Genomic DNA, 230,686 nt, shown 5'->3' with positions numbered 1-230,686 from the left:
TTCATCTACCTGGTGCGCGGCCTCACCCCAGAGCAAGGCCAGCAAGTGTTGGACCTGAAAGTCCCGGGTGTCTACGGCATGGAAGAGTTCCGCCGTTTCTACCCGGCCGGTGATGTCACCGCGCATATGGTTGGCTTTACCGACCTGGACGACCACGGCCGCGAAGGGGTGGAACTGGCCTACGACGAATGGCTGGCCGGGGTGCCCGGCAAGCGCCAGGTGATCAAGGACCGGCGCGGCCGGCTGATCAAAGACATCCAGGTAACCAAAAACGCCAAGGCCGGAAAGACCTTGGCGTTGTCGATAGACCTGCGCCTGCAATACCTGGCCACCCGCGAGCTGCGTAACGCTATCGCCGAACAGGAAGCCAAGGCCGGCAGCCTGGTGATCATGGACGTCAAGACCGGCGAAGTGCTGGCCATGGTCAACCAGCCGACCTACAACCCGAACAACCGCCGCAGCATGTTCCCGGCCGCCATGCGCAACCGGGCGATCATCGACGTGTTCGAGCCAGGCTCGACAGTCAAGCCGCTGTCGATGAGCGCCGCCCTGCAAAGCGGGCGCTGGAAGCCGACCGACAAGGTCGAGGTCTACCCGGGCAGCCTGCAGATTGGCCGCTACACCATCAAGGACGTGTCGCGCAGCGAGGGCCCGATCCTCGACCTGACCGGCATCCTGATCAACTCCTCCAACGTAGGCATGAGCAAGATTGCCTTCGATATCGGCGGTGAAGCCATCTACCGGGTCATGTCGCAGCTGGGCCTGGGGCAGTACACCGGCCTGGGCTTCCCGGGCGAGCGCGTGGGTAACCTGCCTAACCACCGTGAGTGGCGCAAGGCCGAGACTGCGACCCTGTCGTACGGCTACGGCCTGTCGGTCACCGCGCTGCAACTGGTGCACGCCTACGCCGCCCTGGCCAACGACGGCAAGATGGTGCCGCTGAGCATCGTCAAGGTCGACAAGACCCCTGAGTCCACCCAAGTGGTGCCCAAGGAGACCGCCGAAACCATCCAGGGCATGCTCCAGCAGGTCATTGAAGCGCCGCGCGGTGTATACCGGGCGCAGGTGCCGTTCTATCACGTCGGTGGCAAGTCCGGTACCGCGCGTAAGGCGACCGTCGGCTCCAAGGGCTACACCGAAAACGCCTACCGTTCGCTGTTCGCCGGCTTCGGTCCGATGAGTGATCCGCGTTATGCGATCGTCGTGGTCATCGATGAGCCGAGCAAGGGTGGCTACTTCGGCGGCCTGGTCTCGGCGCCGGTCTTTAGCAAAGTGATGTCGGGCACCCTGCGCCTGATGAACGTACCGCCAGACAACCTGCCGCCGCCTGCACCCGCAACGCCTGCCGCGCCGCAGCAGGTCAACGCCGCAGTCGCCAAAGGAGGGCGTGGTTGATGACAATGCCACTGAGCAAGCTGTTCGCCCATGCCAGCCGCGATCCGCTGATCCGTGAGTTGACCCTGGACAGCCGCGCCGTGCGTCCAGGCGACCTGTTCCTGGCTGTGCCAGGGGCCAAGGTCGACGGCCGCGACCACATCGCCGATGCCTTGGCCCGTGGCGCTGCCGCGGTTGCCTATGAAGAGCAGGGCGCAACCGTACTGCCGATCACTGACGCGCCGCTGATCCCGGTCAAGGGCTTGATCGCCCAGCTGTCGGAGATTGCCGGGCGTTTCTACGGCGAGCCGAGCCGACAGCTCAATCTGATTGGCGTCACCGGCACCAACGGCAAGACCAGCGTTACCCAGCTGCTGGCGCAGGCGCTCGATGCGTTGGGTCAGCGTTGCGGGCTGATCGGCACGCTTGGCACCGGATTCTACGGCGAACTGCAGAGCGGTCGCTTGACCACGCCTGACCCGATTGCCGTGCAGGCGACCCTGTACGACCTGAAGAAAGCCGGTGGCAAGGCCGTGGCCATGGAAGTCTCGTCGCATGCGCTGGAGCAGGGCCGGGTTGCCGCGCTCGCCTTCGACATCGCGGTGATGACCAACCTGTCGCGTGACCACCTGGACTACCACGGCAGCATGCAGGCCTATGAAGCGGCCAAGGCCAAGTTGTTCGCCTGGCCCAACCTGCGCGCCCAAGTGGTCAATCTGGACGATGAGTTCGGTCGCCGCCTGGCGGCCGATTTCGCCCGCAAGCCGGCTGCCGATCACGTCGAAACGCGCCTGCTCAGCTACAGCCTGGAAAACCCCGAGGCTTCGTTGTTCTGCCGCGAAGCCACGTTCGACGACGATGGCGTGCGTGCCATCCTGGTGACGGCGCAAGGTGAAAGCATCCTGCGCAGCCAGCTACTGGGGCGCTTCAACCTGAGCAACATGCTCGCGGCGGTCGCCGCTTTGCTCGCCCTGGACTATTCGCTCGACGAAATCCTCAAGGTCACGGCGAAACTGCAAGGCCCGGTCGGGCGCATGCAGCGTTTGGGTGGCGGCGACAAGCCGTTGGTCGTGGTCGACTACGCGCACACACCCGACGCCTTGGAAAAAGTCCTCCAAGCCCTGCGCCCACATGCTCATGGCAAGCTGCTGTGCCTGTTCGGCTGCGGCGGCGACCGTGACCGTGGCAAGCGTCCACTGATGGCCGAAGTGGCCGAGCGCCTGGCTGATCGCGTGCTGGTCACCGACGACAACCCGCGTTCTGAAGATCCTGCGTTGATCTTCGACGATATCCGCCCTGGTTTCGCTCAGCCTGGTGCCGTCGAATTCGTCGCCGGCCGTGGCGCGGCCATTGCCCACCTGATCGCTACCGCCGCGGCCGACGATGTCATCGTCCTGGCCGGCAAGGGGCACGAGGACTACCAGGAGATCAACGGCGAGCGCCACGATTTCTCCGACCTGGTCGAAGCCGAAAAGGCACTAGCAGCCTGGGAGGCTCCACATGCTTAAGCCCATGACCCTTAGCCAGCTGACGGCACCACTGCAAGCGCGCCTGGTGGGTACTGACATCAGTTTCAGCGGGGTCAGCATCGACAGCCGCACGGTCACCGATGGCCAGCTGTTCGTCGCGCTCGCCGGACCACGTTTCGATGGTCACGATTACCTGGCCGACGTGAAGGCCAAAGGCGCCGTGGCGGCTCTGGTCGAGCGCGAAGTTGCCGATGTCGATCTGCCGCAGTTGGTCGTCGCCGACTGCCGCCTGGCCCTCGGCCAGCTCGGTGCGCTGAACCGCGCCGCCTTCGACAAGCCGGTCGCAGCCATTACCGGGTCCAGCGGCAAGACCACGGTCAAGGAACTGCTGGCCGCTATCTTGCGCACGCGCGGGCCGGTGTTGGCCACCCGTGGCAACCTCAACAATGATCTCGGTGCGCCGCTGACCCTGCTGGAAATCGGCGCCGAGCATACGGCGGCAGTGATCGAGCTGGGCGCTTCGCGCATCGGCGAGATCCGCTGCACCGTTGGCCTGACCCAGCCGCAGGTGGTCATCATCAATAACGCCGGCACTGCCCATGTTGGTGAGTTCGGTGGCCCGGAAAAAATCGTCGAAGCCAAGGGCGAGATCCTTGAAGGCCTGGGCGAGGGCGGCACGGCCATTCTCAACCTGGACGACAAGGCCTTTGCGATCTGGCAAAAACGTGCCGGCAACCACGCCATCCTCAGTTTTGCCTTGGCTAACAGCCAGGCAGATTTCCACGCCAGCGACGTCGGTCGCGACGAGCGCGGTTGCCCATCGTTCACCCTGCACGGTCCGGCCGGTTCGGTCCCGGTGCAATTGAACCTGCTCGGCACCCACAACGTCAGCAATGCCCTGGCCGCGGCCGCTGCCGCGCATGCCTTGGGGGTCAGCCTGCCGGGGATCGCCGCTGGCTTGAACGCGGTGCAGCCGGTCAAGGGACGTACCGTGGCGCAAGTTGCGCCCAATGGCGTGCGGGTCATCGACGACAGCTACAACGCAAATCCCACCTCGATGTGCGCCGCCATTGATATACTCGCCGGCTTTTCCGGACGCACCGTCCTGGTGCTCGGGGATATCGGCGAACTGGGTCAATGGGCGGAGGAAGGCCACCGGCAGGTGGGCGACTACGCACGCGGCAAGGTCGACGCCTTGTACGCGGTAGGGACCAACATGACACATGCGGTCAGGGCGTTCGGCGTCAATGGCCGTCATTTCGCTACTCAAGCTGAGCTGATCGACGCCGTTCGCGGTGAGAGCGCCAGCGACACCACTATCTTGATCAAGGGCTCGCGCAGCGCTGCGATGGAAAACGTCGTGGCGGCATTGTGTGGTGCCAGCGGGGAGAAACATTAATGCTTTTGCTGTTGGCTGAGTATCTGCAGCAGTTCCACAAAGGCTTCGCGGTCTTCCAGTACCTGTCCCTGCGCGGGATCCTCGGGGTACTGACTGCGTTGTCGCTGTCGCTGTGGCTGGGCCCGTGGATGATTCGTACCCTGCAAATCCGTCAGATCGGTCAGGCTGTGCGCAATGACGGCCCGCAATCGCACCTGTCCAAGTCCGGCACCCCGACCATGGGCGGTGCCTTGATCCTGTCTGCCATCGCCATCAGCACCTTGCTCTGGGCTGACCTGACCAACCGCTATGTCTGGGTGGTGCTGATCGTCACCCTGCTGTTCGGCGCGATTGGCTGGGTCGACGACTACCGCAAGGTGATCGAGAAGAACTCGCGTGGCCTGCCGAGCCGCTGGAAGTACTTCTGGCAATCGGTGTTCGGCCTGGGCGCGGCGATCTTCCTCTACATGACTGCGCCGACCAGCGTCGAGACCACGCTGATCGTGCCGTTCGTCAAGGACCTGACCATCCCCCTGGGGATCGGCTTCGTGGTGCTGACCTATTTCGTCATCGTCGGTTCGAGCAACGCGGTCAACCTGACTGACGGCCTCGACGGCCTGGCGATCATGCCGACGGTGATGGTCGGCGGTGCACTGGGCATCTTCTGCTACCTGTCGGGGAACGTGAAGTTCGCCGAGTACCTGTTGATTCCGTACGTGCCGGGCGCTGGCGAGCTGATCGTGTTCTGCGGCGCGCTGATCGGCGCGGGCCTGGGCTTCCTGTGGTTCAACACCTATCCGGCCCAGGTATTCATGGGCGACGTCGGCGCACTGGCGCTGGGCGCCGCGCTTGGCACCATCGCCGTGATCGTGCGCCAGGAAATCGTGCTGTTCATCATGGGCGGTGTGTTCGTCATGGAAACCCTGTCGGTGGTGATCCAGGTCGCCTCCTTCAAGTTGACCGGCAAGCGCGTGTTCCGCATGGCACCGATCCACCACCACTTTGAACTCAAGGGTTGGCCTGAGCCACGGGTGATCGTCCGCTTCTGGATTATCACGGTGATTCTGGTGCTGATCGGCCTTGCAACCCTGAAACTGAGGTAGACGAGCGTGTCACTGATCGCTTCCGACCAATTCCGCATCGTTGTCGGCCTCGGCAAGAGCGGCATGTCCCTGGTTCGCTTCCTGGCGAACCGGGGCATTGCCTTTGCGGTCGCCGACACCCGCGAGCAACCGCCGGAACTGGAAACCCTGCGCCGGGAATACCCGCAGGTGGAAGTACGCTGTGGTGAGCTGGACGTCGACTTCCTCTGCCGCGCCAACGAGCTGTACGTCAGCCCGGGCCTGGCCCTGGCCACTCCGGCCCTGCAGCAAGCGGCAGCCCGCGGCGTCAAGCTGTCGGGCGACATCGAACTGTTCGCCCGCAACGCCAAGGCACCGATCATTGCCATCAGCGGCTCCAACGCCAAGAGCACGGTGACCACCCTGGTCGGCGAGATGGCCGCCAAGGCAGGCAAGCGTGTGGCAGTCGGCGGTAACCTGGGGACGCCAGCGCTGGACCTGCTCGATGACAGTGTCGAGCTGTACGTCATGGAGCTGTCGAGCTTCCAGCTGGAGACGACCGATCAGCTCAACGCCGAAGTGGCGACCGTGCTGAACATCAGTGAAGACCACATGGATCGCTACAGCGGTCTGCCGGCCTACCACCTGGCCAAGCACCGGATCTTCCGTGGCGCCAACCAAGTGGTCGTCAACCGCCAGGACGCGCTGACCCGGCCACTGCCGGTCGAAGGCCGTCCATGCTGGAGCTTCGGTTTGAACGCCCCCGACTTCAAGGCCTTTGGCCTGCGTGAAGTCGATGGCGAGAAATACCTGGCATTCGAGTTCCAGAACCTGATGCCGGTGCGCGAGCTGAAGATTCGCGGTGCGCACAACCAGAGCAATGCCCTGGCGGCCTTGGCCCTGGGCCATGCCGTGGGCTTGTCGTTCGCGCCGATGCTGGCAGCACTGCGCGAATTCAGCGGCTTGGCCCATCGTTGCCAGTGGGTGCGCGAGCGCAATGGGGTGAACTGGTACGACGATTCCAAGGCGACCAACGTCGGTGCCGCCCTGGCGGCCATCGAAGGTTTGGGCGCCGATATCCAAGGCAAGCTGGTGCTGATCGCTGGCGGTGACGGCAAGGGCGCCGACTTTGCCGCGCTGCGTGAGCCCATTGCGCGCTACTGCCGCGCCGTGGTGTTGCTTGGCCGCGATGCCGAGCGCCTGGCGCAAACGCTGGGTGACGCCGTGCCGCTGGTGCGGGTCAAGACCCTGGACGAGGCCGTCCAGCAGTGCGCCGAACTGGCCCAGCCTGGCGATGCCGTGTTGCTGTCGCCCGCTTGCGCCAGCCTCGACATGTTCAAGAACTTCGAAGAGCGTGGGCGCCTGTTCGCCCAGGCGGCGGGGGGGCTGGCATGATCTTCGGCATCCTCAAGCCGTACCCGTCGCCGCTGATCAGTGGCCGTGGCATCGACCTCGACTTCGCCTTCCTTGCGGGCTGCCTGGCACTGCTCGGCCTGGGCCTGGTGATGATCACCTCGGCCTCCTCGGAAGTGGCCGCAGTGCAGTCCGGCAATCCGCTTTACCACATGTTCCGCCACCTGGTGTACGTGGCCATTGGCCTGGTCGCCGGCGGGGTGACTATGTTGGTGCCGATCGCCACCTGGCAGCGCATGGGCTTCATGATGCTGTTGGCCGCCTTCGGTTTGCTGTTCCTGGTACTGGTGCCGGGCATTGGCCGTGAAGTGAACGGCTCTATGCGCTGGATCGGTTTCAGCTTCTTCAACGTCCAGCCATCGGAGATCGCCAAGGTCTTCGTGGTCATCTACCTGGCCGGCTACCTGGTGCGTCGCCAGCAGGAAGTGCGTGAGAGCTGGATGGGCTTCTTCAAGCCATTCATCGTGCTGCTGCCGATGGCCGGACTGTTGCTGATGGAACCGGACTTCGGTGCCACCGTGGTGATGATGGGCGCGGCCGCAGCGATGCTGTTCCTCGGCGGGGTGGGGCTGTTCCGCTTTTCGCTGATGGTGGTGCTGGCAGTGGTTGCGGTGTTTGTCCTGGTGCAGGCGCAGCCCTATCGAATGGCGCGGCTGATCACCTTCACCGACCCCTGGTCCGATCAGTTCGGTTCCGGCTACCAGTTGACCCAGGCGCTGATCGCCTTTGGTCGCGGCGAATGGCTGGGCGTGGGCCTGGGTAACAGCGTGCAGAAACAGTTCTACCTGCCTGAAGCGCACACCGACTTCGTGTTCTCGGTACTAGCCGAAGAGCTGGGCGTGGTCGGCACCCTGTGCACCGTGGCGCTGTTCGTGTTCGTCACTGTGCGCGCGCTGTACATCGGCCTGTGGGCCGAGAAGGCCAAGCAATTCTTCGCCGCCTACATGGCCTTTGGCCTGGCGTTCCTGTGGATCGGCCAGTTCCTGATCAACATCGGGGTGAACGTCGGCCTGCTGCCGACCAAGGGCCTGACCTTGCCGTTCCTCAGTTACGGCGGCAGCTCGTTGGTGATCTGCTGTGCCTGTGTCGGGCTGTTGCTGCGCATCGAATGGGAGAGTCGCACGCACCTGGGCAGCGAAGAGCACGAGTTCAAAGAAAGCGATTTTGCCGAGGAGACCGCTCATGGCCGCTGACGGTAAAAACGTTCTGATCATGGCAGGCGGCACTGGCGGACATGTGTTCCCGGCGCTGGCCTGCGCCCGTGAATTCCAGGCGCGCGGCTATAGCGTGCACTGGTTGGGCACCCCACGCGGTATCGAAAACGAGCTGGTGCCCCAGGCTGGCCTGGCGCTGCACCTGATCCAGGTCACTGGCCTGCGCGGCAAGGGCAAGCTGTCGCTGCTCAAGGCGCCGTTCACCCTGATCAAGGCTGTGTTGCAGGCGCGCAAGATCATCGCCCAGCTCAAGCCGGTCTGCGTGATCGGTTTCGGCGGCTATGTCACAGGCCCTGGTGGAGTGGCGGCAAAACTGTGCGGCGTACCGCTGGTGATCCACGAGCAGAACGCTCGCGCCGGTACTGCCAATCGCCTGCTGGTGCCGCTGGCAGCGCGGGTTTGCGAAGCCTTCCCGGACACCTTCCCGGCCAGCGACAAGCGCCGCACCACGGGCAATCCGGTGCGCCCGGAACTGTTCCTCGACGCCCAGCGCGCACCGCTGGCCGAGCGCCGTGCGCGCTTGTTGGTACTCGGTGGCAGCCTCGGTGCGGAACCATTGAATAAATTGCTGCCTAACGCCCTGTCGCAAGTGTCTGCAGACCTTCGGCCAGAGGTGTTCCACCAGGCCGGTAAGCAGCATGCGCCGATCACCGCCGAGCGATATCGCGAAGCCGGGGTCGAGGCTCAGGTCGAGCCGTTCATCAAGGACATGGCCCACGCCTACGGCTGGGCCGATATGGTGGTGTGCCGGGCCGGTGCCCTGACCGTCAGCGAACTCGCTGCGGCAGGCCTGCCCTCGATGCTGGTGCCTTTGCCCCACGCCATCGATGACCACCAGACCCACAATGCCAACTATCTGGCTCGTGAAGGCGCCGCCTTCCTGATGCCACAAGCGACAACTGGCGCAGCGCAGCTCGCTGAACGCCTGAACGAGGTGCTGATGCAACCCGAGAAACTCAACTCCATGGCTGGCACCGCACGGCGCCTGGCCAAGCCTGCCGCAACCAGCACCGTGGTCGATATCTGCCTGGAGGTGGCCCATGGTTGAAAGCCAGAAAGCCATTCCCCAACCAAAAATGGGCCGTATCCGCCGTATCCACTTCGTCGGTATCGGCGGCGTGGGCATGTGCGGTATCGCCGAAGTGCTGCTTAACCTGGGCTATGAAGTGTCCGGCTCCGACCTCAAGGCCTCGCCGGTTACCGAGCGCCTGGAGTCGTTCGGCGCGCAAATCTTCGTCGGCCACCGCGCCGAGAACGCCGCCAATGCCGATGTGCTGGTGGTGTCCAGCGCGATCAACCCGGCCAACCCGGAAGTCGCCACCGCACTTGAGCGGCGCATTCCCGTGGTGCCGCGTGCCGAGATGCTCGCCGAGCTGATGCGCTACCGCCACGGCATCGCCGTTGCCGGCACCCATGGCAAGACCACCACCACCAGCCTGTTGGCCTCGGTGTTCGCCGCTGGCGGCCTGGACCCGACCTTCGTCATCGGTGGTCGTCTGACCGCAGCGGGCACCAATGCCCAGCTCGGCGCCAGCCGCTACCTGATCGCCGAAGCGGACGAGAGCGACGCCAGCTTCCTGCACCTGCAGCCGATGGTTGCCGTGGTCACCAACATCGACGCCGACCACATGGCCACCTACGAAGGCGACTTCAACAAGTTGAAGAAAACCTTCGTCGAGTTCCTGCACAACCTGCCGTTCTACGGTCTGGCGGTGATGTGCCTGGACGATCCGGTGGTGCGCGAGATCCTGCCGCAGGTCAAGCGTCCGACGGTGACCTACGGCTTCAGCGAAGAGGCCGACATTCGCGCCATCAACGTGCGCCAGCAGGGCATGCAGACCCACTTCACCGTGCTGCGCCGCGACTGCGAGCCGCTGGAGGTGTCGGTCAACATGCCAGGCAACCACAACGTGCTCAACGCCTTGGCGACCATCGCCATCGCCACTGACGAAGGCATCAGCGATGCCGCCATCGTCCAGGGGCTGTCTGGCTTCCAGGGCGTGGGTCGACGCTTCCAGGTCTATGGCGAACTGCCGGTCGACGGCGGCAGCGTGATGCTGGTCGACGATTACGGTCACCACCCGACTGAAGTCGCCGCGGTGATCAAGGCGGTGCGCGGTGGCTGGCCAAGCCGGCGTCTGGTGATGGTCTACCAGCCACACCGCTACAGCCGTACCCGCGATCTGTACGACGATTTCGTCCAGGTGCTGGCCGATGCCAACGTATTGCTGCTGATGGAGGTCTACCCGGCCGGTGAAGAACCGATTCCCGGTGCCGACAGCCGCCAGCTGTGCCACAGCATTCGCCAACGTGGCCAGCTCGATCCGATCTACATCGAACGTGGCGTCGAGTTGGCGCCGCTGGTCAAGCCGCTGCTGCGCGCCGGCGACATCCTGCTGTGCCAGGGTGCTGGTGATATCGGTGGCCTGGCCCCGCAACTGATGAAAAGCCCGCTGTTCGCTGGCGCCGTAGTAAAGCAGGAGAAGTCCAAATGACCAGCGCCTACGACAAGCTGCACTCGACCCTGGACGTCAAGGCGTTCGGCCGCGTCGCCGTGCTCTACGGCGGCAAGAGCGCCGAACGTGAGGTGTCGCTGAAATCCGGCGCCGCAGTGATCGACGCGCTGACCAGCGCTGGGGTCGACGTGGTCGCCATCGATGTCGGCGACGACCTGCTCACTCGCCTGCAAAGCGAGAAGATCGATCGCGCCTTCATCATCCTCCACGGTCGTGGCGGTGAAGACGGCAGCATGCAAGGCCTGCTCGAGTGCCTCGGCATCCCCTACACCGGCAGCGGTATCCTCGCTTCGGCGCTGGCCATGGACAAGCTGCGCACCAAGCAGGTGTGGCAGAGCCTGGGTATTCCAACGCCGCGTCACGCCGTGTTGGGTAGCAAAGACGATTGTGTTGCCGCCGGTACGGAACTGGGCTTCCCGCTGATCGTCAAACCCGCCCATGAAGGCTCAAGTATCGGCATGGCCAAGGTGAACAGCGTTGAAGAGCTGGTCGCCGCCTGGCAAGACGCCGCCAAGTACGATTCGCAAGTCCTGGTCGAGCAATGGATCCACGGCCCGGAGTTCACCATCGCCGTATTGCGTGGCCAGGTGCTGCCGCCGATCGCTCTGGGCACGCCACACGTGTTCTACGACTACGACGCCAAGTACATCGCCAATGACACCCAGTACCGCATCCCGTGCGGCCTGGACAGTGCCAAGGAACAGGAACTGATCGACCTGACCGCGCGCGCCTGCGATGCCATCGGCATCGAAGGCTGGGGCCGGCTGGACGTGATGCAGGACGAGCAGGGCCGGTTCTGGCTGCTCGAAGTCAACACCGCACCGGGCATGACTGATCATAGCCTGGTGCCCATGGCGGCCCGCGCGGCCGGTCTGGACTTCCAGCAATTGGTGCTGGCGATCCTGGCCGAAAGCGTTGTGACGCGAGGTTAAGCAAGCATGCAAGGCGCGATGATACGTCAGCAGCAACCCGTTACCGGCCGTAGCAAGCCGGTGCCGCGAGGTGCCAGCCGACTGGTGGCCGACGAGCCCGTATCGGCGCGCCTGCCGCGGCCAAGCCTGGATGGCCTCAAGCGCCTGCTGTGGCCGGTATTGCTGGTGGCTGCCGGCTTTGGCGCTTATGAGGGCGCGGTGCGCCTGATGCCTTATGCCGACCGACCGATTACCAAGATCGCTGTGCAAGGTGATCTGAGCTACATCAGCCAGCAAGCGGTGCAGCAGCGAATCGCCCCCTACGTGGCCGCGAGCTTCTTCAGCGTCGACCTCAGCGCAATGCGCGCCGAGCTTGAGCAGATGCCCTGGATCGCGCACGCCGAGGTACGCCGGGTATGGCCCGACGAGGTGGTGATCCGCCTCGAAGAGCAACTACCGGTGGCGCGCTGGGGCGATGAAGCCTTGCTCAACAACCAGGGCCAGGCGTTCACCCCGCGTGAACTGGCCAACTATGAGCACCTGCCGCAACTGTTCGGGCCGCAGCGCGCTCAGCAACAAGTCATGCAGCAATATCAGGTATTGAGCCAGATGCTGCGCCCCATGGGCTTTTCCATCGCTCGCCTGGAGCTGCGCGAGCGAGGCAGTTGGTTCCTGACCACCGGTGCCGGTAGCGCCGGCCCCGGTATCGAACTGCTGTTGGGGCGCGATCATCTGGTGGAGAAGATGCGCCGTTTCATTGCCATTTACGACAAGACACTCAAAGAGCAGATCACCAACATCGCCCGCATTGATCTGCGCTACGCCAACGGATTGGCTGTTGGCTGGCGGGAACCGATTGCACCGACGACGGCCCAACCCGCCGTTGCGAAGAATTAGAGAGAGGCAGGACCATGGCAAACGCGCATAGCGGCAAAATGATCGTCGGGCTGGACATCGGCACCTCCAAGGTGGTGGCGCTGGTGGGTGAAGTCGGCGAAGACGGTACCTTGGAGATCGTCGGTATCGGTACTCATCCGTCCCGCGGCCTGAAGAAGGGCGTGGTGGTGAACATCGAGTCCACCGTGCAGTCGATCCAGCGCGCCGTGGAAGAGGCCCAGCTGATGGCTGGCTGCCGGATCCACTCGGCGTTCGTTGGCGTGGCCGGCAATCACATCCGCAGCCTGAACTCCCACGGCATCGTCGCCATCCGCGACCGTGAAGTCAGCACTGCCGACCTTGAGCGGGTACTCGACGCTGCCCAGGCCGTGGCCATCCCGGCTGACCAGCGCGTGCTGCACACCCTGCCGCAGGACTACGTGATCGACAACCAGGAAGGCGTGCGCGAGCCGCTGGGCATGTCCGGCGTGCGTCTGGAAGCCAAGGTCCACGTGGTCACTTGCGCCGTCAACGCGGCGCAGAACATCGAAAAATGCGTACGCCGCTGCGGCCTGGAAATCGACGACATCATCCTTGAGCAGTTGGCCTCGGCCTACTCGGTGCTCACCGATGACGAGAAAGAGCTGGGCGTGTGCCTGGTCGACATCGGTGGCGGTACCACGGATATCGCCATTTTCACCGAGGGTGCGATCCGTCACACCGCGGTGATCCCGATCGCTGGCGACCAGGTTACCAACGACATCGCCATGGCCCTGCGTACCCCCACCCAGTACGCCGAAGAAATCAAGATTCGCTACGCCTGCGCCCTGGCCAAACTGGCGGGTGCCGGCGAGACCATCAAAGTGCCAAGCGTCGGCGACCGTCCGCCGCGCGAACTGTCGCGCCAGGCCTTGGCTGAAGTGGTGGAGCCTCGTTACGACGAGCTGTTCACCCTGATCCAGGCCGAACTGCGCCGCAGCGGCTACGAGGACCTGGTGCCTGCCGGCATCGTTCTCACTGGCGGCACCGCGAAGATGGAAGGGGCCGTGGAATTGGCCGAGGAAATCTTCCACATGCCGGTACGCCTGGGCGTACCGCACAGTGTTCGGGGCCTGAGCGACGTGGTGCGCAACCCGATCTATTCCACCGGCGTGGGCTTGCTCACCTACGGCCTGCTCAAGCAGTCCGAGGACTTGATCCTGACCGGTAATAGCAACAGCAGCAGCAACAGCTATGGCGATGAACCGAAGGCTCCAGTGCTTGAGCGATTCAAGCGCTGGGTCCAGGGCAACTTCTAAGTTTCAAAGCAGTAGTGGTAGGCGCGACAACTAGAGAACTGTAAGGAGAGGGAAAATGTTCGAGCTCGTAGACAACGTCCCGCAAAGTCCGGTCATCAAAGTGATCGGCGTCGGCGGTGGCGGCGGCAACGCCGTCAACCACATGGTCAAGAGCAGCATCGAAGGCGTGGAATTCATCTGCGCCAACACTGATGCTCAAGCGCTGAAAAACATTGGCGCGCGTACCATCCTGCAACTGGGTACCGGCGTGACCAAGGGTCTGGGTGCCGGTGCCAATCCAGAAGTCGGCCGTCAGGCTGCGCTGGAAGACCGTGAGCGCATCGCCGAGGTGCTGCAGGGCACCAACATGGTGTTCATCACCACCGGCATGGGGGGCGGTACCGGTACCGGTGCGGCGCCGATCATCGCCGAAGTGGCCAAGGAAATGGGCATCCTCACCGTTGCAGTGGTGACCCGCCCGTTCCCGTTCGAGGGCCGCAAACGTATGCAGATCGCCGATGAAGGCATCCGCATGCTGGCTGAGAGCGTCGACTCGCTGATCACCATCCCCAACGAGAAGCTGCTGACCATCCTGGGCAAGGATGCCAGCCTGCTGTCGGCATTCGCCAAGGCTGACGATGTTCTGGCCGGCGCAGTGCGCGGCATCTCCGACATCATCAAGCGTCCGGGCATGATCAACGTCGACTTCGCCGACGTGCGTACCGTGATGGGCGAGATGGGCATGGCCATGATGGGTACCGGCTGCGCCAGCGGTCCGAACCGTGCTCGTGAGGCCACCGAGGCTGCAATCCGCAACCCGCTGCTCGAAGACGTCAACCTGCAGGGCGCTCGCGGTATCCTGGTGAACATCACCGCCGGTCCCGACCTGTCCCTGGGCGAGTACTCCGACGTCGGTAGCATCATCGAAGCCTTCGCCTCCGACCACGCGATGGTCAAGGTCGGCACCGTGATCGACCCGGACATGCGCGACGAGCTGCACGTAACCGTCGTGGCCACTGGCCTGGGTGCGCGCATCGAGAAGCCGGTCAAGGTCGTCGACAACACCCTGCAGACCGCTCAACAGGCGTACGAGGCTTCTAACCCAGCCCCGGCTCGTCAGGAGCAGCCAGCGGTCAATTACCGTGACCTGGAGCGTCCGACCGTGATGCGCAACCAAGCGCATGCGGGCGCCGCAGCAGCCGCTAAACTCAATCCTCAGGATGACTTGGACTATCTGGACATCCCAGCTTTCCTGCGTCGTCAGGCCGATTGATGGAATTTATCAGGGGTATAAAGGTGATTGGTATTCAGCAAAGGTCGGGTCTGTTATTATCCCCAGCCTTTGTTGATACCAGTTCGCAATTTGCGCTGAAGCGGCCAATGCCATGATTAAACAACGCACCCTGAAGAATATTATCCGTGCTACGGGCGTCGGCCTGCACTCCGGTGAGAAGGTCTACCTGACCCTCAAGCCTGCGCCTGTGGATACCGGCATCGTCTTCCGCCGCGCCGACCTTGACCCTGTGGTCGAGATCCCGGCTCGCGCGGCCAACGTCGGCGAGACAACCATGTCGACGACGCTGGTCAACGGTGACGTCAAGGTCGATACGGTCGAGCACCTGCTCTCCGCTATGGCGGGCCTGGGCATCGATAACGCCTACGTCGAGCTCTCCGCCTCGGAAGTGCCGATCATGGATGGTAGCGCCGGACCTTTCGTATTCCTGATTCAATCGGCCGGCCTGGAAGAACAGGACGCGCCCAAGAAGTTCATCCGCATCCTGCGTGAAGTGACAGTGGAAGATGGCGACAAGCGCGCTACTTTCCTGCCTTTCGAAGGGTTCAAGGTGAGCTTTGAGATCGACTTCGATCACCCGGTCGTCAGCGGCCGGACCCAGAGCGCCAGCGTCGACTTCTCCAGCACCTCGTTCGTGAAGGAAGTCAGCCGCGCCCGGACCTTCGGGTTCATGCGCGACATCGAGTACCTGCGCAAGCACAACCTCGCGTTGGGCGGCAGTGTCGAGAACGCCATTGTTGTCGATGAGACCGGCGTGCTTAACGAAGACGGCCTTCGCTACGAAGACGAATTCGTCAAACACAAGATCCTCGACGCCATCGGTGACCTGTATCTGCTGGGCAACAGCCTGATTGGCGAGTTCAAGGGCTTCAAGTCCGGACACGCGCTGAACAATCAGTTGCTGCGCAAGCTGATCGCTGAAACTGATGCCTGGGAAGTGGTCATTTTCGAAGATGCCAGCACGGCACCGATCTCTTATATGCGCCCTGTTGCGGCCGTGTAAGTTCGAACACTCTCTAGTTCATTGAGGCCACCTTCGGGTGGCCTTTTTTATGGGGGCTAGCAAACTCACGACAGGCACCTCGAGGCCTCAGCGCTTATCCTTCACCTGTGCATGACTGGCCAAGCGCTCCAGCGCCGCCCTCAGGTTGGGATCGCTGATGCCCTCGGCGGTATCGCGCAGGCTCTCAGCCGCATTGCTCGACAGCTCTGGTGCATGCCCACTGCGTTTAGCCGGCGCCACCGGGGGTTGCACCCTGAAATGAATTCGCTGCAAGTTGCCAAAGGCTTCCAGGGCCAGCAACTGACGCTGCAGGCGTTTCTGCTGATAGCGCAGGCGCGTAGCCCAGTGGCCATCGGTCACCACCAGCAGCAACACGCCATCGCGCCAGGAGGCTACATGACAGTGGGCGCGGGCCGCCGGTTGCAACTGGCTTTCAAGCAAACGTTGCAGGTGCTCCAGGCGTTCGGCCTGGTTGAGCAGTAAGCGCAGCGGCCGGGCTTCGCGCAGGAGCGCGGCCGGCGGCCGGGCGGGCGAAGGTTTAAAGGCCATGAGGATTCGCAGGAAGTTACAGAACCGCCATGGTAACAGAAGGTGGGTTTTGCATAGGCTGCTCTGTCTTGTTGACGGGTAATCGGGCGAAGACGGCGGAACTCATGGCATCGCGTAAGAGTCATTCTCAATACGTTTCATCTTCGCTACACCTTGAACTTGCAAAAAAAGTCCTTATGTTAGAAACGTCCCCGCCCTAGCGCTGTGCCAGCATCGTGGAAATCCACCACTTTCCTCACCATCGTTTCCGGGTAGAATGCTCGTTCGCATGCGGCCCAAGGGCTGCTCGGGCGACTCATGGGGCCGCCCTCCATCCCTAAGTGTGGAAGATCCTGCCGATATGTTTGCGCCTTTGTTAAAGAAACTTTTTGGAAGCAAGAACGAGCGCGAGATCAAACGCCTGCTCAAGACGGTCAGCACCGTCAATGCCTTCGAAGAGAAAATGTTGGCCCTCTCCGATGAGCAGCTGCGTGGCAAGACCGCAGAGTTCAAAGAGCGCCTGGCCAAAGGCGAAACCCTCGACCAACTGCTGCCAGAAGCCTTCGCCGTGGCTCGTGAGGCCGGTAAGCGCGTGATGGGCATGCGTCACTTCGATGTGCAGCTGATCGGCGGCATGACCTTGCACGAAGGCATGATCGCAGAAATGCGCACCGGTGAAGGCAAGACCTTGGTCGGTACCCTGGCTGTCTACCTCAACGCATTGTCCGGCAAGGGCGTGCACGTGGTCACGGTCAACGACTACCTGGCCCGCCGCGACGCCAACTGGATGCGTCCGCTGTACGAATTCCTCGGCCTGTCGGTGGGCATCGTCTCGGCCTTCCAGCCACCGGAAGAAAAGCGCGCTGCCTATGCTGCCGACATCACCTACGGCACCAACAACGAATTCGGTTTCGACTACCTGCGCGACAACATGGCCTTCAGCGTCGACGAGAAGTTCCAGCGTGAGCTGAACTTCGCGGTCATCGACGAAGTCGACTCGATCCTCATCGACGAAGCGCGCACCCCGCTGATCATCTCCGGCCAGGCCGAAGACAGCTCCAAGCTGTACATCGAGATCAACCGCCTGATCCCGCGCCTGACCCAGCACATCGAAGAAGTCGAAGGCCAGGTCACCCAGGAAGGCCACTACTCGATCGACGAGAAGAGCCGCCAGGTCGAGCTCAACGAAGCCGGTCACCAGTTCATCGAAGAGATGCTCACCCAAGCCGGTCTGCTGGCAGAAGGCGAGAGCCTCTATTCGGCACACAACCTGGGCCTGCTGACCCACGTTTACGCCGGCTTGCGCGCGCACAAGCTGTTCCACCGCAACGTCGAGTACATCGTCCAGGACGGCCAGGTCCTGCTGATCGACGAACACACCGGCCGGACCATGCCGGGTCGTCGCCTGTCCGAGGGCCTGCACCAGGCCATCGAGGCGAAGGAAAACCTCAACATCCAGGCTGAGAGCCAGACCCTGGCCTCGACCACCTTCCAGAACTACTTCCGTCTGTACACCAAGCTGTCCGGCATGACCGGTACCGCCGACACCGAAGCGTTCGAGTTCGCCCAGATCTACGCCCTCAACGTGATGGTCATTCCGCCGAACAAGCCGTTGGCGCGTAAAGACTTCAACGACCTGGTGTACCTGACCGCCGAAGAGAAGTACCAGGCGATCATCGCCGACATCAAGGAAAGCATGGCCAGCGGCCGTCCGGTCCTGGTCGGTACGGCGACCATCGAGACCTCCGAGCACATGTCCAACCTGCTCAAGCAGGAAGGCATCGATCACAAGGTGCTCAACGCCAAGTACCACGAAAAAGAAGCCGAGATCATCGCCCAGGCCGGTGCACCGGGCGCGCTGACCATCGCCACCAACATGGCCGGCCGTGGTACCGACATCCTCCTGGGCGGTAACTGGGAGGCTGAAGTAGCCGCCCTGGAAAACCCCACCGCCGAGCAGATCGCCCAGATCAAGGCGGACTGGCAGAAGCGCCACCAGCAAGTGATCGAGGCCGGCGGCTTGCACGTGATCGCCTCCGAGCGCCACGAATCGCGTCGTATCGATAACCAGCTGCGCGGCCGCTCCGGTCGTCAGGGCGACCCAGGTTCCAGCCGCTTCTACCTGTCGCTGGAAGACAGCCTGATGCGCATCTTCGCCTCCGACCGGGTGAAGAACTTCATGAAGGCGCTGGGCATGCAGTCCGGCGAGGCCATCGAGCACCGCATGGTCACCAACGCCATCGAGAAGGCTCAGCGCAAGGTCGAAGGGCGCAACTTCGATATTCGTAAGCAGTTGCTCGAATACGACGACGTGGCCAACGAACAGCGTAAAGTCATCTACCACATGCGCAACAGCCTGCTGGCTGCGCAGAACATCGGCGACACCATCGCCGAGTTCCGCCAGGAAGTGCTCGATGCCACCATCAGCCAGCACATTCCGCCGCAATCGCTGCCAGAGCAGTGGGACGTGGCCGGTCTTGAGGCGTCGCTGTCGAGCGATTTCGGCATCAAGCTGCCGATCCAGCAGTGGCTGGACGAGGACGACCACCTCTACGAAGAGACCCTGCGCGAGAAGCTGCTGAACGAGATCACCAGCGCCTACAACGAGAAGGAAGACCAGGCTGGCGAAGACGCCCTGCGCACCTTCGAGAAGCAGATCCTGCTGCGCGTGCTGGACGACCTGTGGAAAGACCACCTGTCGACCATGGACCACCTGCGTCACGGTATCCACCTGCGCGGTTATGCGCAGAAGAACCCCAAGCAGGAGTACAAGCGCGAATCCTTCACCTTGTTCCAAGAGCTGCTGGAGTCGATCAAGCGCGACACCATTCGCGTGCTCTCGCACGTTCAGGTACGCCGCGAAGATCCGATCGAAGAAGAAGCCCGTCTGCGTCGCGAAGCCGAAGAGCTGGCCCAGCGCATGCAGTTCCAGCACGCCCCCGCGCCTGGCCTGGAAAGCGAGCAGCACAGCGAGGAGGGCGCGGAAGTCGCCGTCGCCGCAGCGCCGGTGCGCAATGACCTGAAACTGGGCCGCAACGAGCCGTGCTGGTGTGGTTCGGGCAAGAAGTTCAAGCATTGCCACGGCCAGATCGAGTGATCGAGCTGTTCCCGCGTCACCCTGACAACTGAAACACTGCGCCGCGAACGGTTTCGACCTTCGCGGCGTTGTTCCCTCTCACGCCTGGCCGTATCTTGTGCGGCACATATTTTCTAGGAGCGCATTCATGGCTGTTGGTCTTGGTCCTTTGCCCACCCTGCACCCGGTTCCGGGGTTTGAACTCGGCATCGCTTCGGCGGGCATCAAGCGCCCTGGGCGCAAGGACGTGGTAGTGATGCGCTGCGCCGAAGGCTCCAGCGTTGCCGGCGTATTCACCCTCAATGCCTTCTGCGCCGCCCCGGTGATCCTCTCCAAGCAGCGCGTGCAGGGCACTGTACGCTACTTGCTGACCAACACCGGCAATGCCAACGCCGGTACCGGCGCCCCTGGCCTGGCCGCCGCTGAGCGAACCTGCGCCAAGTTGGCTGAGCTGGCCGGTGTCGACGCCCAGTCGGTACTGCCTTTCTCCACCGGCGTGATCGGTGAGCCGCTGCCGGTCGAGAAAATCGAAGGCGCGCTGCAGGCCGCCCTGGACAACCTGTCGGAAAACAACTGGGCCGAAGCCGCCACCGGCATCATGACCACCGACACCCTGCCCAAGGGTGCTAGCCGTCAGTTCCAGTTCGAAGGCCAGACCATCACCGTTACCGGCATCAGCAAAGGCGCCGGCATGATTCGCCCGAACATGGCCACCATGCTCGGCTACATCGCCACCGACGCCAAGGTCGCCCCAGCGGTGCTCAAGGACCTGATGCTCGACGGTGCCAACAAGTCGTTCAACCGCATCACCATCGATGGCGACACCTCGACCAACGACTGCTGCATGCTGATTGCCACCGGCAAGGCCGATGTGCCCGAGATCAGCGAAGCCAAAGGCGCGCTGTTCGAGGCGCTGAAGCAGGCGGTATTCGAAGTCTGCATGGAAGTCGCCCAGGCCATCGTGCGTGACGGTGAAGGCGCTACCAAGTTCGTCACCGTAGAGGTCAACGGTGGTGGCAATCATCAGGAGTGCCTGGACGTTGGTTACGCGGTGGCCCACTCGCCGCTGATCAAGACCGCCCTGTTCGCCTCCGACCCCAACTGGGGCCGCATCCTCGCCGCCGTTGGCCGTGCCGGTGTGCCGCAACTGGATGTCAGCTTGATCGACGTGTTCCTCGGCGAAGTGTGCATCGCCAGCAAAGGTGGCCGTAGCCCAAGCTACACCGAAGAGCAAGGCTCCAAGGTGATGGCCCAGGAGGAAATCACCATTCGGATCGAGCTGGGTCGTGGGCAGTGCAGCGAAACCATCTGGACGACCGACCTGTCCCACGAGTACGTCAAGATCAACGCTGAGTATCGCACCTGATCTGCTGATCCTTGGGGCCGCTCTGCGGCCCCAAGGCACTTCAGCCACTTAGATGGAGCCGAACCATGAGTTACCACCTGATCATCGGCGACAAGTTGTACTCTTCCTGGTCGCTGCGTGGCGCCCTGGCCCTGGAACTGGCCGGTGTGCCCTACGAAGAAACCCTGATCAAACTCAACCAACCCGATACCCGCACGCGTATCCTGGCGTTTTCTGCGTCTGGCAAGGTGCCCCTGCTCAAGACCGAGCACGGCGTCATCGCCGACTCGCTGGCGATTGGCGAGTACCTGGCCGAGCGTCATCCTCACGCTCAACTGTGGCCAGCCGACACTGTCGCGCGTGCCCAGGCGCGCTCGGCCTGCGCGCAGATGCACAGCGGCTTTTTCGCCCTGCGCGGAGCGATGCCGTTCGACCTGTCGCGGGACCAGGCGCTGGAAAACGTGCCCTTGGACGTGCAGGTGGACATCGACCGCATCGTCGCGCTGTGGTCCGAATGCCGCCTGGCGGCCAAGGAAAGCGGCCCGTTCCTGTTCGGCAAGCCAAGCCTGGCCGACGCGTTCTTCGCCCCTGTAGCCGTACGCCTGCGTACCTATCGGGTGGAAGTGCCGGCCGAAGCGGCCAGCTACATCGAGACCATCTATCAATGGCCGGCCTTCCAGGCCTGGCAGCAAGCAGGCTTGGCGGAGCGTGAAGGGTGAAACGGATTCATGTAGTAGCGGCAGTCATCCGTGGCGCTGATAGGCGCATTCTGATTGCGCGCCGCGCCGACACCCAGCACCAGGGCGGCTTGTGGGAATTCCCCGGCGGCAAGGTGGAGGAGGGTGAGGGCGTCGAAGCGGCTCTGGCCCGAGAGCTGCGCGAGGAGCTCGGTGTCGACGTGAGCCGCTCGCGGCCGCTGATCAAGATCAGCCACGATTACCCGGACAAGCAGGTGTTGCTGGATGTGCGTGAAGTCGATGCCTTCACGGGCGAGCCGCATGGCGTCGAGGGCCAGCCGCTGGAGTGGGTTGCGCCGCGTGATCTGGGCCAGTATGAGTTTCCTGAGGCGAACAAGCCGATCGTCGCGGCTGCGCGTTTGCCTGATCAGTACCTGATCACCCCCGATGGGCTCGAGGTGCCGCAGCTGTTGCGCGGTATCCAGAAGGCAGTGGCAAGCGGGATCAAGTTGATCCAGCTGCGCGCACCGGATATGTACGACCCCAAGTACCGCGACGTGGCAGTGGATGCGGTCGGGCTGTGTGCCGGCAAGGCGCAGTTGATGCTCAAGGGGCCGCTGGAATGGTTGGGTGACTTCCCCGCCGCGGGCTGGCACCTGACCGCTGCGCAGTTGCGTAAGTATGCCGCCAAAGGGCGCCCGTTCCCGGAGAACCGCTGGTTGGCGGCGTCGTGCCATTCGGCGCAAGAGTTGGCCCTGGCTGAGCAGATGGGCGTGGATTTCGTCACCTTGTCGCCGGTACAGGCGACCCAGACCCATCCAGAAGCGCTGCCGTTGGGCTGGGAGCAGGCAGGGCGGTTGATCGAGGGGGTTAGCCGGCCGGTGTTCTTGCTTGGCGGTGTGGGCGCCGAACAGCGTGAGCGTGCCTGGCAGATGGGGGCGCAAGGTGTGGCGGGGATTCGGGCGTTTTGGCCTGAGGTTTGAGTCGCCACTGCAAGGGGCTGCAAAGCAGCCCCAGCAATTTCAGCCTCAAGGTTTTGTAGCTGCCTGCCACAACACCTCCGCCACCCCCTGGCGCCGGCCAATGATCCGTGCCGCGACAAACAGCAGATCCGAAAGCCGATTGATGTAGGCCAAGCCGACCCCGGCCAGTGGCTCCAGTGCATTGAGCTGCTGACAGCGCCGCTCGGCACTGCGCGCCTGGCTACGGCAAACATGCGCCTGTGCCACCAATGCCGATCCACTGGGCAGAATGAAGTTTTTCAGTGGCCCCAGCTCCTCGTTCCACAGATCGATAGCCGCCTCCAACCGCTCCACCTCCGCTTGGTTCAACGCTTGATAGCTGGGCATCGCCAGCTCCCCACCGAGATCGAACAGGCGGTGCTGACACGGCGCCAGCACCTCGCTCAGCTCATCCAGCCCAGCCTCGCTCAGGCCCGCCAGCAGCAGCCCCAGCTGACTGTTGAGGCTATCCACCTCGCCAATCGCCTCGATCCGTGGGTGGTCCTTGGGCACCCGGCGGCCGTCGCCAAGCCCGGTCTCGCCCTGGTCGCCGGTGCGGGTGTAGATCTTCGACAGGCGATAGCCCATGTGTCATGCCTCCGTGTTGCCCGCCGCCGTCGGCGCGGGCTGGCCAAGGGGCAGGCGCAGGGTAAAGCACGTTCCCTGGCCTGGGGTGGAGTGCACCTCCATCTGCCCCTTGTGGTTGTTGGTGATGATGAAATACGAGACCGATAGGCCCAGCCCGGTGCCCTGGCCGATCTCCTTGGTGGTGAAGAATGGCTCGAAGGTGCGTTTGCGCACCGCTTCGGGCATGCCGATGCCGTTGTCCTCGACCTGGATCTCCGCCCACGGCGGATTGAGCCGAGTACGCAGGGTGATGCGCCCCGGCTCGCAGGGCTGCGGGCGCAGGTGGATGGCCTGGGCGGCGTTTTTCAGCAAGTTCAGTAGTACCTGCTCCAGCTCATTGGCGGTGCACGGCACCGGCCCCAGTTTGGCATCGAACTGGCGGACGATGGCCTGGCCCTTGAAGTCGAAACCGATGGCCAGGTCGAAGTCGTTGCCAGCAATCTCCACCGCCTGATCGATCAACGCCGGCAGGTCGCACGGGGCCAACTGGCGATTGCTGCGCCGGCTGAAGCTGAGCATGTGGGTGACGATCTTCGCCGCCCGTGCCCCCGCTTGCTGGATGCCGTCGAGCAGTTGCGGCACTTCGCGGCTCTCCAGGTAGCGGTTGACCACCGGCAAGTCGATGCCCAGCTCTTCGGCCTGCTCCTGGTTGCGTGGCAGCTCTGGCGACAGACGCCGACGAATGTTCTGCACGTTGTGCAGGATCGCGCCGAGCGGGTTGTTGATCTCGTGGGCCATGCCAGCGGCCAGGCCGCCCACCGAGAGCATCTTCTCTGACTGCACCATCATCTCTTCCAGCGACAGGCGCTGGGTGATGTCATCGATGCGGATCACCACGCCACGCCCGCCGCCGCCCATCAACGGGTAGAAAGTCAGGGCGTAGTGGCGCGGCTCGTCATCCTTGGGCCAGGTGACCCGTTCGATCTTCGCTACCCGGTGCTTCTCGACACTCTCTTTAAGCTGCGGCAAAAATGGCTTGAGCGGCTCGAAGGCGATAAAGATCGGCTGGTTCAACGCCTCATCCAGCGGCGTGCCGGAGAGCACCGTGGCTTCATGGTTCCACTGGGTCACGTAGAGTTGTTCGTCTAGCGCGATAAGCGCCGAGGGCATCGAGTCGATGATGCTGTTGAGGTAGTTCTGAAAGCCGGTGAGTTTCTTCTCGATCTTGCTGCGTACCTGGACCTCAAGCTCCAGCTTGCGGTTGGTGTGGCGGGTTTCCTCGGCCAGGCCCTGGGCTTGATCGTAGGCGCTCTGGAACTCGTCACGGGTGCGCTTGAGTTGCTGCTCACGGGCCTCGATGCGCGAAAGCATGGTGTTGAAGGCGTTGGCCAGGCTGCCGATCTCATCGTCGTTGCCGCGCTCGGCACGCAGGGCATAGCTTTCTTCACGGGTTACCTGGCGGCTGAGTTCTTCGAGCTGGTTGATCGGCTGGGTGATCAGGCGCTTGATCTGCCGGGCGATCACCAGCCACAGCAGAATGCTGAAGATCAGGATCGCGATACTTGCGCTCAGGGTGCCGGTGTAGAAGGCGGTCGGCAGTTCGCTGCTGGCGACCAGCAACAGGTGCGCGGGTGGGTTGGCGGCGCGCGGCAGGCGGATCAACTGGCTGCTGCGAAACTCCATCAGCCGCCAGCCATCGACATTGCGGTAGCGCTTGGGCAAGGCCAGTGGCTCGCCATGCTGCAACTGCGCCAGCATGCGTCCGTCGCTGCCATAGATGGCGGCGGCGCGCAGCGGCGAGTAGCTATCGAGCTCCTTGAGCAGTTCAGTTGCGGCCTCTGGCGAATCGCCGGCGCGGGCTGACAGTTGCGGGTTGGATACCAGCCGGCCGATGGTCTGCAAGGCTTGTGGCGCCATGCTTTCCTGGGTAATCCAGTACGCGGCGCTGATGAACGTCAGGTTGGCCACCAACAGGATGGTTACCAGCAGCACCAGCAGGGCGGCCAGCAGTTTCTGCCCGACCGGGAGGTTGTCCAGCCGTTGGCGCAGGTTCATGGGCAAGGCAGTGTCCGTATCCAGTTGAAGGGGCGCTGTCAGTCGCTAGGCAGGCCGCGGGCTTGCAGGTTTTCGACCAGGCGCTGACGCAGGTGTTCCAGCTGCGCTAGGTGCAGGCCATGGCGGGCAGCGCTGCGACAGGCGTGGCCAAGCAGGTAGTGCACCTCGGTACGGCGTGCGTTGCGTACGTCCTGATACATGGAAGAATAGTTGGCTGCAGTGGCCAGGATCACCCGTTCGACCTCTTCGCCCAGTTCTTCAGCGGCCTTGGGTTGGCCACAGCGGCGCAGCAACTCGGTCAACTCCTCGCACAGCGCGCTGACTTCGCCCAGGTGTCCCAGCAGGCCACCGTTCTGGCAGTCGTGCAGTACCGTCAGAGGGTTGATCGCGCAGTTCAGCGCCAGTTTGCGCCACAGTCGGGTGAGGATATCCACGCTCCACTCGGCAGGGATACCGGCGTCGTGCAGATCGTCGAACCACTCGGGCGCCGCGGGGTTGAGTGGATCACCCAGCCAATTGAAGCCGTGGCCGGCAAAACGCACCCGCCAGTCTTCTTCGCGAAACGCGCCTTCAGTGCTGGAGGCAAAGATGCAGCGCGCGTGGGGCACCTGCTCGGCGACCTCATCCTGGCTACCCAGGCCGTTCTGCAGCAGGATCAGTTCGGCACCTTCGGCCAGCCGCGGTGCCAGGCGGGCGACGGCAGGCGCGGCGTCATAGGCTTTACAGGCCACCAATAAACGGTGGATCGGGCCACCGCAGTCATCGGTTTCGGCGGGGATGGAGAAGTGCGCGGAGTGATCCTGTTCGACCAGGGTCAGGCCACCTGCGGCCTGATACGATGCCAGCCGCCGCTGATCGCGCAGGATCAGCCGTACCGCCTTGCCAGCGCGAGCCAAGCGGCACGCCCAAAGGCTGCCCAGGCTACCGGCGCCGAGAATATGCCAGGTGCTGCTCATCTGCGTTTCGCAACCCGTTATAATGTGTCCCGCATTTTAACCATCAAACCCTGCGTGCTCCATCTTCATGCCGAGCGCGTCTTTATTTTTGGAGAACAACCATGCCTTCGTTCGACGTGGTATCGGAACTGGACAAGCACGAAGTGCAGAACGCTGTCGACAACGCCATCAAGGAACTGGATCGTCGCTACGACCTGAAAGGTAAGGGTAGCTTCGAATTCAAGGACAAGGAGCAGACCGTTCTGTTGACCGCCGAGGCCGAGTTCCAGCTTGAAGCCATGATCGAGATCCTGCGCGGTGCCCTGGTCAAGCGCAAGATCGACGTCAAGTGCCTGGAAACCAAGGATGCCTACGCCTCGGGCAAGGAAATGAAGCAAGAAGCCAAGTTCCGCGAAGGCATCGATAAAGAGCTGGCGAAGAAGATCGTCGCCCACATCAAGGATGCCAAGCTCAAGGTCCAGGCCGCCATCCAGGGTGAGCAGGTCCGAGTTACCGGCAAGAAACGCGATGATCTGCAAGAGGCCATTGCTGCCCTGCGCGCCAAGGAATTCGACATGCCGCTGCAGTTCAACAACTTCCGCGACTGATCGCACAGCGGCCCGGAACAACGCTGGCTCAATGATGTCCATCGGGTCCGCGGCCGCTGAAATCCTGCGGCCTGCTTTACTGTGTACGTGCCGTTCGGCATCAGGAGATAAATATGGATTTGAACGCTGAGGTCGATCAGTTGGTCCGCCAATCGCAGACCTGGCTTCCCTTGATCATGGAATACGGCAGCCGTCTGCTGCTGGCGTTGCTGACCCTGGCCATCGGCTGGTGGATTACCAACAAACTCAGTGCCCGCCTGGGCAAACTGGTAGGTCTGCGCAACGCCGACCTGGCCTTGCAAGGCTTTATCAGCACCCTGGCCAACATCGTCCTGAAAGTGCTGCTGCTGGTCAGCGTGGCGTCGATGATCGGCATCGAGACCACCTCGTTCGTGGCCGCCATCGGTGCGGCAGGCCTGGCGATCGGTTTGGCCTTGCAGGGCAGCTTGGCGAACTTCGCCGGTGGCGTGCTGATCCTGCTGTTCCGCCCGTTCCGCATTGGCGACTGGATCGAGGCGCAAGGCGTCAGCGGTACGGTCGACAGCATCCAGATCTTCCACACCGTGCTGCGTACCGGTGACAACAAGACCGTGATCATGCCCAACGGCAGCCTGTCCAACGGCATCATCACCAACACCAACCGCCAGCCGACGCGCAAGGTCGTGTTCGATGTCGGTGTCGATTACGACGCGGATCTGCAAAAAGCCCGTAACGTGCTGCTGGAGCTCGCCCAGGATCCACGCGTGTTGCAGGACCCGGCGCCGCAGGCGGTGATTTCCACCTTGGGCGACAGCTCGATCACGGTATCTCTGCGTATCTGGACCAAGACCGCCGATTACTGGGACGTGATGTTCATGCTCAACGAGCATGCACGTGACCGTCTGCGCGCCGAAGGGATCGACATTCCGTTCCCGCAGCGCGTGATCCGCGTGGTGCAGGAAGCGGCCACCGAGTAAACCCTTAAAGCTCGTGGGAGCGGGCTTGCCCCGCGAATACGCGTCATCGCACGATATCGTTGCAATGACTGGCGCATTCGCGGGGCAAGCCCTCTCCCACGTTTTCATTTCTGCGCCCTTACACTTGTTCACAGCCAGGCCCCGCCTTTTCTGGCATATAACCTGACCTTTCTTCGTACCCCGTTGATCCCTGCCATGAAACCACTGCTGTATATCACCCCCAGGCGAGCCTTGCTGTTCGGCCTGACCCTGGCCCTGTTCGAGCTGCTCACCTACCTTGCCAGCGACGCCGTCATGCCCGCCATGCCGGTGGTGGTCGATGAGCTCAACGCCAGCCCCGAGTTCATCCCCCACGCCTTGAACCTGTACCTGCTGGGCGGGGTGGTCCTGCAATGGCTGATCGGTCCGCTGGCTGACCGCTACGGCCGGCGCCCGCTGCTGCTCAGTGGTTGCCTGATCTTCGGCGCAGCTTGCCTGGCGACCTATTGGGTGCACGACATCGGCGTGTTCAACCTGCTGCGCCTGCTGCAGGGCATCGGCCTGGGTTTCGTGGTCACGGTCAGCTACCCGGCGTTGAACGAGGCGTTCAGTGAGGCCGATGCGGTGCGCATGATGGCCCTGCTGGCCAACATCGCCTTGCTCTCGCCGCTGCTGGGGCCGTTGGTTGGAACCTTGATGCTGCAATGGCTGGACTGGCGCTGGCTGTTCCTGGCCTTTGCTGTGGGCGCCGTGCTGACCTGGCTGCTGCTGTACAAATTGATGCCGGAAACCCTTGGGGTCGAGCGCCGCGATGGCTCGCGCCTGGCGTTCACACCAATCCACCTGCTGCCGCTGTTGGCAGGCTACGGCCAGTTGCTGGGCAACCGCCGCTTCGTTGCGGGCAGTGCGGCATTGGGCTTGGTGGGTCTGCCGCTGATTGGCTGGATTGGCTTGTCGCCGGTGCTGCTGATTCACGATGAAGGGCTGAGCACCATGGCATACGCTTTGTGGCAATTGCCGGTGTTCGGTGGGCTGATCATGGGTAACCTGATCATCAACCGCATTGCCGATCGCTATCCGCTGCCGAGCCTGGTACGCGGAGCGCTGTTGCCGTACCTGGCGGGCTTGGCGCTGATGGTTCTGGCTACATGGCTGTGGCCGTCGGTGACCAGCGTGGTGGCGGGAATGTCGCTGTATGCGCTGGGATTGGGCGTGGCCAACGCGGTGCTGTACCGCATGACCTTGTTCTCCAGCGAGCAGAGCAAAGGCTTGGTGTCAGCCATGCTCGGCATGATCACCATTGCCCTGCTGGGGCTGGGTGGCGCGGTGCTGGCAATGATCGGGGCGGGCGCGAGCCTGTTGCATTTTGCCTTGGCGGCGGGTGTGGCGGGGGCGTTGGCGCTGTGGCCATTGTGGTTTGTGGTGGGTGGCCAGGCAGGGGAAGGGGCAGTGGCTCAGTGATCCGAGCAGTGGGCCTATCGCGGGGCAAGCCCGCTCCCACGAAACATGACAGCAGGCTGTGGGCTGCGTGGGAGCGGGCTTGCCCCGCGATAGCTCTACCTGTCAGGGTTGTTCAGGCGCAGAACCTTGCACTGGCGCTTGCTTGCCCCGCCCAATCTCCTGACGCCACTGCAGGGCGATCAGAATCAAGGTCGGCACCCCCAGCAGCGCAGTGATCAGGAAGAAGTCGTGATAGCCGAACTTCTCCACCATCACCCCTGAGTAACCACCAATCAAGCGCGGCAACAGCAGCATGATCGAGCTGAGCAGGGCGTACTGAGTTGCCGAGAACTTCAAATTGGTCAGGCTGGACAGGTAGGCGACGAACGCCGAAGTGGCCATGCCGGAGCTGAAGTTATCCAGCGAAATAGTCACCACCAGCATTTCCAGGTTCGGCCCCATATCGGCCAGCATCAGGAACAAGATGTTGGTCGCCGCCGATGCCACGCCACCGATGAACAGGATCGGCATGATGCCGAAACGCACGATCAGCAGCCCGCCAGCACCGGCGCCAAGCAGGGTCATGATCAGGCCGAAGATCTTGCTGACGCTGGCGATCTGGTCCTTGGTGAAGCCCATGTCGATGTAGAACACGTTGGCCATCACGCCCATCACCGTATCGGACATGCGATAGGTGGCAATCAGACCCAACAGCAGCAACGCCTGCCAGCGATAACGCGCGATGAAGTCATTGACCGGCGTCAGCACCGGCGCCAGGCCGCGGCGGCCCAGGGAAGACAGGCAAGCCCAGGTCAGCAATACATACAACAGCAGACGCAGGAAGGCGCGGTCTTCGAGAAACAGGTCGAGTACGGTCGAGTCGCCGAACACCACGCTGGCCCAGTCGGTATTGAACAGCTGGGTGAAGCTGGCTGGTACCGATACCAGCAGGATGATCAGCACGAACACCGAAGCCAGCTGGTGGCCCAGGCCATAACGTGCGGCAGACAGTTGAGTGCGCAGCGGAACCGGTGGCTCACGCATCACCAGGGTAGTGAATACCGCAGGCAGCATGATCACGCCAAACAGCACGTAGGTGCCGGTCCAGGCCTGATGCAGGTAACTGAAGCCGGTGGAGCCAAACCACTCGGCGAAGAACAGCGCACCCGCCGTGGCCAACAGCGCGGCGACCCGGTAACCGGCCATGTAGCTGGCGGCGAGGGCGGCTTGGCGCTGGTCGTCGGCGATTTCCAGGCGATAGGCATCGACGGCGATGTCCTGGGTCGCTGAAGCGAAGGCCACCAGCACCGCCAAGGCAATCAGCCACGACAGATGCTTTTGCGGGTCGCACAAGCCCATGCCGACCAGGCCGATCACCACCAGCACCTGCGACAGCAGCAGCCACGAGCGACGCCGGCCAAGGCCGCCGAGCAGTGGCAGGCGCCATTGGTCGAGCAGTGGCGACCAGACCCATTTGAAGGCGTAGGCAAGGCCGATCAGGCTGGCATAGCCGATGGTTTCGCGCGCCACACCGGCTTCGCGCAACCACACCGAAAGCGTTGAGAACACCAGCATGTACGGCAGGCCGGCGGCAAAGCCAAGCAGCAAGAGCACCAGGGTTGACGGGCTGGCATAGGCAGCGAGCGCAGCGCGCCAGGTTTTACGGGGCATGGGCCAACATCTGCCTCAAGTTTACGAAAACAAAGCGCGCACTCTAACCGCTGTGCTCCATTGGGCGCCAGCCATGGCGCGTCATATCCACACGATTATTGGTTACATTGACCCCTTCCGCGCGCAGCCGGGCACGCTGTTCGTCGCCTGACGGGGTACCCAGTGCCAAGCTCAGGCGCCCTCCGGCGCCGAGCACCCGGTGCCAGGGCAAACGGGTATCCGCAGGCAGTTGCCCAAGGGTACGCCCGACCCAGCGCGCTGCTCGCCCAAGCCCTGCCAGCTCGGCCAGCTGGCCATAGCTGACGACCTTGCCCGAAGGAATCTGGCCCAGCACGGAATACAGTGCCATTCGTCGGGCATCAGCATCTTCCGCCGAAAGGCGCGAAACCCCTGACATCAGGCGAGCGCCGGGTGTGGCAGGCCGAACGGCGTGCCAACTTGGTAAATGAGAGTTGAACTCAACGGCATGGGCTGGGTCTGTCCTTGCTCTAGTCGTGTGTATCTGGATAATGCCCGGCTTTTTTCGTCAAACCGAGCCCGTAGTCAGCTTATGTATTCTAGAACCTTGCTCTGCCTTATCGCCGCATCCCTGTGTACCCCTGTGTTGGCCGACACCGTCTGGATGAAGAACGGTGACAAGCTCAGTGGCAAGATCAAGGTCTTCGACGGGGGCAAGCTGCTGCTCGAGACGCCGTATGGCGGCTCCATCGCCCTGGACTGGAAACAGGTGCAGACCCTGGAGAGCGATCAGGAGATGCTGGTCAAGCAGGACGCCTACACGGGCGAGAAAGCCAAGTCGCTCAAGGCCGCCGAGCCAGGCAAGGTCACCCTGGCCAACGGCGATGCGCCCAAGACCGTCGATCTGGCCAGCATCGAGCAGATCATGAAGCCGCGACCTTTGGTCGAAGACTTCCTGTGGAAGGGCAATGTCGACCTGGCCATGGACTACAAGCGCGCCGAGAACGACACCGACGACTACGACGTCAGCTTCAAGACTACCGCCCGCCACGGCCGCTGGCGCCACAACGCCGAAGGCGAGTACAACCGCGAAACCAAGGACGACGTCACCACCACCAACAACTGGAGCGCCGAGTACGCGCTGGACCGTTTCCTCACCGAGAAATGGTTCTGGCAGGGCCGTCTGGAATACAAGCGTGACCACATCGAAGACCTGGCTCGCCAGCGCACCGTGGGTACCGGCCCGGGTTACCAGTTCTGGGATGACGAACTGGGCGCGTTCTCGCTCGGCTCGCTGATCAACCGCACTGACTACCAGTACCGCGATGGCGGCAAGGACAACTTCTATTCGGCGGCAGTCAAGTGGGACTACACCCGCTACCTGATCGGCAAGAACGTCCAGCTGTTCACCAATGGCGAGCTGGGCAAGCCGCTGGGTGGGGTCGCCGACTACTCGCTGGATGCCGAGATCGGCCTGCGCTACAAGGTTACCGAGTGGGCCTCGCTGAACCTCAAGGCCGAGAAGGACATGATCCAGGGCACCCGCGACAGCGATCTGGACAAGACCCGCTATACCGCAGGCTTTGGCGTTACCTGGTAAAAGCAGTTGCTAGCGGTAAGCTACAAGCGCCCAGCCGGACGTACGGACCTCTAACCGGCGTCGCTGGCTTGCTTTTTCTTGCCGCTTGTAGCTTATAGCTTGCAGCTGATTTTCTTCAGGAGCCTCTTTCGTGAGTACCAACGCCCTTCGCCCCGCCCGGGAACTGCTGCTCAAGGAATACCGCGGCGTGCTCTCGACCCATTCCAAGTCCATGCCCGGCTACCCGTTCGGCTCCGTCGTGCCGTACTGCCTGGACGCCGAAGGCCATCCGCTGATCCTCATCAGCCGCATCGCCCAACACACCCACAACCTGCACAAAGACCCCAAGTGCTCGCTGCTGGTCGGTGAGCGCGACGCCGAAGATGTGCAGGCCGTCGGCCGCCTGACGGTCATGGCCGAGGCGCACAAGCTCACCGATGAAGCGGCCATCGAAGCGGCCGCCGAGCGTTACTACCGCTACTTCCCGGAAGCCGCCAACTACCACAAGGCCCATGACTTCGATTTCTGGGTGCTGCAGCCGGTGCGCCACCGCTACATCGGCGGCTTCGGTGCGATCCACTGGCTCGACCAGGTCACCCTGGCCAACACCTTCGCCGGCAAGGCCGAAGCGAGCATGATCGAGCACATGAACAGCGACCATGCCAACGCCATCGCCCACTACGTCGAACTGAGCGACTTGCCACGCACGCCAGCGGCGCACATGGTCGGTATCGACAGCGAGGGGATGCACCTGCGCATCGGCCAGGCGGTTTACTGGCTGCCATTCCCAAGCACTTGCAATACGCCGACACAAGTTCGCGAAGCCCTGGTTTTGCTGGCGCGCGCCGACAACTGGCCATCTGCGACACACGTCGAGGGTTGAAAAAGCGAGCACACGCATCCATTTGAGGTCTTACTGGAAGGTTGTCTTCCGTCGAGGAACCCTTGATGCGTGTTTTCCTACTGCTGTTTCTGATTTTTCCGGTGCTGGAGCTGTTCGTCTTCGTCAAAGTCAGCGCCGCCATCGGTTTCTTCCCGGCGCTGCTGCTGATCATCGCCGGTTCCGCCCTGGGTGTGCTGGTGATGCGTGTGGCCGGCTTGGCCACCGCCCTGCGTGCCCGTGAGAGCCTGCAGCGCGGCGAGCTGCCCGCCGAGGACATGTTCCAGGGCATGATGCTGGCGGTCGGTGGTGGATTGTTGCTCATCCCAGGTTTCATCAGTGACGTGCTCGGCCTGATCTGCCTGCTGCCGTTCACCCGTCACCTGGCGGCGCGCAAGCTGCGTCAGCGTGCCGAGGCCCAGGCCATGCGCCAGCGAGCGTTTCAGGACGATCCGTTCAATGCCCGTCCGCCAGAAGGCGCCCACCGTCCTAACGTCATCGAAGGCGAGTACGAGCGGCGCGACAAGTAATTGTTGCAAGCCTTTACCCAACGGCCCCGAGAGGGGCCGTTGTGCGTTTTGCGATAAGCCTATGAAATATTTTCCAGGGCAAGCCTTGTAATTGTTTCCAGCGACCTCATGTATGTGGTCACCGCAAGGTTTCTGGTGGAAACGCCAGACAAGACTCAGGGGTTTGCCTGATGCAGGCCCCTCCCGGCAACGCCGGAATGCCTCAACCCGCCGGTGTCGATACCGGCCGATGAAAACCACAATTTGGGAGAGATCGACAATGAAGCTTCGTCCTCTGCATGACCGCGTAGTCATCCGTCGCAGCGAAGAAGAATCGAAAACCGCTGGCGGTATCGTCCTGCCGGGTTCGGCCGCTGAAAAACCAAACCGCGGTGAAGTTGTTGCCGTCGGCACCGGTCGCATCCTGGACAACGGCGAAGTTCGCGCGCTGGCCGTGAAAGTGGGTGACAAAGTGGTTTTCGGCCCTTACTCGGGCAGCAACACCGTGAAAGTCGATGGCGAAGACCTGCTGGTAATGGCTGAGAACGAGATTCTCGCCGTTATCGAAGGCTGATTTCCCCGATTTCCCGTTACTCCAAAGAATTCCAAGGATTAAACGATCATGGCTGCTAAAGACGTAAAATTCGGCGATTCCGCCCGTAAGAAAATGCTCGTTGGTGTCAACGTTCTGGCTGACGCTGTTAAAGCGACCCTCGGCCCGAAAGGCCGTAACGTTGTTCTGGCCAAGAGCTTCGGCGCGCCAACCATCACCAAAGACGGTGTTTCGGTTGCCAAGGAAATCGAACTGAAAGACGCCTTTGAAAACATGGGCGCCCAGCTGGTCAAGGAAGTTGCTTCCAAGGCCAACGATGCTGCCGGTGACGGCACCACCACTGCTACCGTTCTGGCTCAGGCCATCGTCAACGAAGGCCTCAAGGCCGTCGCTGCCGGCATGAACCCGATGGATCTGAAGCGCGGTATCGACAAGGCCACCGCCGCTGTCGTCGCCGAGCTGAAAAACCTGTCCAAGCCATGCGCCGACTCCAAGGCCATCGCTCAGGTAGGCACCATCTCCGCCAACTCCGACACCTCCATCGGTGAAATCATCGCCGAAGCCATGGAAAAAGTCGGTAAAGAAGGCGTGATCACCGTTGAAGAAGGCTCGGGCCTGGAAAACGAACTGTCTGTCGTAGAAGGCATGCAGTTCGACCGCGGCTACCTGTCGCCTTACTTCGTCAACAAGCCAGACACCATGGTTGCCGAGCTCGAAGGCCCGCTGCTGCTGCTGGTCGACAAGAAGATCTCCAACATCCGTGAGCTGCTGCCAGTTCTGGAAGCCGTTGCCAAGGCCGGCCGTCCGCTGCTGATCGTTGCTGAAGACGTTGAAGGCGAAGCGCTGGCTACCCTGGTAGTCAACAACATGCGCGGCATCGTCAAGGTTGCTGCGGTCAAGGCTCCTGGCTTCGGCGATCGCCGCAAGGCCATGCTGCAAGACATCGCCGTTCTGACTGGCGGTACCGTCATCTCCGAAGAGATCGGTCTGTCCCTGGAGTCGGCTACCCTGGAGCACCTGGGTAACGCCAAGCGCGTCATCCTGTCCAAGGAAAACACCACCATCATCGACGGCGCTGGTGTCGACGCTGACATCGAAGCACGCGTCAAGCAGATCCGTGCCCAGATCGAAGAGACTTCGTCCGACTACGACCGTGAGAAGCTGCAAGAGCGTCTGGCCAAGCTGGCTGGCGGTGTTGCCGTGATCAAGGTCGGTGCTGGCACCGAAGTTGAAATGAAAGAGAAGAAAGCCCGCGTTGAAGACGCCCTGCACGCTACCCGTGCAGCCGTTGAAGAAGGCGTGGTGCCTGGCGGTGGTGTTGCCCTGGTACGTGCCCTGGCAGCCATTGTCGACCTCAAAGGCGACAACGAAGACCAGAACGTCGGTATCGCCCTGCTGCGCCGCGCTGTTGAATCGCCGCTGCGCCAGATCACTGCCAACGCCGGCGACGAGCCAAGCGTTGTCGCTGACAAGGTCAAGCAAGGTTCGGGTAACTTCGGTTACAACGCCGCTACCGGCGAATACGGCGACATGATCGAGATGGGCATCCTTGACCCAGCCAAGGTCACTCGCTCGGCGCTGCAAGCTGCAGCTTCGATTGGCGGTCTGATGATCACCACCGAGGCGATGATTGCCGACGCTCCTCAGGAAGCTGCTGCTGGCGGCATGCCTGACATGGGCGGCATGGGTGGTATGGGCGGCATGGGCGGCATGATGTAAGCCAGCCTTACCCCCTCGCTGTAACGAGAAGCCCCGCCTAGTGCGGGGCTTTTTGTTTTTTGTGGCGAGATGCAGGTTCGGTGAAAAAAGCGTCGGCATCGACGATATCCCCGCAAGGCTGGCGCCCGGCCATTGATGGCCGTAAGCTGCGCCTGCCGCGCACTGCGAAAGCGCCGCACAGGAGACCCCGATGCGCATTCTTTTGGTTGAAGACAACCGCGATATTCTTGCCAACCTGGCCGATTACCTCGGCATGAAGGGCTACACCGTCGATTGTGCCCAGGATGGTTTGTCTGGCCTGCACCTGGCCGCGACCGAGCACTACGACCTGATCGTGCTCGACATCATGCTGCCTGGCATCGATGGCTACACCCTGTGCAAGCGCCTGCGCGAGGATGCCCGTCGCGATACGCCGGTGATCATGCTCACCGCTCGCGATCAACTGGATGACCGCCTGCAGGGCTTTCGCTCCGGTGCCGACGATTACCTGCTCAAGCCGTTCGCGCTGTCGGAGCTGGCCGCGCGCATCGAAGCGGTGCTGCGCCGCAGCCAGGGGGGAGGGCGGCGCACGTTGCAGGTCGCCGACCTCAGCTATGACCTGGACACCCTCGAAGTCACCCGCCAGGGCCGCTTGCTCAAGCTCAACCCGGTGGGCCTCAAGCTGCTCGCGGTACTGATGCAGAAGAGCCCGCACGTGCTGCGCCGCGAAGTGCTGGAAGAAGCCCTGTGGGGCGATGACTGCCCCGACAGTGACAGCCTGCGCAGCCACGTCCACCAGCTGCGCCAAGTGATCGACAAACCTTTCGACAAACCTTTGCTGCATACCGTCCACGGCGTCGGCTATCGCCTCGCCGAGGGTCGCGATGGAGTTTAAGCAAAGCCTTGCCCAGCGCATCATCATCGCCTTTGCCTTGATGAGCGCCCTGGTGGCCGGGGCCTTCGCCTTCGGTATCGTCGCCACCGTGCACCTGGTCGAAGAACGGCTGATCTCTGCCGTGCTCGGCGGTGACCTGCAGCGCCTGCTGCGCATGGACAGCGTCAGTGACTGGAGCCACCGGCCACGCCCGGACCAGCTGTTCTACTTCAGTGGCGGGCGCGACGATTTCGAGTTGCCCAAGGACTTGCGCCACCTCAACGCCGGTTTCCATGAAGTGTTCCGCGATCAGTTGTCTTACCACGCCATGGTCGAGGTAGTGGACGGTCGTCACTACGTGCTGTTGCAGGACCAGAGTGATTTCGAAGAGCGCGAGCGGGTGTTGTTCGCAGTGGTGGTGGTTGGTTTCGTGCTCAGCCTGGTGCTGGCGGTGTTCCTCGGCTGGCTGCTGGCCCGGCGGGTGATGGCCCCGGTAATCCGCCTGGCGCGCCAGGTTCGCCATCGCGATCAGTTGCTCGGCCTGGCGCCGCCCTTGGCCCCGGACTATGCGGCGGACGAGGTTGGCCAGTTGGCGGTGGCCTTCGATGACACCCTGGGCCGGTTGCGCGATGCGTTGACCCGCGAGCGGCTGTTCACCAGTGACGTCAGCCATGAGTTGCGCACGCCACTGATGGTACTGGCCACTTCTTGCGAGCTGCTGATGGAAAACCCCGGCCTGGACAGCCGCGCGCGTAACCAGGTAGAGCGCATCGCCCGCGCCACCGAGGAGATGCGCGAGCTGGTCAAGACCTTCCTGATGCTCGCCCGCGCCCAGCGCGATGAGGGCGCGGTCGCCTCCAAGGCGACTTTGCGTGAGGTGGCCGACGATCTGATCGGCGTCTGGCGCGATACCGTCGAGCAAAAGGGCCTGACCCTGTACTACGACGGTCGGGTCAGCGCCAGCCCGGTGCTGTACAACGCCACCTTCCTGCAATCGGTGATGGGCAACCTGCTGCGCAACGCGGCGCACTACACCGACAGTGGCTACATCCGCCTGAGCCTGGAGGCTAACGGTTTCAGTGTCGAGGACAGTGGTGTGGGTATCCCGGAAGAGCAGCGCGAAGCGATGTTCCGCCCCTTCGTGCGTGGCGACGAGCGCCGCGGCGAGGGCCTGGGCCTGGGCCTGTCGCTGGTGCAGCGGATCTGTGACGACCAGGGCTGGCGGGTCACCCTGAGCGCGACCTTGCCACACGGTTGTCGCTTTCAGGTCGACCTCAGCCAGGGCGCGACAGCGCCGGAAGCGGGCACGCTGATCGGCCAAGAGCCCTCTACCAAGTAATTAGTAACTTCTTGCAAAACTTGTGGAAAAGTCCGACAGATTTTTCACATCGGCATGACCTGATTCCAACGTGCGCTTACCTAAGGTGAGCGCACTGGAGTCTGGAGATGCCCAATGCGTAGCCCCATCAAACTCGAATTTTCCGAGAAGTACGACCAGCAACACGCCCGTGACTACTTCCTCAAGCACCAAGATGGCTTGGCTCGTCGCCTGTCGCACCAGCGTGATGAGCAACTGGCGCGGCGCGCCCTGGCACTGGCGGGCGACCCTGGCCTGGTGCTCGACCTGCCCTGCGGCGCTGGCCGCTTCTGGCCGCTGCTGGCGGAAAAGGCCAATCGAGTAATCATTGGCGCCGACAACTCCGAAGCGATGATCGAGACAGCCTGTGCCGCGCAACCGCCAGAAGTGGTGGCGCGGGTACGGCCCTTGCAGACTTCAGCCTTTGCCATCGATCTGCCGGACAACGCCGTGGACAGCATCTTCTGCATGCGCCTGTTCCACCACATTGGCGAAGCGGCCCATCGCCAGACCATTCTCTCGGAGTTTCATCGGGTTAGCCGCGACAGCGTAATCCTGTCGCTGTGGGTTGATGGCAATTTCAAAGCCTGGCGGCGCAAAAAGCTTGAGCAGCGTCGTAGCGCCAAAGCGGAGCAGGGCAGTTACCAAAACCGCTTCGTGTTACCCGCTGACACAGTCGAGCAAGAATTTTTGGCTGCGGGCTTTCGCATTCAGGAACGTCTGGACTTCCTGCCGTTCTACGCCATGTGGCGAGTTTACGTATTACGCAAGGGGTAGGCATTCATGGCAGTAGCCCAGAGTCGCGGTTCGCAGTTCGATTACTACTGGCAACAGCAGGGTGAGTGGGTCGAGGAACCCAATCAGCGGCGCGGCGGCGAAAGCGGCGTGCAGCGGCTGAACGACGCGAGCGGGCAGCTGCTGTACGCCAAGCGTCAGGTCGGGCATCTCTATCGCAGCCTGCTGCATCCGTTTGGCCGGCCAACGGTGCTGCGCGAGCAGGACGCCTTGCACAGCTTCGAACAACTGGGTGTGCGCGTGCCGCGCATCGTCTATTGCGGTGCTCAACGCGATGGCGATCACCAGTGGCGCGCGCTGTTGGTCAGCGAAGCGCTGGATGGCTTCGTCGATCTGGATACCTGGCATGCCGAAGGCGCGCGGGAGCGCTATCCGCAGGTGCTGCACGAACGCATGCTCAAGGACTTGGCCGATAATCTGGCGCGCATGCACCTGGGTCATTGGCAGCATGGCTGCCTGTACGGCAAGCATGTATTCATCAAGATCAGTGGCGAGGGCGAGCAAGCCCGCGCTGAAGTCGCGTTGCTCGATTTGGAGAAGTGCCGGCGGCGCATCAGTCGCCAGCGTGCAGCGCTGAACGACTTGGGTCAGCTACGCCGCCATTCGTCACTCAACGAGGCAGAGTGGCAAACACTGCTCTATTTTTACCAGATGGCGTTTGGCAGCGCTGTCAAAGGGTTAGAGCAATGAAACTAGAAATAGCTCGAGCTTTGTTTCTGGTGGGTGCATTGGTGGTGACGACGGCGGCTGCGGCTGCCTGGGACGAACCGGGCCCAACGGTATTCAGCAAAGCTGATCAGGCAGGGCAGTGCGCTCTGCCGCGTGTGGCAAAACAGCAAGCCGTGGCGCAGCCAGACAATGATCTGCTGTTGTTCCTGTTCGGCTTGCGTCAAGGGTTGCGGCCGTTCGGCTGATAATATCCGAGTCATTCATTCCCTGTAATAGCTGGCGAAGCCTGCGACGGGCTGCATAGCAGCCCCAATCTGCTAGCGAGGGCTTCGCCAGTTCCCACGACTACCTCTCGATCACCGTCTGCTGTTCCCCTGCAATCGTCTTGTGCGCCAGCAAGGTATAGATGCAGGGCAGCACGAACAGGGTAAACAGTGTCCCGATCGACATCCCGGTGGCGATCACCATGCCGATATCGAAGCGGCTCACCGCCCCGGCGCCTGTCGCCAGGATCAACGGCACCATGCCGAACACCATCGCGGCGGTGGTCATCAGCACCGGGCGCAAGCGAATCGCAGCCGCTTCTTCAATCGCCTCGCGCCTGTCCAGGCCCTTTTCTTCACGCAACTGATTGGCAAATTCGACGATAAGAATGCCGTGCTTGGTGATCAACCCAATGAGTGTCACCAAACCCACCTGGGTGTAGATGTTCATGCTCGACACCCCCAAAAACAACGGCAGCAACGCCCCGCAAATCGACAGCGGCACGGTCACCAGGATCACCAGCGGATCGCGGAAACTCTCGAACTGCGCCGCCAGCACCAGGAAAATGATCGCCAGCGCCAGGCCAAAGGTCACCCACAGCGCGCTGCCTTCCTGGACGAACTGCCGCGCGACTCCGGCATAGTCGAAAGAAAAGCCTTCCGGCGCCTCTTCGCGGGCGATCTGCTGCACGGTTGCCAGTGCCTCGCCCATGCTGACCATCGGCACGCCCTGGATCATCGCCGAGTTCAGCTGCTGGAACTGGTTGAGCTGGCGCGGGCGGGCGCGGTCGCTGAGGGTGATCAGGGTCGACAGCGGCAGTAGTTGGCCCTGGTCGTTCTTCACGTAGTAGTTGTTCAGCCAGCCTGGGTTGTCGCGGTACGGCCGCTCGACCTGGGCGATGACCTTGTAGCTGCGCCCTTCCAGGGTAAAGCGGTTGATCTCGGCTTCGCCCAGCAAGGTCGCCAGGGTACCGCCGAGCACGTCCATCGACACGCCCATCTGCGCCGCTTTGGCCCGATCAATGTCGACCACCACTTCAGGCTTGTCGAACGCCAGGTCGATGTCGAGGAAAGCGAACTTGCCTGAGGCCTGGGCACGTTCCTTGACCCGCTGGGCGACGTCCAGCAGGGCGGGGTAATCGCCAGCGCTGTTGATCACGAACTGGAACGGCAGACCCTCGCCGGTGCCCGGCAGCGAGGGCAGGTTGAAGCCAAATATCTGCAGGCCGCCGATCTCTTCGAGCTTGGCTTGGACCAGCGGCAGCAACTCCATCTGGCTGCGTTCGCGCTCATTCCACGGCTTGAGCAAAAAGCCGCCGATGCCGCTCTGTACCCCATTGAAACCGTTGATCTGGAACGAGGAGTAATACTCGGGGAAGCTCTTGAAGATCGTGGTGAATTCGTCGGTGTAGGCGTTCAGGTAATCCAGGTTGGCCGGCTGCGGCGAGCTGCTCATCATGAAGATCACCCCCTGGTCTTCGTTGGGCGCCAGTTCACTCTGGGTGAATTTCAGCAGGACCGGGATCAAGCACAGGATGATCACCGCGAACACCAGCACCACTGGCCGGCTGTTGAGGGTGGCGTGCAGCAGACGCTGGTAGCGAACCTTCAGCCCTTCGAACAGCACATCCAGGCGATGGGCCAGGCCGCTGGGGTTCTGCTCGTGACGCAGCAACAGTGCGCACATCATCGGCGACAGGGTCAGGGCGACAACGCCGGAGATGATCACCGCACCCGCCAGGGTCAGGGCGAATTCCTTGAACAGGGCGCCGGTCAGGCCTTGCAGAAAGCCGATAGGCGCATACACGGCGGCCAGGGTGATGGTCATCGACACCACCGGCATGGCTATTTCCCGGGCGCCCTCCAGGGCTGCATCGAAGGGTGACTTGCCCTCTTCGATATGACGGTGGATGTTTTCCACCACGACGATGGCATCGTCCACCACCAGGCCGATGGCCAGCACCATCGCCAGCAGCGTGAGCAAATTCAGCGAATAGCCCATCATCTGCATGAAAAACAACACGCCGATCATCGACAGCGGGATGGTGATGACCGGGATCAACACCGAACGCAGCGCGCCGAGGAACAGGAACACCACGACGATGACGATCAGCACCGCCTCGCCGAGGGTCTTGATCACCTCATCGATCGAGGCCTGGATGAACAGCGTGGCGTCGTAGGCGATGGACACCTTCAGGCTTGCCGGCAACTGGCTCTCCAGCTCTGGCATGATTCGCCGCACTTCCTTGATCACCTCCAGCGGGTTGGCCGCAGGCGTCGCCTTGATGCCGATGTACACCGATGGCGTGCCGTCGAACGAGCTGACCGTGTCGTAGTTCTCCGCGCCCATTTCGACGCGCGCGACGTCGCCTAGCAGCACCCGGGTATCGCCCTCGGTCTTGAGCGGCAGGGCGGCGAAGGCTTCCGGCGATTTCAGTTCGGTGGTGGCGTTGATGCTGGTCACCACGTACTCGCCTTTGACCTCGCCGGCAGCGGAAAGGAAGTTGTAGCGGCGCACCGCTGCGGTGACATCGTTGGCCGAAAGGCCGAAGCCTGCCAGCTTGACCGGGTCGATCCAGATGCGCATGGCGAACACCTGGTTGCCGAGGATCTCGGCTTCAGCCATGCCTGGCAGAGTGGCCAGCTTGGGCTGGATCACCCGTGACAGGTAGTCGGTGATCTGCGGGTTGCTCATCTGCTCGCTGTAGAAGCTGATGTACATCAGCGCCGAAGCGTCGGCGGCTTCTTTGCTCAGCACCGGGTCTTCGGATTCTTGCGGCAGCTTGTTGCGCACTTCGTTGGCCTTGGCCAACAGCTCGGTGAACAGCCGGTCGCTGTTGGCGCCGATACGCGCGTAGATGGAGATGATCGAGAAGTTCTGGCGGCTCACCGAGGTCATGTAGTCGATGCCTTCGGCGCTGGCCAGGCTCTGCTGCAGCGGCTGGGTGATGTAGCCCTGGATGGTTTCGGCGTTGGCTCCGGGGTAGGCGGTGGTCACCGTGATCAGGGCGTTTTCCATCTGTGGGTACTGGCGGATCTGCAGCTTGCTCCAAGCCTGGAAACCCAGCAGCAGGATCAGCAGGCTGACCACGCTGGCCAACACCGGGCGGCGGATGAACGGGTCGGTGAACGCCATGCCAGCCTCCTCAGTCCGCGCGCTGCGCGTTGGGTGAGTTTTGCCGCTGCAGGGCGTGGTCGGGGGCAATCCGGATCGGCGCGCCCGAGGTCAGTTTCAATTGCCCGGCGCTGACCACCTGATCGCCCGCCTTGAGTCCTTCGCTGATCACTACCACGCCGTCGCGGCGTTCGCCGGTTTGTACCGTGCGCTGCTCGGCGATCAGCACGGGTTGGCCTTCTGCGTTGGTTTCTGGCTGGCCGTCCTTGTCCTTTTTGGCGCTGACGACGTACACCGAATTGCCATACAGCGTGTAGGTAATCGCGCTTTCCGGCACCACCACTTGCGGGCGTGGATCAGGCAGCAGGATCAGCAGATTGGCGAACATCCCCGGCAGCAGCTTGCGCTCGGGGTTGGCCAGGGTGGCGCGCACCAGCAGGTTGCGTGTGCTTTCCTCGACCTTGGGGTTGATCGCGCTGAGGCTGGCTGGGAAGGTCTGTTCGGGGAAGGCGCCCACCTGTACCAGTACCTGCTGGCCGAGGCTCAGCTGCGGCAGGGCTTGTTCGGGCACGTTGAAATCGACGTAGAGGCTGGACACATCTTGCAGGGTGGCGATCACCGTGCCGCTGGCGAGGAAGTCGCCGACATCCACCTGGCGAATGCCGATGGTGCCGCTGAACGGCGCCTTGATGCTCTTTTTCGCCAGCGATGCCTTGAGCTGGTCGACCACGGCCTGGTTGCGCCGATATTGTGCAGTCAAACGGTCGAACTCACCGCGGGAGATGGCTTGGTCGCCGACCAGTTGGCTGCCGCGGCCGAAGTCCACCTTGGCCAGCCCCAGGTCAGCCTGGGCGGTGCCCAGCAGTGCGGTTTCGGCGTCGCTGTCCAGTTGCAGCAGCAATTGCCCGGCCTTGACCTGTTGGCCGGAGTCGAAGTGCAGCGACTTGACCGTGCCGGCCACTTCCAGGCTCAGGTCGACGCCCTGCAAGGCCTTGAGACTGCCGACAGCGGGCAGTCGCTGTTGCCACTGGCGCTGCTCGGCGGTCGCGGCGGCCACGCTGATCGGTGGCTTGGGCGCGGTGAATACCTGGATCTGGTTGTAGATCGAGAAGGCCTTGATGCCCCCCAGGATCAATACAATCAGCAGCACGACGGCCAACATGATCAGCATGCGGCGGCGCAGCATAAGTCCGGTTCCTTGGATGCGTGGTTGTTATTGGTATGGCACGACCACGGGCGATCCTGCCCACGTGCGGATGGGAAGAGTATTGCCTGTTTTGAGGAAAACGTGGAGAGCAGGGGCCGACTGGCCTCATCGCGGGGCAAGCCCGCTCCCACGCCAATGGCGACTGGTTGGAGTCCGTCTGCGTGGGAGCGGGCTTGCCCCGCGATGAGGCCAGTGCGGTCAAGCCAGATGCAGGTGGTTATCCCAGAACCCCGAAGGCAGTTCCATCGGCTGGCCGATCAAGGCTTGCTTGCGACAGTCATAGAAGCGGCAGCGCCCCTGCCCGGAGGTGACGACAAAACCATCTTTTACCGCCCCCACCCCAGCACAATCGGGCATCGGTGCATCAAGCCTGACCTGGGCACTGTCCAGATCCCAGATAAACAAGCGGTTGGCACGCGGCGCAGTCAGCGCCACCAGGCGTAAATCATTGTGGATGGCCACGCTGGCGGTGTACTGGGCCATGGCCTGCAACTGCCGCTCTGGCACCGGGAATGCCCTGAACGGCTCGCCCGGGCGCTTGATCGCCAGCAGTTCGGCAGTTTCATCGGCATCGCCCATGAACTGCTGGCAGGCGACCACCGTGCCATCGTCCGCAATGGCCAGGTGACGCACGCTGTTCATCTGCTGGGCAAGGGTTTCCTTGCTCAGCAGGGTGCCGTCGCGCTGCATCAGGACCAGGCTCGGCTCCATCGCGTTGAGGTTCATTTCTACCCGGCTTTCGGCCTCGGTGCGGATACCGCCATTGGCCACCACCAGGGTTTCGCCGTCGGGTAGCCAGGCCAGCTCATGCGGGCCGATTCCGTGAGTGGGGATCTCGCCCGTATGCACCAGCCGTTCACCTTCGAAGCGGTAGACGCCAAGCACGCCACGTCCTGGGTCGGTGGTGTCGTTCTCGGTGGTATACAACCACTCGCCACTGTTATGGATCACCGCGTGGCCATAGAAGTGGCGGTTGGGTTGCGAGCGGATGGTTTGCAGCAGGCGCCCGTCACGCAGGTCGACCAGGTAGCTTTCGGTACCTGGGCGGCGGGCGACGAACAGGGCGATCGGTAGCTCGGGATGGTTGATGATGGCGTGGCAACGCTGGCCCACTTCGGTGGCGAACACGTGGCTGCCGTCCAGCCGGTAGCCCACTGCGTAGTGCTTGCCGTCGGCGTCGTCACGCGCCGACAGCAGCAGCGGTTCGCTGCCTTTGTTGCGCAACAGGCTCCAACCGCCCAGGGTCAGGGCGCTGAGCAGGAGGCTACCGAGTTTGAGGGCCTGGCGTCGCAGCATGATCAGTCACCGTCGTTGGCATTGAAGCCCAGCTGGATGTTCAACGCCTTGGCCAGTTCGCCTTCATGCAGGCGGTGCACCACGTTGAGGCTGTCGTAGATCTGGTTGAGCGTCTGTTTGCCGGCATCGTCGGCCAGCAGCTCGCCCAGGGTCTTGTGGTTGTCGGCCAGCAGTTTGACCGAGCTTGCGTAGGCGTCGTCGATCTTCTGCGCCAAGGCGCTCTGGTCTTTGCCAAGCAGGCCGCGCAGGCCTTGATTGTCGACCCCGACCCACACCGCTTGGGCGGCGTTGAGGCTGGCTTCCAGGCTTTTCAGCGAAGAGTGGCTACGCCAGGCTTCGGCTTGCAGCGGCTGGGCGATGCCCTTGCTCTGGCGGCCCATGGGTGCGCCGAGCTTCTTCTTCAGGGTATCCAGGGCGGTGACCTGGGCGCGCAGCAGATCGGCGATCGCTTCGTGCGAGTCAGCGTAGCGCTGGTTGGGGAACTTGGTCATCTGCGAGAGCATGCCGTCGGTGCTGTTCCAGCCCTTGAGGATCTCTTCGGCCAAGGCCTTCTGGTGCTCGCCAATGGCCACCAGCAGCGGGCAGTAGCGGGCCTTCTGCTCAGGCGTGGCGACGTCTGGCTTGCTGTCGAAGAGGATGTACTCGTAGGCCGACAGACCGCGTACCACTACGCTGGCCTTGCCCAGGCTCTGGGCGTCGATTGGCTTGTCGGCGTTGACCAACTGCTCGACCTGACGGCCGACCAGGTTTTTCTTGTCGGGCCAGAACTGCACCTGCCAGGGGCGATTGCCCTCGGCCAGTGGGCCGACCAGCAGCGGTTGCAGCTCGGCCCAGGCTTTCTGCGCGTTGAGGAAGTCGGCGCGGGCGGCGTCCAGCGAGGTTTTGCCTTCGCAGTAGGCCAGGGCACTGGCGGCCAACTGGCGGTCGGCTTCGACCCAGCGGCTGTAGGTCGGCAGGATCACCTGCTTGGCGATGGCGGCGGAGGTCACCGCTTGTGGGTCTTGCGGCGAGCAAGCACCCAGGGCGAGTGCGGCGAGGCTGGTGAACAACAGTTTGGGTCGGAACATGCCCGGCTCCTTGCGCGTTTTAAAGAGAATTCAGGAACGCCAGCAGCGCGTCGCGCTGCTCGGCATTGAAGGTCAGAACCTGGTCGCGCGCCGCCTGCGCTTCGCCGCCGTGCCAGAGCACCGCTTCGAGCAGGTTGCGGGCGCGGCCATCGTGCAGCAATTGGCTGTGGCCGCTGACCGCTTCGGTCAGGCCAACACCCCACAGCGGTGGCGTGCGCCAGTCTTGGCCGCCAGCGGCAAATTCGCTGCGGTTGTCGGCCAGCCCCGGGCCCATGTCGTGCAGCAACAGGTCGCTGTAGGGGCGGATGAGCTGGTTGGCCAGTTCAGGCTCGGCGGCATCGGCGGCGGTGGTAAACTGCGGTGTGTGGCAGCTTTGGCAGCCCGCCTGGAAGAACAGGTTCTTGCCGGCCAGCACCTGCGGCGCAGCCACGTCGCGCCGCGCTGGCACGCCGAGGTTGCGGGTATAGAAGGTGACCAGGCGCAGGATGTTGTCGCTGACTTCCTTCTCGCCGTCGGCGCCATCGCCATTTGGCGCGGCCAGGCAGTCGAGTTGGGCAGCTGTGCAGTCATCGTGCGGCAGCAAGGTAGTGGTCAGGCCCATGTCACCGGCAAAGGCGTGGACGTTCTGCTGGTTGACGTTGGGCTGGCCGGCCTTCCAGCCGAATCGGCCGAGCACGGTCTTGCCTTGGGCATCATCCCAGACCTGATTGGCCCGCCCGCGAATGCCGTCGCCATTGCGATCGTCCGGGTCGGCGTTAGCCAGGATCGCCGCCTCCGGGATGGCTTCGAGCAGGCCCAGGCCGATCATCGGCGGTGCCACGCGGGCGGAGAAGCGGGTATCGGCATGCATCGGCCCATAGCCGAGTTGGCTGATTTGCAAATGCGGCCGGCGTAGCTCGACGCTGTAGCCATCGGCAAAGCGGACCGTCTCGCTGCTGTAGGTCACGCGTACCTTGCCTTCCGGGGTCACGCCGGGGATCGCCATGTCTTGCAGTTGAGTGCCGTAGGTCGGCTCCGGCACCACGCCCAGGCGCTGGATTTCCTGGGCGTAGGCAGGTTGGTCAGGAATCGACAAACGCACCAGCATCGACACCGCATTGCTGGCACCCGGCTCGGGCGGATGTCCGCGTCCGTCACGCACATGGCAGTTCTGGCAGGCGTTGGTATTGAACAGCGGGCCGAGGCCATCACGCGCGGTGGTGGTGGCAGGGGCGATCACCCAGGGGTTACGGAAAAAACTGTTGCCAACGGCAAAGTCCAGCCGACGCTCCGGCGAGAGGTTGGCCGAAGGCAGGGAAAAGGCATTGCGGTCGCTGCGCAGGACCGTCGCCTTGCCGCCAGACAGGGCCTCGCCGGGCTCGGCCTGGGTGAAACGCGGGGCGTCGTCACAGGCGGCCAGGGCAGTAGCCAGTAGCAGGGGGCTTAGGCGGAGCAAGGACATCAACGATCCTGGGCTTGGGCAAAAAACCGGCGTGCAAGCTTAGCAGGCTAGGGGTGTTTGAATAAGAGCAATTTGCAACTACTGGATGAAATCGTTGTCAGTTACCGCGCCGGTTTGTGGGACGGTTCTTAAATTCGCGAAGGACATTTGACGCTGATTACCGGCGCCAATAGCATCGCGCACCTTTTTTTCAATGCATGCCAAGGAAGGAATGATGGCGATCAGTCAGCCTCGCGCCTATGGGTTTGCCCTGTGCGTGTTTTTCGCCATGGGCTACAACGCGCCTGCCTCGGCAGCTTCGCCAGGTGACCAGGATTTGATCCGCGAGCGGCAGAACCGTCTGCTCGAAGAACAGCAGCGCCGTTTGGAAGAACTGCGCAACCTGCCTGGCGAGGCGGCCCGCCCAAGTGAATCGCACAAGCCGCCGTCCAGCCGTTGTTTCACCATCCGCACCATCGAGCTCAAGGGCGCTGAGCAGCTCTCGGCAGCTGATCAAAAAAGCCTGCTCGCCCCCTACATCGGCCAGTGCCTGGGCGCCGCCGAGCTCAACGCCTTGCTCAAGGCCATCACCGATCACTACCTGGCGCGTGGCCTGGTCACCAGCCGCGCTTACCTGCCGCAGCAAGACCTCTCCAGCGGTCACCTGCAGGTGCTGGTGGTCGAAGGCCGCCTTGAAGGGGTACGTTCCGAAGACAACAGCGGGCTGAGCCAGCGCGAGCTAGCCATGGCTTATCCCGGTGAGGCCGGACAATTGCTCAACCTGCGTGAAATCGAGCAGTTGCTCGACCAGCTCAACCGCCTGCCCTCCAATCAGGCGCAAATGGAGCTGACCCCAGGCGAAGCGGTGGGCGGCACTCAGCTGCTGGTGCGCAACCAGCCGGACAAGCCTTGGCGCGCCTCGTTGTCACGCAATAACGAAGGCCAACCGAGCACCGGTGAACAGATGCTCAACCTCGGTCTTGAGTGGGACAGCCCGCTTGGCCTGGCCGACCAGTTGGTGCTGCGCGGTGGCCACGACGTGGTCAGCGACCACAACCAGGGTTCGAAGAATGGCGCGCTGTATTACAACCTGCCCTGGGGTTGGTGGAACTTCAGCTACAGCTACAGCGAGAGCGACTACCGTTCGCAGCTGTTCGCCTCCGGCTACCCTTTCAAGCAGACCGGCGATAGCCAGAGCCACCAACTGCGGGCCGAGCGCGTGGTGCACCGCGACGCCACCAGCAAGACCTCGCTCAGCGCCGGCATTGCCCACCTGCGCACCAACAACTACATCGATGACAGCCGCCTGAGCGGCAGCAGCAATCGCCTGAGCGAGGCGCAATTTGGTATCAACCATGGCCGCCGCTTGGGCAACGCCTACGTCAATATCGATCTGGGCATGCAGCAAGGCACGGGCGCCTTCGATGCCCAGGACAACGGCCACCCCATGCCCGGTGAACCGGTGGCGCGTTATCGCAAGTACAGCGCCACGCTCAGCCTGGTACAGGGCTTTGAGCTGTGGGGCGAGCAGTTGAGCTTTAGCAGCCTGGCCACCGGTCAACGCAGCGAGGACGTGTTGTTCAGCCCCCAGCGCATCAGCCTTGGCGGCCTGGCCTCGGTGCGCGGGCTGCGTGAACAGTCGTTGTCCGGCGACAGCGGCGGCTACTGGCGCAGCGACCTGCGCTGGACCCGGCCGGTGACCTGGCAGCCTCTGCGGCCAGTGCTCAGCCAGTACGGCGTGGGCTTGGGCTATGACCTGGGGGTGATCAGCAACGATCGCTACAACGGTGACAATCACGGTCGGGCCAGCAGCCACTCGCTGGAGCTGTTCGCCCGTGGTCAGCATGTGGGCGCCAGTGTCACCTTCGCCCATACCTTGGAGCGCCCTGGTGTGCTCACGGAAAAAGAGCGGCCGGTGTTTTTCCGCCTCGACCTGTTCATCTGAAACCCTGATTCGCGAGATCCGACATGGACGTTCGTCTGTTTGCCTTCCTGGCCCGCCAACCTTCGGCCCAGCTTCAACCGCGTGAGCGCTTCTGCGGCCTGCCCAAGCGCAGCCTGGCCTTGCTGTTGGCCAATGTCATGTTCTGGCAGCCGTTGTGGGCGCAGGCCGATGGCATCGCGGTGAGCGCCGCGGGCACCAGTGTCGGCAAGGCAGGTAACGGCGTACCGGTCATCAACATCGCCAAACCCAACGCCAACGGTCTGTCGCACAACCATTTCAGCGACTACAACGTGGGCAAGAACGGCCTGATCCTCAACAACGCCACCGGTCGCACCCAAGCAACCCAGCTGGGCGGCATCATTGTCGGCAATCCCAATCTTGGCGGGCGCTCGGCGACGGTCATTGTCAACGAGGTCAATGGCGCCAACCCCAGCCAATTGCGTGGCTACACCGAGGTGGCGGGGCGCTCGGCGCATGTCATCGTCGCCAACCCGCATGGCATCACCTGCGATGGCTGCGGCTTCATCAATACCCCGCGAGCGACGCTGACCACCGGCAAGCCGGTGATCGACAACGGTCAGCTCAGCCGTTACCAGGTCGACGGTGGCTCGATCGCCATCGAAGGCGCTGGGCTCGATGCCAGCCGGGTCGACCAGTTCGAACTGATCACCCGCAGCACCAGGATCAACGCCGAGCTGCATGCCAAGCGCCTGGATATCGTCGCTGGGCGCAACGATGTCCAGGCCGATACCTTGCACGCCACTGCGCGCGCGGACGATGGCAGCGCCCGGCCTGAACTGGCTATCGACAGCTCGGCCCTGGGCGGCATGTACGCAGGCGCCATTCGCCTGGTCGGCACCGAGCAGGGTGTGGGGGTAAAGCTTGCGGGCAATGTCGCAGCGTCTGCCAGCGACCTGACCATCGCGGCCGACGGCAAGGTCAGCCTGGCCCAGGCCAGCAGCACCGGCAACCTCGCTGTCAGTGGCCAGCAAGTCGAACTGACGGGCAAGACCTACGCAGGCGGTAGCGCTAGCGTGCACAGCGGCGCCCAGGTGCAGATCAAGCAAAGCCTGGCTGCCCGCGAGCGAGTCGACGTGCGTGCCGGCCAGCTGCGCAACGACGGTGTCATCGAGGCTGGGGTCGAGGCCGATAACAGCCGCAATACCCGCGGCGATGTGAGCCTCACCAGCCAAGGCCTGGTCAATGCCGGGCAGGTCATTGCCAGTCGTGATCTTGAGGTCACGGTCAGTGGCGCTGTGGACAATCGCGGCGGCGCGCTCAAGGGCAACCAGCAACGCCTGGGCGCCGACAAACTGGATAACCGCGCCGGTCAGGTGCTGGCCGAGCAGGACCTGCAGGTCACCAGCCGCACCCTGGACAATCGTAACGCCGGCGCCCTGCACAGCAAGGGCAGCGCCACTGTCAGCGCCCGGGAGCGCCTGGATAACCAGGGCGGGCGGGTCGTCGGCGTGCAACAGCTGACGGTCGACAGCGCTGCGCTGGGCAACAGCGCCAAGGGCCTGGTCGCCAGTGAAGGCAATCTCAAACTGACGGTCGGCGCCTTGGACAACCAGGGCGGTACGCTGTCTGCCAAGCAGCAGAAGATCACCGCCACGACCCTGGCCAATCAGGCTGGCACGGTCGTCGGCGCGTCGCTGGAGATCAACACGCAGCAGCTCGACAACCAGGCTGGCAACATCGTCGCCAGCGGCGGTCAGGCCAAAGTCACTGCCCACCAGCGGCTGGACAACAGCGGCGGCACCCTGCAAGCGAAAACCCACCTGCAGGTGACAGGCGGTGAGCTGATCAACCAAGGCGGCGCGATGCTCGGCGCCAGCACCACGCTGGCCGGGCAGCGCCTGGATAACAGCCAGGCCGGGCGAGTGGTCGCCGATGCCGGCGCGCTGGCGGTTGACGCCGGAACCAAGCTGGACAACCGCCAGGGCCGCTTGCAGTCCACCACAGGGTCGGCGCAGATCGGCGCCGCCGAGATCGACAACCGCGGCGGCGTGGTGGTCGGCCAGCAGGTTCGTGTCAGTGCCGCTGCCGGGACCTTGGACAATCGCGCCGGCCAATTGCTCGGCACCCGCCTGGTGCTGGCTGGCCAGACCCTCGACAACCGCGCCGGCGGCCAGGTACTGGCGGGCAGCGATGGCCTGAGCATTACCAGCAATTATGTGCGCAATCAGCAGGGCAAATTGCTCGCCGGTGGCGCCTTGGCGCAACTGCTGCTCGGCGAGGGGCGACTGGATAACCAGCAGGGCACGCTCACTGCAGGCGCTGTCGAGCTGACGGCCGGTGATGCCGACAACAGCGGCGGCACCCTGGCCAGCCTGGATGGCAACCTGCAACTGACCGTGCAACGCCTGATCAACCAGGGCGGCCTGATCGAAGCTAGCCAAGCGCTGCAGATGGCTGGCCTGCGCTTGGACAACAGCGCCGGTGGGCGGCTGATCGCCCGTCAGGGCGCCGAAAGCCACGTTCTGCTGCAAGAGCAACTGGACAACCGTGGCGGTCGCATCGCCAGTGCCAGCACCGACTTCATTGTCTCGGCGCCGCAGCTGCTCAATCAGGGCGGCACCCTGGAGCACGTCGCCAACGGCAAGCTGCAACTGCGTGCTGACTCGCTGAGCGGCGCCCAGGGCACCATCAATGGGCTGGGCAGTGGCACGTGGACGCTGGGTACGGTCGATGGCGTCGGCACCTGGCACCTCAATGGCAATCTCGACATCAGCGGTCTGCAAAGCATCGCCCTGGGTGCTGGCGAGCGTATCGCCAGTGCAGGCAACCTGCGCTTGGCCGGGGGAGGGTTGGACAGCGCCGGCGAGCTGCTCAGCGACGGCACGCTGACCCTGGACATGGGGGGTGACCTGCTCAATCAGGGGCTGATTTCCAGCCAGCAAGGCCTGCGTATCGCCGGCAATGACCTGACCCAGGCCGGTGGCCGCATCGCCAGTGGTGGGCCAATGTTGCTGGAGCTGGCCGGCGCGCTGCGCAACCAGGGCCGCCTGACCAGCAACCAGACCTTGCAGGTCAATGCCGCGCGCATCGACAACCAAGGCACGCTCGGTGCCCAGGGCAAGGTGACCCTGCACGCCAGCGGCGCCATCGAAAACCAGCAAGACAGCCTGCTGTTTGCCGGAGGCGATCTGCAGCTGCGCAGCGCTAGCCTGCTCAACCGCTACGCCGACCTCTACAGCAAGGGCAATCTCAGCTATGCGGCGCTGGACGGCAGCAAGGCCGAGCAACTGAGCAACCTTTCCGGCAGCATCGAAAGCGAAGGCGATATCGATCTCAAGGTCAAACAGCTGGAAAACGCCAAGGCGGACTTCGTCGTCGGCGAGGCCATCGCCAACCGCCGCATCGATATCAACTGCACCGATTGCAGCGGTGATCACCACACCGGTTTCTACATCGTCACCACCACCTACAAAGGCCAGGTCACCCGCGATTCGCCCGCAGCGCGGCTGCTGGCCAACCGTGACCTGCTGATCGACACCGTCACCGTGGATAACCGCCAGAGCCTGTTGGCGGCCAACCGCAACCTCAGCGTCAATGCGCAGAACTTCTACAACCGCGGCCAGACCCTGGACAACCGTATCGAAGAGGTCAGCTACTGGCTGCATGACGTCAGCCAGAGCGCCTATCGCGTTGCCGAGGCGGCCACCAACCAGTGGAATGCGCAGAATCGCGATCTGCCTGCGGATCAGCAGGCAGCGTTGCCGAGCGCCGTCACCCAGTACCCGATCAGCAGCACCAGCAGCCACGTGCTGCCGGGTACCGACACAGCCTATAGTGGTACCGTCCAGGCCGGTGGCAGCCTGGCGCTGAATGTCAGCGGCGAACTGGTCAATGGCACGCTCAACCCGCACAACAACGCCCAGCTCACCGGTCAGGCGCTGGACAGCGCGGCCATCGGCGCTGGTGGTGTGCAGATTACCTTGGGCACCCAGGCCGGCGATCCCGGGCCGCTGCAGGACGTCAAACGTATCGAGACGCCAGCCGCCGACGGCAGCACCAAGGTCAGCTTCGTTCCGGTCGACTTCAGCGGTGCGCCGTTCATCAGCGTCGACCCTACCGCACTGCCGAGCTTCCGCCTGCCTGAAGGCGATTACGGTTTGTTCGTGCGCAACCACGATCCGTCTTCCAGTTACCTGATCGAGACCAATCGCGAACTCACCGACCCCGGCCGCTTCATGGCCTCCGACTACCTGCTTGGCCAGCTCGGCTACGACGCAGATCGCGCCTGGCGGCGCCTTGGTGATGGCCAGTACGAGACCCGGCTGATCGCCGATGCCGTGCGCGCCCAGACCGGTCAGCGCTTTCTTGCCGATGGCCTGGCCAGCGACTACGAGCAGTTCCAGTACCTGATGGACAACGCCGTCGCCAGCAAGGACTCCCTGGGCCTGACCCTTGGCGTGGGCTTGAGCGGCGAGCAGGTCGCCGCGCTGACCCATGACATCGTCTGGATGGAAACCCGCGAAGTAGCAGGAGAGAAGGTCCTGGCGCCGGTGCTGTACCTGGCCAAGGTCGACTCGCGCAACCTGCGCGGTGGCGCCCTGATCCAGGGGCGTGACCTGAACCTGCTGACTGGCGGCGACCTGAAGAACGTCGGCACCCTGCGCGCCAGCAATGACCTGACCGCCGTCGCAGGTGGCAGCCTGTACCAGGGCGGCCTGGCCCAGGCCAACGAAAACCTCGCGCTGATGGCCCAGGACAGCATTCGTAACGCCCTGTCCGGGGAGATCCGGGGCAACCAGGTCAGCCTGGTCAGCCTCAAGGGCGACATCCTCAATGACCGCACCGCTACTGAAGTGGCGGTGGGGGCCGGTAGTGCGACCCGTGTCGATGCCGGTTCGTTGATCAGTGCCAAGTCCGGCCTGAGCCTGGACGCTGCGACCGACATCACCAACAAGGGCCGCCTGAGCAGTGGCGGTGACCTCGCCGCCACTGCCGGCGGCAACATCAACCTGCTAGCCGTGCAGGACCGCAGTGTCAGCCGTGAAGCCTTGCGCCGTGGCTTGCGCACTGAAGAGACGGTTACTCAGCTCGGCTCGAGCCTTGACGCTGCAGGCAATGTTAGCCTCAAGGCCGGTGGCGATGTCAATGTCGTTGCCAGTCAGGCCGCTGCGGGCAAAAACCTCGATGTGGCCGCCCAGGGCACTATCAACATCGTGTCTGGGCAAGACCTGTACAGCCTTGAAAGCAACGCCAAGCACGGCAAGAAAAAGGTCCATGAGATTGCCGAGCAGAGCCGCCAGGTGGCGTCGCGCCTGAGCGCTGGGGATAACCTCGCCCTTGAGGCCGGCAATGACGTCAACCTGCTCGCCAGCCAGTTGCGCGCTGGCGAGGACGCTTATGTCTACGCCGGCAACGATCTGAACCTGCTGGCCGCGCAGGAGCACGACTACAGCCTGTATGACATGAAGAGCAAGGGCAGCTTCGGCGCGAAGAAGACCCAGCGCGATGAAGTCACCCACGTCAGCAACGTCGGTACGCAAATCACCAGTGGTGCAGACCTGACCCTGATCAGCGGGGCCGATCAGCTGTATCAGCGCGCGCGGCTCGACAGTGGCAACGACCTGACCTTGATCAGCGGCGGTGCCATCGCCTTTGAAGGGGTCAAGGACCTCCACCAGGAAAGTCACGAGAAGAGCAATAGCAGCGCCGTTTGGCAGTCGTCCAAGGGCAAGGGCGCCACGGATGAAACCTTGCAGCAGAGCCAGCTTACCGCCAAGGGTGAGATGCTGGTGGAAGCTGTAGCGGGGTTGAACATCGATGTGCGCGAGGTCAACCAGCAGACGGTCAGCCAGACCATCGAGGCGATGGTCCAGGCCGATCCCGACATGGCCTGGCTCAAGGACATGCAGCAGCGGGGCGATGTCGATTGGCGCCAGGTCAAGGAGGTGCATGATTCCTTCAAATACAGCCACTCGGGCCTAGGTGGCGCCGCCACCATCGTGATCGCCATCGTGGTGGCTTATTTCACCGCTGGCGCTGCCAGTGGGTTGGTTGCCTCAGGCGCATCGGCAGCAGGCGCCACCACCGCAACCGCGGCCGGTGGCGCTTGGGCGGCCGGCACCGGCGCTACCCTGACTGGGGTCGGCTGGGCCAACGCAGCGGTCACTGCCGGCCTGACCGGCATGGCTAGCACCGGGGCCATCAGCACGGTCAACAACCGTGGCAACCTCGCCTTGGTGGTCAAGGACGTGACGTCCAGCGATGCCTTGCGCGGCTACGCGGTGTCGGGTGTCACGGCAGGGTTGACCCAGGGCCTGTTCGACGGCTGGATGGGCACTGAAACCGGTCCGCCGGGGGCCATTCAGAATGGCGGCAATGTGCTGACCAGCAGTAACTTGACCCGGCTTGAGAGCATGGGGCGTTTCGCCGGTAATCAGCTGCTGCAGAACGGCACCTCGACCGTGCTCGATCGCGCGCTGGGTGGCGACAGCAGCCTAAGCGATGCCTTGCGCAGCAGCCTTGCCAATACCTTCGCTGCCGCAGGTTTCGGCCTGATTGGCGATGTGACCCTGCCCGAGCAGTTGGACTGGAAAGACGGCAGCCTGGGCAAGATCGCCTTGCATGCGGTAATGGGCGGTCTCGCCGCAGAGGCGGCCGGCGGCGACTTCAAGACTGGCGCATTGGCCGCAGGGGTCAACGAAGCCTTGGTCGATAGCCTGGCCAGCGCATACGGCGCGATGGACAGTGATACCAAGAAAAGCCTGCTGGTGATGAACTCCCAGGTGATCGGCGTACTGGCAACGGCGGCACAAGGCGGTGACGAGCAGGACATGCAGACCGGTGCCTGGGTGGCAGGCAATGCGACCCAGCACAACTACCTCGGCCACAAGGATGTGCGCGAGCTCGAGGAAAAAGCCCGTAACTGCGATGCCACGCAGTCTTGCGCTGAGCTTGAAGCCGAGGCCAAGGCGCGCAGCGAAGCCAACCATCAAAAACTGCTCAAATGCGGTGAAACAGGCACTTGCGCGGCGATCCGAGCCGAGATCGACATGGGCTCCAAGGCGATCGATGCCTTGGAAAGCCAACTGCCGGAAGGCGCGGCCAGCAAGATCCTGCGCGGCTACACCTTCATTGGCGGCGACAACCTCAGTGACTGGACCTTGGCCGGCCAGCTGCACCTTGACTACATCGCCCAGCTCTACCAGTCTAACGATCCACGTTGGATGAGCGAAGCCAGCAAATACACCGAGCAAACCGGCTTCAGTCCCTTTGGCTTGAATCCGCTGGCGCTCGGCGGCATGGGTAAAGGCCTGGCCACCGCGGGCTCCGCTGGCAAGGCTGGGAGTGTTGAGCCAGGCAGCGTTTCACCAGGCTCGACGCCAGCCAAATGGGACAACGCCGTGTCGCGTGCCGAAGGCGACTTTGGCGCGCTCAATCAGCCGTCGAAAACTGGCCAGACGCCTGCGTTCTTCAATCCGCAACGGTCGGCCAGTGAGGCGCTGAACAACGGTCGAATTCACATCGATGATCTGCGCAAGCTGGTACCTCCGGGCACACCTGACGGATTCAAACCTTCGGTGACGATTACCGACGGGAGTAAGTTCAACTACGTCATTGGTGGGCAGAAGGTCGAGGTCAAATGGCATGCGCCGGATAGCAATGCTGCGGCTAAGTTCCCCGGCTCCAACTCTGGCGCCGGCTGGACTGCGCAAATCAGGATTGGCGGCAAGCTGCTGGGCCAGGATGGCAAGCTCTACAGAAAGGCCGGTAATCAAACTCACATTCCCGTAGATTTCTAGCGATGAAAACACCTGACTATTATCAGTCCCTGCCCGACGGCATGCCGCCGCAGAGTATTCGTGATGAGTTCGAAGCCATCCTGCTGACGCCGGATGACATGGCCACACTGCCACTGACCGAGGCGCTATACGAGCTGGCTGATCGGCAATGGCATACCTACAGCTTGCTCGATGAGGCGCTGAAGGGGCGGCTGGAACAGTTGCTCATCAGTCGCTGGCGGGATGATCTTGAGATCACCGAGAACCTGTTGTCGATAGTGTCTCGACTGGGCTTGGTGGGGGTGTGGGAATTTCTTCTGGGGCTCGATAAGCAGCGGATTTCAGCTGCAACCCGCGAGGCGATCGACGATGCCGTGGCGGAGATGGCTGACAGCATTGCCGATCCCTACAGCGGGATGCGCTAGGGCCACCAAACGACAACGCCCGGTATATACGAATAAGGGCCGCTTTGCGTCCCTTCGCGGGCAAGCCCGCTCCCACAGGGATTGCGTCGACCTTCAGGTAAACGCTTCCTCTGTGGGAGCGGGCTTGCCCGCGAAGGGCTGCAAAGCAGCCCCGATTCTTGATTGACTGGCCGGCCCGAAGGCCGCCATTTTGATGAGCCAGGATCAGCCGATCAGAATTCGTGATCAGCGGTATCCGGGTTCAGGTTGGCAATGCCCAGCTTGCCGGCAGCCTGCTCGATCGCGCCGGTCTGCTTGACCAGCGAGGCGATGGCGTCACGCACGATCTGGTTGCCGGCAGCGTTGTCGGCGGCGATCAGCTGATCGTAGTGCTCGCCCTTGAGCGCGTGGTCAACGATGACCTGGATCTTGGCCTCGGTGGCCTCTAGGTCAGCCTTGAGGGTGGCGTCAGCGGCCGGGTCGACCTTGGCCACCAGCGACGACAGGCTCGGGCCGGTCAGCTTGCTGCCATCGACTCGGGTGTACTCGCCCAGGTAGACGTTGCGGATACCCTTGGCGTCGTAGAAGTGCGAGTAGTGGGTGTTGTCGCTGAAGCAGTCGTGCTCGTCTTCAGGCGAGTTGGCTTCCAGGGAGACCTTCATGCGCTCGCCGGCCAGTTCACCCAGCGACAGGCTGCCCATGCCGAACAGCATCTTGCGCACGCCGTCGTTGACCGGCTCGGCTTCAAGCTTGGCGCGGTAGTTGTCGGCGACGTTCGGTGCCCAGTTGCCAACCATCTCTTCGAGATCTTTGACCAGCAGGTCGGTGACCGCTTTGAGGTAGGCACGGCGACGCTCGTTGTGACCGCCAGTGGCGCCTTTGCCTTCCAGGTAGTCGGTCGCTGGGCGGTTGCCCGCGCCTGGGCCGGTGCCGTTGAGATCCTGGCCCCAGAGCAGGAATTCGATCGCGTGGTAGCCGGTGGCGACGTTGGCTTCCGAACCGCCCAGCTCATTGAGGCTGGCGAGCTTCTCGGGGGTGATGTCCTTGACGTCGATCTTGTCTTCGCCGACCTGGATCTCGGTGTTGGCGATGATGTTGGCGCTGGCGGCTGGGTTACCCAGGGCGTGCTCGTAGCTCTTGTCGACGTAGTCGATCAGGCCTTCGTCCAGCGGCCAGGCGTTAACTTGGCCTTCCCAGTCGTCGATGATGGTGTTGCCAAAGCGGAACGCCTCGCTCTGCAGGTAAGGCACGCGCGAGGCGGCCCAAGCGTCTTTGGCCGCTTTCAGGGTTTCATCGTTAGGCTTGGCCAGGAACGCGTCGATGGCGCTCTGCAGGGTCTTGGCGGTGCTCAGCGAGTCGCTGTACACGGCATGGACCAGCTCGGCGTAGTGCTTGACCACGGCCTTGCCGGCGGCTTCGTCGATCGCCCCGGGCGCCGCAGCAGCGGTGCTGGCGGCAGCAGGTGCCTGGGCTTGCGGTGCGGCAGTCTTGTCGTCCTTGCCTTCGCCGCAGCCGGCGAGAGCGATGGCGATGGCCAGCAGACTGGCGGAGGCCAGAGGCATTCGAATCATTATTGGTTTCCCTGCGTCGTGTGGTTGGACTGCGCGGCGTGGCACGCGAAACCGCAACATCATGCGAAAGATTTGCATTTGCTGTAAAGGGGTGGGCACGCAATTCATGCAAATGCCGGTTGCCAGGGCATTCTCAACAGTCGCAAGGGTTACAGCGCCGACACCTGATTGCGTTGCGCCTGGCGCAGGAAGGCGGTGAGCTCCCGGGCCGACAACGGTTTGCTGTAGTGATAGCCCTGACCTTCATGACACCCCTGGGCAATGATGTAGGTCTCTTGTTCGGCGGTCTCCACGCCTTCGGCGATCACCTGCATGCCCAGGCTCTTGCCCAGCTGGATGATGGCGCGAACGATGGTCGCGTCGTCATCGTCATCGAGCAGGTCCTGGACGAAGCTCTTGTCGATCTTGATCTTGTCCAGCGGCAGCGATTTCAAATAGCTGAGCGAGGAATAACCCGTACCGAAGTCGTCGATGGCGATCAGCGCCCCGGAGCGGCGCAGGCTCAGCAGGTGCTGGGCGGCGGTGCTGATGTCTTCCATCAGGCCGGTCTCGGTGACTTCCAGCTCCAGGCTGCGCGGTGGCAGGCGGTAGGCCTGCAGCAGGTTGTTGACCACCCGCGGCAGCTCATTGTGGTGCAGCTGCACGGTCGACAGGTTGACCGCCATGCGCAACTCGCTGAAGCCCAGGTCGTGCCATTCACGCAGCTGCCGGCAGGCCTGGTCGAGCACCCATTCGCCGATGCTGATGATGTTGCCGTTCTGCTCGGCCAGTGGGATGAACTGATCCGGCGGGACCATGCCCAGTTCCGGGTGCTGCCAGCGCAGCAGCGCTTCGACGCCGACCACGCGATGATCGCGATAGCTGATCTGCGGCTGGTAGACCAGGTACAGCTGGTTGCGCGGCAGCGCTTCACGCAGGTCTTTTTCCAGCTCGCGGCGCCGCCGCATCTCGCTGTCGACGCTGGCGATGTAGAACTGGTAGCGGTTGCGCGAGCGGGCCTTGGCCAGGGTCATGGTCTGCTCGGCCTTTTGCAGCAGCTTCTCGGTGCTGTCACCGTCTTCCGGGAACAGGGTGATACCGATGGTCGCGCGCAGGCGGATTTCCTGCAGGTCGACGGCGAACGGCGCTTCCAGATCATCAAGGATGCTCTGGGCCAGCTCGGCCGCTTCATAGGGCTGCTCGATATTGGCCTGGACCAGGGCGAACTGATCGCCGCCCAAGCGCGCCAGGGCGCCAAGGCGGCCGCTGTGGGCGCGCAGGCGGTCGGCCAGGGCCAGCAGCAACTGGTCGCCGACCTGGTAGTTGAATTGCTCGTTGATGCTCTTGAAGTCGTCCAGGCCCACGCACAGTACCGCCACGCGCCGCTGCAGGCGGCCGCCATCGACGAGGATCTGGTCGAGCTGCTGTTGCAACTGCTGGCGGTTGGGCAGACCGGTGAGGAAGTCGTACTGGGCCATGCGTTGCAGGCTGTTTTCGGCTTCGTGGCGCAGATGCGTGTTGCGTTCGATCGACGCCAGCAGCTGGTTGGCCGTATTGACCCACAGCCCCAGTTCGTTGCGTTCATGACCCTTGATCAATGGAATCTGATGCTGGCTGGGGCGGTCGGGGTTGATCTGGGTGAGGTGTTCGATGATTTTCGACAGCGGCTTGGTCAGCAGCCAGTGATAGACCAGGTACAGCACCAGGCCCATGGCCAGCGCGCGCAGCACGCCGGAGATGAAGATGATCACTGCGTTGATCAGAAAATCTTCGCCATAGGCGGCGGTGTCGAGGGTAATGCTCAGGTCGCCGTAGTATTCGCTATAGGGGCCGCGGCCGACCAGTTGAGTGGTGTAGGTGCGTTCCTGGCCGAGAAACAGGTCGGTCAGCCAGCGCATGGACATGTCCTGCAGCGGCCGGGATTTTTCCGCCAGCATGGTTTCGTTGGGGTGGCCGATAGAGGCCATGCGCACCGACTCGTCCTGGAACAGGCCTTCCATGACCTGCATGCCCATTTCCCGGTCGAGGCTGTACACAGCCTGGGTCGACGGGTCGCGGAACATGTCGAGGATGCGCTGGGCATCATTGTTCACGGCCTGGCGGGTCTTGTAGGTGTCGTAGACGATCTGCGCACAGCTCAGAACCACGCCGACCGCCAGTGCGCAAAGCAGCACGACCCTGAGCAACTTGACCGATAAGCTGTTGCGAAATTCCAGCTTCAATGGGGTTTCCTTAATCCATGCGCATGCCACTATTTTGCCATTAGCTTCGGCAATAGACTATCGACCTTGCTGCCTTCGGTACTGTATCGGTTGCGCGCCCCTGCGACTTGAGTGCGTTGCGTCAACTTTCCAGACGTTTGATGTTAGCGCGCTATGCCAGGGGAGCAAGAGGGGGAAGGCCGCCAGACGGTGAAAAATTGTAGTGGCTGGCAATGATCGGGGCTGCCCTTGGCTTCGCTGTGCATGCCCCAGGCTTCTCTAGCGCCATGCCATAGCGCAGCCACAAAAAAACCCGGCAAGTGCCGGGTTTTTTCTACAAGCCAGAAGCCATTCAGGCAGTGAAGGTCTTGCCTTCGAACTGCTCGGCAACGAACTTCCAGTTGACCAGGTTCCAGAACGCCTCGACGTACTTCGGACGGACGTTGCGGTAGTCGATGTAGTAGGCGTGCTCCCAGACGTCGCAGGTCAGCAGCGGGGTGTCGCCGTTGGTCAGCGGGTTGCCAGCGCCGATGGTGCTGGCCAGGGCCAGGGAACCGTCAGCCTTCTTCACCAGCCAGCCCCAGCCGGAACCGAAGGTGCCAACCGAAGTCTTGGTGAACTCTTCCTTGAACTTGTCGAAGGAACCGAAAGCGCTGTTGATGGCGTCGGCCAGAGCACCGGTCGGCTGACCGCCAGCGTTTGGCGCCAGGCAGTTCCAGTAGAAGGTGTGGTTCCAGACCTGAGCGGCGTTGTTGAAGATGCCGCCCGAAGAGGTCTTGACGATCTCTTCCAGGGTCTTGCCTTCGAATTCAGTGCCTGGGACCAGGTTGTTCAGGTTCACGACGTAGGTGTTGTGGTGCTTGTCGTGGTGATACTCCAGGGTTTCCTTGGAGATGTGCGGCTGCAGGGCATCGTGGGCGTAGGGCAGCGGCGGCAATTCAAAAGCCATGGTGGATCTCCTGATTCAGGTCTAGTTCGCGGTTTGCGCAAGGCCGATCACGGGCGGCCCGGTAAACGTCGGCGAGTTTGTACTCTTTGCGACGCAAGCTCTGGATCATATCACCAGCCCCGGCGCATAACCACGCAACAACTATAGGGAATAGAGGTTCCAGAGCGGTTACATGGCCGCTGACCTATGGCCGTCAATTGAAGATCAACTGCGCAGCCACGGCGAACATCATCACTGCCACCATCAGGTCGAGCAGGCGCCAGGTGGTGGGGCGCGCCAGCCATGGGGCCAGCCAAGCGGCGCCCAGGGCGAGGGTGAAGAACCACACCAGCGAGGCGCTGGCAGCCCCGGCCACATAGGCTCCGGGTACGCTTTGCTGGGCGCCCAGCGAGCCGATCAGCAGCACCGTATCGAGATACACGTGCGGGTTGAGCAAGGTCACGGCCAAGGCGCTGAGCAGTACCGCGCGACGTGAGCGCATGCCCTGGCCTTCCTGTTGTTGCAGGCTCTGCTTGGAGCACGCCCGTTGCAGCGCCTTGGCGCCATACCAGATGAGAAACACCGCGCCGCCCCAGCGCGCTGCCGCCAGCAGCATCGGGTTATGCGCCAGTACCGTGGCCAGGCCAAACACCCCGGCAGCGACCAGAATGGCGTCACACACGATGCACAACAAGGCCACCGGCAGGTGGTGCTCGCGGCGCAGGCTCTGGGCCAGGACAAAGGCGTTCTGCGTGCCGATGGCCATGATCAGGCCAAAGGCGACCAACATGCCGTTTAGATAGCTTTGCCACATAGCGCGAACACTCCACTGACGCCGACCGCTGGGTCGACGCTGTTTTGCTGATTGAATGCTGGTCATTGTGGACATTCCCGCTGTATAAGAAAAACAAATAAAGCTGATTAGTCATTAGGAAAATCGATGTTCGATTACAAATTGCTTGCCGCCCTCGCTGCGGTGATCGAACAGGGCGGTTTCGAGCGTGCGGCGCAGGTCCTGGGGCTGTCGCAATCGGCGATCTCTCAACGCATCAAGTTGCTTGAGGCGCGGGTTGGCCAGCCGGTGCTGGTGCGTGCTACCCCGCCCAGCCCTACCGAAGTCGGCCGGCAGTTGCTCAACCATGTGCAGCAGGTGCGTTTACTTGAGCGCGACTTGCAGCGCCAAGTGCCGGCGCTGGACGAGGAGGGCATGCCCGAGCGTCTGCGGATTGCCCTCAACGCCGATAGCCTGGCGACCTGGTGGGCAGGCGCCGTGGGCCCCTTCTGCGCCGAGCAGCAGGTGTTGTTGGACCTGGTGGTGGAGGATCAGGAAGTGGGCCTTAAACGCATGCGCGCCGGCGAAGTGGCGGCGTGCCTGTGTGGCAGCGAACGGCCGGTGGCCGGGGCGCGCAGCCTGCTGCTGGGGGCGATGCGCTATCGAGCCCTGGCAAGCCCGGCGTTCATGGCTCGCTACTTCCCCCATGGCTTTGACCCCAAGCGGCTGGCGCGCACCCCGGCGATCGTGTTCGGCCCGGATGATTTTCTCCAGCATCGTTACCTGGCTTCACTGGGCATTCAGGAAGGCTTCCTGCATCACCTGTGCCCGTCTTCCGAAGGCTTTTTGCGCTTGACCGAAGCAGGCCTGGGCTGGGGGCTGGTGCCGGAGCGCCAGGTCGCCGCGCAGCTGCAGGGAGGTGAATTAGTGGAAATCTGCGCCGATACCCCTATCGATGTGCCGCTGTACTGGCATCATTGGCGCAACGGCGGGCAACTGCTCGCGCAATTGACCGAGCACCTGCGCCAGATGGCGCCGGGCTGGCTGGTGCCCTTGTAGGGGCTGGCGACGTCAACTGCATCTGAAATCTGGCAAGGCGGAGTGTTACATGCGAATTCTGGTCACCGGCGCGAGCGGCTTCATTGGCGGGCGCTTTGCGCGTTTTGCCCTGGAGCAGGGCCTGGACGTGCGCGTCAATGGCCGGCGTGCCGAAGGCGTGGAGCACCTGGTCAAGCGCGGCGCGCAGTTCATCCCCGGTGATCTGGGCGATGCCGAACTGGCCCGGCGCCTGTGCCAGGGCGTCGATGCCGTGGTGCACTGTGCAGGGGCGGTGGGTAACTGGGGCCGCTACCAGGATTTCCACCAGGCCAATGTGGTGGTCACCGAGAACGTGGTCGAAGGCTGCATCAAGGAGCATGTGCGGCGCTTGGTGCACCTGTCGTCGCCGTCGATCTACTTCAATGGCCGCTCGCGCCTGGATATCCGTGAAGACCAGGTGCCGCGGCGCTTGCATGATCATTACGCGACCACCAAGTATCTGGCCGAGCAGAAGGTCTTTGGTGCCCAGGAGTTTGGTCTTGAGGTGCTGGCATTGCGGCCGCGCTTCGTCACCGGCGCAGGCGACGCGAGCATTTTCCCTCGGCTGATGCAGATGCAGCGCAAACGCCGTCTGGCGATCATCGGCAACGGCCTGAACAAGGTCGACTTCACCAGTGTGCACAACCTCAACGAGGCGCTGCTCAGCGCGCTGTTCGCCGATGACCAGGCCTTGGGCCAGGCCTACAACATCAGCAATGGCCAGCCGTTGCCGCTGTGGGATGTGGTCAACTACGTGATGCGCCAGATGCATCTGCCGCAGGTCACCCGCTACCGCTCCTACGGCCTGGCCTACAGCATGGCGGCCCTGAACGAAGCCGCCTGCATGCTCTGGCCCGGTCGCTCGCAGCCGACCTTGTCGCGCTTAGGCATGCAGGTGATGAGCAAGGACTTCACCCTCGACATCAGCCGCGCGCGCCAGTATCTGGACTACCGCCCGCAGGTCAGCTTGTGGAGCGCGCTGGATGAATTCTGCGCGTGGTGGAAGAACGTCCCAGGCAACCAGTGAACCTGGCGCAGGTATGATGGTCATCAATGCGCCGCCGTTTGCGCGGTTTATACTAGGCTTTGTTCGAAAAGTGCCTGCGCGACGATCATGCTGCGTTGAAAACAGGCTCGGAATGCTCATTTACAATCAGTAAACTCCGCTTCCTCGCCTGTTTTCGCCTTGCCTGATCGCCGCTCGGCGACTTTTCGTACAAACCCAAATGCCTCTTTGCTACCACCGCGGTTGAATCCACCCATGCGTAACGATGCTCGAGACGATTTCGACGACGTGCCCACCCTGCGCGCCGGCACCCCCGATGATGATGAACTGCTCCCTGCGCATGTCGCGCGCACGCGGCAGAAGGCCGCGCGGCCGGCCAGCAATGGCCCGCTGTGGGCACTGCTGGGCGCGTCGTTTATCGCCTTGGCCGGGTTGGGCTGGTGGAGTTTTCAGCAGATCTCGCTGATGGAGCAGCAACTGGTGGCCACCCAGGAAAGCTTCGCCCGCATCAGCGAAGAAGCTGCCGGTCGCTTGCAGGCGATCAGCGGCAAGGTCGATGCCAGCGATGCCAGCGTCAGCACCGGGAGCGAGGCGTTGAAACTGCAGATTCGCCAGTTGCAGGCAAGCTTGGCCGAACAGGGCAAGCAGCAGCAGGGGGTGGCGGGGCAAGCCGGGGATTTGGGCAAGCGCCTGGAGCAGGTGCTGGCCGATACCCGCGAGCAGCAAAAAGCGGTGACTGAGTTGCAGAGCCAGTTGCAGGCGCAACTGAAAGCGGTCAACGCTGAGCTGGCGGCGCTCAAGTCGGGGCAGTTGGACGGTGGCAAGCTGGACAGCGAGCTCAAGAGCTTGAGCAGTGAAGTTGCAGCGTTGAAGAAGCAGGGCAATCCGAGCGCGGCGATCGAGAGCCTGGAGCAGGATGTGCTGGTACTCAAGAGCCAGGTCGACAACAAGCCAGCGGCCACGGCTGGTGGGGCTTCGGTACAGGAGTTCGATGCCTTCCGCGGGCAGACTACCCGCAGCATCAACACCCTGCAGAGCCAGATTCAGAACTTGCAGCAGCAGATTAACGCCAGGCCCTAGAGATCGTGAGGCCGCTTTGCGGCCTTTCGCGGGCAAGCCCGCTCCTACAAGGTCAGCGCGGATCTGTAGGAGCGGGCTTGCCCGCGAAGGGGCGCACAGCGGCCCCGGGATGTCACTTACAACCGCGGATAATCGATATACCCCACCGCCCCCTTGCCATAGAAGGTCTCCGGCCGCGGCTCATTGAGCGGCGCATCGCCAGCCAACCGCGCCGGCAAGTCCGGGTTGGCGATAAAGGCAATACCAAACGCCACCGCATCCGCCGTACCGCTGGCCAACGCCGCATTGGCACTGGCCTTGTCGAACCGCTCATTGACGATATACGGCCCGCCAAAGGCTTGTTTGATCAGCGGCCCAATGCTGTCATCGGCCTGTTTTTCCCGCGAGCAGATAAATGCAATACCCCGCTTGCCCAATTCGCGGGCAACGTAGGTAAAGGTCTCGACCCGATCGGCATCGCCCATATCATGCGCATCGGCCCGCGGCGCCAGGTGCACGCCAACGCGGCCCGCACCCCACACCTCGATCACCGCATCGGTCACTTCCAGCAGCAGTCGTGCGCGGTTCTCCAGCGAACCACCGTAGTTGTCGTTGCGCTGGTTGGTGCTGCTTTGCAAAAACTGATCGAGCAGGTAACCGTTGGCGCCATGAATCTCCACGCCATCGAAACCCGCCGCCTTGGCATTTTCCGCACCCACCCGATAGGCATCGACGATATCGGCGATCTCTTCGCTTTCCAGGGCCCGTGGGGTGGGGTATTCGGCCAGAGGCCGGACCAGGCTGACATGGCCTTTGGGCTGGATCGCACTCGGTGCGACCGGCAATTCGCCATTGAGGTAGCTGGGATGGGAGATGCGCCCAACATGCCACAGCTGCAGGACGATTCGCCCGCCAGCCCCATGCACCGCCTTGGTCACGTTGTTCCAGCCGCGCACCTGGTCGTTGGACCAGATCCCTGGGGTGTCCGGATAACCGACGCCCATTGGCGTGACAGAGGTCGCCTCGCTGATGATCAGCCCGGCGCTGGCGCGCTGCACGTAGTACTCGGCCATCAGTGCGTTGGGCACCCGGCCTGCGTCGGCGCGGCAACGGGTTAGCGGCGCCATGATGATGCGGTTGGGCAGTTGCAGCTCGCCCAAGGTCAGCGGATCGAACAGCGTGGTCATCGGTGTTACCTCGCAAGGATCAATGGGAAGCAGCGGCCAGTTCGGCGTCGCCACCGCGCTGGCTGAAAGCGATCAGGGTGACGATCAACGCCAACAGCGCCAGGGCAGCTGCGGCCAGCGGCACGCGGGTCAGGCCCAGGCCATGGGCGATGACGCTGCCACCGACCCAGGCGCCCAAGGCATTGCCCAGGTTGAACGCGCCGATATTCAGGGTCGAGACCAGATTCGGTGCGGCCTTGCCGTAGCTGACCACGTTGACCTGCAAGGCCGGCACTGCGGCAAACGCGGCGGTAGCCCAGAGGAACAGGGTGATCTCGGCCGGCACCAGGGCGCTGCTGGTCCAGCTCAGCGCGGTGGACACCACGGCCATGGCGGCGAACACACCGACCAGGGTGGCGCCCAGGCGCCGGTCAGCCAGCTTGCCACCGAGGATGTTGCCCAGGGTCAGGCCCAGGCCGATCAGCAGCAGGGTCCAGGTCACCCCGCGTGGCGAGACGCCGGTGACATCACCGAGCAGCGGCGCGACATAGGTGAACAGGGCGAACATCGAGGCGGCGAACAGCACGGTCATGCTCAGCGACAGCCAGATGCCGATACCCTTGAGGGCGGCAAGCTCAGCGCGCATGTCCACCGCTTCTTGCCGACGTTGCAGCGGTAGGAAGCGCACCAGGCCGATCAGCGCGATCACGCCGATACCGGTGACTGCCCAGAAGGTCGAACGCCAACCCGCCACCTGCCCCAGCGCCGTGCCCAGCGGCACACCAAGCACGTTGGCCAAGGTCAGGCCGGTGAACATCAACGCCACTGCCGAGGCGCGGCGATTGGCTGGCACCAGGCTGGCGGCGACCACCGAGCCGATACCGAAGAATGCGCCGTGACACAGCGCGGTGACCACGCGGGCGAACATCAGCAGGTTGTAGTCGCTGGCCACCGCACACAGCAGGTTGCCGACGATGAATACGCCCATTAGCGTCACCAGTGCGGCTTTACGCGGCAGGCGGGCGGTGGCCAGGGCCATGAACGGCGCGCCGATGGCCACGCCCAGGGCGTAGCCGGTCACCAGCCAGCCGGCACCAGGGATCGACACACCCAAGTCCAGCGCCACCTCGGGCAGCAAGCCCATGATGACGAATTCGGTGGTGCCGATGGCGAAGGCGCTGAGCGCCAGGATCAAGAGGGGAAGCGGCATTGCAAGGTCCTTTTCAGAGCTCTTGGCTCATCTGCTTGAGAAACGCCTGGATGGTGTCCTCGTTGCGTTTGAAGAAGTGCCACTGACCGATCTTTTGGCTGCTGATCAGGCCGGCACGCTGCAGCGTCGCCAGGTGCGCAGAGACGGTCGACTGCGACAGGCCGCAGCGTTGGTCGATCTGCCCGGCACAGACACCGTGTTCGGTGCTGTGGTGCTGGTCGGGGAATTGCGCCGCCGGGTCTTTCAGCCAGGTGAGGATTTCTCGCCGTACCGGGTGGGACAGGGCTTTTATTATTTCGTCGAGATCGAGAGGCATGAGAGGGGCTCGTGATGTGTAGCGGTATATCGCGATGGGGCGAAATATAAATCGGTATTTCGCGATATACAAATATGAAAAGATGCTGAGCTCATCGCCAATCGCTATATCGGGTTGTAACGATATGCCTGCGGCCAGTGCTAGACTTGGCGCCATGAACTACCTCGCACACTTGCACCTGGGCGGCCAGCAGCCGCAGCAATTGCTCGGCAGCCTGTATGGCGATTTCGTCAAAGGCGGCTTGCAAGGGCGCTTTCCACCGATGCTGGAGGCGGCGATTCGGCTGCACCGGCACATCGACAGTTTTACCGACAGCCACCCGCTGGTGCTGGCGTCGCTGGCGCGTTTTCCCCGTGAGCGGCGGCGTTATGCCGGGATCGTCCTGGATGTGTTTTTCGATCATTGCCTGGCGCGGCATTGGCAGGACTATGCCGAGCAGCCATTGGCACAGTTCACCCACGGGTTCTATCAGGTGTTGCTGGCCGAGCCTGAGCTGCCGGGGCGTTTGGCGCAGATTGCGCCGTTGATGGCGGCGGATGACTGGCTGGGGGCTTATGGAGATTTCGCGACGCTGGAGCAGGTGTTCAAGGGTATCGCCCGGCGCTTGTCGCGGCCTGAGGGGATGGCGGGGGTGATGGGCGAGTTGGACGAGTTGTATGAGCCGTTACTGGCGGACTTTCGTGAGTTTTATCCGCAGTTGCAGGCATTTGCGGCCGGCCGTTGATGATGTGTCAGCAGACCCGGCCTCTTCGCGCCGAACCGCCGCGAAGAGGCCGGTACTGATTTCAACAGACCATCAGGCCGCACGTGCCTGTCGGCGAGGCGCCACCTCGATTTCTTCAGCACCGAACAGCGCCATATGAATGGCCTGCTGCGCCTGTAAGGCCAGGACCGCACGTTCTTTTTCCAGGCTGTCGATCGGTGGCAACAGGTGAATCTGCACCTGCCCACGCGGCTGAGCAAACAAACGCATCAAGTGCGACAGCAGGTCATCATCGCCAATGAACGGCGCGATCGAGTCGACCTCACCTTCACGCAAGTACTGAATCGCCACCGGCTGCACCGGCGTCCCCTGGTCAATCGCACCCGCCAGCAGGCGGCCATGGAAGGTGCGCAAGCTGCGCCCATCGGTGGTGGTGCCTTCGGGGAAAATCAGTAAAGGCCGCTGCTGAGCCAATTGCGCGCTGATCTGCTCACGCAGGCGTTGGCCATCACCACCGCCGCGGCGAATGAACAACGTCCCGGCTTTCTCTGCCAGCCAGCCCGCCAATGGCCAGTGACGAACCTCGGCCTTGGACAGAAATGACAGCGGAGTGAGCATGCCCAGCAGCGGAATGTCAGTCCAGGACACGTGGTTGCCGATCCACAACATGGGGCGTTGCGGTAACTCGCCGATCACCTGCACCTCAAAGGGCAGGGCGGCGACCAGCCGTTGCATGAAAAACTGGCTCCAGCGCTGGCGTCGCTCGATCGACATCTCCAGCCCCAGGCGTTCGCGTACAGCCGCCACGCTAGCCATGCCAGCGCCGAGCAACAGCACCATCAGCAACCGGGCCAGGCGGGCGATCACCCGCAGCCGCAGCATCAGACCGCTGCCTTGAAGTGGCGGGCGTAGCGCGGGCAGAGATCGTCGCGCTTGAGCAGGATGAACACGTCGGCGACTTGGAAGTCTTCGTCCCAGCAGGGCTCGCCGCAGATCTTCGCGCCCAGGCGCATGTAGGCCTTGAGCAATGGCGGCATCTCGGCGATGACATTGTTCGGCAGGGCCAGGCTTGGCAGCGGCTTCTTCGGCTCGGCGCGCAAGTGTTCGGTGCACAGGTAGCGCTCACGCAGGCGCTGCATGATGGCGTGGGCCTGCACGCCGCCGTCCTGCATGGGGATGCTGGCGCAGCCCATCAGGTAGCTGTAATGGCCTTCGTTGAGGACTTCGGCCAGCTCGCCCCAGAGTACCGCAATGGTGCCGCCGTTGCGGTACTCGGCGGCGACGCAGGTGCGGCCCAGTTCGAGAATCGGGCCTTGCAGCTGCAGCAGGCCATGCAGGCTGAATTCTTCTTCGCTGTAGAAGCGACCCAGGCTGCTGGCGGCCTGGTGGTCGAGCAGGCGGGTGGTGGCGACCAATTCGCCCGTAGTCAGGTCGCGTACGCCAATGTGGCGGCAGTGGATATCGTAGTCATCCATGTCCAGGCCCTGTTCGGCGCCTTTGAGCTTGGCCTTGAATTCGGCGCTGAACACCTTGAAACGCAGAGCCTGTGCTTCCTGCAGGGCCGCAGCGCCGACCAGGCGTTCGGCTTGCAGACGGCGTTCAGTGCTGTTGTCGCCAGAGCGAGCGATCCGAGTCATTACGAGTCTCCATAAGCCAGCCATTAAGGGTTGCGGCCGGTCGGCTTTGTTGTGCAAAGTCAGCCTAGGTACGCCTGGTGTCACCTCGGTGAATCTTTGGTGATGCTTGCGTGACAGCCTTTTAAGGAGCGTCTGATGGCCTGGTTGCAACGACTTAACGACCCACTACGCCAACCCCTGGCCGCCAGCCTTGGGCAAACCTATGCCGCGCAGCTCGAACGCCTGGGCACCGTTGCGCCGTTCGAATTGGCGGTGCTCGGCGGGCGGGCCATGGCCACCCCGGGGCTGGCGTTCCTGATCGGCTATCAGGCGGCCTTGCGCGTGCTCTGGCCCAGCGCCCCGGCCGCGCTCGGCGCGTTGTGCGCCACCGAGCGGCGCAGCGTGCGTCCGGCAGATATGCACAGCCGCCTGGAGGGCTTGCGTGTGACCGGGCGCAAGGACTTCGTCACCGCCGGGCTCGAAGCTGAATGGCTGCTGGTGGCGGCGCGTTGCGAAGCTGCGGGCGAGTCTGCTCAGTTGAAGCTGGCGGTGGTTTACCCAGGTGAGCCGGGGGTAACCCTGGAGGCGTTGCCGACCCTGCCGCTGATGCCCGAAGTCGGCCATGCTCGCCTGACCTTGCAGCACGCCGCCTGCGAGCTGCTGGCGGGCGATGGCTGGGACGCCTACGTCAAGCCGTTCCGTTCTCTGGAAGATCTGTATGTACTGGCCGCTCTGGTGGCCTGGTTGTATGGCGTCGGCCAGGAAAGTGCCTGGCCCCAGGCGTTGCAACTGCGTCTGCTGGGCCTGCTCGGCGGCTGCGCTGAAGGTAGCCGGCAGTGCGCCGACAGTGTGGGCTGCCATCTGTTGTTAGGCGGCCTGTTCGCCCAGTTCCACGCCTTGCGTGGCGAGCTCGACCAAGCCTTGGCCGCAGGGCCTGAGCAGTGGGCGCAGTTGTGGCAGCGCGACCAGGGCGTGCTGGCCCTGGCCACTGCCGCACGGGATAAGCGCTTGGCCAAGGCCTGGGCCGCCGTCGGACTGTCATGAAACGCTGCCAGGCTCGCCTGATCGTAGATGAGAGGGCGGGGCATGCGCGTGTTTCGCGGTGGGCTGTGGCTGCTGTCGCTGCTGGCCTGTGCGGCGCCAGCGCAGGACTGGCCTGTACCTGACTGGCAAAGCCAACCTACTGCCATCGACTGGCGGCCCGTCGACGACTATGCCTTCCCCGAACGCAACGAGACCGAGCGCAGTGGCGTGCGTAGCGATGCACTGCTGATCATTCGTGATGGCCGCATCCTGTATGAGCGCTACTACGCGCCGACTGCAGCCAATACCTCGCACTTGACTTGGTCGGTGAGCAAAAGCGTGCTGGCCACGCTGCTCGGCGTAGCTTATGGCCAACAGCGGTTCCGGCTAGAAGATCAGGCAGCGCGCTTCTACCCACCTTTGGCCAAGCACCCTGAGCTGCGCCTGGTCGATCTGTTGCACTGGGCAAGCGGCCTGGCCTGGCAGGAGGATTACGAATACGCCCCGCTGAAATCTTCGGTGGTGGCCATGCTCTATACCCGCGGTCGCCAGGATATGGCGGCCTACACGGCGGCAATGGCTGCTGACCAGGCGCCAGGCCAGCGCAGTCGCTATTCCAGCGGCGACAGCAACCTGCTGGCCGCTGCCTTGCGCGGGATGCTCGACCCGCAGCAGTACGCCAGCTACCCCTGGCAAGCGCTGTTCATCCCGCTGGGCATCGACAGTGCCGTGTGGGAACGCGATCGCGCCGGGACCTTTGTCGGCTCCTCCTATCTGTACCTGAGCGCCCGCGACTTGGGACGCATCGGTTTGCTGATGCTCCGGGAAGGTCGGTGGCAAGATCGGCAATTGCTACCCGTCGATTGGGTCGCCTTCAATCGAGCACTGTTTGCTCATGCGCAAGCTATCGAGGGTGAGGCCAACCCGGGCGGCCACTGGTGGCTCAACCGACCAGTGCCGGGCCATCCGCCACCCTGGCCAGACGCCCCGCAAGATGTGTACGCCGCGCTCGGCCACTGGGGGCAGGCGCTGTATGTACTGCCGAGCCAGAAACTGGTGGTGGTGCGCTATGGCGATGATCGCGATCGCAGCTACAGCCACAACGCGTTGCTCAAGCGGGTCCTGGCGGCGGTGGCTGGGGAGGGTAGATGAGGCGCGTGCTGTGGCTGTTAGTTGCCTTGCTGCTGGCGTGGACCTGGCATGAGCGGCAAGCGCTAGCGGACTTCCCGGGGATTCTCTCAGCCTACTCGGCCAAGGAGTACTGCTCGTGCCGCTTCGTCATGGGCTTGGACGAGCACTACTGTCGAGTTTATGTGCAGCAGTACCTGCCGCTCACTCGCCTGCAAGAGGACAGCGCCACCCGTTTGGTTATCGCCGAGGGCCTTGGCCGCAGCAATCAAGCCGCTTGGCAGGGCCCGCGTGAGGGCTGCCGCTTGCTGCCGTGAAGGCGGGCGAGTAAGGTTGAACGCTTTGTTTCACAGGATTTTCCATGTTCAAGTTTGCCCGCCTCCTGCCTGCCCTGCTGCTGGCTTTGTGCCTGCCCGCTCACGCCAACTGGCACCTCGACGGCGAGTCGTCGCGCTTGTCATTTGTCACAGGCAAGAATGGCGACACCATCGAGGTGCATCGCTTCCTGGTGCTGCATGGCAAGGTCGACCGCAAGGGCACGGCAGGGCTGAGCATCGAGATGGATTCGGTGAGCAGCGGCATTCCACTGCGCGACGAGCGTATGCGCGATGGCTTGTTCGAGTTCGAGCGCTTCCCCGAGGCCACGGTCAAGGCGCAGATCGATCTACGCCCGATCAACGACCTGGCTGACGGTGCGCAGATCGAGTTGCGCTTGCCGGTCACCGTCACCCTGCACGGCCAGTCGCACAGCTACAACGCCCTGCTGCTGGCCACCCGTCTGGATGAGCGGCGTTTCCAGGTGGTCACCCTCGAACCGCTGATCCTGCGCGCCAGTGATTATGGTCTGCTGCCGGGCCTTGAGAGCCTGCGCAAATTTGCCAAGCTCAACTCGATCAACCCGTCGGTGCCGGTCAATGCGGTGCTGATCTTCACCGCCCGCTGACATGCCGGGGCCGGTCTTTCCCTGGCGCGATGGCAACCAGTTCGAACTGCTGATCGACGGCCCCGCGTTTTTTCCGCGCATGCTCACGGCGATCGTGCGCGCCCAGCACCAGGTTGACCTGGAGTTGTACCTGGTTGAGGCCGGTGCCTGTGCCGAGGCGGTAGTCGACGCGCTGGAGCAGGCAGCACGGCGAGGCGTGCGGGTGCGCTGCCTGTTCGATGACTATGGCTCATTGGCGTTTACCTCGGCACTGCGCGAGCGCTTGCTCAGCGCTGGGGTGCTGCTGCGCTGGTACAACCGGCTGAACTGGCGTCGCGGTTTTCGCAATCTTTATCGCGACCACCGCAAGCTACTGCTGGTCGATGAGCGCTGGGCGGTGGTGGGCGGGACCGGGGTCACCGATGAGTTCTGGACCCCGGACGCCGATGCCAGCGAATGGCACGAAGTGATGGTGCAGATGCAGGGGCCGATCGTCAGTGACTGGCAACTGTTGTTCGATCGCCAATGGCACGCCAACAACCGCCGCACGGCCTGGCGCCCGCCTGAGGGCTTCGGTCTGCCGCGCTTGCCGAAAGTGCCGGCGCAGGGTCAGGGCATGGGCCGGGTGGCCTACGCCGATGCCCGCCAGCACCGCGACATCCTCCATTCGCTGGTACGTGCGCTGAACAGCGGCCAGCGCCGGATCTGGCTGGCGACGCCGTATTTCCTGCCGACCTGGAGCGTGCGCCGCTCCCTGCGCCGGGCGGCGTCACGCGGGATCGATGTGCGTCTGCTGCTGACCGGCCCGCGCACCGATCACCCGTCGGTGCGCTATGCCGGTCATCGCTACTATCCGCGCTTGCTCCGCTCGGGGGTGCGCATCTTTGAGTATCAGCCGTGCTTTTTGCACCTGAAGATGGTGCTGATCGACGATTGGGTCAGCGTCGGCTCGTGCAACTTTGACCATTGGAACCTGCGCTTCAATCTGGAGGCCAATGTCGAGGCGCTCGACCCGCCCTTGACGGCGGCGGTGGCGGCCAGCTTCGAGCGGGATTTCCTCCTGAGCCAGGAGGTCGACCTGGATCACTGGAATGCGCGCCCGCTCTGGCGCCGGGTCAAGCAACGGGTGTGGGGATGGCTGGATCGGTTGGTGGTGTTGTTGCTCGATCGGCGCAGCTGAGCGCGGTTTTACCAGCTATCGTTGGCGTTCCTGCTGGCTTATTTAATGTGTCTGCACCAGCCTCTTCGCGGGGCCTGTGGGAGCGGGCTTGCCCCGCAATGAGGCCGGCACAGACACCCCAAACAGAGAGGTGCTTGCAATGACGGCAAAGAAAATTCTCATGCTGGTGGGCGACTACGTCGAGGATTACGAGGTAATGGTGCCGTTCCAGGCCCTGACCATGGTCGGCCATACCGTGCACGCAGTCTGCCCGGAAAAAATCGCCGGGCAGACCGTACGCACGGCGATCCATGACTTTGAAGGTGAGCAGACCTACAGCGAAAAACCTGGGCACAACTTTGCCCTGAACTTTGATTTCGTGCAGGTGCGAGCAGAAAGCTACGATGCCTTGGTGATCCCCGGTGGGCGTGCGCCTGAGTACCTGCGGCTGAATGAACAGGTGCTGGCTTTGGTCAAGGCGTTCGATCAGGCCAACAAACCGATTGCAGCGGTCTGTCACGGTGCCCAGCTTCTAGCTGCTGCCGGTGTGCTGGAGGGCCGGGAGTGCAGTGCCTATCCTGCCTGCGCGCCTGAGGTGAAGTTGGCTGGCGGCACGTTCATCGATATCGCGGTGGATCAGGCCCATGTCGAGGGCAATCTGGTTACGGCGCCCGCCTGGCCGGCACATCCTGCTTGGTTGGCGGCGTTTCTCAAGGTGCTCGGGACCAGGATTTCCTGACTGGCCGGCAGATCGCGATCAAAAAAAAACCGCCCATGTAGGGCGGTTCTTCTATACCCAGCGAAGTGGAGTTACTTAACTTCTACCGCCAGGCTTTCAGCGATCTTGCTCTGCCAAAGTGCGGGACCGGTGATGTGCACCGACTCACCGTTGCTGTCCACCGCGACGGTGACCGGCATGTCCTTGACCTCGAACTCGTAGATCGCTTCCATGCCCAGTTCGGCAAAGGCCAGCACCTTCGATTTACGGATCGCTTGAGCTACCAGGTAGGCAGCGCCGCCAACGGCCATCAGGTACACGGCCTTGTTGTCCTTGATCGCCTCGATCGCGGTCGGGCCGCGCTCGGACTTGCCGATCATGCCCAGCAGGCCAGTTTGCTCAAGGATCTGGCGAGTGAACTTGTCCATCCGCGTTGCGGTGGTCGGGCCGGCTGGGCCAACCACTTCGTCACCGACCGGATCGACTGGGCCGACGTAGTAGATGAAGCGGCCTTTCAGATCGACCGGCAGCTCTTCGCCACGGTTGAGCATTTCGACCATGCGCTTGTGCGCCGCATCGCGGCCAGTGAGCATCTTGCCGTTGAGCAGGATGGTCTCGCCCGGCTTCCAGCTGGCGACTTCTTCTGGGGTGATGTTGTCCAGGTTGACCCGGCGGGCGCTTGGACCGGCTTCCCAGACGATTTCCGGGTAGGCGTCCAGCGACGGCGCTTCCAGCTCGGCGGGGCCAGAACCGTCGAGCACGAAGTGAGCGTGACGGGTGGCGGCGCAGTTAGGGATCATGTACACCGGCAACGAGGCGGCGTGGGTTGGGTAGTCCATGATCTTGACGTCGAGCACGGTGGTCAGGCCGCCCAGGCCCTGGGCGCCGATGCCCAGTTGGTTGACCTTGTCGAACAGCTCCAGGCGGATCTCTTCGATGCGGTTCTGCGGGCCACGGGCCTTGAGCTCATGGATGTCGATGGATTCCATCAACACTTCCTTGGCCATGACCGCGGCTTTCTCGGCGGTGCCGCCGATGCCGATGCCGAGCATCCCAGGCGGGCACCAGCCAGCGCCCATGGTCGGCACGGTCTTCAGGACCCAGTCGACGATCGAGTCGGATGGGTTGAGCATGGCCATTTTCGACTTGTTTTCCGAGCCGCCGCCCTTGGCTGCGACATCGACTTCGACCTTGTCGCCAGGGACGATCGAGTAGTGGATGACGGCCGGGGTGTTGTCCTTGGTGTTCTTGCGAGCACCGGCCGGGTCGGCCAGGATCGAGGCGCGCAGGACGTTTTCAGGCAGGTTGTAGGCGCGACGCACACCTTCGTTGATCATGTCGTCGACGCTCAGGGTGGCGCCGTCCCAACGCACGTCCATGCCGACGCGCACGAACACGGTAACGATACCGGTGTCCTGGCAGATCGGGCGGTGGCCAGTGGCGCACATGCGCGAGTTGATCAGGATCTGGGCGATCGAATCGCGCGCAGCAGGCGACTCTTCACGCAGGTAGGCCTCGTGCATCGCCTGGATGAAGTCGACGGGGTGGTAGTACGAGATGAATTGCAGGGCGTCGGCAACGCTCTGAATCAGGTCGTCTTGCTTGATCACGGTCATGCAGCGCGCTCCTCTTAAAGACGGGAACATTCGTAAAGGCTTTTCGACGCTGCACACCTGCGCGTCGAAACGCCTGGCAAGGCGTCGGCAGGTCAGGCCGACGCAAAAAAGGCGCGGCAGTATAGCGCGCATCGGTGGCCGAAACACCTGCGGGTGGTCTGGACCATGGTCGGCAAGCGACGGGCACCCTTTTTGCTGCCGCTGCCCGCTTGCCTTAGAGTGGCGCTGTAGACCCGGAGAAATGATGACCATGGCTGAACTCAGTGTCGGCGAGCGCCGCTGGACGGTGCCCACTGGCAGCAACCTGCTCGATGCCTTGAACGAGGCGGGGTTGAATGTGCCCTACAGCTGCCGCGCCGGCAGTTGTCACGCTTGCCTGGTACATTGCCTGGAGGGGCAACCGGCGGATGCCTTGCCCGAAGCCCTGGCACTGGAAAAACATGCACAGGGTTGGCGCCTGGCCTGCCAGTGCCGGGTAGTGGGCGACTTGCGCGTGGCGGTGTTCGACCCGCTGCAGGAGGGGATTCCCGCGCAGGTCTGCGCGATGGACTGGTTAGGTGATGTGTTGCGCTTGCGCCTGCGGCCCGAGCGGGTGCTGCGTTACCAGGCCGGCCAGCATGTGGTGCTGTGGAACGGTTCGGTCGCGCGGCCTTATTCGCTGGCAAGCCTGCCGGGTGAAGATGATTTTCTCGAGTTTCATATCGACTGCCAGCGGCCAGGGGCTTTTTGCGACAGGGCCCGTGGGCTGCAAGTGGGTAATGTGTTGCGCCTGGGCGAGCTCAGAGGCGGGGCGCTGCATTACGACCCCGATTGGCAGGCGCGACCGCTCTGGTTGCTGGCGGCGGGTACAGGGCTTGCGCCATTGTGGGGCATCCTGCGTGAGGCTTTGCGGCAGGGGCATCGGGGTGAAATCAGGGTGATGCATGTGGCGCGTGACCACGCAGGGCATTACCTGGCCGAGACGCTGGAGGCTATTGAAGGGGTGGCTGTCGAGCGGGTGCTGGCGCAGCAGCTGGATGAATCACTGTCGGCATTGCGGCCGTCGTCACGGCAGACCGTGGCGCTGGTGTGCGGCTCGCCGGGGAGTGTGGAGCGGTTTGCGCGGCGGCTGTTTATTGCGGGGGTGCCGAGGAATCAGGTGTTTGCCGATGTGTTTGTCGAGCATGCCTGATTTTTTGCGGTGTTCATGCGGGCCTCTTCGCGGGGCAAGCCCGCTCCCACAGAAAACCTGCTGCCCTTGAGTTCAGTGGGTTGTCTGTGGGAGCGGGCTTGTCCCGCGAAAGGGCCGCAGAGCGGCCCCTTCGCAGGCTATCAGCCGACCAGCGGATCACCGACATGCAGGATCTTCATGCCGTTGGTGCCACCAATGGTGTGGTAGCTGTCGCCCTTGGTCAGGATGACCCAGTCACCTTGCTCGACCAGGCCGCGCTTGAGCAGCTCATCGACCGCCGCTTGGCTGACCTTGTCGGCCGGCAGCGAAGCCGGGTCGAACGCGATCGGGTAGACGCCGCGGAACATCGAGGCGCGCGCTTGGGTAGCGCGGTGCGGCGACAGGGCGAAGATCGGCACGTGCGAACGCAGGCGCGACATGATCAGCGGGGTGTAGCCACTTTCGGTGAGGGCGATGATCGCCTTGACGCCGGGGAAGTGGTTGGCGGTGTACATCGCAGCCAGCGCGATGCTTTCGTCGCAGCGCTCGAAGGTGGTGTGCAGGCGGTGGCTGGATTTCTGGTTGGTCGGGTGCTTCTCGGCACCCTGGCAGATCCGCGCCATGGCCTGGACCGCCTCGATCGGGTAAGCACCGGCGGCGCTTTCGGCCGAGAGCATGACCGCGTCGGTGTTGTCGAGCACGGCGTTGGCCACGTCGGACACTTCTGCGCGGGTCGGCATCGGGTTCTGGATCATCGACTCCATCATCTGGGTCGCGACGATCACCGCTTTGTTGTTGCGGCGGGCGTGCTGGATGATCTTCTTCTGGATACCGATCAGTTCGGCGTCGCCGATTTCCACACCCAGGTCACCACGGGCGACCATGACGGCGTCGGAGGCGGCGATCAGGGCGTCGAGGGTCTCGTCGTCGGCCACGGCTTCGGCGCGCTCGATCTTGGCCACCAGCCAGGCGCTGCCGCCGGCTTCGTCACGCAGCTTGCGGGCGTATTCCATGTCCTTGGCATCGCGCGGGAAGGACACGGCCAGGTAGTCCAGGTCCATTTCTGCGGCCAGCTTGATGTCGGCCTTGTCTTTTTCGGTCAGGGCCGGTGCGGTCAGGCCGCCGCCTTTGCGGTTGATGCCTTTGTGGTCCGACAGCGGGCCACCGACGATCACCACGCAGTGCAGGGCATCGGCAGTGGCGGTCTCGACGCGCATGACCACGCGGCCGTCATCGAGCAGCAGTTCGTCACCGACGCCGCAGTCCTTGACCAGGTCGGGATAGTCGATACCGACGATGTCCTGGTTGCCTTCGGTCAGCGGGTGGACGGTGGAGAAGGTGAAGGGGTCACCGATCTTCAGTTCAATGCGCTTGTTGCTGAACTTGGCGATGCGGATCTTCGGACCCTGCAGGTCGCCCAGCAGTGCGACATGGCGACCATTCTTGGCAGCGATCTCGCGGATCAGGCGAGCGCGGGCCTTGTGCTCGTCCGGAGTGCCGTGGGAGAAGTTCAGGCGTGCCACGTCCAGGCCGGCCAGGATCAATTGCTCGATCACTTCCGGCGAGTTGCTGGCGGGGCCAAGGGTGGCGACGATTTTGGTACGGCGGATGGTCATGCACAGACTCCTATAGTGAAGCGCAGCGAAAGGCTACTCCTCAATTGCGCTGTAGTCATTGTTCCGTTGCACTACCTTGCATCCTGCACGGGTGGCATTTGAACGGTGGGGGTATCCTTGCAAATGCCTGTGAAGATTTGCCGTATCTGGCCGATACACTGCCTAGCAAAGGAGATTCCCCATGCGAGCCCTGATCGTTTTAGCTGTCGCGGCCAGTGTCGTCGGCTGCACCCGGTGGTCGATGGACCATCATCTGAACAATGCCTACCGTGCCTATGATCGCGGCGACTGCCAGCGGGTCATGCTGGAGCTGTCCCAGGTCGATCGCACCAGTCGCGCCCGGCCGTTCATCCACCCGGAAGTGTCGCTGTTGCGGGGCCAGTGCCTTGAGCGGCAAAAGCTCTACGTCGATGCTGCCCAGACCTATGAATACTTGATCCAGCGTTACCCGCAAAACGAGTACGCCTACCGTGCCCGTGCACGCCTGCAGACCCTTGAAAAGCTGGGGCATTACCGCATTGGCGAAGCAGCGGCGGTCAACCCGGTCAGGACTAGCCCTTGGCGTTAACACCAATGTGTCCTTGATTTCACGAGATTTGCACTGCGTGCTGGGCTAATCTGTCTCTTAGATGTAACAGCAACCGCCAGTACCTCGTATTCCTGGCCCGGGTACGGACAACCATTGCGATCATGTTCATTCAGCGCCACATCCAACGTCACCAGCTGCCTTGTGTGCTCAAGGTGTACAACCGCTTTACCGATCAAGAGATCGGCTACCTGGGCAATGCCTCGGAAGACGGACTGATGTTGATCAGCACTTTACCGATCTTGGTCGGGCCGGACTTCGAATTGCAGCTGCGGGTGCCGTTGGCGGGCGGTGGGCATCAGTTCATCAATCTCACCGCCAGTTGCCTGTGGTGCCGCGAAGACCAGACGCCCGGACATTACGACTCGGGCTTCATGCTGTTGCAGGCGCCGCGCGAGTACGACGACTTCGTGCATTCTCTTCGTGACTTCTTCAGTTTTCGCCCTGCCAACGCCTCGGCCTGAGGCATGTGGACACATCGTGCCAGGATTGGGGATTCGATTTAGCGGCGCAGGCCGCTAGACTCACGGTCGACCTAGCTACAGGAAGACCCCGTGACCTCCAGCATCTTCTGGCACGACTACGAAACCACCGGAATCAATCCGCGCTGCGACCGCCCGTTGCAGATGGCGGGTGTGCGCACTGATTTTGAACTCAACGAAATCGACGCGCCGGTCAACCTCTATTGCCGCCCCTCGGACGATATCCTGCCGCACCCGGCGGCGTGCCTGGTCACCGGTATCACCCCGGCGGAACTGGCCAGCAAAGGGCTGTGCGAAGCTGAGTTCATGACCCGCGTGCATGAGCAGCTGGTGCGCCCCGGCACCTGCGGCGCGGGCTACAACACCTTGCGTTTCGATGACGAGGTCACCCGCTACAGCCTCTACCGCAACTTCTTCGACCCCTATGCCCGTGAATGGCAGGGCGGCAACAGCCGCTGGGATCTGATCGACATCGTGCGCACCGCCTATGCCCTTCGTCCTGAGGGGATTGTCTGGCCGCAGCAGGACGGTCGCACCAGCTTGCGCCTGGAATTGCTCAGCAAGGCCAATGGCATCGATCACGGCCATGCGCACGAGGCGCTTTCCGACGTGCGGGCAACCATTGCGTTGGCGAGACTGATCCGTGACAAACAGCCCAAGCTGTATGACTGGCTGTTTGAGTTGCGCAGCAAGCACAAAGTCATGGAGCACATTCGCCTGTTGCAGCCGTTGGTGCATATCTCGGGGCGCTTTTCCGCCGAGCGCAATTATATTGGCGTGGTCTTGCCATTGGCCTGGCACCCGCGCAACCGCAATGCACTGATTGTGTGCGACCTGCACTTGGAAACCTTACCTTTAATACGGGAAAGCGCCGAAACATTACGTGAGCGGTTATACACTCGGCGCGATGATCTCAGCGCCGGGCAATTACCGGTGCCACTGAAGTTGGTGCATATCAATCGCTGCCCAGTACTGGCGCCATTGAAGGTGTTGCGACCGGCCGATCAAGCACGGCTGGGTATTGACCTGGCAATGTTGCAATCACGTGGCGAGGCCTTGGCCAGTCAACAGAGCAGTTGGCAAGATAAGCTCGAACACATTTACAGCGGGGAAGAATTCCCGCCGTGCGAAGATCCCGAACAACAATTGTATGACGGTTTTATCGGTGATCGCGATCGGCGCCTGTGCGAACAGGTGCGGGTGGTCGACCCAGCGCAACTGGGTCGTTCGCAGTGGATGTTCGATGACCCGCGGCTACCTGAGTTGTTGTTCCGCTACCGCGCGCGAAATTTCTTTGAAACATTGAATGAGCAGGAGCAGCAACGCTGGCTGCTATTTTGCCAGCAGCGGTTGAGCGATCCGCGCTGGGGCGCGCCCAACACCCTGGGTGACTTCGAGCAGGCTTGCCAGAGCAGTTGGGCCACGGCCGACGAGGCGGGGCGCCGCGTGCTGGAGGCCTGGCAGGTGCATGTCCAACAACTGAAGACGCAGTTGCAGCTGTAATGTGATTGAGCAAATAAAAACGCCGGCATCAGCCGGCGTGTTTTGCAAAGCGGGTCGCAGACATATTAGTCCAGCAGGGTCGCCCAGCTTTCAACCACATCGCCACCCCATTTGGCTTTCCACTCTTTCAGGGTTTTGTGGTTGCCGCCTTTGGTTTCGATCACTTCACCGTTGTGCGGGTTTTTGTATTGCTTGACCTTACGCGCACGCTTGGTGCTGGTGGTCTTGGCGGCGCCACGTGGGGCTTTGCTCAGTTTGGCTTCTGGGTCGAGCAGGGCAATTACGTCACGCAGCGACTTGGAGTATTCGCCCATCAGGGTGCGCAGCTTGCCTTCGAATTCCAGCTCTTTTTTCAGCTTGTCATCTTGCGACAGGTTGGCCAGACGCGCTTGCAGTTCTTTGATGGCTTCTTCGGTAGCGCGGTATTCGTTGATCAGGGACATGGCGTGTTCCTTAATGCATGTTCAGAGAGACAGTGTGGGCCAATAATAGACAGGCGATTCTCGCAAGTAAACAATTAATCAGGTAATAAACTGTAATCGACTCGGCAATAACAAGATTCTTTGGTTAAGAAAAATTTACATATGACTTGCCGGTCTCATCAGAACCGATGTGCTTAAGGTCTAATTGTCGCGGCGGCGGCTGCAGGGCTGGCCCGGTCCGGGCAGGCGCCGATGATTACTGCGTTTTTCCTGGCAGCTCGTTAGAATATGCGCCTTTGCGAAGTTCTTGGAGTCTCCCTCATGCGCACCTATCGACTGGTGATTGCCTGCCCCGACCGTGTCGGCATCGTGGCGAAAGTCAGTAATTTCCTGGCCTTGTACAATGGCTGGATCAACGAAGCCAGCCACCACTCCGACGAGCAGAGCGGTTGGTTCTTCATGCGTCATGAGATCCGTGCCGAGTCGCTGCCGTTTGGCATCGAGGCGTTCCGTGAAGCCTTCGCGCCTATCGCCGAAGAGTTCTCGATGATCTGGCGCGTGACTGACTCTGCGCAGAAAAAACGCGTGGTGCTGATGGCCAGCCGCGAGTCGCACTGCCTGGCGGACTTGTTGCACCGCTGGCACACCGATGAGTTGGATTGCGATATCCCCTGCGTGATTTCCAACCACAATGACCTGCGCAGCATGGTCGAGTGGCACGGTATTCCGTTCTTCCACGTTCCGGTCGATCCAAAGGATAAACAGCCGGCGTTCGCCGAAGTGTCGCGCCTGGTCGAAGAGCATGGCGCCGATGTGGTGGTGCTGGCGCGTTACATGCAAATCCTGCCGCCGCAGTTGTGCGAGCAGTTTGCTGAGCGGGTGATCAACATCCACCACAGCTTCCTGCCGTCCTTCGTCGGCGCAAAGCCTTATCACCAGGCGGCACTGCGTGGGGTCAAGCTGATCGGCGCGACCTGCCACTACGTTACCGAAGAACTGGATGCCGGCCCGATCATCGAGCAGGACGTGGTTCGCGTTAACCATGCCGACAGCATCGAAGACATGGTCCGCTTTGGGCGTGACGTCGAGAAAATGGTATTGGCGCGCGGCCTGCGTTATCACCTGGAAGACCGCGTCCTGGTGCATGGCAACAAGACCGTGGTGTTCGATTAAGCAAGAGGGCGGGCCGATGGCTGATCCACGCGACAAGGCCGGCGCCAAGGCGCCACCCACCTTGGGCGAAGGCTGCCTGGCCCGCTTCGACCCCGAGGCGCTAAGCGCCGAGGATGGCACCGAATTCCCCGGCGCCGCCGCCCTGTGGCGCCAGCTCAACCCGCCTGATGGCGCCGCCAGCGCTCCAGCAGCGGACGCGCCAGCAGGCAAACGAACACCGGGCCGCCCGCCAGCAGATAAAAGTAGTAGGTAACCGCGCGCCAGATCAGGATCGCGGCGGCCGCGGTCGAGCTGCCCACCAACGGCGTCAACAGGCTCGCCGAGGTCAGCTCGGCGGCACCTGCGCCACCTGGCAGCAGGCTGAACTGGCCGGCGCTGAGCGAGAGCATCTGCACCAGGAAGCTCGGTATCCACGACAGCTCCACGCCCAATCCGCGCAATACCAGGTACAGCACGCTGTAGCGCAGGCTCCAATGCACACAGGTCAGGCTGAACACCAGCGCCAAGGTCCGTTTGGGTAGCCGCCAGGTTTCGGCCAGGGCATGCACGAAATGCAGCACCTTGCGCGCCCAGCGCCGGCGTCGATGCACGGCCATGCCCAGTCGCCGCAAAAGCCGGCCATTGAAGCGCATGACGGCGCGCCGATAGCGCAGCAGGCCCACCACACACCCCAAGGCGATACACAGCATCAGCGCGCTGCCCAGCAGCATGCTTTCTTGACTGTGTCCCAGGCTGTGGAATAGCGCATAACCGGCGATGGCCAGCATGGCGCAGAAGAAGAACAGCAAATCGTTCAACTGATCCATGGCGAACACCGCGCCACTGCGCGCTGGGCCGATCCGTTCACGTGCCAGCAGGGCCATCAAGGTCAAGGGGCCGCCGCTGCCTGCGGGGGTGGTGCAGATGGCGAACTCGGTGGCCATGATTACCCCAAGGCTGCGCACCCGGCCTAATTGAGCGCCTTGCTGGCCGAGTAGCAGGCGCAGGCGCAGGGCATTGATAATCCAGCACAGCAGGATCATCCCCAGCAGCGTCAGCATCAGTTCAGGGGCGAAGGTTTTCAGTCTTGGCAGCAACTCGCTGCCCCCCAGCAGGGCTGGCACCAGCACGGCGAACAGCAGCGCCAGGGCCAACCAGCCGAGGCGATTCATGCTGCGATCTGGCGTTCGAGCCAGGCCGACTTGGTCAAGGGTTGGCGACCTTGCGCCATCAGCGTTTGCAGTGCGTTTAGCCAATAGTTTCGAGAGCTGGGGTGGCGCATGTCGACAGGATGCAGGCCCAGGCGCACGGTCGACGCTTCATGCCAACGTCGCCGCTGCCAGTCGCAAACCACTCGTGACAGGCCTCGGCGCCAGGCGCTGCGGGCGCTCCAGACCAATCCAGGGGCTTCGATCGCGGTGAACTCAGGCAAGCGGTACAGGTGCTGTGGTGTGCTGGTATAGCGCAACGGCAACTGGCGCAGCGCCTGGCGCGTGCCTTCGCTCATCAACCAGGCCGGGGCAACGAAGCCTGCCACCGGCCAGCCCTGGTTATTGAACAGCTCAAGCCCAGCTTGCAGGCGTTGCATCGCCTGGGCTTGATCGAGCCCGTAGAACTCGCCTTCATGGGTGTAGATCCGGCGCATGAAATAGTCGCGGCTGCTGCGTGGCGGCGGGCCGTCGTCGGCATGGTAATAGCCATGCAGGGCCAGCTCGTCACCTTGGCGCAAGCGTCGCTCGAGCAGTTGGCAGAAGCTGGGTGAACGGCTCAGGGGGTTGCGACGATGAAAGTCCGGGACCACCAGCCACGTCATGGGCACATCGCCCAGTTGGTCGACGGCCTCGACGAAGGGCTGGTAGTCGGGCCAGGTCTCGGGGGCAACATCGTGCAACACCAGCATCAGGCTGCGTGGGCTAGGATTGGCCGGTTCAGGCATGGGCGCGGACCTGTGGCTGGTGGCCGAGAACCGCCTGGTAGTGCTGCAGCAGGCCGTTGACCACGTTGTCCCAGGAATAATGCTGCTCGACATGCCGGCGCGCCTGCAGGCCCAGTTTGCGCACGCCGTCTTCGAAGACTTCGCGTACGGTCGCCGCCATTGCCAGGCTGTCGTTCGGCGCGCAGAGGCGGCCACATTGCTCGTTGACGATCTCGCTAAACGCGCCGGCACGCACTGCCACCACTGGGGTGGCGCTGGCCATGGCCTCAAGGATGACCAGACCGAAGGTTTCCTGGTCGCCGGCGTGCACCAGCAGGTCGGCGCTGGCGATCAGCCGGGCGACTTCCTGTGGGGCGCAGAACTGATTGATCACACTGACGTTGTCCGGCACGTTGGCCGGCATCCCTGAGCCCACCAGCAGCAGGTGATAGTGGCGGCCCAGCTGGCGCATGCAGTCGAGCAGGACCGGCAGGTTCTTCTCGCGCGAACCGCGCCCGGCGAACACCAGCAGGCGGGTGGTGTCGGCGATGCCCAGTTCAGCACGCAGACGGCTGTCGCGATGTTCGGGGTTGAAGGTTGTGAGATCGACGCCCAACCGCTGTACGTGCACTTCCCTGACGCCGAGCCTGCGCAGTTTATCGGCCATCACCTGGCTTGGCGCCAGGACCCGGTCGAAGTTGCCGTAGAGCTTGCTGACGTAGGCTTCGACATTGGGCGTGAACCAGTTGCCCATGCGGTTGCCGACCAGCAGCGGCAGGTCGGAGTGGTAGAAGCCGATCACCGGCACCTCAAGCTTGCGCCGCGCCTCCAGTGCCGCCCAAGCGGTCAAATAGGGGTCGCCCACTTCAATCAAGTCGGGTTGCAGTTCGCGCAGTACGTTGCACCAAGGCGCCAGGCGGACCGGGAAACGGTAGCCTTTGCCAAACGGCAGGGGCGGGGCGGGGACTTGGTACACGCCATCGGTATGGCTGGCGCTGGCGCCGGGGATCAACAGGCTGTGACGTACGCCAGGCATGGCATCGAGGCGGCGGTGTTTGGCATCAAGATAGGTACGTACGCCGCCGCTGGCCGGGGCGTAGAACATGGTGATGTCAGCAATGTGCACGATCAGCATCCCTCCGGGATCGTCTTCGGGTCTGTCATCCGGCTGAAGCAGCCGGCGATGACGCGCCTAAAGGTTGACCTCTCAGAAGAATAGTTTGTTCGATCGAGGTTTGGAGGGCGGTGCTGGAAACAGAGTCGCCCGTTTCCCAGGCAAGCCCGCTTACATAGACCGCTCAGGCCGTGAAGCCGGTGCGGTCCCTGTAGGAGCGGGCTTGCCCGCGAAACGGGCGACGCGCTAGCTCAATTTAGATGCGGAAACTGCCCACCAACTGCTTCAGTCGACCCGCCTGCTGCTCCAGGTCCGAACATGCCCGCAGGGTAGCCTGCAAGTTCTCCACGCCCTCCTGGTTGAGCATGTTGATCTCGCTGATATCCATGTTGATCGACTCGACCACCGCCGTCTGCTCCTCGGTCGCCGTCGCCACCGACTGGTTCATGCCGTCGATTTCGCCAATGCGCACGGTGACGCTTTCCAAGCGCTCGCCGGCTTGGTTGGCGATCTGCATGCTGTCCTGGCTGTGCCGCTGGCTCTGGCCCATGGTCTCGACCGATTCCCGCGCGCCGACTTGCAGCTCCTCGATCATGGTCTGTACCTGTTGCGCCGATTCCTGGGTGCGGTGGGCCAGGTTACGGACCTCATCGGCCACCACCGCGAAACCACGACCGGCCTCGCCAGCGCGCGCCGCTTCGATCGCGGCGTTCAACGCCAGCAGGTTGGTCTGTTGCGAAATGCTGGTGATCACTTCCAGAATCTGGCCGATGTTGACCGTCTTGCTGTTGAGCGTCTCGATATGGCCGCTGGAGGTAACGATCAGGTCCGACAGGCGATTCATCGCCTCGATGTTGCGATCCACGACCTGCTGCCCTTCTTCGGCGAGCAAGCGCGCGGAGCTGGCGTGTTGCGAGGCCTGGGCGGCGTTACCGGCAATCTCCTGAGCGGCGGCGCCGAGCTCGTTGATGGCCGCAGCGACGCTGTTGGTGCGGTTGGATTGCTCGTCGGAGTTGCTCATCGACGAGTTGGAGGCGCTGATCACCCGCAACGCCACCTCGTTGACTTGCTCGGTGGCCGAGGACACTTCGCGGATCGAGCCGTGGATACGCTCGACGAACCGGTTGAAGGCGCTGCCGAGGATGCCGAATTCATCCTGGCTATGGATGGTCAGGCGCTTGGTCAGGTCGCCTTCGCCCTGGGCGATGTCTTCCATGGCGCGGGTCATGGTCAGCAACGGTTGCATCAAGACCCGGATCAGCAGGCCCAGCAGGCCAATGATGATCACCACCGCCACTACAGTGGCGATCACCGCCGAGGTGCGGAAGGTACTGAGCATCGAGAAGGCTTTGTCTTTGTCTACCGACAGGCCGATGTACCAGTTGGCCGAAGGCAGGCCCTTGATCGGGGTGAAGGTCAACAGGCGCGTCTGGCCGTCGGCTTGCACTTCGGTCAGCTCACCGGAGAGTTTCGGCGTATTGTGCGGGAACTGGTCGGCCAGCGATTTCATCACCAGGTCTTTGTCCGGGTGGACCAGGATCTTGCCTTGGTCATTGACCAGGAAGGCGTAGCCCATGCCGCCAAAGTTCAGCGAGTTGATGATTTCGACCAAGCCGTCGAGGGCCAGGTCGCCACCGACCACGCCAACCGAGCTGGACACCTTGCTGAGAATGCCGATGACCATCTTGTTGGTGGTCAGGTCGATGTAGGGTTCGGTAAGAATCGCACCGCTGGCATTCATGCCGTCCTTGTACCAGGGGCGGGTGCGCGGGTCGTAGCCGTCGGGCATCTGCGAGTCCGGACGGACGCTGAAGCCACCGTCGACCTTACCCAGATAAACAGTGAGGAAGCTTGAGATCAGCGCGTTCTGGCCCATCAGGGTTTCGGCGTTGCTCGGCTGCTGGGCGATGTTCTGCGCCAGGTTCTCGACCAACTTGATGCGACCATCGAACAGGTTGCGGATGTTGGTCGAAGTGGACTTACCCATTTCAGCCAGATAATTCTCCAGGTCCTGGCGAATCGCATTACGCTGGAGGTAATCGTTGTAGAGAGTGAAGAGGCTGAAGGCGAGCATCACGATCAGTGAGGCGGCCAAGAGGATCTTATGGCTGAAACGTAGGCTTTTGTTCATGGCGTAATCGGTTCCGCTAAGGTATTTATCGGGTCGTTCGCACAAAGAGCTGGTAAACAGTGCAACAAGTCCCGCTAGTCCTTTTTTGGGATGTTCCTGTCTTAAGGGTGAATATCACCCAGAGATATCGGCCGTTATCGGGCAAAGCTTGAGCAGAGGATGAAACAAGATGTCGGATTCTTCGCAAATAGTTGTAGGAGCAGGCCCTGATGGCCAGCCTGTCAGCCAAGCCATGCGCCTGGCCAACCGACATGGCTTGGTGGCAGGTGCGACGGGGACCGGCAAGACCGTGACCTTGCAGCACCTGGCCGAGGTGTTCAGTGATGCCGGGGTGGCAGTCTTTGCCGCCGATGTAAAGGGCGACTTGTGCGGCCTGGGCGCGGCAGGCGCGCCGCAGGGCAAGGTGGCCGAGCGAATCGCTGGCATGCCGTGGTTGGGCCATACCCCCAAAGCGTATCCGGTGACCTTGTGGGATATCGCCGGACAGTCGGGTCATCCATTGCGCACCACCCTCAGCGAAATGGGGCCGCTGCTGCTGGGCAACTTGCTCGAGCTGACCGACAGCCAGCAGGCGGCACTGTACGCGGCGTTCAAGGTGGCCGATCGCGATGGCCTGTTGCTGCTCGATCTGAAAGACCTCAAGGCCCTGCTCAACCATCTCAAAGACAACCCGCAGGTGCTCGGCGAAGACAGCGCGTTGATGACCAGTGGCTCGACCCAGGCGCTACTGCGGCGTCTGGCGACCTTGGAGCAGCAGGGCGCCGAAGCGCTGTTCGGTGAGCCGGCGCTGCAGCTTGAGGACCTGTTGCAGCCTGATGCTCAAGGGCGCGGGCGCATACATCTGCTCGATGCCAGCCGCTTGGTGCACGAAGCGCCGAAGGTGTACGCGACCTTCTTGTTGTGGTTGCTGGCCGAATTGTTCGAGCAACTGCCAGAACGTGGCGATGTTGACAAACCGGTGCTGGCGCTGTTCTTCGATGAAGCGCATTTGTTGTTCAATGACACGCCCAAGGCCCTGCAGGATCGCTTGGAGCAAGTCGTGCGCTTGATTCGCTCCAAAGGCGTTGGGGTGTACTTCGTTACCCAGTCGCCCGGTGATTTGCCCGATGCGGTACTGGCCCAGTTGGGCTTGCGCATTCAGCATGGGTTGCGGGCGTTCACCGCCAAGGAGCAGAAGTCGCTCAAGGCTGTGGCCGACGGCTTTCGGCCTAACCCTGCCTTCGATTCGCTGGCCGTGCTCACTGAGCTTGGGATTGGCGAGGCGTTGGTCGGCACGCTCGAAGACAAAGGTACCCCGGCGATGGTCCAGCGTGTGCTGATCGCCCCACCGCAGTCGCGCATCGGACCGTTGACTGCGGCCGAGCGCAGTGCGCTGGTGGCCTCTTCGTCGTTGATTGGCCGCTATGACAAACCGATCGATCGCGAGTCGGCGTACGAGATGCTCACCCAGCGCAAGGGCGAGCCGGTGGAGCCGGCGCCGCAGCCTAAAGTCGAGCAAGACAGCTTTGCCGACAAGGCTGGCGAGTTCTTGCAGGGCGCGGCGGGGCAGGCGATCAAGTCGGCGGTGCGCCAGGCGGCGAATCAGTTGGGCCGGCAGTTGGTGCGAGGGTTGATGGGCTCGTTGCTGGGTGGCAAGCGGCGCTGACGATGTCTGCGTGCTGCTCGTACTAGCGTGTGGGCTTGCTGAGGCTATCGCGGGGCAAGCCCGCTCCCACGTTTTGTCATGTGTACGAAAAAAGGCGCCCGAAGGCGCCTTTTTCACATTACTGCACAGCGACTCAGCTAATCGCCTTGGTCGCCAGCCAGAACAACCCGGCAGACAGGCCCACGGTGGCCGGCAGGGTCAGTACCCAGGCCAGCAGGATGGTCCTGACGGTGCCGCCTTGCAGGCCGCTCTTGTTCGCCACCATGGTACCGGCGACACCCGACGACAATACGTGGGTGGTCGATACCGGCAGGCTGAACACGTTGGCCATGCCGATGGCGCACGCCGCCGTGATCTGTGCCGACATGCCTTGGGCATAAGTCATGCCTTGCTTGCCGATCTTCTCGCCAACGGTCAGTACCACGCGCTTCCAGCCCACCATGGTACCCAGGCCCAAGGCCAGGGCGACGGCCACGATTACCCAGAACGGTGCATATTCGGTGGTGGCGGTCAGGTCTTTGCGCAGTTTTTCCAGGTCGGCCTTCTCGCGCGGCTCAAGGCCCGGCAGCTTGCCAACCTTCTTCGCCGTGTCGTCCAGGCACAGCAGGTAACGACGCACTTCCACACGCTTCTCGGCGTTCAGGTCGCGGTAGTCGGTGACGCCTTTAAGCGAAGACTGCAATGCGGCAATGGTCGGCTCGGTCTGCTGCGGGTTGCAGCTGAACTGCTCTGGCAGGTCGCTGGACTTGGCTTTGCCCAGGGCCAGGTACTCGCCCAGGGTCGCTTCGTTGCGCTGGTAGAACTGGCTCAGGTGCAGGGTAGCATCGCGGGTGCGCTCGATCTGGTAAGTGGTGCTGTTCAGGTCGAGGACAAACTTGGCCGGAACGATACCGATCAGTACCAGCATGATCAGGCCGATGCCTTTCTGGCCATCGTTGGAGCCGTGCACGAAGCTGACGCCCATGGCCGAGATCACCAGCACCAGACGGTTCCAGAACGGCGGGTGCTTCTTGTCGTCGAGCTTGCGCCGTTGCTCTGGGGTCTTGTGCATCTTCGACAGCGGGCGCCACCACTTCAGGCCCAGCAGGACCAGCGCGGCAACGGCAAAGCCGGCCATTGGCGAGAGCACCAGCGACATGCCGATGTCGATCGCCTTCTGCCAGTTGACGCCATCACCCAGCGGGATGTCGCTGATCAGCGCATTGGCCAGGCCCACACCGAGGATCGAGCCAATCAGGGTGTGCGAGCTGGACGCGGGGATGCCGAAGTACCAGGTGCCCAGGTTCCAGGTGATGGCCGCGGCCAGCAACGAGAAGACCATGGCCAGGCCGTGACCGGTGTTCACATTGATCAGCAGTTCGACCGGCAGCAGGTGGACGATGGCATAGGCCACGCCAACGCCGCCGAGCAGAACCCCGAGGAAATTGAACACGCCGGAGAAGAACACGGCCAGGTGCGGTGGCATGGCTTTGGTATAGATGACAGTGGCTACCGCGTTAGCGGTGTCATGAAAGCCATTGATGAACTCGAATGCGAGCACGAAGGTCAGTGCGAGCACCAAGCTCACCACTACCCAGGCATCCAGTCCGCTGAATAAATCGATCATGAAGGTTTTCTGGCGGTCGTAGGGGGGCCGGATTATGCCAGAAAACCTTGGCAATCGATGCACCCCCGACAGACCGATGGTGTCTTCAGGCGGTTAGCAAACCCGTGGCAATAGCAGGCTTTCGGCAACATTAATGCCGATAAAAATCGCTAATTTCGGCAAAATGGTGCGATTTTTCGAAATCTATCAGGCGCAAGAGGCGTTAAAACGGGCGTATGAAATTTGTGTAATTCCATTTCATGCGCGTCATTTGAGTAACGATCTGTCAGCCGCTTGGCCTAGTCACATGCCGGGCCGTAGCGTCAGGATTCGTCGCTGCGCAAATCCTTTTCCATCTTTTCCAGTTCCTGGGCGAATACCTGGTCCTGGACGGTGGCTCGCTTGCGCCACGGTTTGCGTTCCGGCTCCGGTTGCGCCGCATACGTGGTGACTTCACCACCATAAACATCCTTGTAACGTTCAGCCTGGCGCTCGAGTTCTGCGCGCAGTTCATCTTTCGTCACAGTAGTACCTGAATAGTATGAGAGTTGGCTCCGGCTCGGCATGCAAAGTTACGCATGCGGCTACGCAACCAGAGCGAAATCGCTGTCGCAGCAACAGTGGTCCAAAAGGTGCGAAGGCACTTGATCAAACCGTAACAGTTTTAAGCTGTTCACCTGGCGAACTGGCAAACACCCTATGCAAAGAGACAGTGGGGGCTAACGCCTACGTGTTGATCACGGCCAGCAGACTGATTATAGCAATCGGCAACTCATCGATCATCGCTCTTTACGGGTAACTGACACAAGCACTCAAAGTTGTTCATACGACTATCGACTCGGCTAGCGAATCGGTCAGAAGTTTGAGTTGAGCGGGTGCAGAAAGTTCGCTGGAACGCGAGGGGAGGTAAAACGGCCTCGTGGTGACGAGGCCGTGCCTGGGGACTTCTACGGTGGGTACCTGACCAGTCTCTCCAAAGAAGCCACATGTGGCATGAGAAAGGTATAAGCAAAAGTGTCAGCGGTCAATTGCGATTATCGGCCGTTCGTTCGATAATCGAACGAACGACAGATTTTTTTGAGGTCAGCCATGAGCGACGAAAACCTGCCCAAGGACGCCCCGGTACAGGAAAGAGCCAGTTCCCCCGCAATGGCGCCTCCGATCGTGGCCTCGCCCGCCAAGCGCATTCAGGCGTTCACTGGCGATCCGGACTTCATGACCTCTCTGGCCCGGGGCCTGGCGGTCATCCAGGCGTTCCAGGAGCGCAAACGCCACCTGACCATCGCCCAGATCAGCCACCGCACCGAGATCCCTCGCGCAGCCGTGCGGCGTTGCCTGCATACCTTGATCAAGTTGGGTTATGCCACGACCAACGGTCGTACCTACTCATTGCTGCCCAAGGTTTTGACCCTGGGCCATGCCTACCTGTCGTCGACGCCGTTGGCGGTCTCGGCGCAGCCTTATCTGGATCGCATCAGTGACCAACTGCATGAGGCGGCCAACATGGCCACCCTGGAAGGTGATGACATCCTTTATATAGCGCGTTCGGCCACGGTGGAGCGGCTTATCTCGGTCGATTTGTCGGTCGGCGGACGGCTGCCGGCCTATTGCACCTCGATGGGGCGCATTCTGCTGGCGGCGTTGGATGACACCAGCCTGCGCGAATACCTCGACCGTGCCGACCTCAAGGCGCGTACCAGCCGTACCCTGCATGATCCGGAGTCGCTGTTTGCCTGCATCCAGCAGGTGCGTGCCCAGGGTTGGTGTGTGGTTGACCAGGAATTGGAACAGGGCCTGCGCTCGATTGCCGTGCCGATCTATGACGCCTCGGGCCAGGTGCTGGCGGCGTTGAACGTCAGTACCCATGTCGGGCGGGTGACCCGCAGTGAACTGGAGCAGCGGTTTTTGCCGATTCTGTTGGCTTCGAGCCGGGACCTGTGCACCCAGCTGTTCGGATAAGCGCTACGTTGGCGCGGCTGTAGATGTTGGCTACGTGGGAGCGGGCTTGCCCCGCGATAGCGGCTGCGCGATCAATAACACTATCGCGGGGCAAGCCCGCTCCCAGGCTAGCCGACATCTGCGCTCGAACTGCTGCAGTCGACTGCACACTGATGTTGTTCGATAAACGCACAAACTCGTCTCCACTGAATTGCGCAGCGCCGGCCCGCTGATTAATGTCTTTCGCAACGGTCGGCTTTGCCGACCGAACAAGAACAACATGCGAGAGGCACACCCCATGACCACTGTCCTTTCTGTGCTGCGGCCGCACCCGCACGCAGTACCGTTGTATCCAGGCTGACGCACGGCCATAACTCCCGACCCTCGATACCTGCGCAGCCACTTGCGTCAGGATCCTGCCTGCGCCGCTTTTCTGGATAACAACAATGAACAAACCGCAAACCACTGTCGGCAATTGTCTCGACGTCCAATCGTTCATCAATGACCAGCCGCTGTCGCGCTACCAATGGCGGGTGGTGATCCTGTGTTTTTTGATCGTATTCCTCGATGGCCTGGACACCGCGGCCATGGGCTTCATTGCTCCGGCGCTATCCCAGGAATGGGGCATCGACCGCGCCAGCCTCGGCCCGGTGATGAGTGCCGCGCTGATCGGCATGGTGTTTGGCGCATTGGGTTCCGGCCCATTGGCCGACCGCTTCGGCCGTAAAGGTGTGCTGGTTGGCGCGGTGCTGGTGTTCGGCGGTTTTAGCCTGGCCTCGGCCTATGCCACCAATGTCGACCAACTGCTGGTGCTGCGTTTTCTGACCGGGCTGGGCCTGGGTGCCGGCATGCCCAATGCCACCACCTTGCTCTCCGAGTACACCCCGGAACGACTCAAGTCGCTGTTGGTGACCAGCATGTTCTGTGGCTTCAACCTCGGCATGGCCGGTGGCGGCTTCATCTCGGCCAAGCTGATCCCGGCCTATGGCTGGCACAGCCTGCTGGTGATTGGCGGTGTGCTGCCGCTGCTGCTGGCGGTGGTTCTGCTGGTGTGGCTGCCGGAATCGGCGCGGTTCTTGGTGGTGCGCAATCGCGGCACCGACAAGGTGCGCAAAACCCTGGCGCCGATCGCCCCTGCCGTGGTCGCGCAGGCTGCCAGTTTCAGTGTGCCTGAGCAGAAGGTGGTGGCAGCGCGCAACGTGTTTGCGGTGATCTTCTCTGGCACTTACGGCCTGGGCACGATGTTGCTGTGGCTGACCTACTTCATGGGCCTGGTGATCGTCTATCTGCTCACCAGCTGGCTGCCGACGCTGATGCGCGACAGTGGCGCGAGCATGGAGGAGGCCGCCTTCATTGGCGCACTGTTCCAGTTCGGTGGCGTGCTCAGTGCGGTCGCGGTGGGTTGGGCGATGGATCGCTTCAACCCGCACAAGGTCATCGGCCTGTTCTACCTGCTGGCTGGGGTATTCGCCTACGCCGTGGGGCAGAGCCTGGGCAACATGACCCTGCTTGCCACCCTGGTGCTGGTGGCCGGCATGTGCGTGAACGGTGCGCAGTCGGCCATGCCGTCGCTGGCGGCGCGGTTCTACCCGACCCAGGGACGCGCCACCGGCGTGTCGTGGATGCTCGGCATTGGTCGCTTTGGCGCCATTCTCGGTGCTTGGAGTGGGGCGACCTTGCTCGGGCTGGGTTGGAATTTCGAACAAGTGCTGACTGCGTTGTTGGTGCCGGCGGCGTTGGCGACCGTGGGCGTGATCGTAAAGGGCTTGGTGAGTCACGCCGACGCGACCTGACGCTGCAATCCACAACGACTCTGTAGGCGCGGGGCAAGCCCGCTCCCGCAGGGGGTTGAGGGTCTTGGGGTGAATGGATAGCACGACAACAAATGGTTCGATAATCGCACAAGTAATCGATTATCGGATTGTGCGCGACCCTCCAGTCTCCTTAATCTGAGCTCAACGCAGCACCCTGACCAGGAGTCTCCAATGGCAGCAATCCTCTCGCTTCACGAGGCCGTGAAGCAATTCATCCAAGACGGCGACACCGTCGCCCTCGAAGGCTTCACCCACCTGATCCCGACAGCCGCCGGCCACGAGATCATCCGCCAGGGCAAGCGCGACCTGACCCTGGTGCGCATGACCCCGGACCTGATCTACGACCAATTGATCGGCGCCGGCTGCGCCAGCAAGCTGATCTTCTCCTGGGGTGGCAACCCCGGCGTCGGGTCGCTGCACCGCCTGCGCGATGCGGTCGAGAAGCACTGGCCGCATGCGATCGAGATCGAAGAGCACAGCCACGCGGACTTGGCCAACGCCTATGTCGCGGGTGCCTCGGGCCTGCCGTTCGCGGTGCTGCGCGCCTACGCCGGTTCCGACCTGCCCAAGGTCAACCCGCTGATCAAGAGCGTCACTTGCCCGTTCACCGGCGAAGTGCTCGCTGCCGTGCCGTCGGTGCGCCCGGATGTGACCGTGATCCACGCGCAGAAGGCCGACCGCAAAGGCAACGTGCTGCTGTGGGGCATTCTCGGTGTGCAGAAAGAAGCGGCCTTGGCGGCCAAACGTTGCATCGTCACCGTCGAGGAAATCGTCGACGACCTGCAAGCGCCAATGAACGCCTGCGTGCTGCCGACCTGGGCGCTGTCGGCGGTGTGCCTGGTGCCTGGTGGCGCCCACCCGTCCTATGCCCATGGCTACTACGAGCGCGACAACCGCTTCTACCAGGCCTGGGACCCGATTGCCCGTGACCGTGAGTCGTTCACCGCCTGGATCGATAGCTACATCCGTGGTACCGCCGACTTCAATGAATTCAAGGCCAAGCTGGCCAGCACTGCGGAGGCCGCGCAATGAGCTACTCCACTTCCGAAATGATGACTGTCGCCGCTGCCCGTCGCCTGCGCAACGGAGCGGTCTGCTTCGTCGGTATCGGCCTGCCGTCCAAGGCTGCCAACCTGGCGCGCCTGACCTCGTCGCCCGACGTCGTGCTGATCTATGAATCTGGCCCGATTGGCGCCAAGCCGAGCGTGCTGCCGCTGTCGATCGGCGACGGCGAGCTGGCGGAAACCGCCGACACCGTGGTGCCGACCGGCGAAATTTTCCGCTACTGGCTGCAGGGCGGACGCATCGACGTGGGCTTCCTCGGCGCTGCCCAGGTCGACCGCTTCGGCAACATCAATACCACCGTGGTCGGTGACTACCACGCCCCGCGCACCCGTTTGCCGGGTGCCGGTGGTGCGCCGGAAATCGCCGGTTCCGCCAAGCAAGTGCTGATCATCCTCAAGCAATCGCCACGCGCGTTTGTCGACAAGCTGGACTTCATCACCTCGGTCGGCCACGGCGAGGGTGGCGACTCGCGTAAACGCCTGGGCCTGCCTGGTGAAGGCCCGGTCGGCATCATCACCGACCTGTGCATCATGGAGCCGGAAGCCGGCACCCACGAATTCGTGGTCACCTCGATTCACCCAGGTGTGACCCGCGAGCAGATCATTGCCGCCACCGGCTGGGCGATCCGCTTTGCCGATGATGTGCAGACCACCGCCGCGCCAAACGAGGTCGAGCTGACCGCGCTGCGTGATCTTGAACAGCGCACCGCTGCCGCCCACGGCCAGAAGCCAGGAGAAGCCTGATGCGTGACGTGTTCATCTGTGATGCCATCCGCACCCCGATCGGCCGCTTCGGCGGCGCCCTGGCCGGCGTGCGCGCCGATGACCTGGCAGCAGTGCCGCTCAAGGCGCTGATCGAGCGTAACCCGTCGGTACAGTGGGATCAGGTCGACGAAGTGTTCTTCGGCTGCGCCAACCAGGCCGGCGAAGACAACCGCAACGTCGCGCGCATGGCCTTGCTGCTGGCGGGCCTGCCCGAGAGCATTCCTGGGGTGACCCTCAACCGCCTGTGCGCTTCGGGCATGGATGCAATTGGTACGGCGTTTCGCGCCATTGCCAGTGGCGAGATGGAGCTGGCGATTGCCGGTGGCGTCGAGTCGATGTCGCGCGCGCCGTTCGTCATGGGCAAGGCCGAGAGTGGTTACTCGCGCAACATGAAGCTTGAGGACACCACCATCGGTTGGCGTTTCATCAACCCACTGATGAAGAGCCAGTACGGCGTCGACTCGATGCCCGAGACGGCCGACAACGTCGCTGACGAGTATCAGGTTTCCCGCGCGGATCAAGACGCCTTCGCCCTGCGCAGCCAGCAAAAGGCAGCAGCGGCGCAGGCTGCAGGTTTCTTCGCGCAAGAGATCGTGCCAGTGCGCATTGCCCACAAGAAGGGCGAGACCGTGGTCGAGCACGACGAGCACCTGCGCCCGGATACCACCCTTGAAGCACTGAGCAAACTCAAGCCAGTCAACGGCCCGGACAAGACCGTCACCGCGGGCAACGCTTCGGGCGTCAACGACGGCGCCGCCGCGTTGATCCTGGCTTCGGCAGACGCGGTGAAGAAACACGGCCTGACCCCGCGGGCACGGGTTCTGGGCATGGCCAGTGGCGGTGTCGCGCCGCGAGTGATGGGCATCGGCCCGGTGCCGGCAGTGCGCAAACTGACCGAGCGCCTGGGCGTTGCCGTGGCCGACTTCGACGTGATCGAGCTCAACGAAGCCTTCGCCAGCCAAGGCTTGGCAGTGCTGCGCGAGTTGGGTGTGGCCGATGACGCACCGCAGGTAAACCCCAATGGTGGCGCGATTGCCCTGGGCCATCCGTTGGGCATGAGCGGCGCACGGCTGGTGCTGACTGCGCTGCATCAGTTGGAGAAAAGCGGCGGGCGTAAGGGCCTGGCGACCATGTGCGTGGGTGTTGGCCAAGGGCTGGCGCTGGCGATAGAGCGGGTTTGAGCAGGTCTGGCTTCATCGCGGGTCAAGCCCGCTCCCACGACTATCCCGTGGGAGCGGGCTTGCCCCGCGATGGGGATTGCAAAAACCGACCATGGCCGGGTAGCGGAACGAGAGTGTAACTGGGTGTGTCTAGACTCTCAGTGACCCTCCAGGAGTAAAACCACCATGACCTCAACCTATTACACCGGCGAAGAACGCTCCAAGCGCATCTTCGCTATCGTCGGTGCCTCTTCAGGCAACCTGGTGGAATGGTTCGACTTCTACGTCTACGCCTTCTGCGCCATCTATTTCGCCCCGGCGTTCTTTCCCTCCGACAACCCGACCGTGCAATTGCTCAATACCGCAGGCGTATTCGCCGCGGGCTTCTTGATGCGCCCCATCGGTGGCTGGATCTTCGGCCGCCTGGCTGACCGTCATGGGCGCAAGAATTCGCTGATGGTCTCGGTGCTGATGATGTGCTTCGGCTCGCTGATCATCGCCTGCCTGCCGACCTACTCCAGCATCGGTGCCTGGGCGCCAGCGCTGCTGCTGTTGGCGCGCCTGATCCAGGGTCTGTCGGTGGGTGGCGAATACGGCACCACCGCTACCTACATGAGTGAAGTCGCCTTGCGCGGCCAGCGCGGTTTCTTCGCCTCGTTCCAGTACGTCACCCTGATCGGCGGCCAGTTGCTGGCGGTGTTGGTGGTGGTGATCCTGCAGCAGTTGCTCAGCGAAGAAGAACTGCGTGCCTGGGGCTGGCGCATTCCGTTCGTGGTGGGTGCCGTCGCTGCCCTGATCTCGCTGATGCTGCGCCGTTCGCTGAAAGAAACCAGCAGCGCCGAAACCCGCCAGGACAAAGACGCCGGCAGTGTCAGCGGCTTGTTCCGCAACCACGCTGCGGCGTTCATCACCGTCCTGGGCTACACCGCTGGCGGATCGCTGATCTTCTACACCTTCACCACCTACATGCAGAAATACCTGGTCAACACCGCCGGGATGCCCGCCAAGGACGCCAGTTTCGTCATGACCGGCGCGCTGTTCCTGTTCATGATCCTGCAGCCGTTGTTCGGCATGCTCTCCGACCGCATCGGCCGGCGTAACTCGATGCTCCTGTTCGGTGCTTTGGGCACTGTCTTCACCGTGCCGCTGCTGATGGCGCTGAAGACCGTGACCAGCCCATTCATGGCCTTCGTGCTGATTACCCTGGCCTTGTGTATCGTCAGTTTCTACACCTCCATCAGCGGCCTGGTGAAGGCCGAGATGTTCCCGCCGCAAGTGCGCGCCCTGGGCGTGGGCCTGGCCTATGCCGTGGCTAACGCGGTGTTCGGCGGTTCGGCCGAATATGTCGCATTGGGCTTGAAAACCCTGGGGATGGAGAACACCTTCTACTGGTACGTGACCGCCATGATGGCGGTGGCCTTCCTGTTCAGCCTGCGCCTGCCCAAGCAAGCGGCGTACCTGCACCATGATCACTAAGGACTCGCGATGACCCACCGAGCGGACAACCAGCTGTTCGACGCCTACTTCACTGCACCGGCCATGCGCGAGATTTTCTCCGACCGTGGCCGCCTGCAAGGCATGCTCGACTTCGAGGCCGCCCTGGCGCGGGCCGAAGCCGCTGCAGGGTTGGTGCCGCACACTGCGGTGCCGGCCATCGAGGCCGCATGCAAGGCCGAGCGCTATGACGCCCGCGCCCTGGCCGATGCCATCGCCACGGCAGGTAACTCGGCGATTCCGCTGGTCAAGGCGCTGGGCAAGGTGGTCGCCAGCGGCGTACCAGACGCCGAGCGCTACGTGCACCTAGGCGCGACCAGCCAGGACGCCATGGACAGCGGGCTGGTGCTGCAACTGCGCGATGCGCTCGAGCTGATCGAAGCCGATCTGGCCAGGTTGGCCGATACCCTGGCCCGCCAGGCCCTGCAGCACGCTGACACGCCACTGGTGGGGCGCACCTGGTTGCAGCACGCAACGCCGGTGACCCTGGGGATGAAATTGGCCGGCGTACTCGGCGCCTTGACCCGCCACCGCCAGCGCCTCAAAGAGCTGCGTCCGCGCTTGCTCTGCCTGCAATTCGGCGGTGCCTCCGGCAGCCTCGCGGCGCTTGGCAGCAAGGCGCTGCCAGTGGCCGAGGCGCTGGCCGAGCAGCTCAAGCTGAGCCTGCCTGAGCAACCCTGGCATACCCACCGCGATCGCCTGGTGGAGTTCGCCTCGGTGCTGGGGCTGGTGGCGGGCAGCCTGGGCAAGTTCGGCCGCGACATCAGCTTGCTGATGCAGACCGAAGCGGGGGAGGTGTTCGAGCCTTCCGCGCCGGGCAAGGGCGGCTCTTCGACCATGCCGCACAAGCGCAATCCGGTTGGCGCGGCCGTGTTGATCGGCGCCGCCACGCGGGTGCCGGGCCTGTTGTCGACGCTGTTCGCCGCCATGCCCCAGGAGCACGAGCGCAGCCTTGGCCTGTGGCACGCCGAATGGGAAACCTTGCCGGACATCTGCTGCCTGGTGTCTGGCGCCCTGCGCCAGGCCCAGGTGATCGCCGAGGGGATGCAGGTGGATGCCGAACGCATGCGCCGCAACCTCGACCTGACTCAGGGCCTGGTGTTGGCCGAAGCGGTCAGTATCGTCCTGGCCCAGCGCCTGGGCCGCGACCGCGCCCATCATTTGCTGGAGCAGTGCTGCCAGCGCGCCGTCGCTGAGCAGCGCCACCTGCGCGCCGTGCTGGGTGACGAGGCGCAGGTCACTGCCGAGTTGTCCGCGCAGGAGCTCGACCGCCTGCTCGACCCTGCTCATTACCTCGGCCAGGCCCGCGTCTGGGTGGCGCGCGCCGTGGCTGAACATCAACGTTTGACTGCCTGAAGGAGACCGCTGTGGCGCATTTGCAACTGGCCGATGGCGTACTGAATTACCAACTCGATGGTCCGCAGGATGCCCCGGTGCTGGTGCTGTCCAACTCGCTGGGGACTGACCTTGGCATGTGGGACACGCAGGTAGCGGCCTGGTCCAAGCACTTTCGCGTGCTGCGTTACGACACCCGTGGCCATGGCGGCTCGCTGGTCACCGCCGGCCCCTACAGCATTGCCCAGCTGGGCGCAGACGTGCTGGCGCTGCTGGATGCACTGGACATCGCCAAGGCGCACTTCGTCGGCCTGTCGATGGGCGGCCTGATCGGCCAGTGGCTGGGTATCAACGCAGGCTCACGCCTGCTCAGCCTGACCCTGTGCAACACCGCCGCCAAGATCGGCAGCGATGAGGTGTGGAATACCCGCATCGACACAGTGCTCAAGGGGGGCCGCCAGGCCATGGTCGATTTGCGCGATGCCTCCATTGCCCGCTGGTTCACCCCGGCATTCGCCGAGGCCCACGCCGCCCAGGCCCAGCGCATCACCCAGATGCTGGCGCAGACCTCGCCTGAAGGCTATGCCGCCAACTGTGCGGCGGTACGCGATGCCGACTACCGCGAGCAACTGGACGCTATCCAGGTGCCGACCCTGATCGTCGCCGGTACTGCCGATGTGGTCACCACCCCGGAGCATGGACGCTTCATGCAGAACGCGATTGAGGGCGCGCACTACGTCGAATTCCATGCCGCGCACCTGTCCAATGTCGAGATCGGTGAGCCGTTCACGGCGCGGGTCGTCGATTTTCTGCAGGCTTGCTGAGGAGAACAAGATGGACGAAAAACAACGCTACGACGCGGGCATGCAGGTGCGCCGCGCCGTGCTCGGTGACGCCCACGTGGACCGCAGCCTGGAAAAACTCAACGGCTTCAACGGCGAGTTCCAGGAAATGATCACTCGCCACGCCTGGGGGGATATCTGGACCCGCCCAGGGTTGCCACGGCATACCCGCAGCCTGATCACCATTGCCATGCTGATCGGCATGAACCGCAATGACGAGCTCAAGCTGCACCTGCGCGCGGCGGCCAACAATGGCGTGACGCGCGAAGAGATCAAGGAAGTGCTGATGCAGAGCGCGATCTATTGCGGGATTCCGGCGGCCAATGCCACTTTCCACCTGGCAGAATCGGTGTGGGATGAGTTGGGGGTCGAGTCGCGTCAGTTACAAGAATAGTTGTTGAGGGTGCTGGCTTCATCGCGGGGCAAGCCCGCTCCCACGCAGTCATCTCAGTGAGGCTGAGGACGTGGGAGCGGGCTTGCCCCGCGATGAGGGCGGAACTTAAACCGCGGCGTTCTTGTGCCTGATCGCCACCGGCCCAGCATTGGCTTCCACGGCTTTTTTCAACTGCGGGCACAGCCCGAGCATGAACGCTGCCTCCGCCACCACGAACAACGGTCCGATGATCAACCCGCTCAGGTCATCGACGAACGCAGGTTTACGCCCCTCGTAATAATGCCCGACAAACTGGATGATCCAGCCCAGCACAAAGGCGCCCAGCCCGGCGCTCAGCCATAGCCCGGTGCTCTGCAGCGCAAGCATCTGCCCCAGCCACAGGCACAACCCCAGCAATAGCCCCATCACCAAGCCCAAGCGCAGATCCAGACGCAGGTAGAACCACACCGAGGCCGCCGCCGCGATCAAGGCCGGTGACAGCCATATCCCAGCGACATCCCAACCCGGGCGCGACAGCAGAATGGTCACGGCCACGACGATCAGCGGAATGCCGACGAAGTGGGTGGCGATGTTGCGTGGGTCACGGTGGTAGGCGGCGTACTGGCTCAGGTGTTCGACGAGGCTTTTCATTGTTGTTCCTCCTTGGCTGCACCGCTGACAGTGGATCACTGTGTGCAAGCATAGCCCCCCGGCCACAACGCCGGAACCGCGCGCGGTTGATGCTTCATCATCAGCGTGGCGAATGCCCGGCACGCGGCGCGGTGCGTGGCGGCTGCTCGCGCGGCGAAGTGCGCTGATCGAGGCCAATCAAGGTCTCGATCATCGCCCGCGCGGCCGGGGACAGCCGATAGCCACTGCGGCTGACCACGCCACAGCGCACGCTCAGCACTTCCAGGCCCGGAGGTAAATTACGCCAGTGCAGGCGCACCAGGCGGCCGCTGCTCAAGTCGTCGGCCACCGATTCTTCGCTGGCGGTGCCGATCGCATCGCTGGCCAGCACCACGCTGCGCAGCACGGCCAGGTGCTCGGTCTGCAAGTGTGGGGTGAAGTCATTGCGCCCACTGAGGTTGGCCAGGCGCTTGCGCACGCCAGGGGCGAGCAGGGCGCTGGCCAGCGGGTAGGCGAACAGGTCATTGGTCGACAGGCTGTCCTTGGCCAGCAACGGATGGCCGGGGCGGCAGAAGAACAGGCCTGGGCGCGGATTGAGCGGCTCGGTGTGGAAATTGGGGTCGGCTTCGAACGGGCGGATGTCGTCGACGAAAAATTCGATTTGTTCACGGCGCAGGGCTTGGCCGAGGCGTTCGGCGTTGTCGACCAGCAGCGAGGTGCGGATACCGGGGTGGGCCTCGATGAAGTGTTGCAGGGCATCGGGGACCAGGCGTACGGCCAGCGCCGGGCCGCTGCCAAAATGCAGCTCGCCAGCATCGAGCTTGGTCATCTGCAATACCTCGGTGCTCAATTGCGCAGCGCCCTGCACCAGGCGCCGGGCGTGTTGCAGCACCACCAGGCCTTCAGGGGTTGGGTGCAGGGCCTTGCTGGCGCGGTCTATCAGCGAACAACCGAAGGTTTGCTCCAGGCCCTGGATGGCCCGGCTGAAGGCCGGTTGGGTGATGCCCATGGCCTCGGCGGCGCGGACGAAACTGCGGTATTCGGTGAGGGCGATGAAGTAGCGCAGTTGGCGAAGGTCCATGTCGAGCTCTGCGGCGGGCGGGAGTATCGTTTTTAGCTTTTGTTACATATTCCGTCAATGATGGTTTTGTTTGGTTTTTATATGCTTATTTTATAAGCATAAGCTTTGCTGAATTGGTCGGCCTCATCGCAGGGCGAGTCGCAGCGATGAGGCCGCAACTCACTACAAGAGATTCAGCGGATAGCTGACGATCACCCGGTTCTCATCGAACGAGTTGGTGCTGTAATCCCGGCGCATGGTCGAGTTGCGCCATTTCAGCGACAAGTCCTTGAAGGTGCCCGACTGCACGACATACGCCAGCTCGGTTTCACGCGCCCATTCCTTGCCGTCGTCGACAGTGCTGGTGTGCACGTTGTCACCCTTGATATAGCGGTTCATCAGGGTCAGGCCGGGTACGCCCACCGAGACGAAGTTGAAGTCATGGCGCACCTGCCAGGAGCGCTCCTTGGCGTTGTCGAAGCTTGAGTTGTAGCTGTCGTTGGCCAGGGTCCCGCCGCTGGTGCCGTTGACCCGCATCCAGGCGTCATCGCCGCTGACTTTCTGCAAGCCGACGTAAAAGGTGTGGCCCTTGTAGCGTGCCGAGAGCATGGCTGAGGCGGTGCGGTTATCCAACTCGCCTGCGCGTTCGGCGCCGTCTTCCTTACCGATGAAGTAGCCCAGGTTGGCACCCAGGGTCCATTCGCCGAGCGGCTGGCTGTGGCTGAGGTTCAGATACTGCTGACGGTAGATGTCCTTGAGGCGGGCATCCCACAGGCCGATCAGGGTGCGTTTGTCGTTGAAGGTGTATTCGCTCCCAGCGAAATTGAAGCGGTCGGAGGTGAACGCACTGCGACCGTTGAGCGACATGTCTTCCATGCTCGCGTCATTACGCGGGCTGTTGGCGCGGAACTGGCCGCCGTACAGGGTCAGGCCGTCAATCTCTTTCGAGGTGATCTGGCCGCCCCGGAAGGTTTGCGGCAGCGAGCGGCCGTCGTCCGAGCGCAGGATCGGCAGCACGGGCATCCACTCACCGACTTTCAGTTCGGTCTGCGACAGCTTGGCCTTGAAGGCCACGCCCAGGCGGCCGAAATCATCGGCCGGACGACCATCATCGTGCACCGGCAGCAGATGGGTGCCAGCGGTACCTTTGCCGCCGTCGAGCTTCACCGAATACAAACCCAGGATGTCCACGCCAAAGCCAACGGTGCCTTGGGTAAACCCGGAACGCGCGTCGAGGATGAAACTCTGGGTCCATTCTTCGGCCTTGCCCTGGGGGTTGGCCGGGTCGACGAAATTGCGGTTGATGTAGAAGTTGCGCAGGTTGAGAGTGGCCTTGGCGTCCTCCAGGAACCCACCGTCGGCGGCGAAGGCGGGCAGGGCGCAGGACATGGCCAACAGGCCGGGCAGCAGCTGGCGTGCGGGTTGCGAAGTGCTCATCTGTCGTGGATCTCTTGTTTTTATTGGGCGAACCGGTGCGCTGCGGGGTGCGGGCCTGCAGGGGCGACGGGGTCTTGATTGGATGAACTTGTGCAACGTTGCGGGGAGAATGGTGCGCGGCACAGCAGGGGCGGGGCAATTCGTCGCAGGCGGTACTGGGCGATAATCGAACGGAATGTTCCAGTCAGTTACTTTTCATTGTTCAGGGTGGCCTCTTCGCGGGGCAAGCCCGCTCCCACGTTGGTCAGACCAAATCCTTCGGGTAGCGTGGGAGCGGGCTTGCCCACGCTTGCCAAGAGATTCTGCTCAGACCAACGTGGGAGCGGGCTTGCCCCGCGATGACGGGGTAACTGACCTCACAAACAAAAAGCCCACCGCGAAGGTGGGCTTGATGCGTTACCGATCAATCAGCCTTTGGGCGCTTGCAGCGATGCCTGCTGGTTGGCCTGGCCGGTACGCTCATACCAGCCGCCACCCAGGGCCTTGTACAGATTGACCTCGCTGGTCAGCTGCGACAGGCGATCACTGATCAATGACTGTTGCGCGCTGAACAGGTTGCGCTGGGCGTCGAGGAAGGTCAGGTTGCTGTCGATACCGATCCGGTAGCGACGCTCAGCCAGGCGGTAGTAATCCTGGTTGGCCGCGACCAGATCACGCTGCGCCTGCAACTGCTCTTCGAAGGTCTTGCGCGCCGCCAGGCCATCGGAGACTTCCTGGAAGGCGGTCTGGATGGTTTTTTCGTACTTGGCGACGTTGATGTCCTTCTGGATCTTCGAGTAATCCAAGCTCGCGCGCAGGCTGCCGGCGTTGAAGATCGGTAGGTTGATCTGCGGCTGGAACAGCCAGGTCCCCGACCCTCCTTTGAACAGCCCGTCCATGTCCGGGCTCAAGGTGCCGGCATTGGCGGTCAGGCTGATGCTCGGGAAGAACGCTGCGCGGGCCGCGCCGATGTTGGCGTTGGCGGCCTTGAGCAGGTGCTCGGCTTCCTGGATGTCCGGGCGACGCGTGAGCAGGTCCGACGGCAGGCCGGCGGGCACTTCGGCCAGTTGGTCAGCATCGAGCTTGAGCGGTGCTGGCAGGTTGGCCGGCACGCCAGTGCCGAGCAGCACGGTCAGGCTGTTGAGGTCTTGGGCGACCAGGCGTTGGTACTGCGACAGTTTGACCCGCGCGCCTTCGACAGCGGTGCGTGCCTGGCTCAGGTCGAGCGCCGAGGCGACCCCCACTTCGTTGCTACGACGGGTCAGGTTGTAGCTTTCCTCGTAGGTCTTGAGGGTGTCTTCGGTCAGCTTGAGCAGGGCTTGGTCAGCCTGCCAGGTGTAGTAGGCGTTGGCCACGCTGGCGACCAGGGCGATCTGCGTGGAGCGACGCGCCTGTTCGCTGGACAGGTAAGTTTCCAGCGCTTGCTCGCTCAGGCTACGCACACGGCCGAACAGATCCAGCTCGTAGGCGCTGACGCCGAGGGTCGCCGAGTACTGGCTGGTGATACCCGATTCGCCCGTCTGCGACATGTTCGCCGGGGTGCGCTGACGGCTGCCGCTACCGGTGGCCGAGACCGCCGGGAACAGGTCAGCGCGCTGGATGCGGTACTGGGCGCGGTAGGCGTCGATGTTCAACGCCGCGACACGCAGGTCGCGGTTGTTGACCAGCGAGGTCTGGATCAGCTGCTGCAGCGCGGGGTCCTGGAAGAACTGGCGCCAGCCTTGTTCAGCGGCGGCGACATCGGCCGATTCGGTTGGCGAATACGCAGGGCCTTGCGGCCACTGCGTTGCCACCGGTGCGTCCGGGGTCTGGTAATCAGGGATCAGCGAGCAGCCGCTGAGGATCAGGGCGGTTACCGCCAGGGACAACAAAGACTTGGTCATTGCCCAGCCTCATAACGTGGAGTTTCAGGGGTGGCGTCGGTTTCTGGCTTTTTGCTGCCGAACAACGACGACACAGCTACGAAGAACAACGGTACCCAGAAGATGGCCAGCACGGTCGCACTGATCATGCCGCCGATCACCCCAGTACCAATGGCATGCTGACTACCCGAGCCTGCGCCGCTGGCGATGGTCAACGGTACCACGCCGAGGATGAACGCCAGCGAGGTCATGATGATCGGGCGCAGACGCATACGGCACGCTTCGATGGTGGCGTCGTACAGGCTCTTGCCTTGTTCATGCAGCTCCTTGGCGAACTCGACGATCAAGATCGCGTTCTTCGCCGCCAGACCGATGGTGGTCAACAGGCCAACCAGGAAGTACACGTCGTTGGACAGCCCGCGCATGCTGGTGGCAACCAGTGCACCGATGATCCCCAGTGGCACTACCAACACCACCGCGATCGGGATCGACCAGCTTTCGTACAGCGCTGCCAGGCAGAGGAACACGAACAGCAGCGACAGGGCGAACAGTGCCGGCATCTGCGAGCCAGAGAGTTTTTCCTCGTACGACATACCGGTCCAGGACATACCGATGCCGGTTGGCAGTTCGCTGGCGATGCGCTCGACCTCGGCCATGGCCTCACCGGTACTGTAGCCCGGCGCCGGAGCACCCAGCACTTCGACCGCTTCTACACCGTTGTAGCGCGACAGCTTCGGCGAGCCGAACGACCATTCGCCGGTGGCGAAGGAGGAGAACGGCACCATCTCACCCTTGGCGTTGCGTACGTACCACTTCTGCAGGTCTTCAGGGTTCATCCGGGCATTGGCATCGCCCTGGATGTAGACCTTCTTGACCCGACCGCGGTCGATGAAGTCGTTGACGTAGCTACCACCCAAGGCAATCGACAGGGTGTTGTTGATGTCGGCGATGGTCACGCCCAAGGCGCTGGCGCGTTCGTCGTCGACGATCAGCTGATACTGCGGCTCGTCGTTCAGGCCGTTGGGGCGCACTGCAGAGAGGATCTTGCTCTGTGCGGCCTTGGCCAGGAACTGGTTGCGCGCTTCCATCAGTTTCTCGTGACCGAGGCCTGCACGGTCCTGCAGGAACACGTCGAAACCGGTGGCGTTACCCAACTCCAGTACCGCAGGCGGGGCAAAGGCAAACACCATCGCGTCACGGAAGCCGAAGAAGTGCTGCTGGGCACGGGCCGCCAGGTTGAACACGCTGTTCTCCGCCGAACGCTCATCCCAGGGCTTGAGCATGATGAACGCCATACCCGAGCTCTGGCCGCGACCGGCGAAGTTGAAGCCGTTGACGGTGAATACCGACGACACGGTGTCGGCTTCGTCCTTGAGCAGGTACTCGCGCATCTGGTCGACTACCGCCTGGGTGCGCTCGGCACTGGAACCGGCCGGAGTCTGCACCTGGGCGAACAGCACGCCCTGGTCTTCTTCGGGCAGGAACGCAGTCGGGATGCGCATGAACAGCCAGATCATGCCGACCACGATCAGGGCATAGGCCAGCAGGAACGGCAGCTTGTTGCGAAGGATGCCACCGACACTGCGCTCGTAGCCTTGTACGCTGCGGTCGAAGTTGCGGTTGAACCAGCCGAAGAAACCGCCTTTGGCGACGTGGTGCTCACCCTTTTTCAGTGGCTTGAGCATGGTCGCGCACAGGGCCGGGGTGAAGATCAACGCGACCAGCACCGACAGGCCCATGGCCGACACGATGGTGATCGAGAACTGCCGGTAGATCACACCGGTGGAGCCGCCAAAGAACGCCATCGGCAGCAGTACCGCCGACAACACCAGGGCAATACCGACCAGCGCACCCTGGATCTGCTCCATCGAGCGCTTGGTGGCTTCTTTGGGGGGCAGGCCCTCCTCGGACATCACCCGCTCGACGTTCTCCACCACAACGATGGCGTCGTCCACCAACAGACCGATGGCCAGGACCATGGCGAACATGGTCAGGGTGTTGATGCTGAACCCTGCGGCGGCGAGGATACCAAAGGTACCCAGCAACACCACCGGCACCGTCATGGTGGTAATCACCGTGGCGCGGAAGTTCTGCAGGAACAGGTACATCACCAGGAACACCAGCACTACCGCTTCGATCAGGGTGTGGATTACCCCGCTGATCGATTCGGTGACCACGGGCGTGGTGTCATATGGGAACACCGCTTTCATCCCAGGCGGGAAGAACGGCTCCAGGTCGCTGATGGTCTTGCGCAGCGCCGTGGCAGTGTCCAGGGCGTTGGCGCCGGTGGCGAGCTTGACCGCCAGACCCGAGGCCGGCTTGCCGTTGAACTGCGCGCTGACCGCGTAGTTCTCACCGCCCAGGCCGACCTTGGCAACGTCGCCCAGGCGCACCTGCGAGCCATCGCTGTTGACCTTGAGCAGGATCTTCTCGAACTGCTCGGCGGTTTGCAGGCGGGTCTTGCCGATGATGGTGGCGTTGAGCTGGGTACCCGGCAGGGCTGGCAGGCCGCCGAGCTGACCGCTGGACACCTGGACGTTCTGCGCGGTAACCGCAGTGCGCACGTCAACCGGGGTCAGCTGGAACTTGTTCAGCTTGGCCGGATCGAGCCAGATGCGCATGGCGTACTGGGCGCCGAACACCTGGAAGTCACCGACACCTGCGGTACGCGAGACCGGGTCCTGCATGTTCGAGACGATGTAGTTGGCCAAGTCATCCTTGGTCATGCTGCCGTCTTCGGACACAAGGCCGATCACCATCAGGAAGTTTTTCACTGCCTTGGTGACACGGATACCCTGCTGCTGCACTTCTTGCGGCAGCAGTGGGGTGGCCAGGTTCAGCTTGTTCTGCACCTGGACCTGCGCCGTATCAGGGTTGGTGCCCTGCTCGAAGGTCGCGGTAATGGTCATGCTGCCGTCGGAGTTACTTTCCGACTGCACATACCGCAGGTTGTCGATGCCGTTGAGCTGTTGCTCGATGACCTGCACCACGGTGTCCTGCACCGTCTGCGCCGAGGCGCCTGGGTAGGTCACGGCGATGGCGATGGCCGGCGGCGCGATGCTTGGGTACTGGTTGATCGGCAGCTTCAGGATCGACAAGGCGCCGACCAGCATGATCACCAGGGCGATCACCCAGGCGAAGATCGGGCGATCGATAAAGAACTTCGACATGGTTTACTCCGCTTTGCCGTCTGCTTTCGCCGCATTGGCCTGAGGATTGCCCGGCTTCTTGACGTTGGTGGCTTCGCCGACTTTGACCTCGACGCCGGGGCGTACGTATTGCAGGCCTTCGGTGATCAGGCGATCGCCTGGGTTGAGGCCTTCCTCGATCAGCCAGTCGCTGCCCAGGGTGCGGCTGGCCTTGAGTTGACGCAGCTCGACCTTGTTCTCCTGGTTGACCACCATCGCCGTTGGCGTGCCTTTCAGATCCCGGGTTACGCCTTGTTGCGGCGCCAGGATGGCGTTGGCGTTGACCCCGTTCTGCAGGCGAGCGTGGACGAACATGCCCGGCAGCAGGGTGTGTTCTGGGTTAGGGAACACGGCACGCAGGGTCACCGAACCTGTGGTCTCGTCGACCGACACTTCAGAGAATTCCAGGCGGCCTTCTTGGGCGAACTTGCTGCCATCTTCCAGGATCAGCTGAACCTTGGCGGCGTTTTCCCCGGCCTTCTGCAATTGGCCGCTTTCCAGGTCGCGGCGCAGCTTGAGCAGCTCGGCCGTGGACTGGGTGACGTCGACGTAGATCGGATCGAGCTGCTGGATAGTGGCCATGGCGTTGGTCTGGCCATTGCTCACCAGCGCGCCTTCGGTCACCGAGGAGCGGCCGATCCGGCCACTGATTGGTGCCAGGACCTTGGTGTAGCGCAGGTCGATCTGGGCGCTCTTGAGCGACGCTTCGGCCTGCAATCGTTTGGCATTGGCGTCATCGTATTCCTGTTTGGATACGGCCTGCTCGTCGATCAGCTGCTTGTAGCGCTCGGCCAACGAACGGGTAGCCTGCAAGTTGGCCTGGGCGTTGGCTAGGTTGGCTTCGTACACAGATGGGTCGATCTGGTACAGCTGCTGACCTTCCTTGACTTCGCTTCCCTCTTTGAACAGGCGCTTGAGAATGATCCCATTGACCTGTGGCCGAACTTCGGCGACGCGGAACGCAGTGGTGCGCCCCGGCAGTTCCGAGGTCAGGGTAAAGGCTTGTGGTTGCAGGGTGACGACGCCGACCAGAGGAGCCTGCGGCGCAGGTGCCGCCTCTTCTTTCTTACAGCCACTTAGCAGTGTTGCCAGGGCGACGGCGGAAACCAGGGCGGTGACGGCTGGCTTGAATTGCATGAGGATCCTCGGGTCGCTAGAGCTGGGAGACGCTCAAGAATAATGGAAGAGTCTTGTCAGAAAAATGCTATCGGCTGGATTAATAGCTTACTAACGAATATACTTACATTCATGGTTGTTTGTAAATACCATACGGTAGTGGTCAGTTGCCACACCGAGCCTTCAATTGCCCCGGGAGTCGCCCATGCAGAGGTGCCCCCGGCCTGATTCCCAGCTGCCGCGTGAGCGGCTGGGCCCTGATGAGGTTGTGCTGCCATGGTCCGTCGAACCAAAGAGGAAGCCCAGGAAACCCGCGCCCAGATCATCGAGGCAGCGGAAAAGGCCTTCTATAAGCGCGGGGTTGCGCGAACTACCCTGGCCGACATCGCGGAGCTTGCGGGGGTCACCCGTGGGGCGATCTACTGGCACTTCAACAACAAGGCGGAGTTGGTCCAGGCGCTGCTCGACAGCCTGCACGAAACCCACGACCACCTGGCTCGCGCCAGCGAGAGCGAAGATGAAGTAGACCCGCTCGGCTGCATGCGCAAGCTGTTGCTGCAGGTATTTACCGAGTTGGTGCTGGACGCCCGAACCCGGCGTATCAATGAAATCCTGCATCACAAGTGCGAGTTCACCGATGAGATGTGTGAAATTCGTCAGCAGCGCCAAGGCGCGATCCTTGATTGCCATGAGGGCATCACCCTCGCGTTGGCCAATGCAGTACGCCGTGAACAGTTACCTGCGGATCTGGATGTGGAGCGTGCCGCCATCGCCCTGTTCGCCTATGTAGACGGGTTGATTGGCCGCTGGTTGTTGCTGCCGGACAGCTTCGACCTGCTGGCCAACGCCGAGCAATGGGTCGATACCGGGCTGGATATGCTGCGCTTGAGCCCTGGCATGCGCAAATGACACTTTGTTAAGGATTGTGAGGAAGTGTTGCCCGGTTGTATTAAGGGACAGTTAATGGGTTGGCCGAACTGACGCTATCGCGGGGCAAGCCCGCTCCCACGCTGCTGGCCCCTGCTGGGAGGCGTCGGAGCGGGCTTGCCCCGCGATAGCGCCCGTCCAACCACCTCGTCCTGCAATGCCAGCTCAATGCCCGCGCAATTGCCGATCCGGCAAACCAATCGCCGCGAACAAGCCCAACACGGCCACCGCTGCGCTGGCGATCAACAACTGCTTGAACATCTCCAGCAGCCGCGCCTGGGTCGCTGGGTCTGCATCCCCCGCCTGCAAACTGCCCAGTAGCGGATTACCCAGCAACGCAAACCCGCCATCGTGCAGCAGCGCCAGCATCAGGCTGGACATACAGGCAACGCCCATCGCGCCGCCCAGCGAGCGGAACAGATTGGTGGTGCTGGTGGCAACGCCAATGTCCTTGATCTGCACCGAGCTTTGCGTACCCACCAGCGAGGTCGGAAATTGCAAACCGCAGGCAATGCCCACCAGCAGCATGAACACAGCGCTGAGTAACCCCGACTGCGGCGGGGTGAGGGCCATGGCGAAAATCGCCAGCGGCATCAATACCGCGCCAGCAAGAATCTGCGGCTTGTAGCGGCCAGTCAGGCTGGTCAGCCGGCCGCCGCCAAACGCTCCCATCGGCAGCCCCATGGCCAATGGCAGCAGGTGCAGGGCCGCGCTATCGGCGCCCGCGCCGGTAATGCCTTGGTAACGCAGCGGCATCAGCATGGTCAGGGAAATCGACTGGAAGCTGGCGAAGAAGATCACCACCCAGCACAGCACAGCGACCCGATTGCTGAACAGCGAGAGGGGCAGCAGCGGCTCCTGGCAACGGCGCTCATGGCCAATGAACAGCAGCAACCCCAGCAGGGCGCAGCCGAACAGCGCCAACACGGGCGTGGACAGCCAGGCATGTCCCTGACCGACCAGGGTAATGCCAAGCAACAGACTGCCCAGGCCAATAATCAGTAGCACCGCCCCGAGGTAATCCACCTGTGCTTCACGGCGCTTGACTGGCATGCCGCGCAAGGCGCGGTTGATCACCCAGAGCGCCGCCAGGCCCAGCGGCAGGTTGATCCAGAACACCCAGTGCCAGGACAGGTACTCGGTTAGCCAGCCACCAAACACCGGCCCGGCCACGCTGGCCAGCGCGTACATGCTGCTGAAGTAGCCCTGATAGCGGCCACGCTCGCGCGGCGCCACGTAGTCACCGATGATCGCCTGGCTGACCGAGACCATGCCGCCTGCGCCGACCCCTTGCAGCACCCTGGCCAAGACCAGCTGCTCGATGTTCTGCGCCAACGCGCAAAACACCGAGGCGAGGGTGAATAGCGCGGTGCCGGTGAGGATCATCCGCCGACGGCCATACAGATCGCCAAGTTTGCCGTAGATCGGCACGGCCACGGTCATCGCCACCATGTAGCCAGAAATCACCCAGGCCAGCAGCCCGACATCGTTGAACTGGGCCGAGATCGCTGGCAGCGAGACGGCGACGATGGTCTGGTCCAGGGCACCGAGAAAGATCGCCAGCATCAGGGCGCTGAGGACACTGCGCAGGACGGCGGGGGGCAGGGCGGCGGTCACGGTCATACCTTGTAATTGAAAACAGCCGGATCGCGGGCTGCTCACGCTGGCCAAGTGTAACCTGACTTAGGTAGCTTCCTATGTAGTATGTGCATTCCCTATGCAAGATCGGCATTAGCCCTTTCACCCGGATGTGCATGGCTGCGTGATATCGTGGCCGGGCCGCAGAGGCTGAAATCAGGGGTTTGCACCAGCTTGGTGCATCATTTTGCCGCAGATTTTCCGGTCGCTGTATCCCACGCCTTTTATTCCTCTGCCTGCATGTCGAGCATGACCGCCCAGATGGCGACGGTTGGAACAGGTCAGGTAGACCCAATTTCGGGGTCGGTTGTCAGCCAGTTCAATTTCAACGTTATTGCGGAGTGATCATGCCCAAGGCTTCCCACCAAGATCTGCGTTTTGCCTTCCGTAAACTGCTCGCCTCAGGCTCGTGCTATCACACCGCCTCGGTCTTTGACCCGATGTCCGCCCGCATCGCCGCCGACCTCGGTTTTGAGGTGGGCATCCTTGGCGGTTCGGTCGCTTCGCTGCAGGTGCTGGCCGCGCCTGACTTCGCCCTGATCACCCTGAGCGAGTTCGTCGAACAGGCCACCCGCATCGGCCGTGTCGCCCAGTTGCCAGTGATGGCTGACGCCGACCATGGCTATGGCAATGCGCTGAACGTGATGCGCACGGTGATCGAGCTCGAGCGCGCCGGTGTGGCCGCGCTGACCATTGAAGACACCCTGTTGCCAGCACAGTTTGGCCGTAAGTCGACTGACCTGATTTCAGTGGAAGAGGGTGTTGGCAAGGTGCGCGCAGCCATCGAGGCACGGGTCGATTCGTCGCTGTCGATCATCGCCCGCACCAACGCCGGGGTGCTCACCACCGAAGAAATCATCGTGCGCACGCAGAGCTACCAGAAGGCCGGCGCCGATGCGATCTGCATGGTCGGGGTGAAGGACTTCGATCACCTGGAGCAGATTGCCGAGCACTTGAGCGTGCCGCTGATGCTGGTCAGCTACGGCAACCCGAATCTGCGTGACGACGAGCGTCTGGCGCGCCTGGGGGTGCGGATCGTGGTCGATGGGCACGCCGCCTACTTTGCCGCGATCAAGGCGACCTATGATTGCCTGCGCTTGCAGCGTGGCCAGCAGAACAAGTCCGAGAACCTCAGCGCTACCGAGCTTTCGCACACCTACACCCAGCCTGAGGACTACATCCGCTGGGCCAAGGAATACATGAGCGTCGAAGAGTAACGGCAGGCTGCCGTCGGCTTATCTGACGGCGCTCAGGGTCGCGGTGTGGGGAACGCAGTGCTCCTGGGCGCAACTGGCCGCCGAGTTGGGCTGGTTGCGTAGCAGTTCGACTCGCCAGCAGGCCGAGCCATAGAGGCCTGCGACCGCGACCAAGGCGAAGGCCACGGCGCATCTTCTTGTTCTTATGCTCATCGAGCTTACCTCCTTCAACAGCGACAGGTGGTAACTACAAGCATAGGTCAGTCTGATCACTTTGTAGGCAGTGGCGGCCTAAATGCCGCTATCCCACTGCGGCTCATCCTTGAAACGCTGAGCAAGAAAATCGAGCATGCTGCGCAAGGTCGCCGGCATGTGCTTGCGCGAGGTATAGACCGCATTCAGGTTCAGCTCCCGGGGCTTGGCCTGCGGCAGCAAGCGCAGCAGTTCGCCCTTTTTGAGGGCGCAAGCTGCCTGGTAAGTCGGCAGCATGGCGATGCCTGCGCCGGCCAGCGCGGCCTTCTGCAAGGTCATGGCTTCGTTGGCGCTGATATTGCCTTGCACCGGCACGGCGAGCTGACGGCCATCCACTTCGAAATGCCACAGGCTATGGCCGAAATAGGCATGGGTCAGGCAATTGTGTTGGCTCAACTCCTCCACCTGTTGCGGTACGCCATGGGTTTGCAGGTAAGCGGGGGCGGCGCAGACCACAGAGCGGCAGACCGTCAGGCGCCGGGCGATCAGGTTGGGATCAAGGTCGTTGCTGGTACGAATCGCCAAGTCGATGCGCTCGTCGACCAGATTGACCGTGCGATCGAGCATCTGCAGCTCGACCTTAACCCCTGGAAACAAGCTCACATACTCCGCTACTGCATCGACCAGTTGCGCTTGGCCAAATGACGTACTTACGCTAATGCGCAGCTCCCCGCGTGGCGCATCGTCCGGCTGGCGCACGGCGCTTTGCAGGTCGCCCGCCAACTCCAGCATTTGCCGGCAGCGCGGCAGCGTCTCCTGGCCAGCGGCGGTCAGGCTGAGTTTGCGCGTGGTGCGCTGCATCAGGCGTGCGCCGACCCAGTCTTCCAGTTCTGCCAGATAGCGCGACACTACTGGCCTGGACATCTGCAGATGATCCGCAGCTGCCGACTGGCTACCCAGGTCGACGACGGTGACAAACACGCGCATGGCGTTAAGACGGTCCATGATCTGCTCGATTTTGGAAACAAACTATGTAGCAGCATCGCATTTTTTGTAATGGATCGGGCAACTAAGCTGTCCTGCATCGACCATTCACAGGATCAGCCAATGTCATTTCTTACCCCCTTGCGCAGCGTGTTGCTGGCGTGCGCAGCACTCGCAGGCCCCGTACTGGCTGCCGAGCCTTTGCAGCTTGAGGTCTATAACCCAGGTCATGAGGCGATCTTTCCAGTCAGTTCGGTGATCGTCAGTGGCGAGCATGAGGCCATTCTGGTCGACGCTCAGTTCGGTAAGGCCCAGGCCGAGCAAGTGGTACAACGCCTGCGGGCCAGCGACAAGCGCTTGACCACGATCTACATCAGCCATGGCGACCCGGACTATTACTTTGGCCTGCAGACCCTGACCGCAGCCTTCCCCAAGGCGCGGGTGGTGGCCTCTGCCGCCACCGTGGCGCATATCCGCAAGACCATGGATGCCAAGCTAGCCTATTGGGGGCCGCAGATGGGTGCTGATCAGCCCACGCGTCTGCTCGTTCCGCAAGTGCTGCAAGGCGACCGCCTTGAGCTGGAAGGGCAGGCGCTGCAAATCATCGGCCTGGACGGCCCGCAGCCTGATCGCAGTTTCGTCTGGATTCCGTCGATCAAGGCGGTGGTCGGTGGCGTGGTGGTGGCCGAGCATATTCACGTGTGGATGGCCGATACTCAGACCGCGCAATCCCACGCCGACTGGCTGGCGACGCTGCAACGCATCGAACAGTTGGCTCCGCGCACGGTGATCCCTGGTCACTATCTGGGCAAAAGCAGCCAATCGCTGGACGCGGTGCGCTTCACTGCCAACTACATTCGTGCCTTCGACAGCGAAACCGCGAAGGCCAAGGATGCCAACGCGCTGATCGCAGCCATGAAAGCGCGTTACCCAGACCTTGCCGACGAAAGCTCGTTGGAGCTCAGCGCCAAGGTCGCCAAGGGCGAGATGAAGTGGTAATCCCTTACAACCTGATGGAGTGTTTCCCATGAGCAAGATCGCAATTATCGGTGCTACCGGACGGGCTGGCAGCCAGTTGCTGGAAGAGGCCCTGCGCCGTGGTCACAGTGTCGTGGCCATCGCCCGTGATCCGTCCGCGTTGCAAGGGCGCGAGGGCGTTACTGTAAAGGCCCTGGATGCCAAGGACAGCGCAGCGTTGCAGCAGGCTGTGGCCGGGGTCGACGCGGTGCTGAGTGCGGCGCACTTCTCCACCCTCGAACCGCGCGCGATCATCGAGCCGGTCAAGCGCGCCGGGGTCAAGCGCCTGCTGGTGGTGGGTGGGGCAGGTAGCCTGCTGTTGCCGTCGGGGCATCGGGTGATCGATAGCCCGGATTTCCCTGAGGCTTACAAGGCTGAGGCTACGGCTGGGGTGCGTTTTCTTGAAACGCTGCGTCAGGAGCAGAACCTGGATTGGACGTTCCTGTCGCCGTCGGCAGAGTTTGTCGAAGGGCAGCGCAGTGGCCGTTACCAGTTGGGCAAGGATCATCTGCTGATCGGGGCGGATGGCAAGAGCTGGATCAGCTTTGCCGATTACGCCATTGCCATGCTTGATGAGCTGGAGAAACCGGCGCATTCGCGGCAGCGGTTTACGGTCGGGTACTGAATGCTGGGGCCGCAGAGCGGCCCATCCAGCACAGCATCACTGCCTGGCACGTTGTTCCAGCCAATCCAGCAACTCGATCAACCCCGCAGGGGGGCTCTTGGCTGGGCTTGCCAGGTAATACGCCTTCCCCGTCATCACCTTCAAGCCAAACGGCATGCACAACCTGCCGCTGCGCAAGTCATCCCCAATCAACGCCCAGTCGCCAATCGCCACGCCAGTGCCCTGCGAGGCCATGGCCATCGCCATGTCCAGGGTTTCGAAGTGCTGGCGCGGGCCGTGCAGATCGAACCCTGCCCCCGCCGCCTGCAACCACAGCCGCCAGTCATGCTCGTCGCGCGAAGGGTGCAGGAGCATGTGCCCAGCCAGATCTTCGAGCTGCGCCAACGGCACTGAACCATCGAGCAAGGACGGCGCACACACCGGGGTCAACTGCTCATCGAACAGCTTGCGTACCCGCAGCCCATGATTGGGCGCACTGCCGTAGACCACCGCCGCATCGAACCCTTCGTGACGAAAATCCACCCCATGCTGCACGGTAGTGGTCAGCTCCACCGGCACGTCCGGACGCAGGGCCTGCCACTCCATCAAGCGCGGCAGCAGCCAGCGCATCACGCAGGTCGGCGCTTTGAGTTGCAGCGTGGCGCTGCGCCCGCCCACTTCACGCACACCCTGTTCGATCAGGGCAAACACCTGCTGCACCCGCGGCAGCCAGTCCTGGCCTTCGCGGGTCAGGCTCAGGCCGCGGGCCTGGCGCTGGAAAAGTGCATAGCCCAAGTGCTCTTCGAGGCCGGCAATCTGCCGACTGACCGCACCTTGGGTGATGTGCAACTGCTGCGCCGCACGGGTGAAATTGCAGTGCTGGGCAGTGACCAGAAACGTGTGCAGCGCGGGCAGGGGAGGGAGGCGCTTCATCGCATTCAGCCATGATCTGAGGACATGGCTAGTATGTGTTTTTTTGCATTGTGGCGATACCGGCTGCTTGGTTCCAATGAGCACTGATTTCAACAATAAAGCTGGGTATCAAACGATGGCAACCTGTGGCGAAGTACTGGTCAAACTGCTCGAAGGCTATGGCGTGGACCATGTCTTCGGCATCCCCGGCGTGCATACCGTGGAGCTCTATCGCGGACTTGCTGGCTCATCCATCCGCCATATCACTCCGCGCCACGAGCAGGGCGCAGGGTTCATGGCGGACGGCTATGCGCGCACCCGCGCCAAGCCTGGGGTGTGCTTCATCATCACCGGCCCTGGCATGACCAACATCACCACCGCCATGGGCCAGGCCTATGCCGATTCGATCCCGATGCTGGTGATCTCCAGCGTGCAGTCGCGCGACTCGCTCGGTGGTGGGCGTGGCAAGTTGCATGAGCTGCCTAATCAGTCTGCGCTGGTTGCCGGGGTGGCGGCGTTCTCTCATACCCTGATGTGTGCAGATGACCTGCCGCATGTGCTGGCGCGGGCCTTCGCGGTGTTCGAAGGAGCACGGCCGCGTCCGGTGCATATCGAGATTCCGCTGGATGTGCTGGTCGAGCCAGCTGATCACTTACTGCCAGGGCGCCCGGTGCGTACCAGCCGCGCCGCTGCATCGCCTGCGACTGTAGCCCTGATGGCCGAACGCCTGGCCAAGGCCCGTCGGCCACTGATCCTCGCTGGCGGTGGCGCACTGGCCGCAGGGGTGGAACTGACCGCCCTCGCCGAACACTTGCAGGCGCCGGTGGCGCTGACCATCAATGCCAAGGGCTTGCTGCCAGCCGCTCACTCGCTGCAGATCGGCTCGACCCAATCGCTGCCCGCCACCCGCGCGTTGGTGGCCGAGGCCGATGTGGTGCTGGCAATCGGCACCGAGTTGGCCGAGACCGATTACGACGTGACCTTCAAGGGTGGCTTCGAGATTCCCGGCAGCTTGCTGCGGATCGACATCGACCCTGACCAGACAGTTCGCAATTACTTGCCTGAGCTGGCGCTGGTGGCCGACGCCCAACAAGCGACAGGGGCGTTGCTCGCTGCGTTGCAGGCGCAGCCGCCAGCGGTGCTTGAGGCGCAGTGGGGGGTGGCCCGGGTGGGTCAGTTGCGCCAGGCGTTGGCGGCTGGTTGGGATCAGCCGACCCTGAGTCAGACGCGCCTGTTGACGGCGGTCCTGCAAACGTTGCCCCGGGCGATCCTGGTCGGCGACTCGACCCAACCGGTGTACACCGGCAATCTGACCCTGGACCTTGATCAGCCGCGCCGCTGGTTCAATGCCTCCACTGGCTACGGGACGCTTGGCTACGCCTTGCCAGCGGCCATGGGCGCCTGGCTCGGTAGCGCCGAGCAGGTCAGCCAGCGCTCGCCCGCAGTGTGCCTGATCGGCGATGGTGGCCTGCAATTCACCCTGCCGGAGCTGGCCAGCGCGGTGGAAGCGCAGGTGCCGCTGATCGTGCTGCTGTGGAATAACCAGGGCTATGAGGAGATCAAGAAGTACATGGTCAATCGGGCGATTGAGCCGGTGGGCGTGGATATTCATACGCCGGACTTTATCGGCGTGGCGCGGGCGTTGGGTGCGGCGGCTGAGGATGTGGCGGATGTGGCGCAATTGCAGGCGGCGTTGGCTAGCGCTGTCGAGCGTAAGGGGCCGACCTTGATCCAGGTGGATCAGGCGCAGTGGCAGCAGGCTGTGCAGGGCTGACGACCGCTGCGAGGGCTGCGACCTAGTTCGCGGGCAAGCCCGCTCCCACAGGTACAGCGTTGGACCACAAGGTAGCGTTGCCTGTGGGAGGTGGTCTGGGGAAACAGGTACAGCGTTGGACCACAGGGTAGCGTTGCCTCTGGGAGGTGGTTTGGGGAAACAGGTACAGCGCTGCGCCATAGAGCAGCGCGGTCCTTGTGGGAGCGGGCTTGCCCGCGAAGAGGCCGGCACTGACTGAAGCAGGACAGTGCTACGCAACAGTAGTCAGTTGGCGCTGGCCCTCAGCCTGGCCACATCCCGGATCGGCGGGGCGCCATACAGGCGGCTGTACTCGCGGCTGAACTGCGACGGGCTCTCGTAGCCCACCCGATAGCCCGCCACCGCTGCTTCTATCCCATCATTGAGCATCAACCGCCGCGCTTCTTGCAGGCGCAGTTGCTTTTGATACTGCAACGGGCTCATCGAGGTCACGGCTTTGAAACGGTGATGCAGGGTCGAGGTACTCAGGTTGACCTCACGCGCCAGGTCCTCGATGCGCAGCGGTTGCTGGTAATGCTGGTTGAGCCAGGCAATGGCCTGGCATACCCGGTGGGTCTGGCTGTTGGCCAAGGCTATTTCATACAGTCGATGACCTTGGGGACCACGCAATACGCGGTACAGCAGCTCGCGACGAACCAATGGCGCAAGCACTGCGATATCTCTTGGCGAGTCGAGTAGCCGCACCAGGCGCAGCAGCGCATCGAGCAAGGTCACGTCGCTGCGTTCGACGAACAGTCCGCGCCCCGACGGCATGCTGGGCACCAGCATCGGGCCGCTTTGGGCGATGAGCTGGCTAATTTCGGCCGGGTCGATGTCCAGGCGCAGGCCCAGGCAGGGGTTCTGTGGGGAGGCATCGAGCATCGCCCCGGTTATTGGCAAGGTCACCGAGACCACCATGTAATGCAGGGGGTCGTAGGTGTAGCGTTCATCGCCGAGAAACAGCGTCTTGTTACCCTGGGCAAGGATGCACAGGGCTGGCTGCGCCAGGGCAGGCATACCGCGCACATTCTCCTCATAGCGACTCAGGAACAAGCCGTCGATCACCGATTCAACCCCATTGGTCTCGGCGGTGTGGCGCAGGATCAGCCCGGAAAGCTCCTGGCGCAGGGTCTCCAAAGTCGGTTCGAGGGTCGCTGGCGTGGTCATGGCGTGGATCCTATGTAGTGACCAGCAGGATAGGTTTGGGCAAGCCGCGGCGCTAGTCGATTACTGCACGTCGATTGCCTGATCCTGCAACGTGGCAGGATCAGGCAATCGACGTGCAGTAATGGCCTAACGGCGCGCGCGGGCCAGGCCCTACGCTGGCCAGCCTGGTTTTTCCGTCCGCCCCGCTTCAAGGAGATCGTTCATGACCCAACGCCAACCGGTCACTCACTTGGCTTTTATCCGTGCCAGCAACGGTCGTTCGGCGGAACTCGGCGTGCGCCTGCGTGACCTGCTCGAGCCATCGCTGCGCATGCCCGGCTGCCTGAGTTTCAGCGTGCAGCGCTCGCAAGCGGATGACGACCTGTGGCTGCTCAGCGGCAGCTGGCGCGATCAGCAGGCGATGAGTGGCTATTTTGCCTCGCCTAATCTCGATCTGTTTGGTGAGCTGGTGCAGGCGCAGGTGGTCGCCAGCCTCGATCTGCATACCTTCAGTGACCAGGGCTCGGGTTAGAATGCGCACTTTTACCCAGACTGGATTGCACGATGGCACGTAGAGAGTTCCCCCACTTCGAAGCGGTTTCGGCGATGGTCCCCGTAGAAGGTGGTGGCTATAACGCGGCGATTGCCGTGAAGGCATTGAACGGCATGGGCACCCCGCGCTTTCACAAGGTGCTCGATGGCCAGGTGTTCAAAGGCGCGATAGCGGCCGATGAGGCCGCCTGCGCCGAGCTCGAACGCCTGCAAGGGGTGAGCGAAGAGGGCGAGCTGATCTGGTGATCAGCCGTTGACCTGGGGCCGGCCCATCTTGAACAGGTTGCCCAGTTCGAAGTAGTCCTGCGGGCCGCCGCCGCGCAGGATCGGCTCGCCGGCAGCGGTGTCGTAGATGCCGTCTTTGAGCAGATGCTCGGCGATGTGCACCGCCACTACTTCACCGAGGATCAGCCAGCTGGGCACCAGCTCCTGGTCAGCGCGTTTGAGCTGGACGATCTGGCTGACCTTGCATTCGAAGGCGACCGGGCTTTCACCCACCCGCGGCACGCCGACCAGCCGCGATGCCGTTGGCGTCAGGCCACTCAAGACGAACTCATCGACATCCGCAGCGACTGCTGCGCAGCTTTGGTTCATCTGCTCGGCCAGTGGCCGAGTGGCCAGGTTCCAGACGAATTCGCCGGTCTGCTCGATATTGTTCAGGCTGTCTTTGCGCCCGACACTGCAGAAACCGATGATCGGTGGAATGTAATTGAAGGCGTTGAAGAAGCTGTATGGCGCCAGGTTCAGGCGGCCTTCGCGGTCTTGCGAAGAGATCCAGCCGATGGGTCGAGGGCCGACGATGGCGTTGAACGGGTCGTGGGGCAGGCCGTGGCCTTTGGCGGGTTCGTAGTAGTACATCTGCTCAGGGCCGGGGCCCTTCCTCTGGGATGGACGAGGCGCCTAGTGTGCCAAGCCTGAGCCTTGCTGGAAATGATTAAGCCCGGCCGAAGCCGGGCTGGGTGTGAGCATCAGCATTCAGCTGATGCGGTGGGCGTTGGTGCGATCGAAGCCATCTTCGGCGAAGCGTGCGCCGCCAGTGCGGTCGAAGCCGTCTTCGGCAAAGCGTGCCCCGCCGGTGCGGTCGAAGCCATCTTCGGCAAAGCGTGCCCCGCCGGTGCGGTCGAAGCCATCTTCGGCAAAGCGTGCCCCGCCGGTGCGATCGAAACCATCTTCTGCGTAGGTAGCCGACTGGGTTTGAGCAGTGGCGAAGTTGTGCGCACTGGTGCGGTCAAAGCCGTCTTCGGCGAAGGCGCCAGTGGCCAGTACAGAGAGAGCCAGGGACAGGATCAGTTTGTTTTTCATGGTCGTTGCTCCGATGAGTAATTGGGTTGTTTGTTTCTATGGGTTTAATGCTACGCCTATTAAATCGATTAAAAAGCGCAAATATTAACGATTAGCAATCGATTTAATAGATGATTTATGGAGCGCTCTATCCGCTAACACCGATTAGCTCTCAGAAATGAAGGGGTACCGGTTCAAGAGGATGTGTCGCCAGTTTTTCCAGGATGGCGGCTTTGAATTAATGACAGGTTAAATGGATAGGAAGCGGCTGATGAGTGGCTTTGTCCTACATCGGCTGTGGATTTATCTGATCAGGCGCTTCGCTTTCAGCGATACGTACGCTGGCTTGGGTGACCACAAAATGAAAAAAAGGGCGCACCGTCTGGCGGTGCGCCCTTTGCTGGTTACAGCCCGAGCAGGATCAGTCGGTAGTGATCCGAGAGTGGGTCTTGGTGTCTTTCATGGTCGCGTAGACCAGCAGCGAGCACGCGATGCAGCCGGTGACGTACCAGTAGAAGCCGCTCTCCATGCCGACGCTCTTGAACCACAGCGCCACGTACTCGGCGGTGCCGCCGAAGATCGACACGGTCAGTGCGTACGGCAGGCCCACGCCCAGGGCGCGGATTTCAGTAGGGAACAGCTCGGCTTTGACCACGGCGTTGATCGAGGTGTAGCCGCTAACGATGATCAGTGCCGCCATGATCAGGAAGAACGCGCCCCACCAGGTGGTGATGGTGTGTAGGGTGCTGAGGATCGGTACGGTGAACAGGGTGCCGAGCACGCCGAAGGCGATCAGGATCGGGCGACGGCCAATCTTGTCGGACAGGCCACCAATCACCGGTTGCAGGCACATGAACAGGAACAGGGTGGCCGCCGAAATGGTGGTCGAGTCACTGATGCTCATGCCCACGGTGTTGACCAGGTACTTCTGCATGTAGGTGGTGTAGGTGTAGAAGGCCAGGGTACCGCCCATGGTCAGGCCGACTACGGTCAGCAGCTCCTTGGGATGGCGCATCAAGGTGCGCATCAGGCTTTCCTTGGACTTCTCTTTCTTGGTGAAGGAGGCAGTCTCTTCCATGCCACGACGCAGGTACAGCGCGACCACTGCGCACAGCGCGCCGATCACGAACGGTACACGCCAGCCCCAGGCGTACAGCTCTTCGGTGGTCAGGGTGTTCTGCAGAATGATCAGCACTGCCAGGGCAATGAGCTGGCCAGAGATCAGCGTCACGTACTGGAAGCTTGAGAAGAAGCCACGACGCTCCTTGCTGGCCATTTCGCTGAGGTAAGTGGCCGAGGTGCCGTATTCACCGCCCACCGACAGGCCTTGCAGCAAGCGCGCAAGTACCAGCAGGATCGGGGCAGCGACGCCGATGGTTTCATAGCCCGGGGTCAGGGCGATGACCAGCGAGCCTGCGCACATCAGCAGGACCGAGGCCATCAGTGCCGCTTTGCGGCCCTTGCGGTCGGCGTACAGGCCCATCAGCCAGCCGCCGATTGGGCGCATCAGGAAGCCCACGGCGAAAATTGCGGCGGTGTTGAGCAGTTGTGCGGTGGTGTCGCCAGCGGGGAAGAAGGCCTTGGCGAAGTACAGCGAGAATGCAGCGTAGACGTACCAGTCGTACCACTCGACCATGTTGCCGATCGAGCCGCTGAAAATCGACTTGAGACGGCTGGCGGTGGTTTTTTCCGCGGCAGGCGCTATGGCCGCCCCGGTTGGCAGGGAGGTGGCGTTATCCATCAGATGTAACCTTCTCGTTGTTTTTGTGGAGTGCGCTGTGACGCGCTTGCTCGGGTATTTGCAGAAGGTGTGCCAGATGGGTGCATTGCGATCCATTTGGGGGCGCAGACTGGCGCTGTTCAAGCCCCCCAAAAACCACGGAACCGCGAAACGTAGGCCTTGCACGACGCAATCGTGGCTGCGGCTTGTTGTCGCACGAAGCGGGAGCTGCGCTAGCACTATTCAGCTAAATCATCATCAGTGAGCGGATATCCGCTGATGATGATCGCCAGATAGGCAAAAATCCGCCTATTCGCGCTCGATAAAATCTTCCCGAACCAGACCATGGCGCTGCATCTTCTCGTTCAACGTTCGCCGTGGCAGTTGCAGGGTTTCCATCACGCCCTTGATCTCACCCTTATGCTGACGCAGGGCGGCGCGCAGGCATTGCGCCTCGAAGGCTTCCATCTGTTCGACCAACGATGGCCCGCCGTGGCTCTGCTCGGCACTGGACGCCCCCAGCCCCAAGGCATGGCGTTCTGCGGCATTGGCCAGCTCGCGCACATTGCCTGGCCAATCGTGGGCCAACAATTGCGCCAACTGTGCCCCGGATAGCGCAGGTGCGCTGCGGTTCAAGCGCTCGGCGCTGGTGCGGGCGAAAAACTCGAACAGCAGCGGGATGTCTTCTCGCCGTTCGCGCAGCGGTGCCAGGCGCAGTTCGGCGACGTTCAAGCGATAGGCCAGGTCTTCGCGGAAGCGCCCGGCGCGGGCTTCTTCCAGCAGATCCGGTTTGGTGGCGGCGATAATTCTCAGATCGACATTGATGCTTTGGTTGGCGCCCAGGCGTTCGAGCTTCTGCTCCTGGATCACTCGCAGCAGCTTGGCCTGTTGGGCCAACGGCATGCTCTCGATTTCGTCGAGAAACACCGTGCCGCCGTTGGCGTATTCCAGCTTGCCGATGCGTTTGCCCTGAGCACCGGTGAAGGCGCCGCTTTCATGGCCAAACAGTTCGGCTTCGAACAACGCTTCCGGGATCGCTGCGCAATTGAGCGCCACGAACGGCTTGTCGGCGCGCGGCCCGAAGTCGTGCAGGCAGCGCGCCACACGCTCTTTGCCGCTGCCGGTTTCCCCTCGAATCAGCACATTGACCGGCAGGCTAGCCAGGTCCAGCACCTGTCGGCGCAGTTGCTGCAGGCCCTGGGACATGCCCAGCAGCGTGCCCTCCAAACGCGCCTTGAGGTCGGCCTGTTCGTGCAGGCGGCGGTTCTCCAGCACCAGCTGGCGTTTTTCCAGGGCGCGGCGCAGGCTGCCCAGCAAGTGCTGGGGCGTGAAGGGCTTTTCCAGAAAGTCATAAGCGCCGTTGCGCATGGCTTCCACCGCCATCGGCACATCACCGTGGCCGGTGAGCAGTATTACTGGCAGGTCGGGGTCTTGTGCGTGTAACTGTTCAAGCAACTGCAAACCGCCCATCCCTGGCATGCGCACATCGCTGATGATCACCCCTGGGAAGTGCGCCGGCAGTTGCGCCAGGCACTCCTCGGCACGGGCGAACAGCTGCACACTGAAGCCCGACAGGCTCAGCCACTGTTCGACCGCGGTGCGGATACTGGCTTCATCATCGACGACGATCACTGAATTCAACATACCGGCTCCAGATCGCGAGGCAGGGTCAGGCTAAAGCGTGCGCCGCCAGGCAGGTTCTCGACCTGCAACTGGCCGCCGGCATCATGGACGATGCCATAGGAGATCGCCAGGCCCAGGCCGAGGCCTTCGCCCACCGGTTTGGTGGTGAAGAACGGATCGAAGACCTTGGCCAGGTCGGTTTCAGCGATACCGCCACCGGAGTCGAGCACGCTCAGGCGCCACTGGCCGTTGTCAGTTTCGATGCGGATCTCCAGGCGTTTGTAGCGTTTGTCGGCCATGGCGTCGAGGGCATTGCGCAGCAGGTTGATCAGCACCTGCTCCAGGCGGATCGCATCACCGCGCACCCAGGCCGGGCGGGCCAGGTACAGCGCCACTTCGACTTCATCGCTGCGGATACGGGCGTCCAATAGATGCAGGGCCTGGTCGACCACATTGGCCAGGTCCAGGCGTTCGCGCAGCCCACCAGGGCTATTGCGGGCGAAGGTCTTCAGGTGGCCGGTGAGCGCCGCCATGCGCGCGAGCATTTGCTCCAGCGGCTCCAGGGCTTGGCGCGCTTCATCGAGGCGGCCATGGTCGAGCAGCAGACGCAGGGTTTCCAGTTGCATGCGTTGGGTGGTCAGTGGCTGGTTGATCTCATGCGCCAGCGCTGCTGACATCTGTCCCAGCGCCGCCAGTTTGGCCGACTGCACCAGCCCCTCCTGGGCGGTGCGCAGTTCACGGGTGCGCTCTTCGACCTGGCGCTTGAGCTCTTCACGGCTGCGCTGGCGCAAGCGCGCCAGGCGCAGGCGCTGGCTGACGAACAGCGCGGCGAACACCAGGGTCAGCCAGATCGCGGCGGCGGCCAGCGCGGCGTTGCGTCCGTCCTCGCTGACCTGGGGTTTTCGCAGCAGGTGCAAGGTCCAGCCTTCGCCTTCCAGCGGCAGGCTTTGCCACAGGTATTCAACCGGGCCATCCGGGCGTTGCACGCGGCTCAGGTGGCTGTTGCCATCGAAGCGCGTCAACACCTGGTGCTGCAGCGGGACCAGTGGTTGCTTGTCGTACTGACGGGTTTCGGCCAGTTCTGTGCGGTCGGCGCCCGTCAGCGGCGCCAGTTCGCGATATCGCCAGCCGTCCTGGTTGGCGATGAAGATGATCCCGCGAGCATCGCTGACCAACAGAACATCGCTGCCCTGGCGCCATTCGCGCTCAAGTTCGGGGAACTCCAGCTTGACCACCATGGCGCCGAGAAAGCGCCCTTGCTCGTCGTTGACCGCGCTTGAGAGAAAATAACCTGGCACGCCACTGGTCACGCCGACCGCGTAGAAGCGGCCACTGCCCTGGGTGCGGGTCTGTTTGAAGTAGGGGCGAAAGCCATAGTTGGAGCCGACATAGGTGGTCGGCAGGCGCCAGTTGCTGGCGGCGACCGCCAGGCCGGTATGGTCGAGCAACTCCAGGGTGGAGGAATTGGCCGCGCCGTTGATGCGTTCGAGCTTGCGGTTGAGGGCATCTTGCACCGGCTCGCTGACCGGGCCACGCAAGGCGGCGATCAGTTCCGGGTCCAGTGCCAGTACCGCCGGCAGGGCGCGGTAGCGTTCGATCAGGGTATGCAGGGAATTGGCGTACAAGCCCAATTGCTGGGCGGCACGGCGGGCGTCGGTTTCCATCGACTGGCGCTTGGCCTGATGCATGGCCCAACCGGCGCTCAGGACGGTGCCGACCAGAATCAGTAACACGATCAGGCCCAGGCGCAGTGCGCGAAACGAAGAAGGCATGGTGCGGGTCCTGGGGCTGTTGAGATCTATTGGAGGTGTGCTAGGTGTGCCGGCCTCATCGCGGGGCAAGCCCGCTCCCACGCGTATCCCTCTGTTGAGACTGCGCGGGAGCGGGCTTGCCCCGCGATGAGGCCGGTGAAGGCACCCCGTCGCAGGCGCCTTGCTCTGGCAGAGGCCTTACAGCAACTCGAAACTCTGCTGCTGCACCGCTTCGGAATCGAGCCCGACCTGCACATTGAACTGGCCCGGCTCAGCCACCCGCTGCAGCTGGCCATTGTAGAACTTCAGGTCTTCTTCGCTGATGCTGAAGGTCAAGGTTCGCGACTCGCCGGCCTTGAGCATCAGTTTCTGGAAGTTCTTCAGTTCCTTGACCGGACGGCTCATCGAAGCGCTGACGTCTTGCAGATACAACTGCACCACAGTCTCGCCATCACGCTTGCCGGTGTTCTTCACGGTCACCTTGGCGTGCAAGGTGTCGCCGCGCTTGAGCTGAGTGCTGGCAAGCTTCAACCCCGACAGCTCGAAGCTGCTGTAGCTCAGGCCATAGCCGAACGGGTACAACGGGCCATTAGGCTCCTCGAAGTACTGCGAGGTGTAGTTGCCAGGCTTTCCAGGGGTGAACGGACGGCCGATGCGCAGGTGGTTGTAATACATCGGGATCTGCCCGACCGAACGCGGGAAGGTGATGGCCAGCTTGCCGGACGGGTTGTAGTCGCCAAACAGCACATCGGCTATGGCATTGCCGCCTTCGGTGCCGCTGAACCAGGTTTCGAGCAGGGCATCAGCCTGGTCACGTTCCCAGGCGATCGACAGCGGGCGGCCGTTCATCAGCACCAGCACCAGCGGCTTGCCGGTGGCCTTCAGTGCCTTGATCAGCTCGCGTTGCACCGCGGGAATTTCCAGAGTGGTGCGGCTCGACGACTCGTGGGACATGCCGCGCGATTCACCGACCACGGCAACAACCACGTCGGATTGCTTGGCGGCCTTGACCGCCTCGTCGATCAGCACCGCGGCAGGGCGCAGGTCGTCGACGATTTCCGGGGCGTCGAAGTTGAGGAAGTTCAGGTAGTCGAACATGGCCTTGTCGCCAGTGACATTCGAGCCCTTGGCGTAGATCAGCTTGGCCTTGTCGCCGACTGCGCGGCGCAGCCCTTCGCGCACAGTGACGGAATGCTCGGGGCGGCCATCGGCGGCCCAGCTGCCCATCATGTCGATCGGTGCATCGGCCAGGGGGCCGACCAGGGCGATGGTGCCGGTTTTCTTCAGCGGCAAGGTCTGGTTACGGTTTTCCAGCAACACCAGGCTGCGCCGGGCGACATCGCGGGCGGCGTCGCGGTGCAGTCGGTCGTTAGCGTAATAGTCCTTCAGATCGGTCTCGGCCTTGCCGATGCGCACGTACGGGTTGTCGAACAGGCCCATCTCGTACTTGGCACCCAGAACCTCGCGCACCGCCTGGTCGAGTTCGGCCTGGGTCACTTCGCCAGACTTGAGCAGGCCGGGCAGTTCTTCACCATACAGGGTGTCGTTCATGCTCATGTCGATGCCGGCCTTGATCGCCAGCTTGGCCGCTTCGCGCCCGTCCTTGGCCACGCCGTGACGGATCAGCTCCTGGATCGCGCCATGGTCGCTGATGGTCACGCCCTTGAAGCCCCACTCCTTGCGCAGCAGGTCATTCATCAGCCAGGTGTTGGAGGTGGCTGGCACGCCGTTGATCGAGTTGAGCGCGACCATCACGCCACCGGCACCCGCATCGAGCGCGGCGCGGTAGGGCGGCAGGTAGTCGTTGTACATTTTCGGCAGGCTCATATCGACCGTGTTGTAGTCGCGCCCGCCTTCCACTGCGCCGTACAGGGCGAAGTGCTTGACGATGGCCATGATGCTGTCGGGATTTTTTGCACTCGATCCCTGGAAGCCCTTGACCATCTCCTGGCCAATGCGCGAAGTCAGGTAGGTGTCTTCGCCGAAGCCTTCACTGGTGCGGCCCCAGCGCGGGTCGCGGGCGATGTCGACCATTGGTGCGAAGGTCATGTCCAGGGCATCGGCGGAGGCCTCGATGGCCGAGGTGCGGCCGACCTTGGCAATCGCGTCCATGTCCCAGGTCGCTGCCAGGCCCAGGCTGATCGGGAAGATGGTGCGCTCGCCATGGATGGTGTCGTAGGCGAAGAACATCGGGATCTTCAACCGGCTGCGCATGGCGGCGTCCTGCATCGGGCGGTTTTCCGGCGCGGTGCGCGAGTTGAAGGTGCCGCCAATGCGTCCGGCGGCGATTTCCTCGCGGATCTTTTCCTTCGGCATCTCTGGGCCGATGCTGATCAGGCGCAGCTGGCCGATCTTCTCATCGACGGTCATCTGCCCGATCAGGTGGTCGATGAACGCCTGCTTGTCTTGCAGGGGCGGGGCGGAGTTAGCGGCCAGGGCCGCCTGGCTGGCAAGGGCCATGGCCAGGCCCAGCGAAGACAGTTTCATCATCAATTCCATTGTCGTGGCCTGGGCCGTATCCACAGGGATACGCGCGCGGCCTAAAGTTGTCGGGCGGCTGTTGTTCTTGGGTAATAGGGCGATCTTTCCGATCATTCCTACAGCAGGATGCAGCGGCAGCGGAGGATTATGCCTGATGTCACGCAGTTGTTGAGATACACTCGCGCCAGCCCCGTGCCGGGACAACAACTATAAGAACGTTAGAGACCGATGGCATGACCGTTTTCAACCAATACGAGCAACGCCAGATTGCCGAGGCCATTGCCCGCGCCGAGCGGCGCACCGACGCGGAACTGGTGACGGTACTGGCGCGCCGCGCCGACGACTATGCCTACCTGCCGCTGTTCTGGGCGGCGCTGCTGGCGCTGGCGATTCCTGCGGTACTGCATCTACTGATCAATTGGCCGAGCTTGCGCGCGTTGCTGGTGGCCCAGGTGGTGCTGTTCATCGGCCTGTGTCTGCTGCTGCGCAATGCCCGCCTGGCCAGCCTGGTAACCCCGCGTCTGCTGCGCCATCGGCGTGCCTCGGGCCTGGCGCGCCAGCAGTTTCGCGAGTTGAACCTGCAGCGTACCGCTGGCGCTACTGGCGTGCTGATCTTCGTCAGCGAGGCCGAGCACTATGTGGCGATCCTGGCTGACAAAGGCATCGAACAGCATCTCGATGCCCAGGCCCGGGCCGTGCTGGTCGCCCGTTTCACCGAGCAGGTGCGCCAGGGCCGGACCTTGCAAGGCTTCGTCGAATGCATCGATGCTTGCGGTGAGCTGCTCAGCCGCCAGCTGCCGGCCACCCATAGCCGCAACGAATTGCCCAACCGCCTGGTGATCCTCGACTGAGCCACGCCCATCGAGAAAACCTTCGCGCAAGGCTGCCAGCGACGTAGAATGCCCGCCATTGCGCGCAGCGCTGGCAATTCGAGGCACCCCGTTCCCATGTCCGCCAACCCTTCCGCTTCCACCGCGCCGGATGCGCGTGGCCAATTTCTGCGCCTGCTGGCCGATGCCCTGGAGCAAGGCAGCCTGAGCAAGCTGGTGCTCGCTCGTCACGTTGGCGCCGACCAGAGCCTGCAACGGATCATCGCCAAGCCGCTGTTGGTCAAGGGCCAGCCAAGCCTGTCGCTGGTCTACCGCCATCAAACCCGCGACATCACCCGCAACGTACCAGTCGAGCAAGCGCAAGCGCTGGTCGCCGAGCTGTTGCCGGACAGCTTTCGCAATGCGCACCTGTTCACCACTGACGGCGAAGTGCAGCTGGCCTTCAGCAAAAAGGGTAAGCCGATGCTTCAGCGCCATGTGGCGCAGGCTCCGCGCGAAGCCGCGCCTGCGGCTGGGCATGACCGCGAGAAAAAACGCTACCTGGAGCTTTCCAGGCCGTTCCTGCGCGATCTGGGGGTGACCGATGGCCAGGGCGCGCTGATCCCGTCGATGTCGCGCAAGTGGAAGCAGATCAACAAGTTCATCGAAGTCTTCGACCATGCCCTGGCCAGTGCCCCGCTGGCGGCGGCGCAGCCATTGCGGGTTGCCGACTTCGGTTCGGGCAAGGGCTACCTGACCTTCGCCATGCATGATTACCTGCGCAACTCCCTGGGCCGCGAGGCGCAGGTCACTGGCGTCGAATTGCGCCAGGACATGGTCGACTTGTGCAACACCGCCGCCGCGCGTCTTGAGCATCCAGGCCTGGTATTCGAGTGCGGCGATGTGCGTAGCGTGGTGCCCGAGGCCATCGAGGTGATGATCGCCCTGCACGCGTGTGACATCGCCACCGACTACGCCATCCACACCGGTATCCGCTGCAACGCGGCGATCATCATGTGCTCGCCGTGCTGTCACAAACAGGTACGCCCGCAGTTGCAGAGCCCAGGCTTGTTGCAGCCAATGTTGCAGTACGGCCTGCATCTGGGGCAACAGGCCGAGATGCTCACCGACAGCCTGCGCGCCTTGTACCTGGAGGCCTGTGGCTACGAGACCAAGGTGTTCGAGTTCATCTCGCTGGAGCACACCAACAAGAACAAGATGATTCTTGCGGTCAAGCGCAAGCAGCCGGTGGATGCGACTGCCCTTTTGCAGAAGATTGCCCAGCTCAAGGCGTTCTATGGCGTCAGCGAGCATTGCCTGGAGACGTTGTTGCGGGCGGATGGGTTGATCGCTATCTGACTGCGCGTTGGCCTTTTCGCGGGCAAGCCCGCTGCCACAAGTACCGCGATACCTTCGAAGGCAGCGCTATCCCTGTGGGAGCGGGCTTGCCCGCGAAAAGGGCGCCGCGAAGTGTCAGATATTTCAGAAGAACCGGGTCACACTGACCTTGGCATTACGCCCGATGGTGTAGGCATTTTCCCCGGACAATTCCGGCCGCACCGACACATTGAACAGGTTGTCCACCGTCAGGTTGACCTCAGTGCCTTTCAGGTAAGGCTGCTGCGGTTTCCAGTTGGCGAACAGGCCGTGGATCTGATAACGCTCGTTGCCGAAGTTGTCGTAGTAGCGGTCGCCCAATGCGCTGGCCGGGCCTTCGAAGTACTTGTCGCTGGGCAGATGGTGAGTCTTGCTGACGAACTCGGCAGTCCAGCCGACGCGGGCATCCCAGGCCGGAATCTTCACGCCCAGGGTGGCGATCCACTTGGGCGCCGGCACGTCCTTGGCCCACACATCCGGCCCCCATGGGTTGGTGTAGGCGCCTTCGTGGCGGCCTTCCATCCAGGCGTACGACAGGGCACCGAACAGGTAGGTGGCGTCGTAGAAGGTCTCCACCTCATAGCCCTGGTACACCGTGTCGCCAATGTTGCGGTAGTTGCTCATCAGCCCGCTGCCGCAGGACTGGGCGATGGTGCCGCCAGTGACCATCTGCTGCTGGCAACCAATACCCGTGGCTTTGAAAATCTCGTCTTTGACATGGTTGCGGAACAGCGTGGTGCGAATCTGTGCGCTGTCGCCCTGCACGAACACGTTGGAGAAATTGCTGATGCTGCCCAGGCGAATGCCGGTGATGCGCTCGGGGTCGAGGTTACGGCTGGTGGCCGTGCGGCTGCCCACGCCTTGCACTTCGTATTGCTCGTCCAGCACCGGGGCACGCCAGGTCTTGCTGTAGTTGGCGAACAGCGCGTGCTGGTCGTTTAGCTTGTAGAACAGTGCCAGGCGCGGCGACCAGCCGCTGTAGGTCTTGGCGCTGTAGTCGTGACCGGCTGCTGGGTTGTTGTAGTAGGGCGCCTGGTTTGGCTCGCCTTCGTTGGTCACGTGGTCGTAACGCAGCGATGGGGTGATGGTCAGGTCGCCAATGGTGATCGCATCCTGCAGGTAGTAGCCCTGGCTCTCGACCTTGCCACGCGGCATGAAGTACGGCTGGAAATGGCCGTGGTTATACTTGGGCACGTCGTACATCTTGCCCGGCATCCACATCTGCGTATCCCGCTCATGCTGGCGCACTTGCAACCCTGCGGTCAGCGCATGTTCGAGCGGGCCGGTGGTGAACAGGCTGGTGTTCTTCACATCGAGCATGCGGTCCTTGTACTCGGTGTCCATCTTGCGCCCGCCCGTGGCGGCCTGGAAGAACGCCGTGGCGTTGCGTTGGTCAGTCTGGTCAGTGTCTGACTCGGAATATTTGACCTGCAAATCGACCCAGGGATTTTCGATCGGCTGGTAGTTGTAGGTGGCCGACCAGGTGGTATCGACCGTGTTGCGCAGGGCGAGGAAGCGTTTGATCGCGTTCTCGTAGCCATAGCGATCGATGTTGGCCTGGGTCGGCGGGGTCGGGTAGGCGGTGGACGAGAAGGCCGTCCAGCGCTCGGTCTGCGAGCGCGACCAGGACAGCCCCAGGCTGTGCTCGTCGGTAAAGTGGATGTTGCTCTTGAGCAAAGCGCCTTCCAGGTCCAAGGCGCTGTTGGGCAGGCGCTTGGGGTTGATCGGGTAGCGGTTTTCCGGATCGGGCAGGCGGTCGGCCATCTTCATGTCGCCGCCGTCGCGCTTGGTCAGGTAGACCAAACCGTCGATGCGGCCATCGTCGCTGCGGCCGAACAGCGCCGAGCTGTAGATCTGCTGGTGGTCGTTGCTGGCGTAGCCGTACTTGACCATCGCGCCGCTGTTGCGGCCCTCTTGCAGCAGGTCGCTGGCATCCTTAGTCTGCATGTTGACGCTGCCACCAAAGCCGCCGTTGCCGGTCTGGACCGAGTGCGGGCCTTTTTCCACCTCGATGAACTTGATCAGTTCTGGCTCGATGAAGATGGTGCCCTGCTGGTAGCGCTCGAAACCGCTCTTGGTAGCGCCGTCGACGCTCATCGGCACATCTTCGGCGTCGCCCATGCCCCAGATGTTGATGGTCTGCCCGCCAGGTTTGGCCGAACCGCCCATATTCACCCCAGGCAGGGTGGCCAAGACGCTGGGGATGTTGCTGGGTTGGTAGCGGTCGATCTGTTCCTGGTCCAGGGTCGAGCGGCCGACATTGTCGGGTGTGACCTGCTGGCCATCGCCGACGATGCTCAGGGCGCCGAGCTGGATGCTGTTGTCGGCGTTGGGTTGGTCCTCGCGCAGGCGCACCACGTAGGTTTCACCCATGCGCAGTACGCTGAAGCGGCTGCCGGCCAGCAGGCGGGAGATCGCCTCGTGCGCCTCATAGGCGCCGTTGAGCGCAGGGGCCTGGGCATCGCGCAGCACCGCCTCATCGAACAGCAACTGCACCTTGGCCTGCTGCGCCAGTTGGCTGAGCGAGCGGGCCAGCGCCTGGGCCGGCAGGTCGAGCTGTACAGGCGCGGCCTCGGCGGCCAGGCTTACAGCCAGGCACAGCGCCAGCAGGGATGGACGAACAGGCAAGGATCGCAACGGACGCAACGCGGACAACATGAATTCCCCCAAACGGCAAAAGGCCGGAAAAAGCCTGCCAATTGCGCGACAGGCGGGGAGGAAGACGTGGCGTTGAGAAAAGTCCTCACCTGCGAATGATAAAAATTCTTAAAAAAATCAGCGGCGGTCGATGCGCAGGCGTCCGTCGGCCAGCAAGGTGGTTTTCACCGGCAGCAGAGCGGGCAGGGCGTTGAGCAGGGCGTCCGGGTCGTGCACGTCGAGATTACCTGAGACTTTGTATTGCCCAAGTGACGGATCGGCGAGCAGCACCGGCTGTTCGCGGTACAGGCGGAGTTCGTCAATCAGGCTGGCCAACTCGCGGTTGCGAAAGCTCACATGACCGTCGCGCCAGTCGGCTACCGGCTGGTCGTTCAAAGCCTGTTGGGTGACGGTGCCTCGCGTGGTGTCGTAGGTGGCCCGTTGACCTGCGCCGAGCAGCAGCGCCGGATTGGTTTCGCCCGGTGTGTCGAAGGCTACCTGGCCGTGGGCGACAGTGACCACCAGCTCCTTTTCACCGCGGCGCACATCGAAGCCTGTGCCCACCACCCGTACTTGTCCTCTGCCCGCGTCGATGAACAGTGGCCGCTCCTTGTCCGGTGCCACGTCGATGTACAACTGGCCTTGATCGAGGTGGATCAGCCGGCGCTCGGCGCTGAAGTCCAGGCGCAGCCGGGTCTGGGCGTTGACCACCAGCTGGCTGCCGTCGGGCAGGCGCAGGCTGCGCAGGTCGTGCTGGGCGCTCAGACCCTGTTGGTAGGCGCTGCTGCCCGCGCCGAGATTGCCGGCCAGCAGCGCACACAGCAGCGCAGCGGCGGCGGCCAGGGCCGGGCGCCAGCGCGGCGCGTGGCGGACCACCGGCGGCACCGGGCGGTTGGCCTGCTTGAGCGCCTCGAGGTCGTCCCATAGTTGCTCGAACTGGCGATAGGCGCGGGCGTTCTGCGGGTCTTGCAACCACTGGGCAAAGGCTTTGCGTGCCTCACGCGAGGGGGCATTGCGGTTGCGGCTGAACCAGCTGGCGGCCTGGGCGTCGATCGAGTTGGCGTCGAGATCGTCAAGAGGGGTCATTCTGCGTGCTCCCTGCCGTTATCGCTGTCCAGGCGTTGCTTGCACTGCAGCAGGGCGGCGGCGATGTGCTTTTCGACCATGCTTACGGAAATATTCATGCGTTGTGCGATCTGCGCCTGGGTCAGTCCTTCGAAGCGATGCAGCATAAGGGCTTCGCGGCGCCGCGGCGAGAGTTGCGCGAGCACTTGGCGCAGATGTTCCAGGCGTTGCTGGCGCTGGGCGTGGTCGAGCGGGTCGTTGGCCGGTTCGCTGTGCAGCACCTCGGCCTGCTCTTCGCCCAGCGCGCTGTGGCGCACCTTCTGCCGGCGCCAATGGTCGCTGAGCAGGTTGCGCGCCATCTGGAACAGAAACGCCCGCGGCTGCTCGACCTTGGCCCGGTCGCGATACCCCAGCCATTGGGTGAACACGTCCTGGGTCATGTCTGCCGCATCGCTGGCATTGTCCATGCGCTTGCGCAGGAAGTGCAGGATGTCGGCATAGAAACCCCGGCAGGATTCCTGGGCGGCGGGGTCGGGTTTGAGGCGCTGCATGCACGCTTTCCGGGCTGGCCTGGAGAAAGGGTGCGGATCTTATCGATAATTATTTACATTTGCCAGGTTTTACTGATTGCTCGTTCACCGGCGCCGGGCGAAATCAGCGGGGACGTCGATGGCCAGCTGGGCAGCGCCCAAGGGGTGGGTACTGGCGTCGAAAAAGTGCAGCGAAATGTGTGGAATATCGGCAAACCGCTGAATGAAATGCTGCTTCTGGTTGATAACCGAAGCCTCGCTCAGTGGCCGAATGGCAATCGCCAGGTGTGCCGGTCGCGCCTGGCGAATGGCGTCGAGCAGGTGTTGATCGCTGCCATCCAGATGCTGTCCGAATAGGCACAGCCCATGGGTTTCACCGGCGAGTTGACCCAGGCACCAGGACAGGTAATCGCAATTACGAATAGCCCGTAGTTTGTGTTCGCTACGGTCCTCGTTGATGAACAACGGCACTTCACCGGGAATGTTCACGGCAAAACCATCGAGCAACTCGGCGTTGTTGGCGCTGCGCTGGCGGGTACTGCCGTCGGGTAGCTTGAGCAAGTGCAGCCCGCCATGTAGGTGCATCACCCGCGTACCTTCGCTGCGCGTGTTGCGCACATCGAAAAAGCCTTCGTCATCGAACAGCGAGGCAAACCCCTGCGGTGCATGGCGCATCGCCCAGGGCAAGAGCAGGTCGTAGTTGCTGGTATAGACACGGCGATAGCCACGCAGCGCCTGGTTGATCGTGTCGAGGGTGGCGCTTGGCATCAGTGGCCAGGGCATATGCACCGCGCGCACGGCATGGATCAGCGCTTCTTTGAGCGAGTAGTAGCGGTTCAGCGGCGCGGTGGAATTGATCGCCAGCGCAGCGTTGGCCCGGACCGTGGTGTTCAAGGTGCTCAGCACCGGCTCGAACAACTCTGTGCCCAACGCCTTGAACAACGCCTGGTCGCTGACACCCAAGGCCTTGTGTCGCACGCGCTGGGCCTGTTCGAACAGCGAGAAATAGCCGAACGGTTTCCACAGCGCACGGCTGGCACCATTGCCCAGCAGCAAGGCATCGCAGGGATGGCTGGCATTGAGCGTTGGCCAGGCGATCAGGTGGGCGTCTAGTGCAGGCATGCGAGGGTCCAGGGGTAGAGGCGGAAATCGCGGGGACTTTAGCATGTCATGCAAGCTGTGCGAGGCTGTCTGGCCATGGATAGAGACGCAGGAGAGCCAAGATGCACACGCAGATCGTACGGGCACTAGGCCTTGCAACACTGTTGTCGGGCGCGGCCCAAGCCAGCGATGGGCGCAGCTTGGCGGCTGCCCAGGGCATTGCACATCCGGCAGTGATCGCCCATCGCGGTGCGTCTTTCGATGCGCCCGAGTCCACCAGGCCGGCTTACCTGCTGGCCCGCGAACTGGGCGCTGACTATCTGGAGCTGGACCTGCAACGCACCCGCGATGGCGTGCTGGTGGTGGTGCACGACGATGTGCTGTCGCGCACCAGTGATGTCGCCGAGCGCTTCCCCACGCGCCGTGACAGCCCGGTCAGCGCTTTCACCCTGGCGGAGCTTAAATCGCTGGACGCGGGCAGCTGGTTCAACCAGGCGTATCCGGATCGCGCCCGGACTTCGTTCAAGCAGCTACCGATCCTGACCCTGGATGAGGTGATCGACATCGCAGAAGACAGCCCGCAGCAGCGGCCTGGGTTGTATATCGAGACCAAGATGCCGGGGCAGTTTCCTGGCATCGAGCGTGATCTGGCCGAGCGGCTCAAGGCGCGGGGCTGGCTGGACAAGCCCGGGCGGGTGGTACTGCAGACGTTTGATCGCAACAGCCTGCGACTGCTGCATGAGGCCATGCCACAGGTGCCCAAGGTGCTGTTGCTGTGGGTGGGCAAGGGCAGTATCGAGCCGGCCTCGGGGCAGTCGTTTGCCGAATCGGGTGAGCGCGACAAAGCGGCGTTCTACGCCCGTCAGCAGCCTCGCGATCGGGCTGAGTTTGAACGTTGGCTTGAGTTTGCCAAGGCGGGCGGCGCGATCGGCACAGGGCCATCGGCGCGGCGCAGCCAGTTGGGCGAGCAGAGCTATGCCGATTTGATTGAGCCGTGGATGAACCAGCTCAGCCATCAACAGGGGCTGCTGGTGCATGTGTATACCCTTGATGAACCGGTGGATTTCGCCAAGGCGATGCAGGCCGGGGTGGATGGGATTTTTACCAATCGGGCCGGGGCGCTGATGCGCTTTTATGGACGGGCGGATGCGCTGGAGGAGGGACAGGTATTGCGCAGGCTCGGGTACTGATCGAAGAGCAAGCCCTTAGTGACTAAGGGCTTTGAGTACGTGAGCGGGATCGTTATGAATTGCCCGAAGTAGCGCTTTCGCGGGGCCTGTTGGCTCTCTACGTCCTTGTTCCCAATTGCGTAGCGTTCCAACCTGAACATCAATCATTTCGGCGAAGCGCGCCTGCGAAAGGCCGGTCGCCTTGCGGATATTTCTGACTTGAAGTGCATCGATCTCGAACTCACGTGAAGGGGGATGCTTGCCGTGGACAATGTCATCCATCTGCTGAACGCTTTCTAGCAATTCTTCGAAGAATCGACTCATGTGTGCCTCCAGTGCTCAATGACGGCTTTCAGTGCTTTGCGCTGTTGTACGGACAGATCAATCTGCTCGTTCTTGGGGTAGATGTAGAGCATGGCAAGCCGAGATGCAGTGACAAAGTGATAGTAGATGACTCGGGCTCCCCCGCGTTTTCCTTGACCTTTGGCAGCGACTCGAATTTTACGCAAACCGCCGGTCCCTTCGATAACGTCTCCCGCTTCAGGATGGTCCATGAGCCGCAGTTGCAAGGCTCGATAGGTATCGTCGTCAAGGAGTTCCTTTACGCGCTTTGTGAATACGGGGGTTTCGATGAAGAGCATAGCATGGCATGCGTCATTGGCGTAGTTGCCGCAAAACTACCGCTGAACATTGCTCTGGTGAATCGTACTTTTCCGACTAGGGTGTAGCCGGTCTCTAATAGTGCCGATACCCACGCAAAGCCTTAATCGTTCGTCGTCTCCTTACGCGCCCGATTGCGCCAAACCCGATAAGCCCGTATCCCCGCCCGCACCGAGCCGAACAGCAGCTTGTCTTCCATCTCCCGCGCCATTCCCGAGCGCACCAGCATGCGCAGGAAGGTGCCGCGGGCGCGGGCGATAGCGAAGTGAATCCCTTGTGCAGCGAGGGTGTCGCGCACCTCGCGCAGGGCGGCGATACCGCTGACGTCGATGCTGGTCACCGCCTCGGCATCGAACAGCACTGCCTGGGGCTTGTCCTCGCCTTGCACGGCGTCGAGCAAGCGCATTTTGAAATAGTCGGCATTGAAGAACAGGATCGCATCATCGAAGCGGTACACCACCAAACCTGGCACCGTGCGCGCGTCGGGGTGATGGCGTACATCGACCTGGCCTTCGATGCCCGGCGCCCAGCCGAGCACTGCATCGGTAGGTTGGTAGATGCTGTAGAGCAGACGCAGGATGGCCAAGGTCACGGCGAACACGATCCCCGGCAATACCCCCAGGCCAAGTACACCGACGGTGGTCAGCAGGCACAGCCAGAACTCGAAGCGGCTCAGACGATAGATCTTGCCCAGCGACTGCACATCGATCAGCCCCCAGCCAGCCATCAGCAGCACAGCACCGAGTGCAGCCTGGGGAATCCAGGCCATGGGGGCGGTGAAGAACAGCAGGATCAAGGCAATCACTAGTGCGGCAATGATGCCCACCAGTTGGCTCTTGCCGCCGACCATGTCGTTGACCGCGGTACGTGAGTCGGCGCCACTGATGGCGAAACCTTGCGACAGCCCGGCAGCCAGGTTACTCACCCCCAAGGCGACGAACTCGTGGTTGGCGTTGATCGCATAGCCATGCCGGGCGGCGAAGCTGCGGGCGGTGAGCATGGCGCTGCAAAAACTGACGGTGGCGATACCCAGGGCATCGCGCAGCAGGCTCTTGGTCTCGGCCAGATTGCTCTGCGGCCAAGCCAGCTCGGGCATGCCGCCTGGCACTGGGCCGAGGATGGCGACGCCGAAATGGTCGAGCCCGAATAGTCCGACCAGCAAGGTGAACAGCACCACAGTGACCAACGCCGCTGGCAGGCGCGGATAACGCCGTGGCAGCCAGATCAGCAAGCCGAGGCCGGCCACGCCGATCAGCAGGGTCAGCCAGTGGATCTCGCCCAGGCGTTGAACAAAGTTGATCAGGCTGAGGATGAACCCGTCGCCCTCGATCTTGAAGCCCACCACCTTGCTCAATTGCCCGGCGATCAGGCTCAGGCCGATGCCGTTGAGGTAGCCAATCAGGATCGGCCGCGAGAAGAAGCTGGCAATGAACCCAGCCCGCGCGACACCGGCGGCAATCAGCATCACCCCCACCAGTACCGTGACGATCACCGACAGCTCGGCGATGCGCTGCGGATCACCCATCGCCAACGGCGCCACGGCTCCGGCGATCATCGCGCAGGTCGCCGCATCCGGCCCCACCATCAACTGCCGCGAACTGCCGATCAAGGCATAGACCATCATCGGCAGCACGCAGGCGTACAGCCCGTACTGCGGCGGTAGGCCGACGATCTGGGCGTAGGCGATGGCGATCGGGATCTGAATCGCTGCCACCGACAGGCCCGCCTGCAGGTCAGCGTGCAACCACTCGCGGCGGTAGTGCAGCAGGTTGGCCAGGCCCGGTAGCCAGCGTGAGAGAAACATGCGCAGTCCTTTCGAAATGTTTCACAGTGCAGGTGAGCATATGCGCTCACGGCGCGTTCCGTGCAAGCGGATTTTCGCGCAGGGCATTCAAGCGGATTGGGCAGGTGCAGGCCATGGGCCAGATCAAGCAAAGGGCAGAAACGAAAAAAGGAAGCCTCGGCTTCCTTTTGACAGGCGATGACGTTATGGCAACGTCATGCGGAACGACTTGAATCGGTGCAGCAAGAAGTGGAGCGGGTAGAGGGAATCGAACCCTCGTCGGAAGCTTGGGAAGCTACTGTTCTACCATTAAACTATACCCGCTTGACGCCTTAACTAAGCGGCTTGCGCTTTGCAGCTCGACTTTGTACCAGAACCCTCCTGCGATGAAAAGCCCAGGCTTGAAAAAGAACAGTCGGCGGCCCGTAGCCTGCGGGTAGTCAAAGGGCTACAGGACGCCGATGCGCTCAGATGGCCAGTGCATGGTGCCCCTGTACATAGTGGTTGCGTTGACGGGGCTCACGCGTGGTCGGCTTGAGGAAGCCCAGCATGACGTTGCGCAGCGCTTCGCTGGCGGTCTTGTGCTCCATGTCGAGGAAGTGCCCGGCGCCATTGATCACGCTGAAGTGGCTCTGGCCCACATGCTTGCCGAACTGGCGGGCGTCCTCGGCGGTGGTGTATTCGTCACGATCACCGTTGATGAACATCACCGGGATATTGATGTTCGCCGCGCCTTTGAGCGCCCGCTCCAGATCGTGCTGCAACACCTGATTGATGTGGAACAGCATCTGCGCGTACTCATGGCTGTCCAGGCTGCTGACATGCCGGTAGTTGAAGCGCTTGAACAACGACGGCAGGTGCTTGCCGATGGTGTCGTTGACCAGGTTGCCGACCTGATAGCGATCGCAGGCGGCCAGGTATTGGCAACCGCGTTCCAGGTAGTCGCGCATCGGTTCGTTGATCACTGGCGAGAACGAGCTGACGATGGCCTTTTTCACCAACCGTGGCTGGTGCGCCAGCGCCAGCAGGGTGCAGGCACCGCCCCAGGAGAACGACATCACGTGGTCGGCCTGGAAGTGCTCGATCAGCTCAAGGAGGATATGCGCCTCGGTCTCCTTGGTCAGCAGACGCTCCTGGCGGTTGTGTGGCTTGGACTTGCCGGCATACGGCTGGTCGTACAGCACCACGTTGAATTGCGGGTGCAGGCTGCGCACCGTCTGGGCAAACGAGGCAGTGGTCGCCAGCGATCCGTTGATCAGAATGATCGTCTTCTCGGCGCCGTGCGCGCGATGGAACTCCGTGTAAACCCGATACTGACCTTGGATATCAAGTACAGCGATTTCTGGCCTCATGTCATCGACTCCTGGCGCAAAAAGGGTATTCGCGTCACCTAGGGTGCACGTTGTTTATGACAGGTAGGCACATGCCTTGAAGAGTTTTACCGGGCCCTGTGTCGATCCTTGGCACATGTGTCGACGGTATTGTTTTTGGCGGGCAATTCGCCGTGCCCCGGGGTATCGAGACCCTGGGTGGCCGGCAAAAAGGCGTCTTGGACTGCGGCCGTGACTGGCAAGTCACATGCAGACTGACGATTTCGATTCAAGCAGTAGGTTGGCGATCCCGCAAGTGCCGTTCGGGTAATCGTGTAGGAAAAACCGCTGGGCGGTTGTGGGTGCGCTGGTATGGGGCGTCACTCAGGTCAGGCCCTATCGCGGGGCAAGCCCGCTCCCACGTGAAATCCGAGCATGGGAGCAGGAGCGTGGGAGCGGGCTTGCCCTGCGATAGTACTGCGCGGGTCTCAGACCGCCGCGATCTCTTGCTGGGTCAGCTCGCGGAACTCACCCGGCGCCAGGGCCGGATCCAGGACAATGCCGCCCATGCTTTCCCGGTGCAGCCCGATCACCTTGTTCTGAAAGTGGCCAAACATCCGCTTGACCTGGTGATAACGCCCCTCGACGATTTCCAGACGGGCCTGATGCGTGCCCAGGATCTGCAGCCGGGCGGGCAGGGTGGTCAGGTCCTCGAAAGCAAAATAGACCCCCTCGCGAAACTTGGCAGGGTAGTGCTCGCCAATCTCATCCTCGGTCTGCACCTGATAGACCTTCGGCAGCTTGGTGCTCGGTTGCGTCAAGCGCCGCGACCACTGGCCATCGTTGGTCAGGATCAGCAACCCGGTGGTGTTGAAGTCCAGCCGCCCGGCGATGTGCAAATCCTCGCGCAGTTCGGCCGGCAACAGCTCAAGCACAGTGCGATGTTGCCGATCGTGAGTGGCACTGACGCAGCCGGCGGGCTTGTGCAGCATCAGGTAGCGCGCAGGCCGGCCAGCCTGGTGCAGCTGCTCATCGACCTCGACGCGGCTGAACTCACGCACTTCATGCAGCGGATCGACAACGATCTCGCCATCCACGCGCACGCGCCGCTGCACCAGCAGCAAGCGCACCTGCTGGCGGTTGTAGCAAGGGAGGTTGGCGAGGAAACGGTCGAGACGCATGAGCGCAGCTGAAAGTGGAAAAAGGGCGCGCAGTCTACCCAATTGCTGGCGGATTCGCTGCTTCCCCGCGATAGCATCAGCAGCCTCAATTGGGGGGGCTGATCTGACGCTATCGCGGGGCAAGCCCGCTCCCACGGGGCGGTGTTTTGAGCTGCTCGTCGACCGCCGCGCAACGTGGGCACAGGCAGGCCTGGTTGCGCAGTTCGGCGGGCAGGGCTTGGAGCACCGCCGGATCGATGGTCACGGCAAAGCACCAGCAACCCTGGGTAGCGCTGCGTGGGTCGGCCAGGCCGCATTGGTTGAGGGCGCCGCAGGCGGGGCAACGCTGGCTGTCGGTCATGAGGCTGTCTCGCTACAGACGCGGTTGCGTCCACCCTGTTTGGCACGATAGAGGGCATGGTCGGCGCGGGTCAGCAGCGTGTGCAGGGTGTCGTCACGTTGCAGGCTGCTCAGGCCGATGCTGGTGGTCAGGCGCAGCGGCTGGTCGTTGTAACTGAAGGTCAGCTGCTCGGTGCGCCGGCGGATTTTTTCCGCCACATCGAACGCTTGCCGACCATCGGCTTCACGCAACAGCACGATGAACTCCTCACCACCCCAGCGGCAAAGTATATCCGACTGGCGCAAGCTGCCCTGCAGGACATTGGCGAACTGGCGCAGCACTTCGTCGCCAGCCAGGTGGCCGTGGGTGTCGTTGAGCACCTTGAAGTGATCCAGATCGATCAGCAGCGCCACCAAGGGCGTGTTGTCGCGTTGGGCTTCTTGCAACGCTTGCCCGGCCAGCAGATCGAAGCTGCGCCGGTTAGGCAGGCCGGTGAGGCTGTCGAGGGTGGCCAGCGCTTCGATGCTGTCCTGATGGCGCTTGACCATGGCATGCAGCAGCGACAACACCACCAGGGTGATCATCGCGCAGATCGCCAGATTCAAGTACAGCGACTGGCGCACCCGCTCCAGCGCGCCGGTCTCGCGCTTGTCTACCAGCAGGTACCAGTCAAGTTCGGGGATCTGCCGAACATTGAGAAAGTGGCTGTGGCCTTCGCTGTCGAGGTACTCATGGCTGCCAGTGCCGGGGATGGGCATGCGCGCCAGCAGTTGTTCGAGCTCGCGGCTCTCGGCCAGTTGCTGGCCCACCCGCAGGCCATGCGCAGCGCCCTCCGAGCCGGTCAGCAAAACCTTGCCGCTGGCATCGGTGAAAAACACCGAGCGCTGGTAACGCCGCTGGTAGTCGTCGATCAGCTTGACGACCGACTCCACGCTCAGGCCCACCCCGGCAGCGCCAATGAACTGGCCCTGATAGTCGAGCACCCGGTAGTTGATGAACACCGTGAGTTTGTCCTGGTTGGCCATGTCCAGGTCGACGTTTATCTCGTAGGGCTCGTTCAGCTCGCGCAGGCGGTAATACCAGGCATCGCGCCAGGTGCCAGGCTTGATCTGCTTGAGCACGCCCTTGGCCTGGTAATAGGTGAGCGTGCGCTCGGAGACGAAGAAGGCGGTGCAGGTGTCCTGATTGCCCATCACCTCGCCCAGATAGCGGGTGATGCGCTCGGCGTCCTGTTCGCCGGCCAGCACCCAGTCACGCAGGAAGGTGTCCTGGGCCATCATCGAGGAGATCAGCACCGGGCGGATCAGGTCTTTCTGGATCTCCGAATAGACCGTGTCGGAGGTCAGGGGCAACTCGGTATTGACGATGCCATCGCGAATGGCGCTACGCGAGGCGAAATAGCCGAGCAGGGAAGTGGCCAGAAAACCACACGCCAGCAACAGCAGCAGGGTCAGGATCAGCGAGCGCTGTGAGAACAAGGCGGAACGTGACGGCATGATCTTCCCGTGATGTGTGCCAGTGGCGCCATTCTAGTGAGATGACCGGAAAATGACTGCATGTTTTTTGGGGGTATCCGACTTGTTTCAATTTGTTGCGCAAATGGCACTGGACCTTGGCGCAACTGTCTTAATCAGTGTCGATCAACGCATGCCGATCGACGCTCGCCAGCGCCGCTGTGCCGGGCACTCCAGCGGTCCAGGAGGCCGCCATGTCCCCACGAATCTTGCTGATCGCCCTGCTGGCGCTGCTGACCAGCGCCTGCGCCCCTTATTACGGAAACGGCGGCTACTATCGTACCGAGTACTACAGCGCCGATCGCTACGCCTACCCCGGCTATCAACGCTATGACCGCGGCTATTACGTTGCGCCGCAGCCGCGCTACTACTATCAAGCCGCACCGCGCTATTACCAACCGGCACCGCGTTACTATCGGCCTGCGCCGGTGCCGCATTACCGGCCTTATCCGCAGCCTGGGGTGAGGCAGTGGCACGGCAATCCGCGCAATGACTACGGCAACCGCCAGCGCTATGACTATGGTCGCGACCGTGATCGGCATGACTACCGCAACGATAACCGCCGCTACCAGGATGGTCGCTGGCATTCCAACGGCCGGGGTGATCGCAATCGCCGCCCGGATGGGCCGCGGGGTGAGCGCAACTGGCATCGCTAAGCGGTAGCGGGGTCGTTCGGCTCTCATACCACCCTACAGATCGGCCAAGGGGTGGCGCCCTTCCCAGACTTTGGCGAAATGCGCCGCCACCACCGCTGTGGGCACCTGTGCCACATCCGGCCAGTGCCAGCGCGGTTGGTTGTCCTTGTCGATCAGTCGCGCGCGCACGCCTTCGCTGAACTCCGGGTGCCGGCAGCAGTTAAGGCTCATTGCATATTCCATCTGGAACACTTGCGCCAATGACAGGTGCCGGGCCCGCTGAATCTGCTCCCAGACCAGGTGCGCAGTGAGCGGGCAGCCTTCATGTAGGCGCTGTCCAGCTGCCGCCAGTAATGGATCGGTATGTTTTCGCAGGCCTGCCACGGCTTTCCAGGCTGCAACCGGGTCGGCGACATCGAGCAATTCGTCGATGACAGCCCGACGCGGTAGCCATTGGGCTTGCGGCAGTTCGGCGCAGGCGCGGTGCTGTTCACACTTGAGCAGGCTGCTCAGTTGCAGGCTGGTTTGCTCCTGCCAGTTCAACTGCAGCAATTCATTGATCAATGCTTCCTGTTGGTGCTCACCAAAGAAACGATCCGCCAAGCCCAGATCGAGCGCATCACGCGCGTTGATCGGCGCCCCGGTCAGCCCCAGAAACAACCCCAGCTTGCCGGGCAAGCGGCTTAGGAACCAGCTGGCGCCCACGTCGGGGTACAAGCCAATGCTGATTTCCGGCATCGCCAAGCGGCTGCTGGGAGTGACGATACGCACCCCGGCGCCTTGCAGCAGCCCCATGCCACCGCCGAGGACATGCCCATGCCCCCAGCACAATAGCGGTTTAGGGTAGGTGTGCAGGCGATAATCCAGGCGGTATTCAGCGGCAAAGAAGGTCGCCGCCAGCGGCGGTACGCTACCGGGATGCTCACGGCACGCATCGACCAGCGCGCGCACGTCGCCGCCGGCACAGAAGGCCTTGCTGCCATTGCCACGCAGCAGCACGCAGACGATCCCCGAGTCACTGGCCCAGCTACGCAGTTGCTCGTCGAGTATCTCGATCATCGGCAGGCTCAAGGCGTTGAGCGCCTCGGGTGCATCCAGGGTGGCAATACCGATTCGGGCGCCATCGGCGCCGGTGAGTACCTGGCATGTAATGGACATGGACTACCTCGCACAAGTCATCCGCCAAGTATGGCCTGCTGAGCAGATCGCGCCGGTCGTCGGTCGGATCGATTGACAAGCCAGGGCAGCTTTCCTAGTGTCGCGCCACATTGCTTTTGGATAGCCCCATGACCGACGACGACCGCATCAAGCTCGAACCCAGCTGGAAGGAGGCGCTACGCGCTGAATTCGACCAGCCCTACATGCACCAGCTGCGCGAATTCCTGCGTCAGGAGTACGCCGCTGGCAAGGAGATCTATCCGCCGGGTCCGCTGATTTTCAATGCGCTGAATTCGACGCCGCTGAACCAGGTCAAAGTGGTCATTCTCGGCCAGGACCCGTACCACGGCCCGGGCCAGGCCCATGGCTTGTGCTTCTCGGTGCAGCCAGGCATTGCTACGCCACCTTCGCTGGTCAATATCTACAAAGAGCTGCAGCGTGATTTGAACCTGCCCATTCCCAACCATGGCTATCTGCAGAGCTGGGCCGATCAGGGCGTGTTGTTGCTCAACACCACCATGACCGTAGAGCGCGCCAATGCCGCTTCGCATGCGAAAAAAGGCTGGGAGCTGTTTACTGATCGAATCATTCAGCTGGTCAGCGAGCAGTGCCCCAACGTGGTGTTTCTGCTGTGGGGCGCCCATGCCCAGAGCAAGCAAAAGCTGATCGACGGTACCAAGCACCTGGTGCTCAAGTCGGTGCATCCATCGCCGCTGTCGGCCTATCGTGGGTTCTTTGGCTGTGGCCATTTCAGTCGGGCCAATGGCTTTTTGCAGCAGCATGGCATGAGCCCGATCGATTGGGCGCTGCGGCCGCTTTGAAGGTAACTACCTAGTATTTTTGTCAGTTTCGCCCTGGCTGAGTGCGCGCTAGATTCGAACCACTTATTGAAGAGCCCTGTATTGGGCTCCTGCGAAAAGGGACGAATAATGGCACAGCAAACGTCAACGGTAGAGAGCACTACGGGTTTACTCCCGCAGCCCAATGTGCCAGCCGCCCTTGAGGTGCAAGCTGATGAAGCTGGCGCGGCAACTTTACCTCTTACTGCGCTCAACTCGACCCTGCCAGTGAACGTAGTAGCCTGGAATGGCTATGAACAAGAGTATGAACGGATTGTAAATGAGGAAGAAATCACCGACCCGGTGATGATTTTTCGTGTTTTATGGAACAGCACGGAGGTCGCTCAGTCCCGAAGAGCAATGACGGCCAGCGCCGCAGCTTTTTTTCCAGTAGCCCTTGAAGTTCCACAACACCTGCTCAAGCCTGAAGGCATTAGTTCTTTAGCCTATTCGGCAGAGGTAGAGTTTCTCGGAAACCGAAATCTTTCATCCCCACTGCTGCTGCGTGTCGACCGAACTGCACCCAACTCGCGTAATCCTGCGGTATTCCATGCAACCAACGTGGCAACCATTGATGACACGTACTTGGCAAACAATGGGCAGCAAGCAATCTTCATCTTGGAGCGTTGGGGCGATATCCGTTTGCAGGATCGCGTGCAGTTGTTCCTCATACCTGATAACCAAGGTGGCACACCTGTAGTGCCGACGGTGGAGGTCCCAGTGACCTCCCTGCCCGCTGTAGGGGGTAGCTTCCACGTTCCTGTCCCGGCGGCACTTTTGAGAAGTGGCAGTTTTCGTGTAGTTGCCCGGTTGATTGATCGCGCAGGCAACGTCGGCCCCGAGTCACTCTCACATCGGGTCACCATCCAACTGATGGGGGCTGCAGCGCTGCCTGCGCCAGTGGTGCCATTGGCCGCGGATAATCTTATCAATCTAGAGGAAGCTCGACGCCCAGTTGTTGTCCAGATTCCGCAGATTGCCCAAGCGGTCGCGGGTAATAGCATCCAGATTTACTGGAATGAGCGTGCGCTTGGGTCATTGCCTGTGAGGGCGGACCAGCAATGGCCTATCAGCGTCACCGTGCCTTGGGCGACGATTGTTGCAGATGGCTTCGTGGGGCCTGTGGCGCGGCCAGTGCGTTACGAGCTTGAGCAAAATGGGGCACTGATAAATTCGCCACAGATTCAGGTCAACATCGACTTTCGTGTGGCCGGCCCTGATCCGCAGGGCCCAACTGAGCTTAATACGTTACTCAATCCCGTTATTGTGGGAAGCAGGCGGGACAATGCCATTACACCAATGGACATCAATCAACCCGTTCCTGTGCAAGTCCGACTTTACGATAACCCAAGGGTGGGGGACCTACTCGAGCTGCACTGGGGCAATTTAGCCCGAGTTGTTGCGCGCTATAGAGTGACGGGCAACGAAACACCAGGGCAGATGGTCGACTTTACCCCGGTGCCCTATGACGTGATTACCGAGGCCGGTGACGGCTTTGCTATTCAGGTGTTCTACCGCATCTTCATCAACGTTAATAATGTCAGAGGAGTGAATGGCCAGCGGGCCAATCCGACACCGGTCAGGGTCGATACGGCGAGGCTGCAAAGGCTAACGCTACCTCGTTCGCTGACACCACCATTAGCCACCAATGTAGGGCTCGTCAATTGTGCCACCAAGCCCTGGGATGGCTTCACACTGACGGTTCCGGGTAGACAAACGAACGTGCAGGCGGGGGATCGTGCCCAACTGCGTTGGCAGATGTTCCGCACACTCAATGACGGTACGTCTTCGTCTGCGCAACCCGCGCCTGAGCCCCTGATGTTGGCCCCCGAATACCTACCTGCGGTAGACATTAACTTGGACCGTGCCACAAATGGGCAGCCTTTGGAGATGAGCGCGAGCGAGTTTACGCGTTTGATCGTCAAAGTATTCGAGGCCGCAGGCGGGCCGTTTAGAGGCTACGCCAGGATTGGCTACCGGCTCACTAAACCTGATGGTCGCAGCGCTGAATCACAACTGTCTTGGTTGGAAGTCAATCTCCAGCGCCCAGTGACAGGTGTGGTCTGCACATCGGACGTGACTTAAGTTAATAGGTTTATTTCAAAATCGGAATGTCCATCTTTTTAGGTGGGGTCGCTTTTACGGGTGTTGACTGATGTGGCGGGCGCCTGCTTAGCGGGCAGGGAGGCGTGTGCATGGAGGTAGAGTAAATAGCTAAGTTTATTAGGTGTGAGCCGTGCTGAATAAGGTGAGTGTCCAGCGGTTTCAGGTTGTTTACATAATTTGAAAACAGTTAGGAAGAGTGCTATGAACATTAAAGTAGGCGATAGTGGTGGTATTGTAGTTATTGGTGAAGAGTTGACGGTCGAAGAGCAAATAGTAGTAGCGCAAAAAAATAAGCAGTCAGTGGACGCGCAGAATGCCGCACTGTTGAGTCGTGTGAGGCCTCAGGGCAAGATGGCGGGCACTACAAGGCAAGGTGGGCAAGTGTTCAATGTTGCGCCGGCTTTCACAATTGAGTCAGGTGTGGTGACGCCTGATATCCAGGACGGGCGACCTAATACGATTACGCGGGATGCTCACTTTGCTGGTCCCCACCTGCGAGTCAATATTCCTACATGGCCATCAACGATCGATCCTAGTCAGGATCCACTCGACTTTGTCGGTACGTTTGATCAGGTTATTTTCTTTAGCCGTCCGCTGGATGCACAAGATAGTTCTCGGGATGTCCAATACACTCCCCCCTCCCGCCCCGGCGTCCCCCCGAGGCCATTACTAGAAGTGCCATTCCCTCCCACCGAGGCCAGCTACTCCCTCACCCTAACTCCAGACTTCCTGAATTGGCTGGAGCGTCAGAGGGGGGAGGGGCTTTACAATATCTATTACTCGGTCGCCAATAGTTCTGAGGGTAACTTAACAAGCTCTCCACTGCATACCTTGTTTCTTGACCTGCGCTCACCTTCTTTCAACGTGCAGCCTGGGCCTTTGCAAGTCCCGAACGGCCTCACAGAGCCTATCGTGCTCGACAGTACATGGTTCAGTAATAATCCAACCACGGATTTTCCTCTGCGGCTCGCCAACTCGGCGCAGCCTGGCGATCGCATAGAGGTCATGGTGGGGGGGCGAGTGATCCATCAGGCAGTGCAGTGGCCGGTGAACCCCGATGGAAGTTTCTTACCTGATCCCATACCCACTGTTTCCATTCCTAGGGCCGCGCTTGAAGGTTTGCCCCAGGGAAGATCGGAGCTGAGGTATGTTTTGACCGATCGTGCGGGATGGCCCTCGCAGGAATCGCTGCCCCTTGAAGTCACTGTGGATGTGGCAGCTATCCCCACGGTATTACCCGCCCCAATCATCGAGGCCGCGCGAGTCGACCGCGAAACGGCGCGTAATGGTTTGGGAATTCGTGTAGAGGATATCGCTGGGGCGCAGCCGGGCGATCGTATTTTGATGCGTCTGATTCGCCCATTCGCTATTGACCCACCTGGTGATAATCCAAATGGTAATGTGGTCACCTTGCCAGAGTTTCTCTACGGCAGCACACCTCGTTCTACCATTGCCCGCTGGGCGCAATTGGCAGTGGCGCGGCTATTTGGCCAATCCCACTACACGCTGAATGTGGAATACACATTGTTCCGAGGTACTCGGAACTTGGGCACCTCACCTCGCGCCACGGTAGACCTTGACCTTCGTACTGTTGGGCCCGGTCCGAACCCTGGTGATCTGGAGGAGGGACCGGTGAATACTGCCCTTGTGCCGGTTACAGTCAGCGGCGCGGTGGACCAGTTACCTAACGAAATAACCGCAAATGATGGCGGGGCCGATGCTGATATTACCTTCACCTACTATCAAGGTCTTGCAGCCGGCCATGTGGTGAGGTTTTTCTACGACGGTGAGGAGTTGCCTAACCCACTGACCCTTAGCGGTACCGAAGTGGTCGGCGATACTGTGGTTGTGCCGCTGTCCAACGCTGTCTTCCGACGTATAGGCAGTGGTCAAAAACCGATCTTCTATCAAGTGTACTTGAACGGCGATGCCATCAATGCAGGTAATTTCCAGCGTTCACCCACCACTACTGTGACGGTTCGTCCGCAGTCGCTGACAGTTGCTTCTTATGTCCAGTTTGTGAATGCTTTCTTCACCGCACCTGGCCAGACAGAAGTTTCTGTGCAAGACAGACGTCCAGGCAGTTTGGTGGCTGAAACCGGTGCCATTAACTGTGATGCCTATCCATGGCTGGGTATCAATCTCAGGATTACAGATCCTACCCTAGTCGTGGGCGACACGGTGAGGATTACTTTGCGCTATTCCACGGGCACACGCGCACTTAACTTGGTTGCTCAGCAGTATTCATTTGATCATCCAGTGACTCAGGTGGATGTGAATAATCGTGGGATTAATCATACAGTGCCGTATGCTGGCATCAGGTTTGAACAGGCTGCTGAGCCTTTGTCTGGAAGCTTCGTCAGCAGCTACACCGTTACTAATGCCACGGGTGACACAGGAAATTCAAGGGTTAGCATGATTCGTTATGCAGTCTCTAACTTTGGAGTTCGATGTGGTAATTGGGGTAGCCCAAGAACTGATGAAGCGCAGCGCACCGCGAATCGGCAGTTGATAGCGGCACAGGCGCGACAGTAGCAATACCTTGACCGTTGCGGTAGTCATAAAGCTACCGCAACGGGATTTTGATCGGGTCAGCGGATTAATTTGTAGGAATATTCCCTCGTGCTTGTGGATTTTTCCTACATATCAGGCTTGTTGGTAGTTATAAAGTGCCGGCGACTTTTTAGTGATGCATGCCTAGTCATGCACTTTATTACATCTCATGCCCGCTTAGGGAGCTCGATGATGCGACGTGACCGGAATTTCCCCGATTTAAATCTTGTACTTTCTCTCGCCGGTATTATTAGTCTATTGACCTGCTACAGCAGCCCTGCTCTTGCACGGGATTTGACTGGCGAAACGCTGACAATCGATGCCACGACGCCCGTGGATACTTACGTGTTGAATGCTAATTCTATTTTGACGATCGATGCTGCCCAAACAGACTCAATACAATCCCATCGTTCGAGCCTGAACATTCTCAGCGGTACTACGACGACCACCGCAGGCAACGCAATTACGTTAGTGGACAGTGTGGCGACAATTGCCAATGCCGCGATCAGTACCTCGGGTAATGGCTTTGGCTTGGCGCTGGCGCGCCAGAACATAGCGTCTACTGCCACTGTGACTAACAGCCAGCTCAGTGGCGGTATTGCAGGGGCACAGGCAACCGCCGGTAGTCAGTTGACCATCCAGGGTTCGCAACTCACTGGGACCCGTCCCACAGGTGTTGGCCTACGTTTGCTCGGCGGCAATGCCACAGTTATTGACAGTACGGTGACTGGACAGGCATCGGGTATTCGCTTGCTGCTAGAAGGTGCGGCAAACCGGGAACCTGAATTGACCCTGGATAACGCCCGTGTGATCGGACTCAACGGCCCAGCAATTTCGGTGGGAGCCAATACCGATGCTACCGTGCAAGTGAGCAATGGCTCGACGCTGACTGGCAGCAACGGAGTAGCAATCAGCGTGGCGGGTGCAAGCACTTTGACCGGGTTGGTGGATGACTCTGTACTGACAGGCGGCGTCACAATCGCCGACCAGGCAGCCGGCGACTTGCAATTCAGTAATTCGCAGGTAGATGGTCATTTCGAGATTGGCGGTACGCTAGATACCTCCTTTGAAGAGTCGTCGCTGAACGGCAATCTGAACGTCAACGACTCAGGTGTTGCCACGGTGGAGTTTTCCAATGCGGCGACCATGACTGGCAATGCCGTTGTCGCTAACGGCGGTACGCTGGAGTTGACCATGACCGATGGGCGCATGGACGGCAACATAGAGTCCGCTGGCACTGCAACGGTCGGCCTCACCCAAACTGCCTTGACCGGCAATGCCACGGTCGCCGGCGGCGGTACGCTCGGCATGACCTTGAACGGTGGCAGCATGACTGGTGACATCGAGTCTGCCGGCACTGCCACGGCTACGTTCAATCAAGCCACGCTGACCGGCGATGCCGTTGCTGTTACTGGTGGTACGCTAGATTTGACCATGACCGATGGGCGCATGGACGGCAACATAGAGTCCGCTGGCACTGCAACGGTCGACCTCACGCGAACGGCCTTGACCGGTAATGCCACGGTCGCCAACGGCGGTACGCTCGGCATGACCTTGAACGGTGGCAGCATGGCTGGCGATATCGAGTCTGCCGGCACTGCCACGGCTACGTTCAATCAAGCGACGCTAACCGGCGATGCCGCTGCCGCTACCGGCGGTACGCTCAACCTGAGCATGACGGATGGACGCATGAACGGCAACATCGCGTCCTCGGGTACTGCCACCGCGAACTTCAGCCAATCGGTCTTGACTGGCAATGCCTCGGTGGCTGACACCGGCACGCTGGATCTGACCTTCAACGGTGGTGGTATGGCCGGTGCTATTCAGTCCGCTGGTGCCACCACGGCTACCTTCAATCAAGCAACGCTGACCGGCGATGCCGTGGCCGCTACTGGTGGTACGCTCAACTTGAACATGACTGAAGGGCGCATGGACGGCAACATCGAGTCTGCCGGCACTGTCACAGCGAACCTCAGCCAATCAGCATTGACCGGCAACGCGATCGTCACTGACACCGGCACCCTTGATCTGACCTTCAACGGCGGTAGCATGGCCGGCGATATTCAGTCGGCAGGCGCTGCTACGAGCACCTTCAATCAAGCGACGTTGACCGGTAATGCCGTGGTCGCCGATGCAGGCAAGCTCGATCTGTCCTTCAACGGTGGCGCCATGCAGGGCAACATCGATTCGGCCGGCACCACTACTGCGTCCTTCAACCAGGCGGCGTTGACGGGCAATGCCACGGTTACCAACACCGGCTCGCTCAGCCTTGCACTGGACCAAGGCCAGATGACCGGTAACGTCACCGCCGCCTCCGGCGCAATTGCTGACGTCAGCTTGGTCAATAACTCGACCTTGCTGGGTACGCTGAACAACGTGCGCAACGCTAACGTTGCCAGTGGCTCGAACTGGACCCTGAACGGAAACAGCAGCGTCGGTGACCTGGCCTTGAACGGCGGCCAAGTGACGTTCGGCGATACCTCAAGTTTCCATGAACTGACGGTGAACAACCTGTCCGGCAACGGCACGTTCGTCATGGGCAGTGATTTTATCAGCGGTGAAACCGATCAACTGATCGTTACCGGCAGCTCCAGCGGCAATCATGGCTTGCTGGTTGCCAGCAGCGGCAATGAGGCCACTGTGGAGTCGATGCGCCTGGTGCAAACGCAAGATGGCACAGCTCAGTTCCACCTGCTCAACGACCGCGACCGAGTGGATGTTGGCGCCTACTCCTATGAAATGACCAAGGATGAAAACAACGACTGGGTACTCAACCGCGAGACTCGCACCATCTCGCCGATGACTCGTTCGGTGATGGCCCTGTTCAATACCCCGATCACGGTGGCCTATGGTGAACTGAGCTCGCTGCGCAGCCGCATGGGTGAGCTGCGCTACAGCGAAGGCCGCGATGCCGGCTTGTGGATGCGCGCCTATGGCAACAAGTACAACGTCAGCGGCGCGTCATCGGGTGCTGGCTATCAGCAAAACCAACATGGCCTGAGCCTGGGCGCCGACATGCAGGTGGCCGAGACCGACTGGCTGGTGGGCGTGCTGGGTGGTACCAGCCGCTCGGACCTGAACCTCGACTATGGCACCTCCGGCCGGGTCGACAGCTACTACCTGGGCGGTTACGCCACCTGGCTGGACCGTGAGACCGGTTACTACGTCGACACCGTGGTCAAGTACAACCGCTACCAGAACAACGCCAAGGTCGGCCTGAGCGACTCCACCCGCTCCAAGGGCGACTACGACACCCACGGCCTGAGTGGCTCGGTTGAGGCCGGTAAGCACATCAAGCTCAACGATGGCTACTTCATCGAGCCGTTCGCCCAGGTGGCCACAGCCGTGGTAGCTGGCAAGGACTACAGCTTCGACAACGGTCTGCGCGCCGAAGGTGATACTGCCAGGTCGCTGCTGGGCAAAGTTGGTACCACTGTCGGCAAGACTATCCCGCTCGATGGCGGCGGCATGCTCCAGCCTTACGTCAAGGCCGCTTTCGCCCACGAGTTCGTCAAGCGCAACGAAGTACAGGTAAACAACAACGTGTTCAACAATGACCTGTCCGGTTCTCGTGCTGAGCTGGGGGCGGGCGTGTCGCTCGCGCTGTCCAAGCAGTTCCGTGTGCATGCGGATGTGGAGTACAGCAATGGTAAGCACATCGAGCAGCCTTACGGGGTGAACCTGGGTGTGCGCTACGATTTCTGATAGGCGCGGTTAGAGAAAAGGAAGCTTCGGCTTCCTTTTTTATTGAGTGTCGATTCTTGGGATTAGCTTGGGCAGAAGAGAAGCCCTACCTAGCAGTTCTGTCAGTTTCGCCCTGGTGGCGATTCGCGCAAAATTCATCCATTGCGGTATTGCGGCTAGCAACCCGGTCGCCTCCCCTGAGGATGTCGATTAATACAGTTTGCCCCCGATGCACCAAGCGCCCGTTGCGTAAAACAAGCGAGTACGCCAATGCCAAGGATATGTCGCAGCAAGGCCGCGTCTTCCATTGAGGTCATACCCCTTGCCTTAGGCGTACCGGTCGACTTTGTAGAGCCGGTTGTCCTGACCCGCGCTGATCTGGAAAGGCCACAGGATCCGCAGCCGGTTATCAGGTTGGCTGTACCCCTGGCCAGTAGCGCCTTGCCAGGCGATACCCTGGTGATCCTGGTCGGAGCGAACGTCCTTTATTCGGTGGTGTTCTGGCCAATTGACAACCAAGGTCGGTACGGGCTCCGGCCGAATGACGTGGGTATACCCGCAGAACGACTGCTCAGCTTGGGCACCGGCCTATGGGATCTGCAGTATCAGTTGGTGCGTAGAGGTGGCTGGCGATCAACGCCCTCCAGGCCACGTAGGGTCGAACTGCGGCTGGCACCTGGGGTGGTGTTGCTCGCGCCAATAGTTACCGTGGACCGGGTGGATCGTGTGATTGCCCGCAACGGGCTGTTGATTCAGGTCCCTGATCTTGCAAGCGCACAGCCAAGCGATCGTATAGTGATGCGTTTGATCAGGCCGGCCGCATTCGCTGGCGATACTGACCGTGTTGTCGTTCTCGCAGAATTTGCCTACGCGGACGTTCCACGTGCTATTGCAGCGCGTTGGCAGGATCTGGCGGTGGCTGAGGGCTTCGGTCAATCTTTCTACAAATTGAATATCGATTACACCTTGCATCGTGGCGCCTTAACGCTTGGCACTTCGCTACGCACGCAAGTGCCGGTAGATCTGCGCACAGTGGGACCCATACCGGATGATGAAGGCCCGGTTAACCCGCGTCTCACTGCAGTGATCGTTCGCGGTCGGGGTAGTGCGGTTGATAACGTGTTAACCGAGCGCGATGTCGATGCGGATGCAGATATCACCTTCACCTTCTATGAACGCTTGGCGGCTGGCCACTTTGTTAGATTCTTCTACGACGGTGTGGAGCTGTTGGCTGCGCAAGTGCGGACGCTGACAGGTGCCGAAACGCCGGGCAGCGCCGTCATAGTGACACTGCCCAGAGCGATTTTCCTGGCGCAAGGAAATGGTCCGAAGCACATTTTCTATGAGGTCTACCCAGACGACATTGCACAAAGCGCCGGTAATTATCAGCGTTCGCCAGCAACGACTGTCGCTGTGGACGCCGTGAGAGCCCCCTTCGTCAGGTACAGCGCCATCAGAAATGACCTATTACAGAACCAGCGACCGGGTGCTACCCGCACTGGAATTCTCAATTGCCTGAGTGCGCCCTGGAGTGGCATTAATCTTCAAATCGTCGATAGCCAATTGGCCGAGCATGATCGGGTTACGATCATCTTCCAGTACTCCACAGGAGGATTGGGGACGGCATTGGTTGATCAGCACTACTCTGCCGATCATCTAGTAACAGCAGTAGAGGCCGTCAATGGTAGCTTTGCTCACCGCGTCCCCTATGAGCAAATCTTGTTTTACAATCGAGCTCAGCAACCCACTCCTCCCGTACCGCTTCTGACGGGCAGTTTTGTAAGCAGTTTCACCGTAACTAAGCCCAGTGGCGATCTGCGGCGGTCAGAGCCGTGCCTGGTTCGTTATTTCAGGGACGGTGTATGTGGCCCGGTACCGTAATCTTGTAGTAAATCGATTGACTCATTGACTGTGGGGCTGGCAATAGCCACGAAAAGATCAATGCAGATTGTCAGCGCCAGTGGTGCCCAGCATTCCAACGCCGAAACAACGGCTCCGCCAAAAACAGCACGAACAGCAAACGCATAACCTGCATCGCTGTCACCAGCGGCACCGACAATTGCAAGGTCTCGGCCGTCAGGCTCATTTCGGCGATGCCGCCAGGCATCATGCCCAGCGTCAGTGAGCGCAAGTCCAGATGGGTAAGGCTGCTCAACGCCCAGGCGGCGCTGGCGGCAATCAGCATGCTCAATGCGGTGGCAACCAAAGTGCGCCCCAAAAACGAGGGGGCACGGCGAAAGAACGCCCGGTTGAAATGGCAGGCCAGGCCGCTGCCGATCAACCACTGGCCAATCTGGCTGGCGCCATTGGGCAGGGCGATTTGCAGGTTGCCGGCAAGGCTCACGCAGGCCGCCACCAACAAGGGCCCGAACAGCCAGGGGTTGGGCTGGCGCAGGCGCTGCCAACCCAGGGCGACCAGTACGGCCAGCGGTGCGATCAACGCCAGCCAGCCCCAGCTCACACTGCTGGCGTGATTCAGCGCCACCCCGTCGCCGACCAGAAATTTGAAAAGCGCCGGCACGCACAACACCACCGCCAGCACCCGCAGGCTTTGCGCCGCAGCTACTTGGCTGAGTACCGCGCCATTGCGCGCGCCGAGGTTGACCATCTCTCCCGAACCGCCCGGCATGCTGGCGAAGAATGCCGTAGCGCGGTCCTCGCCAGTGCGCCGCAGCAGCCACACGCCGATCACGCTCGACACTGTAGTGAACAGCGCGCCAAACACGATCAACGTGAAATGCCCAGCCACCTGCTCGATCACCGCCGGGGTGAAGTGCAGGCCAATGCCGACGCCAATGATCCATTGGCCGCATTTGCGCCCGTTGGGGATCTCCGTCAGCTGCCAGGGCGTCAGGCAGCGCACCAGGATGATCGCCAGTAACGAGCCGACCATCCATGGCAAAGGCCAGCCGACCAGGCTGGCGAGATACCCGCCCGCCAGCCCGACCAGCCCGGTGGCCCAGAACAGCGGTAACGACCGATCAGGCATCCGCCACGGCCCGACGTTGCAGGCTGCGGCGGCGCCAGATGCGCAGCAGCGGCAGGCTCAGCATGCAAATGGTCAGCACCCACACGCCCATGCTGATCGGGCTCGACCAGAGAATGCCCAGCTCACCGTTGGAGATCGACAGGGCGCGACGCAGGTTCTGCTCCATCAAGCCACCGAGAATGAAGCCGAGCAGGATCGGCGACAGCGGGAAATCCAGCTTGCGCAGGATGTAGCCCATGATGCCGATGCCGACCATCAGGAACAGGTCGAAGGTAGTGGCATGCACCGCGTATACGCCGATCGCGGTGATGATGGCGATCACCGGCACCAGCGCCCAGTTCGGCACGGCGAGGATGCGGGTGAAGATGCGGATCATCGGGATGTTGAGGATCACCAGCATGATGTTGGCGATGAACAACGACGCGATCAGGCCCCAGACGATGTCCGGCTGCTGTTCGAACAGCATCGGGCCTGGGGTGATGTTGTACAGGGTCAGCGCGCCGATCATCACCGCTGTGGTGCCCGAGCCGGGAACCCCGAGGGTCAGCATGGGTACCAGGGCGCCGCAGCAGGAGGCGCCAATGGCGGTTTCCGGGGCCGCCAGGCCACGGGCATCGCCCTTGCCGAAATTACCCTTGGCGCCAGCGATCTTTTTCTCGGTCATGTAGGCAACCGCGCTGGCTAGGGTCGCGCCGGCACCCGGCAACACACCCATGATGAAGCCAAGCAGGCCGCAGCGGATGTTGACCACGAACACCGAAGCCGCTTCCTTGAAGTTGAACAGCATGCGTCCGGTGGCCTTGACCGCTTGGTGGCCATGGTGGGTTTTTTCCAGCAGCAGAAGGATCTCGCTGATGGAGAACAAGCCAAGCACCAGGACCACGAACTGAATGCCGTCGGCCAGGTGCACGCTGTCACCGGTGAAGCGGTACACGCCGCTGTTGGCGTCGATGCCGACCGCCGACAGGAACAGACCGATCAGGGCGGCGATGAAGGTCTTCAGCGGTTTGTCGCCGGCCATGCCGCCGAGGGCGACGATGGCAAACACCATCAACACGAAGTATTCCGCCGGGCCGAAAGCGATCGCCCATTTCGCCAGCAGCGGCGCGAACAGGACCATGCCACAGGTGGCGATGAAAGCGCCGATGAACGAACTCCAGGCCGACAGCGACAAGGCCACCCCAGCCAGGCCTTGGCGGGCCATCGGGTAGCCGTCGAGGGTGGTCATCACGGTGGAGGCTTCACCGGGGATGTTCAGCAGGATCGAGCTGATCCGTCCGCCGTATTCGCAGCCCAGGTACACCGCCGCCAGCAGGATCAGCGCCGACTCTGGTGGCAGGCCGAGGGCAAAGGCAATCGGGATCAGCAACGCCACGCCATTGATTGGCCCCAGGCCCGGCAGCAGGCCGACCACGGTGCCGATCAGGGTGCCGGTCAGGGCGGTAACCAGGTTGTACGGGCTCAGGGCGACGCCGAAGCCCTGGCCCAGGTAGCTCAAGGTATCCATGTGTCAGTTCTCCAGAACATCAAGCAGGCCAAGGGGCAGGGGCACGTCCATCACGCGGTCGAACAGCCAGTACAGGAACAGGCTCATGCCCACCACGACGATCGCGCTGTGTAGCCAGCGGCCGCCATACAGGCGGGCCATCGGCACGCCGACCAGGATCGCGCTGAGCACGAAGCCCAGGGCCTCGAAGGTGCTGGCGAAGACGATCAGCAGGCCCACGCAGGCGGTGATCTTGAGCAGGGTTTCGCGGTCCAGTGGGGGCTCGTCGTCCTTGTGCACGATGGGCGTGGGGCGAATGGCCAGGTACAGCAGGCCCAGGCTCATCAGGCCGAGCATCAGCAAGGGATAGGCGCGTGGGCCTACCGGTTCATAGGAAAACGCGGCCTGGTAAGGCCAGGCCATCACTGCCAGAGCGGCGCAGAGCGCCAGCAGAATGAGGGCGAACAGGCGTTGCAGGATCATGAAGGAATCCTCGATTGAATCGGCTTGCCGCATCCCAGGGACTGGGCAGGCGTGGGAGCGGACTTGCTCCGCGATGGCATTGCTCCAAGCGGCTAGGTGAGCCTGCTTGCGCAGTCGCAGGGCATGGCCGCTCCCACGCAATCAGCTACTGGGCGCGGTGCGGGTAGATCAGGCTTACTGAATCAACCCAAATTCCCGGGCCAGTGCCTTGTAGTCGGCAACCTGCTTCTTCACATAGCCATCGAGCTCTTCACCGGTCATGGCGAACGGGAACAGCTCACGTTGGTCACGCAGCTTGGCGAACTCTTCGGATTTGAGCAGCGTGTCGAACGAGGCTTTCCACCAGGCGTAGTCTTCATCGCTGACCTTTGGCCCCAGGTAGAAGCCGCGTACCACCGGCCAGACAATGTCGTAGCCCTGTTCCTTGGCGGTGGGGATGTCCTTCATCTCGGGCTCGTCCAGGCGGTTCTCGGAGAACACCGCAAGGATGCGCATGTTGCCGCTCTGGATATGCGGCATGGAGTCGGAAATGTCAGTGGAGCCGACCTGAATGTGTCCGCCGAGCAGTGCGGTGGCGATTTCGCCGCCGCCTTCCAGGGCTACGTAGCGCAAGTCGCGCGGGTTGATCCCGGCAGCCTTGGCGATCAGCGCGGTCTGCATCCAGTCCTGGCTACCGACGGTGCCGCCGGAGCCGATCACCACTTTGCTCGGATCTTTCTTCAAGGCCGCGACCAAATCGTCGAGGTTCTTGTAGGGCGAATCGTTTTTCACCGCAATGGCGCCATAGCTGGTGCCTACCGCCGCCAGCCATTTCACCGCGTTCTCGTCGAAGCGGCCAAACTTGCCTTGGGCCAGGTTGAGCAACGAGCCACTGGACCAGGCCACCAGGGTGCCGGCATCGCCCGGGCGCTGGGCGACTACGGCGTTGTAGGCCACCGCACCGACACCGCCAGGCATGTAGGTGACGCGCATGGGTTTACTGAGGATCTTCTCGTTGACCAAGGCGCTTTGCACCAGCTTGCAGGTCAGGTCGAAGCCGCCGCCAGGGGAGGCCGGGGCGATACATTCGGGGCGTTTCGGTTCAGCGGCCAGGGCGTTGCCGGCGAGCAGCAGGCAGCCAGTGGCGAGGACGAGGCGGCGCAGTGAAAAGGTCATCGTCTATCTCCGTGAGCATTGTTGTTATTGGGTTACCACAGCGCCACGCTGTAGCTCACCAGCAGCCGAACTTCGTCGGCGTCGCGGGCAAAATTGGAGCGGAAGGTGGCGTTTCGCAGGCGCACGGCGACGTTTTTCAACGGGCCGCTTTGTACCACGTACTTGAACTCGGTGTTGCGTTCCCACTCCTTGCCCTCGCTGCCATCGGCGCGGCTGACGTTGTCGCCGCTGATGTAACGGGTCATGAAGGTCAGGCCGGGAATGCCTAAGGAGGCGAAGTTGTAGTCGTAGCGCAGTTGCCAGGAGTGCTCGTCAGCCCCGGCGAAGTCGTTGATCTGGACGAAGTTGACCAGGTACGGGTCGGCGCCATCGACATAGGGGAAGGCGCTGTCGCCGGACAGGTGCTGGTACGCGCCGCTGACCTTGTGCCCGCCCAGGGCGTAGCTGAGCATACCGTTGGCGGTGGTGTTGTCGATCTTGCCGGCGCGGGCCTGGCCTTGGTCGTCGCTGATCGCCAGGCGCAGGTCGGCGCCGAAGGTGCCTGGGCCCCAAGGCTGGGTGGCGACCATGCCGACGAAGTGCTGGCGATAGATATCGTCGAGTTGGGCGACGTGGTAGCTGCCGGTGATGCGCTCGCTGAACTTGTAGTCAAGGCCGGCCAGGTCGTAGTTGTCGGCGGCGAAGGTGCCACCGAAACGGCCGTTCTTGTTGTTGAGGGCGATGTCTTCCCAGTTGGTGTCGTTGCGGTCCTTGGCTTTTTCCAGACGTCCACCGGTGATGGTCAGGTTGCTGATTTCGTTGGAAATCAGCAGGCCGCCCTGGAAGGTTTGCGGCAGGATGCGGCCATCGTTGGGCTGCAGGGTGGGCAGTTCAGGAATCAGCGAGCCGACCTTCAGCTCGGTCTTCGATACCTTGACCTTGCCGGTCAGGCCCAGCTTGGAGTACTCGTCTGCAGCCTTGCCGTCATCATGGGTCGGCAGCAGGCCGGTGTCGGTGCGGTCTTTACTGGAGTCGAGCTTGACGCCGACCATCCCCAGCGCGTCCAGGCCAAAGCCGACGGTGCCTTCGGTGTAGCCGGACTCGAAGTTGAGCATGAAGCCCTGGGCCCACTCGTCGCGCTTGGACTGCTGGCTGCTGGTGCCGTCACGGAAGTCGCGATTGAAGTACATGTTGCGGGTTTCGAAGGTGGCGCTGCTGTCTTCGAAGAACGCGGCCTGGCTGACAGGTGCGACACCGGCAAGCGCAAAGGCGCTGGCCAGAGCAGACGGACGGGTGCGAAGGGAACGGGTGGGCGCGAACGCCTGCGGCTGTGCTTGCAGCATCGAGGATGACTCCGTTTATTGTTCTTATCGGTTTGCACCTTGCTGGTGCTTATAGTCGGCGCATGGAGCGACCGTGGTGCGATGCTAGGTAACCAACCTTTCGCTAACCTTTCAGGGTGAAAGGAAACGCTCGGGGGCTTCACAGTCTCGATGACGGCGGTACACTCCGCGCCACCCGACCTAACCAAGCAGGGAGAAAACCGATGCGAGTGCTGCTGGTCGAAGACCACCTGCAACTGGCCGAAAGCGTGGCCCAGGCGCTCAAGAGCCATGGACTGACCGTGGACGTGCTGCACGACGGCATCGCCGCCGACCTGGCCTTGGCCAGCGAGGAGTACGCGGTGGCCGTGCTCGACGTCGGCTTGCCGCGCATGGACGGCTTCGAGGTGCTGGCCCGCTTGCGTGCGCGCGGCAAAACCCTGCCGGTGCTGATGCTCACCGCGCGCAGTGACGTCAAGGATCGGGTCCATGGGCTGAACCTGGGCGCTGACGACTACCTGGCCAAGCCGTTCGAGCTCACCGAGCTTGAGGCGCGGGTCAAGGCGCTGCTGCGCCGCAGTGTGTTGGGCGGCGAGCGCCAACAACGTTGCGGCCCGCTGGTGTACGACCTGGATACCCGCCGCTTCAGCTTGGGTGAAGAGCACCTGGCGCTGACGTCGCGTGAGCAGGGTGTGCTCGAAGCGCTGATCGCCCGGCCGGGTCGGGTGATGAGCAAAGAACAGGTGGCCGCCCAGGTGTTCGGTCTGGATGAGGACGCCAGCCCCGACGCCATCGAAATCTACATCCACCGCCTGCGCAAGAAGCTCGATGGCCATCCGGTGGCGATCGTGACCTTCCGTGGCCTTGGCTATCTGCTCGAGCACCGCGATGCGTGACAGCACCAGCCTGCGCGGGCGCCTGCTGGCCAACCTGGCGTTGTTGCTGGTGGTGCTGATGCTGGCCAGCGGCCTGAGCGCCTACTGGAACGGTCGCGAAGCCGCCGACACCGCCTATGACCGAACCTTGCTGGCTTCGGCGCGGACCATCGCCGCGGGGCTGTCGCAGCGTGACGGCACCTTGAGCGCCGATGTGCCTTACGTGGCTCTGGACACCTTCGCCTACGACAGCGCCGGACGCATCTACTACCAAGTGTTGGATATTCACCAGCGGCTGATCTCCGGTTACGAGAACCTGCCGCCACCGCCACCCGGTACGCCACGCACGGACGACTATCCAGCCCTGGCGCGCTTCTACAACGCCACCTATCTGGGCCAGGACGTGCGCGTGGTCAGTTTGCTCAAGCCGGTCAGCGAGCCGAACATGAATGGCATGGCCGAGATTCGGGTGGCCGAGACCGAAGAGGCGCGGGTGAGCATGGCGCGCGGGTTGATGGCCGACACCCTGCTGCGCCTGGGGATGCTGGCGCTGGGGGCATTGGTGATGGTCTGGTTTGCCATCAGCGCCGCGCTGCGCCCGCTGGAGCGCTTGCGCACGGCGGTGGAAGAACGTCAGCCTGATGACCTGCGAGCGTTGCCGGTGGTCCAGGTGCAGCGCGAGCTAGGGCCGCTGGTGCGGGCGCTCAACCACTTTACCGAGCGTCTGCGCGGCCAGTTCGAACGTCAGGCACAATTTATCGCCGATGCCGCCCATGAGTTGCGAACGCCCTTGGCGGCGCTCAAGGCGCGGGTCGAATTGGGCCTGCGCTCGCACGAGCCGCAGGAATGGCGCCAGACCCTGGAGTCTGCCGCACAAGGCACTGACCGGCTGACCCACTTGGCCAACCAGCTGTTATCCCTGGCGCGGGTGGAGAATGGCGCGCGGGCAATTGCCGAGGGCGGTGCCCAGCGCTTGGACCTGAGTCAGTTGGCGCGCGACTTGGGTATGGCCATGGCGCCGCTGGCCCATGCACGGGGTGTGTCGCTAGCGCTGGAGGCCGAGTCGCCTGTGTGGCTCAAGGGTGAGCCAACCCTGCTCAACGAACTGTTGAGCAATCTGGTCGACAACGCCCTGGCCCATACACCTGCAGGTGGCAACGTGATCCTGCGGGTGCTGGCGCCGGCGGTTCTTGAAGTCGAAGACGATGGCCCGGGGATTCCCGAGGACGAGCGCGAGCGGGTGTTTGAGCGCTTCTATCGGCGCAGCGCGCAGGGCAGTGGCCTGGGCTTGGCGATCGTTGGCGAGATCTGCCGTGCGCATTTGGCGCAGATCAGTTTGCACGATGGCCAGAATGGCGGCTTGAAGGTGCGGGTGAGCTTCATGGCCGACTAGATGCTCCCACGAGCCAACTCTGCGGCGTTAGCGCAACATACTCCGCGCCTCAAGCAGATCCGCCACATCCAGCTCGGTCCCATAAGGCAGCCCCAGGTGCCGATAAGCGGGCAGGGCGGCCAGGGGGCGGCTGCGGCCGCGTTGGCTCAGGCAGCGGGCGATCTGCACGATGTCGATGTAGTCGACCTTGTCCGTGCGCCGGTCCAGGTCCTGAACCTCGCTCGGCAGCTTGACCAACTGCTCGGGAAACTCCCAGGCGCTGAGAATCTTGTCGCCCAAGGCGGGTTGAATCTGCTCGATCACGTAATGCAGGCAGACCGGATCAGATAACAGCTCATTGTGCTCTTCGGCGTAGATCAATACCGGCAATGCGCCGATCTGATGCACCAAGCCGCCAAGGGTGGCCTGGTCAGGCTTGAGCTGGGTGTAGCGCCGACTCAGCTCGTAGCTGATGCCTGCCACTTCCAGGCTATTGGCCCAGATATCACGCAGCTTCTGTTCCACCGCCGGTGAGCGGGCATGGAAGATCTGCTCGATCACCAGGCCAATGGCCAGGTTGCAGCTGTAGTTGATGCCCAGGCGGGTAATCGCGGTGTGCAGGTCGGTGACCTCGACGGCGGCGCGCAACAGGGGGCTGTTGACCACCTTGATCAGGCGCGCCGACAGCGCGGCGTCGCGGCCGATCACCTTGCTCAACGCGGCCACGCTGATTTCGCTGTCCTCGGCGGCCTCGCGGATGCTCAGGGCGACTTCCGGCAGGGTCGGCAAGACCAGGTCATCGTTGTCGATGGCTGCGAGCAACTGCGCTTGAACCATCTCGGCCAGCTTGTTCATGGATTTCTCTACCGCAATGGGGCGGCCCCGCGGGTGGGCGGGGCGGGCTGGTCAGCGTTGGATTTCCCGGTCGCGGTCCAGTTCGTAAGGCAGGCTCAGCAGGGTCAGGCGTGGGCCTTCTGGGCTGCCCAGGTGCAGGTTGTCGTCCTCTACCGAATCGGCGGTCAGCACTGCCAGCAGTTCGCAACCAGCGTGGGCGTGGGCGGCAATCACCACTTCGCCGACCGATGAGCTGTGAGTGGGCGAAAACACTTCGGTGCCGGGCGCAGGGATCTCATCCTGGGCCAGGGCCAAGCGATACTGGCGGCGCTTGAGCTTACCCAGGTACTGCATGCGGGCGACGATTTCCTGGCCGGTGTAGCAGCCTTTCTTGAAGCTCACGCCGCCGACAGCCTGCAGGTTGATCATCTGCGGGATGAACAGCTCGCGGGTCTGCTCCATGACCTGGCCGATACCGGCGCGGATCTGGCCCAGCAGCCAATCGTTGAGGGGGCCTTCGGGCAAGCTGGCGGCGAGTCGTTCGCGCACGGCGGCGGCTTGTTCGGCAGGAGCCCAGAGCTCCACACGTCCAGGCGAGACAGCAATAGCGATCAAGCCCTCATGACGAACGGTAGCGCCAACATCGCCAGGCACTGCCAGCCCCAAGGCGTGCAGTGCCGCGTCGCCTTGTTCAAGACCAAAGCGAACCCAGGCCGCGCTTTCGTCGGTCAGGCTGGCCTTGGAGAACACCGCGTACTTTTTCAAGTCAGCAAGCTGCGCCTCGAGCAGGCCGCTGGCCATCGCCAGCAAAAAGCCGTTGCCCTCGGGCAGGATGCGGAAGCTCGACTGCATGCGGCCCTTGACCATGCACCGAGCGCCAAGGCTCGATTGCTCCTGGCTCAGGTAGTTGAGGTTGCAGGTCAATTGGCCTTGCAGGAATTTGCCCGCGTCGGAGCCGCGGACGGCGAGAATGCCCTCGTGGGACAGGGGGCAGAAGAAAGCAGAGTCGGCCATGGGTCATCGCGGTTACTAAAGACTGGCGGCCATCATAGAACGCCGGTAACAAAATAGGTAGGTGACTAGACCAACGCCTTGTGCCGCTGGCTTCGCCGCGCTGTATACTGGCCGGCCATTCGAGGAGGGCCCCATGGTCGAACAAACTGAACTCAACCGGCTTTTCTGGCACAGCCGCCGCGGCATGCTGGAACTGGACGTGCTGCTGGTGCCATTCACCCAGGAGGTCTATCCCACGCTGAGCGAAGTGGACCGCGAGCTGTATGTTCGCTTGCTCTCCTGCGAAGATCAGGACATGTTCGGCTGGTTCATGGAGCGCACCGAATCGGAAGATCCAGAGCTGCAACGCATGGTTCGCATCATCTTGGACCGTGTCCAGCCCAAGTGAACACTTCGAATGCCGTTGGCAGGGCTCGCGCCTGTTGCTGACGGCGTATCTGGCATGTCAGGCGCTGGCGCTCATGGCCCTCTGGCTGAGTGCGCTGCCCTGGTGGCTGACAATAGTGGTTTTGTTGATCGGCATTGCCCACGCTCGTTGGGCCATTCCCCGGCGAATTCTTCTGACGCACCCCGAGGCCATCACCGGTCTACGCCGCGATCCGCAGGGTTGGCGGCTGTTCAGCCGTGCTCATGGCTGGCAGCCTGTGCGGTTACTGCCTGACAGTATTGCCTTGCCGCGCCTAGTGGTGTTGCGTTTCGTGCGCGAAGGACGGCGTATCAGTCAAAGTCAGTGCATCCCCAAAGACGCGCTGGGGGTGGATCAGCATCGGCGCTTACGCCTGCGGCTGAAGTTCAGCCGCAGACGGTGGGCGCCGATAGCCAGCAGATAACGTGGCGTGTCTTTCTTCAGCGTGGGTCCAGAACAGTGTCATGCGCTTCAGGCAGCATTCCTGGATAGTCCAGGGTGTAGTGCAATCCCCGGCTTTCCTTGCGCTGCATGGCCGAACGAATCATCAGCTCCGCAACCTGCGCCAGGTTGCGCAACTCGATCAAGTCGCGGCTGACCTTGTAGTTGCTGTAGAACTCATCGATCTCATCGAGCAGCAACCGCACCCGGTGCTCCGCCCGCTGTAGGCGCTTGTTGGTGCGCACGATCCCCACATAGTCCCACATGAACCGGCGCAGCTCGTCCCAGTTGTGGGCAATGATCACATCTTCGTCCGAGTCGGTGACCTGGCTGGCATCCCAGCAGGGCAGGGCGGTCGGCATGCTGATCTGCTCAAGATGCGCCTCGATGTCAGCCGCAGCCGAGCGACCATAGACAAAGCACTCCAACAGCGAGTTGCTGGCCATGCGGTTGGCGCCGTGCAGGCCGGTAAAGCTGGTCTCGCCAATGGCGTACAGGCCCGGCACATCGGTATGACCGCGATCATCGACCATGACCCCGCCGCAGGTGTAGTGGGCGGCCGGCACCACTGGGATGGGCTGGCGGGTAATGTCGATGCCGAAGGTCAGGCAGCGCTCATAGACTGTGGGGAAGTGGCTCTTGATGAATTCAGCCGGCTTGTGGGTGATGTCCAGATAGACGCAATCCACGCCCAGGCGCTTCATCTCGTGGTCGATCGCGCGGGCGACGATATCGCGTGGGGCCAGCTCTTCACGCGGGTCGAAGCGCGGCATGAAGCGTTCGCCATTGGGCAGTCGCAGCAGGGCGCCTTCGCCGCGCAGGGCCTCGGTTACCAGGAAGCTCTTGGCCTGTGGGTGGTACAGGCAGGTCGGATGAAACTGGTTGAACTCAAGGTTGGCCACCCGACAGCCGGCGCGCCAGGCCATGGCGATGCCATCGCCACAGGCACCGTCGGGATTGCTGGTATACAGATAGACCTTGGCCGCGCCGCCCGTGGCCAGCACCGTGAAGCGTGCGCCAAAGGTGTCGACCTCGCCGGTATTGCGGTCAAGCACGTAGGCGCCCAGGCAGCGTTGGCCATCCAGGCCCAGGCGTCGTTCGGTGATCAGGTCGACCGCCACCCGCTGTTCCAGCAAGGCAATGTTCGGGCGCTTGCGGGCTTGTTCCAGCAGGGTGGTGAAGATCGCCGCGCCAGTGGCGTCGGCGGCATGGATGATGCGTCGGTGGCTATGACCGCCTTCGCGGGTCAGGTGAAACTCGAAACCGCCGTCGTCGACGCTGGCATGCTCGTCGCGGGTGAAAGGCACGCCTTGCTCGATCAGCCACTCGATGGCTTCGCGACTGTGCTCGACGGTGAAGCGCACGGCGTCTTCGTTGCACAGGCCGCCGCCGGCATTGAGCGTGTCCTCGACATGCGATTGCACGGTATCGGTGTCGTCCAGCACCGCTGCGACCCCGCCCTGCGCCCAGAACGTCGAGCCATTGGCCAGGTCGCCCTTGCTCAAAATGGCAATGCGCAGGTGGCTGGGAAGGTTGAGGGCCAGGCTCAGGCCAGCTGCACCACTGCCGATCACCAGGACATCATGTTGGAATTGTTGGCTCATGTCGGGACACTAGTAATCTGGGGTAGGGGAACGGCACAATAGTCATGCGCAGATGGCATTGTGAAACTATCGTGAAACATAGCCGGGATGCCTTTATAGCAGCCCCAGGCGCCTGATTTCCAATGGCGCTTGCGTAGCGATGGTGATCTTCGTGGGAACTTTCCGACATGCTGGGAAATCCTATGAAGGCTGCCCATACGCCACAAATGCCAAGGCGACGCAGGGCGGTAGCTCGATCCGGGCTGACACCTGCGTATTCGAGACCCGATTATCGACGCAGCCGGCCGTGACCGCGCTGTGTGTTTTTCGTGCGAGCCGACCAGAGGCCGCAGGAAACTTGCTTGGAGGGGAGAACTTTTGCGCAAAGCCCGAGTCTATGGTTGCAAGCCTGAACGATGGCTGTGGCAACGCTCCTTCGAGTTCACTGAGGAGTGTTCATGCTAACCCAGGAAGAGGATCAGCAGCTTGTTGAGCGCGTACAGCGCGGCGACAGGCGAGCGTTCGATCTGTTGGTGCTGAAGTATCAGCACAAGATTCTCGGGTTGATCGTGCGTTTCGTACACGACACCCATGAAGCCCAGGATGTAGCGCAGGAAGCCTTTATCAAGGCGTACCGAGCGCTTGGAAATTTCCGCGGAGACAGTGCGTTTTATACCTGGCTGTACCGCATCGCCATCAATACGGCGAAAAACTATCTGGTGTCCCGTGGTAGACGGCCCCCAGACAGCGATGTGAGCTCCGAGGATGCGGAGTTTTACGACGGCGATCATGGTCTCAAGGATCTCGAGTCCCCAGAGCGCTCGTTGTTGCGGGATGAAATCGAAGGCACCGTCCATCGCACCATCCAGCAACTGCCAGAAGATCTACGCACTGCTCTAACTTTGCGTGAATTTGATGGTCTGAGTTACGAGGACATTGCGAGCGTCATGCAATGTCCGGTGGGTACCGTGCGCTCTCGAATCTTCCGCGCTCGGGAGGCCATTGATAAAGCCCTGCAGCCGTTGTTGCAGGAATCCTGAGACAGCGGCGACAGCCAAGAGAGGAACCGCCATGAGTCGTGAAGCTTTGCAGGAATCGCTGTCCGCGGTGATGGATAACGAAGCGGACGAACTGGAATTGCGTCGGGTGCTGAGCGCCGTCGATGACGCAGACACCCGTGCCACCTGGTCGCGTTACCAGGTTGCCCGCGCAGCGATGCACAAGGAACTGCTGCTGCCTAAGCTGGATATCGCCTCGGCGGTGTCTGCAGCACTGGCTGATGAAGCCGTGCCGGCCAAGGTCAAGCAGGGCCCATGGCGTAGCATCGGCCGTCTGGCTGTAGCTGCCTCGGTGACCGTTGCGGTGCTGGCAGGTGTTCGCCTGTACAACCAAGATGAAATCACCGGTAGCGAGCTGGCCGCCCAGCAACCGGCACAGCAAGGTCTGAGCATGCCGCAAACACAAGGCCCGGCTGTATTGGCAGGCTATAGTGAAAGCAGTGAGCAACCGACCGGGCCAATGGCCAACGGTGTGCTGCAGAACCAGGCCGGCTGGGATCAGCGTCTGCCAGGCTACCTGCGCCAGCACGCCCAGGAATCTGCGCTCAAGGGCACTGAAACCGCCCTGCCATACGCCCGCGCTGCCAGCCTGGAAAACCGCTAGTAAGGAGGATCATGCGCGCGCTACCTCTCCTGTCGCTGCTACTAGGCAGCTGCATGACGGTGCCAGCGTTGGCAGCCAACTCCTCGCCTGAGGCGAGTGAGTGGTTGAACAAGCTGGCACGAGCCGAGCAAGTACAGAGTTACCAGGGTTCCTTCGTTTACGAACGTAACGGCAGCTTCTCTTCCCACGATATCTGGCACCGTGTGCACAATGGCACGGTCAGCGAGCGGCTGTTGCAGCTCGATGGCGCGGCCCAGGAAATCGTGCGCGTCGATGGCAAGGTGCAGTGCGTTAGCGGGGCTCTGGCCAGCGGGGTGGCAACGCCACCTGACTCTGCGCCGCGCATGCTCGATCCGCTCAAGCTGATGAGCTGGTACGACTTGAGGGTTGCGGGTAAATCCCGGGTCGCTGATCGCGATGCGGTGATTGTCACGCTTACTCCCCGCGACCAGCATCGTTACGCCTTCGAATTACATCTGGACCGTGAGACTGGATTGCCTCTGCGCTCGTTGATGCTCAATGACAAGGGCCAGTTGCTCGAGCGCTTCCAGATGACCCGTTTGGATACCACCGCCCCAAGCGATCAAGAGCTGCATGCCAGTGCCTCGTGCAAGCCTGTCCAGTCAGTTGCCTCGGCGTCTGGCGGTTCTACGGCGGCTTGGCGCTCAGACTGGCTGCCGCCAGGCTTCGAACTGATCAACAGTTCCAGCCGCCGCGACGCTTCGCGCAACAGTACGGTCAGCAGCTTGATGTATGACGACGGTCTGGCGCGCTTCTCTGTGTTCCTGGAGCCGGTCAAGGGCAGCTCGGGCAACGATATCCGAACCCAGTTAGGCCCAACCGTGGCCGTTTCGCGCCAACTCAACACGCCCAATGGCAAAGTCATGGTGACCGTGGTTGGAGAGATTCCTTTGGGTACCGCCGAACGTGTGGCATTGTCCATGCGGGCGCAGGATGCTCAGGCGCGTCAGTAATGACCTTCAGCGCCCTTTCAGCAGCCCCGAAAACACGGGGCTGAAATGAAATTAAAGCATTGTCATTTGCAATCCCCTCGTAAATTTTCTATAGGTCAGACTTCTTGAGGTCTGGCCTTGCCTGCGTCAGCAGGGGTCTTACTGCTAACTACGCTCGTTGTGACGGGAGCCGTATGTCAATACCACGCTTGAAATCCTATCTGTCGATGTTCGCCGCCGTGCTCATGCTCGGTCAGGTGCTCAGCGCTCAGGCCGAAGAAGCCCTGCCGGACTTCACTACCCTGGTGGAGCAGGCCTCGCCGGCCGTGGTCAACATCAGTACCAAACAGAAGCTGCCGGACCGCCTCGCCGCCGGGACCATGCCCGATCTCGAAGGGCTGCCACCGATGTTCCGCGAGTTCTTCGAGCGCAATATGCCGCAACAGCCGCGTTCGCCGCGTGGCGACCGCCAGCGTGAAGCGCAGTCGCTCGGCTCGGGCTTCATCATTTCCAGTGATGGCTACGTGCTGACCAACAACCATGTCGTGGCCGACGCCGACGAAATCATCGTGCGCCTGTCCGATCGCAGCGAGCTGCAGGCCAAGCTGGTCGGTACCGATCCGCGCACCGATGTGGCCCTGCTCAAGGTCGAAGGCAAAAACCTGCCAACGGTAAAGCTGGGCGACTCCGAGAAGCTCAAGGTCGGGGAGTGGGTGCTGGCCATCGGTTCGCCGTTTGGCTTCGATCATTCGGTGACCAAAGGGATCGTCAGCGCCAAGGGTCGTACCCTGCCTAACGACACCTATGTGCCGTTCATCCAGACTGACGTGGCGATCAACCCAGGTAACTCCGGTGGCCCGCTGTTCAACATGAAAGGCGAAGTGGTCGGCATCAACTCGCAGATCTTCACCCGCTCCGGGGGCTTCATGGGCCTGTCCTTCGCTATCCCGATCGACGTGGCGCTGGATGTCTCCAACCAACTGAAGAAAGACGGCAAGGTCAACCGCGGCTGGCTCGGCGTGGTGATCCAGGAGGTCAACAAAGACCTGGCAGAATCGTTTGGCCTCGACAAACCAGCCGGTGCCTTGGTCGCTCAGGTTCTGGAAGACGGCCCGGCTGCCAAAGGTGGCCTGCAGGTCGGTGATGTAATCCTCAGCATGAATGGTCAGCCGATCGTCATGTCGGCCGATCTGCCGCACTTGGTCGGCAGCCTCAAGGACGGCGCCAAGGCCAAGCTTGAGATCATCCGCAACGGCAAGCGGCAGAACCTCGATGTCACCGTCGGCGCACTGCCGGAGGATGACGCCGATATTGGTACCGGTGCCCAAGGCGGCGCCGAGCGCAGCAGCAACCGTCTGGGCGTCTCGGTGACTGACCTGACCGCCGAGCAGAAAAAATCGCTTGAGCTCAAGGGTGGTGTGCTCATCAAGGAAGTTCAGGACGGCCCTGCGGCGCTGATCGGTCTGCGTCCGGGCGACGTCATCAGCCACCTGAACAACCAGGCGATCAGCAACGCCAAGGAGTTCACCGAGATCGCCAAGGGCCTGCCGAAGAACCGTTCGGTGTCCATGCGCGTTCTGCGTCAGGGGCGCGCCAGCTTCATCACCTTCAAACTGGCTGAATAATCCGGTAACAAGGTAGGAAAGGGCAGCTTCGGCTGCCCTTTTTCGTCGCTGATTGAACGTTTCATGCACTGTGGGAGCGGGCTTGCCCCGCGATTGCGAGCGACCAAGCCCCCTCTCTACTTGATCAGCCCGCAATCGCGGGGGCGCAAGCCCGCTCCCACGCTTCAGCACGTAGATGCCATGACTGCCGATCAGGAATCTCCCATAAGCCATCGGCTTAAGGTACAATTCCCGGCTATTTTTCGGCGGGCGTCCGGCTCGCAGCCTTTTCCGAGTGTTGACCCGTGAGTGATTTGAGTCATATCCGCAATTTCTCCATCATCGCCCACATCGACCATGGCAAGTCGACGCTGGCCGACCGTTTCATCCAGATGTGCGGTGGCCTGTCGGCGCGCGAAATGGAAGCCCAGGTCCTGGACTCCATGGACCTGGAGCGCGAGCGCGGTATTACCATCAAGGCCCACAGCGTCACGCTGCATTACAAGGCCCAGGACGGCAAGACCTACCAGCTGAACTTCATTGACACCCCCGGCCACGTCGACTTCACCTATGAAGTCAGCCGTTCGCTGGCCGCCTGTGAGGGCGCGCTGCTGGTGGTGGACGCCGGTCAAGGTGTCGAAGCGCAGTCGGTCGCCAACTGCTACACCGCCATCGAGCAAGGCCTGGAAGTCATGCCAGTGCTGAACAAGATGGACCTGCCCCAGGCCGACCCGGACCGCGTCAAGGACGAGATCGAGAAGATCATCGGCATCGACGCTACCGACGCCGTGGCGTGCAGCGCCAAGAGCGGCATGGGCGTCGACGAAGTGCTCGAGCGCCTGGTACAGACCATTCCTGCCCCCGAAGGCGATATCGACGCGCCCCTGCAAGCGCTGATCATCGACTCCTGGTTCGACAACTACCTTGGGGTCGTGTCGCTGGTGCGTGTGCGCCATGGCCGGGTGAAGAAGGGCGACAAGATTCTGGTCAAGTCCACCGGCAAGGTGCACCTGGTCGACAGCGTCGGTGTATTCACCCCCAAGCATACCCAGACCGCAGACCTCAAGGCTGGCGAAGTGGGCTTCATCATCGCCAGCATCAAAGACATTCATGGTGCACCGGTCGGTGACACCCTGACCCTGTCCGCTACCCCTGAAGTCGAAGTATTGCCAGGCTTCAAGAAGATCCAACCGCAGGTGTATGCCGGCCTGTTCCCGGTCAGTTCCGACGATTTCGAAGATTTCCGCGACGCGTTGCAGAAACTGACCCTGAACGACTCGTCGCTGCAATACCTGCCGGAAAGCTCCGACGCACTGGGCTTCGGCTTCCGTTGCGGCTTCCTCGGCATGCTGCACATGGAAATCATCCAGGAGCGCCTGGAGCGCGAATACGACCTGGACCTGATCACCACCGCGCCAAGCGTAATCTTCGAGGTCAAGCTCAAGACCGGCGAAACCATCTACGTCGACAACCCGTCCAAGCTGCCGGACGTGTCGTCGGTCGAAGATTTCCGCGAGCCGATCGTGCAGGCTAACATCCTCGTGCCGCAAGAGCACCTGGGTAACGTCATCACCCTGTGCATCGAGAAGCGTGGCGTGCAGCGCGACATGCAGTTCCTCGGCTCGCAGGTGCAGGTGCGTTATGACCTGCCGATGAACGAGGTGGTGCTGGACTTCTTCGACCGCCTGAAGTCGACCAGCCGCGGTTATGCCTCGCTGGACTATCATTTCGATCGCTACCAGTCGGCCAACCTGGTCAAGCTGGACGTGCTGATCAACGGCGACAAGGTCGATGCCCTGGCGCTGATCGTGCACCGCGATAATGCGCACTACAAAGGTCGTGCGTTGACCGAGAAGATGAAGGAACTGATTCCTCGGCAGATGTTCGACGTTGCGATCCAGGCCGCCATTGGCGGGCAGATCGTTGCGCGTACCACTGTCAAGGCGCTCAGAAAGAACGTACTGGCCAAGTGCTACGGTGGTGACGTTAGCCGTAAACGCAAGCTGCTGGAGAAGCAGAAGGCCGGTAAGAAACGCATGAAACAGGTGGGCAATGTGGAGATTCCACAAGAGGCCTTCCTCGCCGTGCTCAGGTTGGATAGCTAGGTCCTATGTCGCTAAATTTCCCGCTGTTGCTCGTCATCGCCGTCGCAGTCTGTGGCTTGTTGGGTCTGATCGACCTGCTGTTCCTGGCCCCGCGCCGGCGCGCAGCGATCGCCAACTACCAGGGCAGCGTCACTCAGCCCGAAATGGCTGTGGTCGAGAAGCTGAACAAGGAGCCGTTGCTGGTCGAGTACGGCAAGTCGTTCTTCCCGGTGCTGTTCATCGTGCTGGTATTGCGCTCGTTCTTGGTCGAGCCGTTCCAGATCCCTTCCGGGTCGATGAAACCGACCCTGGAAGTCGGCGACTTCATCCTGGTGAACAAGTTCTCCTACGGCATTCGTCTGCCGGTGATCGATAAAAAGGTCATCGACGTGGGTGATCCGCAGCGCGGGGACGTAATGGTGTTCCGCTATCCAAGCGACCCGAACGTCAACTACATCAAGCGCGTGGTCGGCCTGCCGGGCGACCAGATCCGCTATACCAGCGACAAGCGTTTGTATGTCAATGGTCAGCCGGTCGCCGAGCAGTTGGTCGGTACCGAGCCAGGCACCCTGGGCAGCGCTGAGCTGTACAAGGAAAAGCTGGGCGAGACCGAGCACCTGATCCGCAAGGAGATGAGCCGCTATCGCATGCCGCCGGACCAGCAATGGACCGTGCCGGCTGGCCATTACTTCATGATGGGCGACAACCGCGACAACTCCAACGACAGCCGTTACTGGGATGACCCGAACATTCCTAAAGAGCTGCACGGCATGGTCCCGGACCGCAACATCGTCGGCAAGGCCTTCGCGGTCTGGATGAGCTGGCCAGAGCCCAAGCTCAGCCATATGCCCAACCTGTCGCGGGTCGGCCTGATCCATTGATACCCATCGGCGTTGTCTGACAGACAGCGCCGAATGCTTTTCTGACATAGGCTGTGTTCTCAGGGATCGAGAGATTTCGCCACCTGAACAGGGGCGATCCACAGCAAAACAGTCTTTCAGGATGTTGATTTGAACAACGCGTTGAATAACCCACGGGTGGCCGCATGAGTGCTCCCCTTGAACGCCTGGAGCGCAAGCTCGGCTACACCTTCAAGAACAAGGACCAGATGCTCCTGGCCCTGAGCCATCGCAGCTACGCCGGGCGCAATAACGAGCGTCTGGAGTTTCTCGGCGATGCCATTCTCAACTTCGTCGCTGGCGAGGCGCTGTTCGAGCGCTTCCCCCAAGCGCGCGAAGGCCAGCTGTCGCGCCTGCGCGCACGCCTGGTCAAGGGTGAAACCCTGGCCCGTCTGGCCCGCGGCTTTGACCTGGGCGAATACCTGCGCCTGGGTTCGGGCGAGCTCAAGAGCGGCGGTTTTCGCCGCGAATCGATCCTCGCCGATGCCCTCGAAGCGCTGATCGGCGCCATTTATCTGGACGCCGACATGGAGACTGCGCGCGAGCGCATCCTGGCCTGGCTGACCGATGAGTTCGAGAGCCTGACGCTGGTCGACACCAACAAAGACCCCAAGACCCGCCTGCAGGAGTTCCTGCAGTCGCGTGCCTGTGAGTTGCCACGTTACGAAGTGGTCGACATCCAGGGCGAACCTCACTGCCGCACCTTCTTCGTCGAATGCGAAGTGGTGCTGCTGAACAACAAGAGCCGTGGCCAGGGCGTCAGCCGGCGTATCGCCGAGCAAGTCGCCGCGGCTTCTGCATTGATCGCCCTGGGCGTGGAGAATGGCAATGACTGAGAACAACCCAACCCGCTGCGGTTACGTAGCCATCGTGGGTCGCCCCAACGTGGGCAAGTCGACCTTGCTCAACCACATCCTCGGGCAAAAGCTGGCGATCACCTCGCGCAAGCCGCAGACCACCCGGCACAACATGCTCGGGATCAAGACCGAAGGTGATGTGCAGGCGATCTACGTCGACACCCCCGGCATGCACAAGGCCAACGACAAAGCGCTCAACCGCTACATGAACCGCACCGCTTCGGCCGCCCTCAAGGACGTCGACGTGGTTATTTTCGTGGTCGACCGTACCCGCTGGACCGAAGAAGATCAGCTGGTGCTCGAGCGGGTGCAGTACGTGACCGGCCCGTTGATCCTGGCGGTCAACAAGACCGACCGGATGGACGAGAAGGCCGAGCTGATCCCGCACCTGAAATGGCTGCAGGAGCAGTTGCCGAACGCCGAGATCGTGCCAATCTCCGCGCAGCAAGGGCACAACCTCGAATCGCTCGAGGCGCTGATCGCCAAGCACCTGCCGGAAAACGAGCACTTCTTCCCGGAAGACCAGATCACCGACCGCAGCAGCCGCTTCCTCGCCGCTGAGCTGGTGCGCGAGAAGATCATGCGTCAGCTCGGTGCCGAGCTGCCGTACCAGATCACCGTCGAGATCGAAGAGTTCAAGCAGCAGGGTCATGTGCTGCACATCCATGCATTGATCCTGGTCGAGCGAGATGGCCAGAAGAAGATCATCATTGGCGACAAGGGCGAGCGCATCAAGCGCATCGGCTCTGACGCGCGCAAGGACATGGAAACCCTGTTCGACGCCAAGGTCATGCTCAACCTGTGGGTCAAGGTCAAAGGCGGCTGGTCCGATGACGAACGCGCCCTGCGTTCGCTGGGCTACGGCGACCTGTAAGCCTTACGCTCGCCTTTGCTCCTGTGGGAGCGGGCTTGCCCCGCGATGGTGATCGCAGGGCAAGCCCGCTCCCACAGTTATTTCTGACATCGAGTGCTCTGTGATGGAACAACCCGCCGCCCAGCCGGCCTTCGTGCTCCACAGCCACGCCTACAAGGAAACCAGTGCGCTGGTGGACTTGCTCACCCCGCAGGGGCGGGTGCGAGCGGTGCTGCGCCGGGCGCGGGGCAAGGGTGGCAGCCTGGTGCGCTGTTTCGTGCCGCTGGAAGTCGAGCTGCGCGGGCGCGGCGAGCTGAAGAACGTCGGCCGCCTGGACAGCGTGGGGATTGCCGCCTGGCTGCATGGCGACGCCTTGTTCAGCGGTTTGTACCTCAATGAGTTGCTGATGCGCCTGCTGCCTGCCGAAGCGCCTCATCCGGCGCTATTCGAGCATTACGCATTGACCTTGCAAGCGCTCGGCGAAGGCCGGCCCTTGGAGCCGCTGCTGCGCGCCTTCGAATGGCGCCTGCTCGACGAGCTGGGTTACGCCTTCGCGCTGGATCACGACATCAACGACACCCCGATTGCCGCCGAAGGCCTGTATCGCTTGCAAGTGGACGCAGGCCTTGAGCGCGTCGAGCTGCTGCAGCCCGGATTGTTCAAGGGTGACGAGCTGCTGGCCCTGGCGCAAGCGAACTGGGAGGCCCCCGGCGCACTGCTGGCCGCCAAGCGCCTGATGCGTCAGGCGTTGGCGGTACACCTGGGGCCAAAGCCGCTGGTCAGTCGGGAACTGTTTCGCAAGCGCTAAGCACGTCGTATGCTGTGTGGCTCAATCTTCAGGAGAGCCTTTCGTGACTCACAGCAACCGCATGCTTCTTGGCGTCAACATCGACCACGTGGCGACCCTGCGCCAGGCCCGCGGCACCCGCTACCCAGACCCGGTCAAGGCTGCCCTGGATGCCGAGGAGGCAGGCGCAGACGGCATCACCGTACACCTGCGCGAAGACCGCCGGCATATCCAGGAGCGTGATGTGCTGGTACTCAAGGACGTGCTGCAAACGCGCATGAACTTCGAGATGGGCGTCACTGAAGAGATGATGCTGTTCGCCGAAAAAATCCGCCCGGCGCATATCTGCCTGGTCCCCGAAACCCGCCAGGAACTGACCACCGAAGGTGGCCTGGACGTGGCTGGGCAAGAAGCTCGGATCAAGGCTGCAGTTGAGCGCCTGTCGCGTACTGGCGCTGAAGTCTCGCTGTTCATCGACGCCGATGAGCGCCAGATCGAAGCCTCGCGTCGTGTCGGCGCGCCTGCGATCGAGTTGCACACCGGCCGCTATGCTGACGCTCAAACCCCGACCGAGGTGGCTGAAGAGCTCAAGCGCATCGTCGATGGCGTCGCCTTTGGCGTGGGCCAGGGCCTGATCGTCAACGCCGGCCACGGCCTGCATTACCACAACGTCGAAGCGGTGGCGGCGATCAAGGGCATCAACGAGCTGAACATTGGTCATGCGCTGGTCGCACATGCGCTGTTCGTTGGCTTCAAGGCGGCGGTGGCCGAGATGAAAGCGCTGATTGTCCAGGCATCGCGCTAAGCAAGCCGAGGCGCAATCGCCAGCTGATCGCGGGGCCAGCCCCGCGATTCATTCTGCGCGAAACAGCAAAGTAAACCGGGTCGGCCCTTCTGGCCTGCTACTCACCTCGACCCTGCCACCGTGCAAATGCATGATCGACTGCACGATTGCCAGCCCCAGTCCGGTGCCGCCTTCGAGCCGCGAACGCCCGCATCCAGCCCTGTAGAAGCGTTCGAACAGCTGTGGCTGGTGCGCCGGGGCGATCCCTGGCCCCTGGTTCTCCACCCACACCCAGGCATGCTCAGCATGCCGGCCAATGCCTACCGTCACGCGCTGCCCTTCAGGGCTATGCCTGATGGCGTTGCTCAACAGATTCGACAGCGCCCGCTGGAACATCAACCGGTCGGCCAGCGCCGTGCCCCAACCTTGCAGCTTCAGCTCGATATCCTTGAGCTCGGCGCTGAACGCGAACAGCTCGCCGACCCGCTCGGCCTCTTCGGCCAATGCCAAGGGTTTGAGCACGACCTGCGCCTGCGGTTGGCTGACTTGGGCGAGGAACAGCATGTCGTTGATGATGCGGTTGAGCCGGGTCAGCTCCTCGATACTGTCTTCAAGGACCTCGCGATAGTTCTCGCTGTCACGCTCACGAGCCAGGGTGACCTGGGCCTTGCCCATCAGGTTGCTCAAGGGTGTGCGCAGCTCATGGGCCAGGTCATCTGAGAACTGCGACAGCTGCCGCACGCCTTGATCCAGGCGATCGAGCATCACGTTGATGGCGCCGGCAAGCTCTGCCAGCTCAGACGGCAGGCCGCTGGCGGGCAGGCGATGAGTGAGGTCTTGGGCCGAGACCTGACCGGCCACCCGACGAAAGTGGCGCAGCGGCTTGAGGCTGCGTTGCACCAGCTTCCACGCGCCAATGCCGATCAGCACCAGCAGCAAGGGCAGGGCCAGCAAGGTCGAGTGCAGGTAGGCCTGCAGCAGGCTGTTATCGTCGTCGCGGTTGAGCGACATCATCACCCGCACCGGCGTGTCATCGCGCAGGCGCATCAGGCGGGTGGCCGTGAGGATCTGGTTGCCGGCGCTGTCCTGCCACTGCGCGAAGGCCAGCGTTGCGCCGGTCTGCAGTTCGCGGAGCGCCTGCGACTCCAGCGCTGGGCCAAGGCTGAGCAGCGGCGGGTGACGGCCGTTGAGTGCCAGGACATTGAGGCTGAGGTTGTCATGGCCCATGACCAGGTCAAGCAGCGGGTGGGCGCGAGTGGCCAAGTCGCCGCTGCGCAAGTCGACCCGCAAGTTGTGCTCGACCTGGAGCATCTTGCGCGCCAGGTCCTTGCGGGCACGGCTATCGAGTTCATGATCGAGGGCGAACACTGCCAGGCAGGCCAGCAGCAGGACCAGCGTGGCGCCCATCAGGGTCACGCTCAGGCCCAGCCGTAGCGACAGGCTGGCAGGCTTCAAGGACGTGCCTCGAGTACGTAGCCAACGCCGCGCAAGGTATGGATCAGCTTGTCTTCGAACGGATCGTCGATCTTCGCCCGCAAGCGGCGAATGGAGACCTCGACCACATTGGTATCGCAATCGAAGTTCATGTCCCACACCAACGAGATGATCTGCGTGCGCGACAGCACTTCGCCGCTTTGACGCATCAACAGGTGCAGCAGGGAGAACTCCTTGGCGGTCAGGTCGATGCGCCTGCCGCCGCGCCAGGCACGATGACGGCCTGGGTCGAGTTCCAGGTCAGCGACGCGCAGGGTGCTCGGTTGCAACTGCTGGTCGTTGCGCCGCAGCAGGCTGCGGATTCGCGCCAGTAGCTCGGGGAATTCGAACGGCTTGAGCAGGTAGTCGTCGGCACCCAGGTCCAGGCCTTTGACCCGGTCGGCCAGGCGGCCATGGGCAGTGAGCATCATGATCCGTGTGGCCGAATCGGCGCGCAGGCGCTGCAATACGCTCCAGCCGTCCAGCTCGGGCAAGTTGACGTCGAGGATCACCAGGTCATATGCCTGCTGCCGGGCCAGGTGCAGGCCGTCGATGCCGGTGTGGGCGCAGTCGACCACGTAGCCGTTCTCGCGCAGGCCTTGCTGCAGGTAGTCGGCGGTGCGCAGTTCGTCTTCGATGATCAGTAGACGCATGGTCGGGCTCGGTCAGGTGAAGGGCGGCGATTCTCGACCCTGAAGTGGGATGAGGGTCAAGCAGGTCAATGTTACGGCATGCGAAGCGATGCTTTACCTGGATTACAGATTTGTAATGTGCCAGCCATTTCCCTGACAGTCAGCGCCCTAGCGCGGCACAAACTCGCGCCTACGGGCGCGATAGGTTGAGAACAACCGCCCCGAAAGTCACCCTTGCAAGACTGTAATGTGCGCCTCACCTTGGCGTTAGCTGCCGCCCTCTAGGATGACCTCATCTGAACCCTTATGAGGCAAATCACCATGAACCTGACCAAGTACCTGTTGCTGGCACTGCTCACCCTGGGCAGCACCACGGCCTTGGCCGAAGGCGGCGCGGAGCGTTCGCGGCAGTTCTGGGAGGCATTCCGCCAGGACCAGGAGCGCTTGCACGGCAAGCAGGACCAGGCCGTGGCCGAGCGTGAGCGCAAGCAAGCGCAAAAGGCCCGTGAAGTAGCCAAGGACTAGTTTCACCCAGCCGCCTGGCGTTGCTCCTGCCAGGCGGTGTCGTTAGGCGCCCATTGCCGGGCGCCTGTTTTATTTGCGCGCCAGGATGGTCGCGCGGCGAGGTGCCGGCAGGCCTTCGATAGTCTTGCTGTGGTCGTCCGGGTCGAGGAAGTCACCCAGCGATTGGTAGCGCATCCAGTCGGTGCTGCGTTGCTCTTCGACGCTGGTGACGCTGACGTCGACGCAACGTACGTCGCTGAAGCCTGCGCGGCGCAACCAACGCTCCAATGCCGGCACCGAAGGCAGGAACCAGACGTTACGCATCTGCGCATAGCGATCTTCCGGGACCAGCACCTGATGCTCGTCACCTTCGATCACCAAGGTTTCCAGCACCAGTTCGCCGCCTTTGACCAGGCAGTCCTTGAGCGCCAGTAGGTGCTCGATCGGCGAGCGCCGGTGATAGAACACGCCCATCGAGAACACTGTGTCGAAGCCTTCGAGGTTGGCTGGCAACTCTTCCAGGGCGAACGGCAAGTGCCAGGCTGGCAGCTCTGGCAGGTACTTTTGCACCGCCTGGAACTGGCAGAAGAACAGCCAGTTGGGGTCGACGCCGATGACCATGTCAGCGCCGGCACCGAGCATGCGCCATTGGTAGTAGCCATTGCCACAGCCGACATCCAGCACGCGCTTGCCGTTCAGGTCCAGGTGCGGAGCGACCCGCGACCATTTCCAGTCCGAGTGCCATTCGGTGTCGACATGCACGCCGAACAGGTCGAACGGCCCTTTGCGCCAAGGCGACAAACCCATCAGCGCCTGGCGCATCTGCGCGCGGCTGGCCTCATCGCAGTCGCTGTCCAGGCGCAGGCCATTGACCAGATCGACCTGGCTCGGTTGCAGATCGGGCAAGGCGTCCAATGCGCCGCGCCAGCGTTCGAGGTCACCGTGGCCTTTTTCCAGTTTACTTTGCAGCTGCGCTTGCAGGCCTTGCGACCAGTTAGCCAGGGGGGTGCCCGCCAGGCGGCGGACGAGGGGGGACAGATCGATCATGGCAGGGCTATCAGTGAGGCAAAGTTAAGGCATTGGAACCACGGCACCACCTTGGAGAAACCGGCAGCGCGTAGGCGCTGTTCATGGGCTTCAAGCGTGTCGGGGCGCATGACGTTTTCGATGGCGCTACGCTTCTGGGCAATTTCCAGTTCGCTGTAGCCATTGGCGCGCTTGAAGTCCACGTGCAGCTCGGCGAGCAACGCCTGCTCCTGCTCATCGGCGAAGCACAGCTTTTCCGAGAGGATCAGCGCACCGCCCGGCAGCAACGCCTGGCGGATCCGTGTGAGCAGCTCAAGGCGCTGCTCGGGGGCGATGAACTGCAGGGTGAAGTTCATCGCCACTACCGAGGCCGGCTCGAAGGGCAGGGCAAGAATGTCCGCCTCCAGCACTTGTACCGGCAGCAGCTCCTGGAACATCGAGTCTTGCGCGGTGAGGTACTGGCGGCAACGCTCGACCATCGCTGCGGAGTTGTCCACCGCGATCACCCGGCAACCGTCACTGCGCACATGGCGGCGCAAGGATTGCGTCACGGCGCCGAGCGAGGCGCCCAGGTCATACAGCGCGGTATTGGGCTGGGCGAAGCGTGCGGCCAGCACGCCAAGGTTCTCGACGATGGTCGGGTAACCTGGCACCGAGCGCTTGATCATGTCCGGGAACACCCGCACCACGTCTTCGTTGAACACGAAGTCGGGTACCTGCTCAAGAGGCTCGGCGAATAGGCGGTCGGGTTGTTTGCTCACGTAAGGTCCAGGGTGCTGGCTGGGTAAAGGGCCAGCATTTTAGCCAAACTGCGCCAAGGATGCATGAGTGGCTGACCAGCGCTGCGTGTTTAATTCACCTTGATCTCGCAATCGAAGGTCTGTACCGGGCGTACTTCCGGAGCCCAGGGCTGCTGGTAGACCAGGATCAGGTGGCCATCGCCGGGGGCTTTGGCCTGGAAACGCCAGGTCGAGACGCCTGCACTACCGACCAGCCCGGCCTGCTCGGGTTGGGTGTAGACCTCTGCGCCGATCGGCCGAAGGATGTTGTTGGCCGGGTTTTGCACCAGCCAGCGGTAGCCGGTGGTGGGGTTGCTTGGCAGGCTCAGGGTCAGGTTCTGGCCTGTTTGCAGGCGTATCGGGCATTCGTTTTCTGCGCCCAGCTCGACGGTTTGGCGCGACTGATGGCTACAGGCGGCAAGCAGGGTGAGGCTCAGGGGAACGAGCAGACGGAGGGCAGTCATGTTGGCTCCAAAGGGCTGGCGATGCCTGAGGATAACCGAAGCGGTGGGTATTTTGGGTTGGTTGTTCTGGCCCTATCGCGGGCAAGCCCGCTCCTACAGGGTTTACCACAGTCCTGTAGGGGCGGGATTGCCCGGCGCTAGGGCCCTCTGTTTAGAACAGTACCTTCGCTACATCGGCAAAGCGCTTGGCAAAATGCACGGTCAGGCCTTCGCGCAGGTAATCGGGCAGTTCCTCGAAATCACCGCGGTTGGCCTCCGGCAGGATCAGCTCGAAGATCTTCTGCCGCTTGGCCGCAATGACTTTCTCGCGCACACCGCCGATCGGCAGGACCTGGCCGGTCAGGGTCAGCTCGCCGGTCATCGCCACACCTTTCTTCGGCACCTGGTCGCGAGCCAGCGACAGCAGCGCGCTGGCCATGGTCACACCGGCGCTTGGGCCGTCCTTGGGCGTGGCGCCTTCCGGTACATGCAGGTGAATGAAGGCTTCGTTGAAGAACCCGGGATCGCCACCAAACTGCTTGAGGTTGGAGCTGACGTAGCTGTAGGCGATTTCGGCCGATTCTTTCATCACATCGCCGAGCTTGCCGGTCAGCTTGAAGCCGCGGTTGAGGGTATGGATGCGCGTCGCCTCGATCGGCAGGGTCGCGCCGCCCATGCTGGTCCAGGCAAGGCCGGTGATCACGCCTTTGCCCGCCAACACCTGCTCGCTGCGAAACACCGGCATGCCCAAGGCGGCTTCCAGGTCTTTCGGGGCAATCTTCAGTTTCGCCGCAGGGTCGTCCAGCAACTTGACTACCGACTTGCGCACCAGCTTGCCCAGCTGCTTTTCCAGCTGGCGAACCCCGGCTTCGCGGGCATAGCCCTCGATGACCGTGCGCAGGGCGCTGTCACTGATGCTCAGGCTGGTTTTGGCCACACCGGCTTTTTCCAACTGCTTGGGCCACAGGTGGCGCTTGGCGATCGCCAGCTTCTCTTCGGTGATGTAGCCGGACAGGCGAATCACCTCCATGCGGTCGAGCAACGGCCCGGGGATCGAGTCGAGGGTATTGGCGGTACACACGAACAGCACCTTGGACAGGTCCAGGCGCAGGTCCAGGTAATGGTCGAGGAAGTCGACGTTCTGCTCCGGATCGAGGGTTTCCAGCAGCGCCGAAGCCGGATCGCCCTGGTAGCTCTGGCCCATCTTGTCGATCTCGTCGAGCATGATCACCGGGTTCATCACCTCGACGTCTTTGAGCGCCTGCACCAGCTTGCCCGGCTGGGCGCCGATGTAGGTGCGACGGTGGCCCTTGATCTCGGCCTCGTCGCGCATGCCGCCGACGCTGAAGCGGTAGAACGGCCGGCCAAGTGATTCGGCAATCGATTTACCGATACTGGTCTTGCCGACCCCGGGCGGGCCGACCAGCAGCACGATGGAGCCACTGATCTCGCCCTTCCAGGCGCCCACGGCGAGGAACTCAAGGATGCGCTCCTTGATGTCATCGAGCCCGGCATGATGCTGGTCGAGCACCTTGCGCGCATGCTTGAGGTCGAGCTTGTCCTTGCCGTACACGCCCCAGGGCAGGGCGCTGGCCCATTCCAGGTAGTTGCGGGTGACGGCGTATTCGGGTGAGCCGGTCTCCAGAATCGCCAGCTTGCCCATCTCTTCGTCGATGCGTTTTTTCGCGGCAGCAGGCAAGGTCTTGCCTTCCAGGCGTTGCTTGAACTGCTCAAGGTCGGCACTGCGATCGTCCTTGGTCAGGCCCAGCTCCTGCTGGATGACCTTGAGCTGCTCCTTGAGGAAGAACTCGCGTTGGTGCTCGCCGATCTGTCGATTGACCTCGGCGGAGATCTCGTTCTGCAAACGGGCGACCTCGACCTCCTTGCGCAGCATCGGCAAGACCTTCTCCATGCGCTTTAGGATCGGCACGCAGTCGAGCACTTCCTGCAACTGGTTGCCGGTCGCCGAAGTCAGGGCGGCGGCAAAGTCGGTCAGTGGCGAAGGATCGTTGGGGCTGAAGCGGTTGAGGTAGTTCTTCAACTCTTCGCTGTACAGCGGGTTGAGTGGCAGCAGCTCTTTGATCGCGTTGATCAGGGCCATGCCGTAGGCCTTGACCTCATCGGTCGGCTCGGTCGACTGGCGCGGGTATTCGACTTCCACCAGATAAGGCGGGCGGTGGTGCTTGAGCCAGGTGCGGATGCGCACGCGGGTCAGGCCTTGGGCGACGAACTGCAGCTTGCCGTTTTCGCGGCTGGCGTGGTGCACCTTGACCAGGGTGCCGTACTCCGGCAGCGCCGAGGTGTCGAAGTGGCGGTGGTCTTCGGGCGGCGTGTCCATGAAGAACAGCGCCAGCGAGTGATGATCGGTCTTGGCCACCAGGTCGAGGGTTTCAGCCCAGGGCTCTTCATTGACGATCACCGGCAGCACTTGGGCCGGGAAGAATGGGCGATTGTGGATCGGGATCACATAGACCTTGTCCGGCAGCTGTTGGCCGGGCAGGGCGAGGGAGTGGCCTGGGGTGGAGGCCGCTTCGAGGTGTTCGACTTCGCTGTGTTCGTCGGGATGTTCCGGAAGATCCTGCTGGTCGCTCATGGGGCACCTGCGTGAATGGCTATGGTGCTTAGATGGGGCGGGGGCGGACAGGTTTCAATGGTAGACGAAAGGGGGGCTGGCAAACGCATCGCGGGGCAAGCCCGCTCCCACGCGTCCGATACTGGCAGCGTGGGAGCAGGCTTGCCCCACGCTGCCGGTGTCGATGGAAGCGGGCTTGCCCCGCGATGGCGTCATCACTGACGCCGGGCAATCGCTTACTCGGCGAGTTTGTAAGCGATGATGTAGTCACCCATCTTGGTGCCCAGCGAGCCGTGGCCGCCAGCCGTCACCAGGACGTACTGCTTGCCATCCTTGCCGGTGTAGGTCATCGGCGTGGCCTGGCCGCCTGCCGGCAGACGGGCTTTCCACAGCTCTTCGCCGTTGTGCACGTCATAGGCGCGCAGGTATTGGTCCAGGGTGCCGCTCAGGAAGCCAACGCCACCGGCGGTGACGATCGAGCCGCCCATGCTTGGTACGCCGACCGGCATGCCGATTGGCACTGGGGTGCTGTCGCGGGTGGTGCCGTTCTTGTGCTTCCACACGACCTTGTTGGTGAACAGGTCGATGGCTGCCACGTAGCCCCAGGCCGGTGCTTGGCACGGCACGCCCAGTGGCGACATGAACGGATGCATGATCACCGCATACGGCGCGCCGGTATTGGGCTGCACGCCACTGGTTTCACTCTCGCGCTTGCTGCCCGCGGCGACTTGCTCGCGCGGCACCATTTTCGAGACGAAGGCCATGTAGTTGGGCGAGGTGAACATCAGCTGACGCACCGGGTCGACCGAGACGCTGCCCCAGTTGAACACACCGACGTTGCCTGGGTAGATCAGGCTGCCTTGCTCGGACGGCGGGGTGTACTGGCCTTCGTAGCGCAGGCTGCGGAACTGGATCCGGCAGAGCATCTGATCGAACGGGGTTGCGCCCCACATCGCCTGTTCGGTCAGGTCCGGGCCGAGCAGATTGAGGTCCGAGCGGGCCTGGGTCGGTGCGGTGTGATCACCTTTGACCGCGCCTTGCGGCGTCGGGATCTCGCGGATCGGCACGATCGGCGTGCCGTCGCGGCGGTCCAGTACGTACAGGCTGCCCTGCTTGGTCGGCACGATCACCGCAGGCTTGACGCCATCGTCGGTCTTCAGGTGGATCAGGGTTGGCTGGCTGCCGACGTCCATGTCCCACAGGTCATGGTGGGTGAACTGGTAGTTCCAGCGCACCTTGCCGCTGGCAAGGTCGAGGGCGACGATACCGGCGCTGTACTTCTCGGCGCCCGGGGTGCGGTCAGCGCCCCACTGGTCGGGCGTCTGGTTACCCAGTGGCAGGTAGATCATGCCCAGGTCTTCATCGACGCTGGCGATCGACCACATGTTGGCCGAGTTGCGGCTGTACATCTTGCCGGGCGCCAGAGGCGTGGTGTCGTCTGGGTTGTTGCTGTCCCAGTTCCACACCAGGTGACCGTCGTGCACGTCGTAGGCGCGGATCACGCCCGACGGCTCGTTGGTCGACTCGTTATCGGTGACATGGCCGCCGATGATCACCAGATCACGGGTGATCGCCGCAGGCGAGGTGGAGTAGTAGCCACCTGCAGTGAACGGACCGATGCCGGTGGTCAGGTCGATCACGCCCTGGTTGGCGAAGCCTTCGCAGACCTTGCCGTTGTCGGCGTTGATGGCGATCAGGCGGGCGTCGGCGGTCGGCAGGTACAAGCGGCGCGGGCAGGCCTGGGCGACCACTTGGCCGGCGTCGGAGATCTTCGGCACTGGGCTGCCGTCACGGCTGACGTAGCGGTTTTCGTCGTAGTACGAGACGCCCCGGCACGTCATGTGGGCGAAGCCCTTGAAGGTGCCAGTCGGGCTCTTGACCTGTGGGTCGAAGCGCCAGATTTCCGCGCCGGTATCCGGGTCCAGGGCCAGCAGCTTGCTGTGCGCAGTGCAGGCGTAGAGCATGCCGTTGACCTTCAACGGGGTGTTCTGGTTGGTCAGTTCCACCGGGTCGTTGTCGGTTGGCAGGTCGCCGGTGCGAATGCGCCAGGCTTCTTCCAGGCGATAGGCGTTCTGCGGGGTGATCTGGCGCAGCGGCGAGTAGCGGTCGCCATGCTCGGTACGCCCGTAGGCCTGCCATTCACCGTCCGGCATGGCCGGTGCGGCGCTGCCCATCTCGCTGCTGTCGCGGTTCAGCTCGCCACGGATTTCGCCGGGGTGAGTGAACTGGCTGGCCACGGCGGTGGCGCCGGAAGCGATCACGGCCACGCTGAGCAGGGCGGTGTTGATCTTCGAGGCTGGGCCGAGCAGCGGGCGGCGTGCCCACGGCAGCAGCAACAGCACGCCGATGGCGAACCAGATGGCCAGGCGCGGCACCAGTTGCCACCAGTCCAGGCCCACTTCCCACAAGGCCCAGACGGTACTGCCGAGCAGCACCAGGCCGTACAGGCCCAAAGCGATGCGGCGCTTGGCCAGCAACAGGGCGCCAGACACGGCAAAGCCAAGGCCGGCGATCAGGTAGTAGAGGGATCCGCCCAGCTGGCTCAGCTTGATGCCGCCAGCCAGCAGGGCCAGGCCCATCAGCAATAGCAGCACGCCCAGAAGGCGCGGGAGCCAGCGGGTTCCATTCTTGGCACTGTCAGTGCTCATCAATAGGTACTCCGTTAGGTCAAAGGGTGGGTTCAGAAACTGCTTTGGATCTTCAGGCCGCCGATCAGCGCATCATCGACCTGCGACACCCCGCCCGGATGGCGGATGTACTGCAGGTTGGGACGCACGGTGAGCCAGTCGGCCAGATGGATGCCGTAATAGAGTTCGGCGCTGTATTCGGTGTCCTGCACGGGCAGGAAACCTGGATTGTCGTAGTCGTCGAGGCCCGCCACCTGGTTGGCCAGGCGGGCGTTCTTGCGATAGCCGGGATTGACGTGCACGCGAGCGAGGGCGAAACCGATGTCGTCCTTGGCGCGGGCATCGAACGGCCCTTTGTAAACCACACCTGCCTGAACATAGTTGTCGATGGCATTGGTCTTCTTGTCGTGCACGGTGGCATTGGCGAACAGGCTCAGGCCGCGCGACTGGTCGGATGCCAGCGACGTGACCTGCTGCTGGACGCCGAGCCACATGCCATGCTTGCTGGAGCTGCTGCGGTAGGCGGCACCGCTGATCGCGGCCGGCTGACCGTTGCTGTCCTTCAATACGTCCTGAGCCTTGGCATTACTGTAGTAGTAGCCGGCGCGATATTCCCCTTTCAGGCCATTGACCCGTGGGCTCCAGACCAGTTCGATCGGCATCACCGCGCCCTGGGTGCCGCTGGCGCTGAGCTTGAAGCCGTTGCCCGACTCAAGGTTGGACGGGTTCTGTTCGAACACCCCGACCTGGGCGTACAGCGAGTCGCTGAGGTTGTAGCGCACACGCAGTGCCCACTGGCTGACGGGCCAGTTGTACCAGATGCCGCCCACCCAGTTGCCCACCTGCGAGCCGCAGAACGCCAGGTTCTGGAAGTCGCAGGGGAAGCTGTTGAAGTCCTCGCCTTCACCGAAACGGCCGAATTTCACATCCAGGGCGCCGTCGAAGTATTTCTGCTTGATCCACATCTGGGTCAGCCGCCAGGTCTGGCCGCGGCCCCAGACTTCCTGGGCCGAGGTAAAACCGCCGACGCGTGGATCGTTGATGCGGTCATTGCTGATGTTCTGGCCGTGGCGCTCGGTGATGGTCAGCTGCGCCTCGGTATCGTTCCAGCCGAGGATCTTTTCCAGGTCCAGGTGGCTGCCAAAGGTGAACTGATCGCTGTAGCGCGCCGTGCGGTCGTGGTCATAGCCGCCGTGCAGGTTGCTGCCCATCTCGCCGGTGTAGCCGAGGGTGAAGTCGTAGCCTTGTTCCAGCAGTTCAGTACGGGTGCCGCCCCAGTCACCGAGCATCCACGGCGAGTCGCTGGCGAACAGTTCGCTGGCGCTAGCGGTGGTCGACAGGCCGCTGAGAAGGGTGGCCAGGGCAAGGCCGGAGTATCGAGTTTTAGGCAGCTGGAGCATGAGATAGCGCTATCTTTTGATTATTGAAAAATACGCAAGCGCATCGAAGAGCGGGCTCTTCAATGGAAATGGCATTGGATGGTACGGATGAAGCGATTCAGCTTGCGGCGGGGAGGATATAGGGGAAGTTGTAAGAAAAAAAGACAAATTGTCGCAGGGAATTATTGCCCAGGGGGTAATAATCGCTTTGTTGGGCCATTTATTGGGGCAATTATCACAGCGTCTGTGCCGGCCTCTTCGCGGGCAAGCCCGCTCCCACAGGGACCGCGCAGCTCCCAAGAGCCGTGGTGTACCAGTAGGAGCGGGCTTTCCCGCGAAGCGGCCGACGCAGAAGCGAGCTGGCATAACGAACAGTTGCCCAGGGACCGCGCAGTTCCCAAGAGCCGCGCTGTACCTGTGGGAGCAGCGGGCTTGCCCGCGAAGCGGTCGACGCAGAAGCGAACTGGCATAACGAACAGTTGCCCAGGGACCGCGCAGTTCCCAGAGCCGCGCTGTACCTGTGGGAGCGGGCTTGCCCGCGAAGCGGTCGACGCAGAAGCTACGTTCGAACCTGCGGGGTTAGCATCAGAAACTGGTCCGCAAGCCCACCTCGACACTGCGCCCGGGCGCTGGAGCGATGTCGCGCAGAATCGAGCTGGCATAGCGCACCGTCTGATCGGTCAGGTTCTCGCCGCGCACGAAGGCCAGCCACTGGCTCTGACCGATATCGAAGCGATAACCCACGCTGGCCCCCAGGGTGGTATAGCCGTCAGTGCGGGTTTCATTGGACGGCTTGCGATGCTGCGAGGCGGCATGCTGCACGTCGACCCGCGCCTGCCAGCGATCCAGCTCCCAGACCAAGCCGCTGTTCAAGCGCAGCGGCGCAATACGCGGCAGAGGCTCACCGCTGTCCAGGTTCTTGGCGCGGGTGTAGTCACCCGACAATTCCAGGGCAAAGCTGCCATAGCGGTTCTCGGTCAACTGCCAACGGTCTTGCGCCTCGATGCCGTAGAAGCGTGCACGCACGCCCTGGTAGAGGTACTCGGGGATGTCGCCGTGATCATGGTCATGATCGTGGTCGTGCTCTTCATGGCCATGATCGTGCCCTTCGCGCAGGTTGCCGCTGCCGATCAGGCCGATGTAGTTACGGAAGTGGCTGTAGAACACGCCGACGCTGCCCTTGTGGGTGCCGTTGTCAAACCGCAGCGCCAGGTCGCCGGAGATGGCTTTTTCCTTGTTCAGGTTCGGATCGCCCACCTCATACGCGCCAGTGGCGACGTGCGCGCCGTTGGCATACAGCTCGTAGAAGGTCGGGGCGCGCTCGGTATAGCCGAGATTGGCCGCCAGCGACCAGACCGGATCGAGTTGGTACACCGCACCGGACGACAGGCTGACTGCGTTGAAGCTGCTGGCGCTGTCGGCCCCGGCGAAGTCTTCATTGCCCTTGGCATCGGGATCTACCCGGGTGTGCTCCAGGCGCGCACCGAAGCTCAGGTTCAGGCGCTCGCTCGCCTGCCACTGCTCAAGCAGGAACAGCGCCAGGCTGTCGGTATCGGTATGCGGGACGAAGGCTTCCTCGCCCAGGGCGGAAAACTCGTTGCGACTGACCTGGGCGCCGATCACCCCTTCGAGCGGCCCGAGCGGCTGGTGCCGCGCCTCGATACGCGCCTCGTAGCCCTTGTTCTTGAAGGTGGTGTGAACCTCGCCAGATTCGATCTCGCGGTGCTGGTAGTCGGTGTAGCCGGCGTCGACCTTGACCGAGCTGAACGGCCCCTCGAGGTCGCGCAACTCCGAGGCGAAACCATAGTGATCCTGCTGCATGTCCAGGCGTACGCCAGACTCGGCCACCGAGCCGTAGTTGCTGTCATAGCGGCTGTAGGACAGACCGGTGTAGCCGTGATCCCAATGGTAGGAGCCGCCAATGGCGCCGCCGTCCTGGCGACCGTCGCTGTTTTCCAGGCGGTGCTTGCTGCCAGCTTCCTCGGCGTTGCGCACGTTCGAGCTGCGCGCGTAGCCGGGGATGCGCAGGTCATTGAACTGACGGCTGTTGGCATCCAGGTGCAGGGCGAAGGCGCCGTTGCCGGCCTCAAGCTTGCCGGCGCTGCTGCGGGTGGTATCGGCGCCGCCGTAGCGCAGCTCGCCCGCGCCATGAATCCCCTCGATGGGCGCGTCGGGGATGCGGTTATCGAAGGTGTTGACCACGCCGCCGATGGCATTGCCGCCATAGAGCAGGGCGGCGGGGCCGCGGACGATCTCGACCCGTTCGACTGTGACCGGGTCGAGCGGCACCGCATGGTCATAGGACAGCGACGAGGCATCCAGGGCGCCGACGCCATTGCGCAGGATGCGGATGCGATCGCCATCCAGGCCGCGAATCACTGGGCGACTGGCCCCGGGGCCGAACCAGGTGGAGGCGACGCCGGGCTGCTTGTTGAGGGTTTCGCCGAGGCTCGAATGCTGCTGTTGCAGCAGGTCGTTGCCTTCCAGGACAGTGCTGGGGGCGGCCAGCTGGGTATTGCCGAGCGGGTTGGCCGTGATGACCTGGGGTTCGAGTTCGACTGCCTGGCTGGGCGTGGAGGCGAGCCATAGCGCGGCGGCGAGGGGGGAGAGGCGCAATGAGGAGCACAGCATGGGAAAAGACGATCCTTGGCAGGTATTAGTATGGTTACAATATAACATTACTATTTCAGCGCAGGGAATCTCGGTCTGTCCAGAGGATCTTCTGCATTCCTGCCGGCGCAAGTCGCAGGGGGGCGATAGGGCTTGCCTGCCGGATGCAGCGCTCGAATACCGCCACCGCCCACTACACTCGTGTAATGTGCGCATCTTTTCTTCGCGGGAGCACTGGCATGAGCACGGCCAACCACAACGCGCTGCACGGCAAGACCTTGGAGCAGATCCTTACCGAGTTGGTCGCGCACTACCAATGGCAGGGCCTGGCCGAGCGCATCGACATCCGCTGCTTCAAGAGCGATCCGACCATCAAGTCGAGCCTGACCTTCTTGCGCAAGACGCCGTGGGCGCGGGAAAAAGTCGAGCACCTGTACATCAAGCTGCAGCGCAAAGGCTGAATGCCTCGTCATCCTTGGTTGAGCCTGGCCGCAATCCTCGGCTGGAGCGGCCTGAGCGTGCAGGTCTACCTGGTGCTGCTGGCGCGCTGGCAGGAGCAGGCCAGCCTGATCGGTGGGTTGATCAATGTCTTCGGGTTTTTCACGGTACTGACCAACACCCTGGTTGCCAGCGTGCTCAGTTATGCAGCCTTCGGCCACCCGTCTGCCGCCAAGCGTTGGTTCCTGTCGCCCGCAGTCAGCTCAGGGATTGCTGCCAGCATCGCCTTGGTGGCCTTGGCCTACAGCCTGTTGCTGCGCCACTTGTGGCACCCGCAGGGCTGGCAATGGCTGGCCGATGAACTGCTGCACGACCTGATGCCGCTGCTGTTCGTGGTGTATTGGTGGCGGGTGGTGCCCAAGGGCAGCCTGCGTTTCTGGCACCTGGGGCTGTGGAGCCTGTATCCGGCGTTGTACTTTGCCTTTGCCTTGTGGCGCGGGCATGAGATCGGGGTGTACCCGTATCCGTTCATCGATGTTGCCGAGCTTGGCTATGCGCAAGTGCTGGTCAATGCTCTGGCGGTATTGGCGGGGTTCTGGGGGATCGGCCTGCTGATCCTGGGCCTGGACCGCTGGCAAGGCAGGCGCCTGGCCGAAGCCAGGGCGCATTCGCGCTGAGCGATCACTCGTCGTCAGCGCTGGCATCTGCACGCCAATAAGCGGCGGCCTTCAGTGCGTCTTCTTGTGCGCCCTTGGCCAGCAGCAACGCTTTGGCCTGGCGGGTGAGGGTTTTTTCCAGGGCGACCCAGCTGTACAGCTTGCCTTGCGGCAGTGCCAGATTCTCCAGCAATGCCAGCAGGTCTTCGTCATGTCGACGCACCCAGATCACCTCGACCTGAGCCTTGCTCGGCAGTGGCTGACGCTCCTGTTCGTCCTCGACCTGGATCACGGCCAACACCTGACGGCCAGCGGGCAGTTCATCCAGGCGGCGGGCAATGGCCGGGATTGCAGTCTCGTCACCGATCAGCAGGTAGCTGTCGAAAATGTCCGGGACCACCATCGACGCCCGTGGCCCGGCGATGTTCAGCTCATGCCCAGGCACAGCCTGCGCAGCCCAGGTCGAGGCAGGGCCATCGCCGTGCAGGACGAAGTCGATGTCCAGTTCTCCCGCCGCCAGGTCGACCCGCCGTGGGGTGTATTCGCGCATGGTTGGCCGGGCACCGCCGTCACGGCCAAGGTTGCGCGCTTCGATGGCGGCTTGCTCTTGTGCGCTCATGGCGAACAACAGCTTGACGTGGTCGTCGCTGCCGAGGCTGACGAACCCTTGCAGCTCAGGGCCGCCGAGGGTAATCCTGCGCATGCGTGGGGTCAGTTCGGTGACCCGCAGAACCTGCAAACGGCGCTGTTTGATTTCATGGTTGACGCGGTGAATGGTGTCGCTCATGGGGTGTTCTCCGTAACGGAATCGGTCGGGCCGGCGGCGATGGCCTTGGCGGTGTCGTTGAGCAGGGTGCGCACCCGCTCGATCTCTTCAGGCGTCCAGCGGCCGCTGTGCATGTGCAAGGCATGGCGCAGGTTGCCGACCGCTTCATGGATTTCTGGCGGGCGGTCGTGGCCACGCAGGGCGCGTTTGCTGACTTCGATGCGCATGCGCACGCCATCGAGGGCGACGGCTTGCTCGATCAGGGCGGTGCGACCGGCGTCGGTGATGACGTACAGACGTTTACTGCCCTGGATTTGGCCGGTGATCAGCTCTGCTTCTTCAAGGAAGTTGAGGGTGGGGTAGATCACCCCTGGGCTTGGGCTGTAGCTGCCGTCGAACAGGGTTTCGATCTGGCGGATCAGGTCATAGCCATGGCCAGGTTGCTCGGCAAGCATCGCCAGCAGTAGCAACTTGAGGTCGCCCGGGGCGAATACCCGAGGGCCGCGTTCGCCTCGGCCGGGGCGACGTTCGAAAGGATCATGGTCACGCATGGGAGTGTTCTCGTCTTTGCGATATATCGTTAGATATTACTTAAGATATATCGCAAGACAAGCCTTAGAGGGTGATGATTCTCATCTAACTTTTCGATGAGTACTTTTCTACGGGGCATTTGCACGCATAGCCATTTGCGGTGCCTTGCACTCGGTGGCGCTGCCCGGCTCCAGGTACGGCATGAGAATCGGCGCCATGCCCTTGAGCACCTGCACCGGCAATGCCGAGGTGAAGGTGAAGGCTTCTGCCGTGCGACCTGGAACGAACGCGGTGAGGGTACCGAAGTGGTTGTCGCCCAGGTAGAACACGAAGGTGGCGGTGCGGTTGAGCGAGCGCGAGCCGATCAGCCGGCCACCGGCGCCGAAGCTTTCGATGCGGTTGTCACCGGTCCCGGTCTTGCCGCCCATCACCAGCGCAGTGCCGTCATGCAGCTTGAAGCTGCCGGAGATGCGCCGCGCGGTACCGGCATCGACCACTTGCGACAGGGCGCCCTTGAGCGCCCGGGCAACTTCCACCGGGAGGATTCGCTGGCCGCGGTCCGGGTCGCTGATCAGCTTGGTTTCATAGGGGGTGTCGGCGGCGAAGTGCAGGGTGTCGATGCGCAAGGTGGGTAGGCGCACGCCATCGTTCTGGATGATCCCGACCAGTTCTGAGAGTGCCGCAGGGCGGTCGCCCGAGCTGCCGATGGCAGTGGCCAGCGAGGGCACCAGGTGATCGAACGGGTAGCCGACGCGTTTCCAGCGCTGGTGAATGTCGAGAAACGCCTCGATCTCGACCATGGTACGGATGCGGCTGTCGCGTGCGCCCTGGTGGCGGCTCTTGAACAGCCAGCTGTACACCTCCTGACGCTCGAAGCGGCTGGCGTTGACCATCTCGGTGAGGGTCGCCCCCGGGTTTTTCAGCAAGTAGCCGAGCAGCCACAGGTCGAGCGGGTGAACCTTGGCGATGTAGCCCTGGTCGGGCAGGTCGTATTTGCCAGGGCCATAGGCGTCGTACATCTCCGACAGGCGCCCGTCGGTGAGCTTGGCCAGGGCCTTCTTGTCTTCTTTGCTATGGGCGCGCACGAAGGCATTGAACGTCTCCTGTCCGGCCTCTGGGAACAGGTAGCGGTGCACCGCAGCCAGGCGCTGCGGGGTCACGCGCATGCTGTCGAGGAAGGTTTCCAGACGCTGCTGGGAGGTCTTGCGCTGGTACTTCTTCCAGAAGCGCATCAGGTAGTTGGTGCCTTCCCGGTCGGCAAAGCGCGCCAGGTATTCCTGGCGACGCGGGTCGGAGTCGTCCTTGAGCAGCGGTGCCCGGTTGAACGGCTGCTGGTAGGTCACGTAGCGGACGATGTCGCGCATCAGGCGAATGAACGGCAGGTTGATCGATTCGCGCAGCGCGTCCTTGAGAGTGGGGTTGCGGCTGTTGTCTTCCTTGCGGAAGTTGTTGAACACATGCATGCCGCCACCTGTGAAGAACGCTTCACCGGTATTGGCCGAGTACTTGCGCTCAAGGGCGGCGTCGAGCATGGCGTCCAGGCTCTGGTTCTTGCTGTTCTGGATCAGCCATTCCAGTGACCACTGGGTGATCCGGTCGAGCTCGGCGACAGGTTCTTTCTTCAAGTCGGCGACGGGTTTGCCCGCGTATTTGCCGTGCAGCTCGGCGATGATTTCCAGGTAGGTAGTCAGTACCCGCAGCTTGGCGGTCGAGCCCAGTTCCAGTTTGCTGCCTTCGTTGATGTCGAACGGTTGGTCGGTGCTGTCGGTCTGCACGCGCACCCGCGAGCCATCGGCGGTGCGCTCGAACAGGGTGAAGCTGTAGCGCACCTGGTCGGTGGTCTTGGTGGTCAGCAAGCGTTCGCCGATCAGCCCGATCTGTGCGGCGAAGGCCGGGTCGGAAAGGTTTTTCAGGTATTGGCTGACTTGCGTCTGCAGGTCGGCCTGCAGGGTACTGGTGGCCGACAGGTCGAGGCGGTCGAGGTCATACAGCGGGCGATTGAGCATCGCTGCCAGGCGGTTGCGGGCCAGGCTGATGCCCTTGTTGGTGACGATCGGCACGATGGTCGGCTGGGCCACCCAGTCGCGATACACCGCCTTGCTGGCCAGCGCCGCGTCAGCCAGTGGTCGCTCGATGACGTTGGCGGCAGCGAGCACGCGAATATGCGAATCAGTCAGTTCAGCCAGTTCGATGCGGCCTTTGGTCAGGTAATGCGAAGGCCGGCGCTGGGCGATCATCAGCGATAACACCTGGCGCAGTGCCAGGCCACGTTGGGCCATGCTGGCCTCGTCGGTGGCGGTGGACGCCAGCGCTTGGTTTACCTGGTCGAAATCAGCGCCGTACCAGACCCGCAAACCCTCAGCCATGCCGTGCACTTCGCCATGCCCAGGCACTGCCGAGAGCGGTACGCTATTGAGGTAGTCACGCACGATGCGCTGGCGTGCTTCGGTGGTGTCCGGCCCGCCCTGGTAGGCGCGCACGCTGGCCGAGAACATCTGGCGGATCTTCTCGGCGCCCGACACGGTCAGGCCATCTGGCGAATGGCGGTATTTCTCCAGCTGCGTAGCCAGGGTGCTGCCGCCCGCCGATTGACCCGGCAAGGCGAGGTACTTGGCCACCTGGCTGTAGGCTGCCTTGGCGAAGCGCGGCCAGTCGACGGCCGGGTTGTTGCGCGGGTCGTGCGGGTCGAGCAGGTCGCGGTTCTCGATGAACAGCAGGCTGTTGACGATCACCGGCGGAATCGCCGCAAAGTTCGGATACAGGTGCTGTGGGTAGTTGTACTGGTACAGCGTGTCGCCCCGGCAGTCGGTAATCGACAGGCCCGCCTGGATCTTTTCCACGTAAGGCACGAACAGGCCGTGGTCGACGTAGTTCATCAGGGCCGGGGAGAACTGCACCTGCTGGCTGATCAGGTAGTCGCGCTTGAGCAGGCGCGGCAAGAATTCGCCCAGGGCGCTGTAACCCAAGCGTTTGTCGAACGGACCTTCACCGGGGTAGACGATGGCATCGCTTGGGCCAGGCTCCAGCGAATAGGTGAGGGTGCTGGCCAGCCGGCTGAATTCGCGTGACTGCAGATTCGAGGTCTGCACCTCGTCATAGGCGGCAAAACCGATGGCGACGATGGCCACCAGCACGATCAGCAAAATCAACCGCCACCACAGCCGGCGCTGGCGAGGGGTCTTTGGCGCCGGAGCTTCAGCCAGATTTGCTTCAGGTGCGTCCGTTCTGGTTGGTTCCGATTGCCACAGTGCGCCCATAGTCTTCAATCCGGCCAGGTAATTTCGTCTTACTTGTCTGAAGCTTAGACGTTGGCCGGAATTGGTGAAAATTTTGTAAGAAGTGGCCAAATCTGCGGTGGGAATATAAGGCTTTGGTGCGGCTTCCAATTTGCGTGGAAGTTGTTAGGGTGGCTGCACCATTTTGGGGCTGCTGCGATGAGCACTGCGGCAGCGGCAAAAACACACTAGGTAAAGGGGCAATTTGCCGAGAATTCTCGCCAAATTTCCCTGTTTATATAGTGAAAAGCCCTACAGTTGGCTTCCTATACTGCTCGACCCCTTCGCCCTGCCCGCGCCTCTGGTGCGGGTGGACGGATCAACCCACGAGGTCGGCCCGGCAAGACGACGTCCCGCTCATCGGCGAGGCTAGTGCTGCACGAAGGTCATATCCAATAACAAAATGAGGTTGTATTGCTATGCCAGTCGGCAACCACCCTGCCCATGGTGAGACCGCTCAAGGCGGCCCACTCAAGCGTGAACTGGGCGAACGGCACATCCGTCTGATGGCCCTCGGCGCCTGTATCGGTGTCGGCCTGTTCCTCGGATCGGCCAAAGCTATCGAAATGGCCGGCCCGGCCATCATGATTTCCTACATCATTGGCGGCCTGGCGATCCTGGTGATCATGCGCGCGCTCGGCGAAATGGCCGTGCACAATCCGGTCGCTGGCTCCTTCAGCCGCTACGCCCAAGACTATCTCGGCCCCCTGGCGGGCTTTCTGACCGGTTGGAACTACTGGTTCCTGTGGCTGGTGACCTGCGTTGCCGAGATCACGGCGGTGGCCATCTACATGGGCATCTGGTTCCCCGATGTGCCACGCTGGATCTGGGCCCTGGCGGCGCTGGGCAGCATGGGTGCGATCAACCTGATCGCGGTCAAGGCTTTCGGTGAGTTCGAGTTCTGGTTCGCCCTGATCAAGATCGTCACCATCATCGCCATGGTCCTCGGCGGCATCGGCATCATCGCCTTTGGCCTGGGCAATGACGGGGTGGCCATGGGCATCTCCAACCTGTGGAGCAACGGCGGCTTCATGCCCAATGGCGTGACCGGTGTGCTGATGTCGCTGCAGATGGTCATGTTCGCCTACCTGGGTGTGGAGATGATCGGCCTCACAGCAGGTGAAGCACGCAACCCGCAGAAGACCATCCCTCAAGCGATTGGCTCGGTGTTCTGGCGCATTCTGCTGTTCTACGTCGGCGCGCTGTTCGTGATCCTGTCGATCTACCCGTGGAACGAAATCGGCAGCCAGGGTAGCCCGTTTGTGATGACCTTCGAGCGGCTGGGCATCAAGACTGCGGCTGGCATCATCAACTTCGTGGTGATCACTGCCGCGCTGTCGTCGTGCAACGGCGGGATCTTCAGCACCGGGCGCATGCTCTACAGCCTGGCGCAGAACGGCCAGGCGCCGGCGACCTTTGCCCGTACCTCGAAAAATGGCGTGCCGCGCAATGCGCTGCTGCTGTCGATTGCTGCCTTGCTGTTGGGTGTGTTGGCCAACTACCTGGTGCCGGAGAAAGTCTTCGTCTGGGTGACTTCGATCGCCACCTTCGGTGCGATCTGGACGTGGGTGATGATTCTGTTGGCCCAGCTCAAGTTCCGCGCAGGCCTTAGCAGCGCTGAGCGCAAGGCGCTGAAGTACCGCATGTGGCTGTGGCCGCTGAGCTCGTACCTGGCGCTGGCGTTCCTGGTGCTGGTGGTGGGCTTGATGGCGTACTTCGAGGAGACTCGCGTGGCCTTGTACATTGGCCCGGCCTTCCTGGTGCTGCTGACGGGGTTGTACTACGCGTTCCGTCTGGCGCCCAAAGAGGTACAAGGGGTGGTGAGTACCGCTTCTTGAGGTAAACAATTCTGGGGCTGCTCTGCAGCCCATCGCAGCCAAGGCAGCTCCTACAAAGAAGTGCATCCTGTAGGAGCTGCCTTGGCTGCGATGGGCCGCAAAGCGGCCCCAAAATCCCTAAGCCGCCACCTCACTGTGCGGCTCGAAGCTGTCCGCCCTGGCCAGCTGCCACATACGCGAATAGAACTGACCATTGACCTCACCGGTGAGCAACTCGCCGGGTTTGAGGAACACATGCATCTGCGAAAACAGCTTGATCTCGGTCGCCGAAATGCGCCGCACCAGGTGCTTGGCCTCCAGCTGCGCTGGATGATCCAGGCCTGCGGCAGCGAGCATTTCGGCCAAGGCGCGCAGGGTATTGTGATGGAAGTTGAGCACCCGGTTGGCTTTGTCCGGCACCACCAGCGCTCGTTGGCGCAAGGTGTCCTGAGTCGCCACCCCGGTCGGGCACTTGTTGGTGTGGCAGCTCTGCGACTGGATGCAGCCAATGGCGAACATGAAGCCGCGCGCCGAGTTGGCCCAGTCGGCGCCAATCGCCAATACGCTGGCGATATCGAAAGCACTGACGATCTTGCCGCTGGCACCGAGCTTGATCTTGTCGCGCAGGTTCAAGCCAACCAAGGTGTTGTGCACGAACAACAGGCCTTCGCGCAGCGGTACGCCGATATGGTCGGTGAACTCCACTGGCGCCGCGCCAGTGCCACCTTCCTTGCCATCGACGACGATGAAATCGGGCAGGATGCCGGTCTCCAGCATGGCCTTGGCGATACCCATGAACTCCCACGGATGGCCCAGGCAGAACTTGAAGCCGACCGGCTTGCCGCCGGACAACTCACGCAGTTGGGCGATGAACTGCATCATCTCGATCGGGGTGGAGAAGGCGCTGTGGCGTGACGGCGAGATGCAGTCCTCGCCCATCAGGATGCCACGCGTCTCGGCAATCTCCTGGGTCACCTTGTGCTTGGGCAGGATGCCGCCGTGGCCGGGCTTGGCACCCTGACTCATCTTGATCTCGATCATCCGCACCTGTGGATTGCGCGCCTGTTCGGCGAAGCGCTCGGGATCGAAGCGCCCATCGGCGGTACGGCACCCGAAGTAGCCACTGCCCAGCTCCCACGTCAGGTCGCCGCCGTGCTCGCGGTGATAAGGGCTGATGCTGCCCTCGCCGGTGTCATGGGCGAAGTTGCCCAGTTTGGCGCCTTGGTTGAGGGCACGAATGGCATTGGCGCTGAGCGAGCCGAAGCTCATCGCCGAGATGTTGAAGATCGACGCTGAATAAGGCTGGCGACATTGCGGGCCACCAATGATCACCCGGAAACTGGCAGGGTCGGCCAGCGGCGCCGGGCGCATGGAATGGCCGATGAATTCAAAGCCCGACTCGTAGACATCGATCAGGGTGCCGAACGGTTTGTCCGATGCCTCGTTTTTCGCGCGGGCATAGACCAGCGAGCGCTGGGCGCGGGAGAAGGGCAGGGCATCGCTGTCGGCCTCCAGCAGGTACTGGCGGATCTCCGGGCGAATGGCTTCGACCAGGTAACGGATATTGCCCAGGATCGGGTAGTTGCGGCGCACCGCATGGCGCTTTTGCAGCAGGTCGAACAGGCCGATCAAGCTGAGGACGGCGGTGGTCAGGGTGAACGGCCACAGCCATTCATGATGCAGCAGCGGCAGACTGGCCAGGGTGAACAGCACACACCCGGCGAAGAAGGCATAGCGACTGAGAAGTGACAGGCTCATACGTAATCCTTGCGATGGCTCGGTCAGGCTCAGGGCCTGGGTCAAACCCCGACCATAGCCCTTTAACCAAGCCAATGGCCAGCCTTGCCGGCAGCGGAAAAAATGAAAATTGCAGTATCAAAAATCATTCGCTTTTAGTATGTTATAAAGTATCACTTATCGATTGAGGTCATTTGCCATGAAGCCTGATATCCACCCTGCCTATCGTCCAGTGTTGTTTCATGACACCGCTGCCGACGTGTATTTCCTGATCGGCTCAACCGTTGAGACTGATCGTACCCACCAGCACAGCGATGGCCAGCGCTATCCGTACGTGGCCCTGGATGTGTCGAGCGCTTCGCATCCGGTGTATACCGGCCAGCAGCGCAAGACCACCGTGGAAGGGCGAGTGGCTGGGTTCAACAAGCGTTTTGCCGGGTTCACTGCGCGTTAGTTCAGATTGGCCGAGGGCCCTATCGCGGGGCAAGTCGGGGCGCCGCGATGAGGCCCTCAGCCACGCAGCAACTTCAGCCGCCAGGCCTCCTGCTCGGCAGGCTCCTCAAGCAAAAACACATACTTGCCCGCCACCCGCGCAGCCACCGGCAGGCCATCGCGATAGAGCAGCCGATTGCCACTCACCGCAGGCACCTTGTTCCCAGGCAATAATGTGCCAATCAAATTCAGCGGATCACTGGCACTGACCATCACCAGCTCGCCATCCAGCGCCCGCCGCCTGACCTGGCGCAGCAGCCCGACCGCTTCGGGCAAGGCAAACTGTTCCCCCGCCAACCCCGCAATGAAACGCCCACCACGAATCTCGCCGCGCGCTTCCAGCCGGTGATAACAGCGCAGCATCTCTCGCCACGGCGGCAGGGCATCGCTTTCGCGCTCCAGCAAGCGCCAGCAGATCACCCCATAGCGGCGCAACAGCGCCCGGGCAATGTGCTCCAGGCGTTGATCGTGATCGGGCTCGGCGCTATTGCGCCTGAGCAATGCCCAGCGTCCGGCGTGAGCCATGCTGCTGGACATCGGCGCATGGCCACGGCGGCTAATGCGCGATGAGCGCTTGGCGGCGGGTGTGATCAGGCTGCGCAAGCCGGTAAAGCTATCTGCGCCGACCAGGCCCGAGCCCACCAGCTCCTGCAAGGCGGACTCCAACTCGCTGGGCAGCAGGTGGGCCTCGTGGCTCAATTCATCGAAGAACAACGCCCCGTGGCGGTGCAATGCCTCATGCACCCGTTGCGCACGTGGCCCCAGCTCACTCACCTCAGGCGCGCTGGCCAAGCTGCGCCACAGCCCCAAGTGCTCACGCGGTAGCAGCACCAGTGGCGTGCTCGACAGGGTACTGCTCGACGCCGTCGCCGCCAGCCGGCTCCACGCCCACTGCCCGCTGCGGCAGGCATCGTCCAGCCAATGTGGGCTGTAGTCCTTGATCCGCGCTGGCAGCAGGTCTGCCTCCCAGGCACCGGCAGCACTCGGGAAGCCTTGCAACTGCCCCAGCACTTCACTGATCGCCTCAGGCCCGCGCAAGCGATCCTGGCTGGCCAGGTGCTGCCAATCGAACAGAAAGCGCATGAAGTCCTGCAGGCTGACCGGCTCGATCTCTCGGCGCAGACGTTTGACCGTGTAGCGATGAATTCGCGCCAGCAGGTGGCGCTCACACCATTGCAGCGCCTGGCTGGCTGGGCTGAAGTGACCGCGCAACACATAGCCTTGCTGCTCCAGGCGTGCCAGGGCCTGCTCTATGTCCGGCTCCGCCAAGCCCAGCGGGGCGGCGATCTGCGAGAGCGTCAGAGGGCCAAAGCCGCTGAGGCGGGCGCGCAGCAGTTCGGTGAGTGCGGTATCGGGATCTATGGCTTGGTCGAACCCAGCAAGCAGGTCTACAGACGGTTCAAGCCGTGCGCCCGGGTACAACGCCGTGAACAGGTTCAAGCGCTCGCGGGCCAGCCACAGTGGCTGGCCGGGCGTATGCAGGCAGGTGCTGCGTCCGGCCTTGGCCAAGGTGCGCAGCAGTGCCTGCCAACCAGGGTTACCTTCAACTTCAGCCTGGCTGATGGCGCCCAGGCTCATCAGTGCCTCATGCATCTCGTCGCTGCCGGTCGGTTGCGGCCAGGCTTCATCCTGCACTGCGGCAATCGCCTCGGCATCCAGTGCGCCAAGCTCGTCGCTGCTGTGCACCTCGTTCCAGCGCCGATTGAGCACCGCCTGGGTGCGCCGCTCTTCGAGCGGGGCATCATCGAGAAAGGCGTAGGGACGCGCATTGAGAATGGCCGCCGCCAAGGGCGATGGCGCCGGCAAGTCACGGCTGAGCAGGCGCACCTGGCCATTTTCCATGCGCCTGAGCAGGGCCAGCCAGCCCTCGCTGTCCATCGCTTCGTGCAGGCAATCGTCGAGGGTCTGTTCGACCAGCGGGTGATCGGGGATCTGCCGTTCGCCGGCGATGTTTTCCAGGCAGGCGATCTGGTCTGGGAACACGGCTGCAACCAGGTCCTCGCTCTTCATTCGCTGGATCTGCGGCGCCACCTTGCGCCCGCCGACGAAACGCGGCAGGGCCAGGGCTATCGCAGCGTTCCAGCGCCAGCGCACGCCAAACAGCGGGGCGTCGAGCACGGCCTGGATCAGGATCGGCTCGGCGCTCTTGCTCGACAGGTAGCGCCACACTTCGTCGAGCTCGAAACTGTGGCTGGTCGACAGCGAGAGTACGATTGCGTCCTCGCTGGCCGCAGCTTGCAGCTCGAAATTGAAGGTGCGGCAGAAACGCTTGCGCAGGGCCAGCCCCCAGGCGCGGTTGATCCGGCTGCCATAGGGTGAGTGGATGATCAGCTGGGTACCGCCAGACTCGTCGAAGAAACGCTCCATCACCAGCGTCTGCTGCGAGGGCAGGGCGCCGAGCACCTGCCAGGTACGCTGGAGATAATCGAGCAGTTGGGTGGCGGTGTCCTGGTGCAGTTCATAGCTGTCCTGCAGCCACTGGCGGACCGGCTCAGGTTGGCCGCCGCTGAGTTGCAGCTGCTCATCGATACGGGCTTGCAGCCGGGCAACTGCGGTAGATAGCTCGTCGCTGCGCCCAGGCGCCTCGCCGAGCCAGAACGGAATGGTCGGCGGCAGTCCATGGGCGTCCTCGACCCTGACCCGGCCGGGCTCGACGCGCAGGATGCGGTACGACGCGTTGCCCAGCTGGAAGATATCGCCGGCGATGCTTTCGACTGCGAAGTCTTCGTTGACGCTGCCGATGTTCAACGCCTGGGGTTCGAGCAGCACGGCATAGTCAGCAGTTTCCGGGATGGTGCCGCCGCTGGTCAGCGCGGTCAGCTGGCTGCCCCGGCGCCCGCGCAACATACCGCTGACCGCATCGCGGTGGACATAGGCGGCGCGCACGCCCTGGCGGCCGTTGTAGCCCTCGGCCAGCAGGCGCAGCAGTGACTGGTAATGGCGCAGGTCCAGCTCGGCAAAAGGTTGGGCCTGGCGCAGGCAATCGAACAAGGCCTGTTCGGACCACGGCTGGTTACTGACTTCGGCAACGATCTGCTGGGCCACCACATCCAGCGGCGCCTTGGGTGTGTGCAACTCATCGAGTTCACCCCGGCGCACGCAATCGAGCAAGGCCACGCATTCGATCAAGTCATCGCGAGAGGTCGGGAACAGCCGACCCTTGGGTACGCCATCGACTTGGTGCCCTGAGCGTCCGACCCGCTGCAAGAAGCCCGCGATCGAGCCGGGCGAGGCGATCTGGCAGACCAACTCGACCTCGCCGATGTCGATGCCCAGTTCCAGCGACGCCGTGGCGACCAGTACTTGCAGCTCGCCGGCCTTCAGCCGTTGCTCGGCAATCAGGCGGTGTTCCTTGGCCAGGCTGCCGTGGTGAGCGGCGACCCGCGCATTGCCCAGGCGCTCGCCCAGATGACGGGTCAGGCGCTCAGCCAGGCGCCGGGTGTTGACGAAGATCAGCGTGGTGCGGTGTTCGCGGGCCAGTACGGCGAGGCGGTCGTAGACCAGGTTCCACACATCGGTAGCCATTACCGCCCCTAGCGGCACCGGCGGCACTTCGATGGCCAGATCACGCTGGCGCGCATGGCCGACATCGATGATGGCGCAGGGCCGTTGATGGCCGACCAGAAACTGCGCCACGCGCTCTACCGGGCGTTGCGTGGCCGACAGGCCGATACGCCGCAGCGGCCTGCCGCACAGGGCTTGCAGGCGCTCCAAGGTCAACGCCAGGTGACAGCCGCGCTTGTTCCCGGCCACGGCATGAATCTCATCGACGATCACTGTGTGCACCTGCGCAAGGCCGGCACGGCCGGACCCCGAGCCGAGCAGCACGTAGAGCGATTCCGGGGTGGTCACCAGGATATGCGGAGCCAGTTTGCGCATGACCGCACGGTCTTTTTGCGGAGTATCGCCGGTGCGCACCGCCGTGGTGATCCGCGGCGCCTTCAGGCCCTGGGCTTCGAGGGCTTGGCTGATCCCTTCGAGGGGTACCTGCAGGTTGAGGCGAATGTCGTTGGACAGCGCCTTGAGCGGTGAGACATACACCACCTGGGTTTGCGCAGGCAGTTCACCGCCGTGCTCCAGGCCTTGGCGAAACAGCTCATCGAGTACCGCCAGAAAGGCGCTCAAGGTCTTGCCCGAACCGGTGGGGGCGGCGAGCAGCATCGATTGGCCACTGTGAATCAGCGGCCAGGCACGCGCCTGGGCATCGGTGACCGTGGCGAAGCGCTGGCCGAACCAGCTGCCAACAGCGGGGTGAAACAGATCCAGGACCGGGTGGTGCAGGGCAGGGAGGTTCATGCATTGGTTATGCAGGGCATGGCGCGGGTTGGCAAGGGGCCGTTCGTCTGCCTGTACAACGCTATCGCGGGGCAAGCCCGCTCCCACGCCAGTCGATTTTGCTCACGTGGGGGCCAACTGTCTTTCGCTTCCACCCGACCAACACCATCACAGACTGGCGTGGGAGCGGGCTTGCCCCGCGATAGGGCCGCTAAAGACACCCCAGATCAGTTATCCTCGGCCGCTGTTTTAGCCTATGAGCCCTTTCATGACCAACATCATCCGCATCGCCGCCGCCCTGCTGATCGACCCCCAGGGTCGCACCCTGCTGGTGCGCAAACGCGGCACCCAGGCCTTCATGCAGCCTGGCGGCAAGATCGATGCTGGGGAAACCCCGCAGCAAGCCCTGGTGCGCGAACTCCATGAAGAACTCGGCCTGCGCGTCGACCCCGAACACGCCGAGTACCTGGGCCAATTCAGTGCCCCAGCGGCCAACGAGCCAGGCTTTGAGGTGCAGGCCGAACTGTTTCGCGTACACAGCGCCGAGGCTGTGGCCCCGGCTGCGGAAATCGAAGAGGTGTTATGGCTGGCAGCCGAGCAGACGCCAACCTTTGAGCTGGCGCCGCTGACCCGCGACCTGATCCTGCCGCTCTACCGACAGGGCCTCAACGTACCGCGCTGACCCCATCGAGGGTGGCGAACGAAGTGTCTTTAGCCGTCAGCAAAAAGTCGCGCATGTATGGCGCATCGAGCATGTCGGTGCGCACCGCCGCGTAAAGCGTGGCAAACAGGCCTTTCTCCCCCAAACGCTTGCCCTTCACATAGCCGCGCGAGCTGTACTCATGCAGCGCCCAGTGCGGCATGCCGCACACGCCCCGGCCACTGGCGACCAACTGCATCATCATCACGGTCAGCTCCGAGGTGCGTACCGCCGCCGGCTCGATGTCGGCCGGCTCCAGGAAACGGGTGAAGATATCCAGGCGGTCGCGCTCGACCGGGTAGGTGATCAACGTCTGGTCGAGCAGGTCCTGCGGCACGATGTAGGGTTTGCTGGCCAAGGCGTGTTGATTGGCCACCGCCAGCATCGCTTCGTAGGTGAACAGTGGCACGTAGGTGATGCCCGACAGGTCCAGCGGGTCGGAGGTCACCACCAGGTCCAGATCGCCGCGGGCCAGCGCTGGCAGTGGCGCGAAGGCAAAGCCTGAAGCCAGGTCCAGCTCGACTTCCGGCCAGGCATCGCGGAACTGGTCGATGGTCGGCATCAGCCATTGGAAACAGCTATGGCATTCGATCGCCATGTGCAGACGACCCGCAGTGCCACCGGCCAGGCGGGCGATGTCGCGTTCGGCGCCGCGCAGCAGCGGCAAGGTGGCGTCGGCCAGTTGCAGCAGGCGCAGGCCGGCACTGGTGAAGCGGATCGGCTTGGTTTTGCGCACGAAGATGGGCAGGCCAAGGCGCTCTTCGAGTTCCTTGAACTGGTGGGACAGCGCCGATTGCGTCAAGTGCAGGCGTTCGGCGGCCTCGACCAGGCTATCAGCCTCGCGTAGGGCATGAAGGGTTTTCAGGTGGCGGATTTCCAGCACATGCAACTCCGGGGGAGACACTACATCAAGGACGGGATGTGTTGAGTTTCGCTCATGTTGCCGGCGGCTGTCGACTCACATGGCAATGACCGCTGAGCAGGGTTCATCAAACTGTCACTGAACTGTGGCAGCGCGATTGAACGATTTTCATCAGACTCGCGCTCTACTGGGGATCTGCAATCTGGTGTTTCTTTCATGCGGGCTTTTCTGCTGTTTTTATTTTTCCTGTTCAGTGTGCCGGGTGCTTTCGCCGCCCAGCGTTGCGACGCGCAGGTACCTGTGCAACGGGCCGAGCTTGGCCAGGTCAGCCTGGTTTACCAAAGCGTTGGCAAACCGAGCGATCCGGTGTTGCTACTGGTGATGGGCTTGGGCGGGCAGCTCATTCACTGGCCCGACGATGTGGTCCAAGCGCTGTGCAAGCAGGGTTTTCGGGTGATTCGCTACGACAACCGCGATGTCGGGCTGTCGCGCTGGAACCAGCTACCGCCCTCGGCCAACCTTACGGTCGAGCTGTTGCGCTACAAATTCGGCTTGTCGGTGGCGGCGCCCTACACCCTGACCGACATGGCCAGCGATGGCCTGCGCCTGATGGATACGTTGCAGGTCGAGCAGTTTCATGTGCTGGGGGTGAGCATGGGCGGCATGATTGCCCAGCACCTGGCGGCGATGGCGCCAGAGCGGGTACGCAGTTTGACCTTGGTCATGTCCAGTTCTGGCGCTGCTGGGTTACCCGCGCCGAGCCCGGCACTGGTGCAGTTACTGGCGCGGCGCAGTGCGCCGAGTCGTGAGGTGGCGATCGAGCAGCAGGCTGATCTGTTGGCCGCACTGGGTAGCCCGCAGGTGCGCGATGATCGGACGGTGCTGTTGCAGCAAGCGGCTTTGGCCTATGACCGGGCGTTCAATCCAGAAGGGGCCAAGCGCCAGATCATGGCGATTCTGGCCGAGCCGAGCCGGGTCGAGCTGTTGAATCAGTTGCGGGTGCCGACGCTGGTGGTGCATGGCACGGCTGATCCGTTGCTGCCGGTGATGCATGGGGTGCATCTGGCGGCGCATATCCAGGGCAGTCAACTGCGCTTGATTCCGGGGTTGGCGCATCGGTTTCAGGAGCAGTTCAAGGCGCCGCTGCTGGGGGCGGTGTTGCCTTACCTGAAGTCACATCGCGAGGATCTGACCCATTTGGCTCGGCTGTAGATTGTCGTGGGCCGCAAAGCGGCCCCAACAATCTCAGTGTAAACGCACCCAAAGGCTGACCAGCACCGTCGCGGCCACCAACCAGGCAACCGTCGCCAGCGCCAGTGACGCTTCCAAGCGCATCCGATCGACCAGCACATACAAGGTCGCCAGATACACGAAGTACGGAATGATCGACCACATGCCAAACAGGATGGTGGTCTTCAGATCTTCTAGCGAGCGCCCCTTGCCAACGATGTAGTGCGCAATCAGGGCGAAGGTCGGAAACAGCGGCACCAGCCCGGCAATGTAGTAATTGCGCGTCTTCGACAGTATCGCCAGCAGTACCACCACGCCCGCGCCCAAGGCGGCTTTGAATAGCAGATCCACAATGTCATCCAGGTTGAGATCGAGTTCAGCCGAGGCCGTATTTTTTCACTTTGTCGAACAGCGTGGTCTTGGCCATGCCCAGCTCCAGGCTGGCCTGGCTGAGGTTGCCGCCGCTGCGCTGCAAGGCATCGCTGAGCAGGTTGCGCTCGAACGCTTCCACCGCCTCGGCAAAGCCCAGGCCCTGGCTGGCGCCACTGGTGCCGGATTTCTTGAACGCCGGTAAGCCCAGGGCATAGCGCTCGGCGACGTTACGCAGCTCACGCACGTTGCCCGGCCAGTCGTGGGCCATCAGCCGCGACAGGGTCTGGCTGTCCAGCTCCGGCACTTCACGGTCAAAGCGCAGGGCCGATTGCTGCAAGAAGTGTTCGAACAGCTGCAGGATATCTTCCCGACGCTCGCGCAAGGGCGGTAGCTCCAGGGTCACCACGTTCAGGCGGTAATACAGGTCGCTGCGGAACTGGCCGCTCTGGCCCATGGCGTCGAGGTCGGACTTGGTTGCGGCGATCACCCGGCAGTCGACCGGGATGCTCTGGTTCGAGCCAAGCCGCTCCAGGGTGCGTTCCTGAAGTACGCGCAGCAGTTTGATTTGCAGGTTCAGCGGCATGCTCTCGACTTCATCGAGGAACAGCGTGCCGCCATTGGCGTGCTCGATCTTGCCGATGCGGCGCTTGCCGGCGCCGGTAAAGGCGTTGGCTTCGTGGCCGAAGATCTCGCTTTCGAACAGGTTCTCTGGCAGGCCGCCGCAGTTGAGCGCTACGAACGGCTGGCCTTGGCGCCGGCTGAAGTCGTGCAGGCAGCGTGCGACCAGCTCTTTGCCGGTACCGGTTTCGCCTTCGATCAACACGTTGGCCGAGGTATCGGCAACGTTGGCGATCAGTTCGCGCAAGTTTTGCATGGCCGGTGAGCGGCCGATGATGCGCCCTTCTAGGGTGCTTTGGCCGGCCAACTGGCGGCGCAGCGAAAACACCTCGCGGGCCAGGCCACGTTGTTCCAGGGCGCGGCGCACCACTTCGACCAGGCGCTCTGGCGAGAAGGGTTTTTCCATGAAGTCGTAGGCGCCGTTGCGCATGGCGCCAACGGCCATGTCGATATCGCCGTGGCCAGTGATCAGCACCACCGGCAGGCTGCGGTCGCGCGCCTTGAGGCGGCTGAGCAGCTCCAGGCCATCGATGCCCGGTAGGCGGATATCGCTGACGACGATGCCGGCAAAGTCATCGCCAATGCGTTCCAGGGCCTGCTCGGCACTGCCGACGCCTTCGCAGGCGATGTCTTCCAGGGCCAATGCCTGTTGGCAGCCGAGCAGTACATGCGGGTCGTCTTCGACGATCAGTACAGTTAAAGGCGCTTGGTTCATGAATGCTCAGCCGTTTCGCTAGGGGCGTTGACCAAGGGCAGGGCGAGGACGAACGCGGTGCCGCCAGTGGCGGGGTGTTCGACGCTCAGAGAGCCTTTGGCGGCGGCGGCCAGGCTCGCCGACAAGGTCAGGCCCAGGCCCAGGCCATGCTCGCCCGGTTTGGTGGTGAAGAAAGGTTCGAACAGGTGCTTGCGCGCCTCGGCATCGATGCCGTGGCCATTGTCGCGTACGCGCAGACGATACTTGTCGCCCTGCAGCTCGCCCTCCAACCATAGCTGGGGCTGCGGCTGAGTGGCCATGGCGTCCAGGGCGTTGCCGATCAGGTTAACCAGGATCTGCTCCAGGCGGGTCTGATCGATGGCCAACTGCTGGTCATCATACTGGCTGTGCAGTTGCAGATGGCAACCGGCGATGCGATTGCCCAGCACTTGCAGGCTGGCGTCGATCGCTTTGCTCAGCGAGGCTTGGCCGCTGTCGTCGCCGCGGCGGGCGAACGAACGCAGGCTGGCGGTGATGCGGCCCATGCGGTCGATCAGGTCGTTCATGGTGCGCAGGTTGGTGCTGGCCGTTTCCAGCGCGCCGCGCTCCAGAAAACGCACGGTGTTGCCGGACAAGGTGCGCAGCGCCGCCAGCGGTTGGTTCAGTTCGTGGGCAATGCTGGTCGACATCTGGCCGATGGCCGCCAACTTGCCGGCCTGGACCAGTTCGTCCTGGGCGTGGCGCAGGGTCTGCTCGGCATGCCGGCGTTCGCGGATCTGGCCCTTGAGACGCTCGTTGCTGGCGCGTAGGTCGGCGGTGCGTTCGGCGATCTTGCGCTCCAGATGGCTGTTGGCTTCTTCCAGCGCTTCACGTGCGGCCAACCGCGTGGCGATGACTTTGCGTCGTTCGTTCCAGGCAATTGCCAGGATCGCCAGCAGGGCGAAGGCCACCCCGACCAGGATGCCCTGGACCATCGACTCGCGGCGCAGGTCCTGCAGCGGCGTCAACAGGGTGAAATGCCACGGGGTGTCGGCCAGGCGCCGGGTCTGCGCCAGGTAGGACACTTCATGGGGCTTGCCTTGGGCGGTTTCGCTGTTTGCCGGGAAAGTCAGCTTCTCGACGCCATCGGCCAGGGTTTCCCGGGCCAGGGGCTGCAACTCGTTCAGTGGCCACCAATAGTATTGCAGGCTACGGGCCAGGCGTTCTTTGGTCTGCGGGGTCAGCGGGCGTACCGACTTGAGGCGTCTGGCCGGGTCGCTGGAGAGGATGATGATGCCGTTCTCGTCGCTGACGAAAGCTTCCAGCCGCGCACGTTGCCAGCGCTCCTCAAGGGTGTCCAGGCGCACCTTGATCACCGCTACGCCAATGATCTTGCCGTGTTCTTCCAGGCCGTGGGCCAGGTAATAGCCGGCTTCGCCGGTGGTACTGCCGATGCCGTAGAAGCGTCCAGGCTCGCCGCGCACGGCATCCTGGAAGTAGGCACGAAACGACAGGTCTTCGCCGAGGAACGAGTCGGCATCGCGCCAGTTGCTGGTGGCTTGTACCCGGCCGCTGGTGTCGAGGACGAAGATCGCCCGGCTGCGACTGCGGCGGTTCAAGCCTTCCAAGTATTCGTTGACGACCTGGCGGGAGCCGCCGTCGGTGTCGGTCAGCAAGTGCGAGACGCTGTCTTCGAGCTCCAGCAGGCTGGGCAGGTAGGTGTACTTGCTGATTTCACTCTCGACCGTGCGCGCGTGCAGCTCCAGCTGGCGCTCGCCATTCTCGCTCAACGCGCGCACGCCATTGCTCTCGCTGACCAGATAGCCAAGCAGGCCCAAGCCGACCATCAGCAGGACGATCAAGGGGGGCAGCAGCAATTGACGGATCAGGCGGGATTTCACGGCGGGTTGGGCAGGGCGCAGAAGCGAGGGGTCGCATTTCATCACAGTGGCCTTGTCACGACCAGCATCGGCTGCCCGGTGGGGGACCGGACAGCCGCTGCCGTGGCCGACTTAGTGTTGCAGGATCTTGCTGAGGAAGTGCTGGGTACGTTGGTCGCGGGCCGTCTGGTCGCCGAAGAACTCTTCCTTGGTGCAGTCTTCGATGATATTGCCCTTGTCCATGAAGATCACCCGGTTGGCGACCTTGCGGGCAAAGCCCATCTCGTGGGTCACGCACATCATGGTCATGCCTTCGTGGGCCAGTTGCACCATCACATCGAGCACTTCACTGACCATTTCCGGGTCCAGCGCCGAGGTCGGTTCGTCGAACAGCATGACGATCGGGTCCATCGACAGCGCGCGGGCGATCGCCACACGTTGCTGTTGGCCGCCGGAGAGCTGGCCAGGGTGCTTGTGCGCGTGCGCCGACAGGCCGACTCGCTCAAGCAGGGCCAGGCCTTTCTTGGTGGCTTCTTCCTTGCTGCGACCGAGCACCTTGATCTGTGCGATGGTCAGGTTCTCGGTGATGGTCAGGTGCGGGAACAGCTCGAAGTGCTGGAATACCATGCCAACCCGCGAACGCAGCTTGGGCAAGTTGGTCTTGGGGTCGGAGATCGAGGTGCCGTCGACCACGATGTCGCCTTTCTGGAACGGCTCCAGGGCGTTGACGCACTTGATCAGGGTGGATTTTCCCGAGCCGGATGGGCCGCAGACCACCACCACTTCGCCCTTTTTGACATCGGTGGTGCAGTCGGTGAGCACCTGGAAGTCGCCGTACCACTTGTTGACGTTCTTGATGGAAATCATACGGTGATCCTTTTTTGCAGGCGCTTGACCAGCCATGAAGCGGAGAAGCTGATGAGGAAGTAGACGACACCGGCGAAGATCAGGAACTCATGCGAGCGGCCAATGATGTCGCCGTTCGAGCGTGCCGAGTTGAGGAAGTCGACCAGGCCCACGGTGTACACCAGCGAGGTGTCCTGGAACAGGATGATGCTCTGCTGCAGCAGCAGTGGGGTCATCTTGCGAAACGCCTGCGGCAGGATGATCAGGCGCATGGTCTGGCTGTAGTTCATGCCCAGGGCTTGGGCGGCGCCCATCTGGCCCTTGGAGATCGACTGCACGCCAGCACGGACGATTTCGCAGAAGTAGGCGGCCTCGAACATCATGAATGCCACCACGCACGAGGTGAAGGCGCCCACCGGGGTGTCTTCGCCGGTGATCCAGCGCAGCACGAACGGCACTGCCAGGTAGAACCAGGTGATCACCAACAGCAGCGGGATCGAGCGGAAGTAGTTGACGTAGGCGCCGGCGACATTGGACAGCAGTTTGTTCGACGACAGACGCATCAGCGCCAGGATGGTGCCCAGGGCGATACCGCCAACCACGCCCATGACCATCAGCTTGAGGGTCATGACCATGCCTTCCCAGAGGGCCGGCAGGGCAGGGATGATTTCGCTGAAATCCATTTCCATCATTTACCCCCCACAGAGATCAGGCCGGGCACCGAGACTTTCTTCTCGACCATGCGCATCAGCAGCATCAGGCCCATGTTCAGGGTGAAATAGATCAGGGTAGCCAGGGTGAACGCCTCGAACAGGTTGGCGGAGAACTCGGCGGTTTGCTTGGTCTGCGCCAGCAACTCCATCAGGCCGATCAGCGAGGCCACCGAAGAGTTCTTGAACACGTTCAAGAATTCCGAGGTAAGCGGCGGAATGATGATCCGGTAGGCTTGCGGCAGCAGCACGTTGTTGTAGATCTGCGCCAGGCTGAAGCCCATCGCCCGGGCGGCGGCTTCCTGGCCGCGGGGCAGCGCCTGGATACCGGTACGCACCTGTTCGCAGACCCGCGCAGCGGTGAACAGGCCCAGGCAAATGACCACGCTGATCAGCGCCGAGGTGGTCGGGTTGAGGTCTTGCTTGAACCATTCCTGCAGGCCCTCTGGCAGCAGGTCCGGCACCAGGAAGTACCAGATGAACAGCTGCACCAGCAGCGGTACGTTGCGGAACAGCTCGACGTAGGCGGTGGCAATCCCTGACACCAGGCGGTTTGGCACGGTACGCATCACGCCGAGCAGCGAGCCCAGCAGCAAGGCGATGATCCAGGCGGTGATGGCAATGGCGATGGTCCAGCCTAGACCGGTGATGTACCAGTCCAGGTAGGTTTCGCTACCCACGCCGGTGGACTTGAAGAATACGCCCCAGTCCCAGTTGTAATTCATCGGGATTTCCCCTCAGACGGTTGTTTCACGGGCACCTTCGAACATCCAAGGGCGGCGAGCGCCCTCGGATGAAAGGTTAGACACTAACGAGTGGCCTGCAGGGTTAATTCATGCGCATGTTGAGCGCCAGGCCACTATTTGCGACTCAGGACTTCTTCTCGTCCGCCGCTTTGTCGGTCGGGTTGGCGATCAGTTCCTTGAGCTCGTCGCTCATCGGGAACTGCAGGTTCAGGCCTTTTGGCGGGATTGGCTGGGAGAACCACTTGTCGTAGATCTTGTTGATCTCGCCCGACTTGTACAGCGCAACGATGGCCTCATCGACGGCCTTCTTGAACGCGTCGTCACCCTTGCGCACCATGCAGCCGTAGATCTCGTAGGACTGTGGAGTGCCGGTGATGACCCAGTCGGCAGGCTTGCGCGCCTTGGCCATTTCGCCGGCGAGCAGGGCATCGTCCATCATGAAGGCTACGGCGCGGCCGCTTTCGAGCATGTTGAAGGCTTCGCCGTGGTCTTTTGCCGAGATCACGTTCATCTTCATCTGCTTGTCGGCGTTCATCGCCTTGAGGATGCGCTCAGAGGTGGTGCCAGCGGTGGTTACCACGTTCTTGCCAGCCAGGTCGGGGAAGTCTTTGTAGGCCGGTTGACCGTCCTTGACCTTGGTCAGCAGGCGGGTACCGACTTCGAAGATGCCGACCGAGAAGCCGACTTGCTGCTGGCGTTCGACGTTGTTGGTGGTCGAGCCGCACTCGACGTCGACAGTGCCGTTTTGTACCAGTGGGATACGGGTCTGCGAGGTGACCAGGTTGTAGCGGGCCTTGAGGTTAGGAGCGTCGAGCTGCTTTTTCAGGTGCTCGACGATGGCCAGCTGGATGTCGTGGGAGTAGCCCACGGGCTCCGGCTTGCCTGCCAGGTAGGAAAATGGAATGGAGGAGTCACGGTGCCCCAGGGTGATGGTGCCCGAATCCTTGATCTTCTTCAGGGTGCCGGTCAGCTCTTCAGCCATGGCCGGCGAAGCGATCACAGCGGCCGCGATGGCGGCGCCCAGCAATTGACGAACGATACGCATCAAATTTTCCTCGACGTGTTTGTTTTTTTTATGGAGCCGTTGGCGGACTCTTTCGTTCAACGAATACAGCATGAAGCGGTGCATTCGGCTTCCAAGTGTAGAGCATGAGTCGTGCCAAGCTCTGACTATGATCATAACGCCGCGAAATTACTGGGGATTGCTCTTTTTTTAACAATCCGTGATGGATTGCGGTGTCCGTGTTTCCGAACGGGTGTCAGTAGATTGTTCGGAAATCCGAATGCGTGATTCGGGTGCGCCCCTTGGCTAGATGTAACTACCGCAGCGGGTGGGCCCGTAGATGGTTTCGTGCAGCTTTCCCATCAGGCAGTTGCTCATGACCCTAACCCCCTTTCCCACCGACTCCATCGATGCGCTGATGGCCAAACGGATTCCGTCCTGGCTGCGACAGTCTAGCGTCGACCTATTGAGCGCATTGCATCGCGCGATGCATAACCAGCAGTCAAATGCCCATGAGGTGAAGGCGCTGCTTGCCCCTGTGCCGTTGTTGGATCAATTCGTTCAGCCCAAGCTGGCATCTGCTCTACGCAACCGTTACGGGGTCGATGTCGATGTGCGTAACGCCAAGCTGCGCAGTGTGAAGCAAGTGGTCTTGCCTCCGGTATTGGTGACTACTCCCTCACCAAAATACACAGAGATATCCACTCGGCCACTATTGGCCTGCGCGCTGCATAACTTCACTGCTAGTGAAGTCCATGCCCCTGCATTGACTGACGTGGCGTTGATCGACGCTCGTGGCCGCCCTATACCCATCCGTTATGCCGATTTTGTCCGGTTGTGTCGTGAACTTGATCTGGGTGGACAATATCAAGCTGCCCTGCGCAAGCAACTGGCACTGGATCAAGGGGCTGCGAGCCAGGAGCGGCAACGTGTGCAAGGGCTGATGGAGGAGGCCCAGCGCTTGCAATTGGAGGTCGCCGTTCGCCTTGCTGGCATAAAAGGTGAGATCGATCAGCAAAGCTTTCAGCAGCTGATGCCGGTCATCTCTGCCACGCCCATCGTGCCGGCCGACCCGGCTCAGTTGCGCTATCGCCAGTTGTTCTTGTTGGGCAAGCGCATCGAGGGCGTGGTAGTCATCGAAGTACGCGAGCACACGGTAGGCGCAGCCTTGCAAGGGTTGATCGTGTGGATGCCTGACGACCCTGTGCAAGCCGTGCAGGAGTTTCCGTCATGGTGGGCATTTTATCAGGCACTGGCGTTACGCCTGCGAGATCAGGCCTTTGTGCGGTATTTCGCGAGGTTTATCCGTGAGCGCGACCGCGTGGGGTTTTTCAGTGTATTGAATGCGCGGCAAGCAGCTGGTGGCGCGCAGTCGGCAATTGAACTCGATGGTCGCGACTTTGCCATCGATCGACCGTTGTTCACCTACCTGCAAGCTTTGCGCATCGACAAGATCCTCGACGACGCGCGGGTATTGGCAGTGCCTACTGGCGATGAGGATGCGCAGCTTCGCGCAAGCCGGCTGCAAGGGTACAAGGACGCTGGCCTGACGTTGCTGAATCTGGCTGGGTTGTTTGTGCCGGTACTGGGTGAAGTGATGCTCGGCGTCGCCGCTGTGCAGCTTGCCGAAGAGGTCTATGAGGGGTATCAGGATTGGCAGCTAGGTGATCGGCAGGCCGCGCTGGGGCATTTGTTCAACGTTGCGCAGAACATCCTGGAGGGCGCAGTGGTAGCTGCTGGGGTCGCAGCGGCGGGCCAGGTGCTCAAGCGGGTTGCGTTCGTCGACGAATTGGTGCCCATTCGTACAGACAGCGGCCGTCTCAAGCTCGCGGCTGGCGATCTTGCTGCCTACCGGGTGAGTGATAAAGCAACGACTGTGGGCGAGAGAACCCGCCATGATGGTCAGTGGCAGATGCGCGTGCATGAGGGCAGTTTCCGGCTTGCTGCGGATACCGACGGTGAGCACCTGCGCATCGCTCATCCGCAACGCCATGACGCTTATCGGCCAATGCTGGAGCATAACGGTGCTGGCGGCTGGCGTCATACCCTTGAATACCCTCAGAAGTGGACTGGAGAAAGCTATCTTCTGCGCCGACTAGGCTCTGAACTGGCCGATGTGTCTGATGACGAGGCGCGCTATCTGTTGCAGTGCACAGGGTTCGATGAAGCTCAATTACGCCTACTCCATGCGCAGAATGCGCCTGCTCCGGCGCGCCTGCTCGACGCGCTGCAGCGCCATCGGCTGCACCAGGCACATCCAGAGCTGCGCGATGATGCTTTCGAGGCACTGTTCGTTTCCCTGCAGGTGGGCGAGCAGGATGCAGAGCGGCAGTTGCGTCGTGATTTCGCCGGGCTTTCGTTAAGGGGCGCGAAAGAGATCGTGCAACAGACGGACAGTGCGCAGGTGGAACATATGCTTGAGACCAAGAGAGTACCCTTGGCCATGGCCGAGCGCGTTCGCTGGTATCTGCGCGACAGCCGTATCGATCGAGCCTGTGCCGGTTTGCAACAAGCCCAGGCAATCAGTGGCGATACCGAAAGACTCGCTGTGGGGCTGATTGATACGCTAGCGCCGTGGAGTCCCTCGATGCGAATAGAGGTGCGCGAAGGTAGTGCTCAAGGGCCCTTGTTGACCCAGTTAGGCAATGAGCAGGCCACACAGGTTCGCTGCATTGTCAGGGGCTCGACTGGCTACGGCGTTTTTGAAGAGTCGGGAGGGTTGCTGGCCACTGCTAGTGCTTCGGACAGTTTGCAGCAGGCGCTGCTAATGACCATGGACGAGGGGCAGAAGTTGGCGCTGGGTGATCAACAGCTCGATGTTCAGGGGTTGACCGAGCGCTTGGCCAGCGAAGCGGCGAGGCAGCGCGAACAGGTATCAACGCTGATCGGACAGGCGCCGGTCGGCTTGGGTGTGCGGCCGCCGGTGCGCTTTGCTGACGGGCGTCTGGGTTATCCACTCAGTGGTCATGTGCAAAGTCGGGGGCAGGCAAGTCGACGAGGATTGCAGCAGATTTTCCCGACGCTGAGCGATGTCCAGTTGCAAAACTATCTTCTGGATCTTATTGCTCGGCAGATCGACCCCTGGGAGCACTACAGCGACTTGCACCAGCAGCTGAGCCAATTGCGGCTGGTACTCAGTCAATGGCGCAGTAGGGAATCTGGTGTACTTTCATTGCTCCGGCGTTATCGGGTGGCGGCTACGCTGCGCCGTTGCTGGCGGCGCAAAATCGGTTTGCGTGAAGATGGCGGTTATCAGCTGGAAATCCGGGGTGAGCAGGTCGGGGTTTTGCCCAGTTTGCCGCAGGGGCTGGAGTTCAGTCATGTTACCCACCTGACATTGCGCAATATGGCTTTGGCAGAACTGCAGCCTGATTTCCTCCCGCGCTTTACGCGCTTGAGGCAGCTCGACCTGCGGGACAATCGCCTGACCAACATTCCTGAGGGTATAGAGCAGTTGACTGAGTTGCGGCAACTGAATCTGGCGAATAATCAAATATTCATGACCATCACGGGCAACGGCCGCCTGCAAGCACTGACTCAGCTGCGGGTGTTGGACCTTAGCGGTAATCAGCTAGGGCGGGCGCCCGATACCAGGCAAATGGTTCAACTGCGCAGTCTGGACCTGAGCTCCACTGGGCTCACGCGGTGGCCCGAGGGTCCCCAGCAAGTGCCTTGGCAGGGAATGGTCGACTTGCGAGCCAATCAGATTCGCCAGCTCAATCGAGAAAACCAAGCCTTGCGCCGTGCCATCCAGCGACTGTCGTTGCATGACAACCCGCTGGATGATGCCAGTGCAGCATACTGGAGTGAGGCATCCAGTGCGCGGAGCGATACCCACTCGGGCAGTCAGGGCAATTTCGCTTTGCGCCATCAGCTGGTTCAAGAGGCCGATCGCGAGCGCTGGTTGGCGGGGTTGACAGTGGCGCGGCGACAGCAGCGTGAGGCGCAGTGGCAGCGACTGCAGGCAGAGCCCAATTCCAGCGGTTTTTTTCGCTTTCTGCGCGATTTTGCCCATACCGATGACTTTGCCCGACATCCGTCGTATTACCGTGGACGAGTATGGCAAATAGTCGATGCCTGCGAGCAGAACAGCGAGGTACGTGAGCAGTTGTTCGTGCTGGCCGCAGGCAGGCGCACATGTGAGGACCGCTTGTTGTTGGTGCTCAGTCAGATGGAAGTGCGTGAATTGATCCATCGGTACAGCACTGGCGTTTCAGCAATCCAGACTGAGCAGCCGTTGATGCGTGTGGGCCGCGCATTGTTCCGGCTAGACGAGGTAGACCAGATAGCCGCGCGAAGGATCGCTGACATCCGCGCCAGAGGCCTGGATGTCGATGACATCGAAGTTTATTTGAGCTATCGCTATCGCTTGGCTACTTCCCTGGGCTTGCCGGGCCAGCCAACCACGGTGCACTACGAAGCTTACAGTGGCTTGACGGCTGCCGACATCAACAATGCCAGGATCGAGGTGCTACGTGCAGAGAGCAACGAGCGCTTGGCTCAGTCACTGGCAGGTCAAGACTTCTGGAAAGACTATCTGCGCAATACCTATGAACAGCAGTTCACCACGCTGGCCGAGGAGTATTACGCTCCATTGGCGCAGTACGAGGCATTGGCCAGCAAAGGCGAGTTGCAGGAGGAGGAGTTGATACGGCTCAGCGCTGCACAGATGAATGATTATCACGCCGCAGAGCGCGAGCTGATCCTCAAGCTTACAGGCCAGGCCTATGAGCGCTGGCCAGTCTGAGGCAGATCAGCCAGCGATCACTCACAGAGATGCGGCTGGCTCAGGCCGCCTGGACCCGAGCCTGCTTTTGTTCGGCAGTGTGCAGGTAGGCTTGGAGGGTTTGTTGTTCGGCCTCTGATGTGAACAGGCCCAGCTTGGTTCGCCGCCACAGGATGTCCTGTGCGCTGAGCGCCCATTCTTCACTGCGCAGGTAGTCCACTTCACGGCCGAACAGCCCGCCACCAATCGCCTGGCCGAGATCATCCGGGCCCTGCACGCCTTCGAGCAGGCGCCACACGCGGCTGCCGTAGGTCGTTGCCCAGCGCTTGGCGATATCCACTGGCAACCAACCATGCTGGGCAAGGATGGCGTCGGTCAGTGCTTGAGCAGTGGTCATGCTCTCGCCGCCTGGCAGCGGCGCACTGGCAGTCCAGCTACCGCGCATCTGGGTGAAAAATGGCTTGAGCTCGGCCATCGCCGACTCGGCCAGCTTGCGGTAGGTGGTGAGCTTGCCGCCGAACACCGACAGCAGTGGCGCCTGGCCTTCGCTGGCAGACAGCGCCAAGGTGTAGTCGCGGGTGACTGCCGAGGGGTTGTCCGACTCGTCATTGCACAGCGGGCGCACGCCGGAGTAGGTGTGCAGGATGTCGGCACGGCTGAGCTGATGGTTGAAGTGCTGGTTAACCACCTTGAGCAAGTAGTCGGTTTCGCCTTCGGTGATTTTCACTTGCGCCGGGTCGCCGCTGTATTCACGGTCGGTGGTGCCGATCAGGGTGAAACGCCCGAGGTAGGGGATAGCGAAAACAATGCGCTGATCTTCATTCTGCAGGATGTAGGCGTGCTCGCCTTCGTATAGGCGCGGCACGATGATGTGGCTGCCTTGAATCAAGCGGATACCGTATGGCGCATCGAGCTTGAGGTCATCTTTGATGAAGCTGGCGACCCAGGGGCCTGCGGCGTTGACCAGGGCGCGGGCGCGGATAGTCTGCAGGCTGCCATCGGCGTGCTGCAATTCGACTTGCCACAGGCCATCGATGCGCTCGGCACGCAGGCAACGGGTGCGGGTATGAATATCAGCGCCCTTTTCACGCGCGGCCATGGCGTTGAGTACCACCAGGCGTGCATCGTCAACGGCGCAGTCGGCATATTCGAAACCGCGGGTGATGGCCGGCTTGAGCGGGTTGCCAGGGCCAAAGCGCAGGCTGCGCGAAGCACCCAGGCGTTTACGCTTGCCCAGGTGATCGTAGAGGAACAGGCCAGCGCGAATCATCCAGGCCGGGCGCAGGTGCGGGCGATGAGGCAGGACGAAACGCATTGGCTTGACGATGTGTGGCGCCTTGGCCAGCAATACTTCACGTTCGGCCAAGGCCTCACGCACCAGGCGAAACTCGTAGTGCTCCAGGTAACGCAAGCCGCCATGGATCAGCTTGCTGCTGGCGGAGGAGGTGTGCTGGGCCAGATCGTCCTTTTCGCAAAGGAACACTTTCAGGCCACGTCCGGCAGCGTCGGCGGCAATGCCCACGCCATTGATACCGCCACCGATCACGGCAAGATCGTAGCAGTCGGCGAGGGTAGGCTGGGACGAAACGGGCTGGGACACGGGCAAGGCCTCCTAAAGGCTGTTCACATCGAATATGAACATCAATGTTCGTTTCCGAAAATACTAGCGCAACAGAACGGCTATCGCCAGTCAGTCTTCATAGAAAAAACTGATCAGATGACGATAAAGTGAACATTTATGAACATTTGCGACGAGCGTGCATGAGCTCAGGATTGTGGGGCCGCAAAGCGGCCCCAACGCAGCTCACACCACTTCGAGGCGAATCTTGTGCTGGGTCAGCAACTGGTTCAGGGCGGGGGAGGGGGGCTGGTCGGTCACCAGGCAGTCGACCAGATTGATCGAGCCCAGGCGGACCATGGCATTACGCCCGTACTTGCTGGAGTCGGCGGCGAGGATGACCTGGCGTGCATTGGCGATGATCGCCTGGGATACGCGCACTTCCTGGTAATCGAAATCGAGCAGGCTGCCATCTTCATCGATACCGCTGATGCCCACTAGGGCGAAGTCGACCTTGAACTGGTTGATGAAGTCGACGCTGGCCTGGCCGACCACTCCCCCATCGCGGCGCACCGTGCCGCCGGCTACCAAGACTTCGAAATCGTCCTTGGCGCTGAGGATCGAGGCCACGTGCAGGTTATTGGTGATGACCTTGAGGTGATTGTGATTGAGCAGCGCGCGGGCGATCGATTCGGTAGTGGTGCCGATATTGATGAACACCGAAGCGTGATCGGGAATCTGCAGGGCCACGGCTTCAGCAATGCGCTGCTTCTCGTCGCGCATCTGGTCGGCGCGCATGGCGTAGGCAGTGTTCTCGATGCTTGAGTCGTACGCCGCACCGCCGTGGTAACGGCGCAGCAGGTTGATCTCGGCCAGTTGGTTGATGTCGCGTCGGATGGTTTGCGGGGTAACGACGAACAACTGCGCCATTTCTTCGATACTGACGTAGCCGCGTTCGCGCACCAGTTCGAGGATTTGTTGTTGGCGGGGGGGCAGATTCATGGGCGGTCCTTTGGGGCTGCCGGACAAATGCTGCAATGATGCCGTAGGAAAGGGATGACGGCCAGCAAAGGAAGCTTGCGCAGCTCATCGCGGGCCAGACCCCTCCCACGTGTTCAGCATAAGTGCACGTGGGAGCGGGCTGGCCCGGCGATTAGTCGATGAAGGCTGAATCAGGCCTCGTGATCTTCCCAATCACGGGTGCGCTCGATGGCTTTCTTCCAGCCAGCGTAGAGCTTCTCTTTCTGCGTCTCATCCAGCTGTGGGCTGAATTCGCGCTCGATGATCGCCTTGTCGCGCAACTCGTCCAGGCCGCTCCAGAAGCCGCACGCCAGGCCCGCCAGGTAAGCGGCGCCCAGGGCGGTGGTCTCGCGCATCTGCGGCCGCTCGACACAGGTGCCGAGGATGTCGGCCTGGAACTGCATGAGGAAGTTGTTGGCCACCGCACCGCCGTCTACGCGCAGCTCGCTCAGGCGCTGGCCGCAGTCTTGCTGCATGGCGTCGAGCACGTCGCGGGTCTGGTAGGCGATCGACTCGAGTGCTGCGCGGATGATGTGATCGACCTTGACTCCACGGGTCAGGCCGAACAACGCGCCACGGGCATACGGATCCCAGTACGGCGCGCCCAGGCCGGTGAAGGCCGGTACCAGGTAGACGCCGTTGCTGTCCTTGACCTTGCTGGCAAAGTACTCGGTGTCCAGCGCATCGTTGACGATCTTGAGTTCGTCACGCAGCCACTGCACGGTCGAGCCGCCATTGAAGACCGCGCCCTCCAGGGCATAGGCCACTTCACCGCGCGGGCCGCAGGCGATGGTAGTGAGCAGGCCATGCGACGAGGTCACGGCTTTGTCGCCCGTGTTCATCAGCAGGAAACAGCCGGTGCCGTAGGTGTTCTTGGCCTGACCGGCCTCCACGCACATCTGGCCGAACAACGCCGACTGCTGGTCACCAGCGATACCGGCGATGTCGATGCCGCTCTTGGTCTGGCCGTAGACCTCGGAGGAGGAGCGCACCTGCGGCAGCATCTGGCGCGGTACGCCGAGCAGTTGCAGGAGTTTCTCGTCCCATTGCAGGGTATGTATGTTGAACATCAAGGTGCGCGAGGCGTTGGTGTAGTCGGTGACATGCACCTTGCCGCCGGAAAATTTCCAGATCAGCCAGGTATCGACGGTGCCGAACAGCAACTCGCCACGCTCGGCGCGCTCGCGTACACCTTCGACGTTATCCAGGATCCACTTGAGCTTGGTGCCGGAGAAGTACGGGTCGGTGACCAGGCCGGTGGTCTCGCGGATATAGCTTTCATGGCCGTCGCGCTTGAGCTGGGCGCAGATCTCGGTGCTGCGCCGGCACTGCCATACGATAGCGTTGTAGACCGGGCGGCCGGTTTCCTTGTCCCAGACCACGGTGGTTTCGCGCTGGTTGGTGATGCCGATCGCAGCGACCTGGGCGTGACTGATCCCCGCCTGGGCCAGGGCCTCGACCATGGTCGCGCTCTGGGTGGCGAAGATTTCCATTGGGTCGTGCTCGACCCAGCCGGCCTGTGGGTAGTGCTGGGCGAACTCGCGCTGGGAGGTGCCGACCAC

General features: G+C 62.3%; 187 protein-coding genes, 1 tRNA gene and 2 pseudogenes (2 of these 190 cut by a window edge). 97 read left to right on the top strand and 93 right to left on the bottom strand.

What is annotated here, in order from left to right:
• From ACF8K2_RS10535 to lpxC, 13 genes are all read left to right on the top strand, one after another.
• Positions 1 to 1,395, top strand: partial view of a penicillin-binding protein 2 gene (locus ACF8K2_RS10535; protein WP_186553995.1) — the 3' portion only. The gene continues 354 nt to the left of window position 1, outside the view; 1,395 of the gene's 1,749 nt are visible here — the last part of the coding sequence; the start codon falls outside the window, past its left edge; it ends in the stop codon at positions 1,393 to 1,395.
• On the top strand, positions 1,395 to 2,882 hold the full coding sequence (locus tag ACF8K2_RS10530) for a UDP-N-acetylmuramoyl-L-alanyl-D-glutamate--2,6-diaminopimelate ligase (protein WP_392464702.1): 1,488 nt from the start codon (positions 1,395 to 1,397) through the stop codon (positions 2,880 to 2,882). Before ACF8K2_RS10535 ends, ACF8K2_RS10530 begins: the two co-directional genes overlap by 1 nt.
• Positions 2,875 to 4,242: a UDP-N-acetylmuramoyl-tripeptide--D-alanyl-D-alanine ligase gene (gene murF / locus ACF8K2_RS10525; protein ID WP_392464701.1), complete on the top strand. Its 1,368-nt coding sequence runs from the start codon at positions 2,875 to 2,877 to the stop codon at positions 4,240 to 4,242. The genes ACF8K2_RS10530 and murF overlap by 8 nt, the downstream gene beginning before the upstream one ends.
• Entirely contained in the window at positions 4,242 to 5,324 is a 1,083-nt protein-coding gene (gene mraY / locus ACF8K2_RS10520) for a phospho-N-acetylmuramoyl-pentapeptide-transferase (protein WP_264236490.1), read from the top strand. Before murF ends, mraY begins: the two co-directional genes overlap by 1 nt.
• A 6-nt stretch (positions 5,325 to 5,330) precedes the next feature.
• Positions 5,331 to 6,677: a UDP-N-acetylmuramoyl-L-alanine--D-glutamate ligase gene (murD, locus tag ACF8K2_RS10515; RefSeq protein ID WP_392464700.1), complete on the top strand. Its 1,347-nt coding sequence runs from the start codon at positions 5,331 to 5,333 to the stop codon at positions 6,675 to 6,677.
• Positions 6,674 to 7,888, top strand: coding sequence for a putative lipid II flippase FtsW (gene ftsW, locus ACF8K2_RS10510; RefSeq protein WP_189661729.1), 1,215 nt, complete (start codon positions 6,674 to 6,676; stop codon positions 7,886 to 7,888). Before murD ends, ftsW begins: the two co-directional genes overlap by 4 nt.
• The gene (gene murG / locus ACF8K2_RS10505) at positions 7,878 to 8,957 is read left to right on the top strand and encodes an undecaprenyldiphospho-muramoylpentapeptide beta-N-acetylglucosaminyltransferase (protein WP_186553870.1); all 1,080 of its coding nucleotides are present in this window, start codon (positions 7,878 to 7,880) and stop codon (positions 8,955 to 8,957) included. Before ftsW ends, murG begins: the two co-directional genes overlap by 11 nt.
• Positions 8,950 to 10,404 carry a UDP-N-acetylmuramate--L-alanine ligase gene (murC, locus tag ACF8K2_RS10500; RefSeq protein ID WP_186553871.1) on the top strand — a complete coding sequence of 485 codons (1,455 nt, stop codon included), beginning with the start codon at positions 8,950 to 8,952 and terminating at the stop codon, positions 10,402 to 10,404. Before murG ends, murC begins: the two co-directional genes overlap by 8 nt.
• The gene (locus ACF8K2_RS10495) at positions 10,401 to 11,357 is read left to right on the top strand and encodes a D-alanine--D-alanine ligase (protein WP_264236494.1); all 957 of its coding nucleotides are present in this window, start codon (positions 10,401 to 10,403) and stop codon (positions 11,355 to 11,357) included. Before murC ends, ACF8K2_RS10495 begins: the two co-directional genes overlap by 4 nt.
• Before the next feature lie 6 nt (positions 11,358 to 11,363).
• Positions 11,364 to 12,233, top strand: a complete 870-nt coding sequence (locus ACF8K2_RS10490; protein WP_392464698.1) for a cell division protein FtsQ/DivIB — start codon at positions 11,364 to 11,366, stop codon at positions 12,231 to 12,233.
• Between the two features lie 14 nt (positions 12,234 to 12,247).
• A complete protein-coding gene (ftsA, locus tag ACF8K2_RS10485; protein WP_186553874.1) occupies positions 12,248 to 13,510 on the top strand; it encodes a cell division protein FtsA in 1,263 nt (420 codons plus the stop codon).
• 55 nt (positions 13,511 to 13,565) lie between these two features.
• Entirely contained in the window at positions 13,566 to 14,762 is a 1,197-nt protein-coding gene (ftsZ, locus tag ACF8K2_RS10480) for a cell division protein FtsZ (protein ID WP_012274054.1), read from the top strand.
• A 112-nt stretch (positions 14,763 to 14,874) separates the two neighbouring features.
• Positions 14,875 to 15,786 (top strand): UDP-3-O-acyl-N-acetylglucosamine deacetylase, encoded by a 912-nt coding sequence (gene lpxC / locus ACF8K2_RS10475; RefSeq protein WP_186553875.1) that lies wholly within the window; start codon positions 14,875 to 14,877, stop codon positions 15,784 to 15,786.
• An 87-nt stretch (positions 15,787 to 15,873) separates the two neighbouring features.
• Here the strand turns inward: lpxC and ACF8K2_RS10470 are convergent, their stop codons facing one another.
• Positions 15,874 to 16,335 carry a DUF721 domain-containing protein gene (locus ACF8K2_RS10470; RefSeq protein ID WP_186553876.1) on the bottom strand — a complete coding sequence of 154 codons (462 nt, stop codon included), beginning with the start codon at positions 16,333 to 16,335 and terminating at the stop codon, positions 15,874 to 15,876.
• A gap of 340 nt (positions 16,336 to 16,675) precedes the next feature.
• Here ACF8K2_RS10470 and secA point away from each other — a divergent pair, with 340 nt between their 5' ends.
• The 4 genes from secA (at position 16,676) to ACF8K2_RS10450 (ending at position 22,395) form a co-directional block, all read left to right on the top strand.
• Entirely contained in the window at positions 16,676 to 19,411 is a 2,736-nt protein-coding gene (secA, locus tag ACF8K2_RS10465) for a preprotein translocase subunit SecA (RefSeq protein WP_186553877.1), read from the top strand.
• 127 nt (positions 19,412 to 19,538) lie between these two features.
• On the top strand, positions 19,539 to 20,756 hold the full coding sequence (argJ, locus tag ACF8K2_RS10460; protein WP_186553878.1) for a bifunctional glutamate N-acetyltransferase/amino-acid acetyltransferase ArgJ: 1,218 nt from the start codon (positions 19,539 to 19,541) through the stop codon (positions 20,754 to 20,756).
• A 65-nt stretch (positions 20,757 to 20,821) separates the two neighbouring features.
• A complete protein-coding gene (locus ACF8K2_RS10455) occupies positions 20,822 to 21,454 on the top strand; it encodes a glutathione S-transferase family protein (protein WP_264236497.1) in 633 nt (210 codons plus the stop codon).
• Positions 21,451 to 22,395 carry a Nudix family hydrolase gene (locus tag ACF8K2_RS10450; protein WP_392464692.1) on the top strand — a complete coding sequence of 315 codons (945 nt, stop codon included), beginning with the start codon at positions 21,451 to 21,453 and terminating at the stop codon, positions 22,393 to 22,395. Before ACF8K2_RS10455 ends, ACF8K2_RS10450 begins: the two co-directional genes overlap by 4 nt.
• A 45-nt stretch (positions 22,396 to 22,440) precedes the next feature.
• Here the strand turns inward: ACF8K2_RS10450 and ACF8K2_RS10445 are convergent, their stop codons facing one another.
• Genes ACF8K2_RS10445 through ACF8K2_RS10435 form a run of 3 tightly spaced genes read right to left on the bottom strand, consistent with a single transcriptional unit; the run spans position 22,441 to position 25,991 of the window.
• On the bottom strand, positions 22,441 to 23,001 hold the full coding sequence (locus ACF8K2_RS10445) for a cob(I)yrinic acid a,c-diamide adenosyltransferase (protein ID WP_392464691.1): 561 nt from the start codon (positions 22,999 to 23,001) through the stop codon (positions 22,441 to 22,443).
• Between the two features lie 3 nt (positions 23,002 to 23,004).
• Entirely contained in the window at positions 23,005 to 25,035 is a 2,031-nt protein-coding gene (locus tag ACF8K2_RS10440) for an ATP-binding protein (RefSeq protein ID WP_264236500.1), read from the bottom strand.
• 38 nt (positions 25,036 to 25,073) lie between these two features.
• A complete protein-coding gene (locus ACF8K2_RS10435; RefSeq protein ID WP_392464690.1) occupies positions 25,074 to 25,991 on the bottom strand; it encodes a putative 2-dehydropantoate 2-reductase in 918 nt (305 codons plus the stop codon).
• Between the two features lie 101 nt (positions 25,992 to 26,092).
• Here ACF8K2_RS10435 and ACF8K2_RS10430 point away from each other — a divergent pair, with 101 nt between their 5' ends.
• The 3 genes from ACF8K2_RS10430 to ACF8K2_RS10420 all read left to right on the top strand — a co-directional run bounded on the left by ACF8K2_RS10430 (position 26,093) and on the right by ACF8K2_RS10420 (position 28,974).
• The gene (locus ACF8K2_RS10430; RefSeq protein WP_264236502.1) at positions 26,093 to 26,578 is read left to right on the top strand and encodes a YajQ family cyclic di-GMP-binding protein; all 486 of its coding nucleotides are present in this window, start codon (positions 26,093 to 26,095) and stop codon (positions 26,576 to 26,578) included.
• A gap of 113 nt (positions 26,579 to 26,691) precedes the next feature.
• Positions 26,692 to 27,534, top strand: coding sequence for a mechanosensitive ion channel family protein (locus ACF8K2_RS10425; protein ID WP_186553885.1), 843 nt, complete (start codon positions 26,692 to 26,694; stop codon positions 27,532 to 27,534).
• Positions 27,535 to 27,729: 195 nt separating this feature from the next.
• Positions 27,730 to 28,974 carry an MFS transporter gene (locus tag ACF8K2_RS10420; RefSeq protein WP_392464688.1) on the top strand — a complete coding sequence of 415 codons (1,245 nt, stop codon included), beginning with the start codon at positions 27,730 to 27,732 and terminating at the stop codon, positions 28,972 to 28,974.
• Positions 28,975 to 29,076: 102 nt separating this feature from the next.
• On the opposite strand, the gene ACF8K2_RS10415 is transcribed toward ACF8K2_RS10420, so the two are convergent.
• Both ACF8K2_RS10415 and ACF8K2_RS10410 read right to left on the bottom strand, forming a co-directional pair.
• A complete protein-coding gene (locus ACF8K2_RS10415; RefSeq protein ID WP_186553887.1) occupies positions 29,077 to 30,624 on the bottom strand; it encodes an AmpG family muropeptide MFS transporter in 1,548 nt (515 codons plus the stop codon).
• Between the two features lie 43 nt (positions 30,625 to 30,667).
• Positions 30,668 to 31,021: an MGMT family protein gene (locus ACF8K2_RS10410; RefSeq protein WP_312152139.1), complete on the bottom strand. Its 354-nt coding sequence runs from the start codon at positions 31,019 to 31,021 to the stop codon at positions 30,668 to 30,670.
• A 153-nt stretch (positions 31,022 to 31,174) separates the two neighbouring features.
• On the opposite strand from ACF8K2_RS10410, the gene ACF8K2_RS10405 reads away from it, so the two are divergent.
• From ACF8K2_RS10405 to ACF8K2_RS10360, 10 genes are all read left to right on the top strand, one after another.
• Entirely contained in the window at positions 31,175 to 32,182 is a 1,008-nt protein-coding gene (locus ACF8K2_RS10405) for a DUF481 domain-containing protein (RefSeq protein WP_186553889.1), read from the top strand.
• A 130-nt stretch (positions 32,183 to 32,312) separates the two neighbouring features.
• Positions 32,313 to 33,044, top strand: a complete 732-nt coding sequence (locus tag ACF8K2_RS10400; RefSeq protein ID WP_186553890.1) for a HugZ family protein — start codon at positions 32,313 to 32,315, stop codon at positions 33,042 to 33,044.
• Positions 33,045 to 33,109: 65 nt separating this feature from the next.
• Positions 33,110 to 33,571: an FxsA family protein gene (locus ACF8K2_RS10395; protein WP_186553891.1), complete on the top strand. Its 462-nt coding sequence runs from the start codon at positions 33,110 to 33,112 to the stop codon at positions 33,569 to 33,571.
• 259 nt (positions 33,572 to 33,830) lie between these two features.
• A complete protein-coding gene (locus ACF8K2_RS10390; protein WP_003260750.1) occupies positions 33,831 to 34,124 on the top strand; it encodes a co-chaperone GroES in 294 nt (97 codons plus the stop codon).
• Positions 34,125 to 34,172: 48 nt separating this feature from the next.
• Positions 34,173 to 35,822, top strand: coding sequence for a chaperonin GroEL (gene groL, locus ACF8K2_RS10385; protein WP_186553892.1), 1,650 nt, complete (start codon positions 34,173 to 34,175; stop codon positions 35,820 to 35,822).
• Between the two features lie 190 nt (positions 35,823 to 36,012).
• Complete coding sequence (gene colR / locus ACF8K2_RS10380; RefSeq protein ID WP_186553893.1) at positions 36,013 to 36,696, top strand: two-component system response regulator ColR; 684 nt, start codon at positions 36,013 to 36,015, stop codon at positions 36,694 to 36,696.
• The gene (locus tag ACF8K2_RS10375; RefSeq protein ID WP_392464682.1) at positions 36,686 to 38,014 is read left to right on the top strand and encodes a sensor histidine kinase; all 1,329 of its coding nucleotides are present in this window, start codon (positions 36,686 to 36,688) and stop codon (positions 38,012 to 38,014) included. The genes colR and ACF8K2_RS10375 overlap by 11 nt, the downstream gene beginning before the upstream one ends.
• Before the next feature lie 114 nt (positions 38,015 to 38,128).
• Entirely contained in the window at positions 38,129 to 38,809 is a 681-nt protein-coding gene (locus ACF8K2_RS10370) for a class I SAM-dependent methyltransferase (protein ID WP_368973544.1), read from the top strand.
• A 6-nt stretch (positions 38,810 to 38,815) separates the two neighbouring features.
• Positions 38,816 to 39,517 carry a lipopolysaccharide kinase InaA family protein gene (locus ACF8K2_RS10365; RefSeq protein WP_186553896.1) on the top strand — a complete coding sequence of 234 codons (702 nt, stop codon included), beginning with the start codon at positions 38,816 to 38,818 and terminating at the stop codon, positions 39,515 to 39,517.
• Complete coding sequence (locus ACF8K2_RS10360; protein ID WP_186553897.1) at positions 39,514 to 39,741, top strand: hypothetical protein; 228 nt, start codon at positions 39,514 to 39,516, stop codon at positions 39,739 to 39,741. Before ACF8K2_RS10365 ends, ACF8K2_RS10360 begins: the two co-directional genes overlap by 4 nt.
• A gap of 100 nt (positions 39,742 to 39,841) precedes the next feature.
• On the opposite strand, the gene ACF8K2_RS10355 is transcribed toward ACF8K2_RS10360, so the two are convergent.
• The 5 genes from ACF8K2_RS10355 to ACF8K2_RS10335 form a co-directional block, all read right to left on the bottom strand.
• A complete protein-coding gene (locus tag ACF8K2_RS10355; protein ID WP_392464681.1) occupies positions 39,842 to 42,895 on the bottom strand; it encodes a multidrug efflux RND transporter permease subunit in 3,054 nt (1,017 codons plus the stop codon).
• A gap of 10 nt (positions 42,896 to 42,905) precedes the next feature.
• Positions 42,906 to 44,060 carry an efflux RND transporter periplasmic adaptor subunit gene (locus ACF8K2_RS10350; protein WP_392464680.1) on the bottom strand — a complete coding sequence of 385 codons (1,155 nt, stop codon included), beginning with the start codon at positions 44,058 to 44,060 and terminating at the stop codon, positions 42,906 to 42,908.
• A 219-nt stretch (positions 44,061 to 44,279) separates the two neighbouring features.
• Entirely contained in the window at positions 44,280 to 45,377 is a 1,098-nt protein-coding gene (locus tag ACF8K2_RS10345; RefSeq protein WP_392464679.1) for a DUF1513 domain-containing protein, read from the bottom strand.
• A gap of 2 nt (positions 45,378 to 45,379) precedes the next feature.
• Positions 45,380 to 46,444 carry an imelysin family protein gene (locus ACF8K2_RS10340; protein ID WP_392464677.1) on the bottom strand — a complete coding sequence of 355 codons (1,065 nt, stop codon included), beginning with the start codon at positions 46,442 to 46,444 and terminating at the stop codon, positions 45,380 to 45,382.
• Between the two features lie 19 nt (positions 46,445 to 46,463).
• The gene (locus tag ACF8K2_RS10335) at positions 46,464 to 47,885 is read right to left on the bottom strand and encodes a di-heme oxidoredictase family protein (RefSeq protein WP_392464676.1); all 1,422 of its coding nucleotides are present in this window, start codon (positions 47,883 to 47,885) and stop codon (positions 46,464 to 46,466) included.
• A 268-nt stretch (positions 47,886 to 48,153) separates the two neighbouring features.
• Here ACF8K2_RS10335 and ACF8K2_RS10330 point away from each other — a divergent pair, with 268 nt between their 5' ends.
• Genes ACF8K2_RS10330 through ACF8K2_RS10320 form a run of 3 tightly spaced genes read left to right on the top strand, consistent with a single transcriptional unit; the run spans position 48,154 to position 57,973 of the window.
• Positions 48,154 to 49,809 carry a ShlB/FhaC/HecB family hemolysin secretion/activation protein gene (locus tag ACF8K2_RS10330; protein ID WP_392464735.1) on the top strand — a complete coding sequence of 552 codons (1,656 nt, stop codon included), beginning with the start codon at positions 48,154 to 48,156 and terminating at the stop codon, positions 49,807 to 49,809.
• Positions 49,810 to 49,832: 23 nt separating this feature from the next.
• A complete protein-coding gene (locus tag ACF8K2_RS10325; protein WP_392464675.1) occupies positions 49,833 to 57,569 on the top strand; it encodes a DUF637 domain-containing protein in 7,737 nt (2,578 codons plus the stop codon).
• 2 nt (positions 57,570 to 57,571) lie between these two features.
• Positions 57,572 to 57,973, top strand: a complete 402-nt coding sequence (locus tag ACF8K2_RS10320; protein WP_392464673.1) for a hypothetical protein — start codon at positions 57,572 to 57,574, stop codon at positions 57,971 to 57,973.
• A 212-nt stretch (positions 57,974 to 58,185) separates the two neighbouring features.
• Here the strand turns inward: ACF8K2_RS10320 and ACF8K2_RS10315 are convergent, their stop codons facing one another.
• From ACF8K2_RS10315 to ACF8K2_RS10300, 4 genes are all read right to left on the bottom strand, one after another.
• Positions 58,186 to 59,523, bottom strand: coding sequence for an imelysin family protein (locus ACF8K2_RS10315; protein ID WP_392464672.1), 1,338 nt, complete (start codon positions 59,521 to 59,523; stop codon positions 58,186 to 58,188).
• A gap of 149 nt (positions 59,524 to 59,672) precedes the next feature.
• Positions 59,673 to 61,724, bottom strand: coding sequence for a bifunctional diguanylate cyclase/phosphodiesterase (locus ACF8K2_RS10310; RefSeq protein WP_186553906.1), 2,052 nt, complete (start codon positions 61,722 to 61,724; stop codon positions 59,673 to 59,675).
• 331 nt (positions 61,725 to 62,055) lie between these two features.
• Positions 62,056 to 62,652 carry a superoxide dismutase gene (locus ACF8K2_RS10305; RefSeq protein WP_186553907.1) on the bottom strand — a complete coding sequence of 199 codons (597 nt, stop codon included), beginning with the start codon at positions 62,650 to 62,652 and terminating at the stop codon, positions 62,056 to 62,058.
• Between the two features lie 193 nt (positions 62,653 to 62,845).
• Positions 62,846 to 63,445, bottom strand: coding sequence for a LysE/ArgO family amino acid transporter (locus tag ACF8K2_RS10300; RefSeq protein ID WP_186553908.1), 600 nt, complete (start codon positions 63,443 to 63,445; stop codon positions 62,846 to 62,848).
• Positions 63,446 to 63,571: 126 nt separating this feature from the next.
• Here ACF8K2_RS10300 and ACF8K2_RS10295 point away from each other — a divergent pair, with 126 nt between their 5' ends.
• From ACF8K2_RS10295 to ACF8K2_RS10285, 3 genes are all read left to right on the top strand, one after another.
• Positions 63,572 to 64,462, top strand: coding sequence for a LysR family transcriptional regulator ArgP (locus tag ACF8K2_RS10295; RefSeq protein ID WP_392464670.1), 891 nt, complete (start codon positions 63,572 to 63,574; stop codon positions 64,460 to 64,462).
• Between the two features lie 49 nt (positions 64,463 to 64,511).
• Positions 64,512 to 65,507 carry an NAD-dependent epimerase/dehydratase family protein gene (locus tag ACF8K2_RS10290; RefSeq protein ID WP_392464668.1) on the top strand — a complete coding sequence of 332 codons (996 nt, stop codon included), beginning with the start codon at positions 64,512 to 64,514 and terminating at the stop codon, positions 65,505 to 65,507.
• A 234-nt stretch (positions 65,508 to 65,741) separates the two neighbouring features.
• Entirely contained in the window at positions 65,742 to 66,566 is an 825-nt protein-coding gene (locus ACF8K2_RS10285; protein WP_186553911.1) for an ATPase, read from the top strand.
• Between the two features lie 116 nt (positions 66,567 to 66,682).
• On the opposite strand, the gene ACF8K2_RS10280 is transcribed toward ACF8K2_RS10285, so the two are convergent.
• Genes ACF8K2_RS10280 through ACF8K2_RS10270 form a run of 3 tightly spaced genes read right to left on the bottom strand, consistent with a single transcriptional unit; the run spans position 66,683 to position 69,237 of the window.
• The gene (locus ACF8K2_RS10280) at positions 66,683 to 67,732 is read right to left on the bottom strand and encodes an alkene reductase (protein WP_392464665.1); all 1,050 of its coding nucleotides are present in this window, start codon (positions 67,730 to 67,732) and stop codon (positions 66,683 to 66,685) included.
• 19 nt (positions 67,733 to 67,751) lie between these two features.
• Positions 67,752 to 68,921, bottom strand: a complete 1,170-nt coding sequence (locus tag ACF8K2_RS10275) for an MFS transporter (RefSeq protein WP_392464663.1) — start codon at positions 68,919 to 68,921, stop codon at positions 67,752 to 67,754.
• 13 nt (positions 68,922 to 68,934) lie between these two features.
• Complete coding sequence (locus tag ACF8K2_RS10270; protein WP_186553914.1) at positions 68,935 to 69,237, bottom strand: helix-turn-helix transcriptional regulator; 303 nt, start codon at positions 69,235 to 69,237, stop codon at positions 68,935 to 68,937.
• 154 nt (positions 69,238 to 69,391) lie between these two features.
• On the opposite strand from ACF8K2_RS10270, the gene ACF8K2_RS10265 reads away from it, so the two are divergent.
• Positions 69,392 to 69,961: an ACP phosphodiesterase gene (locus ACF8K2_RS10265; protein ID WP_186553915.1), complete on the top strand. Its 570-nt coding sequence runs from the start codon at positions 69,392 to 69,394 to the stop codon at positions 69,959 to 69,961.
• Positions 69,962 to 70,033: 72 nt separating this feature from the next.
• Here the strand turns inward: ACF8K2_RS10265 and ACF8K2_RS10260 are convergent, their stop codons facing one another.
• Both ACF8K2_RS10260 and olsB read right to left on the bottom strand, forming a co-directional pair.
• Positions 70,034 to 70,822 carry a lysophospholipid acyltransferase family protein gene (locus tag ACF8K2_RS10260; protein WP_392464661.1) on the bottom strand — a complete coding sequence of 263 codons (789 nt, stop codon included), beginning with the start codon at positions 70,820 to 70,822 and terminating at the stop codon, positions 70,034 to 70,036.
• Positions 70,822 to 71,577, bottom strand: coding sequence for an L-ornithine N(alpha)-acyltransferase (gene olsB, locus ACF8K2_RS10255; RefSeq protein WP_186553917.1), 756 nt, complete (start codon positions 71,575 to 71,577; stop codon positions 70,822 to 70,824). The genes ACF8K2_RS10260 and olsB overlap by 1 nt, the downstream gene beginning before the upstream one ends.
• A gap of 135 nt (positions 71,578 to 71,712) precedes the next feature.
• On the opposite strand from olsB, the gene ACF8K2_RS10250 reads away from it, so the two are divergent.
• The 6 genes from ACF8K2_RS10250 (at position 71,713) to ACF8K2_RS10225 (ending at position 76,527) form a co-directional block, all read left to right on the top strand.
• Positions 71,713 to 72,600, top strand: coding sequence for an acyl-CoA dehydrogenase (locus ACF8K2_RS10250; protein WP_392464660.1), 888 nt, complete (start codon positions 71,713 to 71,715; stop codon positions 72,598 to 72,600).
• A 42-nt stretch (positions 72,601 to 72,642) separates the two neighbouring features.
• Positions 72,643 to 73,731, top strand: a complete 1,089-nt coding sequence (locus ACF8K2_RS10245; RefSeq protein ID WP_392464658.1) for a serine hydrolase domain-containing protein — start codon at positions 72,643 to 72,645, stop codon at positions 73,729 to 73,731.
• On the top strand, positions 73,728 to 74,024 hold the full coding sequence (locus ACF8K2_RS10240; RefSeq protein ID WP_392464657.1) for an amidase: 297 nt from the start codon (positions 73,728 to 73,730) through the stop codon (positions 74,022 to 74,024). Before ACF8K2_RS10245 ends, ACF8K2_RS10240 begins: the two co-directional genes overlap by 4 nt.
• A gap of 44 nt (positions 74,025 to 74,068) precedes the next feature.
• Positions 74,069 to 74,650 (top strand): YceI family protein, encoded by a 582-nt coding sequence (locus ACF8K2_RS10235; protein WP_264236535.1) that lies wholly within the window; start codon positions 74,069 to 74,071, stop codon positions 74,648 to 74,650.
• 1 nt (position 74,651) lies between these two features.
• The gene (locus ACF8K2_RS10230) at positions 74,652 to 75,809 is read left to right on the top strand and encodes a phosphatidylserine/phosphatidylglycerophosphate/cardiolipin synthase family protein (RefSeq protein ID WP_368972822.1); all 1,158 of its coding nucleotides are present in this window, start codon (positions 74,652 to 74,654) and stop codon (positions 75,807 to 75,809) included.
• A 139-nt stretch (positions 75,810 to 75,948) separates the two neighbouring features.
• Positions 75,949 to 76,527 (top strand): DJ-1/PfpI family protein, encoded by a 579-nt coding sequence (locus tag ACF8K2_RS10225; RefSeq protein WP_264236537.1) that lies wholly within the window; start codon positions 75,949 to 75,951, stop codon positions 76,525 to 76,527.
• Between the two features lie 71 nt (positions 76,528 to 76,598).
• On the opposite strand, the gene ACF8K2_RS10220 is transcribed toward ACF8K2_RS10225, so the two are convergent.
• Positions 76,599 to 78,122 carry a fumarate hydratase gene (locus ACF8K2_RS10220; protein ID WP_392464656.1) on the bottom strand — a complete coding sequence of 508 codons (1,524 nt, stop codon included), beginning with the start codon at positions 78,120 to 78,122 and terminating at the stop codon, positions 76,599 to 76,601.
• A 250-nt stretch (positions 78,123 to 78,372) separates the two neighbouring features.
• On the opposite strand from ACF8K2_RS10220, the gene ACF8K2_RS10215 reads away from it, so the two are divergent.
• Positions 78,373 to 79,293: an iron-sulfur-binding ferredoxin reductase gene (locus ACF8K2_RS10215; RefSeq protein WP_392464653.1), complete on the top strand. Its 921-nt coding sequence runs from the start codon at positions 78,373 to 78,375 to the stop codon at positions 79,291 to 79,293.
• A 140-nt stretch (positions 79,294 to 79,433) separates the two neighbouring features.
• Here ACF8K2_RS10215 and pyk read toward each other — a convergent pair whose 3' ends face one another.
• Complete coding sequence (gene pyk / locus ACF8K2_RS10210) at positions 79,434 to 80,888, bottom strand: pyruvate kinase (protein ID WP_392464652.1); 1,455 nt, start codon at positions 80,886 to 80,888, stop codon at positions 79,434 to 79,436.
• Between the two features lie 181 nt (positions 80,889 to 81,069).
• Between pyk and ACF8K2_RS10205 the strand changes: the two genes are divergently transcribed.
• The 3 genes from ACF8K2_RS10205 to sbcB all read left to right on the top strand — a co-directional run bounded on the left by ACF8K2_RS10205 (position 81,070) and on the right by sbcB (position 83,459).
• Entirely contained in the window at positions 81,070 to 81,456 is a 387-nt protein-coding gene (locus tag ACF8K2_RS10205) for a tol-pal system YbgF family protein (RefSeq protein WP_392464650.1), read from the top strand.
• Between the two features lie 122 nt (positions 81,457 to 81,578).
• Positions 81,579 to 81,938: a PilZ domain-containing protein gene (locus ACF8K2_RS10200; RefSeq protein WP_312153048.1), complete on the top strand. Its 360-nt coding sequence runs from the start codon at positions 81,579 to 81,581 to the stop codon at positions 81,936 to 81,938.
• Positions 81,939 to 82,028: 90 nt separating this feature from the next.
• Positions 82,029 to 83,459, top strand: coding sequence for an exodeoxyribonuclease I (sbcB, locus tag ACF8K2_RS10195; RefSeq protein ID WP_392464649.1), 1,431 nt, complete (start codon positions 82,029 to 82,031; stop codon positions 83,457 to 83,459).
• 65 nt (positions 83,460 to 83,524) lie between these two features.
• Here the strand turns inward: sbcB and mvaT are convergent, their stop codons facing one another.
• Positions 83,525 to 83,902, bottom strand: a complete 378-nt coding sequence (gene mvaT, locus ACF8K2_RS10190; RefSeq protein WP_186553930.1) for a histone-like nucleoid-structuring protein MvaT — start codon at positions 83,900 to 83,902, stop codon at positions 83,525 to 83,527.
• Positions 83,903 to 84,202: 300 nt separating this feature from the next.
• Between mvaT and purU the strand changes: the two genes are divergently transcribed.
• Together purU and ACF8K2_RS10180 are read left to right on the top strand one after the other, a co-directional pair.
• Positions 84,203 to 85,054: a formyltetrahydrofolate deformylase gene (gene purU / locus ACF8K2_RS10185; protein ID WP_186553931.1), complete on the top strand. Its 852-nt coding sequence runs from the start codon at positions 84,203 to 84,205 to the stop codon at positions 85,052 to 85,054.
• Positions 85,055 to 85,070: 16 nt separating this feature from the next.
• A complete protein-coding gene (locus ACF8K2_RS10180) occupies positions 85,071 to 85,307 on the top strand; it encodes a hypothetical protein (RefSeq protein WP_372353339.1) in 237 nt (78 codons plus the stop codon).
• On the opposite strand, the gene ACF8K2_RS10175 is transcribed toward ACF8K2_RS10180, so the two are convergent.
• The 5 genes and pseudogenes from ACF8K2_RS10175 to ACF8K2_RS10155 form a co-directional block, all read right to left on the bottom strand.
• Positions 85,210 to 86,205, bottom strand: coding sequence for a lysylphosphatidylglycerol synthase transmembrane domain-containing protein (locus ACF8K2_RS10175; protein WP_264236544.1), 996 nt, complete (start codon positions 86,203 to 86,205; stop codon positions 85,210 to 85,212). The two genes, ACF8K2_RS10180 and ACF8K2_RS10175, sit on opposite strands and share 98 nt — an antisense overlap.
• Complete coding sequence (locus ACF8K2_RS10170; protein ID WP_368972826.1) at positions 86,202 to 86,969, bottom strand: DUF2334 domain-containing protein; 768 nt, start codon at positions 86,967 to 86,969, stop codon at positions 86,202 to 86,204. Before ACF8K2_RS10170 ends, ACF8K2_RS10175 begins: the two co-directional genes overlap by 4 nt.
• Positions 86,962 to 88,083, bottom strand: a complete 1,122-nt coding sequence (locus tag ACF8K2_RS10165) for a glycosyltransferase family 4 protein (RefSeq protein WP_392464646.1) — start codon at positions 88,081 to 88,083, stop codon at positions 86,962 to 86,964. The genes ACF8K2_RS10170 and ACF8K2_RS10165 overlap by 8 nt, the downstream gene beginning before the upstream one ends.
• A 235-nt stretch (positions 88,084 to 88,318) precedes the next feature.
• Positions 88,319 to 88,915 (bottom strand): annotated as a pseudogene (locus ACF8K2_RS10160) (methyl-accepting chemotaxis protein); the annotation flags it as partial.
• 261 nt (positions 88,916 to 89,176) lie between these two features.
• A pseudogene (locus ACF8K2_RS10155) lies at positions 89,177 to 90,136 on the bottom strand (cache domain-containing protein); the annotation flags it as partial.
• 226 nt (positions 90,137 to 90,362) lie between these two features.
• Between ACF8K2_RS10155 and ACF8K2_RS10150 the strand changes: the two are divergent.
• Positions 90,363 to 91,838: a helicase HerA-like domain-containing protein gene (locus ACF8K2_RS10150; protein WP_392464645.1), complete on the top strand. Its 1,476-nt coding sequence runs from the start codon at positions 90,363 to 90,365 to the stop codon at positions 91,836 to 91,838.
• Between the two features lie 133 nt (positions 91,839 to 91,971).
• Here ACF8K2_RS10150 and ACF8K2_RS10145 read toward each other — a convergent pair whose 3' ends face one another.
• Positions 91,972 to 93,444: an inorganic phosphate transporter gene (locus ACF8K2_RS10145; protein WP_186553937.1), complete on the bottom strand. Its 1,473-nt coding sequence runs from the start codon at positions 93,442 to 93,444 to the stop codon at positions 91,972 to 91,974.
• A 302-nt stretch (positions 93,445 to 93,746) separates the two neighbouring features.
• On the bottom strand, positions 93,747 to 93,947 hold the full coding sequence (locus ACF8K2_RS10140; protein ID WP_186553938.1) for a hypothetical protein: 201 nt from the start codon (positions 93,945 to 93,947) through the stop codon (positions 93,747 to 93,749).
• A gap of 565 nt (positions 93,948 to 94,512) precedes the next feature.
• Here ACF8K2_RS10140 and pcaR point away from each other — a divergent pair.
• The 9 genes from pcaR (at position 94,513) to pcaC (ending at position 104,229) form a co-directional block, all read left to right on the top strand.
• Entirely contained in the window at positions 94,513 to 95,382 is an 870-nt protein-coding gene (pcaR, locus tag ACF8K2_RS10135; protein WP_186553939.1) for a pca regulon transcriptional regulator PcaR, read from the top strand.
• A gap of 425 nt (positions 95,383 to 95,807) precedes the next feature.
• On the top strand, positions 95,808 to 97,154 hold the full coding sequence (locus tag ACF8K2_RS10130; protein ID WP_264236785.1) for an MFS transporter: 1,347 nt from the start codon (positions 95,808 to 95,810) through the stop codon (positions 97,152 to 97,154).
• Between the two features lie 192 nt (positions 97,155 to 97,346).
• Entirely contained in the window at positions 97,347 to 98,207 is an 861-nt protein-coding gene (locus tag ACF8K2_RS10125; RefSeq protein WP_186553941.1) for a CoA transferase subunit A, read from the top strand.
• The gene (locus ACF8K2_RS10120; RefSeq protein WP_186553942.1) at positions 98,204 to 98,983 is read left to right on the top strand and encodes a CoA-transferase subunit beta; all 780 of its coding nucleotides are present in this window, start codon (positions 98,204 to 98,206) and stop codon (positions 98,981 to 98,983) included. Before ACF8K2_RS10125 ends, ACF8K2_RS10120 begins: the two co-directional genes overlap by 4 nt.
• Positions 98,980 to 100,185, top strand: a complete 1,206-nt coding sequence (pcaF, locus tag ACF8K2_RS10115) for a 3-oxoadipyl-CoA thiolase (RefSeq protein ID WP_392464733.1) — start codon at positions 98,980 to 98,982, stop codon at positions 100,183 to 100,185. The genes ACF8K2_RS10120 and pcaF overlap by 4 nt, the downstream gene beginning before the upstream one ends.
• A 165-nt stretch (positions 100,186 to 100,350) precedes the next feature.
• Positions 100,351 to 101,640, top strand: a complete 1,290-nt coding sequence (locus ACF8K2_RS10110) for an MFS family transporter (protein ID WP_186553943.1) — start codon at positions 100,351 to 100,353, stop codon at positions 101,638 to 101,640.
• Between the two features lie 9 nt (positions 101,641 to 101,649).
• Positions 101,650 to 103,014 (top strand): 3-carboxy-cis,cis-muconate cycloisomerase, encoded by a 1,365-nt coding sequence (locus ACF8K2_RS10105; RefSeq protein ID WP_392464641.1) that lies wholly within the window; start codon positions 101,650 to 101,652, stop codon positions 103,012 to 103,014.
• Between the two features lie 11 nt (positions 103,015 to 103,025).
• Positions 103,026 to 103,817: a 3-oxoadipate enol-lactonase gene (gene pcaD, locus ACF8K2_RS10100; RefSeq protein WP_392464640.1), complete on the top strand. Its 792-nt coding sequence runs from the start codon at positions 103,026 to 103,028 to the stop codon at positions 103,815 to 103,817.
• Positions 103,818 to 103,827: 10 nt separating this feature from the next.
• Positions 103,828 to 104,229 carry a 4-carboxymuconolactone decarboxylase gene (pcaC, locus tag ACF8K2_RS10095; protein ID WP_392464637.1) on the top strand — a complete coding sequence of 134 codons (402 nt, stop codon included), beginning with the start codon at positions 103,828 to 103,830 and terminating at the stop codon, positions 104,227 to 104,229.
• 105 nt (positions 104,230 to 104,334) lie between these two features.
• Here the strand turns inward: pcaC and ACF8K2_RS10090 are convergent, their stop codons facing one another.
• From ACF8K2_RS10090 to ACF8K2_RS10065, 6 genes are all read right to left on the bottom strand, one after another.
• Positions 104,335 to 104,859: a DUF962 domain-containing protein gene (locus ACF8K2_RS10090; RefSeq protein WP_392464635.1), complete on the bottom strand. Its 525-nt coding sequence runs from the start codon at positions 104,857 to 104,859 to the stop codon at positions 104,335 to 104,337.
• Positions 104,860 to 104,959: 100 nt separating this feature from the next.
• A complete protein-coding gene (locus ACF8K2_RS10085) occupies positions 104,960 to 105,919 on the bottom strand; it encodes a LysR family transcriptional regulator (protein WP_186553948.1) in 960 nt (319 codons plus the stop codon).
• A gap of 162 nt (positions 105,920 to 106,081) precedes the next feature.
• Positions 106,082 to 107,335, bottom strand: coding sequence for an OprD family porin (locus ACF8K2_RS10080; RefSeq protein ID WP_392464633.1), 1,254 nt, complete (start codon positions 107,333 to 107,335; stop codon positions 106,082 to 106,084).
• A gap of 407 nt (positions 107,336 to 107,742) precedes the next feature.
• Positions 107,743 to 109,197 (bottom strand): AdeC/AdeK/OprM family multidrug efflux complex outer membrane factor, encoded by a 1,455-nt coding sequence (locus tag ACF8K2_RS10075; RefSeq protein ID WP_186553950.1) that lies wholly within the window; start codon positions 109,195 to 109,197, stop codon positions 107,743 to 107,745.
• Entirely contained in the window at positions 109,194 to 112,346 is a 3,153-nt protein-coding gene (gene ttgB, locus ACF8K2_RS10070) for a multidrug efflux RND transporter permease subunit TtgB (protein ID WP_186553951.1), read from the bottom strand. The genes ACF8K2_RS10075 and ttgB overlap by 4 nt, the downstream gene beginning before the upstream one ends.
• A 3-nt stretch (positions 112,347 to 112,349) precedes the next feature.
• On the bottom strand, positions 112,350 to 113,501 hold the full coding sequence (locus ACF8K2_RS10065; protein WP_186553952.1) for an efflux RND transporter periplasmic adaptor subunit: 1,152 nt from the start codon (positions 113,499 to 113,501) through the stop codon (positions 112,350 to 112,352).
• Positions 113,502 to 113,756: 255 nt separating this feature from the next.
• On the opposite strand from ACF8K2_RS10065, the gene ACF8K2_RS10060 reads away from it, so the two are divergent.
• A complete protein-coding gene (locus ACF8K2_RS10060; protein ID WP_186553953.1) occupies positions 113,757 to 114,389 on the top strand; it encodes a TetR family transcriptional regulator in 633 nt (210 codons plus the stop codon).
• A gap of 183 nt (positions 114,390 to 114,572) precedes the next feature.
• Here the strand turns inward: ACF8K2_RS10060 and ACF8K2_RS10055 are convergent, their stop codons facing one another.
• Entirely contained in the window at positions 114,573 to 116,024 is a 1,452-nt protein-coding gene (locus tag ACF8K2_RS10055) for an MDR family MFS transporter (protein ID WP_392464631.1), read from the bottom strand.
• 368 nt (positions 116,025 to 116,392) lie between these two features.
• On the opposite strand from ACF8K2_RS10055, the gene ACF8K2_RS10050 reads away from it, so the two are divergent.
• Positions 116,393 to 117,262, top strand: a complete 870-nt coding sequence (locus ACF8K2_RS10050) for an oxaloacetate decarboxylase (RefSeq protein WP_186553955.1) — start codon at positions 116,393 to 116,395, stop codon at positions 117,260 to 117,262.
• 18 nt (positions 117,263 to 117,280) lie between these two features.
• Here the strand turns inward: ACF8K2_RS10050 and ACF8K2_RS10045 are convergent, their stop codons facing one another.
• Positions 117,281 to 117,454, bottom strand: a complete 174-nt coding sequence (locus tag ACF8K2_RS10045; RefSeq protein ID WP_217838537.1) for a hypothetical protein — start codon at positions 117,452 to 117,454, stop codon at positions 117,281 to 117,283.
• A gap of 78 nt (positions 117,455 to 117,532) precedes the next feature.
• Positions 117,533 to 118,438 carry a LysR family transcriptional regulator gene (locus ACF8K2_RS10040; protein ID WP_186553956.1) on the bottom strand — a complete coding sequence of 302 codons (906 nt, stop codon included), beginning with the start codon at positions 118,436 to 118,438 and terminating at the stop codon, positions 117,533 to 117,535.
• A gap of 102 nt (positions 118,439 to 118,540) precedes the next feature.
• Here ACF8K2_RS10040 and ACF8K2_RS10035 point away from each other — a divergent pair, with 102 nt between their 5' ends.
• Positions 118,541 to 119,416, top strand: a complete 876-nt coding sequence (locus ACF8K2_RS10035) for an MBL fold metallo-hydrolase (RefSeq protein ID WP_392464630.1) — start codon at positions 118,541 to 118,543, stop codon at positions 119,414 to 119,416.
• 28 nt (positions 119,417 to 119,444) lie between these two features.
• Positions 119,445 to 120,059, top strand: a complete 615-nt coding sequence (locus tag ACF8K2_RS10030; protein WP_392464629.1) for an NAD(P)-dependent oxidoreductase — start codon at positions 119,445 to 119,447, stop codon at positions 120,057 to 120,059.
• A 36-nt stretch (positions 120,060 to 120,095) separates the two neighbouring features.
• On the opposite strand, the gene ACF8K2_RS10025 is transcribed toward ACF8K2_RS10030, so the two are convergent.
• Positions 120,096 to 120,971, bottom strand: coding sequence for a LysR substrate-binding domain-containing protein (locus ACF8K2_RS10025; protein ID WP_392464625.1), 876 nt, complete (start codon positions 120,969 to 120,971; stop codon positions 120,096 to 120,098).
• A gap of 115 nt (positions 120,972 to 121,086) precedes the next feature.
• Here ACF8K2_RS10025 and ACF8K2_RS10020 point away from each other — a divergent pair, with 115 nt between their 5' ends.
• Positions 121,087 to 122,724 carry a 5-guanidino-2-oxopentanoate decarboxylase gene (locus tag ACF8K2_RS10020; RefSeq protein ID WP_392464623.1) on the top strand — a complete coding sequence of 546 codons (1,638 nt, stop codon included), beginning with the start codon at positions 121,087 to 121,089 and terminating at the stop codon, positions 122,722 to 122,724.
• A 264-nt stretch (positions 122,725 to 122,988) separates the two neighbouring features.
• On the opposite strand, the gene ACF8K2_RS10015 is transcribed toward ACF8K2_RS10020, so the two are convergent.
• Positions 122,989 to 123,909 carry an AraC family transcriptional regulator N-terminal domain-containing protein gene (locus ACF8K2_RS10015; protein ID WP_392464622.1) on the bottom strand — a complete coding sequence of 307 codons (921 nt, stop codon included), beginning with the start codon at positions 123,907 to 123,909 and terminating at the stop codon, positions 122,989 to 122,991.
• A 202-nt stretch (positions 123,910 to 124,111) separates the two neighbouring features.
• Here ACF8K2_RS10015 and ACF8K2_RS10010 point away from each other — a divergent pair, with 202 nt between their 5' ends.
• Together ACF8K2_RS10010 and ACF8K2_RS10005 are read left to right on the top strand one after the other, a co-directional pair.
• A complete protein-coding gene (locus tag ACF8K2_RS10010) occupies positions 124,112 to 124,420 on the top strand; it encodes an antibiotic biosynthesis monooxygenase family protein (protein ID WP_264236251.1) in 309 nt (102 codons plus the stop codon).
• Between the two features lie 32 nt (positions 124,421 to 124,452).
• A complete protein-coding gene (locus tag ACF8K2_RS10005; protein WP_186553963.1) occupies positions 124,453 to 124,686 on the top strand; it encodes a hypothetical protein in 234 nt (77 codons plus the stop codon).
• Here ACF8K2_RS10005 and ACF8K2_RS10000 read toward each other — a convergent pair whose 3' ends face one another.
• The 6 genes from ACF8K2_RS10000 to bglX all read right to left on the bottom strand — a co-directional run bounded on the left by ACF8K2_RS10000 (position 124,687) and on the right by bglX (position 133,305).
• Positions 124,687 to 125,298, bottom strand: coding sequence for a flavin reductase family protein (locus ACF8K2_RS10000; RefSeq protein ID WP_264236253.1), 612 nt, complete (start codon positions 125,296 to 125,298; stop codon positions 124,687 to 124,689).
• A gap of 117 nt (positions 125,299 to 125,415) precedes the next feature.
• The gene (locus ACF8K2_RS09995; protein ID WP_392464620.1) at positions 125,416 to 125,742 is read right to left on the bottom strand and encodes a hypothetical protein; all 327 of its coding nucleotides are present in this window, start codon (positions 125,740 to 125,742) and stop codon (positions 125,416 to 125,418) included.
• Positions 125,743 to 126,142: 400 nt separating this feature from the next.
• The gene (locus tag ACF8K2_RS09990) at positions 126,143 to 127,462 is read right to left on the bottom strand and encodes an MFS transporter (RefSeq protein WP_186553966.1); all 1,320 of its coding nucleotides are present in this window, start codon (positions 127,460 to 127,462) and stop codon (positions 126,143 to 126,145) included.
• 288 nt (positions 127,463 to 127,750) lie between these two features.
• Positions 127,751 to 129,085, bottom strand: a complete 1,335-nt coding sequence (locus ACF8K2_RS09985) for a sigma-54-dependent transcriptional regulator (protein WP_392464617.1) — start codon at positions 129,083 to 129,085, stop codon at positions 127,751 to 127,753.
• A complete protein-coding gene (locus ACF8K2_RS09980) occupies positions 129,079 to 130,836 on the bottom strand; it encodes an ATP-binding protein (protein ID WP_392464615.1) in 1,758 nt (585 codons plus the stop codon). The genes ACF8K2_RS09985 and ACF8K2_RS09980 overlap by 7 nt, the downstream gene beginning before the upstream one ends.
• A gap of 177 nt (positions 130,837 to 131,013) precedes the next feature.
• Positions 131,014 to 133,305 carry a beta-glucosidase BglX gene (gene bglX, locus ACF8K2_RS09975; RefSeq protein ID WP_392464614.1) on the bottom strand — a complete coding sequence of 764 codons (2,292 nt, stop codon included), beginning with the start codon at positions 133,303 to 133,305 and terminating at the stop codon, positions 131,014 to 131,016.
• A 224-nt stretch (positions 133,306 to 133,529) separates the two neighbouring features.
• On the opposite strand from bglX, the gene ACF8K2_RS09970 reads away from it, so the two are divergent.
• The gene (locus ACF8K2_RS09970) at positions 133,530 to 134,147 is read left to right on the top strand and encodes a TPM domain-containing protein (protein WP_392464613.1); all 618 of its coding nucleotides are present in this window, start codon (positions 133,530 to 133,532) and stop codon (positions 134,145 to 134,147) included.
• Positions 134,148 to 134,243: 96 nt separating this feature from the next.
• A complete protein-coding gene (locus ACF8K2_RS09965) occupies positions 134,244 to 135,464 on the top strand; it encodes a class I SAM-dependent methyltransferase (protein ID WP_392464611.1) in 1,221 nt (406 codons plus the stop codon).
• A gap of 123 nt (positions 135,465 to 135,587) precedes the next feature.
• Here ACF8K2_RS09965 and ACF8K2_RS09960 read toward each other — a convergent pair whose 3' ends face one another.
• From ACF8K2_RS09960 to ACF8K2_RS09945, 4 genes are all read right to left on the bottom strand, one after another.
• On the bottom strand, positions 135,588 to 138,140 hold the full coding sequence (locus ACF8K2_RS09960) for a TonB-dependent hemoglobin/transferrin/lactoferrin family receptor (RefSeq protein ID WP_392464609.1): 2,553 nt from the start codon (positions 138,138 to 138,140) through the stop codon (positions 135,588 to 135,590).
• A 117-nt stretch (positions 138,141 to 138,257) separates the two neighbouring features.
• Positions 138,258 to 139,205, bottom strand: coding sequence for a FecR family protein (locus tag ACF8K2_RS09955; protein WP_392464607.1), 948 nt, complete (start codon positions 139,203 to 139,205; stop codon positions 138,258 to 138,260).
• A complete protein-coding gene (locus ACF8K2_RS09950; RefSeq protein ID WP_186553974.1) occupies positions 139,202 to 139,735 on the bottom strand; it encodes an RNA polymerase sigma factor in 534 nt (177 codons plus the stop codon). Before ACF8K2_RS09950 ends, ACF8K2_RS09955 begins: the two co-directional genes overlap by 4 nt.
• An 84-nt stretch (positions 139,736 to 139,819) precedes the next feature.
• Positions 139,820 to 140,836, bottom strand: a complete 1,017-nt coding sequence (locus ACF8K2_RS09945; RefSeq protein WP_392464604.1) for a DUF4917 family protein — start codon at positions 140,834 to 140,836, stop codon at positions 139,820 to 139,822.
• A 101-nt stretch (positions 140,837 to 140,937) separates the two neighbouring features.
• Between ACF8K2_RS09945 and ACF8K2_RS09940 the strand changes: the two genes are divergently transcribed.
• Complete coding sequence (locus ACF8K2_RS09940; protein ID WP_392464603.1) at positions 140,938 to 142,005, top strand: glycerophosphodiester phosphodiesterase family protein; 1,068 nt, start codon at positions 140,938 to 140,940, stop codon at positions 142,003 to 142,005.
• A 15-nt stretch (positions 142,006 to 142,020) separates the two neighbouring features.
• On the opposite strand, the gene ACF8K2_RS09935 is transcribed toward ACF8K2_RS09940, so the two are convergent.
• From ACF8K2_RS09935 to ACF8K2_RS09900, 8 genes are all read right to left on the bottom strand, one after another.
• Complete coding sequence (locus ACF8K2_RS09935; RefSeq protein WP_392464602.1) at positions 142,021 to 142,308, bottom strand: helix-turn-helix domain-containing protein; 288 nt, start codon at positions 142,306 to 142,308, stop codon at positions 142,021 to 142,023.
• On the bottom strand, positions 142,305 to 142,625 hold the full coding sequence (locus ACF8K2_RS09930) for a type II toxin-antitoxin system RelE/ParE family toxin (protein WP_392464600.1): 321 nt from the start codon (positions 142,623 to 142,625) through the stop codon (positions 142,305 to 142,307). Before ACF8K2_RS09930 ends, ACF8K2_RS09935 begins: the two co-directional genes overlap by 4 nt.
• Positions 142,626 to 142,747: 122 nt before the next feature.
• Positions 142,748 to 144,448: a SulP family inorganic anion transporter gene (locus ACF8K2_RS09925; RefSeq protein ID WP_392464598.1), complete on the bottom strand. Its 1,701-nt coding sequence runs from the start codon at positions 144,446 to 144,448 to the stop codon at positions 142,748 to 142,750.
• 229 nt (positions 144,449 to 144,677) lie between these two features.
• A tRNA-Gly gene (locus tag ACF8K2_RS09920) sits at positions 144,678 to 144,751 on the bottom strand.
• Between the two features lie 143 nt (positions 144,752 to 144,894).
• A complete protein-coding gene (locus ACF8K2_RS09915; protein WP_186553978.1) occupies positions 144,895 to 145,779 on the bottom strand; it encodes an alpha/beta fold hydrolase in 885 nt (294 codons plus the stop codon).
• Between the two features lie 446 nt (positions 145,780 to 146,225).
• Positions 146,226 to 146,918 carry a pseudouridine synthase gene (locus ACF8K2_RS09910; protein ID WP_392464597.1) on the bottom strand — a complete coding sequence of 231 codons (693 nt, stop codon included), beginning with the start codon at positions 146,916 to 146,918 and terminating at the stop codon, positions 146,226 to 146,228.
• Between the two features lie 109 nt (positions 146,919 to 147,027).
• The gene (locus ACF8K2_RS09905; protein ID WP_186553980.1) at positions 147,028 to 147,258 is read right to left on the bottom strand and encodes a cysteine-rich CWC family protein; all 231 of its coding nucleotides are present in this window, start codon (positions 147,256 to 147,258) and stop codon (positions 147,028 to 147,030) included.
• Positions 147,255 to 148,733 carry a diguanylate cyclase gene (locus tag ACF8K2_RS09900; protein ID WP_392464595.1) on the bottom strand — a complete coding sequence of 493 codons (1,479 nt, stop codon included), beginning with the start codon at positions 148,731 to 148,733 and terminating at the stop codon, positions 147,255 to 147,257. The genes ACF8K2_RS09905 and ACF8K2_RS09900 overlap by 4 nt, the downstream gene beginning before the upstream one ends.
• Positions 148,734 to 148,945: 212 nt before the next feature.
• Here ACF8K2_RS09900 and ACF8K2_RS09895 point away from each other — a divergent pair, with 212 nt between their 5' ends.
• Complete coding sequence (locus ACF8K2_RS09895; protein ID WP_392464593.1) at positions 148,946 to 149,407, top strand: hypothetical protein; 462 nt, start codon at positions 148,946 to 148,948, stop codon at positions 149,405 to 149,407.
• Between the two features lie 33 nt (positions 149,408 to 149,440).
• Here the strand turns inward: ACF8K2_RS09895 and ACF8K2_RS09890 are convergent, their stop codons facing one another.
• Positions 149,441 to 150,544: an enoyl-CoA hydratase/isomerase family protein gene (locus tag ACF8K2_RS09890; RefSeq protein ID WP_392464591.1), complete on the bottom strand. Its 1,104-nt coding sequence runs from the start codon at positions 150,542 to 150,544 to the stop codon at positions 149,441 to 149,443.
• A 128-nt stretch (positions 150,545 to 150,672) separates the two neighbouring features.
• On the opposite strand from ACF8K2_RS09890, the gene ung reads away from it, so the two are divergent.
• The 5 genes from ung to ACF8K2_RS09865 all read left to right on the top strand — a co-directional run bounded on the left by ung (position 150,673) and on the right by ACF8K2_RS09865 (position 161,607).
• The gene (gene ung / locus ACF8K2_RS09885) at positions 150,673 to 151,365 is read left to right on the top strand and encodes a uracil-DNA glycosylase (protein ID WP_186553984.1); all 693 of its coding nucleotides are present in this window, start codon (positions 150,673 to 150,675) and stop codon (positions 151,363 to 151,365) included.
• A 183-nt stretch (positions 151,366 to 151,548) separates the two neighbouring features.
• Positions 151,549 to 153,468, top strand: a complete 1,920-nt coding sequence (locus ACF8K2_RS09880) for a hypothetical protein (RefSeq protein ID WP_392464590.1) — start codon at positions 151,549 to 151,551, stop codon at positions 153,466 to 153,468.
• Positions 153,469 to 153,690: 222 nt separating this feature from the next.
• Positions 153,691 to 156,024: a hypothetical protein gene (locus ACF8K2_RS09875; RefSeq protein WP_392464589.1), complete on the top strand. Its 2,334-nt coding sequence runs from the start codon at positions 153,691 to 153,693 to the stop codon at positions 156,022 to 156,024.
• Positions 156,025 to 156,522: 498 nt separating this feature from the next.
• Positions 156,523 to 159,747: an autotransporter outer membrane beta-barrel domain-containing protein gene (locus ACF8K2_RS09870; RefSeq protein WP_392464588.1), complete on the top strand. Its 3,225-nt coding sequence runs from the start codon at positions 156,523 to 156,525 to the stop codon at positions 159,745 to 159,747.
• Positions 159,748 to 160,452: 705 nt separating this feature from the next.
• On the top strand, positions 160,453 to 161,607 hold the full coding sequence (locus ACF8K2_RS09865; protein ID WP_392464586.1) for a hypothetical protein: 1,155 nt from the start codon (positions 160,453 to 160,455) through the stop codon (positions 161,605 to 161,607).
• Positions 161,608 to 161,677: 70 nt separating this feature from the next.
• Here ACF8K2_RS09865 and ACF8K2_RS09860 read toward each other — a convergent pair whose 3' ends face one another.
• From ACF8K2_RS09860 to ACF8K2_RS09840, 5 genes are all read right to left on the bottom strand, one after another.
• Positions 161,678 to 162,715, bottom strand: a complete 1,038-nt coding sequence (locus ACF8K2_RS09860) for an AbrB family transcriptional regulator (RefSeq protein ID WP_392464584.1) — start codon at positions 162,713 to 162,715, stop codon at positions 161,678 to 161,680.
• On the bottom strand, positions 162,708 to 164,222 hold the full coding sequence (locus ACF8K2_RS09855; RefSeq protein WP_186556150.1) for a tripartite tricarboxylate transporter permease: 1,515 nt from the start codon (positions 164,220 to 164,222) through the stop codon (positions 162,708 to 162,710). The genes ACF8K2_RS09860 and ACF8K2_RS09855 overlap by 8 nt, the downstream gene beginning before the upstream one ends.
• Before the next feature lie 3 nt (positions 164,223 to 164,225).
• Complete coding sequence (locus ACF8K2_RS09850; protein ID WP_186556151.1) at positions 164,226 to 164,684, bottom strand: tripartite tricarboxylate transporter TctB family protein; 459 nt, start codon at positions 164,682 to 164,684, stop codon at positions 164,226 to 164,228.
• A gap of 174 nt (positions 164,685 to 164,858) precedes the next feature.
• Positions 164,859 to 165,839 (bottom strand): tripartite tricarboxylate transporter substrate binding protein, encoded by a 981-nt coding sequence (locus tag ACF8K2_RS09845; protein WP_186556152.1) that lies wholly within the window; start codon positions 165,837 to 165,839, stop codon positions 164,859 to 164,861.
• A 32-nt stretch (positions 165,840 to 165,871) separates the two neighbouring features.
• Positions 165,872 to 167,161: an OprD family porin gene (locus tag ACF8K2_RS09840; protein WP_392464582.1), complete on the bottom strand. Its 1,290-nt coding sequence runs from the start codon at positions 167,159 to 167,161 to the stop codon at positions 165,872 to 165,874.
• Positions 167,162 to 167,364: 203 nt separating this feature from the next.
• Between ACF8K2_RS09840 and ACF8K2_RS09835 the strand changes: the two genes are divergently transcribed.
• Together ACF8K2_RS09835 and ACF8K2_RS09830 are read left to right on the top strand one after the other, a co-directional pair.
• On the top strand, positions 167,365 to 168,036 hold the full coding sequence (locus ACF8K2_RS09835) for a response regulator (RefSeq protein ID WP_186556154.1): 672 nt from the start codon (positions 167,365 to 167,367) through the stop codon (positions 168,034 to 168,036).
• Positions 168,029 to 169,408, top strand: coding sequence for a sensor histidine kinase (locus tag ACF8K2_RS09830; protein ID WP_392464580.1), 1,380 nt, complete (start codon positions 168,029 to 168,031; stop codon positions 169,406 to 169,408). Before ACF8K2_RS09835 ends, ACF8K2_RS09830 begins: the two co-directional genes overlap by 8 nt.
• Before the next feature lie 27 nt (positions 169,409 to 169,435).
• Here ACF8K2_RS09830 and ACF8K2_RS09825 read toward each other — a convergent pair whose 3' ends face one another.
• Together ACF8K2_RS09825 and ACF8K2_RS09820 are read right to left on the bottom strand one after the other, a co-directional pair.
• Entirely contained in the window at positions 169,436 to 170,242 is an 807-nt protein-coding gene (locus ACF8K2_RS09825) for an HDOD domain-containing protein (RefSeq protein WP_186556156.1), read from the bottom strand.
• Between the two features lie 51 nt (positions 170,243 to 170,293).
• On the bottom strand, positions 170,294 to 171,235 hold the full coding sequence (locus ACF8K2_RS09820) for a YgfZ/GcvT domain-containing protein (protein WP_392464578.1): 942 nt from the start codon (positions 171,233 to 171,235) through the stop codon (positions 170,294 to 170,296).
• A 133-nt stretch (positions 171,236 to 171,368) separates the two neighbouring features.
• Between ACF8K2_RS09820 and ACF8K2_RS09815 the strand changes: the two genes are divergently transcribed.
• Positions 171,369 to 171,623, top strand: a complete 255-nt coding sequence (locus tag ACF8K2_RS09815) for a succinate dehydrogenase assembly factor 2 (protein WP_186556158.1) — start codon at positions 171,369 to 171,371, stop codon at positions 171,621 to 171,623.
• Positions 171,607 to 172,065 (top strand): protein YgfX, encoded by a 459-nt coding sequence (locus ACF8K2_RS09810; protein ID WP_186556159.1) that lies wholly within the window; start codon positions 171,607 to 171,609, stop codon positions 172,063 to 172,065. Before ACF8K2_RS09815 ends, ACF8K2_RS09810 begins: the two co-directional genes overlap by 17 nt.
• A gap of 16 nt (positions 172,066 to 172,081) precedes the next feature.
• Here the strand turns inward: ACF8K2_RS09810 and nadB are convergent, their stop codons facing one another.
• Complete coding sequence (gene nadB / locus ACF8K2_RS09805) at positions 172,082 to 173,686, bottom strand: L-aspartate oxidase (RefSeq protein WP_392464575.1); 1,605 nt, start codon at positions 173,684 to 173,686, stop codon at positions 172,082 to 172,084.
• A 437-nt stretch (positions 173,687 to 174,123) separates the two neighbouring features.
• Here nadB and rpoE point away from each other — a divergent pair, with 437 nt between their 5' ends.
• From rpoE to pdxJ, 10 genes are all read left to right on the top strand, one after another.
• Positions 174,124 to 174,705 (top strand): RNA polymerase sigma factor RpoE, encoded by a 582-nt coding sequence (gene rpoE / locus ACF8K2_RS09800; RefSeq protein WP_011535354.1) that lies wholly within the window; start codon positions 174,124 to 174,126, stop codon positions 174,703 to 174,705.
• A 31-nt stretch (positions 174,706 to 174,736) separates the two neighbouring features.
• Positions 174,737 to 175,327, top strand: a complete 591-nt coding sequence (locus ACF8K2_RS09795) for a sigma-E factor negative regulatory protein (RefSeq protein ID WP_186556161.1) — start codon at positions 174,737 to 174,739, stop codon at positions 175,325 to 175,327.
• 11 nt (positions 175,328 to 175,338) lie between these two features.
• Entirely contained in the window at positions 175,339 to 176,301 is a 963-nt protein-coding gene (locus tag ACF8K2_RS09790) for a MucB/RseB C-terminal domain-containing protein (protein ID WP_186556162.1), read from the top strand.
• Between the two features lie 206 nt (positions 176,302 to 176,507).
• Positions 176,508 to 177,905, top strand: a complete 1,398-nt coding sequence (locus ACF8K2_RS09785) for a DegQ family serine endoprotease (RefSeq protein WP_392464732.1) — start codon at positions 176,508 to 176,510, stop codon at positions 177,903 to 177,905.
• A 284-nt stretch (positions 177,906 to 178,189) separates the two neighbouring features.
• A complete protein-coding gene (gene lepA, locus ACF8K2_RS09780) occupies positions 178,190 to 179,989 on the top strand; it encodes a translation elongation factor 4 (protein WP_186556164.1) in 1,800 nt (599 codons plus the stop codon).
• Positions 179,990 to 179,994: 5 nt separating this feature from the next.
• Positions 179,995 to 180,849, top strand: a complete 855-nt coding sequence (gene lepB, locus ACF8K2_RS09775) for a signal peptidase I (RefSeq protein WP_186556165.1) — start codon at positions 179,995 to 179,997, stop codon at positions 180,847 to 180,849.
• A 164-nt stretch (positions 180,850 to 181,013) separates the two neighbouring features.
• Positions 181,014 to 181,703: a ribonuclease III gene (rnc, locus tag ACF8K2_RS09770; protein WP_186556166.1), complete on the top strand. Its 690-nt coding sequence runs from the start codon at positions 181,014 to 181,016 to the stop codon at positions 181,701 to 181,703.
• Positions 181,696 to 182,598 (top strand): GTPase Era, encoded by a 903-nt coding sequence (era, locus tag ACF8K2_RS09765; protein ID WP_264236294.1) that lies wholly within the window; start codon positions 181,696 to 181,698, stop codon positions 182,596 to 182,598. Before rnc ends, era begins: the two co-directional genes overlap by 8 nt.
• A 103-nt stretch (positions 182,599 to 182,701) precedes the next feature.
• Complete coding sequence (gene recO / locus ACF8K2_RS09760) at positions 182,702 to 183,385, top strand: DNA repair protein RecO (protein ID WP_392464572.1); 684 nt, start codon at positions 182,702 to 182,704, stop codon at positions 183,383 to 183,385.
• A 61-nt stretch (positions 183,386 to 183,446) separates the two neighbouring features.
• The gene (gene pdxJ / locus ACF8K2_RS09755; protein WP_189661898.1) at positions 183,447 to 184,169 is read left to right on the top strand and encodes a pyridoxine 5'-phosphate synthase; all 723 of its coding nucleotides are present in this window, start codon (positions 183,447 to 183,449) and stop codon (positions 184,167 to 184,169) included.
• A gap of 48 nt (positions 184,170 to 184,217) precedes the next feature.
• Here pdxJ and ACF8K2_RS09750 read toward each other — a convergent pair whose 3' ends face one another.
• Positions 184,218 to 185,603, bottom strand: a complete 1,386-nt coding sequence (locus tag ACF8K2_RS09750) for a heavy metal sensor histidine kinase (RefSeq protein WP_392464571.1) — start codon at positions 185,601 to 185,603, stop codon at positions 184,218 to 184,220.
• The gene (locus ACF8K2_RS09745) at positions 185,600 to 186,274 is read right to left on the bottom strand and encodes a heavy metal response regulator transcription factor (RefSeq protein ID WP_392464570.1); all 675 of its coding nucleotides are present in this window, start codon (positions 186,272 to 186,274) and stop codon (positions 185,600 to 185,602) included. The genes ACF8K2_RS09750 and ACF8K2_RS09745 overlap by 4 nt, the downstream gene beginning before the upstream one ends.
• A 300-nt stretch (positions 186,275 to 186,574) precedes the next feature.
• Between ACF8K2_RS09745 and ACF8K2_RS09740 the strand changes: the two genes are divergently transcribed.
• A complete protein-coding gene (locus tag ACF8K2_RS09740) occupies positions 186,575 to 186,778 on the top strand; it encodes a hypothetical protein (RefSeq protein ID WP_392464569.1) in 204 nt (67 codons plus the stop codon).
• A gap of 69 nt (positions 186,779 to 186,847) precedes the next feature.
• On the opposite strand, the gene cmoB is transcribed toward ACF8K2_RS09740, so the two are convergent.
• The 7 genes from cmoB to ACF8K2_RS09705 form a co-directional block, all read right to left on the bottom strand.
• A complete protein-coding gene (cmoB, locus tag ACF8K2_RS09735) occupies positions 186,848 to 187,804 on the bottom strand; it encodes a tRNA 5-methoxyuridine(34)/uridine 5-oxyacetic acid(34) synthase CmoB (protein ID WP_392464568.1) in 957 nt (318 codons plus the stop codon).
• The gene (gene cmoA / locus ACF8K2_RS09730; protein ID WP_186556174.1) at positions 187,801 to 188,544 is read right to left on the bottom strand and encodes a carboxy-S-adenosyl-L-methionine synthase CmoA; all 744 of its coding nucleotides are present in this window, start codon (positions 188,542 to 188,544) and stop codon (positions 187,801 to 187,803) included. Before cmoA ends, cmoB begins: the two co-directional genes overlap by 4 nt.
• A gap of 89 nt (positions 188,545 to 188,633) precedes the next feature.
• Positions 188,634 to 189,026 (bottom strand): protease inhibitor I42 family protein, encoded by a 393-nt coding sequence (locus tag ACF8K2_RS09725; protein ID WP_186556175.1) that lies wholly within the window; start codon positions 189,024 to 189,026, stop codon positions 188,634 to 188,636.
• Positions 189,027 to 189,177: 151 nt separating this feature from the next.
• Positions 189,178 to 191,598 (bottom strand): endopeptidase La, encoded by a 2,421-nt coding sequence (gene lon / locus ACF8K2_RS09720; RefSeq protein ID WP_392464566.1) that lies wholly within the window; start codon positions 191,596 to 191,598, stop codon positions 189,178 to 189,180.
• A gap of 215 nt (positions 191,599 to 191,813) precedes the next feature.
• Positions 191,814 to 194,225 (bottom strand): glucose/quinate/shikimate family membrane-bound PQQ-dependent dehydrogenase, encoded by a 2,412-nt coding sequence (locus tag ACF8K2_RS09715; RefSeq protein ID WP_392464565.1) that lies wholly within the window; start codon positions 194,223 to 194,225, stop codon positions 191,814 to 191,816.
• Between the two features lie 32 nt (positions 194,226 to 194,257).
• Positions 194,258 to 195,604, bottom strand: coding sequence for a carbohydrate porin (locus tag ACF8K2_RS09710; RefSeq protein WP_392464564.1), 1,347 nt, complete (start codon positions 195,602 to 195,604; stop codon positions 194,258 to 194,260).
• Positions 195,605 to 196,168: 564 nt separating this feature from the next.
• Positions 196,169 to 198,214 (bottom strand): TonB-dependent receptor, encoded by a 2,046-nt coding sequence (locus ACF8K2_RS09705; RefSeq protein WP_392464563.1) that lies wholly within the window; start codon positions 198,212 to 198,214, stop codon positions 196,169 to 196,171.
• Between the two features lie 218 nt (positions 198,215 to 198,432).
• Here ACF8K2_RS09705 and ACF8K2_RS09700 point away from each other — a divergent pair, with 218 nt between their 5' ends.
• Positions 198,433 to 198,654: a VF530 family DNA-binding protein gene (locus ACF8K2_RS09700; protein ID WP_186556180.1), complete on the top strand. Its 222-nt coding sequence runs from the start codon at positions 198,433 to 198,435 to the stop codon at positions 198,652 to 198,654.
• A complete protein-coding gene (locus tag ACF8K2_RS09695) occupies positions 198,655 to 199,308 on the top strand; it encodes a Pr6Pr family membrane protein (protein WP_392464562.1) in 654 nt (217 codons plus the stop codon). It begins immediately after the preceding gene.
• Between the two features lie 4 nt (positions 199,309 to 199,312).
• Here ACF8K2_RS09695 and ACF8K2_RS09690 read toward each other — a convergent pair whose 3' ends face one another.
• The 3 genes from ACF8K2_RS09690 to ACF8K2_RS09680 all read right to left on the bottom strand — a co-directional run bounded on the left by ACF8K2_RS09690 (position 199,313) and on the right by ACF8K2_RS09680 (position 203,841).
• Positions 199,313 to 200,074 carry a siderophore-interacting protein gene (locus ACF8K2_RS09690; protein ID WP_392464561.1) on the bottom strand — a complete coding sequence of 254 codons (762 nt, stop codon included), beginning with the start codon at positions 200,072 to 200,074 and terminating at the stop codon, positions 199,313 to 199,315.
• Positions 200,071 to 200,604 carry a PadR family transcriptional regulator gene (locus ACF8K2_RS09685; protein WP_392464560.1) on the bottom strand — a complete coding sequence of 178 codons (534 nt, stop codon included), beginning with the start codon at positions 200,602 to 200,604 and terminating at the stop codon, positions 200,071 to 200,073. Before ACF8K2_RS09685 ends, ACF8K2_RS09690 begins: the two co-directional genes overlap by 4 nt.
• Before the next feature lie 108 nt (positions 200,605 to 200,712).
• Positions 200,713 to 203,841: a transglycosylase domain-containing protein gene (locus tag ACF8K2_RS09680; protein ID WP_392464559.1), complete on the bottom strand. Its 3,129-nt coding sequence runs from the start codon at positions 203,839 to 203,841 to the stop codon at positions 200,713 to 200,715.
• A gap of 437 nt (positions 203,842 to 204,278) precedes the next feature.
• On the opposite strand from ACF8K2_RS09680, the gene ACF8K2_RS09675 reads away from it, so the two are divergent.
• Entirely contained in the window at positions 204,279 to 205,697 is a 1,419-nt protein-coding gene (locus ACF8K2_RS09675; protein WP_186556184.1) for an amino acid permease, read from the top strand.
• Positions 205,698 to 205,814: 117 nt separating this feature from the next.
• On the opposite strand, the gene ACF8K2_RS09670 is transcribed toward ACF8K2_RS09675, so the two are convergent.
• Positions 205,815 to 207,434 carry an FMN-binding glutamate synthase family protein gene (locus ACF8K2_RS09670; protein ID WP_392464558.1) on the bottom strand — a complete coding sequence of 540 codons (1,620 nt, stop codon included), beginning with the start codon at positions 207,432 to 207,434 and terminating at the stop codon, positions 205,815 to 205,817.
• 178 nt (positions 207,435 to 207,612) lie between these two features.
• On the opposite strand from ACF8K2_RS09670, the gene ACF8K2_RS09665 reads away from it, so the two are divergent.
• On the top strand, positions 207,613 to 207,867 hold the full coding sequence (locus ACF8K2_RS09665; RefSeq protein WP_186556186.1) for a type B 50S ribosomal protein L31: 255 nt from the start codon (positions 207,613 to 207,615) through the stop codon (positions 207,865 to 207,867).
• A gap of 56 nt (positions 207,868 to 207,923) precedes the next feature.
• On the opposite strand, the gene ACF8K2_RS09660 is transcribed toward ACF8K2_RS09665, so the two are convergent.
• Positions 207,924 to 212,201: a DEAD/DEAH box helicase gene (locus tag ACF8K2_RS09660; RefSeq protein WP_392464557.1), complete on the bottom strand. Its 4,278-nt coding sequence runs from the start codon at positions 212,199 to 212,201 to the stop codon at positions 207,924 to 207,926.
• A gap of 247 nt (positions 212,202 to 212,448) precedes the next feature.
• Here ACF8K2_RS09660 and ACF8K2_RS09655 point away from each other — a divergent pair, with 247 nt between their 5' ends.
• On the top strand, positions 212,449 to 212,862 hold the full coding sequence (locus ACF8K2_RS09655; RefSeq protein WP_186556188.1) for an NUDIX domain-containing protein: 414 nt from the start codon (positions 212,449 to 212,451) through the stop codon (positions 212,860 to 212,862).
• On the opposite strand, the gene metR is transcribed toward ACF8K2_RS09655, so the two are convergent.
• Positions 212,846 to 213,763, bottom strand: coding sequence for a transcriptional regulator MetR (metR, locus tag ACF8K2_RS09650; protein WP_186556189.1), 918 nt, complete (start codon positions 213,761 to 213,763; stop codon positions 212,846 to 212,848). The two genes, ACF8K2_RS09655 and metR, sit on opposite strands and share 17 nt — an antisense overlap.
• Positions 213,764 to 213,958: 195 nt before the next feature.
• Between metR and ACF8K2_RS09645 the strand changes: the two genes are divergently transcribed.
• The gene (locus ACF8K2_RS09645; RefSeq protein ID WP_312151247.1) at positions 213,959 to 214,954 is read left to right on the top strand and encodes an alpha/beta hydrolase; all 996 of its coding nucleotides are present in this window, start codon (positions 213,959 to 213,961) and stop codon (positions 214,952 to 214,954) included.
• 33 nt (positions 214,955 to 214,987) lie between these two features.
• On the opposite strand, the gene ACF8K2_RS09640 is transcribed toward ACF8K2_RS09645, so the two are convergent.
• From ACF8K2_RS09640 to ACF8K2_RS09610, 7 genes are all read right to left on the bottom strand, one after another.
• The gene (locus ACF8K2_RS09640; RefSeq protein ID WP_186556192.1) at positions 214,988 to 215,323 is read right to left on the bottom strand and encodes a GlpM family protein; all 336 of its coding nucleotides are present in this window, start codon (positions 215,321 to 215,323) and stop codon (positions 214,988 to 214,990) included.
• A gap of 25 nt (positions 215,324 to 215,348) precedes the next feature.
• Complete coding sequence (locus tag ACF8K2_RS09635; RefSeq protein WP_392464556.1) at positions 215,349 to 216,677, bottom strand: sigma-54-dependent transcriptional regulator; 1,329 nt, start codon at positions 216,675 to 216,677, stop codon at positions 215,349 to 215,351.
• Positions 216,674 to 218,578 carry an ATP-binding protein gene (locus tag ACF8K2_RS09630; RefSeq protein WP_186556194.1) on the bottom strand — a complete coding sequence of 635 codons (1,905 nt, stop codon included), beginning with the start codon at positions 218,576 to 218,578 and terminating at the stop codon, positions 216,674 to 216,676. The genes ACF8K2_RS09635 and ACF8K2_RS09630 overlap by 4 nt, the downstream gene beginning before the upstream one ends.
• Positions 218,579 to 218,647: 69 nt before the next feature.
• A complete protein-coding gene (locus ACF8K2_RS09625) occupies positions 218,648 to 219,382 on the bottom strand; it encodes an amino acid ABC transporter ATP-binding protein (protein ID WP_119138855.1) in 735 nt (244 codons plus the stop codon).
• Positions 219,379 to 220,050 carry an amino acid ABC transporter permease gene (locus tag ACF8K2_RS09620; protein WP_368971417.1) on the bottom strand — a complete coding sequence of 224 codons (672 nt, stop codon included), beginning with the start codon at positions 220,048 to 220,050 and terminating at the stop codon, positions 219,379 to 219,381. The genes ACF8K2_RS09625 and ACF8K2_RS09620 overlap by 4 nt, the downstream gene beginning before the upstream one ends.
• Positions 220,050 to 220,796 (bottom strand): amino acid ABC transporter permease, encoded by a 747-nt coding sequence (locus tag ACF8K2_RS09615; protein ID WP_186556195.1) that lies wholly within the window; start codon positions 220,794 to 220,796, stop codon positions 220,050 to 220,052. Before ACF8K2_RS09615 ends, ACF8K2_RS09620 begins: the two co-directional genes overlap by 1 nt.
• 145 nt (positions 220,797 to 220,941) lie before the next feature.
• Entirely contained in the window at positions 220,942 to 221,862 is a 921-nt protein-coding gene (locus ACF8K2_RS09610) for a glutamate/aspartate ABC transporter substrate-binding protein (protein ID WP_186556196.1), read from the bottom strand.
• Positions 221,863 to 222,196: 334 nt separating this feature from the next.
• Here ACF8K2_RS09610 and ACF8K2_RS09605 point away from each other — a divergent pair, with 334 nt between their 5' ends.
• The gene (locus ACF8K2_RS09605) at positions 222,197 to 226,567 is read left to right on the top strand and encodes an NEL-type E3 ubiquitin ligase domain-containing protein (protein WP_392464554.1); all 4,371 of its coding nucleotides are present in this window, start codon (positions 222,197 to 222,199) and stop codon (positions 226,565 to 226,567) included.
• A gap of 40 nt (positions 226,568 to 226,607) precedes the next feature.
• Here ACF8K2_RS09605 and glpD read toward each other — a convergent pair whose 3' ends face one another.
• The 3 genes from glpD to glpK all read right to left on the bottom strand — a co-directional run.
• Positions 226,608 to 228,146, bottom strand: a complete 1,539-nt coding sequence (glpD, locus tag ACF8K2_RS09600; protein WP_392464553.1) for a glycerol-3-phosphate dehydrogenase — start codon at positions 228,144 to 228,146, stop codon at positions 226,608 to 226,610.
• Positions 228,147 to 228,350: 204 nt separating this feature from the next.
• Positions 228,351 to 229,106: a DNA-binding transcriptional repressor GlpR gene (gene glpR, locus ACF8K2_RS09595; RefSeq protein ID WP_392464552.1), complete on the bottom strand. Its 756-nt coding sequence runs from the start codon at positions 229,104 to 229,106 to the stop codon at positions 228,351 to 228,353.
• Between the two features lie 170 nt (positions 229,107 to 229,276).
• Positions 229,277 to 230,686: the 3' portion of a glycerol kinase GlpK gene (gene glpK / locus ACF8K2_RS09590; protein ID WP_186556200.1), read on the bottom strand. The gene runs 90 nt beyond the window's last position; the window shows 1,410 of its 1,500 coding nt (coding positions 91-1,500); the start codon falls outside the window, past its right edge; its stop codon occupies positions 229,277 to 229,279.

It is taken from the genome of Pseudomonas sp. xss_2 (genome assembly GCF_043104195.1).
Lineage (GTDB): Bacteria > Pseudomonadota > Gammaproteobacteria > Pseudomonadales > Pseudomonadaceae > Aquipseudomonas > Aquipseudomonas urmiensis.
The sequence above is the reverse complement of the archived record's forward strand: the minus strand, read 5'-3'. Positions and strand labels throughout refer to the sequence as shown.

Coding starts and splice junctions, on each gene's coding strand:
- ACF8K2_RS10530 (WP_392464702.1), top strand. CDS start 1,395: ATGACAATGCCACTGAGCAAGCTGTTCGCCCATGCCAGCCGCGATCCG.
- murF (WP_392464701.1), top strand. CDS start 2,875: ATGCTTAAGCCCATGACCCTTAGCCAGCTGACGGCACCACTGCAAGCG.
- mraY (WP_264236490.1), top strand. CDS start 4,242: ATGCTTTTGCTGTTGGCTGAGTATCTGCAGCAGTTCCACAAAGGCTTC.
- ftsW (WP_189661729.1), top strand. CDS start 6,674: ATGATCTTCGGCATCCTCAAGCCGTACCCGTCGCCGCTGATCAGTGGC.
- murG (WP_186553870.1), top strand. CDS start 7,878: ATGGCCGCTGACGGTAAAAACGTTCTGATCATGGCAGGCGGCACTGGC.
- murC (WP_186553871.1), top strand. CDS start 8,950: ATGGTTGAAAGCCAGAAAGCCATTCCCCAACCAAAAATGGGCCGTATC.
- ACF8K2_RS10495 (WP_264236494.1), top strand. CDS start 10,401: ATGACCAGCGCCTACGACAAGCTGCACTCGACCCTGGACGTCAAGGCG.
- ACF8K2_RS10490 (WP_392464698.1), top strand. CDS start 11,364: ATGCAAGGCGCGATGATACGTCAGCAGCAACCCGTTACCGGCCGTAGC.
- ftsA (WP_186553874.1), top strand. CDS start 12,248: ATGGCAAACGCGCATAGCGGCAAAATGATCGTCGGGCTGGACATCGGC.
- ftsZ (WP_012274054.1), top strand. CDS start 13,566: ATGTTCGAGCTCGTAGACAACGTCCCGCAAAGTCCGGTCATCAAAGTG.
- lpxC (WP_186553875.1), top strand. CDS start 14,875: ATGATTAAACAACGCACCCTGAAGAATATTATCCGTGCTACGGGCGTC.
- ACF8K2_RS10470 (WP_186553876.1), bottom strand. CDS start 16,335: ATGGCCTTTAAACCTTCGCCCGCCCGGCCGCCGGCCGCGCTCCTGCGC.
- secA (WP_186553877.1), top strand. CDS start 16,676: ATGTTTGCGCCTTTGTTAAAGAAACTTTTTGGAAGCAAGAACGAGCGC.
- argJ (WP_186553878.1), top strand. CDS start 19,539: ATGGCTGTTGGTCTTGGTCCTTTGCCCACCCTGCACCCGGTTCCGGGG.
- ACF8K2_RS10455 (WP_264236497.1), top strand. CDS start 20,822: ATGAGTTACCACCTGATCATCGGCGACAAGTTGTACTCTTCCTGGTCG.
- ACF8K2_RS10445 (WP_392464691.1), bottom strand. CDS start 23,001: ATGGGCTATCGCCTGTCGAAGATCTACACCCGCACCGGCGACCAGGGC.
- ACF8K2_RS10440 (WP_264236500.1), bottom strand. CDS start 25,035: ATGAACCTGCGCCAACGGCTGGACAACCTCCCGGTCGGGCAGAAACTG.
- ACF8K2_RS10435 (WP_392464690.1), bottom strand. CDS start 25,991: ATGAGCAGCACCTGGCATATTCTCGGCGCCGGTAGCCTGGGCAGCCTT.
- ACF8K2_RS10430 (WP_264236502.1), top strand. CDS start 26,093: ATGCCTTCGTTCGACGTGGTATCGGAACTGGACAAGCACGAAGTGCAG.
- ACF8K2_RS10425 (WP_186553885.1), top strand. CDS start 26,692: ATGGATTTGAACGCTGAGGTCGATCAGTTGGTCCGCCAATCGCAGACC.
- ACF8K2_RS10420 (WP_392464688.1), top strand. CDS start 27,730: ATGAAACCACTGCTGTATATCACCCCCAGGCGAGCCTTGCTGTTCGGC.
- ACF8K2_RS10415 (WP_186553887.1), bottom strand. CDS start 30,624: ATGCCCCGTAAAACCTGGCGCGCTGCGCTCGCTGCCTATGCCAGCCCG.
- ACF8K2_RS10410 (WP_312152139.1), bottom strand. CDS start 31,021: ATGTCAGGGGTTTCGCGCCTTTCGGCGGAAGATGCTGATGCCCGACGA.
- ACF8K2_RS10405 (WP_186553889.1), top strand. CDS start 31,175: ATGTATTCTAGAACCTTGCTCTGCCTTATCGCCGCATCCCTGTGTACC.
- ACF8K2_RS10395 (WP_186553891.1), top strand. CDS start 33,110: ATGCGTGTTTTCCTACTGCTGTTTCTGATTTTTCCGGTGCTGGAGCTG.
- ACF8K2_RS10390 (WP_003260750.1), top strand. CDS start 33,831: ATGAAGCTTCGTCCTCTGCATGACCGCGTAGTCATCCGTCGCAGCGAA.
- groL (WP_186553892.1), top strand. CDS start 34,173: ATGGCTGCTAAAGACGTAAAATTCGGCGATTCCGCCCGTAAGAAAATG.
- colR (WP_186553893.1), top strand. CDS start 36,013: ATGCGCATTCTTTTGGTTGAAGACAACCGCGATATTCTTGCCAACCTG.
- ACF8K2_RS10375 (WP_392464682.1), top strand. CDS start 36,686: ATGGAGTTTAAGCAAAGCCTTGCCCAGCGCATCATCATCGCCTTTGCC.
- ACF8K2_RS10370 (WP_368973544.1), top strand. CDS start 38,129: ATGCGTAGCCCCATCAAACTCGAATTTTCCGAGAAGTACGACCAGCAA.
- ACF8K2_RS10365 (WP_186553896.1), top strand. CDS start 38,816: ATGGCAGTAGCCCAGAGTCGCGGTTCGCAGTTCGATTACTACTGGCAA.
- ACF8K2_RS10360 (WP_186553897.1), top strand. CDS start 39,514: ATGAAACTAGAAATAGCTCGAGCTTTGTTTCTGGTGGGTGCATTGGTG.
- ACF8K2_RS10355 (WP_392464681.1), bottom strand. CDS start 42,895: ATGGCGTTCACCGACCCGTTCATCCGCCGCCCGGTGTTGGCCAGCGTG.
- ACF8K2_RS10350 (WP_392464680.1), bottom strand. CDS start 44,060: ATGCTGCGCCGCCGCATGCTGATCATGTTGGCCGTCGTGCTGCTGATT.
- ACF8K2_RS10345 (WP_392464679.1), bottom strand. CDS start 45,377: ATGCTGCGACGCCAGGCCCTCAAACTCGGTAGCCTCCTGCTCAGCGCC.
- ACF8K2_RS10340 (WP_392464677.1), bottom strand. CDS start 46,444: ATGTTCCGACCCAAACTGTTGTTCACCAGCCTCGCCGCACTCGCCCTG.
- ACF8K2_RS10335 (WP_392464676.1), bottom strand. CDS start 47,885: ATGTCCTTGCTCCGCCTAAGCCCCCTGCTACTGGCTACTGCCCTGGCC.
- ACF8K2_RS10330 (WP_392464735.1), top strand. CDS start 48,154: ATGGGCTACAACGCGCCTGCCTCGGCAGCTTCGCCAGGTGACCAGGAT.
- ACF8K2_RS10325 (WP_392464675.1), top strand. CDS start 49,833: ATGGACGTTCGTCTGTTTGCCTTCCTGGCCCGCCAACCTTCGGCCCAG.
- ACF8K2_RS10320 (WP_392464673.1), top strand. CDS start 57,572: ATGAAAACACCTGACTATTATCAGTCCCTGCCCGACGGCATGCCGCCG.
- ACF8K2_RS10315 (WP_392464672.1), bottom strand. CDS start 59,523: ATGATTCGAATGCCTCTGGCCTCCGCCAGTCTGCTGGCCATCGCCATC.
- ACF8K2_RS10305 (WP_186553907.1), bottom strand. CDS start 62,652: ATGGCTTTTGAATTGCCGCCGCTGCCCTACGCCCACGATGCCCTGCAG.
- ACF8K2_RS10300 (WP_186553908.1), bottom strand. CDS start 63,445: ATGTGGCAAAGCTATCTAAACGGCATGTTGGTCGCCTTTGGCCTGATC.
- ACF8K2_RS10295 (WP_392464670.1), top strand. CDS start 63,572: ATGTTCGATTACAAATTGCTTGCCGCCCTCGCTGCGGTGATCGAACAG.
- ACF8K2_RS10290 (WP_392464668.1), top strand. CDS start 64,512: ATGCGAATTCTGGTCACCGGCGCGAGCGGCTTCATTGGCGGGCGCTTT.
- ACF8K2_RS10285 (WP_186553911.1), top strand. CDS start 65,742: ATGCGTAACGATGCTCGAGACGATTTCGACGACGTGCCCACCCTGCGC.
- ACF8K2_RS10280 (WP_392464665.1), bottom strand. CDS start 67,732: ATGACCACGCTGTTCGATCCGCTGACCTTGGGCGAGCTGCAACTGCCC.
- ACF8K2_RS10275 (WP_392464663.1), bottom strand. CDS start 68,921: ATGCCGCTTCCCCTCTTGATCCTGGCGCTCAGCGCCTTCGCCATCGGC.
- ACF8K2_RS10270 (WP_186553914.1), bottom strand. CDS start 69,237: ATGCCTCTCGATCTCGACGAAATAATAAAAGCCCTGTCCCACCCGGTA.
- ACF8K2_RS10265 (WP_186553915.1), top strand. CDS start 69,392: ATGAACTACCTCGCACACTTGCACCTGGGCGGCCAGCAGCCGCAGCAA.
- ACF8K2_RS10260 (WP_392464661.1), bottom strand. CDS start 70,822: ATGCTGCGGCTGCGGGTGATCGCCCGCCTGGCCCGGTTGCTGATGGTG.
- olsB (WP_186553917.1), bottom strand. CDS start 71,577: ATGACTCGGATCGCTCGCTCTGGCGACAACAGCACTGAACGCCGTCTG.
- ACF8K2_RS10250 (WP_392464660.1), top strand. CDS start 71,713: ATGGCCTGGTTGCAACGACTTAACGACCCACTACGCCAACCCCTGGCC.
- ACF8K2_RS10245 (WP_392464658.1), top strand. CDS start 72,643: ATGCGCGTGTTTCGCGGTGGGCTGTGGCTGCTGTCGCTGCTGGCCTGT.
- ACF8K2_RS10240 (WP_392464657.1), top strand. CDS start 73,728: ATGAGGCGCGTGCTGTGGCTGTTAGTTGCCTTGCTGCTGGCGTGGACC.
- ACF8K2_RS10235 (WP_264236535.1), top strand. CDS start 74,069: ATGTTCAAGTTTGCCCGCCTCCTGCCTGCCCTGCTGCTGGCTTTGTGC.
- ACF8K2_RS10230 (WP_368972822.1), top strand. CDS start 74,652: ATGCCGGGGCCGGTCTTTCCCTGGCGCGATGGCAACCAGTTCGAACTG.
- ACF8K2_RS10225 (WP_264236537.1), top strand. CDS start 75,949: ATGACGGCAAAGAAAATTCTCATGCTGGTGGGCGACTACGTCGAGGAT.
- ACF8K2_RS10220 (WP_392464656.1), bottom strand. CDS start 78,122: ATGACCGTGATCAAGCAAGACGACCTGATTCAGAGCGTTGCCGACGCC.
- ACF8K2_RS10215 (WP_392464653.1), top strand. CDS start 78,373: ATGGCTGAACTCAGTGTCGGCGAGCGCCGCTGGACGGTGCCCACTGGC.
- pyk (WP_392464652.1), bottom strand. CDS start 80,888: ATGACCATCCGCCGTACCAAAATCGTCGCCACCCTTGGCCCCGCCAGC.
- ACF8K2_RS10205 (WP_392464650.1), top strand. CDS start 81,070: ATGCGAGCCCTGATCGTTTTAGCTGTCGCGGCCAGTGTCGTCGGCTGC.
- ACF8K2_RS10200 (WP_312153048.1), top strand. CDS start 81,579: ATGTTCATTCAGCGCCACATCCAACGTCACCAGCTGCCTTGTGTGCTC.
- mvaT (WP_186553930.1), bottom strand. CDS start 83,902: ATGTCCCTGATCAACGAATACCGCGCTACCGAAGAAGCCATCAAAGAA.
- purU (WP_186553931.1), top strand. CDS start 84,203: ATGCGCACCTATCGACTGGTGATTGCCTGCCCCGACCGTGTCGGCATC.
- ACF8K2_RS10180 (WP_372353339.1), top strand. CDS start 85,071: ATGGCTGATCCACGCGACAAGGCCGGCGCCAAGGCGCCACCCACCTTG.
- ACF8K2_RS10175 (WP_264236544.1), bottom strand. CDS start 86,205: ATGAATCGCCTCGGCTGGTTGGCCCTGGCGCTGCTGTTCGCCGTGCTG.
- ACF8K2_RS10170 (WP_368972826.1), bottom strand. CDS start 86,969: ATGCCTGAACCGGCCAATCCTAGCCCACGCAGCCTGATGCTGGTGTTG.
- ACF8K2_RS10165 (WP_392464646.1), bottom strand. CDS start 88,083: ATGCTGATCGTGCACATTGCTGACATCACCATGTTCTACGCCCCGGCC.
- ACF8K2_RS10150 (WP_392464645.1), top strand. CDS start 90,363: ATGTCGGATTCTTCGCAAATAGTTGTAGGAGCAGGCCCTGATGGCCAG.
- ACF8K2_RS10145 (WP_186553937.1), bottom strand. CDS start 93,444: ATGATCGATTTATTCAGCGGACTGGATGCCTGGGTAGTGGTGAGCTTG.
- pcaR (WP_186553939.1), top strand. CDS start 94,513: ATGAGCGACGAAAACCTGCCCAAGGACGCCCCGGTACAGGAAAGAGCC.
- ACF8K2_RS10130 (WP_264236785.1), top strand. CDS start 95,808: ATGAACAAACCGCAAACCACTGTCGGCAATTGTCTCGACGTCCAATCG.
- ACF8K2_RS10125 (WP_186553941.1), top strand. CDS start 97,347: ATGGCAGCAATCCTCTCGCTTCACGAGGCCGTGAAGCAATTCATCCAA.
- ACF8K2_RS10120 (WP_186553942.1), top strand. CDS start 98,204: ATGAGCTACTCCACTTCCGAAATGATGACTGTCGCCGCTGCCCGTCGC.
- ACF8K2_RS10110 (WP_186553943.1), top strand. CDS start 100,351: ATGACCTCAACCTATTACACCGGCGAAGAACGCTCCAAGCGCATCTTC.
- ACF8K2_RS10105 (WP_392464641.1), top strand. CDS start 101,650: ATGACCCACCGAGCGGACAACCAGCTGTTCGACGCCTACTTCACTGCA.
- pcaC (WP_392464637.1), top strand. CDS start 103,828: ATGGACGAAAAACAACGCTACGACGCGGGCATGCAGGTGCGCCGCGCC.
- ACF8K2_RS10090 (WP_392464635.1), bottom strand. CDS start 104,859: ATGAAAAGCCTCGTCGAACACCTGAGCCAGTACGCCGCCTACCACCGT.
- ACF8K2_RS10085 (WP_186553948.1), bottom strand. CDS start 105,919: ATGGACCTTCGCCAACTGCGCTACTTCATCGCCCTCACCGAATACCGC.
- ACF8K2_RS10080 (WP_392464633.1), bottom strand. CDS start 107,335: ATGAGCACTTCGCAACCCGCACGCCAGCTGCTGCCCGGCCTGTTGGCC.
- ACF8K2_RS10075 (WP_186553950.1), bottom strand. CDS start 109,197: ATGACCAAGTCTTTGTTGTCCCTGGCGGTAACCGCCCTGATCCTCAGC.
- ttgB (WP_186553951.1), bottom strand. CDS start 112,346: ATGTCGAAGTTCTTTATCGATCGCCCGATCTTCGCCTGGGTGATCGCC.
- ACF8K2_RS10065 (WP_186553952.1), bottom strand. CDS start 113,501: ATGCAATTCAAGCCAGCCGTCACCGCCCTGGTTTCCGCCGTCGCCCTG.
- ACF8K2_RS10060 (WP_186553953.1), top strand. CDS start 113,757: ATGGTCCGTCGAACCAAAGAGGAAGCCCAGGAAACCCGCGCCCAGATC.
- ACF8K2_RS10050 (WP_186553955.1), top strand. CDS start 116,393: ATGCCCAAGGCTTCCCACCAAGATCTGCGTTTTGCCTTCCGTAAACTG.
- ACF8K2_RS10045 (WP_217838537.1), bottom strand. CDS start 117,454: ATGAGCATAAGAACAAGAAGATGCGCCGTGGCCTTCGCCTTGGTCGCG.
- ACF8K2_RS10040 (WP_186553956.1), bottom strand. CDS start 118,438: ATGGACCGTCTTAACGCCATGCGCGTGTTTGTCACCGTCGTCGACCTG.
- ACF8K2_RS10035 (WP_392464630.1), top strand. CDS start 118,541: ATGTCATTTCTTACCCCCTTGCGCAGCGTGTTGCTGGCGTGCGCAGCA.
- ACF8K2_RS10030 (WP_392464629.1), top strand. CDS start 119,445: ATGAGCAAGATCGCAATTATCGGTGCTACCGGACGGGCTGGCAGCCAG.
- ACF8K2_RS10025 (WP_392464625.1), bottom strand. CDS start 120,971: ATGAAGCGCCTCCCTCCCCTGCCCGCGCTGCACACGTTTCTGGTCACT.
- ACF8K2_RS10020 (WP_392464623.1), top strand. CDS start 121,087: ATGGCAACCTGTGGCGAAGTACTGGTCAAACTGCTCGAAGGCTATGGC.
- ACF8K2_RS10015 (WP_392464622.1), bottom strand. CDS start 123,909: ATGACCACGCCAGCGACCCTCGAACCGACTTTGGAGACCCTGCGCCAG.
- ACF8K2_RS10010 (WP_264236251.1), top strand. CDS start 124,112: ATGACCCAACGCCAACCGGTCACTCACTTGGCTTTTATCCGTGCCAGC.
- ACF8K2_RS10005 (WP_186553963.1), top strand. CDS start 124,453: ATGGCACGTAGAGAGTTCCCCCACTTCGAAGCGGTTTCGGCGATGGTC.
- ACF8K2_RS10000 (WP_264236253.1), bottom strand. CDS start 125,298: ATGTACTACTACGAACCCGCCAAAGGCCACGGCCTGCCCCACGACCCG.
- ACF8K2_RS09995 (WP_392464620.1), bottom strand. CDS start 125,742: ATGAAAAACAAACTGATCCTGTCCCTGGCTCTCTCTGTACTGGCCACT.
- ACF8K2_RS09990 (WP_186553966.1), bottom strand. CDS start 127,462: ATGGATAACGCCACCTCCCTGCCAACCGGGGCGGCCATAGCGCCTGCC.
- ACF8K2_RS09985 (WP_392464617.1), bottom strand. CDS start 129,085: ATGTTGAATTCAGTGATCGTCGTCGATGATGAAGCCAGTATCCGCACC.
- ACF8K2_RS09980 (WP_392464615.1), bottom strand. CDS start 130,836: ATGCCTTCTTCGTTTCGCGCACTGCGCCTGGGCCTGATCGTGTTACTG.
- bglX (WP_392464614.1), bottom strand. CDS start 133,305: ATGATGAAACTGTCTTCGCTGGGCCTGGCCATGGCCCTTGCCAGCCAG.
- ACF8K2_RS09970 (WP_392464613.1), top strand. CDS start 133,530: ATGACCGTTTTCAACCAATACGAGCAACGCCAGATTGCCGAGGCCATT.
- ACF8K2_RS09965 (WP_392464611.1), top strand. CDS start 134,244: ATGTCCGCCAACCCTTCCGCTTCCACCGCGCCGGATGCGCGTGGCCAA.
- ACF8K2_RS09960 (WP_392464609.1), bottom strand. CDS start 138,140: ATGTTGTCCGCGTTGCGTCCGTTGCGATCCTTGCCTGTTCGTCCATCC.
- ACF8K2_RS09955 (WP_392464607.1), bottom strand. CDS start 139,205: ATGACCCCTCTTGACGATCTCGACGCCAACTCGATCGACGCCCAGGCC.
- ACF8K2_RS09950 (WP_186553974.1), bottom strand. CDS start 139,735: ATGCAGCGCCTCAAACCCGACCCCGCCGCCCAGGAATCCTGCCGGGGT.
- ACF8K2_RS09945 (WP_392464604.1), bottom strand. CDS start 140,836: ATGCCTGCACTAGACGCCCACCTGATCGCCTGGCCAACGCTCAATGCC.
- ACF8K2_RS09940 (WP_392464603.1), top strand. CDS start 140,938: ATGCACACGCAGATCGTACGGGCACTAGGCCTTGCAACACTGTTGTCG.
- ACF8K2_RS09935 (WP_392464602.1), bottom strand. CDS start 142,308: ATGAGTCGATTCTTCGAAGAATTGCTAGAAAGCGTTCAGCAGATGGAT.
- ACF8K2_RS09930 (WP_392464600.1), bottom strand. CDS start 142,625: ATGCTCTTCATCGAAACCCCCGTATTCACAAAGCGCGTAAAGGAACTC.
- ACF8K2_RS09925 (WP_392464598.1), bottom strand. CDS start 144,448: ATGTTTCTCTCACGCTGGCTACCGGGCCTGGCCAACCTGCTGCACTAC.
- ACF8K2_RS09915 (WP_186553978.1), bottom strand. CDS start 145,779: ATGAGGCCAGAAATCGCTGTACTTGATATCCAAGGTCAGTATCGGGTT.
- ACF8K2_RS09910 (WP_392464597.1), bottom strand. CDS start 146,918: ATGCGTCTCGACCGTTTCCTCGCCAACCTCCCTTGCTACAACCGCCAG.
- ACF8K2_RS09905 (WP_186553980.1), bottom strand. CDS start 147,258: ATGACCGACAGCCAGCGTTGCCCCGCCTGCGGCGCCCTCAACCAATGC.
- ACF8K2_RS09900 (WP_392464595.1), bottom strand. CDS start 148,733: ATGCCGTCACGTTCCGCCTTGTTCTCACAGCGCTCGCTGATCCTGACC.
- ACF8K2_RS09895 (WP_392464593.1), top strand. CDS start 148,946: ATGTCCCCACGAATCTTGCTGATCGCCCTGCTGGCGCTGCTGACCAGC.
- ACF8K2_RS09890 (WP_392464591.1), bottom strand. CDS start 150,544: ATGTCCATTACATGCCAGGTACTCACCGGCGCCGATGGCGCCCGAATC.
- ung (WP_186553984.1), top strand. CDS start 150,673: ATGACCGACGACGACCGCATCAAGCTCGAACCCAGCTGGAAGGAGGCG.
- ACF8K2_RS09875 (WP_392464589.1), top strand. CDS start 153,691: ATGAACATTAAAGTAGGCGATAGTGGTGGTATTGTAGTTATTGGTGAA.
- ACF8K2_RS09860 (WP_392464584.1), bottom strand. CDS start 162,715: ATGCCTGATCGGTCGTTACCGCTGTTCTGGGCCACCGGGCTGGTCGGG.
- ACF8K2_RS09855 (WP_186556150.1), bottom strand. CDS start 164,222: ATGGATACCTTGAGCTACCTGGGCCAGGGCTTCGGCGTCGCCCTGAGC.
- ACF8K2_RS09850 (WP_186556151.1), bottom strand. CDS start 164,684: ATGATCCTGCAACGCCTGTTCGCCCTCATTCTGCTGGCGCTCTGCGCC.
- ACF8K2_RS09845 (WP_186556152.1), bottom strand. CDS start 165,839: ATGACCTTTTCACTGCGCCGCCTCGTCCTCGCCACTGGCTGCCTGCTG.
- ACF8K2_RS09840 (WP_392464582.1), bottom strand. CDS start 167,161: ATGCTGCAAGCACAGCCGCAGGCGTTCGCGCCCACCCGTTCCCTTCGC.
- ACF8K2_RS09835 (WP_186556154.1), top strand. CDS start 167,365: ATGCGAGTGCTGCTGGTCGAAGACCACCTGCAACTGGCCGAAAGCGTG.
- ACF8K2_RS09830 (WP_392464580.1), top strand. CDS start 168,029: ATGCGTGACAGCACCAGCCTGCGCGGGCGCCTGCTGGCCAACCTGGCG.
- ACF8K2_RS09825 (WP_186556156.1), bottom strand. CDS start 170,242: ATGAACAAGCTGGCCGAGATGGTTCAAGCGCAGTTGCTCGCAGCCATC.
- ACF8K2_RS09820 (WP_392464578.1), bottom strand. CDS start 171,235: ATGGCCGACTCTGCTTTCTTCTGCCCCCTGTCCCACGAGGGCATTCTC.
- ACF8K2_RS09815 (WP_186556158.1), top strand. CDS start 171,369: ATGGTCGAACAAACTGAACTCAACCGGCTTTTCTGGCACAGCCGCCGC.
- nadB (WP_392464575.1), bottom strand. CDS start 173,686: ATGAGCCAACAATTCCAACATGATGTCCTGGTGATCGGCAGTGGTGCA.
- rpoE (WP_011535354.1), top strand. CDS start 174,124: ATGCTAACCCAGGAAGAGGATCAGCAGCTTGTTGAGCGCGTACAGCGC.
- ACF8K2_RS09795 (WP_186556161.1), top strand. CDS start 174,737: ATGAGTCGTGAAGCTTTGCAGGAATCGCTGTCCGCGGTGATGGATAAC.
- ACF8K2_RS09790 (WP_186556162.1), top strand. CDS start 175,339: ATGCGCGCGCTACCTCTCCTGTCGCTGCTACTAGGCAGCTGCATGACG.
- ACF8K2_RS09785 (WP_392464732.1), top strand. CDS start 176,508: ATGTTCGCCGCCGTGCTCATGCTCGGTCAGGTGCTCAGCGCTCAGGCC.
- lepB (WP_186556165.1), top strand. CDS start 179,995: ATGTCGCTAAATTTCCCGCTGTTGCTCGTCATCGCCGTCGCAGTCTGT.
- rnc (WP_186556166.1), top strand. CDS start 181,014: ATGAGTGCTCCCCTTGAACGCCTGGAGCGCAAGCTCGGCTACACCTTC.
- era (WP_264236294.1), top strand. CDS start 181,696: ATGACTGAGAACAACCCAACCCGCTGCGGTTACGTAGCCATCGTGGGT.
- recO (WP_392464572.1), top strand. CDS start 182,702: ATGGAACAACCCGCCGCCCAGCCGGCCTTCGTGCTCCACAGCCACGCC.
- pdxJ (WP_189661898.1), top strand. CDS start 183,447: ATGCTTCTTGGCGTCAACATCGACCACGTGGCGACCCTGCGCCAGGCC.
- ACF8K2_RS09745 (WP_392464570.1), bottom strand. CDS start 186,274: ATGCGTCTACTGATCATCGAAGACGAACTGCGCACCGCCGACTACCTG.
- ACF8K2_RS09740 (WP_392464569.1), top strand. CDS start 186,575: ATGAACCTGACCAAGTACCTGTTGCTGGCACTGCTCACCCTGGGCAGC.
- cmoB (WP_392464568.1), bottom strand. CDS start 187,804: ATGATCGATCTGTCCCCCCTCGTCCGCCGCCTGGCGGGCACCCCCCTG.
- ACF8K2_RS09725 (WP_186556175.1), bottom strand. CDS start 189,026: ATGACTGCCCTCCGTCTGCTCGTTCCCCTGAGCCTCACCCTGCTTGCC.
- lon (WP_392464566.1), bottom strand. CDS start 191,598: ATGAGCGACCAGCAGGATCTTCCGGAACATCCCGACGAACACAGCGAA.
- ACF8K2_RS09715 (WP_392464565.1), bottom strand. CDS start 194,225: ATGAGCACTGACAGTGCCAAGAATGGAACCCGCTGGCTCCCGCGCCTT.
- ACF8K2_RS09710 (WP_392464564.1), bottom strand. CDS start 195,604: ATGCTCCAGCTGCCTAAAACTCGATACTCCGGCCTTGCCCTGGCCACC.
- ACF8K2_RS09705 (WP_392464563.1), bottom strand. CDS start 198,214: ATGCTGTGCTCCTCATTGCGCCTCTCCCCCCTCGCCGCCGCGCTATGG.
- ACF8K2_RS09700 (WP_186556180.1), top strand. CDS start 198,433: ATGAGCACGGCCAACCACAACGCGCTGCACGGCAAGACCTTGGAGCAG.
- ACF8K2_RS09695 (WP_392464562.1), top strand. CDS start 198,655: ATGCCTCGTCATCCTTGGTTGAGCCTGGCCGCAATCCTCGGCTGGAGC.
- ACF8K2_RS09690 (WP_392464561.1), bottom strand. CDS start 200,074: ATGAGCGACACCATTCACCGCGTCAACCATGAAATCAAACAGCGCCGT.
- ACF8K2_RS09685 (WP_392464560.1), bottom strand. CDS start 200,604: ATGCGTGACCATGATCCTTTCGAACGTCGCCCCGGCCGAGGCGAACGC.
- ACF8K2_RS09680 (WP_392464559.1), bottom strand. CDS start 203,841: ATGGGCGCACTGTGGCAATCGGAACCAACCAGAACGGACGCACCTGAA.
- ACF8K2_RS09675 (WP_186556184.1), top strand. CDS start 204,279: ATGCCAGTCGGCAACCACCCTGCCCATGGTGAGACCGCTCAAGGCGGC.
- ACF8K2_RS09670 (WP_392464558.1), bottom strand. CDS start 207,434: ATGAGCCTGTCACTTCTCAGTCGCTATGCCTTCTTCGCCGGGTGTGTG.
- ACF8K2_RS09665 (WP_186556186.1), top strand. CDS start 207,613: ATGAAGCCTGATATCCACCCTGCCTATCGTCCAGTGTTGTTTCATGAC.
- ACF8K2_RS09660 (WP_392464557.1), bottom strand. CDS start 212,201: ATGAACCTCCCTGCCCTGCACCACCCGGTCCTGGATCTGTTTCACCCC.
- ACF8K2_RS09655 (WP_186556188.1), top strand. CDS start 212,449: ATGACCAACATCATCCGCATCGCCGCCGCCCTGCTGATCGACCCCCAG.
- ACF8K2_RS09645 (WP_312151247.1), top strand. CDS start 213,959: ATGCGGGCTTTTCTGCTGTTTTTATTTTTCCTGTTCAGTGTGCCGGGT.
- ACF8K2_RS09635 (WP_392464556.1), bottom strand. CDS start 216,677: ATGAACCAAGCGCCTTTAACTGTACTGATCGTCGAAGACGACCCGCAT.
- ACF8K2_RS09630 (WP_186556194.1), bottom strand. CDS start 218,578: ATGAAATGCGACCCCTCGCTTCTGCGCCCTGCCCAACCCGCCGTGAAA.
- ACF8K2_RS09625 (WP_119138855.1), bottom strand. CDS start 219,382: ATGATTTCCATCAAGAACGTCAACAAGTGGTACGGCGACTTCCAGGTG.
- ACF8K2_RS09620 (WP_368971417.1), bottom strand. CDS start 220,050: ATGGAAATGGATTTCAGCGAAATCATCCCTGCCCTGCCGGCCCTCTGG.
- ACF8K2_RS09615 (WP_186556195.1), bottom strand. CDS start 220,796: ATGAATTACAACTGGGACTGGGGCGTATTCTTCAAGTCCACCGGCGTG.
- ACF8K2_RS09610 (WP_186556196.1), bottom strand. CDS start 221,862: ATGCGTATCGTTCGTCAATTGCTGGGCGCCGCCATCGCGGCCGCTGTG.
- ACF8K2_RS09605 (WP_392464554.1), top strand. CDS start 222,197: ATGACCCTAACCCCCTTTCCCACCGACTCCATCGATGCGCTGATGGCC.
- glpR (WP_392464552.1), bottom strand. CDS start 229,106: ATGAATCTGCCCCCCCGCCAACAACAAATCCTCGAACTGGTGCGCGAA.